Origin of the sequence: Phyllobacterium zundukense (genome assembly GCF_002764115.1) — a bacterium.
GTDB classification, from domain to species: Bacteria; Pseudomonadota; Alphaproteobacteria; order Rhizobiales; family Rhizobiaceae; genus Phyllobacterium; species Phyllobacterium zundukense.
This window is the reverse complement of record NZ_CP017940.1, coordinates 935,695-1,165,414: the sequence shown is the minus strand read 5'-3', so window position 1 is coordinate 1,165,414 and position 229,720 is coordinate 935,695. Positions and strand designations below refer to the sequence as shown.

At 57.1% G+C, this 229,720-nt stretch carries 211 protein-coding genes, 1 tRNA gene, 2 other RNA genes, 3 pseudogenes and 3 riboswitches (2 of these 220 running past the window's edge); of the genes and pseudogenes, 80 read left to right on the top strand and 137 right to left on the bottom strand.

Going from position 1 to position 229,720, the window contains the following annotated elements; all coding sequences use genetic code 11:
• The 8 genes from BLM14_RS05605 to BLM14_RS05570 all read right to left on the bottom strand — a co-directional run.
• Positions 1 to 260 carry the 5' portion of an EamA family transporter gene (locus BLM14_RS05605; RefSeq protein ID WP_099998481.1) on the bottom strand. The gene continues 169 nt to the left of window position 1, outside the view, so only the first 260 of its 429 coding nucleotides appear in the window; the start codon lies at positions 258 to 260; its stop codon lies off the left edge, out of view.
• Positions 260 to 898 carry a cob(I)yrinic acid a,c-diamide adenosyltransferase gene (cobO, locus tag BLM14_RS05600; RefSeq protein WP_099998480.1) on the bottom strand — a complete coding sequence of 213 codons (639 nt, stop codon included), beginning with the start codon at positions 896 to 898 and terminating at the stop codon, positions 260 to 262. Before cobO ends, BLM14_RS05605 begins: the two co-directional genes overlap by 1 nt.
• 26 nt (positions 899 to 924) lie before the next feature.
• Entirely contained in the window at positions 925 to 4,653 is a 3,729-nt protein-coding gene (gene cobN / locus BLM14_RS05595; RefSeq protein ID WP_099998479.1) for a cobaltochelatase subunit CobN, read from the bottom strand.
• 14 nt (positions 4,654 to 4,667) lie between these two features.
• The gene (cobW, locus tag BLM14_RS05590) at positions 4,668 to 5,720 is read right to left on the bottom strand and encodes a cobalamin biosynthesis protein CobW (RefSeq protein WP_100001048.1); all 1,053 of its coding nucleotides are present in this window, start codon (positions 5,718 to 5,720) and stop codon (positions 4,668 to 4,670) included.
• Positions 5,721 to 5,739: 19 nt separating this feature from the next.
• The gene (gene cobU / locus BLM14_RS05585; RefSeq protein WP_099998478.1) at positions 5,740 to 6,264 is read right to left on the bottom strand and encodes a bifunctional adenosylcobinamide kinase/adenosylcobinamide-phosphate guanylyltransferase; all 525 of its coding nucleotides are present in this window, start codon (positions 6,262 to 6,264) and stop codon (positions 5,740 to 5,742) included.
• Entirely contained in the window at positions 6,264 to 6,998 is a 735-nt protein-coding gene (locus BLM14_RS05580) for a CbtA family protein (protein WP_099998477.1), read from the bottom strand. The genes cobU and BLM14_RS05580 overlap by 1 nt, the downstream gene beginning before the upstream one ends.
• A gap of 124 nt (positions 6,999 to 7,122) precedes the next feature.
• Positions 7,123 to 7,302: a CbtB domain-containing protein gene (locus tag BLM14_RS05575; protein ID WP_099998476.1), complete on the bottom strand. Its 180-nt coding sequence runs from the start codon at positions 7,300 to 7,302 to the stop codon at positions 7,123 to 7,125.
• Positions 7,303 to 7,351: 49 nt separating this feature from the next.
• A riboswitch (cobalamin riboswitch) is annotated at positions 7,352 to 7,586 on the bottom strand.
• A gap of 56 nt (positions 7,587 to 7,642) precedes the next feature.
• Positions 7,643 to 9,103, bottom strand: coding sequence for a cobyric acid synthase (locus tag BLM14_RS05570; RefSeq protein WP_099998475.1), 1,461 nt, complete (start codon positions 9,101 to 9,103; stop codon positions 7,643 to 7,645).
• Positions 9,104 to 9,223: 120 nt separating this feature from the next.
• Here BLM14_RS05570 and BLM14_RS05565 point away from each other — a divergent pair, with 120 nt between their 5' ends.
• The gene (locus tag BLM14_RS05565; RefSeq protein ID WP_099998474.1) at positions 9,224 to 10,378 is read left to right on the top strand and encodes an isobutyryl-CoA dehydrogenase; all 1,155 of its coding nucleotides are present in this window, start codon (positions 9,224 to 9,226) and stop codon (positions 10,376 to 10,378) included.
• Between the two features lie 30 nt (positions 10,379 to 10,408).
• A complete protein-coding gene (gene mmsB / locus BLM14_RS05560; RefSeq protein ID WP_099998473.1) occupies positions 10,409 to 11,299 on the top strand; it encodes a 3-hydroxyisobutyrate dehydrogenase in 891 nt (296 codons plus the stop codon).
• A gap of 332 nt (positions 11,300 to 11,631) precedes the next feature.
• Here the strand turns inward: mmsB and BLM14_RS30885 are convergent, their stop codons facing one another.
• Positions 11,632 to 11,769, bottom strand: coding sequence for a hypothetical protein (locus tag BLM14_RS30885; RefSeq protein ID WP_157929477.1), 138 nt, complete (start codon positions 11,767 to 11,769; stop codon positions 11,632 to 11,634).
• Positions 11,770 to 12,340: 571 nt separating this feature from the next.
• Between BLM14_RS30885 and BLM14_RS05555 the strand changes: the two genes are divergently transcribed.
• The 5 genes from BLM14_RS05555 to BLM14_RS05535 all read left to right on the top strand — a co-directional run bounded on the left by BLM14_RS05555 (position 12,341) and on the right by BLM14_RS05535 (position 19,862).
• Positions 12,341 to 13,342, top strand: a complete 1,002-nt coding sequence (locus BLM14_RS05555) for an ABC transporter substrate-binding protein (protein WP_099998472.1) — start codon at positions 12,341 to 12,343, stop codon at positions 13,340 to 13,342.
• A gap of 129 nt (positions 13,343 to 13,471) precedes the next feature.
• Positions 13,472 to 14,359: an ABC transporter permease gene (locus BLM14_RS05550; RefSeq protein WP_099998471.1), complete on the top strand. Its 888-nt coding sequence runs from the start codon at positions 13,472 to 13,474 to the stop codon at positions 14,357 to 14,359.
• The gene (locus BLM14_RS05545) at positions 14,352 to 15,425 is read left to right on the top strand and encodes a quaternary amine ABC transporter ATP-binding protein (protein ID WP_099998470.1); all 1,074 of its coding nucleotides are present in this window, start codon (positions 14,352 to 14,354) and stop codon (positions 15,423 to 15,425) included. The genes BLM14_RS05550 and BLM14_RS05545 overlap by 8 nt, the downstream gene beginning before the upstream one ends.
• Before the next feature lie 220 nt (positions 15,426 to 15,645).
• Positions 15,646 to 17,226 carry a trimethylamine methyltransferase family protein gene (locus tag BLM14_RS05540; RefSeq protein WP_099998469.1) on the top strand — a complete coding sequence of 527 codons (1,581 nt, stop codon included), beginning with the start codon at positions 15,646 to 15,648 and terminating at the stop codon, positions 17,224 to 17,226.
• A gap of 59 nt (positions 17,227 to 17,285) precedes the next feature.
• Positions 17,286 to 19,862 carry a GcvT family protein gene (locus BLM14_RS05535; protein ID WP_099998468.1) on the top strand — a complete coding sequence of 859 codons (2,577 nt, stop codon included), beginning with the start codon at positions 17,286 to 17,288 and terminating at the stop codon, positions 19,860 to 19,862.
• On the opposite strand, the gene BLM14_RS05530 is transcribed toward BLM14_RS05535, so the two are convergent.
• Entirely contained in the window at positions 19,839 to 20,606 is a 768-nt protein-coding gene (locus BLM14_RS05530; RefSeq protein WP_099998467.1) for a phosphate/phosphite/phosphonate ABC transporter substrate-binding protein, read from the bottom strand. The two genes, BLM14_RS05535 and BLM14_RS05530, sit on opposite strands and share 24 nt — an antisense overlap.
• 142 nt (positions 20,607 to 20,748) lie before the next feature.
• Entirely contained in the window at positions 20,749 to 21,780 is a 1,032-nt protein-coding gene (locus BLM14_RS05525; protein WP_237143468.1) for a fatty acid desaturase, read from the bottom strand.
• A gap of 115 nt (positions 21,781 to 21,895) precedes the next feature.
• On the opposite strand from BLM14_RS05525, the gene BLM14_RS05520 reads away from it, so the two are divergent.
• On the top strand, positions 21,896 to 22,726 hold the full coding sequence (locus BLM14_RS05520; RefSeq protein WP_099998465.1) for a helix-turn-helix domain-containing protein: 831 nt from the start codon (positions 21,896 to 21,898) through the stop codon (positions 22,724 to 22,726).
• A gap of 91 nt (positions 22,727 to 22,817) precedes the next feature.
• Entirely contained in the window at positions 22,818 to 23,831 is a 1,014-nt protein-coding gene (gene bmt / locus BLM14_RS05515; protein WP_099998464.1) for a betaine--homocysteine S-methyltransferase, read from the top strand.
• Between the two features lie 62 nt (positions 23,832 to 23,893).
• Here the strand turns inward: bmt and BLM14_RS05510 are convergent, their stop codons facing one another.
• The 3 genes from BLM14_RS05510 to BLM14_RS05500 all read right to left on the bottom strand — a co-directional run bounded on the left by BLM14_RS05510 (position 23,894) and on the right by BLM14_RS05500 (position 27,004).
• Complete coding sequence (locus BLM14_RS05510) at positions 23,894 to 24,499, bottom strand: PadR family transcriptional regulator (RefSeq protein ID WP_237143467.1); 606 nt, start codon at positions 24,497 to 24,499, stop codon at positions 23,894 to 23,896.
• Positions 24,500 to 24,644: 145 nt separating this feature from the next.
• Positions 24,645 to 25,331 (bottom strand): hypothetical protein, encoded by a 687-nt coding sequence (locus BLM14_RS05505; protein ID WP_099998463.1) that lies wholly within the window; start codon positions 25,329 to 25,331, stop codon positions 24,645 to 24,647.
• 86 nt (positions 25,332 to 25,417) lie between these two features.
• Positions 25,418 to 27,004, bottom strand: coding sequence for a trimethylamine methyltransferase family protein (locus BLM14_RS05500; RefSeq protein ID WP_099998462.1), 1,587 nt, complete (start codon positions 27,002 to 27,004; stop codon positions 25,418 to 25,420).
• 244 nt (positions 27,005 to 27,248) lie between these two features.
• Between BLM14_RS05500 and BLM14_RS05495 the strand changes: the two genes are divergently transcribed.
• Positions 27,249 to 27,947: a corrinoid protein gene (locus BLM14_RS05495; RefSeq protein WP_099998461.1), complete on the top strand. Its 699-nt coding sequence runs from the start codon at positions 27,249 to 27,251 to the stop codon at positions 27,945 to 27,947.
• 77 nt (positions 27,948 to 28,024) lie between these two features.
• Here BLM14_RS05495 and BLM14_RS31690 read toward each other — a convergent pair whose 3' ends face one another.
• Positions 28,025 to 28,180 carry an entericidin domain-containing protein gene (locus BLM14_RS31690; protein ID WP_100001046.1) on the bottom strand — a complete coding sequence of 52 codons (156 nt, stop codon included), beginning with the start codon at positions 28,178 to 28,180 and terminating at the stop codon, positions 28,025 to 28,027.
• A gap of 70 nt (positions 28,181 to 28,250) precedes the next feature.
• On the opposite strand from BLM14_RS31690, the gene BLM14_RS05485 reads away from it, so the two are divergent.
• The 9 genes from BLM14_RS05485 (at position 28,251) to BLM14_RS05445 (ending at position 36,418) form a co-directional block, all read left to right on the top strand.
• Positions 28,251 to 28,874, top strand: coding sequence for a DUF1638 domain-containing protein (locus BLM14_RS05485; protein WP_099998460.1), 624 nt, complete (start codon positions 28,251 to 28,253; stop codon positions 28,872 to 28,874).
• A gap of 73 nt (positions 28,875 to 28,947) precedes the next feature.
• The gene (locus BLM14_RS05480; RefSeq protein ID WP_099998459.1) at positions 28,948 to 29,526 is read left to right on the top strand and encodes a DUF4893 domain-containing protein; all 579 of its coding nucleotides are present in this window, start codon (positions 28,948 to 28,950) and stop codon (positions 29,524 to 29,526) included.
• Positions 29,527 to 29,594: 68 nt separating this feature from the next.
• Positions 29,595 to 30,266 carry an exopolysaccharide biosynthesis protein gene (locus tag BLM14_RS05475; RefSeq protein WP_099998458.1) on the top strand — a complete coding sequence of 224 codons (672 nt, stop codon included), beginning with the start codon at positions 29,595 to 29,597 and terminating at the stop codon, positions 30,264 to 30,266.
• A gap of 118 nt (positions 30,267 to 30,384) precedes the next feature.
• The gene (locus tag BLM14_RS05470; protein WP_099998457.1) at positions 30,385 to 30,687 is read left to right on the top strand and encodes a virulence factor; all 303 of its coding nucleotides are present in this window, start codon (positions 30,385 to 30,387) and stop codon (positions 30,685 to 30,687) included.
• A 16-nt stretch (positions 30,688 to 30,703) separates the two neighbouring features.
• Entirely contained in the window at positions 30,704 to 31,576 is an 873-nt protein-coding gene (locus BLM14_RS05465) for a methylenetetrahydrofolate reductase (protein WP_099998456.1), read from the top strand.
• Positions 31,577 to 31,585: 9 nt separating this feature from the next.
• On the top strand, positions 31,586 to 32,548 hold the full coding sequence (locus BLM14_RS05460) for a methyltetrahydrofolate cobalamin methyltransferase (protein ID WP_099998455.1): 963 nt from the start codon (positions 31,586 to 31,588) through the stop codon (positions 32,546 to 32,548).
• A 142-nt stretch (positions 32,549 to 32,690) separates the two neighbouring features.
• Positions 32,691 to 34,718, top strand: coding sequence for an ASKHA domain-containing protein (locus tag BLM14_RS05455; RefSeq protein WP_237143519.1), 2,028 nt, complete (start codon positions 32,691 to 32,693; stop codon positions 34,716 to 34,718).
• Positions 34,719 to 34,784: 66 nt separating this feature from the next.
• Complete coding sequence (locus BLM14_RS05450) at positions 34,785 to 35,699, top strand: ROK family protein (protein WP_099998453.1); 915 nt, start codon at positions 34,785 to 34,787, stop codon at positions 35,697 to 35,699.
• Positions 35,696 to 36,418: a copper homeostasis protein CutC gene (locus BLM14_RS05445; protein ID WP_099998452.1), complete on the top strand. Its 723-nt coding sequence runs from the start codon at positions 35,696 to 35,698 to the stop codon at positions 36,416 to 36,418. The genes BLM14_RS05450 and BLM14_RS05445 overlap by 4 nt, the downstream gene beginning before the upstream one ends.
• Positions 36,419 to 36,434: 16 nt before the next feature.
• Here the strand turns inward: BLM14_RS05445 and BLM14_RS05440 are convergent, their stop codons facing one another.
• Complete coding sequence (locus BLM14_RS05440) at positions 36,435 to 37,337, bottom strand: LysR family transcriptional regulator (RefSeq protein ID WP_099998451.1); 903 nt, start codon at positions 37,335 to 37,337, stop codon at positions 36,435 to 36,437.
• Between the two features lie 138 nt (positions 37,338 to 37,475).
• Here BLM14_RS05440 and BLM14_RS05435 point away from each other — a divergent pair, with 138 nt between their 5' ends.
• The gene (locus BLM14_RS05435; protein WP_099998450.1) at positions 37,476 to 37,736 is read left to right on the top strand and encodes a hypothetical protein; all 261 of its coding nucleotides are present in this window, start codon (positions 37,476 to 37,478) and stop codon (positions 37,734 to 37,736) included.
• 219 nt (positions 37,737 to 37,955) lie between these two features.
• The gene (locus BLM14_RS05430; protein ID WP_099998449.1) at positions 37,956 to 38,954 is read left to right on the top strand and encodes a GlxA family transcriptional regulator; all 999 of its coding nucleotides are present in this window, start codon (positions 37,956 to 37,958) and stop codon (positions 38,952 to 38,954) included.
• A gap of 1 nt (position 38,955) precedes the next feature.
• On the opposite strand, the gene BLM14_RS05425 is transcribed toward BLM14_RS05430, so the two are convergent.
• Positions 38,956 to 39,756, bottom strand: a complete 801-nt coding sequence (locus BLM14_RS05425; protein ID WP_335672073.1) for a DUF1194 domain-containing protein — start codon at positions 39,754 to 39,756, stop codon at positions 38,956 to 38,958.
• 191 nt (positions 39,757 to 39,947) lie between these two features.
• Positions 39,948 to 42,464, bottom strand: coding sequence for a GcvT family protein (locus BLM14_RS05420; protein ID WP_099998447.1), 2,517 nt, complete (start codon positions 42,462 to 42,464; stop codon positions 39,948 to 39,950).
• A 247-nt stretch (positions 42,465 to 42,711) separates the two neighbouring features.
• Here BLM14_RS05420 and BLM14_RS05415 point away from each other — a divergent pair, with 247 nt between their 5' ends.
• Positions 42,712 to 44,439 carry a hypothetical protein gene (locus tag BLM14_RS05415; RefSeq protein ID WP_237143466.1) on the top strand — a complete coding sequence of 576 codons (1,728 nt, stop codon included), beginning with the start codon at positions 42,712 to 42,714 and terminating at the stop codon, positions 44,437 to 44,439.
• A gap of 51 nt (positions 44,440 to 44,490) precedes the next feature.
• Here BLM14_RS05415 and BLM14_RS05410 read toward each other — a convergent pair whose 3' ends face one another.
• From BLM14_RS05410 to BLM14_RS05380, 7 genes are all read right to left on the bottom strand, one after another.
• Positions 44,491 to 45,936: an aspartate aminotransferase family protein gene (locus BLM14_RS05410; protein ID WP_237143465.1), complete on the bottom strand. Its 1,446-nt coding sequence runs from the start codon at positions 45,934 to 45,936 to the stop codon at positions 44,491 to 44,493.
• Positions 45,937 to 45,949: 13 nt separating this feature from the next.
• Complete coding sequence (locus BLM14_RS05405) at positions 45,950 to 46,960, bottom strand: NAD-dependent epimerase/dehydratase family protein (RefSeq protein WP_099998446.1); 1,011 nt, start codon at positions 46,958 to 46,960, stop codon at positions 45,950 to 45,952.
• A 13-nt stretch (positions 46,961 to 46,973) separates the two neighbouring features.
• Positions 46,974 to 47,402, bottom strand: coding sequence for an EamA family transporter (locus tag BLM14_RS05400; protein ID WP_099998445.1), 429 nt, complete (start codon positions 47,400 to 47,402; stop codon positions 46,974 to 46,976).
• A 98-nt stretch (positions 47,403 to 47,500) separates the two neighbouring features.
• On the bottom strand, positions 47,501 to 48,823 hold the full coding sequence (locus tag BLM14_RS05395) for an FAD-binding oxidoreductase (RefSeq protein WP_099998444.1): 1,323 nt from the start codon (positions 48,821 to 48,823) through the stop codon (positions 47,501 to 47,503).
• Positions 48,820 to 50,259, bottom strand: coding sequence for a UbiA family prenyltransferase (locus BLM14_RS05390; RefSeq protein WP_165788385.1), 1,440 nt, complete (start codon positions 50,257 to 50,259; stop codon positions 48,820 to 48,822). Before BLM14_RS05390 ends, BLM14_RS05395 begins: the two co-directional genes overlap by 4 nt.
• Before the next feature lie 213 nt (positions 50,260 to 50,472).
• Complete coding sequence (locus BLM14_RS05385; RefSeq protein WP_099998442.1) at positions 50,473 to 50,736, bottom strand: hypothetical protein; 264 nt, start codon at positions 50,734 to 50,736, stop codon at positions 50,473 to 50,475.
• Positions 50,737 to 50,855: 119 nt separating this feature from the next.
• The gene (locus BLM14_RS05380; protein WP_099998441.1) at positions 50,856 to 53,309 is read right to left on the bottom strand and encodes a mechanosensitive ion channel family protein; all 2,454 of its coding nucleotides are present in this window, start codon (positions 53,307 to 53,309) and stop codon (positions 50,856 to 50,858) included.
• Between the two features lie 340 nt (positions 53,310 to 53,649).
• On the opposite strand from BLM14_RS05380, the gene BLM14_RS05375 reads away from it, so the two are divergent.
• The 3 genes from BLM14_RS05375 to BLM14_RS05365 are packed head-to-tail and all read left to right on the top strand — an operon-like array spanning position 53,650 to position 57,501.
• Entirely contained in the window at positions 53,650 to 53,937 is a 288-nt protein-coding gene (locus BLM14_RS05375; protein ID WP_099998440.1) for a sarcosine oxidase subunit delta, read from the top strand.
• On the top strand, positions 53,934 to 56,921 hold the full coding sequence (locus BLM14_RS05370; RefSeq protein WP_099998439.1) for a sarcosine oxidase subunit alpha family protein: 2,988 nt from the start codon (positions 53,934 to 53,936) through the stop codon (positions 56,919 to 56,921). Before BLM14_RS05375 ends, BLM14_RS05370 begins: the two co-directional genes overlap by 4 nt.
• The gene (locus BLM14_RS05365; RefSeq protein ID WP_099998438.1) at positions 56,914 to 57,501 is read left to right on the top strand and encodes a sarcosine oxidase subunit gamma; all 588 of its coding nucleotides are present in this window, start codon (positions 56,914 to 56,916) and stop codon (positions 57,499 to 57,501) included. The genes BLM14_RS05370 and BLM14_RS05365 overlap by 8 nt, the downstream gene beginning before the upstream one ends.
• Positions 57,502 to 57,503: 2 nt before the next feature.
• On the opposite strand, the gene BLM14_RS05360 is transcribed toward BLM14_RS05365, so the two are convergent.
• The 4 genes from BLM14_RS05360 to BLM14_RS05345 all read right to left on the bottom strand — a co-directional run bounded on the left by BLM14_RS05360 (position 57,504) and on the right by BLM14_RS05345 (position 62,245).
• Positions 57,504 to 58,715: an NAD(P)/FAD-dependent oxidoreductase gene (locus BLM14_RS05360; protein ID WP_099998437.1), complete on the bottom strand. Its 1,212-nt coding sequence runs from the start codon at positions 58,713 to 58,715 to the stop codon at positions 57,504 to 57,506.
• Between the two features lie 69 nt (positions 58,716 to 58,784).
• Positions 58,785 to 60,101 carry a guanine deaminase gene (guaD, locus tag BLM14_RS05355; protein ID WP_099998436.1) on the bottom strand — a complete coding sequence of 439 codons (1,317 nt, stop codon included), beginning with the start codon at positions 60,099 to 60,101 and terminating at the stop codon, positions 58,785 to 58,787.
• Complete coding sequence (locus tag BLM14_RS05350) at positions 60,098 to 61,327, bottom strand: urate hydroxylase PuuD (protein WP_099998435.1); 1,230 nt, start codon at positions 61,325 to 61,327, stop codon at positions 60,098 to 60,100. Before BLM14_RS05350 ends, guaD begins: the two co-directional genes overlap by 4 nt.
• A 204-nt stretch (positions 61,328 to 61,531) precedes the next feature.
• A complete protein-coding gene (locus BLM14_RS05345) occupies positions 61,532 to 62,245 on the bottom strand; it encodes a 2OG-Fe(II) oxygenase (protein WP_099998434.1) in 714 nt (237 codons plus the stop codon).
• A gap of 189 nt (positions 62,246 to 62,434) precedes the next feature.
• Here BLM14_RS05345 and BLM14_RS05340 point away from each other — a divergent pair, with 189 nt between their 5' ends.
• Both BLM14_RS05340 and secD read left to right on the top strand, forming a co-directional pair.
• Positions 62,435 to 62,863 carry a hypothetical protein gene (locus BLM14_RS05340; RefSeq protein WP_099998433.1) on the top strand — a complete coding sequence of 143 codons (429 nt, stop codon included), beginning with the start codon at positions 62,435 to 62,437 and terminating at the stop codon, positions 62,861 to 62,863.
• A gap of 109 nt (positions 62,864 to 62,972) precedes the next feature.
• The gene (gene secD, locus BLM14_RS05335) at positions 62,973 to 65,501 is read left to right on the top strand and encodes a protein translocase subunit SecD (RefSeq protein WP_099998432.1); all 2,529 of its coding nucleotides are present in this window, start codon (positions 62,973 to 62,975) and stop codon (positions 65,499 to 65,501) included.
• Between the two features lie 12 nt (positions 65,502 to 65,513).
• Here the strand turns inward: secD and BLM14_RS30880 are convergent, their stop codons facing one another.
• Positions 65,514 to 65,657, bottom strand: a complete 144-nt coding sequence (locus tag BLM14_RS30880) for a hypothetical protein (protein ID WP_157929476.1) — start codon at positions 65,655 to 65,657, stop codon at positions 65,514 to 65,516.
• A 28-nt stretch (positions 65,658 to 65,685) separates the two neighbouring features.
• Here BLM14_RS30880 and ybaL point away from each other — a divergent pair, with 28 nt between their 5' ends.
• The 3 genes from ybaL (at position 65,686) to BLM14_RS05320 (ending at position 69,183) form a co-directional block, all read left to right on the top strand.
• A complete protein-coding gene (ybaL, locus tag BLM14_RS05330; RefSeq protein ID WP_099998431.1) occupies positions 65,686 to 67,452 on the top strand; it encodes a YbaL family putative K(+) efflux transporter in 1,767 nt (588 codons plus the stop codon).
• Between the two features lie 39 nt (positions 67,453 to 67,491).
• The gene (locus BLM14_RS05325; protein WP_099998430.1) at positions 67,492 to 68,442 is read left to right on the top strand and encodes a lysylphosphatidylglycerol synthase domain-containing protein; all 951 of its coding nucleotides are present in this window, start codon (positions 67,492 to 67,494) and stop codon (positions 68,440 to 68,442) included.
• Between the two features lie 177 nt (positions 68,443 to 68,619).
• On the top strand, positions 68,620 to 69,183 hold the full coding sequence (locus BLM14_RS05320) for an RBBP9/YdeN family alpha/beta hydrolase (RefSeq protein ID WP_100001043.1): 564 nt from the start codon (positions 68,620 to 68,622) through the stop codon (positions 69,181 to 69,183).
• A 26-nt stretch (positions 69,184 to 69,209) separates the two neighbouring features.
• On the opposite strand, the gene cysW is transcribed toward BLM14_RS05320, so the two are convergent.
• The 4 genes from cysW to BLM14_RS05300 form a co-directional block, all read right to left on the bottom strand.
• Complete coding sequence (gene cysW, locus BLM14_RS05315) at positions 69,210 to 70,076, bottom strand: sulfate ABC transporter permease subunit CysW (RefSeq protein WP_099998429.1); 867 nt, start codon at positions 70,074 to 70,076, stop codon at positions 69,210 to 69,212.
• On the bottom strand, positions 70,060 to 70,902 hold the full coding sequence (gene cysT / locus BLM14_RS05310) for a sulfate ABC transporter permease subunit CysT (RefSeq protein WP_099998428.1): 843 nt from the start codon (positions 70,900 to 70,902) through the stop codon (positions 70,060 to 70,062). The genes cysW and cysT overlap by 17 nt, the downstream gene beginning before the upstream one ends.
• A gap of 103 nt (positions 70,903 to 71,005) precedes the next feature.
• The gene (locus BLM14_RS05305) at positions 71,006 to 72,013 is read right to left on the bottom strand and encodes a sulfate ABC transporter substrate-binding protein (protein WP_099998427.1); all 1,008 of its coding nucleotides are present in this window, start codon (positions 72,011 to 72,013) and stop codon (positions 71,006 to 71,008) included.
• Between the two features lie 280 nt (positions 72,014 to 72,293).
• Complete coding sequence (locus BLM14_RS05300; RefSeq protein ID WP_099998426.1) at positions 72,294 to 72,485, bottom strand: hypothetical protein; 192 nt, start codon at positions 72,483 to 72,485, stop codon at positions 72,294 to 72,296.
• A 293-nt stretch (positions 72,486 to 72,778) separates the two neighbouring features.
• On the opposite strand from BLM14_RS05300, the gene BLM14_RS05295 reads away from it, so the two are divergent.
• Positions 72,779 to 73,228, top strand: coding sequence for an RrF2 family transcriptional regulator (locus tag BLM14_RS05295; protein ID WP_099998425.1), 450 nt, complete (start codon positions 72,779 to 72,781; stop codon positions 73,226 to 73,228).
• A 17-nt stretch (positions 73,229 to 73,245) separates the two neighbouring features.
• Here BLM14_RS05295 and BLM14_RS05290 read toward each other — a convergent pair whose 3' ends face one another.
• From BLM14_RS05290 to BLM14_RS05240, 11 genes are all read right to left on the bottom strand, one after another.
• A complete protein-coding gene (locus BLM14_RS05290; protein WP_099998424.1) occupies positions 73,246 to 74,019 on the bottom strand; it encodes a thiazole synthase in 774 nt (257 codons plus the stop codon).
• A gap of 3 nt (positions 74,020 to 74,022) precedes the next feature.
• Positions 74,023 to 74,220, bottom strand: coding sequence for a sulfur carrier protein ThiS (gene thiS, locus BLM14_RS05285; RefSeq protein ID WP_099998423.1), 198 nt, complete (start codon positions 74,218 to 74,220; stop codon positions 74,023 to 74,025).
• Positions 74,217 to 75,176, bottom strand: coding sequence for a glycine oxidase ThiO (thiO, locus tag BLM14_RS05280; protein WP_099998422.1), 960 nt, complete (start codon positions 75,174 to 75,176; stop codon positions 74,217 to 74,219). Before thiO ends, thiS begins: the two co-directional genes overlap by 4 nt.
• A gap of 4 nt (positions 75,177 to 75,180) precedes the next feature.
• Positions 75,181 to 76,998, bottom strand: coding sequence for a phosphomethylpyrimidine synthase ThiC (gene thiC, locus BLM14_RS05275; RefSeq protein ID WP_100001042.1), 1,818 nt, complete (start codon positions 76,996 to 76,998; stop codon positions 75,181 to 75,183).
• Between the two features lie 108 nt (positions 76,999 to 77,106).
• A riboswitch (TPP riboswitch) is annotated at positions 77,107 to 77,222 on the bottom strand.
• A 45-nt stretch (positions 77,223 to 77,267) separates the two neighbouring features.
• Entirely contained in the window at positions 77,268 to 77,837 is a 570-nt protein-coding gene (locus BLM14_RS05270) for an NADPH-dependent FMN reductase (RefSeq protein WP_099998421.1), read from the bottom strand.
• 227 nt (positions 77,838 to 78,064) lie between these two features.
• Entirely contained in the window at positions 78,065 to 78,337 is a 273-nt protein-coding gene (gene rpsU, locus BLM14_RS05265) for a 30S ribosomal protein S21 (protein ID WP_099998420.1), read from the bottom strand.
• A 251-nt stretch (positions 78,338 to 78,588) separates the two neighbouring features.
• Entirely contained in the window at positions 78,589 to 78,933 is a 345-nt protein-coding gene (locus tag BLM14_RS05260; RefSeq protein ID WP_099998419.1) for a RidA family protein, read from the bottom strand.
• Between the two features lie 87 nt (positions 78,934 to 79,020).
• A tRNA-Lys gene (locus tag BLM14_RS05255) sits at positions 79,021 to 79,096 on the bottom strand.
• A gap of 115 nt (positions 79,097 to 79,211) precedes the next feature.
• Positions 79,212 to 80,129, bottom strand: a complete 918-nt coding sequence (locus BLM14_RS05250; RefSeq protein WP_099998418.1) for a PhzF family phenazine biosynthesis protein — start codon at positions 80,127 to 80,129, stop codon at positions 79,212 to 79,214.
• Between the two features lie 79 nt (positions 80,130 to 80,208).
• A complete protein-coding gene (locus tag BLM14_RS05245; RefSeq protein WP_099998417.1) occupies positions 80,209 to 80,922 on the bottom strand; it encodes an NUDIX hydrolase in 714 nt (237 codons plus the stop codon).
• Between the two features lie 3 nt (positions 80,923 to 80,925).
• Positions 80,926 to 82,041 (bottom strand): endonuclease/exonuclease/phosphatase family protein, encoded by a 1,116-nt coding sequence (locus tag BLM14_RS05240; protein ID WP_100001041.1) that lies wholly within the window; start codon positions 82,039 to 82,041, stop codon positions 80,926 to 80,928.
• A gap of 110 nt (positions 82,042 to 82,151) precedes the next feature.
• Here BLM14_RS05240 and BLM14_RS32630 point away from each other — a divergent pair, with 110 nt between their 5' ends.
• Entirely contained in the window at positions 82,152 to 82,523 is a 372-nt protein-coding gene (locus BLM14_RS32630) for a BA14K family protein (RefSeq protein ID WP_099998416.1), read from the top strand.
• Positions 82,524 to 82,693: 170 nt separating this feature from the next.
• Here BLM14_RS32630 and ilvC read toward each other — a convergent pair whose 3' ends face one another.
• From ilvC to BLM14_RS05170, 13 genes are all read right to left on the bottom strand, one after another.
• On the bottom strand, positions 82,694 to 83,713 hold the full coding sequence (gene ilvC / locus BLM14_RS05230) for a ketol-acid reductoisomerase (protein ID WP_099998415.1): 1,020 nt from the start codon (positions 83,711 to 83,713) through the stop codon (positions 82,694 to 82,696).
• Positions 83,714 to 83,739: 26 nt separating this feature from the next.
• A complete protein-coding gene (locus tag BLM14_RS05225; protein ID WP_099998414.1) occupies positions 83,740 to 84,393 on the bottom strand; it encodes a TetR/AcrR family transcriptional regulator in 654 nt (217 codons plus the stop codon).
• 227 nt (positions 84,394 to 84,620) lie between these two features.
• Positions 84,621 to 86,546 carry a potassium transporter Kup gene (locus tag BLM14_RS05220; protein ID WP_099998413.1) on the bottom strand — a complete coding sequence of 642 codons (1,926 nt, stop codon included), beginning with the start codon at positions 86,544 to 86,546 and terminating at the stop codon, positions 84,621 to 84,623.
• Between the two features lie 142 nt (positions 86,547 to 86,688).
• Positions 86,689 to 87,429 carry a pyridoxine 5'-phosphate synthase gene (locus BLM14_RS05215; RefSeq protein WP_099998412.1) on the bottom strand — a complete coding sequence of 247 codons (741 nt, stop codon included), beginning with the start codon at positions 87,427 to 87,429 and terminating at the stop codon, positions 86,689 to 86,691.
• A 148-nt stretch (positions 87,430 to 87,577) separates the two neighbouring features.
• Positions 87,578 to 88,414 carry an alpha/beta fold hydrolase gene (locus tag BLM14_RS05210; RefSeq protein WP_099998411.1) on the bottom strand — a complete coding sequence of 279 codons (837 nt, stop codon included), beginning with the start codon at positions 88,412 to 88,414 and terminating at the stop codon, positions 87,578 to 87,580.
• Between the two features lie 92 nt (positions 88,415 to 88,506).
• A complete protein-coding gene (locus BLM14_RS05205; RefSeq protein ID WP_099998410.1) occupies positions 88,507 to 89,634 on the bottom strand; it encodes an ATP-dependent DNA helicase in 1,128 nt (375 codons plus the stop codon).
• Between the two features lie 62 nt (positions 89,635 to 89,696).
• Positions 89,697 to 90,065 carry a hypothetical protein gene (locus tag BLM14_RS05200; RefSeq protein WP_099998409.1) on the bottom strand — a complete coding sequence of 123 codons (369 nt, stop codon included), beginning with the start codon at positions 90,063 to 90,065 and terminating at the stop codon, positions 89,697 to 89,699.
• Between the two features lie 80 nt (positions 90,066 to 90,145).
• Positions 90,146 to 90,412: a nitrile hydratase accessory protein gene (locus tag BLM14_RS05195; RefSeq protein WP_237143518.1), complete on the bottom strand. Its 267-nt coding sequence runs from the start codon at positions 90,410 to 90,412 to the stop codon at positions 90,146 to 90,148.
• An 82-nt stretch (positions 90,413 to 90,494) separates the two neighbouring features.
• The gene (gene nthB / locus BLM14_RS05190; RefSeq protein ID WP_099998407.1) at positions 90,495 to 91,154 is read right to left on the bottom strand and encodes a nitrile hydratase subunit beta; all 660 of its coding nucleotides are present in this window, start codon (positions 91,152 to 91,154) and stop codon (positions 90,495 to 90,497) included.
• On the bottom strand, positions 91,151 to 91,771 hold the full coding sequence (nthA, locus tag BLM14_RS05185) for a nitrile hydratase subunit alpha (RefSeq protein WP_099998406.1): 621 nt from the start codon (positions 91,769 to 91,771) through the stop codon (positions 91,151 to 91,153). The genes nthB and nthA overlap by 4 nt, the downstream gene beginning before the upstream one ends.
• Before the next feature lie 37 nt (positions 91,772 to 91,808).
• Positions 91,809 to 92,402 carry a LysE family translocator gene (locus BLM14_RS05180; RefSeq protein ID WP_099998405.1) on the bottom strand — a complete coding sequence of 198 codons (594 nt, stop codon included), beginning with the start codon at positions 92,400 to 92,402 and terminating at the stop codon, positions 91,809 to 91,811.
• A gap of 115 nt (positions 92,403 to 92,517) precedes the next feature.
• Complete coding sequence (gene ilvN, locus BLM14_RS05175; protein ID WP_099998404.1) at positions 92,518 to 93,090, bottom strand: acetolactate synthase small subunit; 573 nt, start codon at positions 93,088 to 93,090, stop codon at positions 92,518 to 92,520.
• A 22-nt stretch (positions 93,091 to 93,112) separates the two neighbouring features.
• Positions 93,113 to 94,918 carry an acetolactate synthase 3 large subunit gene (locus BLM14_RS05170; protein WP_099998403.1) on the bottom strand — a complete coding sequence of 602 codons (1,806 nt, stop codon included), beginning with the start codon at positions 94,916 to 94,918 and terminating at the stop codon, positions 93,113 to 93,115.
• Between the two features lie 387 nt (positions 94,919 to 95,305).
• Here BLM14_RS05170 and BLM14_RS05165 point away from each other — a divergent pair, with 387 nt between their 5' ends.
• Positions 95,306 to 97,189, top strand: a complete 1,884-nt coding sequence (locus tag BLM14_RS05165; protein ID WP_099998402.1) for an ATP-binding protein — start codon at positions 95,306 to 95,308, stop codon at positions 97,187 to 97,189.
• Positions 97,190 to 97,193: 4 nt separating this feature from the next.
• Here BLM14_RS05165 and miaA read toward each other — a convergent pair whose 3' ends face one another.
• Positions 97,194 to 98,084, bottom strand: coding sequence for a tRNA (adenosine(37)-N6)-dimethylallyltransferase MiaA (gene miaA / locus BLM14_RS05160; RefSeq protein WP_099998401.1), 891 nt, complete (start codon positions 98,082 to 98,084; stop codon positions 97,194 to 97,196).
• A gap of 27 nt (positions 98,085 to 98,111) precedes the next feature.
• Here miaA and serB point away from each other — a divergent pair, with 27 nt between their 5' ends.
• Positions 98,112 to 98,999: a phosphoserine phosphatase SerB gene (serB, locus tag BLM14_RS05155; RefSeq protein ID WP_099998400.1), complete on the top strand. Its 888-nt coding sequence runs from the start codon at positions 98,112 to 98,114 to the stop codon at positions 98,997 to 98,999.
• A gap of 166 nt (positions 99,000 to 99,165) precedes the next feature.
• On the opposite strand, the gene BLM14_RS05150 is transcribed toward serB, so the two are convergent.
• The 7 genes from BLM14_RS05150 to BLM14_RS05120 form a co-directional block, all read right to left on the bottom strand.
• Positions 99,166 to 100,713 carry a DegQ family serine endoprotease gene (locus BLM14_RS05150; RefSeq protein WP_099998399.1) on the bottom strand — a complete coding sequence of 516 codons (1,548 nt, stop codon included), beginning with the start codon at positions 100,711 to 100,713 and terminating at the stop codon, positions 99,166 to 99,168.
• Positions 100,714 to 100,822: 109 nt separating this feature from the next.
• Positions 100,823 to 101,008 (bottom strand): DUF2065 domain-containing protein, encoded by a 186-nt coding sequence (locus tag BLM14_RS05145; protein WP_099998398.1) that lies wholly within the window; start codon positions 101,006 to 101,008, stop codon positions 100,823 to 100,825.
• A 15-nt stretch (positions 101,009 to 101,023) separates the two neighbouring features.
• Positions 101,024 to 101,968, bottom strand: a complete 945-nt coding sequence (gene hflC / locus BLM14_RS05140; RefSeq protein WP_099998397.1) for a protease modulator HflC — start codon at positions 101,966 to 101,968, stop codon at positions 101,024 to 101,026.
• Positions 101,965 to 103,068 (bottom strand): FtsH protease activity modulator HflK, encoded by a 1,104-nt coding sequence (gene hflK, locus BLM14_RS05135; RefSeq protein ID WP_099998396.1) that lies wholly within the window; start codon positions 103,066 to 103,068, stop codon positions 101,965 to 101,967. The genes hflC and hflK overlap by 4 nt, the downstream gene beginning before the upstream one ends.
• 189 nt (positions 103,069 to 103,257) lie before the next feature.
• A complete protein-coding gene (locus BLM14_RS05130) occupies positions 103,258 to 103,758 on the bottom strand; it encodes a dihydrofolate reductase (RefSeq protein WP_099998395.1) in 501 nt (166 codons plus the stop codon).
• Between the two features lie 57 nt (positions 103,759 to 103,815).
• Positions 103,816 to 104,610: a thymidylate synthase gene (locus BLM14_RS05125; RefSeq protein WP_099998394.1), complete on the bottom strand. Its 795-nt coding sequence runs from the start codon at positions 104,608 to 104,610 to the stop codon at positions 103,816 to 103,818.
• 137 nt (positions 104,611 to 104,747) lie between these two features.
• Positions 104,748 to 105,059, bottom strand: a complete 312-nt coding sequence (locus BLM14_RS05120; RefSeq protein ID WP_099998393.1) for a DUF2853 family protein — start codon at positions 105,057 to 105,059, stop codon at positions 104,748 to 104,750.
• Positions 105,060 to 105,204: 145 nt separating this feature from the next.
• Between BLM14_RS05120 and ssrA the strand changes: the two genes are divergently transcribed.
• The 5 genes from ssrA to BLM14_RS05095 all read left to right on the top strand — a co-directional run bounded on the left by ssrA (position 105,205) and on the right by BLM14_RS05095 (position 107,631).
• Positions 105,205 to 105,562: a transfer-messenger RNA gene (gene ssrA, locus BLM14_RS05115) on the top strand.
• Between the two features lie 136 nt (positions 105,563 to 105,698).
• Positions 105,699 to 106,040 (top strand): ArsR/SmtB family transcription factor, encoded by a 342-nt coding sequence (locus tag BLM14_RS05110; RefSeq protein ID WP_099998392.1) that lies wholly within the window; start codon positions 105,699 to 105,701, stop codon positions 106,038 to 106,040.
• Positions 106,033 to 106,512 carry an SRPBCC family protein gene (locus tag BLM14_RS05105; protein WP_099998391.1) on the top strand — a complete coding sequence of 160 codons (480 nt, stop codon included), beginning with the start codon at positions 106,033 to 106,035 and terminating at the stop codon, positions 106,510 to 106,512. Before BLM14_RS05110 ends, BLM14_RS05105 begins: the two co-directional genes overlap by 8 nt.
• A 42-nt stretch (positions 106,513 to 106,554) precedes the next feature.
• Positions 106,555 to 107,325, top strand: a complete 771-nt coding sequence (locus BLM14_RS05100; RefSeq protein ID WP_099998390.1) for a DUF899 domain-containing protein — start codon at positions 106,555 to 106,557, stop codon at positions 107,323 to 107,325.
• Positions 107,326 to 107,334: 9 nt separating this feature from the next.
• A complete protein-coding gene (locus BLM14_RS05095) occupies positions 107,335 to 107,631 on the top strand; it encodes a hypothetical protein (protein ID WP_099998389.1) in 297 nt (98 codons plus the stop codon).
• Positions 107,632 to 107,647: 16 nt separating this feature from the next.
• Here the strand turns inward: BLM14_RS05095 and BLM14_RS05090 are convergent, their stop codons facing one another.
• Positions 107,648 to 108,856 carry a multidrug effflux MFS transporter gene (locus BLM14_RS05090; RefSeq protein WP_099998388.1) on the bottom strand — a complete coding sequence of 403 codons (1,209 nt, stop codon included), beginning with the start codon at positions 108,854 to 108,856 and terminating at the stop codon, positions 107,648 to 107,650.
• Positions 108,857 to 109,067: 211 nt separating this feature from the next.
• Between BLM14_RS05090 and BLM14_RS05085 the strand changes: the two genes are divergently transcribed.
• From BLM14_RS05085 to BLM14_RS05065, 5 genes are all read left to right on the top strand, one after another.
• A complete protein-coding gene (locus BLM14_RS05085; protein WP_099998387.1) occupies positions 109,068 to 109,769 on the top strand; it encodes a TetR/AcrR family transcriptional regulator in 702 nt (233 codons plus the stop codon).
• A 226-nt stretch (positions 109,770 to 109,995) separates the two neighbouring features.
• Positions 109,996 to 110,577, top strand: a complete 582-nt coding sequence (locus tag BLM14_RS05080; RefSeq protein ID WP_099998386.1) for an SspB family protein — start codon at positions 109,996 to 109,998, stop codon at positions 110,575 to 110,577.
• Positions 110,578 to 110,584: 7 nt separating this feature from the next.
• Entirely contained in the window at positions 110,585 to 110,803 is a 219-nt protein-coding gene (locus BLM14_RS05075) for a DUF4169 family protein (RefSeq protein ID WP_099998385.1), read from the top strand.
• A complete protein-coding gene (locus tag BLM14_RS05070; RefSeq protein ID WP_099998384.1) occupies positions 110,800 to 111,030 on the top strand; it encodes a ribbon-helix-helix domain-containing protein in 231 nt (76 codons plus the stop codon). The genes BLM14_RS05075 and BLM14_RS05070 overlap by 4 nt, the downstream gene beginning before the upstream one ends.
• A 101-nt stretch (positions 111,031 to 111,131) precedes the next feature.
• Positions 111,132 to 111,632: a VOC family protein gene (locus tag BLM14_RS05065; protein ID WP_237143462.1), complete on the top strand. Its 501-nt coding sequence runs from the start codon at positions 111,132 to 111,134 to the stop codon at positions 111,630 to 111,632.
• A gap of 57 nt (positions 111,633 to 111,689) precedes the next feature.
• Here BLM14_RS05065 and BLM14_RS05060 read toward each other — a convergent pair whose 3' ends face one another.
• From BLM14_RS05060 to BLM14_RS05035, 6 genes are all read right to left on the bottom strand, one after another.
• Positions 111,690 to 115,457 carry an AsmA family protein gene (locus BLM14_RS05060; protein ID WP_133123877.1) on the bottom strand — a complete coding sequence of 1,256 codons (3,768 nt, stop codon included), beginning with the start codon at positions 115,455 to 115,457 and terminating at the stop codon, positions 111,690 to 111,692.
• A 172-nt stretch (positions 115,458 to 115,629) separates the two neighbouring features.
• Positions 115,630 to 117,039, bottom strand: a complete 1,410-nt coding sequence (locus BLM14_RS05055; protein WP_099998381.1) for an FAD-binding oxidoreductase — start codon at positions 117,037 to 117,039, stop codon at positions 115,630 to 115,632.
• A gap of 123 nt (positions 117,040 to 117,162) precedes the next feature.
• Positions 117,163 to 117,531, bottom strand: a complete 369-nt coding sequence (locus BLM14_RS05050) for a DUF2185 domain-containing protein (protein WP_099998380.1) — start codon at positions 117,529 to 117,531, stop codon at positions 117,163 to 117,165.
• Positions 117,532 to 117,539: 8 nt separating this feature from the next.
• Positions 117,540 to 118,493 carry a hypothetical protein gene (locus BLM14_RS05045; protein WP_099998379.1) on the bottom strand — a complete coding sequence of 318 codons (954 nt, stop codon included), beginning with the start codon at positions 118,491 to 118,493 and terminating at the stop codon, positions 117,540 to 117,542.
• 96 nt (positions 118,494 to 118,589) lie between these two features.
• Positions 118,590 to 119,477, bottom strand: coding sequence for a dienelactone hydrolase family protein (locus tag BLM14_RS05040; protein ID WP_099998378.1), 888 nt, complete (start codon positions 119,475 to 119,477; stop codon positions 118,590 to 118,592).
• Between the two features lie 48 nt (positions 119,478 to 119,525).
• Positions 119,526 to 120,437: a DMT family transporter gene (locus BLM14_RS05035; protein ID WP_099998377.1), complete on the bottom strand. Its 912-nt coding sequence runs from the start codon at positions 120,435 to 120,437 to the stop codon at positions 119,526 to 119,528.
• Positions 120,438 to 120,583: 146 nt separating this feature from the next.
• Here BLM14_RS05035 and BLM14_RS05030 point away from each other — a divergent pair, with 146 nt between their 5' ends.
• The gene (locus BLM14_RS05030; protein WP_099998376.1) at positions 120,584 to 121,054 is read left to right on the top strand and encodes an Lrp/AsnC family transcriptional regulator; all 471 of its coding nucleotides are present in this window, start codon (positions 120,584 to 120,586) and stop codon (positions 121,052 to 121,054) included.
• A gap of 26 nt (positions 121,055 to 121,080) precedes the next feature.
• On the opposite strand, the gene BLM14_RS32625 is transcribed toward BLM14_RS05030, so the two are convergent.
• Complete coding sequence (locus BLM14_RS32625; RefSeq protein ID WP_418314221.1) at positions 121,081 to 121,167, bottom strand: glyoxalase superfamily protein; 87 nt, start codon at positions 121,165 to 121,167, stop codon at positions 121,081 to 121,083.
• 51 nt (positions 121,168 to 121,218) lie between these two features.
• Positions 121,219 to 123,558, bottom strand: a complete 2,340-nt coding sequence (locus BLM14_RS05025) for a glucose/quinate/shikimate family membrane-bound PQQ-dependent dehydrogenase (RefSeq protein ID WP_099998375.1) — start codon at positions 123,556 to 123,558, stop codon at positions 121,219 to 121,221.
• 268 nt (positions 123,559 to 123,826) lie between these two features.
• Here BLM14_RS05025 and BLM14_RS05020 point away from each other — a divergent pair, with 268 nt between their 5' ends.
• Positions 123,827 to 126,268 (top strand): ATP-dependent helicase, encoded by a 2,442-nt coding sequence (locus BLM14_RS05020; RefSeq protein ID WP_099998374.1) that lies wholly within the window; start codon positions 123,827 to 123,829, stop codon positions 126,266 to 126,268.
• A 32-nt stretch (positions 126,269 to 126,300) separates the two neighbouring features.
• Here the strand turns inward: BLM14_RS05020 and BLM14_RS05015 are convergent, their stop codons facing one another.
• The 6 genes and pseudogenes from BLM14_RS05015 to BLM14_RS04995 all read right to left on the bottom strand — a co-directional run bounded on the left by BLM14_RS05015 (position 126,301) and on the right by BLM14_RS04995 (position 129,721).
• A complete protein-coding gene (locus tag BLM14_RS05015; RefSeq protein WP_335672076.1) occupies positions 126,301 to 126,693 on the bottom strand; it encodes a type II toxin-antitoxin system VapC family toxin in 393 nt (130 codons plus the stop codon).
• A 9-nt stretch (positions 126,694 to 126,702) separates the two neighbouring features.
• Positions 126,703 to 126,948 (bottom strand): annotated as a pseudogene (locus BLM14_RS31500) (type II toxin-antitoxin system prevent-host-death family antitoxin); the annotation flags it as partial.
• Positions 126,949 to 127,025: 77 nt separating this feature from the next.
• Positions 127,026 to 127,811, bottom strand: coding sequence for an N-acetylmuramoyl-L-alanine amidase (locus BLM14_RS05010; protein WP_157929475.1), 786 nt, complete (start codon positions 127,809 to 127,811; stop codon positions 127,026 to 127,028).
• Positions 127,812 to 127,988: 177 nt separating this feature from the next.
• The gene (locus tag BLM14_RS05005; protein ID WP_099998372.1) at positions 127,989 to 128,471 is read right to left on the bottom strand and encodes a CreA family protein; all 483 of its coding nucleotides are present in this window, start codon (positions 128,469 to 128,471) and stop codon (positions 127,989 to 127,991) included.
• 82 nt (positions 128,472 to 128,553) lie between these two features.
• The gene (locus BLM14_RS05000; RefSeq protein ID WP_099998371.1) at positions 128,554 to 129,186 is read right to left on the bottom strand and encodes a DapH/DapD/GlmU-related protein; all 633 of its coding nucleotides are present in this window, start codon (positions 129,184 to 129,186) and stop codon (positions 128,554 to 128,556) included.
• A 175-nt stretch (positions 129,187 to 129,361) separates the two neighbouring features.
• Positions 129,362 to 129,721, bottom strand: a complete 360-nt coding sequence (locus BLM14_RS04995) for a hypothetical protein (RefSeq protein WP_099998370.1) — start codon at positions 129,719 to 129,721, stop codon at positions 129,362 to 129,364.
• Positions 129,722 to 129,931: 210 nt separating this feature from the next.
• On the opposite strand from BLM14_RS04995, the gene BLM14_RS32415 reads away from it, so the two are divergent.
• The 3 genes from BLM14_RS32415 to BLM14_RS04980 are packed head-to-tail and all read left to right on the top strand — an operon-like array spanning position 129,932 to position 131,602.
• Entirely contained in the window at positions 129,932 to 130,060 is a 129-nt protein-coding gene (locus BLM14_RS32415; protein ID WP_099998369.1) for a hypothetical protein, read from the top strand.
• 31 nt (positions 130,061 to 130,091) lie between these two features.
• Positions 130,092 to 130,682, top strand: coding sequence for an SCO family protein (locus BLM14_RS04985; RefSeq protein WP_099998368.1), 591 nt, complete (start codon positions 130,092 to 130,094; stop codon positions 130,680 to 130,682).
• A 26-nt stretch (positions 130,683 to 130,708) separates the two neighbouring features.
• Complete coding sequence (locus BLM14_RS04980; protein ID WP_099998367.1) at positions 130,709 to 131,602, top strand: 50S ribosomal protein L11 methyltransferase; 894 nt, start codon at positions 130,709 to 130,711, stop codon at positions 131,600 to 131,602.
• Here BLM14_RS04980 and BLM14_RS30875 read toward each other — a convergent pair.
• Entirely contained in the window at positions 131,599 to 131,739 is a 141-nt protein-coding gene (locus BLM14_RS30875) for a hypothetical protein (protein WP_157929474.1), read from the bottom strand. The two genes, BLM14_RS04980 and BLM14_RS30875, sit on opposite strands and share 4 nt — an antisense overlap.
• A 253-nt stretch (positions 131,740 to 131,992) precedes the next feature.
• Between BLM14_RS30875 and BLM14_RS04975 the strand changes: the two genes are divergently transcribed.
• Positions 131,993 to 133,843 (top strand): aminopeptidase P family protein, encoded by a 1,851-nt coding sequence (locus BLM14_RS04975; RefSeq protein ID WP_100001040.1) that lies wholly within the window; start codon positions 131,993 to 131,995, stop codon positions 133,841 to 133,843.
• A gap of 16 nt (positions 133,844 to 133,859) precedes the next feature.
• Here BLM14_RS04975 and BLM14_RS04970 read toward each other — a convergent pair whose 3' ends face one another.
• The gene (locus tag BLM14_RS04970; RefSeq protein WP_099998366.1) at positions 133,860 to 134,153 is read right to left on the bottom strand and encodes an AzlD family protein; all 294 of its coding nucleotides are present in this window, start codon (positions 134,151 to 134,153) and stop codon (positions 133,860 to 133,862) included.
• Position 134,154: 1 nt separating this feature from the next.
• Positions 134,155 to 134,901 (bottom strand): AzlC family ABC transporter permease, encoded by a 747-nt coding sequence (locus BLM14_RS04965; RefSeq protein WP_099998365.1) that lies wholly within the window; start codon positions 134,899 to 134,901, stop codon positions 134,155 to 134,157.
• Between the two features lie 154 nt (positions 134,902 to 135,055).
• On the opposite strand from BLM14_RS04965, the gene BLM14_RS04960 reads away from it, so the two are divergent.
• A complete protein-coding gene (locus BLM14_RS04960) occupies positions 135,056 to 135,400 on the top strand; it encodes a cupin domain-containing protein (protein WP_099998364.1) in 345 nt (114 codons plus the stop codon).
• Between the two features lie 6 nt (positions 135,401 to 135,406).
• Here BLM14_RS04960 and BLM14_RS04955 read toward each other — a convergent pair whose 3' ends face one another.
• From BLM14_RS04955 to BLM14_RS04930, 6 genes and pseudogenes are all read right to left on the bottom strand, one after another.
• On the bottom strand, positions 135,407 to 136,111 hold the full coding sequence (locus tag BLM14_RS04955; RefSeq protein WP_099998363.1) for a DUF2461 domain-containing protein: 705 nt from the start codon (positions 136,109 to 136,111) through the stop codon (positions 135,407 to 135,409).
• Entirely contained in the window at positions 136,108 to 138,252 is a 2,145-nt protein-coding gene (gene ligA, locus BLM14_RS04950; RefSeq protein ID WP_099998362.1) for an NAD-dependent DNA ligase LigA, read from the bottom strand. Before ligA ends, BLM14_RS04955 begins: the two co-directional genes overlap by 4 nt.
• A 267-nt stretch (positions 138,253 to 138,519) precedes the next feature.
• Positions 138,520 to 140,199: a DNA repair protein RecN gene (gene recN, locus BLM14_RS04945; RefSeq protein ID WP_099998361.1), complete on the bottom strand. Its 1,680-nt coding sequence runs from the start codon at positions 140,197 to 140,199 to the stop codon at positions 138,520 to 138,522.
• A 24-nt stretch (positions 140,200 to 140,223) separates the two neighbouring features.
• A complete protein-coding gene (locus BLM14_RS04940) occupies positions 140,224 to 141,096 on the bottom strand; it encodes an outer membrane protein assembly factor BamD (protein ID WP_099998360.1) in 873 nt (290 codons plus the stop codon).
• Between the two features lie 214 nt (positions 141,097 to 141,310).
• Positions 141,311 to 141,881 (bottom strand): annotated as a pseudogene (locus tag BLM14_RS04935) (DUF4865 family protein).
• 28 nt (positions 141,882 to 141,909) lie between these two features.
• A complete protein-coding gene (locus BLM14_RS04930) occupies positions 141,910 to 142,299 on the bottom strand; it encodes a tautomerase family protein (protein ID WP_099998359.1) in 390 nt (129 codons plus the stop codon).
• Positions 142,300 to 142,428: 129 nt separating this feature from the next.
• Between BLM14_RS04930 and BLM14_RS04925 the strand changes: the two genes are divergently transcribed.
• Entirely contained in the window at positions 142,429 to 143,319 is an 891-nt protein-coding gene (locus tag BLM14_RS04925; RefSeq protein WP_099998358.1) for a LysR substrate-binding domain-containing protein, read from the top strand.
• 16 nt (positions 143,320 to 143,335) lie between these two features.
• Here the strand turns inward: BLM14_RS04925 and lpxC are convergent, their stop codons facing one another.
• The 22 genes from lpxC to BLM14_RS04815 all read right to left on the bottom strand — a co-directional run bounded on the left by lpxC (position 143,336) and on the right by BLM14_RS04815 (position 168,160).
• Positions 143,336 to 144,277: a UDP-3-O-acyl-N-acetylglucosamine deacetylase gene (gene lpxC / locus BLM14_RS04920; protein ID WP_099998357.1), complete on the bottom strand. Its 942-nt coding sequence runs from the start codon at positions 144,275 to 144,277 to the stop codon at positions 143,336 to 143,338.
• 280 nt (positions 144,278 to 144,557) lie between these two features.
• On the bottom strand, positions 144,558 to 146,258 hold the full coding sequence (ftsZ, locus tag BLM14_RS04915) for a cell division protein FtsZ (RefSeq protein ID WP_099998356.1): 1,701 nt from the start codon (positions 146,256 to 146,258) through the stop codon (positions 144,558 to 144,560).
• A 66-nt stretch (positions 146,259 to 146,324) separates the two neighbouring features.
• A complete protein-coding gene (gene ftsA / locus BLM14_RS04910; protein WP_099998355.1) occupies positions 146,325 to 147,647 on the bottom strand; it encodes a cell division protein FtsA in 1,323 nt (440 codons plus the stop codon).
• Positions 147,644 to 148,585, bottom strand: a complete 942-nt coding sequence (locus tag BLM14_RS04905; RefSeq protein ID WP_418314204.1) for a cell division protein FtsQ/DivIB — start codon at positions 148,583 to 148,585, stop codon at positions 147,644 to 147,646. The genes ftsA and BLM14_RS04905 overlap by 4 nt, the downstream gene beginning before the upstream one ends.
• Entirely contained in the window at positions 148,573 to 149,499 is a 927-nt protein-coding gene (locus BLM14_RS04900; protein WP_099998354.1) for a D-alanine--D-alanine ligase, read from the bottom strand. Before BLM14_RS04900 ends, BLM14_RS04905 begins: the two co-directional genes overlap by 13 nt.
• A gap of 264 nt (positions 149,500 to 149,763) precedes the next feature.
• Positions 149,764 to 150,738 (bottom strand): UDP-N-acetylmuramate dehydrogenase, encoded by a 975-nt coding sequence (murB, locus tag BLM14_RS04895; protein WP_099998353.1) that lies wholly within the window; start codon positions 150,736 to 150,738, stop codon positions 149,764 to 149,766.
• A gap of 48 nt (positions 150,739 to 150,786) precedes the next feature.
• Positions 150,787 to 152,187 (bottom strand): UDP-N-acetylmuramate--L-alanine ligase, encoded by a 1,401-nt coding sequence (gene murC, locus BLM14_RS04890; protein ID WP_099998352.1) that lies wholly within the window; start codon positions 152,185 to 152,187, stop codon positions 150,787 to 150,789.
• Complete coding sequence (murG, locus tag BLM14_RS04885) at positions 152,184 to 153,311, bottom strand: undecaprenyldiphospho-muramoylpentapeptide beta-N-acetylglucosaminyltransferase (protein ID WP_099998351.1); 1,128 nt, start codon at positions 153,309 to 153,311, stop codon at positions 152,184 to 152,186. The genes murC and murG overlap by 4 nt, the downstream gene beginning before the upstream one ends.
• 6 nt (positions 153,312 to 153,317) lie before the next feature.
• Positions 153,318 to 154,475 carry a putative lipid II flippase FtsW gene (gene ftsW / locus BLM14_RS04880; RefSeq protein ID WP_099998350.1) on the bottom strand — a complete coding sequence of 386 codons (1,158 nt, stop codon included), beginning with the start codon at positions 154,473 to 154,475 and terminating at the stop codon, positions 153,318 to 153,320.
• Positions 154,468 to 155,874, bottom strand: a complete 1,407-nt coding sequence (gene murD / locus BLM14_RS04875) for a UDP-N-acetylmuramoyl-L-alanine--D-glutamate ligase (RefSeq protein WP_099998349.1) — start codon at positions 155,872 to 155,874, stop codon at positions 154,468 to 154,470. Before murD ends, ftsW begins: the two co-directional genes overlap by 8 nt.
• Positions 155,875 to 155,884: 10 nt before the next feature.
• Positions 155,885 to 156,967, bottom strand: coding sequence for a phospho-N-acetylmuramoyl-pentapeptide-transferase (gene mraY / locus BLM14_RS04870; RefSeq protein WP_099998348.1), 1,083 nt, complete (start codon positions 156,965 to 156,967; stop codon positions 155,885 to 155,887).
• A 24-nt stretch (positions 156,968 to 156,991) separates the two neighbouring features.
• The gene (locus BLM14_RS04865) at positions 156,992 to 158,425 is read right to left on the bottom strand and encodes a UDP-N-acetylmuramoylalanyl-D-glutamyl-2,6-diaminopimelate--D-alanyl-D-alanine ligase (protein WP_099998347.1); all 1,434 of its coding nucleotides are present in this window, start codon (positions 158,423 to 158,425) and stop codon (positions 156,992 to 156,994) included.
• Positions 158,422 to 159,891 carry a UDP-N-acetylmuramoyl-L-alanyl-D-glutamate--2,6-diaminopimelate ligase gene (locus BLM14_RS04860; RefSeq protein ID WP_100001038.1) on the bottom strand — a complete coding sequence of 490 codons (1,470 nt, stop codon included), beginning with the start codon at positions 159,889 to 159,891 and terminating at the stop codon, positions 158,422 to 158,424. The genes BLM14_RS04865 and BLM14_RS04860 overlap by 4 nt, the downstream gene beginning before the upstream one ends.
• 373 nt (positions 159,892 to 160,264) lie before the next feature.
• Positions 160,265 to 162,004: a peptidoglycan D,D-transpeptidase FtsI family protein gene (locus BLM14_RS04855; RefSeq protein ID WP_099998346.1), complete on the bottom strand. Its 1,740-nt coding sequence runs from the start codon at positions 162,002 to 162,004 to the stop codon at positions 160,265 to 160,267.
• Positions 162,004 to 162,462 carry a cell division protein FtsL gene (ftsL, locus tag BLM14_RS04850; protein WP_099998345.1) on the bottom strand — a complete coding sequence of 153 codons (459 nt, stop codon included), beginning with the start codon at positions 162,460 to 162,462 and terminating at the stop codon, positions 162,004 to 162,006. Before ftsL ends, BLM14_RS04855 begins: the two co-directional genes overlap by 1 nt.
• Before the next feature lie 3 nt (positions 162,463 to 162,465).
• Positions 162,466 to 163,491: a 16S rRNA (cytosine(1402)-N(4))-methyltransferase RsmH gene (gene rsmH, locus BLM14_RS04845; RefSeq protein WP_099998344.1), complete on the bottom strand. Its 1,026-nt coding sequence runs from the start codon at positions 163,489 to 163,491 to the stop codon at positions 162,466 to 162,468.
• Entirely contained in the window at positions 163,491 to 163,955 is a 465-nt protein-coding gene (gene mraZ, locus BLM14_RS04840) for a division/cell wall cluster transcriptional repressor MraZ (protein ID WP_099998343.1), read from the bottom strand. The genes rsmH and mraZ overlap by 1 nt, the downstream gene beginning before the upstream one ends.
• A 686-nt stretch (positions 163,956 to 164,641) precedes the next feature.
• Positions 164,642 to 165,075: RNase P RNA component class A (rnpB, locus tag BLM14_RS04835), an RNA gene on the bottom strand.
• A gap of 96 nt (positions 165,076 to 165,171) precedes the next feature.
• Positions 165,172 to 165,954, bottom strand: coding sequence for a lytic transglycosylase domain-containing protein (locus BLM14_RS04830; protein ID WP_099998342.1), 783 nt, complete (start codon positions 165,952 to 165,954; stop codon positions 165,172 to 165,174).
• Between the two features lie 213 nt (positions 165,955 to 166,167).
• Positions 166,168 to 166,932, bottom strand: coding sequence for a peptidoglycan recognition protein family protein (locus tag BLM14_RS04825; protein WP_099998341.1), 765 nt, complete (start codon positions 166,930 to 166,932; stop codon positions 166,168 to 166,170).
• The gene (locus tag BLM14_RS04820) at positions 166,919 to 167,638 is read right to left on the bottom strand and encodes a J domain-containing protein (RefSeq protein WP_099998340.1); all 720 of its coding nucleotides are present in this window, start codon (positions 167,636 to 167,638) and stop codon (positions 166,919 to 166,921) included. Before BLM14_RS04820 ends, BLM14_RS04825 begins: the two co-directional genes overlap by 14 nt.
• Positions 167,639 to 167,782: 144 nt before the next feature.
• Entirely contained in the window at positions 167,783 to 168,160 is a 378-nt protein-coding gene (locus BLM14_RS04815) for a hypothetical protein (protein WP_204251991.1), read from the bottom strand.
• A 242-nt stretch (positions 168,161 to 168,402) separates the two neighbouring features.
• On the opposite strand from BLM14_RS04815, the gene BLM14_RS04810 reads away from it, so the two are divergent.
• The 5 genes from BLM14_RS04810 (at position 168,403) to BLM14_RS04790 (ending at position 175,140) form a co-directional block, all read left to right on the top strand.
• Positions 168,403 to 172,050: a hydantoinase B/oxoprolinase family protein gene (locus BLM14_RS04810; RefSeq protein ID WP_099998339.1), complete on the top strand. Its 3,648-nt coding sequence runs from the start codon at positions 168,403 to 168,405 to the stop codon at positions 172,048 to 172,050.
• 4 nt (positions 172,051 to 172,054) lie between these two features.
• On the top strand, positions 172,055 to 172,561 hold the full coding sequence (locus tag BLM14_RS04805) for a GNAT family N-acetyltransferase (RefSeq protein WP_099998338.1): 507 nt from the start codon (positions 172,055 to 172,057) through the stop codon (positions 172,559 to 172,561).
• A 15-nt stretch (positions 172,562 to 172,576) separates the two neighbouring features.
• Complete coding sequence (locus tag BLM14_RS04800) at positions 172,577 to 173,014, top strand: MarR family winged helix-turn-helix transcriptional regulator (RefSeq protein WP_099998337.1); 438 nt, start codon at positions 172,577 to 172,579, stop codon at positions 173,012 to 173,014.
• A gap of 210 nt (positions 173,015 to 173,224) precedes the next feature.
• Positions 173,225 to 174,478 (top strand): BtaA family protein, encoded by a 1,254-nt coding sequence (locus BLM14_RS04795; RefSeq protein ID WP_099998336.1) that lies wholly within the window; start codon positions 173,225 to 173,227, stop codon positions 174,476 to 174,478.
• Between the two features lie 5 nt (positions 174,479 to 174,483).
• The gene (locus BLM14_RS04790; protein WP_099998335.1) at positions 174,484 to 175,140 is read left to right on the top strand and encodes a class I SAM-dependent methyltransferase; all 657 of its coding nucleotides are present in this window, start codon (positions 174,484 to 174,486) and stop codon (positions 175,138 to 175,140) included.
• 9 nt (positions 175,141 to 175,149) lie between these two features.
• On the opposite strand, the gene BLM14_RS04785 is transcribed toward BLM14_RS04790, so the two are convergent.
• Together BLM14_RS04785 and BLM14_RS04780 are read right to left on the bottom strand one after the other, a co-directional pair.
• Positions 175,150 to 176,172, bottom strand: coding sequence for a Tle-like phospholipase domain-containing protein (locus BLM14_RS04785; RefSeq protein WP_099998334.1), 1,023 nt, complete (start codon positions 176,170 to 176,172; stop codon positions 175,150 to 175,152).
• Positions 176,173 to 176,298: 126 nt separating this feature from the next.
• Positions 176,299 to 176,799, bottom strand: a complete 501-nt coding sequence (locus BLM14_RS04780) for a hypothetical protein (protein WP_099998333.1) — start codon at positions 176,797 to 176,799, stop codon at positions 176,299 to 176,301.
• Positions 176,800 to 176,990: 191 nt separating this feature from the next.
• Between BLM14_RS04780 and BLM14_RS04775 the strand changes: the two genes are divergently transcribed.
• Positions 176,991 to 177,809: a glycoside hydrolase family 25 protein gene (locus BLM14_RS04775; protein WP_099998332.1), complete on the top strand. Its 819-nt coding sequence runs from the start codon at positions 176,991 to 176,993 to the stop codon at positions 177,807 to 177,809.
• Between the two features lie 116 nt (positions 177,810 to 177,925).
• Positions 177,926 to 179,140: a lytic murein transglycosylase gene (locus tag BLM14_RS04770; RefSeq protein WP_099998331.1), complete on the top strand. Its 1,215-nt coding sequence runs from the start codon at positions 177,926 to 177,928 to the stop codon at positions 179,138 to 179,140.
• Between the two features lie 72 nt (positions 179,141 to 179,212).
• On the opposite strand, the gene BLM14_RS04765 is transcribed toward BLM14_RS04770, so the two are convergent.
• The 3 genes from BLM14_RS04765 to BLM14_RS04755 form a co-directional block, all read right to left on the bottom strand.
• A complete protein-coding gene (locus BLM14_RS04765) occupies positions 179,213 to 180,496 on the bottom strand; it encodes a glycerophosphodiester phosphodiesterase family protein (protein WP_237143516.1) in 1,284 nt (427 codons plus the stop codon).
• Positions 180,497 to 180,642: 146 nt separating this feature from the next.
• Positions 180,643 to 181,635 carry a glycerophosphodiester phosphodiesterase family protein gene (locus BLM14_RS04760; protein WP_099998329.1) on the bottom strand — a complete coding sequence of 331 codons (993 nt, stop codon included), beginning with the start codon at positions 181,633 to 181,635 and terminating at the stop codon, positions 180,643 to 180,645.
• Positions 181,636 to 181,997: 362 nt separating this feature from the next.
• Positions 181,998 to 183,227: an alanine racemase gene (locus tag BLM14_RS04755; RefSeq protein WP_099998328.1), complete on the bottom strand. Its 1,230-nt coding sequence runs from the start codon at positions 183,225 to 183,227 to the stop codon at positions 181,998 to 182,000.
• A 184-nt stretch (positions 183,228 to 183,411) separates the two neighbouring features.
• Here BLM14_RS04755 and BLM14_RS04750 point away from each other — a divergent pair.
• Positions 183,412 to 184,312 (top strand): annotated as a pseudogene (locus BLM14_RS04750) (DMT family transporter).
• A gap of 504 nt (positions 184,313 to 184,816) precedes the next feature.
• Here BLM14_RS04750 and metF read toward each other — a convergent pair.
• Complete coding sequence (metF, locus tag BLM14_RS04745; protein WP_099998327.1) at positions 184,817 to 185,743, bottom strand: methylenetetrahydrofolate reductase [NAD(P)H]; 927 nt, start codon at positions 185,741 to 185,743, stop codon at positions 184,817 to 184,819.
• Complete coding sequence (locus tag BLM14_RS04740) at positions 185,743 to 186,750, bottom strand: ArsR/SmtB family transcription factor (protein ID WP_099998326.1); 1,008 nt, start codon at positions 186,748 to 186,750, stop codon at positions 185,743 to 185,745. The genes metF and BLM14_RS04740 overlap by 1 nt, the downstream gene beginning before the upstream one ends.
• Before the next feature lie 130 nt (positions 186,751 to 186,880).
• On the opposite strand from BLM14_RS04740, the gene BLM14_RS04735 reads away from it, so the two are divergent.
• Positions 186,881 to 187,198 carry a DUF2293 domain-containing protein gene (locus BLM14_RS04735; RefSeq protein WP_099998325.1) on the top strand — a complete coding sequence of 106 codons (318 nt, stop codon included), beginning with the start codon at positions 186,881 to 186,883 and terminating at the stop codon, positions 187,196 to 187,198.
• Here the strand turns inward: BLM14_RS04735 and bluB are convergent.
• The 3 genes from bluB to ettA all read right to left on the bottom strand — a co-directional run bounded on the left by bluB (position 187,131) and on the right by ettA (position 190,518).
• On the bottom strand, positions 187,131 to 187,883 hold the full coding sequence (gene bluB, locus BLM14_RS04730) for a 5,6-dimethylbenzimidazole synthase (RefSeq protein ID WP_099998324.1): 753 nt from the start codon (positions 187,881 to 187,883) through the stop codon (positions 187,131 to 187,133). The genes BLM14_RS04735 and bluB overlap by 68 nt on opposite strands.
• A gap of 46 nt (positions 187,884 to 187,929) precedes the next feature.
• Positions 187,930 to 188,116, bottom strand: a riboswitch (cobalamin riboswitch).
• Positions 188,117 to 188,142: 26 nt separating this feature from the next.
• A complete protein-coding gene (locus tag BLM14_RS04725; RefSeq protein WP_100001037.1) occupies positions 188,143 to 188,751 on the bottom strand; it encodes an MOSC domain-containing protein in 609 nt (202 codons plus the stop codon).
• 117 nt (positions 188,752 to 188,868) lie between these two features.
• A complete protein-coding gene (gene ettA, locus BLM14_RS04720; RefSeq protein WP_099998323.1) occupies positions 188,869 to 190,518 on the bottom strand; it encodes an energy-dependent translational throttle protein EttA in 1,650 nt (549 codons plus the stop codon).
• A gap of 1,247 nt (positions 190,519 to 191,765) precedes the next feature.
• On the opposite strand from ettA, the gene BLM14_RS04710 reads away from it, so the two are divergent.
• The 6 genes from BLM14_RS04710 to BLM14_RS04685 all read left to right on the top strand — a co-directional run bounded on the left by BLM14_RS04710 (position 191,766) and on the right by BLM14_RS04685 (position 198,398).
• Complete coding sequence (locus BLM14_RS04710) at positions 191,766 to 192,722, top strand: alpha/beta hydrolase (protein WP_099998321.1); 957 nt, start codon at positions 191,766 to 191,768, stop codon at positions 192,720 to 192,722.
• 5 nt (positions 192,723 to 192,727) lie between these two features.
• A complete protein-coding gene (locus BLM14_RS04705; RefSeq protein ID WP_100001036.1) occupies positions 192,728 to 193,915 on the top strand; it encodes a CaiB/BaiF CoA transferase family protein in 1,188 nt (395 codons plus the stop codon).
• Positions 193,899 to 195,548: a thiamine pyrophosphate-binding protein gene (locus tag BLM14_RS04700; protein WP_100001035.1), complete on the top strand. Its 1,650-nt coding sequence runs from the start codon at positions 193,899 to 193,901 to the stop codon at positions 195,546 to 195,548. Before BLM14_RS04705 ends, BLM14_RS04700 begins: the two co-directional genes overlap by 17 nt.
• Positions 195,549 to 195,652: 104 nt before the next feature.
• Positions 195,653 to 196,384 carry a glycosyltransferase family 2 protein gene (locus tag BLM14_RS04695; RefSeq protein WP_099998320.1) on the top strand — a complete coding sequence of 244 codons (732 nt, stop codon included), beginning with the start codon at positions 195,653 to 195,655 and terminating at the stop codon, positions 196,382 to 196,384.
• Entirely contained in the window at positions 196,377 to 196,697 is a 321-nt protein-coding gene (locus BLM14_RS04690) for a lipid-A-disaccharide synthase N-terminal domain-containing protein (RefSeq protein ID WP_099998319.1), read from the top strand. Before BLM14_RS04695 ends, BLM14_RS04690 begins: the two co-directional genes overlap by 8 nt.
• A 15-nt stretch (positions 196,698 to 196,712) precedes the next feature.
• On the top strand, positions 196,713 to 198,398 hold the full coding sequence (locus tag BLM14_RS04685; RefSeq protein ID WP_099998318.1) for an ArnT family glycosyltransferase: 1,686 nt from the start codon (positions 196,713 to 196,715) through the stop codon (positions 198,396 to 198,398).
• Positions 198,399 to 198,532: 134 nt separating this feature from the next.
• Here BLM14_RS04685 and BLM14_RS04680 read toward each other — a convergent pair whose 3' ends face one another.
• The 8 genes from BLM14_RS04680 to BLM14_RS04645 form a co-directional block, all read right to left on the bottom strand.
• Positions 198,533 to 199,852, bottom strand: coding sequence for a UDP-glucose dehydrogenase family protein (locus tag BLM14_RS04680; RefSeq protein WP_099998317.1), 1,320 nt, complete (start codon positions 199,850 to 199,852; stop codon positions 198,533 to 198,535).
• An 81-nt stretch (positions 199,853 to 199,933) separates the two neighbouring features.
• Entirely contained in the window at positions 199,934 to 200,995 is a 1,062-nt protein-coding gene (gene mgrA / locus BLM14_RS04675) for an L-glyceraldehyde 3-phosphate reductase (protein WP_099998316.1), read from the bottom strand.
• A gap of 107 nt (positions 200,996 to 201,102) precedes the next feature.
• Complete coding sequence (locus tag BLM14_RS04670) at positions 201,103 to 202,104, bottom strand: ABC transporter ATP-binding protein (RefSeq protein ID WP_099998315.1); 1,002 nt, start codon at positions 202,102 to 202,104, stop codon at positions 201,103 to 201,105.
• A gap of 28 nt (positions 202,105 to 202,132) precedes the next feature.
• The gene (locus BLM14_RS04665; protein WP_099998314.1) at positions 202,133 to 203,194 is read right to left on the bottom strand and encodes a Gfo/Idh/MocA family protein; all 1,062 of its coding nucleotides are present in this window, start codon (positions 203,192 to 203,194) and stop codon (positions 202,133 to 202,135) included.
• On the bottom strand, positions 203,191 to 204,030 hold the full coding sequence (locus BLM14_RS04660) for a carbohydrate ABC transporter permease (RefSeq protein WP_099998313.1): 840 nt from the start codon (positions 204,028 to 204,030) through the stop codon (positions 203,191 to 203,193). Before BLM14_RS04660 ends, BLM14_RS04665 begins: the two co-directional genes overlap by 4 nt.
• Before the next feature lie 10 nt (positions 204,031 to 204,040).
• Complete coding sequence (locus BLM14_RS04655; RefSeq protein WP_099998312.1) at positions 204,041 to 204,991, bottom strand: carbohydrate ABC transporter permease; 951 nt, start codon at positions 204,989 to 204,991, stop codon at positions 204,041 to 204,043.
• Positions 204,992 to 205,141: 150 nt separating this feature from the next.
• Positions 205,142 to 206,401 carry an ABC transporter substrate-binding protein gene (locus BLM14_RS04650; protein WP_099998311.1) on the bottom strand — a complete coding sequence of 420 codons (1,260 nt, stop codon included), beginning with the start codon at positions 206,399 to 206,401 and terminating at the stop codon, positions 205,142 to 205,144.
• Between the two features lie 35 nt (positions 206,402 to 206,436).
• Positions 206,437 to 207,348: an N-acetylmuramic acid 6-phosphate etherase gene (locus BLM14_RS04645; protein WP_099998310.1), complete on the bottom strand. Its 912-nt coding sequence runs from the start codon at positions 207,346 to 207,348 to the stop codon at positions 206,437 to 206,439.
• 198 nt (positions 207,349 to 207,546) lie between these two features.
• Between BLM14_RS04645 and BLM14_RS04640 the strand changes: the two genes are divergently transcribed.
• From BLM14_RS04640 to ugpC, 9 genes are all read left to right on the top strand, one after another.
• Entirely contained in the window at positions 207,547 to 208,434 is an 888-nt protein-coding gene (locus tag BLM14_RS04640) for a glucosamine kinase nucleotide-binding domain-containing protein (RefSeq protein WP_100001034.1), read from the top strand.
• Positions 208,427 to 209,215 carry a GntR family transcriptional regulator gene (locus BLM14_RS04635; protein ID WP_099998309.1) on the top strand — a complete coding sequence of 263 codons (789 nt, stop codon included), beginning with the start codon at positions 208,427 to 208,429 and terminating at the stop codon, positions 209,213 to 209,215. Before BLM14_RS04640 ends, BLM14_RS04635 begins: the two co-directional genes overlap by 8 nt.
• 17 nt (positions 209,216 to 209,232) lie before the next feature.
• Entirely contained in the window at positions 209,233 to 210,243 is a 1,011-nt protein-coding gene (locus BLM14_RS04630; protein ID WP_100001033.1) for an SIS domain-containing protein, read from the top strand.
• The gene (gene nagA / locus BLM14_RS04625) at positions 210,240 to 211,400 is read left to right on the top strand and encodes an N-acetylglucosamine-6-phosphate deacetylase (RefSeq protein ID WP_099998308.1); all 1,161 of its coding nucleotides are present in this window, start codon (positions 210,240 to 210,242) and stop codon (positions 211,398 to 211,400) included. Before BLM14_RS04630 ends, nagA begins: the two co-directional genes overlap by 4 nt.
• 53 nt (positions 211,401 to 211,453) lie before the next feature.
• Positions 211,454 to 212,053 carry a bifunctional nicotinamidase/pyrazinamidase gene (pncA, locus tag BLM14_RS04620; RefSeq protein WP_099998307.1) on the top strand — a complete coding sequence of 200 codons (600 nt, stop codon included), beginning with the start codon at positions 211,454 to 211,456 and terminating at the stop codon, positions 212,051 to 212,053.
• Positions 212,054 to 212,215: 162 nt separating this feature from the next.
• The gene (gene ugpB / locus BLM14_RS04615) at positions 212,216 to 213,526 is read left to right on the top strand and encodes a sn-glycerol-3-phosphate ABC transporter substrate-binding protein UgpB (protein WP_099998306.1); all 1,311 of its coding nucleotides are present in this window, start codon (positions 212,216 to 212,218) and stop codon (positions 213,524 to 213,526) included.
• A 66-nt stretch (positions 213,527 to 213,592) separates the two neighbouring features.
• Entirely contained in the window at positions 213,593 to 214,483 is an 891-nt protein-coding gene (gene ugpA / locus BLM14_RS04610) for a sn-glycerol-3-phosphate ABC transporter permease UgpA (RefSeq protein ID WP_099998305.1), read from the top strand.
• Positions 214,484 to 214,492: 9 nt separating this feature from the next.
• Entirely contained in the window at positions 214,493 to 215,341 is an 849-nt protein-coding gene (ugpE, locus tag BLM14_RS04605; RefSeq protein WP_099998304.1) for a sn-glycerol-3-phosphate ABC transporter permease UgpE, read from the top strand.
• Between the two features lie 7 nt (positions 215,342 to 215,348).
• Positions 215,349 to 216,419 carry a sn-glycerol-3-phosphate ABC transporter ATP-binding protein UgpC gene (gene ugpC, locus BLM14_RS04600; protein ID WP_099998303.1) on the top strand — a complete coding sequence of 357 codons (1,071 nt, stop codon included), beginning with the start codon at positions 215,349 to 215,351 and terminating at the stop codon, positions 216,417 to 216,419.
• Between the two features lie 219 nt (positions 216,420 to 216,638).
• On the opposite strand, the gene BLM14_RS04595 is transcribed toward ugpC, so the two are convergent.
• The 4 genes from BLM14_RS04595 to BLM14_RS04575 form a co-directional block, all read right to left on the bottom strand.
• Positions 216,639 to 217,418, bottom strand: coding sequence for a MetQ/NlpA family ABC transporter substrate-binding protein (locus BLM14_RS04595; protein ID WP_100001032.1), 780 nt, complete (start codon positions 217,416 to 217,418; stop codon positions 216,639 to 216,641).
• 28 nt (positions 217,419 to 217,446) lie between these two features.
• Positions 217,447 to 218,112 carry a methionine ABC transporter permease gene (locus tag BLM14_RS04590; protein ID WP_099998302.1) on the bottom strand — a complete coding sequence of 222 codons (666 nt, stop codon included), beginning with the start codon at positions 218,110 to 218,112 and terminating at the stop codon, positions 217,447 to 217,449.
• Positions 218,102 to 219,142 carry a methionine ABC transporter ATP-binding protein gene (locus tag BLM14_RS04585; protein WP_162293188.1) on the bottom strand — a complete coding sequence of 347 codons (1,041 nt, stop codon included), beginning with the start codon at positions 219,140 to 219,142 and terminating at the stop codon, positions 218,102 to 218,104. The genes BLM14_RS04590 and BLM14_RS04585 overlap by 11 nt, the downstream gene beginning before the upstream one ends.
• Before the next feature lie 718 nt (positions 219,143 to 219,860).
• Entirely contained in the window at positions 219,861 to 220,958 is a 1,098-nt protein-coding gene (locus tag BLM14_RS04575) for an NADH:flavin oxidoreductase/NADH oxidase (RefSeq protein WP_099998299.1), read from the bottom strand.
• A gap of 172 nt (positions 220,959 to 221,130) precedes the next feature.
• Here BLM14_RS04575 and BLM14_RS04570 point away from each other — a divergent pair, with 172 nt between their 5' ends.
• Both BLM14_RS04570 and BLM14_RS04565 read left to right on the top strand, forming a co-directional pair.
• The gene (locus tag BLM14_RS04570) at positions 221,131 to 221,373 is read left to right on the top strand and encodes an ArsR/SmtB family transcription factor (RefSeq protein WP_237143461.1); all 243 of its coding nucleotides are present in this window, start codon (positions 221,131 to 221,133) and stop codon (positions 221,371 to 221,373) included.
• A gap of 480 nt (positions 221,374 to 221,853) precedes the next feature.
• On the top strand, positions 221,854 to 224,154 hold the full coding sequence (locus BLM14_RS04565) for a putative bifunctional diguanylate cyclase/phosphodiesterase (RefSeq protein ID WP_237143460.1): 2,301 nt from the start codon (positions 221,854 to 221,856) through the stop codon (positions 224,152 to 224,154).
• A 155-nt stretch (positions 224,155 to 224,309) separates the two neighbouring features.
• Here the strand turns inward: BLM14_RS04565 and BLM14_RS04560 are convergent, their stop codons facing one another.
• Positions 224,310 to 226,067, bottom strand: coding sequence for an acyl-CoA thioesterase (locus BLM14_RS04560; RefSeq protein WP_237143459.1), 1,758 nt, complete (start codon positions 226,065 to 226,067; stop codon positions 224,310 to 224,312).
• A 210-nt stretch (positions 226,068 to 226,277) separates the two neighbouring features.
• A complete protein-coding gene (locus BLM14_RS04555) occupies positions 226,278 to 227,672 on the bottom strand; it encodes a sensor domain-containing diguanylate cyclase (protein ID WP_099998295.1) in 1,395 nt (464 codons plus the stop codon).
• 190 nt (positions 227,673 to 227,862) lie between these two features.
• On the opposite strand from BLM14_RS04555, the gene BLM14_RS04550 reads away from it, so the two are divergent.
• Entirely contained in the window at positions 227,863 to 228,357 is a 495-nt protein-coding gene (locus BLM14_RS04550) for a cupin domain-containing protein (RefSeq protein ID WP_099998294.1), read from the top strand.
• A 10-nt stretch (positions 228,358 to 228,367) separates the two neighbouring features.
• Here BLM14_RS04550 and BLM14_RS04545 read toward each other — a convergent pair whose 3' ends face one another.
• Entirely contained in the window at positions 228,368 to 228,874 is a 507-nt protein-coding gene (locus BLM14_RS04545) for a peptide deformylase (protein WP_099998293.1), read from the bottom strand.
• A gap of 170 nt (positions 228,875 to 229,044) precedes the next feature.
• Here BLM14_RS04545 and BLM14_RS04540 point away from each other — a divergent pair, with 170 nt between their 5' ends.
• Positions 229,045 to 229,720: the 5' end (the start) of a sensor histidine kinase gene (locus BLM14_RS04540; protein ID WP_099998292.1), read on the top strand. The gene runs 1,514 nt beyond the window's last position; only the first 676 of its 2,190 coding nucleotides appear in the window; its start codon is at positions 229,045 to 229,047; its stop codon lies off the right edge, out of view.

The window sequence follows — 229,720 nt, the reverse complement described above, 5'->3', positions numbered from 1 at the left end:
CGAAAATAGGCAAGCCACGATGCACCGGTCGCCAGCCCTGACAGAATGAGAAACGTCCATGTCTTGCCGGATATCGTCGACAGCCCCTGCCATTGACCGCTGATAGACAGGAACAGGCACAGCGCTCCGATGATGACGAAGGTCCGAATCAGCGTTGCAAAGTCTGAATTGATATTCTCGATACCGATCTTGGCAAAAATGGCAGTTAAAGCTGCGAAAACCGCAGAAATAACGGCCCAGAATTGCCAGCTTTCAGTCATCAGAATTCGATACCCTTCTGGGCCTTGATGCCCGAACGGAACGGATGTTTGATCATTTCCATCTCGGTGACAAGGTCCGCAAACTCGATCAGTTCATCCTTGGCGTTTCGGCCCGTGATGATCACATGTTTCATGTGGGGTTTCTGTTTCAAAACATCGATGATTTCTTCAACGGGCAGATAGTCGTAACGCAGGGCGATATTCAACTCGTCGCACAGAACGACCTCGGTTTCATCGTCGAGGATCATTGCCTTCGCCTGTTCCCATGCATTGCGCGCCATGGCGATATCACGCGCCCGATCCTGTGTTTCCCAAGTAAACCCCTCGCCCATGGCAGATATGGTCACCTGCTCAGGGAATTTTTCCAGAACCCAGCGCTCGCCCGTATCCCATGAGCCCTTGACGAACTGCACCACGCCAATCTTCATACCGTGACCGAGAGCCCGGAACACCACGCCAAAACCGGCAGTGGATTTGCCCTTGCCCTTGCCGGTATTGACGATCACAAGACCCTTTTCATCGGTCTTGGTCGCCAGGATCTTGTCACGTACCGCCTTCTTCTTGCGCATCTTGTCGGCGTGGCGCTCGTTTATTTCCGCTTCGGTCAGATTCTGCAATTTTTGTGATTTTTCAGCCATTTGGCGTTTCCTTCCGAATCAAATTATCAGGCAGCGAGTTTGCTGAGTTCGTACCGCGCCGAGTTGGAGCGGGGTGTCCAGAAACCGCGCGTCACGGATTCCTCCAGCTTTTCCGCCATATCGCGCAAGGCGTGCGGATTCTTGTCTTTCAAGAATGCCCGCACATCCTCATCCACCAGAAATGCCTGATACACGGCTTCAAAGTGATGGTTGCCGACAGCTCCCGTCGTTGCCGCGAAGGCAAAGAGATAATCGACCGTCGCTGCCATCTCGAAGGCGCCCTTATAGCCATGGCGCATGACACCGGCGATCCACTTTGGATTGGTCACACGACCGCGTACCGTGCGAGCGATCTCCTCCTCAAGCGTACGTATTACCGGCTTTTCGGGACGCGAATGATCGTTGTGGTAGATCGTCGGCCGCTCGCCCGATATCAGTTCCACCGCTGCCGACATGCCACCTTCGAACTGATAGTAGTCATCGGAATCAAGAAGGTCGTGTTCGCGGTTGTCCTGGTTTTGCACGACTGCATTCACCGTGCGCAACCGCTCTTCCAAAAGGCCACGCTCCGCCTTGCCTTCCTCGCCGGCGCCATAGGCGTAACCGCCCCAAACGAGCCAGGCCTCAGCAAGATCGTCGCGTTTAGCCCAGTCATTCTCATCCATCAACGCCTGCAATCCAGCACCGTAGGCGCCCGGCTTGGACCCGAATACCCGGAAACCGGCGCGCTGCTTGGCCAGCTTTTCCTCGGTGCCTTCAGCAACAAGCCGCGCCTGCTCGCTGCGCATACGCACGGCGATGGGGTTGTCCCCTGCATCCTCGTCCAGTGCACCTACGGCGCGCACTGCAGTATCGAACAGCGCAATCTGATCTGGAAATGCATCGCGGAAGAAACCGGAGATGCGCAGGGTCACATCGACGCGCGGGCGACCGAGCAGTGCTGTCGGGATGATCTCGTACCCGGTAACGCGGCGTGATGCCATGTCCCAAACCGGCTTGACGCCGATCAGCGCCAGCGCCTGCGCAATATCATCGCCGCCGGTGCGCATATTGGACGTGCCCCAGGCAGTCAGGCCAAACGAGGTCGGCCATTCGCCATGGTCCTGCGTGTAGCGGCGGATCAAAAGCTCTGCGGATTTCTGCCCGAGTTCCCATGCCGCTGGCGTCGGCACCGCCCGCGTATCGACCGAAAAGAAATTGCGGCCGGTGGGCAGCACATCCGGGCGGCCACGCGTCGGCGCACCTGAGGGTCCCGGCGCAATGAACCGACCATCCAGTGCCGTCAGCAGGGCTTTCATCTCCGCATCGCCGCAAGCCGTCACGGCAGGATGCAGATTGGTGCGGATGCCCTCAATCACGGCGGCAGTGGCAGTCCAAATCGTTGGGCACTCAACTTCCGCTGATACGAGCTTTGCTGCCAGAAATTCGACGCGTTCCACCGTATCGCCAGCGATGCGCCATGGATCATCCGAAACAGCCTGCAGGATTTCCGGACGCACGCCATTCCACGGAGCAGCCATATCGCAATCAAGCGGATCGAAGCCATCAAGGCCGAGATCAAACGCAATCGCCCGCTGCAGGCTTTGATCGGCGCCATGGGCGGATCCGCGTGGAACGCGTGCCAGCGCTACTACGAGATCTGTCAGGAGGCGCCCTTCCGGCGAGCGTCCGAAGATATGCAGGCCGTCGCGGATCTGCATTTCTTTCAGGTCGCAGAGATAGGCGTCAAGCTTTTGCAGGGCGAGATCATCGGGATCATGGTCATGAATGCCCGCATCGCTGTCGAGCCCGATGTCACGAACCAGATCGAGGATTTGCACCTTCAATCGCACGAGACGGCGCGGATCGACGCCCGACGCCTCGTAATATTCATCCACCAGCGCTTCGAGGTCTTTCAGCGGCCCATAACTCTCGGCGCGCGTCAGCGGCGGCGTCAGGTGATCGATGATGACTGCGGATGAGCGGCGCTTTGCCTGCGTTCCCTCGCCCGGATCATTGACGATGAACGGATAGATATGCGGTACCGGACCGAGCACCACTTCCGGATAGCAGGTCTCCGACAAAGCAAGGGATTTGCCAGGCAGCCATTCGAGATTGCCGTGCTTGCCGACATGCACGATGGCGTGCGCTCCATAGATCTCTCGTAGATAGGCATAGAAGGCGAGATAACCATGCGGCGGCACGAGGTCCGGCGAATGGTATGTTTCCTTGGGATCGATATTGTAGCCGCGTGCCGGTTGAATGCCGACCAGCGTTTCGCCGAAGCGGGCAAGCGGCAGCGCGAACTTTTCGCCCTGCTCGATGAAGTAGGGATCGGCCTGGGGCTCGCCCCAACGGGCGGTAATCGCCTGCTGAATCGATTGTGGAAGCGACTTAAAGAAGCCCTTGTATTGATTCAGGGAAATGGTTTCGCGGATTTCCCGCCCATCGCTTGCCGTATTGGTCGGTCCCGCCATCATATGATTGATCAGGGCATCGCCATTGGCTGGGACAGCCGCAACCCGATAGCCATGATCGCGCATCGTGTTCAGCACATGCCACGTGCCTGCGGGCGTATCGAGGCCTACACCATTGCCAAGCCGCCCGGCGCGGTTGGGATAATTGGCCATGATCAAGGCAACACGCCGCGCATCGGGCTTTGTTGCCCGGAGGCTCGCCCAGTTCGCCGCCAGCGCGGCAACGAATTCAACGCGATCGGCCAGCGGTTCATGCGTGACGATATTGGCTTCGACCGCCTCGTCATAGTGCCGTGCCGATTTGAATGATACCGCGCGCGACAGCACGCGCCCGTCCACTTCCGGTAGCGCCACATTCATGGCGAGATCGCGTGCCGAGAGTCCCTGGCCGGAATTGCGCCATTGCTCGGCGCTCGATCCGGAAAAGATCACCTGCAGCACCATCGCACCATCGTGCTCAAGCACAGTCGGTTTGCGCGCAGCGCCCGGAGCAGACACAGCGAACCCCGTCGCATTGAGCACGACTGACGGCGGTGCCTCGCTGAAAACAGCCTCCAGCGTCGCCACAGACACCGGGTCTTTCAGGCTCGATACAAATACCGGTAGCGGATTCAACCCCTTTGCCTTCAGCGCATCGATTAATGCCTCTACCGGCTGCGTCTGTCCGCTCTGCACCAGCGCCCGGTAAAAGCAGATCGCCGCGACCGACGCATCTTCTCGCCAGTGTCCTCGCATTTCGTCAAGCGAGGGAGCAGTACTCCCCGGCCACCACAATCCAGCTTTTAGCAGTGGCGCTGCTTCCTGCGGCTTGTCCTTACCGTCGATCAGCGCCGCGCAATAGTCGAGGAATCGCTCTGCGTTCTGCGCTCCGCCCTCAAGCAGATAGTGCCAGAGCGCATCGCGATCCGGCCGCGCAATCGTGGAGAACCGGTCGAGCCCCGGATCCGGCTTGTCGTCTCCAGGGAGTACGGCAAGGTGAACCTTGTGATTGACGGCGCAGGCATGCAGAGCTTCCAGCCCATAGGGCCAATAGCTCTCGCCGCCGATAATCCGCACGATGATCAATTTCGCGTGGCGCGCCGTTCGCTGGACATAGGCATCGACGGACATGGGATGCGCCAGCGCCATCATGTTAGCGAGGCGCAGAGACACCCCGCCGCCCTGCCGTTGTGCCGAGGCGAGACTGGCGAGTTCCGTATCGGCGGCGGAAAGAAACAGCACATCTCCCGGCGTCTGGCCGAGATCAATCGCCTCGGTGCCTTCGGCTATCGTGCCTTTCTGGGCAAGCAGGAGATGCATTCAGTTTCCTTTAATCAGGCCGCTGCGGCATTCATTGCACTTGAGATGGCCGCCGTGTCGATATCGTGCAGACCGATGACGACGAGCCGCGTCTGGCGCTCTTCGCCCGGATTCCAGCTGCGGTCGAAATAGTGTTCGATCCGCGAACCCACCGCTTGCACCACAAGGCGCATCGGCTTGCCGGGTACATCGACGAAGCCCTTGAGCCGCAAAACGTCGTGGTCCGCAATCACACTCTTGAGTTTCTCGACGAATGATTTCGGCTCGGCCACCGGTCCAAGGCCGACAACGAAGCTTTCGAATTCGTCGTGGTCATGCTCTTCGCCCGCTTCATGTTCCATCTCATGGTGCGATCTCCGATTGGCGATGTCTTCCTCTGTGCCCACGCCAAGTCCGAGCAGCAACTGATTGCTGAGTTTGCCGAAGCTCGCCGGAACCATGTTGAGCGCGCGCACTGACCGGCTCTGTACATCGCTCTTGACGGCGTCGAGCTGGGCACCGCTGATCAGGTCGGTCTTGTTCAGAACAATGAGATCGGCAGCCCGGATCTGGTCTTCGAACAGTTCTTCGAGCGGGCTGTCGTGATCGAGCGATTCATCCTGAACCCGCTGCGCATCGAGCTTGTCGTGATCGTCGGCAAAGCGACCTTCCGAAACAGCGGCAGCGTCGATGACGGTGACCACACCATCGACGGTCACCTGCGTCTTGATCTCCGGCCAGTTGAAGGCTGCTACCAGCGGCTGCGGCAAGGCAAGGCCGGACGTCTCAATGACGATATGGTCGAAGCGATCCGGACGATCCAGGAGCTTGGTCATGGTCGGAATGAAATCATCGGCAACGGTGCAGCAGATACAGCCATTGTTCAATTCGATCATGTCCTCATCGCGGCAGGCCTCGATACCGCATCCTTTGAGCAGGTTGCCATCAACGCCCAGATCACCAAATTCGTTGATGATCAGCGCGATGCGCTTGCCATTGGCATTTTCGAGCAGGTTGCGGATCATCGTCGTCTTACCCGAACCCAGAAAGCCGGTGATGACCGTTGCCGGAATCTTTTGATCAAGCATCTTGCGATCCTGCATGTTGTTATCCCTTCATTTTGAGCGGCAGTCCTGCTGCCACGAAATAGACTGTTGCCGCGGCGTTCGCCACGGCTTGGTGTAGGCGGCCCGCATGATCGCGAAACTCGCGCGCCATGCGGTTTTCCGGAACGATTCCCAGACCAACCTCATTCGATACGAACACCACGGTGCCCTTGAGACGCGGCAGCACCGCAACAAGCTCCGCCGTCTCCGCTTCTATGTCGCGCTCCGTCATCATCAGATTGGTGAGCCACAGAGTGAGACAATCGACGAGGATCGCTTTGTTGTCGGCGCATTCGTTTTGCAAAACGCCGACAAGGTCGAGCGGCTCTTCAATTGTCGTCCAGGACGGACCGCGTCGCGCTTTGTGCACCCCGATCCGCGCAGACATCTCGTCGTCCCAGGCTCTGCCAGTGGCGAGATAGACTGCATCCAGATCGGATGCCTCGATCAAGCCTTCGGCAAGAGACGACTTACCGGAACGCGCGCCGCCAAGGATAAAGGTGACCCCGCGTTCCAGTGTTTGCATCAGCCCTCGAGCTCCGATGCCGCATAGTGCTGAATAGCCCAGCCCAGCGCCGTTCCGAGCACAACCCAGAAGAACAGGTTCGTCGCCAGCGTTGACACGGCAAATTCCGAGGCGAGTGTCGGGGGGACGGCCGATGTCAGGTCTTCAGCTTCCGGTGCACCGTAAATATGCGGCGCAACGATGAGCACTACACCCAGGGCTTTTGCCCAGATCTCCTCGCGAAGGACGATGAGATAAACACCGGCCGCTGTGAGAACGACCGTAATGAGCCACCATGCTTGTCTTGTGGCGAGGTCAGCTGCGGGCATTGCCGGCAATTCCGGTGCAAGGCTGAATGAGGGTGCAAAATTGAAGATGAAGAAACCTGCGAGGCCCCAGTAAATCCCGTTCTGCAGCGTGATCTTACGGCCAAAGAAAAGCGCAGCGGCACCTGTAATAAGTGCAAAGCCTGCACCGGCCACTAGGTTGATCAGCAGCGTGTTGCCGAGCCGTCCAAATGGTAGCTCAGGTCCTGCCTCTTCGTCGTGAACATGCGGAGCGACCGCAGGTGCGCTTTCGGCTGTTGTCGTTGCAGTTGCCGCGGCAGCGTCGTGGCTATGCTCGGCCGCACCAGCGTTTTCATATTCCTCAGCGTGAAGAATGAGCGGAACATTCCGCACATACATAGCCGGTGTCAAAAGGATACCAGCAAACAAACCAGCTACGATCGTAGCCAGGAGATACTTTACCAACATGAGATCTGCTCCCAATCCCTAAAGCAAGATGCCGGGTACGCAAAAACGTCCCGGGCAAACAAACCGTATTTTTTCAATGCGTAAGCGCTGGTGGCTGAATCAGTTTATCCAGCCGGTGTCAGACTTAATGGCAAGGGAATCCGTATGAATGGCGGGTGTCATGCGCTGTGTCATGCAGCGTTTCGGAATGCGAAAGGCCAACGCCGTAAATGATGAATACACCAAGCATAAGAGAAAACACCGCCGTCGTCAGACGCGTAGCAAGCGGGAGAGAAATCGTAGTCGAAGTACGTGCAGCAGCCATAACAACCTCCGTGCAGGGCCAGAAGGGACAATCCCCTTCGGTTTTGGGCACTATTGCCCTATGACTGGCAGGTCTCCTGGCTCGCGGGTCGTAAGATCAATGCCGCCTTCCCGGTTTCCCAGTGGCTGCCATCGGCTTTCGCGTCTGGCGCTGACATTGACCCTCGCCGCTCTACAGTCGCGGGGTCGGCTGCGGTTAGGCCGCCCTGATGGGTACGGCCGTCACATTCCCTTTTGATCCCTTGGCCTTTGGCCGATACGGGAACCAATCATGGTTGAACGTTATTCATCAAGCGCCAGAAATGTCAAACGAATCTGCGACATCAATAACGCCTGCCGCGTCATCGCTGCGATTTCGGCCGCAGCAGCGCGTCAATATCGAGAACTTCAGCCAGTTGGCCGGCTATCGAATCGAGAGCGGCACCCACTCCGGCATGATAGTCAAACGCCTCAGCGGCGATTCCCATAGATCGTAACAATGCCGCTCTAAATTCATCCGCCCCGAACAGCCCATGCAGATAGGTACCAAAGACTTTGCCGTCCTTGGACGCAGCACCGTCTGCAATGCCATTGATGCGCGCCGTTGGCCGCTCGCAGTCGGGACCCGTCGTTCTGCCAAGATGTATTTCGTAGCCGTTCAACGGCAGATCGAATTGCAATGAATGCGCCTCGACATTGCGAACAGTCTTTTCCGGCTCCATCACCGTGTCGATATCGAGATGGCCGAGGCCCTCAACGTCGGTGACACTTCCTTCAATTCCATTGGGATCACGCACCGTCCGGCCCAGCATCTGGTAGCCGCCGCAAATGCCGATGATGTGGCCGCCACGCCGCCTGTGCATATCGAGATCCCGGTCCCATCCATTTTCCCGAAAGCGCAGCAGATCGCCAATCGTCGACTTTGAACCGGGTATGATCACCAGTCCCGCATCCACCGGCACTCTCTCGCCGCTGCGAACCATCACGACATCCACCTGCGGTTCCGCCATCAGCGGATCGAGATCGTCAAAATTGGCAATGCGATCCAGAACAGGGACTGCGATCTTCAGCGCCCGCCCCTCCCCTTTGACCAGCCGCTCCAGGACGACAGAGTCCTCCGCAGGCAACCGGGAGGCGTCCCTCAACCACGGAACAACACCGAACGACGGCCAGCCAGTAAACTGCGTTATCGATTTCAGCCCATCGTCGAAGAGCGAAACATCGCCGCGAAACTTGTTGATGATGTAGCCGATGATCATGTCGCGGTCTTCCGGCTGCAGGATCGCGTGCGTGCCAACGATCGACGCTATCACACCGCCCCGGTCGATATCGCCAACCAGGACCACCGGGACTTTTGCCCGCGTGGCAAAGCCCATATTGGCAATATCACCGGCACGCAGGTTGATTTCCGCTGGTGAGCCCGCACCCTCCACGATCACCAGATCGGCGCCATCGCAAACGACCTCCCACGACGCCATCACCGCGTCGAGCAGTTGCGCCTTGAATCTCTGGTAATCCCTGCCCTTGGCCTGCCCCCAGACCTTGCCCTGAACGATGATCTGACTGCCGGTCTCCGATTGCGGTTTCAAGAGCACCGGATTCATGTGCACCGAGGACGGCACACCGCAGGCACGCGCCTGCAGCCATTGCGCCCGGCCGATCTCGCCGCCGTCGTCGCTCACAGCAGCATTATTCGACATATTCTGCGGTTTGAAGGGACGCACTTTCAGCCCGCGATTACGGGCAAGCCGGCAAAGCCCGGCCACCAGGACGGATTTACCAACGTCAGAGCCTGTTCCCTGCAACATGATTGCGCGTGTCATGGGCTTTGAGTAGCGGATATGTCTTTCTCTTCCTAGCCCCATCCAAAACTCATCTGAAGCGTTGCGCCACTTGGCGCATGGGATAGAGTGACGGGTAGTGGGAATACAGGGAGGTTAGCCATGGATACGTCGCTTGGCCAGTTTGAACTCAATGAGGATCAACTGGCAATCCAGGACATGGCCCGGGCCTTTGCAGCAGACCGGGTAGCGCCCAATGCGCTCGCCTGGGATCGTGACAAGCATTTTCCGGCAGATGTGATTCGCGAAACCGGTCCGCTCGGCATGGGCGGCATCTATGTACGCGAGGATGTGGGTGGGTCAGGATTGAAGCGGCTCGATGCTGTGCTGATCTTCGAGGCGCTGTCGGCGGCTTGCCCGGCATTTTCGGCCTTCATATCGATCCACAACATGGGAACATGGATGGTCGACCTCTTTGGCAATGAGGAGCAGCGTCAGCGCTTCGTGCCACGACTGACATCCATGGAATGGCTGGCGAGCTATTGCCTGACCGAGCCCAATTCCGGTTCCGATGCGGCAGCGTTGAAGACACGCGCGGTGCGTGACGGCGATCATTATGTGCTGAATGGCGCCAAGCAATTCATTTCAGGCGCAGGCGATTCGGATATTTACGTCACCATGGTGCGTACCGGTGAGGATGGACCGAAGGGAATCTCCGCATTGGTTGTTCCAAAGGACGCACCCGGCCTGTCATTCGGCGCCAACGAATACAAGATGGGCTGGAACGCCCAATCGACCAGGCAGGTTCTCTTCGACAATTGCCGGATTCCAGTGGCAAACCGGCTTGGCGAGGAAGGCGACGGCTTTCGCATCGCCATGGGCGGGCTTGATGGTGGACGCTTGAATATCGCTGCCTGCTCGCTCGGCGGGGCACAGTCCGCGCTCGACAAGGCTGTCAGCTATGCCGCTGAGCGCAAGGCTTTCGGCAAGGCCATCAACCAATTCCAGGCCTTGCAGTTCAAGCTCGCCGACATGGAGACTGAGCTTTCGGCTGCGCGCATGCTGCTCTACACCGCCGCATCGAAGCTCGACCGCAAGACACATGACGCCTCGAAATGGTCGGCAATGGCCAAGCGCTTTGTCACCGATACGGGGTTCAACGTCGCCAATGACGCGCTGCAAATCCATGGCGGCTATGGCTACCTGCACGACTATGGCATCGAGAAGATCGTCCGCGATCTGCGTGTTCACCAGATTCTGGAAGGCACAAACGAAATCATGCGGGTCATCATCGCCCGGCATATGACGGTGCGTTAAATCAAAATTGTATCAGGGAGAAACGCTGCGATGACAACAGTCGCTTTTATCGGTCTTGGACATATGGGCAATCCAATGGCCGCCAATCTGGTCAAGGCCGGACACAAGGTTCTTGGCTTTGACCTGTTGCCGGAAAATCTGAGTGTTGCGCAGGGCAATGGCGTGACAATCGCAGCCAACGCCGAGGCTGCCGTGGGTGAAGCCGATATCGTCATCACGATGCTACCGGCTGGCAAACATGTCTTGTCCGTCTATGAATCGGTAGCGAAAGGGGCCAGGAGCGGAGCGCTTTTCATCGATTCCTCGACAATTGACGTCGATTCCGCACGCGAGGCCCACGAGATTGCGCAAAAGAATGGCTTGCTGTCAGTCGATGCGCCCGTTTCCGGCGGTATTGGCGGTGCCGCCGCTGGTACGTTGACCTTCATGGTCGGCGGCAGCACAGAAGCGTTCCTCGAGGCTGAACCCGTGCTGAAGCACATGGGAGCCAGAATTGTCCATTGCGGCGAAGCGGGCAACGGCCAGGCAGCGAAAATCTGCAATAACATGATCCTCGGCATTTCGATGATCGGTGTCAGCGAGGCTTTCACACTGGCGGAAAAGCTTGGCCTGTCGCACCAGGCACTGTTCGATGTTGCCTCGACCTCTTCCGGTCAATGCTGGTCGCTGACCACCTATTGCCCTGTTCCGGGACCTGTACCGACTTCACCCGCCAATAATGACTACAAACCCGGCTTTGCCGCAGCATTGATGCTGAAAGACCTGAGATTGTCACAAGAAGCAGCGCAGAGTGTTGGCGCAGCGACACCCCTTGGTGCCCATGCCGAGGAGATTTACGCGCAGTTTGGCGCGGCAGGCAATGAAGCTACGGATTTTTCCGGCATCATCAATTATTTGCGTGATGCCAAGCGCCAAATCTGATTATGCCAAAGAAACGTACGGAAAGTTCCAGAATTTAGATTTGCTTAAGCTCTCGATAACCTCGCGGTAACGATGTCCGGTTAAAACTTTACAGGTGAGCAGACCAAGACCCTGCTCCCTGCTCCGGATCAGGTACTGCGTACCGGAGTTGTTATTTCTGCCAGTGTACCGTTCGGCAGACGCCATGCGTAATTTGGCAAAAAACCGCACTGCTCCATCATGGACAGGGCGGTTTTTGATATGGCTGACCGCGAATTTCCGGACGATAACCGCATAGAAAAGCCGCCACCTTCGGAAGGCAGCGGCTCTTGAGTCAGCGAATTTTACTGCGATCAACCGGCCGAGCGCGTCCAGATGAAGGACAGCGCAGAAGCGATGCCACTCTTTGCATTGCCGGAAGGTGCGTTGCGCTTTTCGGTGGCATTCCACGAAATGTGTACGCGGTTGTTGCGGTTAAAAATGTAGAGCATTTCTGCACCTCGAAGAGAGAAAACTGTTGTGCCACTCAAATGCGCTCTTTGCCTAAAGTTTGATCAAGAAAATTCGCCATGGCGTGTCGCATTTACAGCATTGGCTCTCGCAAATTTGCATGGCAGCTATGCCGGCGCCATCTCCCTCCTCCAATAGCTTGGGCATTTTGGCAAAACGCCATCTTCAAAACAGCTTGGCGCTAATGGAAAAGCCATATCTGGCGGCGTTTCGTCTGTTGCCTCATCAATGATTTCGCTGGCACGCAAAAACCCGAAAGCACTGCAGGATTAAACAAGACGATGAAGGAAAATTGCCTAAAGCGTTGATCTCTCGCTCATTCCTTTGTTACGATGCTCAGATGAGCTATATACCCATCTGGTATCGCAATCATTTTCCCGGCGTCGTTATATCGATAGGCCTTGTCGCGATATACCGCATTAATTCAATGAAACCATTGCATTCTGACGGGATAAAGATGCCAAATGGCACATAAGCGAACGACTGGGTAAGGCAGTACCAAGTTAGAATTCGTTTTCGGGTGAACTGTCAAATGAGTGGGAGACTAAGAACATGAAGAAGCTGCTCGCTTCAACTATATTGGCCGCTGGTCTTTTCGGCTATGCCGGATCGGCATCGGCAGCTGAATGCGGTACCGTTACAATCGCCAACATGAACTGGCAGTCGGCAGAAGCCCTCGCCAATCTCGACAAGATCATCCTTAGCGAAGGCTATGGTTGTGACGCTGAACTCGTTGCGGGCGACACCGTTCCGACTTTCACGTCCATGATCGAAAAGGGACAGCCGGATATTGCACCGGAGGGCTGGCTCAATTCTGTTCGCGAGCCGCTTGAAAAGGCGGTCAAGGAAGGCAAGCTCGTCTACGCTGCGCCAGCCATCACGGAAGGCGGCACGGAAAGCTGGTGGATCCCTAAATATTTCGCCGAAGCCCATCCGGAGATCAAAACCATCGCCGATGCCATGAAGCATCCGGAATTGTTCCCTTCACCGGAAGATCCGAAGAAGGGCGCGGTCTTCAACTGCCCGTCGGGCTGGGCTTGCCAGATTACCACTGCCAATTTCTACAAGGCCTATGGTGGCGACGAGCACGGTTTCACTCTTGTTGACACGGGCTCAGCTGCCGGTCTCGACGGCTCGATCTCCAAGGCCTACGAGCGTAAGGAACCCTGGCTCGGCTATTACTGGGGCCCAACGGCCATGCTTGGAAAATACCCCATGGTCAAGCTCGACAACGGCGTGCCATATGACGAAAAGGAATGGAACCGGTGCACCGCGATCGCCGATTGCCCGGATCCAAAGCCCAACGGCTGGGCGAAATCTGATATCTATACGATCGTTACCAAGAAATTCGCCGACAGTTCAGGTCCGGCATTCGACTACCTGAAGAAGCGCCAGATTGGGACGGAAGAATTCAACAAGCTCCTTGCCTGGATGGTCGATAACCAGGCAACCGGTGAAGATGGTGCCAAGCACTATCTTAAGGAAAATGAAGCGACCTGGTCGACGTGGGTTTCACCGGAAGCCGCAGAGAAGATCAAAGCAGCTGTGAAATAATTGCAAGGTGCGGCGGGGATGAACTCCGCCGCACCTTGCATCTGCAACGGGTTGAACGCACAACGTTCAGCTGCTTCGGTCATTTGAGGGCGCTTTGCTCCAAATGGCCCAAAGAAGGGGGCACCAACGATGGATTGGTTCTACTCATTCCCGAACATGAATGATGAGACACTGCGCAATCTGAAAAAGACCTTGGATGAAGGTTTCAAGGCCTTCACCCGTGAATACGGCGATATCATCGAGTCTTTTTTTGAGCCGCTGCAGTACTTTCTCATTCAGGCCGAACGTTTCATGACCGCCACACCGTGGCCGATCATGATCCTCCTCATTGGCGGCATCGCCTGGATTGCCAGCCGCAACTGGAAGATCGTCGCGGGTACCGTTATCACGCTGCTGCTCATCGGATATTTCGATATGTGGAGCGACGCGATGAAGACCATCGCGATGATTTTCGTCGGAACGGTCGTCTCTATCTTTGTCGGCATCCCGATCGGCATCGTCATGGCGCGTTCGGACAGCTTCCAGCGGGTCGTCAATCCCATCCTCGACGTGATGCAGACCATGCCGAGCTTCGTATATCTCATTCCGGTCGTCATGCTTTTGGGTATCGGCAAGGTGCCGGGCCTGATTGCGGTGGTGATCTACGCCATTCCGCCGATGATCCGCCTGACCAATCTCGGCATCAGGCTGGTCGACAAGGATGTGCTGGAAGCGGCTGACGCGTTCGGCTCGTCGAGCTGGCAACGTCTGAAGAACGTGCAGATCCCCCTCGCCCTTCCGACCATCATGGCCGGCATCAACCAGACCATCATGATGGCTCTCGCCATGGTCGTGATCGCCTCGATGATCGGTGTCCAGGGACTCGGACAGCCGGTATTGCGTTCCGTCAACGGGCAGTTCTTCTCTCTTGGACTTTTCAACGGTCTTGCCATTGTCGGCATCGCCATCATTTTCGACCGCGTTAGTCAGGCCTATGGCAAGCGTCTTCAGAAGCATCAGGAGGTCGTCCATGGCTGATCGCAACGTTCAAGGCGCCGGCATCAAGATCAAGAACCTCTATAAAATCTTTGGTCAAAGGCCGGCTGCCTATGTCGAAGCCGTCAAGAAAGGTATGTCGAAGACCGAACTGAATGAAAAGTACGGTCATGTCCTCGGCTTGCGCGACATCAACATCGACATGCCGGCCGGCTGCATTCAGGTGGTCATGGGCCTTTCAGGCTCGGGCAAGTCTACGCTGATCCGCCATATCAATCGGCTGATCGACCCGACTGCGGGTGAAGTCATCATCGACAATGCCGATGTTTGCAAGATGAATCAGAACGATCTGCGCCAGTTCCGTCGCCACAAGACGGCGATGGTCTTCCAGAAGTTTGCCCTGCTTCCCCATCGCACGGTGCTCGACAACACCGTCTATGGTCTGGAGATCCAGGGTTTGTCCCGGGATAAGCAGGAAGAACAGGCACGCCGCTGGATCGAAAGAGTCGGTCTGAAGGGCTTCGAGGGTCATTATCCCAACCAGCTTTCAGGGGGCATGCAACAACGGGTGGGTCTCGCCCGTGCGCTCACCAACGATGCTCCTATCCTTCTCATGGACGAAGCCTTTTCCGCGCTCGATCCCTTGATCCGCATGGATATGCAAACGGTGCTTCTCGATCTGCAGAAGGAAATCAAGAAGACTGTCGTTTTCATCACACACGACCTCGATGAAGCACTACGTCTCGGCGATCGCATTGCTATTTTGCGTGATGGTGAAGTGGTCCAGCAAGGAACAGGTCAGGATATCGTTCTGCAACCGGCGGACGAGTATATTTCGAGCTTCGTCAAGGAAGTGAACCGTGGCCGGGTCATCATGGTCGACACCATCGCGACCCATTCATCGGCTCCGGTCACAACGGGCGGCGTGACAGTCAGGAGCGGCACGATCCTTGAGGAAGCCGCCAAAACAATGACGGACGCCAACCAGCAATATGCGACGGTCGTCGACGATAATGGCAAACCCACCGGCACGATCAGCATGAACAGCCTGATCCAGGCCATGGTAACACCGATCAGCCACCTCACTTCGCAGGCCGCTGCGGAGTAAAGAGGCCAGCTTTCAACAGGCCCTCCCTGCTGCTTCGCAGCCTCCCTCCCGAAGCAGCAGGGAGGGATTCTTCTCACAATTTGGCCCTCTCCTTAACTCGCAGCAAACTGGCCATGTCGCTTCCCTAGCGCTCGGCGTCGCTCACGCCGCGCACGCTGAATGCGCCTCTGGCGATAGTGGCACGATCGCCCGTAATGGGTGTAAGCGAAGGGCATGAGCAATGAGTGAACCTGCAGTTGAGATCGACACCAACACATCATCGCGGGATCATGGCAGGCGTGGCGGACGATCCCGGCCCCGCAGCATTGAAAGCGGAGCCTTCGACCAACCACCATTCCGCCAGCTGAAGATTCCATTTGCGCCGACAAAGATTGTTTCCGACGACGAGCTGGAATCCATTCACAATGGCTCGCTCAAAGTGCTGCAGGAAATCGGCGTCGACGTCCTGCATGACGGTGCGCGCGAGATCATGAAAAAGGCCGGCGCCGATGTCAGCCCCGGCACGATGCGTGTTCATTTCGACAAGGACATGATCCTCGAATATATTGGCCTTGCCCCATCGGAATTCACGCTGCATGCCCGCAATCCGGCACACAATGTGCGCTTTGGCGGCAACAATCTTATTTTCGCGCAGATGGGATCGGCGCCGAATTGCTCCGACACCGACAATGGCCGACGCTCCGGCAACCAGGCGGACTTCCGCAATTTCGTCAAGTTGGCCCAAATGCACAATATCATCAACACGACCGGCGGTTATCCGGTCGAACCAATTGATATTCACCCCTCGGTGCGTCATCTTGAGTGCATCCGCGACCTTGCGACGATCAGCGACAAGGCTTTTCACATCTATTCGCTCGGCAAGGAGCGCAATCAGGACGGCATCGAGATCGCCCGCCTCGCCCGCGGCGTCAGCCACGAGCAACTGCAGAACGAGGCGTCCTGCTATACGATCATCAACACCAATTCCCCGCTGAAGCTCGACGTTCCGATGATGGAAGGCATTATCCAGATGTCGGGCAAGGGTCAGATCGTCATTGTGACGCCATTCACTCTTGCTGGCGCCATGGCCCCGGTGACGATTGCCGGCGCGCTGGTCCAGCAGAATGCCGAAGCGCTTGCCGGTATTTCCTTCACCCAGATGGTCAAGAAGGGTGCGCCGGTCGGCTATGGCGGCTTCACCTCCAATGTCGATATGAAGTCCGGAGCCCCGGCCTTCGGTACGCCCGAATACATGAAAGCCCAGATGGTCGGCGGCCAGCTTGCCCGCCGCTATGGCATTCCCTACCGCACCTCCAACGTGTGTGCAGCGAACACGGTCGATGCACAGGCCGCCTATGAATCGGTATTTTCGCTTTGGGGCGCTATTCAGGGCGGCGGCAATTTCATGCTGCATTCAGCCGGTTGGCTGGAAGGCGGACTCTGCTGCTCGTACGAAAAGATGATCCTCGATTTCGATCTGTTGCAGATGGTGGCCGAGTTCCTGACACCGCTTGATCTGTCTGAAGATGCGCTCGGCATCGATGCGATGCGCGATGTCGGTCCGGGCGGCCATTTCTTCGGCACTGCCCACACGCAGTCGCGCTACAAGACCGCCTTCTACGCGCCGATCATTTCGGACTGGCGCAATTACGAAACCTGGCAGGAGGCCGGTTCGCCCACGGCTATCGAGCGCGCCAACCGGGTCTGGAAAGAGCGGCTCGCCACCTATCAAAAACCGGAAATCGACCCGGCGATCGAAGAGGAAATCAATGCCTTCGTCGCAAAGCGCAAGGCTGAAGGCGGCGCGCCGACCGATTTCTGAGCACCTGAATCAAGCTCTCAACACGTTGAATCACATTTCCATACAAGAGGCATAAGACTATGAAATCCCACGTTAAAGCAGTTGTCATTGGCGGTGGCGTTGTCGGGTGTTCGGTCCTCTATCACCTTGCACGCGCCGGCTGGACCGACGTGATGCTGATCGAGCGGTCGGAACTGACATCCGGTTCCTCCTGGCATGCGGCCGGCGGCTTTCATACGCTCAACGGCGATCCGAACGTTGCCAAGCTGCAGGCCTATACGGTCAGCCTCTACAAGGAGATCGAGGAGCTTTCGGGCCAGTCCTGTGGTCTGCATCTGACCGGCGGCGTCATGATGGCGGATTCCCCCGAACGCATGGACTTCCTTCGCCTTGCTCATGCCCGCGGCCGCTATCTCGGCATGGACACCGAACTGATCACGCCATCCGAAGCCAAGGCCATGTTCCCTCTCATGGACGAGACCAATTTCGTCGGCGCGATGTGGGATCCGGTCGAGGGACACCTCGATCCATCTGGCACAACCCATGCCTATGCCAAGGCCGCACGCAAACTCGGTGCAGAGATTTCCTTGCGCAATCGAGTCGTCGAACTCACGCAAGAGGTTGACGGCACCTGGAACGTCGTCACCGAGCAAGGCACAGTTAAGGCCGAGCATGTGGTAAATTGCGGCGGCCTGTGGGCGCGCGAAGTCGGCCGCATGGTCGGGTTGGAACTGCCGGTTCTCGCCATGGAGCACATGTATCTGCTGACCGAAGACGTGCCGGAAGTCATCGAGTTCAACAAGTCCACCGGACGCGAACTCATCGGCGTCATGGACTTCAAAGGTGAGATCTACACCCGCCAGGAGCGCAACGGCATTCTGCTTGGCACCTATGAGAAAGCGGCCAAGCCATGGTCGCCCGTTAATACGCCGTGGGACTTCGGTCATGAACTATTGGCGCCGGACATCGATCGTATCGCTCCTTCCCTAGAAGTCGGCTTCAAGCATTTCCCTGGAATCGAGAAGGCTGGCATCAAGCAGATCATCAATGGCCCGTTCACTTTCGCACCCGACGGTAACCCCCTGGTAGGACCTGTTCCGGGCCTTACCAATTACTGGACCGCCTGCGCCGTCATGGCCGGGTTCAGCCAGGGCGGCGGCGTCGGCCTCGCGCTCTCCAACTGGATGGTGCATGGCGAACCGGGCTTCGACGTCTGGGGCATGGATGTCGCCCGCTTCGGCGAATGGGCGACCCTGCGCTACACTAACGCCAAGGTGCGTGAGAACTATTCGCGCCGTTTCTCCATCCGCTTCCCCAACGAGGAACTGCCGGCAGGGCGTCCACAGCAGACCACGCCCCTCTACGACACAATGCTCGCGCAGAATGCGGTCATGGGCGATTCCTGGGGCCTCGAAACGCCTCTTTGGTTCGCGCCCAACGGCACGGAAGCGCGCGACATCGTATCCTATCATCGCTCCAATGACTTCGAGCATGTCGGCAACGAGGTTCGCGCCACCCGCGAGAATGTCGGTGTGACTGAAATCGCCAACTTCGCCAAATATGAAGTGACGGGCAGTGGCGCTGAAATCTTTCTCTCGCGCCTGATGACCAACACGATGCCTAAGACGGGGCGACTTGTCCTCACCCCAATGTTGAATGAAGAGGGCAAGCTGATCGGTGATTTCACCATCGCCAAGGCCGCCGATGACCGTTTCCTGATCTGGGGATCGTCTGCTGCTCAGCGCTATCACATGCGCTGGTTCCAAAAGCAGCAGCCAAAGGATGGCTCGGTTCAAATCCACCGCTTCGATCAGACGCTTGTAGGCCTTGCGATTTCCGGACCGAATGCGCGTGATGTTCTCACAAAACTCGTTGACGAAGACGTTTCCAACGCCGCATTCCGCTTCATGGATTTCCGCGAGATGGCTGTTGGTGGCGCACCATGCAAGGTCAACCGCATCTCCTATACGGGCGATCTCGGCTATGAAATCTGGATGGAGCCGGCTTATCAGCGTCTTGTCTACAAGGCGATCAAGGAAGCTGGTGCCGAATACAACATCGTCGATTTCGGCATGCGCGCACTCCTTGCCATGCGGCTCGAGAAGAACTTCCCGACATGGTACCGCGAATTGCGCCCGATCTATGGACCTTACGAAGGTTCGATGGACCGCTTTATCAAACTCTCGAAGAACGATTTCATCGGCCGGGAAGCAGCGGCCAGGGAAAAGGCGGAATTCGACGCAGGAACCAGCACAAAGCTGCGCCGTGTTTCTTTCCTGATTGACGTGCCGCATGGCGAGGGTGCCGCTGACGTAATGGGTGATGAGCCGATCTGGGCAAAAACCTCAAAGGATTACGGCGTCGTGCAGGCCGGTCATGGTGTCGGCGCACCGCGCTTTGACGCGACCGGTGAGGTCGTTGCCAATGCAGGCGACAAGGGTGCCGTGCAAGGTGAGTGGCGGGTTGTCGGCTGGGTCACATCCGGCGGCTATGCCCACTATGTCGGCCATTCCATGGCTCAGGGCTATGTGCCGGCAGAGCTTGCAACCAATGAAAATCAGGGGTTCTTCGAGGTGGAGATTCTCGGTATTCGCCGTGCCGCCCGTATCAATATCGAGCCGCCGTTTGACCCGTCAGGCGAAAAGATGCGCGGGTAGCTTTCGAGAAGAGATAAAGGGCAGGCCCTTGCGCCTGCCCGTCCAGCCGACGACGATCAACGCACTGGCGGCCTCATCATACCGCTGCGCCAGCTCCCATGACTTGCAATCAATGGCGGCAATATCGGCGCGGCCCATGGCAACCGTCTCAATCGAGGCGCGGTGCGCGCCGGTCTGAACAAGGCTGACGAACAGACCCAGCGTTTCGCCCTCGATTTGGAGATCGCGCTGAAGCGCCAGATAACCAGACATCGAATCGTGACTGTTGAAGGCCAGCCGCTTCTGCCGCATGAGATCGATGGGGAGCCTGGCTTTGCCATCGGCTGGCGTTACGACCGGTGTCCCTTCGCCCCGGCGCATGACCAGCGCGCTGGAGTAAAATTCACCATCGCCGCCCTCTATGCCGGAATAGTCGTCCTGCCCGGCGAGATGGACATGCGTCTCAAGACCCAGTTCCATCGGCCCCCAGCAGGTCTGCGTAATCAGCAAATCCGGATGACGCCATAGCGTCGGCAGATCAAGCTCGTCAGGGGGAAGCGTTGCCGGGTCCGGTGCGATGACATTGCCTGCAGCATCCTTGATACCACCAGGAACTGCCGGAAGGTCGGCATTGCGCCGCATCAGATATTCAGGTGCGTCATATCCGTTCGAGCGAAGGATATCGCGCATTCTTATCCACTGCGTGTCCACTTCGGCGCGCCGTTCGGGCAAATCATACATCGGCAGGGCCGCAACAAAGGTCATGTTCTACACTTAAGGTCTAGTGGACTCAGATCAAGGCGAGCCGAAAATGGTGGTTTTCGAGAACCGGAGCGCAGCACACATTGAGTACGTGAGCACCGGAAGCGTAGAAAAACGCCATTTGCAGGCCGCCTTGACCTGAGTCCTACTCTTTAGGCGGCTCGGCGGGAATAGGGAGAGTAGAACCGCCCTGCAGGCTGATGCCGTGACGGCGCGGACGGAAAGCACGGCCAGGCGCCGGCTCGCGCCGCAGAACGGGATGCACCACGTCCTGCTTCTTGCGGAAGGCGTAGGCTCGCAGGATCTCGAAATAGTTGCGGAAGACATAGCCGCCATTCATGCGTTGCCATTCCTCGCGCTGCTCGCGGTAGAGTTGCGGCAGACGATACCACGGCACAGTCGGACGCTTGTGATGGACGAAATGCAGATTGTTGTTGAGAAAGATAAGTGCCAAAGGCGATTTTTCGACAATGACAGTCCGCCCATCTGGGCGTTCCGACCATTGATGCTCGCAATAGCTGCGGATCGAGATGATCGATAGGCCCCAATAAACAGCTGTCAGCGCATAAAGCCAGAGCGGAATGCCGAAGACAAACCACACGATCGCTAGCATCGGAACAAGTCCAAGTCCATGCAGCAGCCAGGCGGTGCGGGTCTTGTCATCGCCCCCAGCAATCAGTTTCGTCTCGTTGACCACGAAGCCGGCGACCATCAGTGCCGGCCCGATGACGATCCGGCCAACGAGCGAATTGTTCCAACCGAGCAATACCCTGACGAACGCTGGCAGTTTTTCCCAATCACCCAAAGCACGGTAATAGCTTTCCGGATCGTCATATGGATCCGTCAGCCGTTCATCCGCGTGGTGCTTGAGATGCAGGTGCTTGTAGCGTCGGTAGGGGAAAACCAGGCCAATCGGCAGCGAAACCAGGACTTCATTGATCGTGCCGCTGCGTGTCGGATGGCCGTGCAGGGCCTCATGTTGCAGCGAAGAATGGAACGCGACTGCAACCGCCATCAAGGCCAAAGCCAGGATCGGCATGAAGGGATATATGTAATAGCCGGAGGTAAACCAAAGCCCGTAGCAGACGATCATGAGGCCAATGGTTGGCCACTCAATGCCGAGGCGCTTTCGCGTAGGCTGGGATGCTGTTGTTTCGGTATGTCTTTCTGATTCCATGTTTTTCATGGTCTCATTGTCAGGAATTGTCAGCAATGAGAATCTTGTGAGAAAGTGTTGATTATGCGCACCAAATAGCGCAATTGTTGTGTTAAGTAAACAAAGCGGAGAAAAAATGGATAAACGCGATCTTTCCCGTCTGTTTCAGGAGCGTGTGAAAAGCCTCCTCGCTCGTAGCGGTGACAACCAGTCGTCTTTTGCCGCCTCTGTCGGCATCGACCGGTCAGCGCTTTCGCAACTCTTGTCCGGTCAATCCACACGTCTCCCGCGTGTCGAAACATTGCTCAACATCGCCGAGCGCTACGCAGTGTCTCTGGATTGGCTGCTCGGTCTCAGCCAGGATGAGGGGATCACCGGCGAACTGCGCCCAAGTCTCGAAATCGAACAAGGGTTTGACAATCAGACGTTGCTCGTAAAATGGCATGCGGAGGCGACCGGTACGAAGATACGCTATGTACCAGCCCGCATTCCCGATCTCCTGCGCACACAAGATGTAATTGCCTACGAAACCTCGATGGTCCACCGCGACCCGGCAACGCAAATGAGCGAAACGGCGTTCCGCCTGGACTATAATCGCCAGCCCGGCACGGACATGGAAGTGTGCATGCCGTTTCAGACCCTCGAGGACTTCGCGACCGGCTGCAGCATCTGGGGCAACCTTCCGCGCAAATCACGCGCTGAACAGCTGCAACACATGGCATCGCTGCTCGATGAGTTGTATCCATCCTTCCGGCTTTATCTGTTCGACGGACGGGAACGCTATTCGGTTCCCTATACGGTCTTCGGTCCCTATCGCGCCGCGATATTTGTCGGCGAGATGTACCTGGTCCTTTATACAACCGAAGCCGTACTGACCATGCAGCGGCACTTCGATGGACTGATCCGCATGGCCAAGGTCAATGCCCATGAAGTCGCGAGCTATGTCTCTTCACTCAAAGTTGTTTAAGCTTGCGGCAAACCTTGTCGCAATTGATTATTGACCACATATAAAGACTTCCTTATATCGTTATCTATTCGACCCTAAAGGAATATGCGTCATGACCATTGCAAATCCACTCGCTGATCTCATCGCCGAAAAAGGCGTTTTGCTGGCTGACGGCGCGACAGGCACGAACTTATTTGCAACTGGCCTGGAAGCAGGCGAAGCGCCGGAGCTCTGGAACGAAGCCCAGCCGGAAAAGATCATCGCGTTGCATCAGGGCTTTGTTGACGCCGGCGCAGATATCATCCTGACCAATTCCTTTGGTGGAACGCGGCATCGCCTCAAGCTGCATCACGCGCAAGATCGCGTGTTTGAGCTCAACAAGAAAGCGGCTGAACTTGCCCGTGGTGTAGCAGACAAGGCGGACCGCAAGGTCATCGTTGCTGGATCGGTTGGTCCAACTGGTGAATTGCTGGTGCCGCTTGGCGCGTTGACTGAAGAAGATGCGGTTGCGGCCTTCACCGAACAGTTGGAAGGCTTGAAAGCCGGCGGTGTCGATGTTGCCTGGATCGAAACCATGTCAGCGCCCGGCGAAATTCGTGCCGCTGCCGAAGCTGCGGTCAAGGTTGGCCTGCCCTATGTCTACACCGGCTCGTTCGATACGGCCGGAAAGACCATGATGGGCCTGCCACCGAAAGAAATTCATGGTGTTGTCGATGGCCTCGGCGAAAAGCCGGTCGCCGTTGGCGCCAATTGCGGCGTCGGCGCTTCGGATATTCTCGCATCGCTTCTTGACATGAGTGAAGCCGATCCGTCTGCGACCATTGTCATCAAGGGCAATTGCGGCATTCCCGAATTTCGTGGGGCCGAGATCTTTTATTCCGGCACGCCAGACTTGATGGCAAATTATGCGCGCCTTGCCATCAACGGCGGCGCCAGAATCATTGGCGGGTGCTGTGGCACCTCGTTTGAGCATTTGGCAGCGATGCGCAAGGCGCTCGACAGCCACGTCAACGGCCCGCGTCCGACGGTTGAGACGATCGTCGAAACCATAGGACCAATGCGTAACAAGCTCGCCGCCCACGCGGACGACACACCAAAACGCGAACGTCGCGGACGCCGCGGCTAAACATTTCTGATGAAGAACCAGCGGTTTGATCCGCTGGTTCTGTCAACCCTATCCCGGGGTTGTCACAGGTCTTCGATCTCGCGGCGAACCCTTTTCAGGATTTCGCGCAACTGATCCGCCTTTTCCGTCGTCAGCGAGCCACTGCGAAGTTTCGAGCGAAGCGCGAAGCTCAATGCATGCATCTCCTCGCCCAAAGCGGCACCCCGTATCTCGCCAGAGGCGTTGTCGAGTTGGGCGTTAATCTTGTCCAACTCCGCCCGGTTCTCCTCGATATAGGTTAGCCCCTGATCTGTTATCGTATAGAGGCGTTTGTTGCCAGTTGTGGTGGAGGTGACGAGATCCGCCTCCTCCATCATCTGCAGCATCGGGTAAATCGCACCGGCACTCGGGCTGTAGGCGCCCTGGAATCGTGCCTCCAGTGCCTTGATGACGTCGTAGCCGTGACGCGGCTCTTCCGCAATCAAGCCGAGGACGACAAGGCGCAATGCGCCTGGATCGAACATGCGCGGACCGCGCCCGCCAAATGGACCGCCTTGATGTCGCCCGAATGGACCGCCGCGTCCGCGTCCGCCAAAGCGCCCCCCACCCTCGTGCGAACCTGACATTGTATCGACGCGCGACCATTGATCGCCGCCATGGCTGTGGTTTTTTCTGCAATGACCATACATGGAATGATGTCTCCTAGTTATATCTTTCATAAGCAATATCTATACAAAGATATATCTTTAATCAAGTCAACGATATATCTTTTTATGTTAGGCGCTGCTAACCATTTGAAATAGCGGTAATTTTTTTGCGCAAGATCTGTCCAATTCAGCTTTTCGCGAACGCATCCATATGAAACCGCATCTGTGCCTCCCCGTAGGCGTGCTCCCTGCCTACGGGACAGCCGCGGCGCGCCAGGCAACCGCCATTCAAACACGCGTCCCCTTCTCCGGAAGCAAGATGACCACGACACCGGGCGACGTCATATCCGTTGACGGAAAAAGCATTCACTGGGCATGCCGAAAGACACGGCCTGTCTTGGCAGTCTACACAAGGAGAACGTTGCGCACCGCGAGCTGGCAAGTCGAGAGCGCGATCAAACAACAACGCGCCGCGAAACGCCTGCCAGAGGCCATATTCCGGATGGATCAGGAGGCCCAGGGGCGAAGCGCACAAGCCTTCTGCTCGCATTGCCCATTGCTGGAAAGGCAAATAGGGCTTGTCGGAGGGAAACACCGCCGTTGCACCGAGTTTTGCGGCAACAGCAGTCAGAACTTCCCTGGACCACGTATCGAGCGGATCTTGCGCGCTCGGATGATCTTCTCGCCACTGCACGAAATGCGGCCAAATTGATGAGCCGAAGTGCCCCGCCAGGATGACACTTTGTGGTCTGGCGCCTTCGGTTATCTGCGGAGCTTGATTTTTATCATCAAAAACAAACCCGCCGCGCGGAACCATCCCATAAGGCTCCAGCGCGGCGGCAATATCATCGAGAATCGAGGGGCGATAGTTCATCCCGCATCTGGACCCTTTACAGCTGAGGCCCAGACTTCCTTGTGGATCAGATTGGCCACTTTAGCCCGGCCGTCCTCGGGCTTCTTTCAAGTGAAGGCGTCGGGCATCGAAGCCTTCTTCTTGGCGATGAACTCCTTGAGCGATTCATCGATCGCCGGATCGAGATAGGGAGCTTCGTAAGTCTCCAGCCAGCGGCGAGCAAGCTCGTTGGCGCGCTGGTCAGCACGCTTCTCGCCTTCGGCCAGCCATTGCTCGTAGGAATTGTTGTCGGCGATGTTCGAGCGATAGAAGGCCGTCTGGAAGTTCGCCTGGGTATGGTCGCAACCGAGATAGTGGCTCCCCGGTCCAACCTGACGAATGGCGTCCATTGCCTGACCATTCTCGGACAGATCGACACCCTCGGCGATCTTCTGCGCCATGCCAAGCTGATCGATATCCATCATGAATTTCTCATAGGATGAAACCAGACCGCCTTCGAGCCATCCCGCCGAATGCAGAACGAAATTCGTTCCGGCCAGCAGCGTCGAGTTCAGCGTATTGGCGCTCTCATAGGCAGCCTGCGCATCGGATACTTTCGAAGCGCAGAGCGAGCCGCCGGTACGGAAAGGCAGTCCGAGACGGCGTGCCAATTGCGCCGCGCCATAGGAAACGAGTGACGGCTCCGGCGTACCAAAGGTCGGCGCGCCTGACTGCATGGAGATCGATGAAGCGAATGTGCCAAAAATCACCGGCGCGCCTGGGCGGATCAGCTGTGTAAACGCCGCACCCGCAAGAACTTCAGCCAGAACCTGGGTCAGCGTGCCTGCCACAGTCACCGGACTCATCGCACCCGCGAGAATGAACGGCGTCACGATGCATGCCTGGTTGTTGCGCGCATAGACCTTCAATGCACCCACCATGGTTTCATCGAATACCATCGGCGAATTGGCGTTGATAAGGCTGGTCAAAACTGTGTTCTGATCGAGATAATCCTCGCCAAACACCAGCTTGCACATGGAAATCGTATCTTCCGCACGCTCCGGCGCTGTGACCGAACCCATGAACGGTTTGTCGGAATATTTGATATGGGCATAGACCATATCAAGATGGCGCTTGTTGACCGGTACGTCCACCGGCTCGCACACCGTACCGCCCGAATGGTGGATCGATGGCGCCATATAGGCGAGTTTAACGAAATTGTTGAAGTCCTCGATCGTCGCGTAGCGACGATTTCCATCAAGGTCGCGCACAAATGGCGGACCGTAGACCGGGGCGAAAACGGTTGCATTGCCGCCAATCTGCACAGAACGTTCCGGGTTGCGCGCATGCTGCGTATAAATTGAAGGCGCAGTCTTCAACAGGGACCGGGGGAGCCCCTTTGGGAAATGCACGCGCTCGCCTTTGACGTCAGCACCAGCTTCCTTCCACAAAGCCAGGGCTTCGGCATCGTCGCGAAACTCGATGCCGATCTCTTCCAGAACCGTATCCGCATTGGCCTCGATCAGCGCCAGGCCTTCCTCATCCAGTACTTCGTAGGTGCGAATCTTGCGCGTGATATAGGTGAGCGACTTGCCAGGGCCACCACCCGAGCGTGCTGCGCGACGTGCTGCTGCGCCTGCACCAGCACCGCGTCCGCGGCGTCCACTGCCTGTTTCCGCATCTGCGGGAGCATCGACTGGCGTTTCCTCAATCATTTTCTTCTCTCCTTGCGCTACGCAAGCGCAGACTTTTCGTAATCAAACCAAATCCTAACCGCGACACCCGGAAGGGCGTTCCCGTGTGCGGCACGCAATGGCGCATCGGAGACAAACACCCAGTCGTTTTCGTCATTTACTAGGTCGCATTTAAGCGATGCGTTTTCAGCAACTTGCCCGATATGTTAAATGATTGCCAGTTATGTTAGTGACCTGTGCATAACGCTTGAAAGGAAGCAGACCTATGGCCGATGATGAAATCATTCTTTCGGAGCTTTCGGACGATGAGCTCGTCGAGCAAATGCATGACGATCTGTACGATGGATTGAAGGAAGAAATCGAGGAAGGCACCAATATTCTCCTTGAGCGCGGCTGGGTGCCCTACAGGGTTCTGACTGAAGCTCTCGTCGAGGGTATGCGAATCGTCGGCGAAGATTTCCGCGACGGCATCCTTTTTGTGCCTGAAGTGCTGCTTTCGGCCAATGCCATGAAGGCAGGCATGTTCATTCTGCGCCCTCTCCTGGCAGCAACCGGCGCGCCCAAACAAGGCAAGCTCGTCATTGGAACGGTCAAGGGCGACATTCACGATATCGGCAAGAATCTCGTTGGCATGATGATGGAAGGTGCCGGCTTCGACGTGATCGATCTTGGCATCAATAATCCGGTCGAAAACTATCTCGCGGCCATCGAAGAACATCAGCCTGATATCCTCGGCATGTCAGCGCTGCTCACCACAACAATGCCCTATATGAAGGTCGTCATCGATACGATGAAGGAAAAGGGCATTCGCGACGACTACGTCGTTCTCGTTGGCGGCGCGCCGCTGAATGAAGAGTTCGGCAAGGCCGTGGGTGCTGACGCTTACTGCCGTGACGCAGCGGTAGCCGTGGAGACCGCCAAGGCTTTCATGAAACGCAAGCATAATCAGCTCTCGGGAGCTTGATGAATGCAAACGGCCGCATCAAGATGCGGCCGTCATCTGGGATAGACGTTGATCTGATGAATCAGATCGAGAAAGAATTAGTTGGCAGACCTTGCCACTCGTTGGCCAGCACTCTGAGTCGCATTGACCGTATTCGCTGTATCGGCTCCCATGCCGCGGATGGTATTCGCGCAGCCAGCGAGAGCCACAACCGCAAGTACAGCAGCAATTGGAACGATATGTGATAGTTTCATGGACTGTTTCTCCCGTTCTGCTAAAATTAAATCCAACACTCGCATAACGCGATGGAGCAAAATCAGTTCCATGAATGTTAGCCAAAAGTCAATGAAATCAAGAGAGACCGTGCGGGTGATTGCGTGCGGTATGATTGCGCGCGAAATCCTGGCGATACGCGAACAGTTTGGCCTTGATCACATAGAGCTAAAGTGCCTGCCAGCAATCTATCATCATTATCCCGACAGGATTGCACCTTCGGTCGACCGTGCAATTGTCAAAGCAAAAGCCCAAGGCATCACCAGGATATTCGTCGGTTATGCTGATTGCGGCACGGGTGGAATGCTTGATCGCGTCTGTGAAAAGCACGGTGTCGAACGAATCTCTGGCCCGCATTGCTTCTCCTTTTACATTGGAAATGAAACATTCGCGTCGCAGTGGGACGATGATATGACTTCGTTCTTCATGACGGACTTTCTCGCCCGCCATTTCGAAGCATTCATGGTCAAGCCTCTCGGCCTGGATCGCCATCCGGAACTGCGCGATATGTATTTCAGCAATTACACCAAGATGATCTATATGGCGCAAACCGATGATCCTGAACTGACCGCCAAAGCCGAACAGGCGGCCGCTTTCCTCGGTCTCGCCTATGAGCGGCGCCTTACGGGTTATGGCGATCTCATCCCGGCCTTGACGTCTGCTGCTGCACACTAATTCATATCGCCGCCATCAATCGGCGGTTTCTTTCTGTTCCCGTCCGAACGCAACAAAGAGGAGCTGTTTCACGATGTTTCGCGCCGCAATAGCAACGATTCTGTGCCTTTTTTGTGCAAGCCACGCCCATGCGGATGGGGCAATTGCACGGCTGATTACGAAGTCTGATCAGATCCGGCTCGACAAGTATGAAGAAACCAAGAGGCAGGCCGTCGATGAGGCGCGAAAAGGCGGTACAGTGTCCGATGTGGAGCAGCTCGACGCGATCCTCGCCAAACCCAGCCTCGCCTTCAGCGAGGACTTCGATATGGTCGGCAACTGGCAGTGCCGAACGATCAAACTTGGCAAGAAACCGCCGCTGACAGTCTATGACTGGTTCAAGTGCCGCGTTTCCGACGATGGATCGGGCTGGATGCTGGAAAAGACAAGCGGGTCGCAGCGTACCAAGGGACGTTTCTACACCGACAGCGACAAGCGCCTCACCTATCTCGGTGTCGACTATGTTGCGGGCGAAAAGCCGATGAACTACAGCGCAGGACCCGACAACGATCAGGTGGGTTATGCATATCGTACCGGACGCAACGAGTTCCGAATCGAGTTCCCTGCTCCCGCCCGCGAATCCCTTCTGGACATCCTCGAATTGAAACGCTGAGGCGTTTTCGTCATTGCAATGTCACTATTACCGCTCCATATGCGTCAAAATGCGAACAAGACGAGACGATGGCCGCTATCGACGCAGATAATGAAATGAAGCCGAACGAGCTGGTTGTGCATGCGGCAGCGGACAATGACCCGCGTTCGCTTTCGCAGGTGTTCGAGGATCTATCGGCAACTGCAACGGCACCTGTGTCGTTTACCGAGCTCGAAGACGCCTTTACTGATCGCAGTTTTGCAGCGCTTCTTACATTTTTTGCCATTCTCAATCTCTTGCCGTTACCACCAGGTACAGGTGTCATCACCGGGATCCCTCTCGTTCTCGTTTCAGTGCAGATGGTGATGGGACGTGAGTCTGTCTGGCTGCCGGCCTTCATGCGCGACAAGACGATATCGCCGGAGCGTTTCCGTCAGGTATCCGACAAGGTGGTTCCCTGGTTGCAATGGCTGGAGAGATTCATCCGGCCGCGCAACTGGCCATTCGGACGCAAGCAGGGCGATCGCTGGTTGGGTGTATTCACCACTATCCTTGGCATATCCGTCGTGCTCCCCATGCCCCTTTCCAATTGGCTTCCCGCTTTGGCCACCGCAATCATCGGCATTGCGCTTTGCGAGCGGGATGGCAGACTGATGCTCGCGGGGCTGATCCTTGGCGTCGTCTCGATCAGCATTGTCTTCGGCTTTGCCTTCATTGCCGCCAGCGCTGTTACCTATGCGGCGAGCTTCTGGCCCTTCTGAATCGCCTGTCGCAAAAACACCAATGGCCCACGTCGCATTTGAGTGCGCGCGCGTCGTGAGATAGCAAGCTTAACCCCTGATATTCCGGCAAAAGGGTCCTCATCGGAGGATGAATTGCATGGCTGATCTCATTGTCGTTTATTGGCGGGACATTCCAGCTCAAGTGACCGTCAAGAAGGGACGCCAGGCAGCCAAGCGTGAGCTTCCCCTCCGTTTTACCGAGGCCATCGACATGTGTGCGATGCGTATTGGTGCCAAGGATTCCGATGCCTATCTGGCGGAATGGCGCCGTGGCACTCCGGTGCCTGTGAGTGACGATCTGGATACCGAGGCTGATGCAGCCCTCGCGCGAATTGACAACGAATATGATCGGGAACGCCTTGTGGCGCTTGTAAAGGCAGGTGGACATGACAATTCATGAATTGAGAGCGAAGCCAATGACAAAGATCGCAGCATCCATCGAAGTGGCGGCACGCCAGGCTATCGAATCGCAGGATTTGCCTGGTCTGTTTCCGGCTGGTACCCGCGTCTATATTACCGACATGGGCACCGACAGCGTGGATACGCTGACGTCTGCGGCGAAGCGCGTTCATGATCTTGGCTACAAGCCGGTACCACATTTCGCCTCGCGCCGCCTGTCGACCAAGGCGGCACTCGAAACCCGCATCCGTCGCGCCGCTCAGGAAGCAGGCGTCACCGACGTTCTGATTATCGGTGGCGGTCTCGAGCGCCAGGCTGGTGAGTTCTCCTCGACCATGGAAGTGCTGGAGACAAGTTTCTTCGATAAATACGGCATCACCGAAATGGGCGTTGCCGGTCACCCTGAAGGCAGCCCCGAGTTCTCCGAGGCTGTCGCAATCGAAGCATTGCGTCTGAAGAAGAACTTCGGCGAGCGCACCGGCGCCAAGCTCCGCGTTGTCACCCAGTTCGGCTTCGACGCCGACCGCTTCATCCGCTATGCGGAATCGTTGCGCGAACATGGTGTCGATCTGCCGGTGCATCTCGGCGTTGCCGGTCCTGCCAAGATCACCACTTTGATCAAGTATGCCGCCATGTGCGGTGTCGGCAATTCGATCAGCTTCCTGAAGAAGAATGCCCTCTCCCTGACGGCACTCGCCACAAGTCATTCGCCCGAAGGTGTTGTTGGCCCAATCGAACAGCATGCCATCGCCAACCCCGCTTCCGCGATCAAACAGATCCACATCTTCCCGTTTGGCGGTTTGAAAAAGTCGTCTGAATGGCTTGTCGACCGTGGCTCCTGGACGGTACACAACGCTTCCCACGCATCTGCAAACGCAGCAGCCAGCTGAGGTATATGAATGACCCGCACGATCGTTGCCTCGGCGACCAAAGAAATCATCATCGGATTTGATCAGCCATTTTGCGTTATCGGTGAAAGGATCAATCCGACCGGTCGCAAGAAGCTCGCCGCGGAGATGATCGCAGGCAATTTCGACACCGTCATCAAGGACGCGCTGGAGCAGGTTGCTGCCGGCGCGACGATGCTCGACGTTAATGCAGGCGTTACGGCGGTCGATCCCAATGCGACAGAGCCCGGCTTGCTGGTCAAGACACTCGAAATCGTCCAGAACCTGGTCGATGTTCCACTGTCCATCGACAGTTCGGTTACCGCTGCAATCGAAGCTGCACTGAAGGTTGCCAAGGGTCGTCCCCTCGTCAATTCCGTGACCGGCGAAGAGGAAAAGCTCGAAGCCATACTTCCGCTGATCAAGAAGTACAATGTGCCCGTCGTTGCGATCTCCAACGACGAGACCGGCATTTCAATGGACCCCGACGTGCGTTTTGCCGTTGCCAAGAAAATCGTGCAGCGTGCCGCTGACTTCGGCATTCCAGCACATGACATCGTCGTCGATCCGCTGGTTATGCCGATTGGCGCGCTTGGCGACGCCGGACGCCAGGTTTTCGCGCTGCTGCGCCGCCTGCGCGAAGAGCTGAAAGTCAACACCACCTGCGGCCTGTCGAATATTTCGTTCGGCCTGCCGCACCGTCACGGTATCAATGCCGGCTTCATTCCAATGGTGATTGGCGCTGGCATGACGTCGGCGATCATGAACCCCTGCCGCCCCCAGGAAATGGAAGCAGTTCATGCCGCCAACGTTCTGAACGGCACTGACGCCAATTGCACCTACTGGATCAAGAAATATCGCGATCACCAGCCGGCCGCAGCAGGAGCAGCACCCGCTGTATCCGTCCCTGCCGATTCCGCTGGCGGCGGTCGCCGTCGTGGTGGTCGCGAAGCGCGGCGCGGCGCCGCAGGCTGACGGTTTGCGTTACGCGAACTGGACAGCATAGAAAGGCGGTGGGCAGCTAAACTGCCCCTCGCCTTGAAAGTTTGGAGTATCGATCGTGAACGCACCCGTCAAAGCACCAGAGGCATCGGCAAAGGAAGCGCTCGTTCTCTTCATGCCGTCGGGTAAGCGCGGTCGTTTCGCTGTCGGAACGCCCATTCTGGACGCAGCCCGTACGCTCGGCGTCTATGTCGAAAGCGTGTGCGGAGGCCGCGGCATTTGCGGACGCTGCCAGGTCGAGGTGCAGGAAGGCCGTTTTGCCAAGCACGGCATCACCTCGTCCAACGATCACATTTCCGAATTTGGTCCAAAGGAACAGCGCTACGCGGAAAAACGCGACCTGAAGGAAGGCCGACGCCTGTCCTGTTCGGCGACAATTCTCGGCGATCTGGTCGTTGACGTTCCTCATGATGTGCAGGTCAACGCACAGGTTGTACGCAAGGATGCCGATACGCGCATCATCGAGCGCAACCCGGCGGTTCATATGTGCTACGTCGAGGTGGAAGAGCCAGACATGCACAAGCCGCTCGGTGATCTCGATCGACTGAAAGCTGCTCTCGAAAAGGAATGGGGCGTCCGCAATCTGGATGTCGATGCGCATATCCTGCCCAACGTGCAGAAAATTCTGCGCAAGGGTGAGTGGGGCGTTACGGCCGCTATTTACCAGGACGAGGAGACATCGCGGCCGACCATGATCGGCCTATGGCCTGGCCTGAAGAATGAAGCTTACGGTATCGCCTGCGATATCGGCTCGACCACTATCGCCATGCATCTGTCATCGCTGCTCTCGGTTCGCACTATCGCTTCCGCTGGCACGTCCAATCCGCAAATCCGTTTCGGCGAAGATCTGATGAGCCGCGTCTCCTATGTCATGATGAACCCGGATGGCCGGGAAGGCATGACGCTGGCTGTTCGCGAAGCCATCAATGGGCTGATCGACAAGGTTTGCACCGAGGGCGGCGTTGCTCGCGAGGACATTCTTGATGCGGTCTTCGTCGGCAATCCGATCATGCACCATCTGTTCCTCGGCATCGACCCGACTGAACTTGGCGGCGCGCCTTTTGCCTTGGCCGTGTCTGGCGCAGTTCATTTGAAGGCGTCGGATATCGGCCTCTCGATGAACGCCGGAACACGGGTCTACATGCTGCCGTGCATTGCCGGACATGTGGGTGCAGACGCTGCTGCGGCCACGCTGGCTGAAGGCCCGCACCACCAGGACGAGATGATGCTGCTTGTCGATGTCGGCACCAACGCGGAGATCGTCTTGGGCAATAGGCAGCGCACCGTCGCGGCCTCCTCGCCTACCGGTCCTGCCTTCGAAGGTGCGGAGATTTCCGGCGGACAGCGTGCTGCTCCTGGCGCAATCGAGCGTGTGCGCATCGACCCCATCACACTGGAGCCGCGCTTCCGCGTCATCGGCACGGAACAATGGTCGGATGAGCCGGGCTTTGACGAAGCGGTGCAAGCGAGCGGCATTACCGGCATCTGCGGATCGGCCATCATCGAGGTCATTGCCGAAATGTATCTGTCCGGAATCATCTCGGAGGATGGCGTCGTCGATGGTACTCTTGCCGCGAAATCGCCGCGCGTCAGGGCAACCGGCCGGACTTTTTCCTACCTTCTGCATGAAGGTTCGCCGACAATCATCATCACGCAGAACGATGTTCGCGCTATCCAGCTCGCCAAGGCCGCACTCTACGCCGGTGTCAAACTGTTGATGGACAAGCTCGGTATCGATCATGTCGACCAGATTCGGTTTGCAGGCGCGTTTGGTTCCTTTATCGACCCGAAATACGCGATGGTGCTGGGTCTGATCCCGGATTGTGATCTGGATAAAGTCCAGGCCGTGGGCAACGCAGCTGGTACCGGTGCGCGTATGGCCCTGCTCAATCGCAATTACCGCCGCGAGATTGAAGACACAGTCACCCGCATTGAGAAGATCGAGACGGCGCTGGAACCGAAATTCCAGGAACATTTCGTCTATGCCATGGCCATGCCGAACAAGATCGACCCATTCCCGAAACTGTCGCTGGCTGTCACTTTGCCCCCACGCAAGAATGTCAGCGAGGATGGTGTCGCCGGTGATGCAACACCGAGACGCCGCTCGCGAGAGGACCGCGCAGCACGGCGCAACCGCGAATAGCTTTGTCCAGCAGTCAATTTCCGCTATCAAGCATCCACGATCATTTGATTCCGGAATTAGCTTGCCATGATAGCCTGCTTCGACATTGGCGGATCTGCCATCAAGGGCGCAATCGCCTATTCGCCCGAAGATATACGACCGCTGCCCAAGGTCCCGACACCGCTGCATGACTTCGAAGCATTTGCTGCGGCGATTGAAAAGATCGCTGCGGATGGCAGCGTCGATCCGGCAAGCCTTATCTCCATCTCGATTGCCGGCGTCGTCGATTCCGATACGGGCAAGATCACCTGCGCCAATATTCCATGCATCCACGGACGCATGCTGGTGGCTGATCTGAGCGCGAAACTGCAAAGACCCGTTCTTGTCGCCAATGATGCCGATTGCTTTGCACTTTCCGAAGCAGTTGTCGGCGCTGGTCGCGGCCATCGCATTGTGTTCGGGGTCATTCTCGGTACCGGCGTCGGTGGCGGTATTGTTATCAATGGCAAGATTCATGAAGGCGCCGGCGGTTTTGCCGGTGAATGGGGTCATGGGCCGGTATCAGCGACACTCGCGGGAAATCCACCCGTCGCAATCCCGCGCTATGCATGCGGCTGCGGCCAGATAGGCTGTGTCGATGCTGTTGGGGCCGCGCGCGGTATGGAAAGGCTGCACGCGCACCTGCATGGCGTAAACTTGCCCAGCACGGAGATCATCGCCGCATGGAATGCTGGCGATCCTGCGGCCGAGCGAACAATCGAGTGCTATATCGACATTGTCAGCGGCCCCTTGGCGATGACAATCAACGTTGTCGGCGCATCCATCGTGCCTGTTGGCGGCGGGCTTGCCAATTCCGTGCCTCTCATCCAGCGGCTGGACGAGGCGGTTCGAGCGCGCATCTTGCGCAAGACCGACAAACCGTTGGTCATCCCTGCTGAACTCAAGATTGAACCAGGCCTGATCGGCGCTGGCGTCCTCGGATTGATGGAAGTCACGAAATGAGCGTCTTGCTGGAAGTCTGCGTCGACAGCTCCGAAGGGCTGGCGGCGGCCATCAATGGCGGTGCGGACCGCGTTGAGCTTTGTTCAGCGCTCGAATTGGGCGGGCTGACACCCACCCCTGGTTTGATCGGGCAGTCAACCACTTCGCCAATCCCGATCTACGCCATGATCCGGCCAAGACCAGGCAATTTCGTCTTCGCTGAGGCCGATATCGATGCAATGCTGCGCGAGATTGATGCCGTTCGCGCTGCTGCACTGGCTGGCGTGGTTTTTGGCGCGAATCTCGCCAATGGTGAGCTCGACTACACGACATTGGAGCGCCTGACGCGCCAGTGTCACGGACTTGGCGTCACACTGCATCGCGCCTTCGATCTCGTCCCCGATCTCGCCGAAGCGGTCGATATGGCAGTCGATCTTGGTTTTGAACGTATCCTGACATCGGGCCGCTCGCGCACGGTCCCTGAAGGTATCGACGATCTGGAAATGACGTTTGAGCTCGCCGCTGACAGGATCAAGATTATGCCCGGTTCAGGCGTCAACATTGGCAACGCCGGCGCTTTGCTGGACCGTATTCCGTTTAGTGAAATACACTCGTCGTGCGCTGTGATCATTCCCCCGGTCAGCGAAGCGGCAAGGCGGCTCGGTTTCGAAACCGCCTCGCAGAAGCAGACCAGCGTTGAACTCGTCAGGGTATTAAAGAACTACTGCCTGAGCCGCTAGGGTCACTGACGTTCGTCTAAAGTTTGCCCGTCCGCTCATAGCCTTCGAAATAAACCCGCAAATGCTGGGCGACCGCTTTGACATGGGCCCCTGCATTCTTGGCAACGAGCATGCCAAGCTTGGATTCGCCGAGTGGCGGCAGACCGTGATCTGCACCGAGCTGAACCATGTTGTCGTCCAGAAGGAACTTCGAGAATGGCGCAACGGCAAGGTCAGCGATAATCGCTGCGCGCTGTCCCATGGTATGTGCGCTCATATAGGCAACGCGATAATCCCTGCCGGCACTTTCCAGCGCGCTGATGGCGTTGGCGCGCCAGATACACCCTTCTTCCCACATGGAAAGTGGTAGAGGGTTGCGCTCATGGGCTGTGCCGCATTTCGCACCTGCCCAAATGATATCCTCTGTCATCAGGATTTCGATTTCATCGAGCTTGGCCAGCGTCTCGTTCACATTGACCAGCGTGACATCAAGCCGTTGCTCGTCCAGGCGTTTGCGCAGGCTATTGCTCTGGTCGATGACGACATCAACTGTCACGTCCGGATGTGATTCCGCAAAACGCTTGAGAACAAAGGGCAGTACGCGCTCGCCGATGTCATCCGGCGCGCCAAGGCGCACAACACCTGAAACCGTTGGCGCAATGAATTTGGCGACCGTCTCGCGATTGAGCGCCAGCATACGCCTGGCGTAACCCAGAAGGACTTCCCCGCTCGGTGTTAATTTTACCGACCGCGCATCGCGCTCGAGCAGCACGTGGCCCAATGTCTCTTCCAGTTTCTTGATCTGCATAGAAACAGCGGAGGGCGTGCGGAATACTGCATTGGCAGCACTCGAAAAACTTCCCGTCTCCGCGATCATTGCAAATGTGCGCAACACATCGAGATCCAGGATCGGGATGGGATGATGCATGGGTGCTGACATAGCGCCGTCTCCTTCATCAATTTTTCTGAACCATAGTGTTCCGTAATTTCGTTTGATTGAACATCAAATCGGGGCGATAGTCAAGATCATCAAACGGAAGCCACTCAGTTTGCCTCCGTATTACCAAGGAGAAGAAAAATGAGCACTTGTGACGAACTATATCAAAGACATTCGAGCAGCAGCATTACCGAACGGGTAGCAGCTGTTTTCGTGGACCAGACGAATCGCTTGGCCCGCGCCGTCAGCAAGGCACACGAGGTTTTCCTCCGTCAGCGCATGCTGCGCGAAACGGAAGCGGCGCTTGATGCATTGCCCGACGATATCCGTTGCGACATTGGCTGGCCCGATCTCTACGAGCGCCAGATCAGCGAAAACAACAAGTTGAAGTCCCGGCATTAAGCCATGAAACAAGCAACGCAAGGGAGCAGATAACGGCCTGTCTGCTCCCTTTATCATATGTGATGCCTGCGCTTTTGCGACACAGGGTCGATCCCTTCCATTTAGAATAATTCTATGGTTCTATCTGAAAAAAAGCTCTAGAGACCACGCCCGTGATTTGAAGCTGCTACTTCAGTTGCGACATGGCCTTGAAGCCAGATACGGGAACTTAGAATCATCATGGATCACGTCGGTCTCAACAAGCGGTCTTTCGTTTTTTTCCTCGTGCCGAATTTTTCAATGATCGCGTTTGCGACAGCCATTGAACCGCTGCGTATTGCCAATCGTATGCTGGGTTACGAGGCTTACCGGTGGCGTCTAGCTTCAGTGGATGCAAAGCCTGTCACCGCCTCCAATGGTGTTGAATGCGCTACCACCTCGTCGCTTGAAGATGAACGGCGATACCTTACCGGCGAAGAACGGCCTTCGATGGTTTTCGTTTGTTCCGGTGTGCACGTGGAGAAATTCCAGAACAAGTCGGTTTTTGCCTGGCTGCGGGAGGAATTCAACCGCGGCGTTGCCGTCGGTGGATTGTGCACGGGCGCGCATATTCTCGCAGCTGCGGGCCTGCTTTCAGGCAAGCGTTGTGCGATCCACTGGGAAAATCTGCCAGGATTTGCAGAGGCATTTCCGAAGGCCGATGTCTATGCCGACCTCTTCGAAGTAGACGGCAATATCTATACCTGCGCCGGCGGTACGGCTGCGCTGGATATGATGCTCAAGCTGATCGGCGATGATTTCGGCGACAACATCGTCAACCGGGTCTGCGAGCAGGCACTGACTGACCGGGTGCGCAGCCCGCACGACCGCCAGCGTCTGCCGCTGCGCGCGCGCCTTGGCGTTCAGAATTCAAAGGTCCTGACGATCATCGAGTTGATGGAAGCGCGGCTGTCCGAACCTCTGTCGCTGATCGAAATTGCCGATCATGTCGGATTGTCGCGTCGCCAGATCGAGCGGCTGTTTCGCCAGGAAATGGGCAGGTCCCCTGCCCGCTACTATCTGGAAATACGCCTTGACCGTGCGCGCCACCTGCTGATCCAGTCCTCCATGCCGATTGTGGAAGTGGCGGTCGCTTGCGGGTTCGTCTCTGCATCGCATTTTTCCAAATGCTATCGCGAACTCTACGGCCGTTCGCCTCAGCAGGAACGCGCGGACCGCAAGCAGTTGATGGCAGCTTGATCTAGCGCGATTCCCAGTCCTGCATGCGCCTCTGCCAGATGCGCTCGCCGGATAGGCAATCATAGACCAGCTTGTCCTGGACGAGGATGACCGGTGGACTTTCCGACGGCATCCAATCGGCCCTTTGCATGACGGGCCTATTGCCGGCAAGTTCAAGGACGAGTTTTCGGCGTACCGCTTCTGGGAACTGATCCCAGGAATTAACCGGAATCATGAACGCTCCCGGCCCGCCGATAACACAGCTGCTGTAGTAGATATCGAGGTCCTTTACCGCCCAGTCAGAATAGAAATCTCCGCGGGTCATCAATGGCAGGCCGTTGACCGTAATTCCCTTCGCCACCGCCTGATCGCGCGCCTCGGCAACCGGTCGGCCATTGTTATTGGCGCCGTCACCGGAAATATCGATGACTTTTCGCATTCCCTTGAAACCGTTATTGTCGAACAACCCGCTACTGAAATCGATAGCTCCGGAAATTGAAGTCCGGCTCTGTGTCGATGGAATCGGTTGATCAAGCGCGTCCGCAAGTCTTTCTGCCGCGTCAGCGCCATCGATCAGCGTCCAAGGAACAATAGTCCGTTGCACTGTCGATCCGGCCCACTCCACATAGGTGATTGCGACACGCCCATGGACGCCATCGCGGATGGCATCAATTACCTCCTTGCGACGGAAGGCGGCAATATACCCGTCACGCTGAATTTTCTGTTCGAACGGTTCCATGGACCGCGATGCATCGACCGCAAGTACCAGCTCGACGTCAACCTCGGTTTCAGCTGATTGGGCATGCGTCGAAAAACTGGCCAATAGCGCCGCCAGTGATAGAAAACTGCTGAGAGCCTTCCTTCGCCATGTCATAGACCGAAGTCTAACTCAAATTGCCAAAACGCAAAGCAACTTCGAACTCGTTCACATTCAGTTGAACGAAAATCCGATAAAAGAAAATGGCGCCCCCTGTCGGAGCGCCATCGCTAAAAAGATTGAATAATCGCCGCGGGTTAAGCCTTCAAGCGCTCGTTTTCGGTGTCGAACGGCGACTCGGGGATAACCGTTGCCTTGTGTGTCTTGCCGAGAATCTTGATCTCAAGTTCGGTGCCGAGTGCGGAATAATCCGGCTTCACCATTGCAAGGGCAAGGCTCTTGCCAAGACGCCAGCCATAGCCGCCATGGGTGGCACGGCCAACAAGTTCGCCCTTGAAGTAGATCGGCTCACTGCCACGCGCGTCCACATCGGAGACCCCGGGAACATGAACTTCCAGCGTCACGAAGTTCCACTTCAAACCTTCTTCACGCGCCTTGACCACAGCATCCCGGCCGATGAACTCGCCCTTGTTCGGATGAACGAAACGATCAAGACCGCTTTCGAAGGCGTTGTATTCGATCGACAATTCGCGCGGGATCAGACGATAGGATTTCTCCACGGCCATCGCGGTCATTGCCCGGATACCGAATGGTTTGATGCCGAATTCCGCACCCACCTCAAGCAGCAGATCATAGATGGTGTTCTGCTGTTCGATCGGGTGATGCAGCTCCCAGCCCAGTTCGCCAACAAAGTTGACGCGCAGCGCATGCGCCGTTGCCGTACCCACGCTGATCTCCTTGCCGGAGAGCCAAGGGAATGCCTCGTTGGAAAGGTCGGCGCGGGTGAGCTTCTCGAGAACCTGACGGCTCTTGGGTCCTGCGAGGACAAGAACGCCATACATCTGCGTGATCGGACGCAGTGTTACCGAACCATCCGCTGGCAAAAGCTTGTGCAGATAGTCGTGATCATGATTTTCGTAGGCACCGGCAGATACGAGGTAGAACTTGCCCGGAACCCATTCATACACGGTGAATTCCGAACGAACGCCACCCGCCGGAGTCAGAAGGTGGCAAAGGGCAATGCGCCCCTGCTTCTTCGGGATGCGATTCGCGAGGATCGAATCCAGCCAGGCGCGCGCACCGGGGCCAGAAACTTCCATCTTGGCAAAAGCCGACATGTCGAGGAGGCCGACATTGTTGGTCACGTTCTTTATCTCGTGCCCGACATGCTCGAAATAGTTCGAGCGGCGGAACGACCAGAGCTCCTTCACCTTGCCTTCGGCGTCGGGTTTCGGATGATTCTGGTTCATGATCACGTCAGGCTTGTCGAGCTTGGCGACATCCAGGCCATAGCCCTGCGGCGCAAACCAGTTGGCGCGCTCCCAGCCATAGACCGTGCCAAACACGGCGCCGAGTGCCTTCTGACGATCATAGGATGGCGAACGCTTCAATGGACGTGCGGCGCCGCGTTCTTCATCCGGATAATGCACCGAGAAGACCTCGGCATAGGCTTCCTCGTTCTTTTCCTTCAGATAGCCTTCGGTCGCGTAAGGACCAAACCGGCGCGGATCGACGCCCATCATGTCAATGGAAGGCTCGCCCTCGACGATCCATTCGGCCAACTGCCAGCCGGCACCGCCAGCGGCGGTGACACCAAAGGAGTGACCTTCATTCAGCCAGAAATTCTTCAAGCGCGGCGCGGGCCCGATGATCGGCGACCCGTCAGGCGTATAGGCGATCGCGCCATTATAGACCTTCTTGATACCGACTTCGCCAAACGCGGGAACGCGAGCTATGGCAGTTTCGATATGAGTTTCAAGGCGATCGAGGTCTTCCTGGAACAGTTCATATTCGCTGGCGTCCGATGGGCCATCGACATAGCAGACTGGTGCGCCTTTTTCGTAAGGTCCGAGCAGCAGGCCGCCATTTTCCTCACGCATGTACCACGAACTGTCGCTTTCGCGCAGGACGCCCATTTCCGGCAGGCCCTTGGCCTTGCGCTCAAGAATGGCCGGATGCGGTTCGGTGACGATATATTGGTGCTCGACCGGGATGACAGGCACATCCAGACCAACCATCCTGCCGGTCTTGCGGGCAAAGTTACCGGTCGCGGACACAACGTGTTCAGCAGTGATATCGCCCTTGTCAGTCTTCACAAGCCACTGGCCGGACGGCAATTGTTCGATGCCGAGGACGGTCGTGTAACGATAGATCGTTGCGCCGCGGTCGCGCGCGCCCTTTGCCAGGGCCTGCGTCAGATCGGCAGGCTGGATATAACCATCTTCAGGATGCTGGATCGCGCCGAGAATGCCGTCCATTTCAGCCAGCGGCCAGATTTCTTTGACCTGCGCCGGTGTCAGCAACTTCACTGGCACGCCGATGGTCTCGGCAACACCGGCATAGTACATATATTCGTCCCAGCGGTCCTTGGTACGGGCGAGACGGATATTGCTGCAATTGGTGAAGCCGACATTCATGCCGGTTTCCGTTTGCAGCTCCTGATAGAACTTGACCGAATATTTGTGAATCTGACCGACCGAATAACTCATGTTGAACAACGGCAGAAGGCCCGCAGCATGCCAGGTCGAACCGGAAGTCAATTCCTTGCGTTCGATCAGTACAACATCGCTCCAGCCTTTCTTGGCCAGATGATAGAGTGTCGAGACACCCACCACACCACCGCCGATAACGACAACACGCGCCTCAGTCTTCATTTCACTCTATCCTCTGGTATCGATCGATGGTCGGAACGGCTCTTGCCGATTTTTGTGCACTATGCCGTTCCTCATGTCTATCGCTAAGGCCTGTTTGCGACATGGCCAAAACACGCCGCGACGCGCGGCAAAACGACAGCGTTTTGCTGGAAAGCCGCAGTAAATTCCAGCAGCAGTTTAACGCAATGTGGAGAATTGTGGCCCTAAAGATAGTCTCCACACGTCTTAGAAATTGAAACGAAGAAGCATGTCAGATCTTTCCAGCGGCATCACCAGACCTTACGCCCTGATTTGTTCGCCGCTGGCCTTGCTCGCGCTCGTCCTGATCATTGTTTGCGCTCTGTCATCGTTGCCGCTGATCCTGCCAATCGGCCCGATGTATTGGGACACTTACATCTATCTCGATGCGGCCCAGCGCATAAAGCTTGGTCAAATCCCCGCAGTGGATTTCCTCGCTCCGGTTGGCGCACTGGATTACTACCAGTTCTATTGGCTGCAGACGCTGTTTCCCGGGGGCCAGCCCACCCTTTTGGCGCAGTGGTCCGTACTGATTTCCGCAGCCCCGTTGATGGCCGTGATCATCGCCGCCATCGACAAGCGGAGCCGCAAGATTGCATTTGCAATCCTCGTTCCTTTCCTCATCTTTGCCCTCTGCCCGATCAACACCCAGAGCTTTCATTCCTATCCCGGAGTGAATGGTTTTGGCGTCTACAACCGGCACACTTCGCTACTCCTCTATGTGCTGACAAGCGCCCTCGTCTTTCTCCCAAGCGGCCGCAAGCTCGCCATCATCGCGGCGCTGACGATGCTCGCGCTCTTTTTGACCAAGATCACGGGGTTTCTGGCGGGGGGCCTTATCGGCCTTTTCGCAATTCTCGCGGGCCGGTTCATGTTGCGCCATCTCTTGCTTGCGGCCGGCATCTTCGCCCTGGTGCTCTTGGGACTGGAACTGAACCACGGGATGATATCAGCCTATCTGAAGAGTATTGCGGCACTTGTCGGCATGAATGAAGGCCTCCTTCTTTCTCGCTTCTTGACGGTTTTTTCGATCAAGCTCGACGTTATCCTGGCTGCGGCAGCCCTCATCCTGTTCCTGTACTGGTTGGATCGAGGTGCCCTTCTGAAAAACCTGAACAGCTCGCGTCAGAGCCAAACAACAGAAGGCTTTGCGTCGCTTCTCGATCGGGATTGGCTTTGGATCGGCGTTGTCCTCGTCGCGGGCATTTTCCTCGAAACCCAGAATACGGGCAGTCAGGAGTTCATCTTCCTTTGGCCCGTGCTGCTGGCAATGTTGCTCAAGACTTCTGCGCTGACCGAAAAGCACCGGTTGATCGTCTATTGTCTCGTCGCTTTTACGGCGATCCCGACTGTCACCAAAGTCGTGCACGGCACGCTGCGCTTTGTCGCCGTCGCACCAACCTATGTGGCAGCGCCGGTTACCGACGTCAAAACCATGGGCCTCGTTTCAACCCGTAGAGACGTGATGGATCGTGCCGAGCTGCTGGAGTCCCACTATGCGCAGAACCCGGGCGCCTACCGCCAACTTGCCGAACAGGATCAATTGCCGAGCTGGCAGCTCTATTCCGAGCTCGACTATCAAATGTACTGGATCATCTCCGCAGACCGCGTTGTCAAAGCCATCAAGGAGTTCGAAAGCGATAACGGCGTTCGGCTGAACAACTTGATGACGCTGGACTTCGTCAACCCGTTTCCCTGGATACTGGATCGCGATGCAACCCGAAACATCCAGATCGGCGCAGATCCTTTCCGCACGGTCGGTAGTCTGACAGCAGCAGAGGAAGCGTCTCTTCGCGCAACCGATGGCGTTTTGCGCCCTGGCTGTCCTATAACCAGCGCTCGCATTTTACTGCAGAATGTGTATGAAAAAACCCTCGCTGATCGAACCGTCGTGAAGCTCAATGAGTGCTGGGATTTGCTGCTCAGACCCGATATCAAGCTTTCCGGACAATCCTGACAACAAAAAGCCGGGCAAGAGCCCGGCCTTTTTCTTATGCAGGAAAGGATGCTACTTGACCTGCGCTTTGACGAAGTCCTTGACGATGCGCACGATCCCACGCGAAAGCACTTCATCCAACGCCTTGATGAATTCGTCGACATGTTCCCGGCCGCAAATGAGGGGCGGTTCAAGGCGCACCACATTACGATTATATTCGGTAAAGGCGACGAGCACACCGTGATCGCGCAGAAGATGGCTGCCGATAAAGCCTGGAAGCGAGCCCTTCAGCTTGTCATCGAGCACGGCCAGAACCGGACGCAGCACCACCGGTACTGTCTTGGAGAAATCGTGGAACTCCAGGCCAACCATCAGACCCTTGCCGCGCACATCCTTGATCATCGCCGGATATCTGGCTTTGAGTTCTTCCAGCCTTTGCAACAGATAGTCCCCTGTCGCAGCGGCATTGTCGATCAAATGATCGTCATAAAGAACATTGATCGCTTCGATCGACGTGGCGCAAGCTTCACCGATACCCCCAAAAGTGGCCATGGCATGGATCATCGCCGTCTTCGGCGTGCCATAGGCTTTCATATATACCTCGCGCCGGGCGATCATCGCGCCGACAGCGGCCTTCCCGCCACCAAGCGATTTCGCCAAAGCGGTCACATCCGGGACAACACCCGCATGCTCGAAGGCATAGAATCTGCCAGACCGGCCAAAACCGCATTGGACCTCATCGGCCACCCACAACACGCCGTACTGATCACACAGCGCTCGCAACTTCTGCCAGTATTCATTCGGTGCCTGGATAATGCCACCGCCGCCCTGAATGGTTTCCAGCACGATCACACCGATTTCAGGATCGGAGCGGAAGGCATTTTCAATAGCGTCAATGTCGCCGAAAGGAACACGAACCGTATTGTCGACGAGCTTGAAATCACCGCGATAGAGCTGCCCGTCGGTGATCGACAACACACCCTTGGTCTTGCCGTGAAAGGAATTCTCCGCATAAACGATCTTCGGCTTCTTCGGTCCCGCGGCCCGTTCTGCAACCTTGATCGCAGCTTCCATCGCTTCCGAGCCGGATGAGCCCAGGAACACCATATCGAGGTCGCCCGGTGAACAGGCTGCGAGATTGTACGCAAGTGCACTCGCATATTGCGACATGAAGGCGATGGCAATTTCCTGACGCTTCTCGTCCTGGAATTTCTTGCGCGCCTCGACGATTCGCGGATGATTGTGGCCAAAGGCGAGCGATCCGAACCCGCCGAAGAAATCAAGAATGGCGCGGCCGTTCTGGTCGTAATAGTACATCCCCTCGGCGCGCTCGATCTTCACCTTGTGAAAGCCGAGCAGCTTCATGAAATGCAGCTGGCCGGGATTGAGGTGCTTGGTGAAAATCTCGGTCATGCGCGGCAGCGACATTACCTTGGCGTCTTCGACCGTAAGCAGGTCCGGCTTGCTGATCAGTCCCTGCACAGTCTGGTGCTGCATTGCCGTTGTCACTTTGTTCATCGCCATTCCCCGTTTATTCCGCCGCTATGGACGATGGTTGCTGTACGGTGTTGCCGTCTTTCTTGTTGCGATATTCCTTGTAGGCCGCGATGAGCATGTCCTCGTCGCGATGTTGCGGTACCCAGCCAAGCTGACGTTCCGCTTTCGACACATCCAGCACGCACATCTCGTCCGCAATCAGATACTGCTCCGGATCCATGATCGGCATGTTCGCCCAATCGAAGAAGTCTAGTGTCCGCTTCACCGCCCATGCCGGTGTCGGCAGCAGGATCGATTTTGATCCAGCAAACTTCACGAGATCGCCGAGTAGTTTACGAACAGGCGGCGGGTTAAGCGAACCCAGGTTGTATGCCTCATTCGGCACGCCTGCTTTCCAGGCAGCCCGTGCCGCCTCGGCACAATCGAAGACGGAAATGAACTGATAAGGATTTTTGCCCGAGCCGATCATTGGCACAGGCAGGTTGTAATCGACCAGTTTGAACAGCTTTTCCAGAATGCCAAGGCGACCGGGCCCGATGATCAATCGGGGACGAAACAGTGAAATGTCCATCCCGCGCTTACGCCACTCAGCGGCCAGTTCCTCGGTCTTCAACTTCGACATGCCATACTCACCGAGCGGTGCCGCAGGGTGCTCTTCGGTTTGCGGCCAGACATAGGTGTGGCCGTAAATCATGTCGGTCGTGTAATGGACCAGCTTCCTGGCACCGGCCCTGTCCATCGCACTGATGATGTTTTCAGTACCGAAGTAATTGACCGGAAAGAAGAAATCATGCCGCTTCGCCCGCACTTGCAGGGGTGAAAGCATCTTGGCTGACAGGTTGTACACCATGTCATCAGCCTTGATACCGACAGCAGCAACAGACTTGGGATCGGTGACATCGCATTTCATGAATGTCACGTGGTCGTAGTGCGCCAAATCGCTTTTGACGATATCGGCAACGATAACCTCTTGCCCATCGGCGATCAGCTTTGGCGCGAGATGCCGCCCCACAAAACCATCACCACCAAAAATAATCTGTCTCATTGGTTCAACTCACTCATGACGATGTCGTGGATGCCGGCGGCGTTTGTTCACCCGGCTCGGTCGTTTCATGGCGACCACTCTGGGCGATCAGGATCGTCCCGACCATGATGAAGGCAATTCCGGCGATCTTGTAGGCACCCAGCTCCTCCTTGAAGACCAGCCAGGCAAACAGCGCGACCGCAACATAGGCCAGGCTGAGGAAGGGGTAGGCAAAGGACAAATCGACCTTGGAAAGCACGAAGAGGTGCGACGCCATTGAGATCACAAACATGAATAATCCGGCAAAAACCCAGGGATTGAAAACAATCTGGAATATCCGCTGAATAATGGTGTCCGCACTGAAACTGACCGGCCCCAGTGTGATCATGCCGTATTTGAGCATGACTTGCGCTGCCGCATTGGTCATGACCGTAAACAGGATGAACGGAATATATTTTGTCATGTCAGAACGATCCCTTTAGTCCATTGACCGAATAACAACCTGGCGTTGAGAAGACACCAAGCACATTGTTAAAATTTGAAGCATCCTGCGCATTCGTCCTATTCCTTTTCCGACAGCGCCGTTCGCGCCCAAAAATTGGAAGTGAATGCCGGATCGCGATCCTGTTCCAGTTTCCTCCATGCCGGAAAACCTGCCTTGAAGACTGCAGCACCCATGCGCTGATCCTTGTAAGGATTGACCCTTCCTCCGGCATCGATCGTCATCTGATCAAGACGTTCCAGTAACGCCAGCGTCCGCGCGCCGCGATTGGGAAAATCGACCGTAAGGGTGTAACCGGGCTGTGGGAACGACAAGATTCCGGGTGAGACCACGTTGCCGAAACGCTTGAGCACCGTGAGAAATGAGTTTTGGCCAGCGTCGCGCGTTGCAGCAAGCATTTGCGGTATGACCATTCGGGCCTGTTCTTCAGGGATCACGCTCTGATGTTGGTAGAGACCACCGCGTCCATAAAGTCTGTTCCAATTGGAAACCTGATCAAGCGGGTAAAAGAAGGTCTGGTAGTCGCAAAGATGCGGCTCGTGTTTTCGGCCCTTCAAATGATAATATGCGCCATTGAAAAGCTTTAGGCTCGGATAATTCAATGCTGAGACAGGAAGGTCGAACGGCACGCCAAGCCTGGATTCTTTTGCCCCGACCTCGAAATTTGCGTTATCCGCGTGGTTTCCCGTAATCAGGACACCGCGTCCTGCACTGGTTCCTGCCTGAAGCTGGTCTACCCAGGCAACCGCATATTCGTTGTCATTGTCAGCCTGCGGCGCGAGATCGAAATACTCATCAAGAGTGCCGAAGGCTTGTATCCGTTCCATCACATCAAGCGAAGTGACCTTCATCAACCGGATACTGGCGGAAAGAATGATGCCGGTAAGACCAAGCCCGCCAATGGTCGCAGTGAATAGTCCGGAATTCATCGCTGCCGAGCATGTCACAACGGAACCATCGGATTTCAGCAAGTCAAACCGCTCGACATGACAGCCGAATGTACCGCGGCGATGATGGTTCTTGCCGTGCACGTCATTGGCGATGGCACCGCCGAGAGTGACAAAACGCGTGCCGGGCGTGACCGGCAGGAAGTAGCCAAGTGGCGCAGCGATCGCGATGATTTCTGAAAGCAGGATACCGGCTTCCGCCACCAGCAGACCCGTCCGCGCATCGAACGAGACCAATTGATCGCTGCCGCGCATGTCGACAAGCGTGCCATGATCATTGTGGCAGCTGTCGCCATAGGACTTGCCATTGCCGAACGGCAGAAAGCCACCCGGTTGTGGATGTCCATGCTCGAAGACCTGTCGCACAGCGTCGAGCGACATCGCGGCACGCGCACGCCGATCGATATGCCCGAAACTGTCGTAGGCGGTGATCATGAGCGCATGCCGCCATAAAGGAGCAACGCCGCGCCGATCGCAATCACGATTTGGCTGCGCCAGTCTGAAATAATGAACACGACGGGATCGTCGTGCATCTCGCCGCGATGTGCCAGGATCCAGATACGGATATTCAGGTAAAGCACGATCGGGCAAAGCGGCCAGATCAACCATGGGTAGGAGTAGAGGCTGACGACCGCATCGCTATTGACATAAAGAGCGAGAACCGTCGCGGCAGCAAATGCCGATGCAACACCACATTGTGCAACGACCTCCCGATCGGCTTGCCGGTAGCCCCTGCCCGCAATGCGGTTCTTTTCGACAAGCGTCGTGTTTTGCAGTTCGACGTAACGTTTGACGAGAGCCAGCGAGAGAAAGAAGAACGACGAGAAGGCCAGTAGCCAGAAAGAACCTTCAATCTGGTTGGCTGCGGACCCAGCCAGAATACGCAGCGTATAGAGGCCAGCGAGAGTCAAGACGTCGATCAGCAACATACGCTTCAGCGACAAGGAATAGGCCGTGGTGGCAATGAGATAAAGCACCAGCACCGCAGCGAAAGTCCAGTGCAATTGAGCAGCGAGCAGCCCGGCCAGAATGAGCAGCCCGATCGCCACTTTCAGGCCAAAGGGTATGGAAAATACCCCGCTGGCAAAAGCCCGGTTCCGTTTGCGCGCATGCTGACGATCCAGCGGAAGATCGAACAGATCGTTGATTATGTATATTGCCGATGCGGCCGCCGAGAATGCAAAGAACGCAATGATCGCATTCACAAGGACGGGCAAGACCGTGATCTCATGATTGAGAATTGCAGGCACAAAGATCAGCGTATTCTTCATCCACTGATGCACACGAAGCATCTTGAAGAACGCCTTCCAACTGGTCTTCGGCGCTTCGAACAACCGTGCTGAATGCACGCGTTGCCATTTGGCCGCTGCCCGGTCGGGCGCAACCACAATCGCCTCGCTTGCGGCATTGAACACGGGGACATCCGCCTTGCTGTTTCCCGCATAGGCAAATTTGGCGTCACCAAACGTCTCAAGCAGGAATTTGGTCTTGTGGGTAGACGTAAGATTACGAATCTCGTCGGTCGCATAGACCGCATCGAAAACGCCAAGATGCGCCGCGATACTTTCGGCAAATCTGCGCGCGGCACCCGTTGCGAGCACCAATCGGCGCCCTTTTCCATGCTCCTCGCGCAGATAGGCAATGAATTCGCCTCGATAGGGGAGTATCGCCGGATCGATCGCCACGCGAAGCGATATCTGATGTTTCAGATAGCCCTTTCCCCTCAGCGCCCAGACAGGCAGAAGGAAGATATAGAACATGTTCTGCTTGAGCAGTTGAAAGGTACTTTCCCACAAAAGGTCTGTGGCAATCAACGTGCCATCAAGATCTACTACAAGATCCATAGCCTTGTTATCAGACTGAGCATCCACCACAACACATCCCTAAAGTCATTTTCTCAACTCGTCCGGCAATATTATTGCCTATCAGTCGAGGACTTATCGGGAAAGTAAAAATGAAGAGTGAACCCCGGGAAGAACGGTGATCGATTGTGGAGAAAAGAGTATCGACAGTAAATGAAAAATTAAAAAACCGGCTGAAAATGAATTCAGCCGGTCACTAAAGTTTTTTTGTGCAGCGATAGTTTATTTGATCGAAACCTTGCCGCCCTTGATCTCGACGGTTTCACTGCCGGTCAAAGCTTCACGGTCGCCATTGGGGAAGGTCACAAAGCAGCCGCTGTTGCAGAACTCGACCGTCTCACCCGCGCCAACCTGCAATTCCGTCTTGCTTGAGCCCTCGGTGACAACGAGGGTCTGGGCGCTGGTCTCGTCGTTCTTGACGCTGGCTGCAAACGCCGATCCAGCAGAAATAGCACTCAGAAGAACGGCAACAACAAACTTGTTCATTTCTTACCCGGTGTCTCCACCGCCCCTGTTATCAAGAGCCGACCGCCCTTTTCATTAACAGTTATAGCGGCATCAAACTGAACGGCAACTGAACATACCGTTGTTTTCCGGTGTCTATATCAGGATCTCAACTTCTTCGTTTCCGCGGCCAATTCGGACTTCACCCTGTTGGTCAGCAGCTTGATAATTGCCTCTGCATCGTCAATCTGGAGATTCACATCCTGTTGCGGATGGGGAATTTCGATCCCCTCTTCTTCAAAGCGGTCAATCAGGGTAAAGCGGATGTCATTTTGAACGGTACCGGAATTGGAAAGATCCGCGAGATGCACTCGCATCTCGAACTCCATCGCTGAATTGACGATGGCCTTGAATGCCACAAAGGGTTCTGGATTCTTCAATACGAGCGGGTGACCCCGCGCTATATCCATCAGGATCGCATGGACGCGGCGCGGATCGACCTTGTGCGAAACCGCAATCGGAATATCGACACGTCCAAGCTTGTTGCGATGGGTCCAGTTCCCGACACTTCCGTTGATGAACGAAGAATTTGGAATGATGAGCGATTGCCGTTGGAACGTCTCGACTTCCGTCGCGCGGACGCTGATCTTCTTGACAATACCGCCCACACCGCCGGTTTCGATCCAGTCACCGACCTTGAACGGACGCTCTGCGAGAAGGATAAGGCCGGAAACAAAATTCGAGACGATCGCCTGCATACCGAAACCGATGCCGAGCGACAGACCGCCTGCAACCAGTGCCAGGCTGGAAAGATTGATACCCGCCGCAGAAACACCGATGACACCCGCGATACCGAGTCCCAGATAGCCAACGGCGGTCCGGATCGAATTGCGCACGCCTGAGTCGAGTTTGCCGCGAGCCATGACTCTGTTGTCGAGCCAGCCCTGGAACCAGCGGGTAAAGAAATAGAACAGCGCGAACAGCAAAATACCGATCGCGATGGCGACCAGCGAAATGTTGACCGAGCCAATCTGAAAGCCTGTGGCGATCGTCAGGAACCAGGCCGACATCTCGCTCCACTGGAATCCCCAGAGAAGCAGGATGATCGGAATACCGAACAGGACGACAAACACATTGATGACAATACTTGCCACCAGCCCCAGCTGGTCCAGCATTGTCTCATCCATGCCAAAGCGTGCCTGCACTGCCCGCCCGAGTTTTGTCCCAGCAAGCGCATTCTCATCCGACACCGCCCGAGCTGTCAGGAAACCGAGATACATGGTGACGATCACAGCGCCATTGATGACAATCTGCTGGGATACAAAACGGGCAAATCCGATGTAGCCGAGCAGTGCCGCAATGATGGGGACGAGACCGATCGTGTAGAGGAAAATACGCATGGCCCTGGGCCAGGGTTTGATTTTCCCCGTCTCCTCGTCTTCCAGCGGCTTGAGCAAGGCCATGGCGATAATGAGTAGGCCTACCAGAACGGTAGCGACAAGGCTCTTGGCCACGGTCAATGACAATGGCGACGCAGCAATCTGGTTGATCGTATCAGCAATGTAATCAAGCCCGGTAATGGTTGCCGTAGCCGTGATCAGGACCATCAGGATGCGCCCCGGCCTCGGCGCTACTCGCACCAGACGCCAGTTCGGCGCACCAGGACAAATCACCGCTTGCGCCAGTGCGTGAACGAAATAGACAATGCCTATCACGCAAAAAAGCATATAGAACAGCGAGGCAATATCCGGCCGCAACACATTGAAATAGCCAAGAAAAACATAAGTTGTGGCGAGGAAGACAACGACTGTCAGCGACCGCATGAGCGTCGACCAGAATGCCACAGCCAAACGGCTCAGATAGGATGGTGACTCAACAGCCGCGTCGCGCAGATAAAGGTGCCCCAAGGTCCGTTGACCGCCGATCAGGAGGACAAGCGCCGCAACTGCCGCAAAAAAAGCTGCTGCCAGCATGGATTGCCATTTGAACGAAACGACGAAACGCCACCACGATGAAACCAGTTGGTTCATCGTCTGCAATTCCTGGCCATACGCATCGACGATTTCGCTGCCAAGCGAATAGTTGATGTTCACCCGCTGTGAAAGCGTGTCGGCAAAAAGCTCGCGCCGCGCATCGACAATGGAATCGATCGTCTTGTTGACCTGGATCAACAGATCTTCGGTCTCGCCGAGGACGGCATTGATTTCGGCTTTTTCGGTTGTTAGCCGCATCCGCTCATCCGTGACGACCTGCGCTTCGGGCGGCTGTCCCTGCGCCGGTGGCGGCCCGAGCTGCTCGAGACGTGAATTGATTTCGGTGATACGCGGCCTGAACGAGACGCCGAGCTCCAGCAGCTTCTTTGCAGTTCCTTCCAAATTAAGGCGCAGATCCGCCAATGCTGCGTCGGTATCAGCCTTGTCTTTTTTCTGTTCAAAATCGGCGATTTGCTTCTTCAGCGCATCGATCGCAGGCCGCTGTTCAGCGACGATGCCCGATACCGGAGCTTGCACCTGTTCTGGTGCGGGCGCTTGCGCAGCCGCCATGCGCACTGGGCTAGCCAGAATCAGCACGGCGGCAATCGTCAGAAATATCTGCCGAAGGAAAGGAGAAATCACAGGTTCAAATCCATGTACGACTAGTTTTCATCTATCGACTTGCCTGTTCATGTCGGCACAATCAAGGCACTTTTTGCTTTCGACCGCCCGGAACGAGTCGGCCCAATGATACTGGTCGCCGCTTTCCTGGTGATAGCGCCAGCGATCTGACAATAGCATAGTAAAAGGGTTATCATGATTCATGGGGATAGATCGCTTTCGAAATAACGCCGCTGCCTGCCTTCTATTTGCACCTGTCTTGACCAATTCCAGCACAATCTGTTGACTGGCTCTCCAGGAAACAGACCATTGAACTTACCGTATTTGCCAGTGAAACGATTCGCCTTGAGACAATGAGATCATGATCATCAAATGCCCCTATTGCGGACCACGTGACGTCATTGAGTTCATCTATCAGGGCGATGCGACGCGAAAACGTCCCGAACCAGCATCGGTCGATCATGCTGCCTGGAACGCCTATGTCTACGATCGGGCCAATACGGGCGGCTCGCACCGTGAGTTCTGGTTGCACGGGGGCGGCTGCCGTCAGCATCTTGTCGTCACGCGCGACGTGAGCACCCACGCAATCTCATCGGTTGCATTCGCCCGGGACACATCCGCTATCGCCACAGATGGTGAACGGGCATGACCAGTTCGCGGCTTTCCAGGGGTGGGCGCGTCGATCGCTCCAAGTCGGTCAGATTCACATTTGACGGCAAGGCCTATAGCGGCCATCCCGGAGATACACTCGCCTCGGCGCTGCTTGCCAATGGCATCACACTTTTTGGGCGCTCGTTCAAATATCATCGTCCGCGCGGTGTCTTTGCTGCCGGGAGTGACGAGCCCAACGCCCTCGTCACTGTCTTTACCGGCGATGTGCGCGAGCCCAATGTCCGGGCAACCGAGCTCGAGCTATATGACGGTCTGGTCACGCAAAGCCAGAACCGGTTTCCTTCGCTTGAACACGACTTCATGGCGATCAACCAGCTTGCAGGGCCGTTCCTCTCGGCAGGGTTCTACTACAAGACATTCATGGGACCGGCTATCGGCCCCCTCAGAGGCACTAGCTTCTGGATGTTCTGCGAAAAATTCATTCGGCGTGCAGCCGGGCTCGGCAAGGCCGGCACTGCACCCGATCCCGACCGCTACGAGCGCATGAACGCTTTTTGCGATGTTCTTGTCGTTGGCAGCGGTCCCGCGGGCCTCATCGCAGCGGAAGCCGCTGCAACAACGGGCGCGCGCGTCATTATCGCCGAAGAAAGACCAATCGCAGGGGGGACACTGCTTGCGTCGGGAGAATTGATCGACGGACGCAACCCCGCCGTCTGGGCACGGGAAAAGGCGGCAGCCCTGGCGAACTTGCCGAATGTCCGGTTCCTGACACGCACTTCGGTCTGGGGCTATTATGATGGCAATATTCTGACTGCGGTCGAACATGTTTCCGACTACAAACCAAACCGGACCAAAAGCCAGCCGCGTCAGCGCCATTGGGTCATTCGTACTGGCAAGACCATTCTGGCGACCGGCGCATTCGAGCGCCCGATCGTCTTCCCCGGCAATGATTGCCCCGGCGTGATGCTCGCCGATGCGGTGCGCCGCTATGCAATCGAGTACGGCGTGGCGGCTGGCAACAATGTCACCCTCTTTACCAACAATGACAGCGCTTATGAAGTCGCGCGCACCCTGTCGCTTGCTGGCGTCAATGTTGCGGCGATCGTAGACGTACGCTCCGATGTATCCGGTACTTGCCGTGATATTGCCAGCGTTGCCGGAGCCGAACTGCTCCTTGGTCATGCCGTCACGGGGACGCATGCAGGAAAAACATTGAGTTCAATTACCGTTCAACATTTCAACGCGGAGACCGGCCGGGTGTCCGGCGCGCCGCGTGAAATCAAGACTGACTGTCTTGGCGTTTCGGGAGGCTGGTCTCCAGCCATTCATTTGGCGAGCCAGGCGGGCGGCAAGCCGGATTGGGATGACGATCTGCAAGCGTTCCTGCCACCGGAGCCCAGCCAGAACTGGGTAGCCACGGGTGCGGCAGCGGGTTACATGGACACCGTCAGCGTGCTCTCTGATGGTGCGACCAAGGGTGCGGCCAAGAAAAAGCTGGCCATTCCTCCAGTCGAAGCGCCGATGCTGGATGCCTCTCCCGCGCCTGTCTTCGAGATTGAGCCTCCTGTCAAAACGCAGAAGGCTTTCGTCGATTTCCAGCATGATGTCACTGCGGAAGATATTCGTCTTGCCTATCTCGAAGGCTTTCATTCGGTCGAGCACCTGAAACGCTACACCACCCTCGGCATGGCAACTGACCAGGGGAAAACATCAAATATACCCGGTCTCGCCATCATGGCCGATATACGCGGGATATCGATCCCCGAGGCTGGTACGACGCGGTTTCGCCCGCCCTTTACGCCGGTGTCGCTTGGCGTTCTCGCGGGCGAGCGTTACGGCGATCTGCGTCCGCACAGGCTTACGCCCATGCACGACTGGCACCTGCAAAATCGCGCCAAGACTTATGAGGCAGGCCTTTGGCACCGCCCGATGATCTATGGCAGCCATGGTGAGACCGTCGAACAGGCCTATATCCGCGAGGCGCGGGCTGTCCGTCAGAGCGTCGGCATCGTCGACGTCTCCACACTCGGCAAGATCGATATCCAGGGTCCCGATGCGGCGGAGCTTCTCGACCGCGTCTATACCAACATGTTCTCGACCCTGCCTGTCGGCAAAGCCCGCTATGGTCTGATGCTGCGTGAGGACGGTATCGCCTTTGACGATGGCACGACCTGGCGCCTTGGCGAAACACAGTTCCTCATGACAACCACCACGGCCAATGCCGGAACGGTCATGCAGCATCTGGAGTTTTATCTCGACTGCGTCTGGCCGGACCTGCGCGTGCACCTGACTTCGGTTACGGATGTCTGGGCGGGATCGGCCATATCGGGTCCGAAAGCCCGCGCCGTGCTTGAAGCCTGCGTGACAGGTACAAAGGTTGATAACGGGACGTTGCCTTTCATGGGTATCGTCCATGGCAGGATCGACGACATTCCGGTCATGATCTGCCGCCTCTCCTTCTCCGGAGAACTCGCCTATGAAGTCTATTGCGGTGCCGGGTTCGGCACGCAGGTCTGGGAATCGTTGCTCGCTGCTGGCAAGCCTTTCGACATCCTTCCATACGGGCTTGAGGCACTTGGCACGTTGCGTATCGAAAAGGGCCACGTCACGGGGGCAGAAATCGACGGCAGGACGACGGCCCATGATCTGCATCTTGACTGGATGCTGTCGAAGAAAAAGCCCTATATCGGCTCCGCGATGATCGGCCGCGAGGGCCTTAAGGACGACAACCGGCTTTCGCTTGTCGGCCTGATTTCAATGGATAATCAATCCATCACCGGCGGCAGTCATATCGTGACGGACCCTGTTCCGCGCGAACCAGCCGACAGTTTCGGCCATGTAACGGCAGCCTGCTACTCGCCCGCGCTCGGCAAATATATTGCATTGGCGCTGGTCAAGCACGGAACATCCATGATCGGCAATCGCGCATTCGCGACGGATTTGCTTCGCGACAGGCATTGTGCGGTGGAGATTGTCAGCCATCACATGTTCGATCCAGAAGGGAGCCGGATGCATGGCTGAACGTCAATCCTCAATCGGAAAGGCCTACGTTCCCGGCGATCACGGCAATGCCGCTGCCGGCATTGGCGTGACGCTGCGCGAGCGAAAAGGACTTTCGATCATTCAGGTTACAGCCTGGAGCGATATGGTATCCAGCATGTTGACCGCAATCGGCAGCGCAACAGGGCTTGCACTTCAGAACAAGCCCGGTCTCGGCCGGGTGGCAGGTGAAAAGTCGGTGTTCGGCTTCGCGCCGGGCCGATATTTTGTCGTCAGTGCCACACCTGAACTCGAAACAAGGTTGCGTTCCGCCATTTCGCCGGAACTGGGAACGATGATCGATCTCACCCACGGTCGCACGGTGATACGCGTCAGCGGACCGCGTTCGGAATGGATATTGTCGAAGCTCTTTGCGATCGACTTTTCCGAACATGCCTTTCCCGTTGGCTACGGCCGCGCAACGCTACATCACGACATTCACGCCAATATCCAGCGTATCGATGATGAGACATTCGACCTTTATGTGTTTCGCACCTTTGCGCGATCGTTCTGGTTGACTCTGGGCCATGCCGCCGAGGAAGTGGGCTACCGCGTCGAATAAACCTATTTGAAAGCAAACAAGTCCTCGTCAGGGTCGCCTGTTCCGCGGATCAGGCCGTGGATCAACTGCGCCGCGACCATCGAAAATGTGATCCCGTTGCCGCCATAGCCAAGGACGGCATAGCAACGATGCATTCCCGGCACAGCGCCTATCGATGGCAGACCCGTTGAGCTTGCACCGAAACTGCCCGTCCAGGCATAATCGGCCTCGGCCACAATGCCCGGAAAGAGTTTCTTGAGTTTGGCGAGAATGGCCTTCGTCTTTGCGGGAAGCCTTACATCCCGCTTTTCCTCATCCTCGAATTTCTCGTCTTCGCCGCCCACAATGATCCGCCCGTCGGTTGTCGTGCGCAAATAGAGATAAGGGTCCGAGGCCTCCCAGATCAGACAGCGTTGCGGCCATAAATTTCGCTTCTGCGGCAGGGTTGCAAGCGCCCATGTTGACGTGATGGAGTGGCCTTTTTGCGGAACCTGCTCGGGGATTTCGTAGCCCGTCGCGAAAATCAGGTGCTTGCAGCGAATTTTCTGCCCCGTGGTGGTCACCGCCACAACAGTTCGCTCATTGGATTCGACAGAAGCAATATCGGCGGGCGCAAAAACCTTCGCACCACGTTCCATGGCTTTGCACAAATATCCTATGGCCAACCGCCGCGGATTTGCTTCGATATTGTCGAAACTCATCAATGCGGCGTCGCGGTCGATGTTGAATTCGGCGTTTAGCTCCGCCTTGCTCAGCATTCTCGTTTCGAAACCAGCCCGGCGGCGGGCATTCAGTTCTTTTTGCAAACCCTCTTCGTCAAGAAGATCGCCCGCCAGGTATAACGAATCTCGATTTTCCATCTCGCACTTGATGCCAAGCCGCCTCGTCCGTTCGCGCAGCAGATCGACGGCAAGTTTGGAACGCCGCCATGCGCGTTCGGCATCTTTCTGCCCGATCTTGCGCGCCAGATGATGCAGCGGGACATCGATCTCGAATTGCAGAAGAGCCGTGCTTGCCGGCGTGGAACCCGTAACCGGCAGCCGCCGGTCGAATATCGCAACCTCATATCCGGCTTCGCTCAGGCTTTCCGCCATGAGCGCCCCGCTGATGCCGGCGCCTATGACGGCAACATCGGTCTCAACGTCTTGGATGAGCAGGTTGGTCTTGATGCGAGGCGCCCGTTTGCCAAGCCAGATCGGCTGCCCGGTGCGCAAATCCCGGTGTTGCGTTGTCATGAGCTGTTCCAAATTCGGAGGCATTGACAGTGCCGAACGGCCAATCTCGCCTTTTGGTTCCTTACACCGTCAGCTGGTCAAAGTGCTTTTCGCTGCCCTACCCGCCACGTAAACCTCGGCAATGGCCCTGTCGTCGCCCATTGTCTGCATCAGGAACAGCTCTTCCACCAACGTTTCGACTGTCTCCATGCGAATGCGCATTGCGGGCGTGGCGCGGGCATCCAACACGACGCAATCGGCCTCGGCGCCAGGGACAAACGAGCCAATAGTGCCCTCCAATGACAGTGCCCGCGCATTGCCAAGCGTCACCTGATAGAAGGAGCGCAGGGGATGGTAGCGCTGGCCCTGTATGTTGAGGATTTTGTAGCCCTCATCCAGCGTACGCAGCATGGAATAGGATGTGCCGCCACCTATATCCGTCGCAATCGCCGTCCGGACCGGTGGCTTCGACGCGCGCAGACGTGCAAGATCAAACAGCCCACTACCGATAAAAAGATTGGATGTGGGGCAGAACACCGCGACCGAACCACTATTGGCAATTGCGCCTACTTCCGCATCGGTCAAATGAATGCAGTGCCCAAGCAGTGTCTTTGGCCCGAGCAATCCGTAATGCTCATAGACCTGCGTATAGTCGCGGCTCCACGGAAACAGCTCTGCAACAAAGGCGATTTCGGCTGTGTTTTCGCACAGATGTGTCTGCACGTGCAGGTCGGGATGCTCGCGCACTAGAGTGCCGCTCATTTCAAGCTGTTCCGGCGTCGATGTCGGCGCAAAACGCGGCGTGATCGCATAGAGCTGGCGGCCCTTGCCATGCCACTCACCGATCAGGGCCTTGCTGTCGTCATACCCAGATTGCGCCGTATCAAGCAGGCCTGGCGGCGCGTTGCGGTCCATCATCACCTTGCCCGCCACCATGCGCATATTGCGCCGGTGCGCCTCCGTAAAAAACGCCTGGACCGATGCCTTATGCACGGAGCAGTAGGCCGCTGCCGTCGTGGTTCCATGCCGGATCAACTCGTCGAACAAGGCAGAGGCGATGCGTTCGGGGTGTCCCTGATTGGAAAACTTCTGCTCTTCGACAAAGGTATATTTGTTGAGCCATTCCATCAGCGCGCCGGCATAAGAACCAATAACCTGCATCTGCGGATAATGGATATGGGTATCGATGAAGCCCGGCATGATCAAATGCGGGCGATGATCGATGACCTCGACGTTGCGGCCCTCGCCAGCCCGCAATTGCGCATAGTCACCAGCCACAACGACCTTTCCGTCGCGGATGAGCAAACCGCCCTCCTCGATATAGGTAAATGTCTCCGGGCTCGCCTCGCCGGCGAGTGGTTCATCGTGGAAGGTCAGAATGCGGCCGCGCAATAAAAGCTCTGTCATTGCATGGACTTTCCTGCCATCGCGTCACGATACCATGAGACGATCTGAGCCCGCTCATCATCGGTAATGTGAGTGAGATTGCCCGGCGGCATGGCATGGCTGGCACCGGCCTGAATGTAGATCTCGCTCGCATGCGTCGCAATCAATTCGTCCGTATCGAGGCGGATACCTTTTGGCGGCATCATGATCCCCTCCCAGGACGGTTCCGTCGCGTGGCACATGGAGCAGCGCCCCATCACCGTATCGCGCACCTGCTCGAAATTGGCGGCGGCCAGGAAAGGTTCAGCAGCGCGTGAAACTTTTGCCTCGCCCGTCAAGGCTTTGGGAACTGTCGAAAGCCAGATGATGATGATGAACAGAATAGTGCTGGCCAGCCATGTCCAGTGCGGGTTGCCCGTTCCCGCATGTCTTGAATTGAAGTAATGGCGGATGAGCACGCCGATGATGAATATCAGCGCGGCGATGACCCAGTTGAATTCCGTCGAAGTAGCGAGCGGATAGTGGTTCGACAACATCAAGAAAATGACAGGAAGCGTCAGGTAATTATTGTGTGTCGAACGCTGCTTGGCCTGCTTCCCCAATTTGGGATCGGGTATTTTTCCCGCAATCAGATCGGCGACGACCTTCTTCTGGTTCGGGATGATCAGCAGGAAGACATTGCCCGACATGATCGTCGCGGTAAACGCGCCCAGATGCAGGAATGCAGCACGTCCGGTGAAAAGATGCGTGTAACCCCAAGCCATGAAAACGATCACGGCATACAGGATGATCATCAGCGCCGTATCGTTGGAGGCGAGCGGCGATTTGCACAATAGGTCATAGATCAACCAGCCAAGCGAAATCGATGCGAGCGAGATCAGGATTGCGGTTGGCGTCGAAACGTCCAGAACATTGCGATCGATCAGATAGAGATCGGCGCCCGCATAGTAGACGATGCATAGTAGCACGAAGCCGGACAACCAGGTGAAGTAGGACTCCCATTTGAACCAGATGAGGTGTTCCGGCATGTGCGCCGGCGCGACCATATATTTTTGGATGTGGTAGAAACCACCGCCATGTACCTGCCATTCCTCGCCATTCACGCCTTGCGGAAGGTTCGCATGGCGCCGCAACCCGAGATCGAGCGCGATGAAATAAAATGATGATCCGATCCAGGCGATTGCCGTGATCACATGCAGCCACCGCGCCGCAAAATTCAGCCATTCCCAGAAAATCAGATAATCCATCGAGGCCCCATGCGAGCGATTTACCGTGTCACAATGCGGTTCTTCGCGGGCCGATGCAACGAGGGTCTGTTGGGATTTGAGCCAGGATGAGCCGAAAATGGTATTTTTCGAGCACCAGAGCGCAATGTACATCCTCGTACATGAGCACCGGAAGCGCAGAAAAGTGCCATTTGCAGGCCACTAGGGCGTGAATATCAACGGACCCTACTTCGAATCGTGGAAGATAATGCCGAGCGTGTGGCGCTTACCGCTGCGCAGGCGGCTGACACCGTGGCGCATATTCACCCGGTAGTGGCCCCGCGTTCCCTTTACCGGACGCTGGCTGACGGGAAATATCACCGCATCGCCTTGCTGAAGCGGCACGATCTCGGCGCGCGACTGCATGCGCGGTCGCTGCTCTGTCAGGACAAACTCGCCGCCCGTGAAATCCTCCTGCGGTTTCGACAACAGAAATGCTACCTGGAGTGGAAAGACATGCACGCCGTAAATATCCTGGTGCAGGCAGTTATAATCGCCCTCGCCATATTCGAGCAGCAACGGCGTTGGCCGGTCCTGCCCTGCTGCATGGCACCGCTCGATGAATGCTGCATGCCGGTCCGGATAACGGACATCGATGCCCATCAATTCATTCCAGCGGTTGGCGATTCCAGCAAGCGGCGGATAGAGCGACTGGCGTAGATCGTTTACAAGGCCCGGCAGGGGATAGCTGAAATACTTGTACTCGCCTCGTCCAAATCCATGCCGCGCCATGACGATGCGTTTGCGAAACTGGCCGTCGTCGGGATATCCGGCAGCAAGCTTTTCGCAATCCGCCCTGGACAACACATTCTTCAAAATGGCGGAGCCGAAATTGTCCAACTCCGTCTCGATCGCGCTCCACGGGATTGCTGCTGCATTGGTAATTGTATCTGCCATCATGACATCTCCATTTTTCGAACAAGAGTGCCATTTTGGCTGTTTCGTTCCACCCGTTTCCTGCAAAACGACATATTTTCCCGTCATGAAACCCGCCGCACGACGATTTTAGGTGACTCAGCCTGCCAGACTTCATAAATAGAGTCGCAGCGAGGTGCTCAGCACCGCGATGATTGAATATTGGATAAACGAATGAGCATTCATGGAAATAGCAAAACAGGAAAGCGCAGCGCTGCTCCGCTCCTGATTTCTATTTTCTGGCTCGTCTCTACAATCGGCGCCGCCTTGGGTACTGTCTACATGACGGGCCCTGACGCCAGTATCGCAACCAGCGAACTCGGCACGCCGAACAAGAGCGAAACGCGCCTGGCTCACGAAGTCGACAATCAATCGACACCGGTTCAGCGGCCAATGCGTGTTGCAGCGCTGGAAGCGCTGCATCTGAAGATCAAGAGTGGCCTGCAATCCGATAGCGGTCCGCAGGATGCATTGCTGCCTTGCGAGCCCGCACTGGTCGTCGCAAACCAGAAAAATGCTCTCTTAATTCAGGTCAGTTCAAGTTTCACGCTTGACCACAATTCAGTTTTCAGCGCCCGCGCGCCGCCTTTAACCGCGGCCTGACATCACCGTTTCCGCTTAGGAGACGACGAAAACAAACTCCGGCTGCCGCCAAGCAGACTCGTAATCCAGTTCTCGGCAGCATGCCCGCACCTCACAACGGAACACAGATATGCGTACTTCGAGATGGGTTCTCTGGACCTATATTATTATCATTCTGGCAGGCATAGTCCTCGCGCTCCCCAACCTGTTTACCAAGGCACAGCTCGATGCTCTGCCGAGCTGGTTTCCCAAGAAGCAGGTAGCACTCGGCCTTGACCTTCGTGGCGGCTCCTATCTGGTTCTCGAAGTCGATGCGGCAGCGCTGAAGAAAGACCGTGTCCGCGGGATGTTGGAAGATGCGCGCGGCCACCTGCGCACCGCAAAAATTCAGCCTCAATCCGTGCGCGTTGCCGGCGATTCTGTTATTGTGACCCTTGCTGACCCGGCACAGCGCGACGCTGCAGTCACCGCCTTGCGCGAGCTGACAGCACAGGTTGCGCAGGTGGGCTTCGCCGCTCCTGTCAGCGACATCGATATCACCACGACCGATAACCAGATCCGCCTGACCCTGACAGAAGCGGGTATGAAGGACAAACTCGACAATGCTCTGCAGCAGAGTCTTGAAATCGTCCGCCGCCGCGTCGATCAGGTCGGCGTCGCCGAACCCTCGATCCAGCGCGTGGGGTCCGATCGTATCGTCGTCCAGTTGCCCGGTCTGCAGGATCCAAGCCAGCTCCGCGCCTTGCTCGGCAGCACCGCCAAGATGACTTTCCACATGGTTGCGGACCGCAATGCCGGTGCAACGCCGCAGCCAGGCGTCACAATCCTGCCTGATGTGAAGGATCCCTCCATTACCTATCCGGTTGAAGACCGGGTGGCCATCAGCGGCGAGCGCCTGACTGATGCTCGTGCAGCCTTCGACCAGCAGACCAATCAGCCGATCATTTCCTTCCGCTTCGACAATGTCGGTGCACGTCAGTTCGCCGACATCACCAGCCAGAATGTCGGGCGGCCCTTCGCCATCGTGCTCGACGGCAAGGTTCTGACCGCTCCCGTTATCCAGGTACCGATCACTGGCGGCTCCGGCCAGATCACCGGCAACTTCACCGTGCAGGATACGGTCACCACTGCAGCCCTGCTGCGCGCCGGTGCCCTGCCCGCCCCGCTCACCGTCATTGAGGAACGCACGGTTGGTCCGGACCTTGGCGGTGACGTCATCAAGATGGGTCTTCTGACAGGCTTCATTGGCTTCGCGCTGGTTGTGGCATTTATTTTCGTCCTCTATAGCGGCTGGGGCCTCATCGCCAACCTCGCCCTCGCCCTCAATGTCGCGCTGACGTTTGGCATACTGAGCCTGCTCGGAGCGACGCTAACCTTGCCTGGTATCGCCGCCATCATCCTGGGTATCGGTTTCGCGGTGGATGCGAATATTCTCATCAACGAGCGTATCCGTGAGGAAGCGCGCAAAGGCATCGGTGCGATGGCTGCCGTCGACCGCGGCTTCAGGCTTGCTTACTCGACGATCGTCGATGCAAACGCCACGCACTTGATCGCGACATTCCTGCTCTTCCTGTTCGGCACAGGACCTGTACGCGGCTTTGCGATCACCATGATCATCGGCGCGCTTGTCTCGATGTTCACCGCTGTCACGGTCGTTCGCATCATCATGATGGCCATCGTTCGTCGCCGTAAAATGAAGACAATCCACATCGAGCATCTGTTCAAGCTCGTTCCGGAAAACACCAATATCTCCTTCATGAATGCCCGCTTCTTCGGCATCGGCGTTTCGATCTTCCTTTCGATCGCCTCGATCGTCCTGTTCATCCATCCGGGTCTCAATTACGGCATCGACTTCAAGGGCGGCATCCAGGTCGACGTCACGACGTCCAAGCCTGCAGACCTCGCCACGATGCGTTCGACGCTGGAAGGTCTCGGGCTGGGTGAAGTGGCCCTGCAGCAGGGTGGCGGAGACAACCGGGTCCTTATTCGGGTTCAGCGCCAGGAGGGCGGCGAGACCGCTCAAACTGAAGCTGTAACAAAGGTAAAGGCGGCCGTGGAGCAGCTCGACCCAGGCGTCAGGATCGAGAGCTCCGAAGTTGTTGGACCGAAAGTCAGCAGTGAACTGGCAAGGTCAGGTATCCTTGCGGTTGTTCTCGCCAGCATTGCCATGCTGCTTTACATCTGGTGGCGGTTCGAATGGCACTTTGCACTCGGTGCGATTGCGACCTTGATCCTCGACACCACAAAGACCGTTGGTTTCTTTGCACTGATGGGGCTCGACTTCAACTTGACCGCCATCGCTGCGCTGCTGACGATCATCGGCTATTCGGTCAATGACAAGGTCGTGGTTTATGACCGCATGCGTGAGAACTTGCGCATTCACAAGAAGATGCCGCTGCGTCAGATCATCGATCTGTCGATCAACCAGACATTGGCACGCTGTATCTACACGTCGCTCACCGTCTTCCTTGCCATGCTTCCGATGGCAATCTGGGGTGGCAAGGCCGTTGAGAACTTCGCGCTGCCGATGCTCTTCGGCGTGGTCATCGCCACAAGCTCCTCGCTTTTCATCGCAGCGCCGATCCTCCTGCTGCTTGGAAACTGGTGGGAGAAAAACCACGCTCATCGTATCGGCGAAAAGCCGGTCGCTCAGAGCTGATCGGCCGCCGGCTTAACCTTCAAGCCTAAATATCTGCGGCGCATGGAAAAAATACCATTTCCCGCGCCGCAGATCGAGATAAGCGGTTTGCAAGCCATCCTCGGTACGCAATACTGCTCGCGCCAGGTCTGCGTGCAGGGCCGCCACTTTCTTCATTTTCCAATCAAGGGGGAGACGCCGACATATGCCTCATGAAACGCCGCTGATTGCGACAATCGTCATAGGTCTTGTACTGGCCTTCATTTTCGGTGCGATTGCCAACCGCCTGCGTATTCCTCCCCTTGTCGGTTATCTTGTCGCCGGTGTCTTGGCCGGCTCCCATACTCCCGGATTTGTCGCCGATCAGGACCTGGCGGCCGAACTCGCGGAAATCGGCGTCATCCTGCTCATGTTCGGCGTTGGCCTGCATTTCTCCCTGAAAGACCTTTTGTCGGTCCGTGCTATCGCGATCCCCGGCGCAATCGTTCAAATCGTGGTTGCAACGCTCCTTGGCGCAGGCCTTGCATGGATTCTTGGCTGGAGCATGCAGGCGGGTTTCGTCTTTGGCTTGGCACTTTCAGTAGCAAGTACCGTCGTCCTTCTGCGTGCCATGCAGGAGCGCCGCCTGATCGAGACAGAACGCGGCCGCATCGCCGTTGGCTGGCTAATTGTCGAAGACCTCGCAATGGTCCTGGCGCTCGTCTTGCTGCCGGCCTTAGCCGGTGCCCTCAATGGCGGCGGTGCGACCGACGGTGCGATTCACGCAGCCAGCGACCCCCTCGCCTCCTATTTCAATCTCGGCATTGGCGGCGTCATAGCGCTGACGTTTGGCAAGGTTGCTGCGTTCGTTGCGGTCATGCTGATCGTCGGGCGCCGGGTCATTCCATGGACCTTGCACGCGATCGCGCATACCGGCTCACGCGAACTCTTCCGTCTCGCAGTTCTCGCGATTGCACTTGGTGTTGCCTTTGGCGCATCAAAGCTCTTCGGCGTCTCGCTGGCACTCGGCGCATTCTTCGCCGGCATGATCATGAGCGAATCCGAACTCAGCCATCGGGCGGCGGAAGAATCCCTGCCGCTGCGTGACGCTTTTGCCGTGCTGTTCTTCGTGTCGGTCGGAATGCTGTTCGATCCGATGACCATCATCAACGACCCGCTGCCGCTTCTCGCGACACTTGCGATCATTGTCATTGGCAAGTCGCTGGCCGCCTTCTTCATTGTACTCGCCTTCGGTTATCCAACCGGCACGGCCCTCATCATTTCCGCCAGCCTGGCGCAAATTGGCGAGTTCTCCTTCATTCTCGCTGAGATTGGCGTGGGTCTGGGAATGCTGCCGGAAGAAGGCCGCGATCTTATCCTTGGCGGCGCCATTCTCTCCATTCTCCTCAATCCGCTGGTGTTCGCAGGGGTGACCTATTTGAAGCCGAGGCTGGAAAAGCGCATGCCCACGACGGCCGCAGAGCCTGTTGCAGACGCGGAGACACCCGCATCGGAGGAACCTGACGTTGAAGAAATTCGCCATACTACCCTCACGAATCATGCCGTTCTGATTGGCTATGGCCGCGTCGGCAGTCTCGTTGGCGATGCCTTGAAAGAAGTGGGCAAGCCTTTTCTGGTCATCGAGGACGCAGACAAGACGGTGGCCAAACTGCGTGACGATAATATCGAAACGATCGTCGGCAATGCGGCCAATGGCGATATCCTGGCAGCTGCCAATCTGGCAGGAGCGCGCCAACTGATCCTCGCCATTCCCAATGCATTCGAGGCTGGACAAATCGTGGTCAAGGCACGCGCTGCAAACCCGGTCATCAACATTCTGGCGCGCGCCCATTCGGATGCCGAAGTGCAGCATTTGCAGGATCTTGGTGCCGATGCCGTGATTATGGGCGAGCGTGAAATAGCCCGGGGTATCGTTGCTCACATACTCGATCTTGACGAGCCGAAGCCGGAGGGGCCATTGACGGAACAATGACAAGAAGATGGTGACAGCAGTGGCTGGGCAGGAACAAGCATGAAGTTGAAGGACTATGCATGGCCGGTAATCGGACTGGCCGCCGTCGGGGTTTCCGTATGGCTCCTCTACAAGGAGCTTCGGAGCATCTCGCCGGACGACGTGATCCACAGCCTTTATGCCATTCCAATGCACCGCTGGATTCTGGCTGGCCTGTCATCCCTTGTCGCCTATGCTGCGCTTGCCGGGTACGATCGCATTGCGCTTTTGCACCTTCGCCGCAAAATTTCCTGGCTGTTCATCGCGCTTTGCTCGTTCACCACTTATGCACTCTCTCACAATATTGGAGCGTCCGTGCTGTCGGGCGCAGTCGTTCGTTATCGCGCCTATTCCTCGCAAGGCATGAGCGGACCCGAAATTGCCCTGTTGATTGCTTTTTGTTCGTTCACATTCCTGCTCGGGATATTGACCCTCAGTGCCGTTGTCCTGCTGATCGAGCCGGAACTGCTGCAGCGGTTCAACGCCGAACTGCCGCTCACCCTGAGTTACGTCCTCGGCTTTGGCTCGCTGGCTATCGTGCTGCTCTACGTTTTCGGCAGCTGGCTGCATTTCAAGCCATTGCGTATCCGCCACTTTACGCTTGAATATCCACGTCTCACGGTCGTGGCGCAGCAACTGATCGTTGGACCGCTGGAGCTCATCGGCGCCGCTGCCATCATTTATTTCACACTTCCGGCAGCCGGAAACCCTGGCTTCATGATCATCCTCGGCATTTTCCTCGTGTCGTTCTCGGCGGCGCTGATCTCGCATGCACCGGGTGGCCTCGGTGTATTGGAACTGGTTTTCCTGACTGGTCTGCCTGACGTGGATCAGGCGGACGTACTGGCAGCGCTCATCATTTTCCGCCTGTTCTACCTGCTGATCCCCTTCGCACTGTCGCTCCTCGTCGTCCTGTTCTTCGAACGGTCGCAACTATTGTTGCGCTGGTACAAGAAAGATGGCGAGCACTGACTGCCATCTTCCAGGCCTCTCGTGATTTTACGATAATCCGAATTCACGCAGGAATATTTTCCAGATATCGCCGAGTTTAGTTCGCTGTTCCTTCAAGCACGGGCAGTGCCCACCTATTTTGAAGCCGTACTTCAAACTTTTCCTCCCAAGCAATTTTGCATGAAAGGAGTGGTGGCACTGATGACGACTTTGATCATTCCGGGATACCGCGGTTCCGAAAAGGGACATTGGCAGCGCCAGTGGCTGGCACAGGACGAGACCGCACGTCTCGTCGAGCAGGACGACTGGGAAAACCCGGTCCTGTCGCAATGGCTGCATGTACTGGAAGCTACGCTCGCTGAAACGCCCGGAGCCATTCTCGTGGCCCATAGTCTGGGATGCGTGCTCGTTTCTCATCTCGCCAGCCGACCGTCAGCGGCGCATGTGGCAGGGGCCGTTCTGGTTGCGCCAGCGGACGCAGAACGCATGGCCGTGCAGGATCCCAAATTCCGCAGCTTCGCACCCCTGCCCCGCCATAATCTCGGCTTTCCATCGATCGCCGTCGCCAGCCGCGATGACCCGTACATGTCGTTCAACAAGGCGCAGGCCCTCGCTGAAATCTGGGGCTCTGGATTTGTCGATATGAAAAATGCCGGGCATATCAATATCGAAAGTGGTTTCGGCTCATGGCCTGAGGCCTACATTCTGGCCGATTCCATGCGACGGCCTCAAGAGACGTTTCGCACGCAACGCGCCGCGTGAAATGCAGATGAGCTAGGCTCAAGAACCTAGCTCATCTGCTTCCGCTCAAGCATATACTTCAGTATCAGCGTCACGACCGCGATCAAAGCCAGTGTCGACGAGGCAGCAAAAGCGCCCGTGACGTTATAATCATTGAACAATAGTTCGATCTGCAGGGGCAGCGTATTGGTTTGGCCCCGAATAGCGCCGGAAACGACAGAAACAGCACCAAACTCACCCATCACACGGGCATTGCAAAGCACCGCCCCATAGAGCAACGCCCAGCGAATATTGGGCAGCGTTATGTAGAAGAATGTCTGCAGGCCCGTTGCCCCGAGGGTGATCGCCGCCTCTTCGTCTTCGCTGCCCTGTGCCTGCATCAAGGGAATAAGTTCGCGCGCGACAAACGGACTGGTCACAAACAGACTGACCAGAAAGATCGCCGGAACGGTGAACATGATCTTGATGTCATAACTGTCGAGCAGCGGTCCGAGCAGGCCCTGGCTGCCATAGAGGAACAGATAAGTCACGCCTGCAACGATGGGTGAGACAGAAAACGGAATCTCGACAAATGTAATAAGCAGCCGCCGCCCTGGAAAACGGAAGCGCGTGACAAGCCAGGCCACGCAGATGCCGAATACCATATTGATTGGCACAACGACGATCGCTGTAAGAACCGTCAGCCACACTGCATGCAGGGTTGCGGGCTGCGTGATCTGCGAGAAATAGACGGCGATGCCCTCACGGAAGGCATAGGTGAAAATCACCAGCATCGGAACGCCGATAAACAGGATCGACAGGAATATCGCCGAAATGATCAACAGCCAATGCGACCGCCGTGAGGGCCGAACGCCATGCCGCCGCGACGATTGAACCGCAATTGCCGGCGCAACGAGATCAGCTGCGTTCTGCATAGCGAAGCTGCCAGGCCTGAATGGAATTGGTAACAAAGAGCATGACGAAGGCAGTGACAAGCATCACGGTCGCCAGGGCGGCGGCCGCCGGATAGTCATATTCATCCAGCCGGATGAACACGAGCAGCGACATGACCTCGGTCTCGAACGGCAAATTGCCTGATATGAAGACAATGGCGCCGAACTCCCCCAGGCTGCGTGCGAAGGAAAGGCTGCAACCCGCTATGAACGCAGGGAAAATCGCGGGCCAGATGATCCTGGCAAATATCTGCCAATTGGTGGCACCCAACGACCGCGCCGCCTCTTCGATATCGGTCGCAACGTCTTCCAGCACCGGCTGCACCGTCCGGATGACGAAGGGAATACTGGTGAACATCATGGCAAGGGCAATGCCGAGCGGCGCATAGGCAATTTTGATGCCCAATGGCTCAAGATACTGGCCGAACCAGCCATTTGTAGAAAAGACAGTGACGAGCGCGAGACCGGCCACAGCTGTCGGCAGCGCGAACGGCAGGTCGACCACCGCATCGAGAAGGCGCCGACCGGGAAATTCGTAGCGCACCAGTACCCAGGCCAGAAGCACGCCGAACACGGCGTTGAAAACTGTCGCCAATGCTGCTGCGCCGACCGTTATGCGGTAGGTCGCCAGCGCTCGCTCCGAGGAAATGATGGTCCAGAAATCCGCCCATCCGAGATTGACCGATTTATACAGCATCGCCAAAAGCGGCAGCGCGACGATGATGACAAAGTAAAGCAAGGTCACACCCATAGTGAGACCAAAACCCGGCAATATTCCACGCTGACTGGATTTTGAAAGCAACGACATGTGCAGTTTTCTAGAGGAAGTTGTAGTGAACGCAAGCGAAGGTTGAAAATGAAACGGCGCAGCCCTCAGGCCGCGCCGTGAACATGAATTTCACCAAAGTAAGTCACCGCTTGGTGAAAACCTTGTCGAGAATGCCACCCTCGGAGAAATGGTCCTTTGTAACCTTGTTCCATCCGCCAAAGGCGTCATCGACGGTGATCAGGCGGGTCTCGGGAAACTGCGCGGCGTATTTTTCCTTCACCGTTTCATCGTTCACCCGGTTGAAATTCTGCGCGAGAATGTCCTGCCCTTCCAGCGAATATAGGAACTTCAAATAGCTTTCTGAGATGGCACGCGATCCACGCTTGTCGACAACCTTATCGACTACGGTTACCGGAAATTCGGCCAAAAGACTGACCGGCGGGACGACTGCTTCATACTTGTCTTCGCCAAGCTGCTTGCGCGTCCCCAGCACTTCCGCCTCGAAAGTGATAAGCACATCGCCGATACCGCGTTCTGCAAAGGTCGTCGTCGCAGCACGGCCGCCCGTATCGAATACCGGCACATTGGCGAACAGCTTCTTCACGAATTCCTGTGCCTTGGCCTCGTCCTTGTTGTAGGCCTCAAGCGCAAAGGCATAGGCCGCGAGATAGGTATAGCGGGCATTGCCAGACGTCTTTGGGTTCGGGAAGATCACCTTGACGTCATCGCGAACAAGGTCATCCCAGTTCTTGATGTTTTTCGGATTTCCGGCCCGTACGAGAAAGGCCGGCAAAGAGTAGTAGGGCGATGAATTGTTCGGGAGGCGCGACTGCCAATCGGCAGGAATGAAGTTCCCCTTGTCGTGCAGCACCTGGACATCGGTCACCTGGTTGAAGGTGACGACATCGGCCTCCAGGCCTTCGAGGATGGAACGCGCCTGCTTGGAGGAGCCGGCATGCGACTGGTTAACGGTAATATCCTTGCCTGCCTCTTGCTTGTAAGCGGCCGTGAACGCCTTATCGATCTGCTCATAGAGCTCGCGAGAAATATCGTAGGAAACATTGAGGATTTCACTCGGCTCGTCGGCAGCCTTGACCGGAGTGAGGCTCAAGCTCAATGCCACCGTGGCATACACAAAAAGTCTTTTCATTGAATTCTCCCAAGCTCGCCGGCACACTTGCAGCGTCGCATTTTCATTCACCGCCCCATCCGCACAGCCTTGATGGAAACGCGGACAATTTTTGCGAGGATGACTTCAAAAACAGTGCCGCGGAAGAATTTATGTTCCAATGTCCTAGAGTTAACTGAAATCAAATACTGCAAACTGAGCAAAACAGAGCAAGCAGCCCGCAATCCGCGGAGCTGCTTGTTCTAATTATTCCAAAGCGGCGGCGCCGGTCGTGGATTCCTGCCTGAAAATTGTGAGTGGCTCACCAAAAGCCGCGATGCTGCCAGCACCAGAGGAAATCTTCCTCAGTCCAGTTGCGGTGCTTCTTTGCCGAAGCTTCCTCGCTATCGCGTTGCTTCGGATCGCCTGCATTCCGATCGAGTGTTTCAGCAGCAAAAACGTCCCGCCACAAGCGTTCCGCCCGATTAAAAATGCCTGATACTTCACTGTACATTGCGACCTCCATAAAACAATTCGGTTGCAGAGTGCAGTTGCCTTGTGGGGTCAACCGATACCCGATGATGACCGCTTGAAATCATTTGTCAATAATCTCTACCGGGTTAATCGTGTATTGAATTCGCGGCCATCTTCGGCAAAGTCTTAATGAATTATTATTTTTCAGCGTCTTACACATCATTTTTGAGACATTTATCGGCTGCAAAAAACTCAAATTTTTAACATTTTTACACTAGAAAATGCGGTGCGAGGGACTATGACTGCACCACAACGGTAGTCAGGCAAAGAAAAATGATATCGCAAAAAGCCAAATATGCTCTGCGGGCGCTCGTCGTTCTCGCCAGGGCAGACGCCGAGAAGGCTCTCTTCATCTCGGACATCGCGGAAGAACAGAACATTCCGAAGAAGTTCCTCGAACAGATTCTGCTTGATCTGAAGCACCAAGGTATTGTCATGAGCCGCCGTGGCAAGATGGGTGGCTATCTGCTGCTCAAGCCAGCCGAAGACATCACCTTCGGCGAGGTGCTGCGCCTGATCGATGGCCCGATCGCACCTCTGCCCTGCCTGAGCAAGATCGCCTATCGCCGCTGCGAGGATTGCCAGAGCGAAGAAACATGCGAAATCCGTCATGTTTTCAACGAGGTCGCCAATGTCACGCGCGGCGTTCTCGATAAGACGACCATCGCCGATTGCCTCGTTTATGGCGAGGACGGTAAAGTAGCCGAGATGCTCGACAGCTGAGCTTGCGTATCCAATTGTTACGTAAATACGGCCTTGCCGATCACTGGCGTTGACGGCACAGCTACGTCGCGCGGTTCCAGCATGCCGGCGCGATAGGCAGTATGCCCCGCCTCCGTTGCCTTGGCGAAAGCGCCCGCCATCGCTACCGGATCACCGGCCTTCGCCACCGCAGTATTCAACAGGATCGCATCGAACCCAAGCTCCATGACCGTCGCAGCATGCGAAGGGCGTCCGAGACCGGCATCGACGATCATCGGAACATCGGGGAGATGCCCCCGCAATGAACGCAAGGCGTGCAAATTGAGCGGACCAAGGGCCGAGCCGATCGGCGCGCACCAAGGCATCAGCACTTCACATCCTGCCTCGAGCAGGCGCTCTGCGACAACCAGATCATCCGTCATATAGGGAAAGACCTTGAACCCGTCATCGGACAAGATGCGGGCAGCCTCAACCAGCGCGAACACATCAGGCTGCAGCGTATCGTGATTACCGATAACTTCGAGCTTGATCCAATCGGTCGCAAAGACATCCCGCGCCATTTGTGCGGTGAGAACAGCCTCCTTGACCGTATGGCACCCGGCCGTGTTCGGCAGGACGTGGACTGCGAGCGAGCGGATGAGCGACCAGAACTTGTCGCCGGATTTGCCGCCTCCCATCTCCCGTCGCAGCGAGACAGTGACGATTTCTGTTCCAGAAGCCTTGATTGCGTCCATCAGGATGGCGGGCGAAGGATATTGAGCGGTGCCGAGCAAAAGGCGGGACGATAGTTTGGTATCATAGAGGGTCAGCATGTCTCAGCCTCCTTGCCGCGGAGTGAGTATTTCCACCCGGTCGCCCTCGGTCAGGCGGCAGGCCCGTCGTTCCGGGGACCGCACCAGCTCGCCATTGAGCGCCGTCGCCAGCCATTCGCCTTCGAATGCCAACTCGCTGAGTAAGGCGTCGAGAGATTGTGCAGTGACGTCGTGCGGTTCACCATTAACGATGAGTTTCATGGGGTTTCGCTCCTGGTCTCGAAAATCATGTCAGCAGCCTGCATAGCCATCGCTGGTGCAAGCAGAAATCCATGCCGATAAAGTCCGTTGATGCTGATCGTTTTTCCTTCGCGCGCCACACGCGGCAGATTGTCCGGATAGGCCGGGCGTATCCCCGCCCCCGTCTCGATAATTTCTGCCTCGCCAAATGCCGGATGCAGACTATAGGCCGCGTTGAGCAATTCCATCATCGAGCGCGCCGTGATCGGCCCGTGCGAGTCGCTTTCGATCATCGTCGCCCCCACCATGAAGGTGTTGTCGTCGCGCGGCACGACATAGACCGGGAAGCGCGGGTGAATGACCCGGACCGGACGCGACAGCGAGATATCCGGCGTACGCAAGATGAGCATTTCGCCGCGCACACCGCGTATATCCTCATCTGCCGTGGAATAGCCGGTGCAATCCATGATCCAATCAAAGCTGGCCGAATCAGATTGTGACAAATCTGTTTCGAACAAAACGCCTGCAGCGGCGAGCCTTGCCGCCAGACTGATCAGCACGTGCCTGGGGTCGAGATGTGCCTCCCCATCGAAGAAAAGGCCTTTGCGAAAGCGCCCCGCCAAATCAGGCTCAAGCGCGGCAATGGCCTCTTCCTCCACCGCTTCGTAGCCCGACGTTCGCGACCCGAACCGGTCCAGTTCCTTGACGTCGCGCGCCGGAGCCAGAACCAGCGTCCCGTTGCGAATGACAGAGCCGGGCAGCACCGCCTCCCACCAATCCGCTGCCCGCAAACCGAGTTCCACGACCCGCTGCTCGGCGCTTTCCCGCTCGCAATAGGGGGCAAGCATGCCCCCTGCGTACCAGGATGCTCGCCCGCTCGTGAGAGGATCAAGTACCGTTACGCGCGCCCCGCGCGACATGAGTTCATGGGCAACGGCAAGGCCCGCAACGCCGGCCCCCCTTACCAGAACGTCCACGACGTCAGGCCCCGCTGTTGAGCGGCATGTAGAGATCGCCGCCCTCGCGGAATTTCTCCGCCATGGCCGCCATGCCTTCCTTCTGCGCCTCGGCGCGGATGTCATGGGAAATCCGCATGGAGCAGAATTTCGGTCCGCACATGGAGCAGAAATGCGCCACCTTGTGTGCTTCCTTGGGCAGGGTCTCATCGTGATAGAGCCGCGCCGTTTCGGGATCGAGCGACAGATTGAACTGGTCTTCCCAACGGAACTCGAAGCGTGCCCGCGACAGGGCGTCATCACGCAGTTTCGCCGCCGGATGCCCCTTGGCCAGATCCGCCGCATGAGCTGCAATCTTGTAGGTTATCACGCCGACTTTCACGTCGTCGCGGTTGGGCAGGCCAAGATGCTCCTTCGGCGTCACATAGCAGAGCATCGCCGTACCGAACCAGCCGATCATCGCGGCGCCGATACCCGACGTGATGTGATCGTAGCCTGGCGCAATATCCGTGGTGAGCGGTCCGAGCGTGTAGAATGGCGCCTCGCCGCAAACGGCAACCTGCTTGTCCATGTTTTCCTTGATCTTGTGCATCGGGACGTGACCTGGCCCCTCGATCATCACCTGGCAGTCCTTGGCCCAGGCGATCTGCGTAAGTTCACCGAGCGTTTCGAGTTCGGCAAATTGCGCCGCGTCATTGGCATCGGCGATCGAGCCCGGCCGAAGGCCGTCACCCAGGGAAAAGCTCACGTCGTAGACGCGGCAGATATCGCAGATTTCCGCGAAATGTTCGTAAAGGAAACTCTCGCGGTGGTGATGCAGGCACCACTTCGCCATGATCGACCCACCACGCGATACGATACCTGTCACGCGATTCACCGTCAGCGGGATATAGTGCAGCCGCACACCGGCATGAATGGTGAAATAGTCCACACCCTGCTCGGCCTGTTCGATCAGCGTATCGCGATAAACCTCCCATGTGAGGTCCTCGGCGATGCCGCCAACCTTCTCCAGCGCCTGATACAGCGGCACCGTCCCGATCGGCACAGGCGAATTGCGGATGATCCATTCGCGAATATTATGAATGTTGCGCCCAGTGGAGAGGTCCATCACCGTGTCCGCACCCCAGCGCGTCGCCCATACCATCTTCTCAACCTCCTCTGCCATCGAGGAAGTGACCGCGGAATTGCCGATATTGGCGTTGATCTTGACCAGGAAGTTGCGACCGATAATCATCGGCTCAAGTTCTGGATGGTTGATATTGGCTGGTATGATTGCCCTGCCCCGGGCGATCTCCTCGCGAACGAATTCCGGGGTCACATAATCCGGAATGGCGGCGCCAAATGATTCGCCATCGCGCACAGCTGCCGTTCTGGCTGCCACGCGGCCGAGATTTTCCCTTATTCCCACATATTCCATTTCCGGTGTGATGATTCCGGCTCGCGCATAGGCAAGCTGGGTGACGGCCTTGGTACCCACTGCCTTCAGCGGCTGATTGCGGATGGGAAATTCCGGCGTCAGCCGCTCGCCCGTGGCGAAACCATTGTCCGCGGGGATGATGTGACGCCCTTCATAGGAACGGGTGTCGCCCTGCGCGGCGAGCCAGCGCTCGCGGATACGTGGAAGACCCTTGGCGATATCGATCGCAGCGGAAGGGTCGGTATAAGGGCCGGAGGAATCGTAAACCGTGACATTGGGTTCGCCGGCAGTCGGATGAACAGCGATTTCGCGCATGGGCACGCGAATATCGGGATGAATGCGTCCGGTCTTGTATGTTTTGGTCGACGCCGGCAGGGAGCCGGTCGAGACGGTCGGGGCAGAAACAGTTGGGGTCATTGCGGTCATCATCAGGTTCCTTTGCAGTTTATTTGCGTGGAAACCCAGTTCTGTGCCGGAAGGATGAAAGGAGTTCGCGAGTCTGAATACAGACGATATTGTGCCGGAGCACGACTCGCGAAGACTTTTGCACCGTCCCTACGCCAGTATGAACTGGATCAGGTTCAACGGGTCACTGCGCTGCAAAGCCAGCAGTATCTCAGCCCCTTGTCGGGACTCCCCTGGTGAATAACCCTAACTGACCCGCTCGCGACTTCGTTGTCAAGCGGGTGTATGTTCTATGCTGCGCGAAGCTGTTTCAACGCGCCAGCCCATTTGGTTAGCTCGCCGAGCATGTTCGTTGCGCTTGTCACGATGCTTTCACTTGGCTGGAATACGCCTTCATCGTTGATGTATTGCTGGTAGGAATGTACCGGAACGCCTTCCGGAATGGGAACCATGCGCAATCCGGCCATCAGTCCCTTGACTGATTCGACCGAGCGCAAGCCGCCCGAGACGCCGCCATAGCTGACAAAACCGGCAGGCTTGTAGTTCCACTCCTGCCAGAGATAGATCATCGCATTGGTCAGCGGCGGCGGGGCGAAATAATCATATTCCGGCGTAACAAAAACATAGGCATCACCCGAATCGACAATCTCGCTCCATTTCCTTGTATGCGCGTGTTCGTACTTTTTCAGGCGAGGATGATTGGGTTCGTCAAAGATCGGCAGATTGATCTCGGCAAGATCGACCAGAACAGGGTCAAACCGGCCATCTTGCCTGGCAAATTCATTAAACCATTTTGCAACTGCGGGGCCTCCGCGGCCCGGCCGTGTGCTGGCGATGATGATGTTGAGCTTGAGTGCCATTGCCGCGTCTCCATAAGGCGTGAATCTTGTCGCCTATGAATAGGAAGGCTTTGCCGCACTGCACAAGAAGGCACTTTTTGGAAACCGGATATTCTGTTCTCGCTCAAAAGCAAACGACTGGAGGCTTTTAAGAATTCAGCCTGATTTGAGCAAAACGAAACCCGCTACAGCAGAGGCCGTGCGGGTTCTGTCGCGTTTACAAATGACCGGTCGGGCCGGTCATGGATTTATCGGTTGAAATCGCCGCCAGTGCTGCCGTTCGGACGGGCAACCCGTTCCTTTTTCTTCGGACCGGGCAACAGGCCTTCGCGCTGTGCCTGCTTGCGTGCAGCCTTGCGGGCACGGCTTACGGCTTCAGCCTTTTCACGGACGCGGCGCTCGGACGGCTTTTCGAATGCCTGGCGCGCCTTCATTTCGCGGAAAAGACCTTCCCGCTGCATCTTCTTCTTCAGGACCCGCAGGGCCTGTTCAACATTGTTGTCACGGACGAGAACTTGCAATCGTTTTCCTTACCCATGCTTGCCTCGTCTTGCAGAATCACAATTGACCACAATCAGACAAGCGTTTGAAGAATTGCCACTACGGCAATCCGGAGAAGCGCGGACTTTATTCATTTCCGCGCCAAAAATCCAGTGTGCTCAAGTAATTTACTCGGGCTTTTGTCCAGACATGCTGGCTTTTTCTATCGCCTGCCTGATGTAATTTCATACTTGGTGCGCAGTAACCGTTCCTGGTTCGTGCGCACAGAGAATCAAATTGCTGCAGTGATGATGATTTCCACCTTGTATTCCGGTGTCGCAAGCTTGGCTTCGCCAGTTGCACGTGCCGGCGTGTTGGCTTGATCGACCCAAGAATCCCAGACTGCGTTCATCTCGCCAAAGTCCTTCATGTCGTCGAGCCAGATAATGGCCTGCAACAGCTTGGATTTATCGGTGCCTGCTTCCTTCAGCAAGCGATCGACTGCCGCCAGAACATCCTTGGTCTGCTCGGTGACGCTCTTGCCTGGTCCACCAACCTGACCAGCGAGATAGACAGTATTGCCATGGATCACGGCCTGGCTCATGCGCGGACCAACTTCAATGCGACGAATGCTCATGGAAACTCTCCTCTAGCGATTGCGAGCAGGCAGGCGCCTGCCTTGCGTGCATGAAAAAAGGGCCATGCGGCCCTTTTTTCAAAAGAATGGTGGGCACAGTAGGGATCGAACCTACGACCCGCTGATTAAGAGTCAGCTGCTCTACCAACTGAGCTATGTGCCCGTCAGCCGCTTTGACGACCGAAGGTGAGCGCTCTATAACGGGGCAAATTCTGCCTGTCCAGCCCTTCTTGAAAACTTTATGACGGCTGCGCATAGTAACAATGCAAAGTCGAGCCTCACACAAAAAGCTGACCCTCTGCAATCTTGATCGCGGAGCCTCCAATACGTCCCCCGGTCAGCTTCTGATCGATAATATCGAGTTCGAGACGCAAGCTCGATGGCCGCCCCATCTCATGTCCTTGTTCGATCGATAGCCGCAACAAACCGTCCAGCGGCTCATCAAAGGCGTGGATGGCCCCCGCGAAGGCAGCAGTTGCAGACCCTGTCGCCGGATCTTCATATGTGCCCTCGTCGTTGACGAACATGCGCGAATGGAAATGACTGTCATGCAGGATTGTTTCGCGGCAATAGGCATAGACCGGCAGCTGGCGATGGCCAATCGTCGGCGCGACATCCTTCATCGCGGTCTGGTTGATTCTGATGCGACCCGCAGCTTCAAGACCATGGATCGGCACCAGTAGAAATGGCACGCCCGCGTCCCATATGCTCGGAACATGGTTCTCGAAGCCAATCTCCCGCGGTTCGAGCCGCAGCGCATTGGCAATGGCGATCTTGTCGTACTTATAGGGTATTTCCTGGGGCAAGCGCGGGAGGTCGAATTCTGCAAAGGCACCGCCTGTGCTCAGTTTCACGCCGCAGCGCACAGGACCAACCTGTTCCTCCAAGATGATCAGCGCGTCCTGATCTTCCTCGACCGCGCCGAAGCGGCGTTGGGCCAGTGCGACGGCGGTTCCGACTGTTGGGTGGCCCGCGAATGGCATTTCATAGTCGGGTGTAAAAATACGTGCCCAGGCTGTATGTGCCGGGTTTTTTGCAGGCAATACAAATACGGTTTCGGACAGGTTGAATTCCCGGGCAATTCGTTGCATCGCCAGATCGTCCAGCCCCTCCGCATCATGCACGATGGCCAACGGATTTCCGGTCAGCACCTTGTCGGTGAAGACGTCATAGACTTCATAATTGCGGCCGCCCATCTGCATTGCTCCCGGGTTGGTTTGGGAGAAAATAGAACAAGGCTTTATCTGTGCAAGTCAAACCTTGTGACCGTGACATTCAACCTTGCGCGAAATGCCAGTCGGCAAACGTGCGAAAAGTATCCGGCGTCCTCGCGCCCATTTCACCCGCCGCAGAAATCGCCGTGACATCGTCGAGTTCGGAATCCTCCTCGGCGGCGATATGGCTGCGGATGCGTTCTAACAGTTCATCCCCTGTGACATCAAAATAATGACGCCGAAAAAGGGCAATGCTGCGGTCGGCCGCGACAAGATGAATCTGATCGTCTCGATGACTGGCCTCGGAGAGCCTGACGCCGGTTTCCTCTTCGACCTCGCGTTGCATATTACCATCAATATCGACGTGTTCGTTCACCACATCGCTCTCGTCAAACGAACCGGCAGGAAAATAGACCCGTCCGGCGGCCGCGGTCGACATTGCCATCCGTCCAGCGATGAGTTTGTTGTCATTCGAAACAATGACGCCGACACTGAAAATGTGCCACGGCTTGTTACTCGTCGCATTGGCCTTCCAGTGCATCATCGTTGCAAAACGGGTTCGATGATATCGCGCCTCGAATGCTTCTTCGGTCACGCTCGCCTGCTCTGCCATGAAGAACGGGCCGTTGAACAGCGCCGGATTAGCGGTGGTGGCGCTTGCCCAGTTGGCAGCAATGCCTTCACGGTGCTCCAATTCATAGCCCAGCGGGGCGGTGTCAATCCGCACGATCGCGCTTTTGATCGGGATTACAGTCTTTTCGGCGATATGATGCATCTGTCAAACCATGTTCAGTGTAACGGCGACGGGGCAATGGTCGCTGGCCTTAGGGCGATCCCATCCCGTCCGCGGGAAGAGTTCCACTTTCTGCTTCGGTGGAAATATGGTCCGGTGCGGCTGGCCGCGGCGGATAATATCGGGAACCGCATCGGTATTGCTCCGCGCCAGCGCCGGGGACGCCAGGATATAATCGAGCTGGCAAAGATGCCGCTCCTGCGGACCGCGCGTGTGGTAGAGGGTCCAGCGATCCATGACCGGCCGCCGCTCCACCAGGTTTTCGCAAAAGCCGCCTTCCAGCAGGATATCGATACTGCTTACCGGTTCGCTCACAGGGTCGAATGTGTATCCGGCAAGGGAATCGCCACCAATGACAATCCTCTCCCGATAGTCGTTGAAATCGCCGCAGATGACCCAGCGCTTGTCAGCGGAACCGCCGTTGTGGGCAAATTTGTCTTCGATGATCCGGCGAACCGCCATCGCCTCCGCGACCCGGACCGGCATGGTGGATGCTCGTCCATCCAGACCATTGCGCGGCGAACCCATCGACTTGAAATGACTGACAAACAGCGTCAGCGGCTTGCCGCCAATACGCACATCGATCTCGAGACAATCCCGCTGGAAGATGCGCTCATGCGGCTCGATCCCAAGCAATGCAAGTTCGGGATTATGGATGCCAAAATCATTATAGGTGACGTGGGCATGACTGGTCATTTGGACGAACTCGATCGGCTCCCCATAGCGGGTCGTCTCCCGCATCAGCACGGCCACATCGATACCACGGCTGTCATTGCCCTCGACCATGTATTTGTATCGGTAGCCCTCCCCGACCATCTTGAACAGATAGCCGAATTCGAAGGCATTCAGCGCCCCGATATTGTCCACCTCCTGCAGGCAAAGGATATCCGAGTGGGTCTCGGCAATGGCCAGCGCCGTCAACTGGCGCGTATCGTCCGCATGCGCGATTGTCCGCGCCTGCTCCAGTTGCCGGTATTGCCCCTCATCCTGGATCTGGAAGAGCTGCAACGTCCGGTCCTTGTTGAGATTGTTCCTGAACCCCGAATAGTCGAAACGGTTCATGAGATTTTCGACATTGAAAGTAGCGATGCGGACGGACATGCAAAACTCGAGCGTTTGAAACAATATGTGGAGCAACAACGTTCCTCCACATAGAACCTAGCCTTATTGGCGGCTTGCCACCAGTAGCGATCGGCTCCACAAGTTCTTATATGGATTGGGTGACAAATTTTGGTGGGACGACAATGAAAATCTGGAAAGTCTTGCCTACAGCGTTTGGCGCCCTGGTGGCGATGCAACTTGTTAGCGCCTCCGCTCAGGGAATCGAGACCTATCGGCCGGCGCCGCGCGGTCTCGATGTGGTACCGATAAAACCGCTCCTGCTCCGCAACGGCTCCCCAGCCAACCCGGCGTCACGCGATTGCACTGGCTCCTCCCGCTGCGTTGACTTCCGCGTGCGTCGCCCGGTTGGCCCTTCGGGACCAACACAGACGGAGCGTTGCCAAGCCCGTTATCAAACCTATCGCGCTTTCGACAATACCTACCAGCCCTTCAACGGACCACGCCGCCGTTGCGATTTGTAACGGGCATTGGGACTGAAGAGGTAAATCCTGGAAACTTCCTGGATTTCCATGTCAGGTCCGCACAGCTAACGCTTACATGACTACGCCAAAAGAGCATGGCTCGATCGTCATTCAACAAAAAGGCCGGTGGAGCGATCCACCGGCCTTCTCCAATTTTATGAGCCTGAAGCTTAGTTCTTTGCCTTGTCGACCAGCTTGTTGCTGCCGATCCACGGCATCATGCCACGTAGCTTTTCGCCAACTTCTTCGATCTGGTGCTTGTCATTGTTGCGGCGGATGGCCTTGAAGCGCGATGCACCGGCCTTGTATTCCTGCATCCAGTCAGAGGTAAACTTGCCGGTCTGGATGTCGGTCAATACCCGCTTCATCTCGGCCTTGGTCTCGGCGGTGATGATGCGTGGGCCGGTGACATATTCGCCCCACTCGGCCGTGTTGGAGATCGAGTAGTTCATGTTGGCGATACCGCCTTCATAGATCAGATCGACGATCAGCTTCACTTCGTGCAGGCACTCGAAATAGGCCATTTCCGGCGCATAGCCAGCTTCGACCAGCGTTTCGAACCCGGCGCGGATCAACTCGACCAGACCACCGCACAGAACGACCTGCTCGCCGAAGAGATCGGTTTCGCACTCTTCGCGGAAATTGGTTTCAATGACGCCGGAACGGCCGCCACCAACACCGCAGGCATAGGACAGCGCAAGGTCATGGGCATTGCCGGAAGCATCCTGGTGGATGGCGATGAGGCAAGGAACGCCGCCGCCCTTCTGGTATTCGCCGCGGACTGTATGGCCCGGACCCTTTGGCGCGATCATGACAACGTCAACGGACTTCTTCGGCTCGATCAGGCCGAAATGCACGTTGAGGCCATGGGCGAAAGCGATTGCGGCGCCATCGCGTATATTATCGGCAATGTGATCCTTGTAGATGTCGGCCTGGAGTTCGTCCGGCGTTGCCATCATCATCAGATCGGCCCACTTGGCGGCCTCGGCAACGCTGACGACCTGGAAGCCGTCGGTTTCTGCCTTCTTGGCAGTCGCGGAGCCTTGACGAAGCGCGATGCGCACGTCCTTGGCACCGGAATCCTTGAGGTTGAGCGCATGGGCGCGGCCTTGCGAACCGTAGCCGATGATGGCGACCTTTTTCGACTTGATGAGGTTGATGTCCGCATCGCGGTCATAATATACGCGCATTGATCTATTCCTTCCCGTGTTAGGATCTAGTGGCCGTCCCCGGCCGCTTTCGTGTGGGCCCCGTAAAGAGCCAAAAACTGTTGTGTCGCTCGCCGGGCATCCCGGTCGATCGCCGCACCAGTCAATTCCAGCCGGTCGCCGAGCAGCAACCGGATTTGTACATCGCGGACAACCAGTCCGAAGAAAGTGCGAAATGCCTCATCCGTACCTTGAAAATGCAGCAGGCCCGTGTCCCGCCCAAGTTCAAGCAGCGGCTCCAGGCGCCGCGCCATGGCAAAGGGACCGTTTTCGAGAACGATGGCTCCAAGGTCGTGCTTGTCACTGCCGGCATGGCCAACAGCGACGCGATTGAGCGCGACCGAAATGGTACCGCACAACACGCGCAACCAGTCGGAGGCAAAACGTTCGAGACCGGCAGTCAGCGAGTTCAGGTCAAACGCTTCGCGGTTCACCGGCACGCCCCGCACCTTGGAAGCCTGCCACTGTACGGTCGCCGTGAGGAGCCCGTCGCGATCACCGAACCATTTATAGAGGCTTTCCTTGGAACAGCTCGCACGGCGTGCGACGCTTGTCATGGTCAACGTGTCGCCCGCTTCGACCAGCAGGGTAAGCGCAGCATCGAGAACGTCCTTCTGACGCTCCGTCAATGCGTTCTCGCTGACTTCCACTGTGGATTGCACGCTTCATCTCCTTGGCGTACCGTACCGTACGTTACGGCAGCGTTTTATTACGCTAAAAACGTTTTGACAAGCCGAATGAAAACATTTCGAGTGATAAATTTTCTGACCGATTTGGTGTAAAACCATACGTCTTTTCCCGAAAATGGGACAAAAAAGTGCGATTCCGGGACGAGATTCTCAATCGTCAATTGAATATTAGGCGTGGCGGGTTGAAACACCCGCCTATCCTAGATGTTGACCTGCGTTCCGATCTCGACGACACGACCCGTTGGAATCTGGAAATATTCCGTCGCATCGCTTGCTGTCCGCGCCAGCGCAATGAACAACCTGTCCTGCCAATGGGGCATCTCAGACCGTGCCGATGCCTTTAACGACCGGCGCGACAGGAAGAAGGAAGTCGTCATGATATCGAACTTCCAGCCCTGCTTGCGGCAGATCGCCAAGGTGCGGGGAATGTTGGGACGCTCCATATAGCCGAATGTCAGCGTGACACGCATAAACAGATCGTTGATCGGTTCGATCCGCACACGGTCGCTTTTTTTCACGAGCGGCGATGGTGCCGTCACCACGGTCAATATGACGTTGTTCTGGTGCAAGACCTTGTAATGTTTGAGACTATGCATCAACGCCGTTGGTGTGCTCTTTGGATCGCCCGTCAGGAATACGGCAGTACCCGGCACGAGGGTCGGCGGATTTTCAGCCATTTTCTTGGAGATCAGATCAAGCGGGACCTCGCCCTTGCGCGTCTTCTCGAAGAGCTGACGGCTGCCGCGCACCCAGGTAGCCATTACCAGGATGATCAGGAACGCGACGACTAGCGATGCCCAACCACCATCGACTACCTTGATAAGGTTGGCGCTGACGAAGGTCAGATCGATGATCATGAAGCAAACCGTCAAAGATACCGCAACCCAAAGACGCCACTTCCAGATGCGGCTCATCACGATGAAAAGCAGTGTTGTCGTTACGATCATATTTCCTGTAACTGCGATACCATACGCGGAGGCAAGGTTGCTTGACCGCTCGAAACCAAGCACCAGCAGGATAACAACCAGCCCCAGAAGCGCGTTGACTCGTGGCAAATAGACTTGTCCCGACTGCTTTTCCGACGTGTGTTCTATGTTTAGGCGTGGCAGGAGATTGAGCTGCACGGCCTGCCGCGACAGCGAATAAGCGCCGGAAATGACCGCCTGGCTGGCGATGACCGTTGCCATCGTGGCAAGCAGGACCATCGGCAAGAGCGCCCAGTGCGGGAACATTTCGAAGAAAGGATTCTTGGCTGCTTCGCCATGCGCCAAGATGAAGGCACCTTGACCGAAATAGTTCAGCAACAGGCACGGAAAAACAATCCACATCCAGGCTGTTGCAATGGGTTTGCGCCCGAAATGGCCAAGGTCGGCATAAAGCGCCTCTGCGCCGGTAACGGCGAGAAACACGGTACCGATCGTGGGGAAAGCCGTCACTGGATTTTCGATGATATATTCGAAGGCATAGATGGGATTGACAGCGGCAAAGACGCTCAAATCATCGGCGAGATGCCAAAGGCCAAAGAACCCGATCGCCAGGAACCACAGTAAAGTGATCGGTCCGAAGATGGTCGCAACCCGCGCGGTACCGAAGCGCTGAACCGAGAACAACGTCAATAGAATAACCAGCGTGATCGGAACGATAAATGGCTCGAGGGCTGGCGTCACTATTTCGAGGCCTTCAACAGCGGAAAGCACTGAGATCGCAGGAGTAATCACCGCATCACCGTAGAATAGCGATGCACCGACAATCCCAAGGGCCAAAATGAGTTGCGGGCGAGTCTTGAAGCTCGCCCGTGCCAAAGCCATCAAGGATAAAATACCGCCTTCGCCATCATTATCAGCGCGCAGAACGAAGAGAACATACTTGATCGTGACAATGACCGTCAGCGCCCAGAAGATCATTGACACGACCCCAAGCACATCTGTGCGGCTCAAACTACCGTCAAGGGAGGCCGCGTGAAGGGCTTCGCGAAAAGCATAGATCGGGCTCGTACCGATATCGCCGTAGACAACGCCGAGAGCACCAAGAACAAGCACCGGAAAAGCTTCTTTGTGATGCGGTTCCGGTTCATAGGTGACGGTACCGTTATCACAGTTCTCGTCGCCCAATTGCTGGTCAATCATATAGGTTTTCCCTCGCTCCGACAGCGTGGGCGGACGAGTTAGTCGTGTTGCAACGCAATATCAATCGCCATTTTTTCATAGCTCTCTACTCACGCTATGCAAAAACGCATGACAACGCAAATCCTCCGCGCGAATCAAAGGGCTAGGCCTTGAGGGCATCGATGAATCTTTCTACAGCTCCAGACATTCCATGCACCAAAGCATCTGCAGTCAGTCCATGGCCAATCGAAACCTCAAGGATATTTGGCGCTTTTTTGACCAAGGCAGGAAGATTGGCGACCGTTAAATCATGTCCAGCATTAACACCAATTCCTGCCTTCGCCGCCGCCGCCGCTGTCATTTCAAGCTTTGCCAGTTCCTCGGCCGCGCGGTGCGGATCGTTGTAAGCACCGCCATAAGGTCCAGTATAAAGCTCGATCCGGTCGGCGCCAAGCGCCTTGGCCGCAGCTGGGGCCTCGGGATCCGCATCAATGAACAATGACACCCGGACCGCTTGGCGTTTCAGATCTGCAATGATGGGTTGCAAGAATTCGGCATCCCGCGTCAAGTCCCAGCCATGATCGGACGTGGACTGTGCCGGGTCGTCAGGAACCAGCGTCACCTGTTCCGGTTCGTTCCTTGCAACAAGGTCCAGGAATTCTACCGCCGGGTAACCTTCAATGTTGAATTCCGCCTGCGGAAATTCATCGTCGATCAGGGCGCGGATCTCAGGCAGGTCCGAAAAGCGGATATGTCTCTCATCGGGGCGCGGGTGCACCGTCAATCCGGACGCTCCTGCCGCCAAAGCGATGCGTCCAAGGCTGATCACATTCGGCCAGGGCAGATCGCGCCGATTGCGCAGCATGGCGATTGCGTTGACGTTGACGGAGAGTGTTGCTGTCATGGCTGATGTCCGGCTGGGAGATGCTGCCATGTCTTTTACAGGAGAATTGCGACATTAAACATTGGTATCTCATTAAAAACCCAGGATCGAAAAAACCCGGGAGACCAAACCCTGTGACCCTGGGCGAGCATGGCGCAATTTGAGACGTTCAGATCAGAAAGCTCTTCAGTTCCGCCACGATCGCCTCGGGGGCATCATCCTGAACGAGATGTCCCGCCCTTGCAACGCTGTGAAACCGCGCGTTCGGTATGAGCGAAGCAAGCTTACGTCCGCGCTCGATTGGTATCCATTGATCTTCCTCACCCCAAAGGATTGAGACTGAGCAGCGAATGGTCGGAAGCCCGCCTGCAATTTCATCGGTAAAGCGCTGATCCATCTGCGCAATCTGCCTGTAGAACGCCGCTTGCCCGGCCTCACCGCGCCAAGGCGCACAATAAAGATCAAGACCCTCCGGAGATAGTGGTTGGAAGGCCGCGCCACCGATGTAAGCGACGACAATGGCGTCGTGGATGTAAGGGGGGAGTTGACCAAAGGCATTTTCGAATTTGCGCACGTGCTGCACGAAGGGCGATCCCCAGGGCGCAATCGCAACCGGATCGATCAGTGTTAGCGAGGCAAAGTCCACACCGTTGATGAGATGAGCCCGCAGCGCGGTTGCACCACCGAAATCATGGGCAACCACATCCGGTCTTTCGATTTGCCAATGCTGGAGCAGGGCGGAAAATAGATCATTTTGCACTCCTAGCGAAACGTCCTGCCGGTCTCGCATCTCCGAGCGGCCGTAACCGAGCAAGTCAAAGAAATAGACGCTTCGGTCCCGCGCAAAATGCGGCGCGATCTTACGCCACACCACGGAGGAAAACGGTGTTCCATGTACAAACACCAGCGGCCGCCCACTGCCAATCATGCCGAAACGCACGGATTGGTCCCTGAAGAGGAATGTGTGAGGCAGATCCCACAAGACTTTCGCACTTTTGTCTGCCATGGCCAACCTCGCTCTCTGCCCGTTCATTGAAACCCAATGAAGGATTGAAGGCGAGCCAAGTCTTTTGACTGGTCGTTGAATTTTGCTAACGCTTAACGGACGACCGTCAAACGTTCTGCAGCCCGGGTAATTGCCGTATAGAGCCAGCGTTCGCGTGTATCACGAAAGGCATAGCTTTCGTCAAAGAGCACGACCTCGTCCCATTGCGAACCCTGCGCCTTATGCGTTGTCAACGCATAGCCATAGTCGAAATCATCAAACCGTTTCTTGGTTTGCCATGGAATTTCCGCGTCCGGATCCTCAAACTGCGCCTTCAGGAGTTTTATCTTGGCAACGCCCCTGCCCGGCTCTTCATCTTCCGGTGCGACGAGAAGATTGATACCGGGTTTGACCGTTTCTCGCGAAGAGGTCATGACTTTCCAGAGCGAGCCATTCAGCAGACCCTTGGCTGGATCGTTTCGCAGGCAGACCAGCTTGTCACCAGCCTGCGGAAACGACGCCGAAAAACCTTTCAGCTCACGCAGCCGCTGATTGTAACGCCGGCGGGTGCGGTTGGTACCCACCAGCACCTGGTCGGCGCCAAGCACAAGCTCCTGCGTCACGTCGGTCTTGGAAATGACCTTTGCCGCACCGAAATCACCGTAAGTGAATTCCCGCCCCTCACGAACGTCGAGCGCAAGACGAATAATGGGGTTGTCGCGCGCCTGCCGATGAATTTCGCTCAGGAGGAAATCAGGTTCGTGCTCGGTGAAAAACCCACCGCCGGAAATCGGCGGCAGCTGACCAGGGTCACCCAGCACGAGAATGGGCGTGCCGAAACTCATGAGATCGCGCCCCAATTGTTCGTCCACCATGGAGCATTCGTCAACGACGATGAGCCTGGCCTTGGAGACAGGGCTTTGGCGGTTCAGCGAAAATGTCGGGGCGATGCTGGTCTTGCCCGTGGCTTCATTCTCCACAGCCTCTTCACCGCGCGGCCGGTAAATGAGCGAGTGCAGAGTACGGGCATTCGCGGCGCCCTTGGAACGCAGAACCTGTGCAGCCTTACCGGTAAAGGCCGCAAACTGAACATCGCCTTCAATATGCTCGGCGAAATAGCGGGCAAGCGTCGTCTTGCCGGTGCCGGCATAGCCGAAAAGCCGGAAAATCGGGCTGCGCCCGTCTTTCAGCCATTTTGAAACGGCTCGAAGCGCTTCATCCTGTTGCGGTGATAATTGCATGGCCCTGAGTGACAGGATTCGCCGTCAAAGGGCAAGGAAAATGGACGCTACCGGCGTTAGACTCATAGGTTATCGGGGTTTCCTGGCCGAATCTGTCCCTCGCCCACCCGGCCGAATTGATGGTCGACCATGCGGAAGCGATCGCCCTTGACCTGCAGTCGCCAGCAAATCTTCTGCTCTTCGCCCTCATAAGTAAGGCAGAGACTGTCCTTCTCCAGCGTCCATTCGCCCGCGTAGGACATGCCTTTTGTCACAACCTGTTCCGGCTTGCAGCACTCAATCATCTTGCCGCGAGACTTGCCATCCGATGCCAGAAATTCGCTGAAGTTGAACGGGGGTTCGGCTTTGACTTCACCTGTCAAGGTCGTTCCAGTGATGGCCTTGCGCAGATCCTCTTCCGTGACCGTTGGCCAGGAGGCATCTTGGGCCATGACGGTGGCTCGCAATGAGCACAGGCCAGGCAAACAGAATGAACAGCGCCATCCGGCGAATTCTCAACGATATTTGCATCTCAAGACCGATCCGGATCATTTTCAAGTTTGATTGGTTGCCCGTGCGGAGTTGCATGGGCGGCGCGCTGCCAGGCGGCAGTCAGTTGGTCAATATCATCTTTGCCCGCGATATTTTTCGCGGCAATGAGCGATTCCAACGCCGCAAGCCAGCATTGATAATAGTCGCTGCCATCATCCAGGGCTCCGGGACGCTTCAACTGTGCCGAGAGGGCACTCGCCCATTCATCCCAAGTGAACAAGCCCCGGTCATGCAGCGCAAGCACCATCGCGAAGGCTTCCGCCTGCCATGGCTCGGCAAAGACCGGTGCATCCCCACTTGTAGCAAGCCCTCGTGAATGGGTAATCAGCTCACGCAGGCTCAAGATAACTCTCCCAGGCATCGATGCTGACGGTCAGCGTCGGATCTGCCCCCTCACCCCAAATCTCGGCGGAAGAAAACACAACCGTATAGACATATTGCGGGTTTTCGCCTTTGCCGTGGGCATTGGTGTCCGGGAAAACAAAGCCATCGCGGACGGCTTCAATTCGTCCCGTCTTGCCCCTTGCATAACGGGGCAAGCGCGTGTGCGTCTCCGGGTTGAAATTATGCGTCTTCACACGATCGCCGGCTTTGAAACGTGGGGCCCCGGCCACAGGCCGGTCACAGGGACCACCCTTCGCCAGTGCTGCGGCCACGTTCTCCGCTTTCAAAGTACGCTTGGGCTCCGTGCCCGCCCCGAGGGAGTGACCTGTCTCTAGCTCTTGCGGCGAGACAAATCCGTGGCGCTTGAGAAGCACCTCCAGCGCCTTGATCCAGATTTCGTAATAGGTGGAGGAGTAATAATCCGCCGGATGCAGGCTTTCACGCGCGTGACGACTTTCGTCGATATTCCAGTGTCCCATGGCGCCGGCCGCAAGTGTCAGGCCAAGAGCGCGCTTTTCCCAGCCCGCATGAAAAAGCGGTTCATCCTTTTCCGGGGCGACCGGGCCGAAGCCCATCTGCCCGCCAAGATCCTGCGGGCCGTTCATGCAGCCTCCGGCGCAAGTGCCAGCCCGGTTCCGATCATGGAATCGCGAGTGACAAGATCGGCCAACTGGTCTTCGCTAAGCCCTTCTGTGCCCGCTGGCCGCAGCGGCACGACGAGATATCGCAGTTCTGCGGTCGAATCCCACACACGGATGTTGGTGGTTTCGGGAATGACAACATCGAACTCAGCCAGCACGCCACGCGGATCAATGACTGCCTTCGAACGATATGGCGGCGATTTATACCAAACCGGCGGCAGACCAAGTACAGACCACGGATAACACGAGCATAGGGTGCACACGACGAGGTTATGTGTATCCGCAGTGTTGAACACCGCCTGCATGTGCTCGCCCTGCCGCCCGGTAATGCTAAGCGAGGCGATCGCTGCTGTCGCATCGCGCTTCAGCCATTCGGCGTACTCAAGATCAATCCAGGCTTTCGCCACGACCCTGGCTCCATTGCGCGGCCCGACCTTCGTTTCATAGGTCTCGACGATCGCATCGATGGCCAATGGATCGATAAGACCCTTTTGGGTCAGGATCGTCTCCAGCGCCCGCACCCGCGCGGCCATGGGATCGAGTTCATTATCGTGGTGGTGGTCATCGTGGTCGTGTGGCATGGGAAAATCTTATGCGCGTCTTCTTCCGGGTGCAAGCTCACTTCAGCATCGGCCACAGGCTGGCGACAAGCAGGATCGCCATGGTGATGTTGAACCATTTGAGGCGCACCGGGTCGGCGAGCCAGCCTCGCATCATCTGGCCAAAAGCGGCCCAGCTTGACACCGACGGTATATTGACGAGGGCAAAGGCAATGCCGACGATCAAGACGGTCGCGAAATAGGCGTCAGGCGAGGTGTAGGTGGCCATCGCGGTGATGGCCATGACCCACGCCTTGGGATTGATCCATTGGAACGCAGCTGCCTCCATGAACGTCATTGGCCGGGCCTTGCCGTCGACGGCATTGAGCGAACGGGACATCGCGATTTTGTAGGCGAGGTAAATGAGGTACGCGCCGCCCGCAAACTTGAGAATGGTGTAGAAGAGCGGAAACGTCTGGATCAGAGCACCCAGCCCCAGCCCAACACCCAGCAGCAGGGAGAAGAACCCGCTGCCAATCCCGAACATATGCGGGATCGTGCGCTTGAAGCCGAAATTGACCCCCGAAGCCAGGAGCATGAAGTTGTTCGGCCCCGGCGTGATCGAGGTCACGAAAGCGAAGACAAGCAGTGTCAGAAAAATCTCGAGCGTCATTGTCAAATCAAACCTGATGGATGGCGGAACGCTAGGATCGGATGCGATTTGGCTCAATGACAATCTTGTCAGGGATACAATTGCATCCCTGATGAGATTTCAGACGGGAGCCCCACTACATGCCCAATGGGCCGCGGTTCATTGCGGCAACGCCGGTCCGGCAGATCTCAACAAGACCGAGCGGTTTCATGATGGCGATGAACTGGTCAATCTTCGAGCCCTTGCCGGTGATCTCGAAAATGAAATGCTCGGTCGTTGCATCCGTAACTTTGGCGTGAAACGCATCGGCGAGACGTAACGCCTCGTTGCGATGTTCGCCAAGACCGGCGACCTTGACCAATGCCAGTTCGCGCTGGATGGGTCCGCTCTGACCGAGTTCGTCGGCACGCACCGACAAATCCACCACGCGATGGACCGGAACGATGCGTTCCAACTGGTGGCGGATCTGGTCGAGGACGTGCGGCGTGCCGCGCGTCACAATGGTGATGCGCGACAGATGCTGTTCGTGCTCGGTTTCCGAAACCGTAAGGCTTTCAATATTATAGCCGCGGCCGGAGAACAGTCCGATAACACGGGCAAGGACGCCCGGTTCGTTGTCGACAAGGACCGATAGAACCGTGGTGACCGGTAGTTCGGTCTCCTTGGCGATGAAATATGCCGAGCCGGAGGCCAGGTTTTGAGCGTTCATGTTGTTTATCCTCTCCGGTACCTTAAACGAGCTGCCTGCCCTTGGCATCGATGGCATTGGCGACCGCTTCATCCGTTGCCTCATCGGGCAAAAGCATTTCATTGTGTGCCTTGCCGGAAGGGATCATCGGGAAGCAGTTTGCCAGATTGGCAACGCGGCAATCGAACAAAACCGGCTTCTTGACGTCGATCATCTCCTGGATCGCATCATCGAGATCACCCGGCTTCTCACAGCGGATCCCATGCCCACCATAAGCCTCCGCCAGCTTGACGAAGTCCGGCAAGGCTTCCGTATAGGAATGCGAGAGACGGTTGCCATGCAGCAATTGCTGCCACTGGCGCACCATTCCCATATACTGGTTGTTCAGGATGAAAATCTTGATCGGCGCCTCATATTGAACCGCCGCACTCATCTCCTGCATGGTCATCTGTACAGAAGCGTCACCCGCAATGTCGATGACCAGCGAATTCGGATGGGCAATCTGCACACCCAGCGCTGCCGGCAGACCGTAGCCCATCGTGCCAAGGCCGCCCGATGTCATCCAGCGATTGGGCTTCTCGAAACCGTAAAACTGCGCCGCCCACATCTGATGCTGGCCGACTTCGGTCGTGATGTAGGTGTCACGATCCTTCGTCAGGGCATAGAGACGTTCCAGCGCATATTGCGGCATGATCACGTCCTTGTTGCGTGTATAGGACAAGGACTTGCGCGACCGCCATCTATCGATCTGCGACCACCATTCGCCTATCGCCTTCTTGTCGGGCTGGACTGAAGAAGCCCGCAGCAGCCGCACCATGTCTTCGAGTACATTCGCAACATCGCCAATGACAGGAACATCGACACGAACCGCCTTGTTAATCGAGGATGGATCGATATCGACATGAATTTTCTTCGAATTCGGCGAAAAACCACTGATACGGCCGGTAATACGATCATCGAAGCGCGCACCGATGTTCAACATGACGTCGCAATCATGCATTGTCATATTGGCTTCATAGGTTCCGTGCATGCCAAGCATGCCGAGCCAATTCTTGCCCGATGCCGGATAGGCGCCGAGGCCCATCAGCGTAGAGGTGATCGGGAAATTGGTGAGCTCCACCAATTCACGCAACAGCTTGCTGGCTTCGTTGCCGGAATTGATAACACCACCGCCGGAATAGATAACGGGACGCTTTGCCGATACGAGCAGCGCAACCGCCTGCTTGATCGCCTCGATATCTCCCTGAATCTTGGGGTTATAGCTCGTGCGCGGCGAGGTTTCAGGCGGTGTGTACATGCCGGTTGCAAATTGAACGTCCTTGGGGACGTCAACGAGCACGGGTCCGGGACGACCGGTTTTTGCTACATGGAACGCTTCGTGCAGAACGCGCGCCAGATCATTGACGTCTTTCACCAGCCAATTGTGCTTGGTGCAAGGGCGGGTAATGCCGACGGTATCGCATTCCTGGAAAGCGTCCGAACCGATCAGGCTGGTTGGAACCTGCCCACTGATGCAGACCAGTGGGATGGAATCCATCAGCGCATCCTGAAGTGGCGTTACAGCATTCGTCGCACCAGGACCCGACGTCACCAGCATGACACCAACCTTGCCGGTCGAACGGGCATAGCCTTCGGCAGCATGGCCGGCGCCCTGTTCGTGCCGAACCAGGACGTGATTGATCTTGTCCTGCTGGAAGAGCTCATCGTAAATCGGAAGGACAGCACCGCCCGGGTAGCCGAAAATATCCGTAACGCCCTGATCAATGAGGGCCTGCACGACCATTTCGGCGCCGGTCATTTCACGGCGTTGCGATGTATGGCTGTCACTATCCTGTTTTTCTGCGGTCATCGATCTCTTCCCGTATATTCTGTGGCGCTCGGCCCTTCAGAAGGTGTTTTCGTTTAACTGAGATGTTGAAAATAAAAAGGCCCCCGAAGGAGCCTGTTTTTCGCGCATGGGAGCTTTCGCCGGGTGCTTACAACACCCTGCCCATGCGCGATCCCACGACGATAAGAACTGTTTTCATGGTCGCGGACGATAATTAGGCAAATTCTATCCGTCAACGGCAAAATGCAGGTGAAATGAATTTGCTTTGCGAATAAGCCTGCAACAGCACGCAAACAACGCTCAAATGCGAACGACCGCGCTAAGATATTCTCAATGCCTTGCGCATAGGATGGCTGATCAAGTCCTAGTAATAGAATTTTCGTCAGGTTCCCGGATTGAATATCGCCAATGAGCTCTGAAGCCTTGCACTCCGATCAGCCAAGGCCGTTGGTTCGAAACCGGACTGATGGGTATGTCATCGAATGCAACGGCGAAAAGGCCGTTATTCACGCCGAAACCGGCCCTTCCGCGACAGCATCCGACGACTATTGGACCGTCGGCCAGTTGATCTCCATTCAGGTTGCTACCAGCCGTGTTGTTGGTCTTGTCTACAAGGTCGAGGTCCCCAATGCTCAGTGGGTGCAGGAAACGGACCAAAGCATCCACATCCATGTCGAGCTCGTCGGGCAGGTTAATACGCAGAGGGACGGCACGTTGCGGTTTTCTTCGGGTATCGCCACCTACCCGCATATGGGCGCGATAGCGCATCGCATTCGCACCACGGATCTGGCGACGATTTATTCAACAACACTCAAAAACACCGTTTCGGTCGGCCATCTGTCGCAGAATGCCGAGATTCCTGCCCTGATCTCGATCGACAGTCTTGTATCGCGGCACTTTGCCGTGCTTGGCAGCACGGGTGTCGGTAAATCGAGTGCGGTATCGCTGCTCTTGCGCAAGATCATCAGCGAACGACCGGATTTGCGAGTCCTGATCCTCGATCCGCACAATGAATTTGCCAGCGCCTTTCCTGAGCACGCCATTTCGATCGACTACAATACGTTCGAATTACCCTATTGGCTGTTCAGGCTGGAAGAATTTGCTGAGGCCGTCTTCCGTGGAAGGCCAACGGTTGCAGCAGAGGTTGATGCTTTGCGTGACCTGATCCCGCTCGCCAGGGAGCGTTTTGCAAGTTCCGAGGCCACGACCAGCGCCTCTCTGTTGAAGAAAGACCGCGACTATTCGTCGATGACCGCCGACACGCCGACACCGTATCGGATGGCAGATCTCATTAAGCTGATTGAAGAGCGCATCGGGCAGTTGGACGGCAAACCGGATCGCCCGACAATGAAAGCGCTCAAACAGAGATTGCAGGCGCTGGTTGCCGATCCCCGCTATCGCTTCATGTTTTCAGCGCCCACGACACTCGATACCATGCGCCAGACCATTGGGCACATTTTCCGCATACCGAAAAATGATCGACCGATTTGCGTCTTCCAGCTGGCCGGACTGCCTTCCGAAGTGGTCAATTCTGTTGCTTCGGTCCTTTGCCGTATGGCCTTTGATCTCGCAGTGTCGAGCGATGGGCGGGTGCCGACGCTCGTTGTTTGCGAAGAGGCCCATCGTTACATCCCTGCTGACGCCAATGCAGGGTTTTGGCCGACGCGGCAGGCTATTGCGCGTATCGCCAAGGAAGGGCGCAAATACGGGGTATATCTCGCGGTTATCACACAGCGGCCAGGTGAGCTCGATTCAACCATCCTCTCCCAGTGCAGTACGGTATTTGCCATGCGCTTGGGCAACGAACGCGACCAGGAAATTATTCGCAGCGCCATTACCGGCGCGTCGCAAAGCACGATAGGTTTCCTGTCATCTATAGCCAACCGCGAAGCCATCGCCTTCGGTGAAGCAGTTCCGACCCCGATGCGCATGATGTTCGAGACCATCGCTCCCGACCAACTCCCTGCCGCCCATATGGCAAGAACTCAGCAGTCAGTACGGCTCGGCGATTCCCACATATCTCTCGACACCATTCTGATGCGGATGCGCCAGCTCAACGCAGCGGAAAGCACCAGCAACGACGACGCGGCCGACAATTTCGAAACCATCATTAGCAGTCCGATCGCAAATCAGCGTCCATCCGCGCCGCTGCCTCAGGAGCCAGTAAGATCGCAATGGCGTAATATCGATGCGGCAATCCGAAAGGAAGAAGCGCCCAAACCGCAACCGGAAAGCACTGAACGGTTCCGGGCCAGCGATCTCATTCGGACTTTCCGCAACGACAAGAGCTGATATCTCACGGATAAGACAGCCTCTCCCAACCGTCGCCGTCGCTGAGCTGGTTGCGGAACCAGGTCATTTGCCGCTTGGCGTATTGCCTGGTGGCAATTGTCGCAAGCTCAGCTGCCTCTTCGGTACGGAGCCGGCCAGCAAGCACTTCTGCGATCTCGCGCACGCCAATGGCACGCATGGCAGGAAGATCGCCAGAAAGACCAAGCGATAACAATGCCTTGACTTCATCTATCGCTCCGCCCTTCATCATCATTTCGAACCGCGTTGCGATGCGCGTGCCGAGCCATTGCCGATCAGGGTCGATAACGATCTTGCGCGCGACCGATGCATCAATCAGCGGTCTGCCCGTTTCCTTTTGCCATTCAATGATGGAACGGCCCGAAGCATCGATGACCTCCAGAGCCCGGACGATTCTTTGGCTGTCAGTCGGACGTAGCGTTGACGCAGCCAAGGAGTCCTTCCCAGCAAGTATAGCATGGAGTTTTTCTGCCCCTTGCTCTGCGTCCTGCTGGCGCCAGTAGGCACGCACATTTGCCGGGATGTCCGGCATGGCGGAAAGTCCCCCCAGAAGCGCGCGAAAATAAAGCCCGGTGCCACCAACAAAAATCACAGTTTTTTCAGTTAGTTCCGGCCTGTCCAACACACTTTCAACATCAGCGAGCCACCGGCCTGTTGAATAGGCTATGGCCGGCGAAACATGGCCATAGAGATAGTGCGGCGTAATCTTCAGATCGTCCGGCCCTGGGCGCGCCGTCAAAAGGTTCAACACATCATAGACTTGCATGGAATCTGTGTTGATAATCACCCCACCGGTTTCTTCGGCCAAACGAAGCGCCAGCGCCGACTTGCCGCTGGCCGTTGGTCCGGCTATCAGGATTGTCTGTCTTGTTGTCACATCAACCGTCCAATCGGAAATAGCCCCATGCCCTTGATGGCCACGCTTATCGCCAATCCCGCCACCTCAAGCCTTGTACCCTCGCTGGGGATTAAAGCCTCGGCGGCGGTCAATGCAACAGGTCTTTACTGGCTGGCAGATGGAATCGCCTGTGACGTTGCCCTCAGGGATGGCGTCGACGCCGCCGAAACCCATGCTGAGCTGACGCGAGCAATCGACGATGCACCGATTGATATTATCGTGCAAAATCAAGATACTAGGCGCAAGAAAATCCTGATCGCCGACATGGATTCGACCATGATTCAGCAAGAATGTATCGATGAGCTGGCTGAAGAGGCGGGTCTGCGCGACAAGGTCGCGGCAATCACCGCACGAGCGATGAATGGCGAAATCGCCTTCGAACCCGCCTTGCGCGAACGGGTCGCTCTCCTGAAAGGCCTTCCCTATACGGTGATCGACAAAGTCATCGCGAGCCGCATCACCTTGATGCCCGGCGGGCCTGAACTTGTGCGCACGATGAAGAAACACGGCGCCTATACCGCGCTCGTCTCCGGTGGATTTACAGTCTTCACCCAACGTATCGCAGACATGATCGGCTTTCACGAGAACAGCGCCAATATATTGATAGATAACGGAAAAACACTCACCGGCGAAGTGAAGGAACCCATACTCGGCCGCGAGGCCAAGGTCGCCGCGCTACGCTCGATCTGCGATCGTTTCAGTCTGTCGCCACAGGAAGCCATCGCTGTCGGCGATGGGGCCAACGACCTCGGCATGCTGCAACTGGCGGGCACTGGCGTGGCGCTGCATGCCAAACCGTCGGTCGCAGCGCAGGCCAAGGTGCGGATCGACCACGGCGATTTGACCGCGCTTCTCTATATCCAGGGATACCGGAAAACCGATTTCGTGGTTTGAGTAAATCCTTGGCTGATCCGGCGCAATTTCGCGTCACTACACCAATTTTTCACGCGAACGTTGCAAAAATCGTCCCAGAATCGCGATTTCTTGTATGGGATTCGCCGAAGTTTGTGCAAAATTCGTAGATTCTCGTCAAAACCGTTTCGGTCTGCATATATCGCGATCAATCCATCTGGAGCGTGACGAAGCGTAGTTCGCCGGTCTTTGACGCCAGCATGAGCAGGGCGTTCTTGCGGCCCTCGTCACGAAGCTTCTCGATCCGTGCCGCGACATCTTCCGGCGTTGAAACCGTTTCCTGCGCAATGTCGACGATCACATCGCCCGCCTGAATACGCTTGTTAGCAGCAACCGAGTCATTCTGGACCTCGGTGACCAGAACGCCCTGAACTTCCTTTGAGATGCCGAATAATTTGCGGCTGTCATCATCGAGCTTATCAAGCGTCATGCCCAGCACATCGACATCCTGAACCGCACCGTCCTCGCCCTGCCCGGTCTGGTCGTCCTTCTTCGCCTGTTGCTCGCTGTCCTCCAGGCGGCCGAGCGTGACCTTCACGGTCTCCTCCTTGCCTTTGCGGATAACGACAACATCGACCTCTTTGCCCACGGGGCTCTCGGCGACGACACGCGGCAGATCCTTGACGTTGTTGACCGCCTTGCCATCGAAGCGAATGATCACATCGCCTGCAATGATCGAGCCATTGGCCACCGGTCCACCGTCGATGATGCCAGCAACCAGGGCGCCCTTGCTCGACGGCATGCCCAGGCTTTCGGCAATCTCGTCCGTGACGGGCTGAATGCGCACGCCAAGCCAGCCGCGCCGTGTCTCGCCAAACTCACGCAGCTGCGCGATGACGCCCGAAGCCAGTTCCGCCGGAATGGCAAAACCGATACCGATCGAACCGCCGGTCGGCGAAATGATCGCCGTATTGATACCGATGACCTGCCCGTACATATCGAAGAGCGGCCCGCCGGAATTGCCGCGATTGATCGCAGCATCGGTCTGAATAAAATTGTCGTAAGGACCCGAATTGATATCTCGATTGCGCGCCGAGACAATACCAACGGTTACCGTGCCGCCAAAGCCAAACGGATTGCCGATCGCCATGACCCAGTCACCGATCCGCGTCTTGGACGAATCGCCGAATTTGACGGCAACCAGCTTGTGCTTCTTCGGGTCGACCTTGAGAACGGCGAGGTCAGTCTTGGTATCCTTGCCAATCAATTCAGCTTTCAGTTTCGAGCCATCATTGAAATTGACTTCGATCTCGTCCGCATCGGCAATCACGTGATTATTGGTAACGATAATGCCCTGTTCGGCATCGACCACAAAGCCGGAGCCAAGCGACTGAACCTTGTGGGACGGATTATTCTGGCCGGGATTCTGCTTGCCGAAATATTCATCGAAGAACTCCTGGAAGGGCGAGCCTTCCGGAACTTTCGGCATCGGCACGGGACCCGAATCCCCATCCTGTCCCTTGACCGTTTGCGACGTAGAAATATTGACGACGGCGTCGATCAGCCCTTCGGCAAGATCGGCCACAGATGCGGGTCCTTGCGCCCTTGGCTGTTCACTGTTGGGAACCGGAGCACCCTGGGTCTGAGCCCTGGCCAGGGTTACAAACGCCGGAGAGGCGCTTGTCGCGGTCAGTGCAATCAGCGCGATTGCCGCAGTGGCGGAACGGAGAACAGGGCGACCAGTGTTGAAAACCATGCGTTCGGGCCTTTATCGGTGAGCTCAGATCATACAACAGAACGACTAGAGTAGACAAAAATATGGCCGCCGACACGAAGGTTTGATGAAGGCGGGCAAGATTTCGCCGTTATCCGCGCGCCAGCCACACGACGGCCACGCCAACTGCAACAGATGCGACGCCTGCAATACGCAGGAATCCATCCGGTTGTTCGCTGACATCCCGCGCCAGGCGTTTTGCGATCAGTGGAAAACAGCCGTAGAGCAGCCCCTCGAAAACGAGGAACAGTCCCACGGCATCCATAAAATCGACCATAAGCTACACCCGCCCCTATTGAGGGGCAGGCGCTGGTGCCGGAGCCACTGGCGGCGTTGCACCGCTGACCGGCGGCAAAGCCCCGTTGGAATCCTGGAAATAGCGGAAGAACTCGGAATTCGGCGAAAGCACCATTGTCGTTCCCGTATTATCCAAGGCCGTGCCATAAGCCGTCATGGATCTGTAGAAGGCAAAGAAATCCGGATCCTTCGAGAAGACTTCAGCGAAGATGCGGCCGCGCTCACCCTCACCCTGGCCTCGGGCAATCTCCGATTCCTTGCGTGCTTCCGCAATAATCTCAACAACCTGGCGGTCGGTGATCGCCTTGATGCGCTGGGCAGCTTCACGGCCACGCGCACGCAGACGTTCTGCTTCCGCCAGACGTTCGGCCTTCATGCGGTCGAAGGTCTGCTGCGAGACTTCCTGGGTCAAGTCAGTACGGCGAATACGGACATCGGTGATCTGCAACCCCAGCGACTCCGCATCGGGACGGAGCTGTTCACGCACCTCCTGCATCATACCGGCACGCTCGTCGGAGAGCGCCGCTTCAAAGCCGCGCAAACCGTAAACCCCGCGCAACGCCGCATCGAGACGAGTACGCAAGCGTGCTTCTGCCAGCGTCACGTCGCCGGACACAGTTTGCCGGAACTTGCGTGGATCGGTGATACGGTAGACAAGGAAGGCATCGACCTCGTAGAACTTGCCGCCCGAAACCTGGACGCGGATGTTGTCGAGTTCGAAGCTCAGGAGGCGATCTTCGATCATCTGCACATTGTCGGCCTCAAGAAAGCCGAAAGGCAGCTTGAAATAGATGCCGGGGTCGGCCTTCACATCGACGATCTGACCAAAGCGCAGGACAATGGCCTGCTGGCCTGCCCTGACGACAAAGATGGACGAATAGGCCAGCAAGGCGATGAACGCGATCAGGCCCGCGAGAAGAGGAAAACGGTTCTGGTTCATTGTTTTGTCCCCTCGACGGCGGCCGGGCGCTGCTTGGTCAGTTCCTGAAGAGGAAGATAAGGAACGACACTCTGGCCGCTCTGATCAACAATCACCTTGTTTGAGTCCTTCAGCACACGCTCCATGGTTTCGAGGAAAAGCCGCTTGCGGGTAACTTCCGGTGCCTTGACGTACTGGTCGTAGACCGAGGTGAAGCGCTGCGCCTCACCTTCCGCTTCCTGCACGATACGGTTCTTGTAGGCTGCAGCGTCTTCCCGGATCTGCGCGCCTTCACCGCGCGCCTGTCCGAGTTTCTGGTTGGAATACTGATTTGATTCCTCCACGAAGCGGTCCTCGTCCTGTTCGGCACGCTGGACCTCATCGAAAGCATCGGCCACTTCACGCGGCGGCGCTGCGTCTTCGATCGACACGGCATTGATCGCAACGCCCGCGCCGTACTCGTCGAGCGTCTTCTGAATGATACCACGTACATCATTGGCGATGCCCGCGCGGTTATCACGGAAGATATCCTGCGCCGGGCTGCGGCCGACGATCTCGCGCATCGCGCTTTCCGACACTTGCTGCACAAGGTTTTCAGGATTTTCGACATGGAAGAGATAGGCGACGGGATCCGAGACGCGATAAAGCACAGAGAACTGCACATCGACGATGTTCTGGTCGCCTGAAAGCATCAGGCCTTCCTTGGCACCGCGCGCGCCCTGCCCGCCGATATTCTTCTGCTTCTCGACGATCTCGATCTTTTCATAGGATTCAATCGGCCAGAAATGGAAATGCAAGCCCGGTTCAGAGATGTCCGGCTTGGGTTTGCCGAAACGCAGCTCGACGGCGCGTTCGTCCGGCTGGACTGTATAAATTGCCTGGAAGAGCCAGAAAGCCACCAGCGCCAGACCGACAAGACCCCAGATTGCCGGGCTGCCGCCGGAACCGCCCGGAAGTGCCTGACGCAAGCGATCCTGACCTCGGCGGAGGATGTCTTCGAGGTCGGGTGGATTGCCACCGCCGCCTCCTTGCGGCTTTTGACCCCAAGGGCCACCGCCGCCACTATTGTTACCGCCGCCACCCCATGGGCCGCCGCCGCCGTTCTGATTACTCCAGGGCATTCCTACCTCTTAATTTGAACGAAAGCGCCACTCCGTGGCATCCTCCCGCTAGTCCGATGTCCCGTTTATAGGGATGGCGGGGCGCGCTTTCAACGCACGCGGTCGCTTTTCACGCGGATTTGGTAAAAAGTCGAACGATTAAGCCCGCTTATCACGATATTTTCATATCGCTTGCACTTGGCCAGCGTGTCAGCGCCGCTCATAGATGACAAAGCGCGTCGCGTAATTATCTTTTTCACCCGGTGGAAAATCTTCGCTGGAGATTTCAGCCCAGATTTTCGGATCGATGGGAGGGAAGTGAACGTCACCCTCAACCTTCGCGAGAACCCAAGTCACATAGAGCCGGTCCACTCGATTGAGAGTCTGGCGAAAAATATCGCCGCCGCCAATAATGCATATCTCATTGACCTTGTCGGCGCCGGCATGACTTCCAGCGATCATCAACGCTTCATCGACGGAGCGGACGGCTATGACACCTTCGACGGAAAAGGCCGGATCACGGGTAATGACGATATTGGTGCGTCCGGGAAGAGGTCGGCCGAGCGAATCCCAGGTCTTCCGCCCCATGATGATGGGCTTGCCCATCGTTGTTGCCTTGAACCGCTTGAGGTCCGAAGACAATCGCCACGGCAGGCCATTTTCATGCCCGATCACGCCATTTTCAGCAATGGCAACAACAAAACTGATCATTCAGGCAACATCCGTTTCAAATGAGTATTCGTCTTCGCAAGGCCCTGTGCAGTGCGTCTATACCGCAATCGGCGCCTTGATGCTGGATTCGGCGACGTAATCTACAAGACGGAAATCGTCATACTTGAAGGCAAAGAGATCAGTAACTTCCGGATTTATCTGCATTTTCGGCAGCGGGCCGGGAACGCGGGTCAATTGCAGCCTCGCCTGTTCGAAATGATTGGCATAGAGATGCGTATCACCAAGCGTGTGAACGAATTCACCGGGCTGCAATCCGGTTACCTGCGCTACCATCATTGTCAGCAGCGCATAGGACGCGATGTTGAACGGCACACCTAGGAAGATATCTGCCGAGCGCTGGTAAAGCTGGCAGGACAGTTTGCCATCGGCCACATAGAACTGGAACAGGCAGTGGCAGGGCGGCAGCGCCATCTCGTCCACCAGAGCCGGGTTCCATGCTGAAACGATCAAGCGTCTTGAATGAGGATTGTTGCGTATCGCACTTACGAGCCCGGCAATCTGGTCGATGTGCCTGCCCTCGGGAGCCGGCCATGACCGCCATTGATAGCCATAGACCGGTCCCAGATCACCGTTTTCGTCAGCCCATTCGTCCCAGATCGTGACACCGTTTTCCTTAAGATAGGCGATATTGGTCTCGCCCTTCAGGAACCACAGAAGCTCATGGATGATGGATTTCAGGTGCAGTTTCTTCGTTGTCAACAGCGGAAAGCCCGCTGCCAGATCGAATCGCATCTGGTAGCCGAAGACAGAACGTGTGCCGGTACCTGTCCGATCGCCACGATCGACGCCCGTATCGAGCACATGCTGAAGAAGATCGAGATAAGTGCGCATAATTTCTATTAGCAGATTCGGCTAACGAAGCACTAAAACTTGTGTGTGATCCACAGGGCTGCGGCGACGAAATTCATGCCTCAATGAAAAATCCCCGGTGATTCGCCGGGGATGATTCGATTGTCGGCCGAAAATGATCAGAGCTTGCCGAGTGCGCCGAGCGCCTTCGCGGTCAGGTAGTAGAACGTGACACGGCTTTTGCTGTTGTCCGCCTTCATGGCAGCGCACACGGATTCGATCGCCGCATCGGCCTTGGCCGCGTCGGTGAGGCCGAGCTTCTTTTCGACCCAATTGGTGCGGACACGCTTCAATTCCTCCGGATCCGTGCAGGAAACCAGCGACGAATCCCTGTTGCGCAGGGCAATTCCGAGATGTTTGACGATTTTCGCGACAGTCGCCTCATCAGCAGCCGCATCATAATGGCGAACATCCTTTAGATAGTCACTCATGGAAAAATCCCCCGATTGCTAGGTTGAATGCCCGGCATTGCAACCCTCCCTGACAATGAAGACATCGCACAAACTGGCAGATGCATGAGGCGATGACTCTTTAGACACCTCGAAACATTCCCTAGCATCCGTTCCAAGTCAATCCACTCTTTCAATTCAATAAAACAGGTCCTATATAAGTCCTGCCGGCTTCGGTCGGCTATGGTGATAAACGGACGATGCAATAAGCCCATTGGACCCGGGGGCGGTACCCGGCGCCTCCACCAAAACGCAGCAGATCTCGCTGCTTTTTGGCGGGGGCGAAATAGGATCGACAAGGGTGTAAAGATCGAACTTTTGCCCGGCATTGTACCACCGTTATCGGGCTAACTCTGTAGTTGCAAACGACAACTATGCGGAAGCACGTCTCGCCGCTTAATGCGGTGCGATAGCTTCAAATCAAGTCCTAGGGGTTCGCACTTCTAGGCGGGGTTCGGAGGCACCTGGCAACAGAAGCCTCCACTACTCTCCTTTTCTCCATTGCTGCAGATCTTCAGCCGTTTTGAACCGGGTTTCGTCCGATTCAAATCATGGCTTGACGGTAACGTTCGGATGGCGTATCAAACCAAATAGTTAAATAACCGACTGGTTTAATGCGAAATGACACCCGATCGACTCGACCATATCTTCTCGGCCCTCGCGGATCCGACGCGCCGGGCCATCCTGGCGCGGCTCGCGCTCGGCACCACCTCGGTGACGGAACTGGCCGAACCCTTCCAGATGTCGGGGCCCGCAGTCACCAAACACCTGAAGGTGCTGGAGCGGGCCGGCCTGGTGATCCGCGGCCGTGAAGCCCAGTGGCGGCCCTGCAGTCTCAACGCGGCGCCGCTCAAGGAAGCTACGGACTGGCTGGAACGCTACCGCCGATTTTGGGAAGGCAGTTTCGACCGGCTGGAGGAATATTTGCAGGATGTACAGACAAATGGAGAGCAGGATGTCTGAGACAAACACAGCTCACGCGATGAACGAGACGGCCGGCCGCATTCTTACGATCACGCGCCTGTTCAATGCCCCGCCCGCGCTGGTCTTCGATGCTTTCGCCGATCCCAGGCGCATGTTGCAGTGGATGGGTCCGCGTGACTATCCCGCAACTTATGTGGAGGCCGATCTGCGGGTCGGCGGCAAATGGCGCGCCTGTCTCGACTCGGCTGCCAGTGGCGAAAAACTCTGGCATGGCGGCGTCTACCAGGAAATCGTGCCCGGCAAACGCCTGGCATTCACCTTCGCCTGGGATCAGGCAGATGGCCGTGCCGGAATGGAAACGCTCGTCAACATCACGTTCGAAAGTCAGGACGACAGGACACTGATGACATTCCGCCAAAGCATCTTCGACACACCCGAAAATTGCACCGGTCACGAGAAGGGCTGGAACGGCGCCTTCGATCGTCTCGAGGAACTGCTTTCGCAAGAGTAGAGCAGCAATTCCCATTGAAGCATTCGGCAACAGGAGGAAGCAATGCAACATGAGATCGCATCACGGGATGAATGGCTGAAGGCGCGGATCGACCTTCTGGCCAAGGAGAAGGCCTTTACGAAGGCGCGGGAGGAAATGAGCGCACGGCGGCGGGCCCTACCCTGGGTCAAGATCGAGAAGGAGTACGTCTTCGATAGCCGGTCGGGAAAGGTAACGCTGGCCGACCTGTTCGATGGACGCAGCCAGCTCTTCCTCAAGCATTTCATGAAAGGACCGGGCCAGGAGCAACAATGCGTTGGATGCTCACTGGAAGTCGATCACGTCGAGGGGCTTCTCGCGCATCTCGAGAACCATGACGTTTCCTACGTGGCCGTGGCGCGCGCACCTATCGCAGAGATCGAGACTTTGCGCAAAGCGATGGGCTGGCACTTCCCCTGGGTTTCGTCTTTCCACAGCGATTTCAACTATGACTTCAACGTATCCTTCACCCCCAAGGAAGTCGCAGAAAAGAACGCTTACTACAATTACCGGCACACCGATCCCGGCCTTGAAGACCTCTCGGGCGAGAGCGCCTTCTACAAGGACGATGACGGCCAGATCTTCCATACCTATTCGGCCTTTAGCCGCGGCGGCGAACAGTTTCTTGGTATTTACGGCTATCTTGACGTCATGCCCAAGGGCCGCAACGAAACCGGGCCGCACTATAACCTGGTTGATTGGGCGCGGCCGAAAAACATGTATGGCAAGGGTGGTATGGTCGGTAACAATGGCCGTTACCACGAGCCCGATTGCGCTTGTTCCGTTCACAAGTGAGCCAGTACGATGTGCTGCGCCCTTGGAGCCTTGCTCATTGCCCTGATCACGGCCTGGCGGACAAGGTTCAGAGCCCTGCTTGGCTGGTGGCCGCGCGCTCGGTTGGCTGTGACCTTTGTGGCCACAGCCATTACCCTGATCGCAGGTTCGGCCCTGGCAGCGCAGCATTTCTCCCACTACGTCGCTCGCGCCCAGGTAAACGAACGAGGTATCCTTGCCGAGATTCTGGCGCAGCCGATCTGTAGCGGCGGCGGGCGAAAACAAAAAGCCCGGGACGATGTCCCGGGCCCTTCTCTTCATATCTGACGGAGGATCAGAATTCCTATTCGGCAGCGGCTTCCGCCTCGACCATACGGCGCCGGCCGATCGTTGCCTGTGTGAGCACGAACGCACCCACAGCGCAGAGCGCGATGCCAGCCGCCATCGGCAAGGCGGTTCCGTCGAAAAACAGGCCGGCAATCACCATGGCAACGGCGGAGGTCACGAAGTGCAGCGTGCCCATCAGCGCCGAAGCAGTACCGGCGATCTCGCCGTGATCTTCAAGCGCGAGCACGGCCGATGTCGGGATGACCAATCCAAGGAAGCCATATCCGACAAACAGGAACACCGCCATTACCGGCAACTGGTTGAAGCCCAATCCCATGACGACGACCATAGCTGCCATCGTCAAAGCAAACGCGGTGACGGCCAAACGCATCACCCGGATAAGGCCAAAGCGCTCGCCGAGCCAGCCGGTCAACTGCGAGACGGTGAAGAACGAAACCGCGTTGATCGAGAAAGCCATGCTGTACTGCGTCGGCGTCAGGCCATAATGGTCAATGAGGACGAAGGGCGAGTTCGCCAGATAGACCAGGAAGCTGGAGATACCGAGGCCGCCGATAAAGGTGAGCGTCAGGAAGTTGCGGTCACCCAGCAGCAGGCGATAGGCTGCCATGGCGCTTCCGAGACCACTTTCGGCGCGTGCCGCTTTCGGGCGGGTTTCCTTCAACTGGGTCGACAGCAGGATCAACCCGATGAACGCGGCAATCATCACCGCCCAGAACACACCGCGCCAGCCATAGAATTCAATGACGGCACTACCTGTCAACGGAGCGAGAATGGGCGAGATGCTGAAGACCAGCATCAGCAGTGACATGAGCCGTGCTGCCTGCACGCCAGTATGCATGTCACGGACAATGGCACGCGGAATAACCATTCCCGCAGCACCACCGATACCCTGAAGGAAGCGGAAAGCGATCAAGGTCTCAATATCGCTAGCCAGGGCACAGCCGATGCTTGCCACCGCGAACAGGCCGATACCGATATAGAGCGGCGCCTTGCGGCCCCACATATCGGACAAGGGACCGTAGAACAGCTGGAAGATGGCGAAGGAAATGAAGAAAGCCAGAAGGCTCATCTGCACGACGCTGTTCTCCGCGCCAAGTTCCTTACCGATGGAAGGCATGGCCGGGAGATACATGTCGATTGCAAAGGGCCCGATGGCAGTAAGGAGACCAAGGATGAGGGCCGTACGAAAGAAGGAGCTCGTCATGATGATGATCTTTCAGAAAACTGCGAAGCAAAAACCGGGTCGTTTCTGTGCAGCGTTGCTCTCAGGAGAGGTTGGTATCGGGACTTAGTAGGAGTGCACAGGGGCTTGGGAGGACGGTGCTCTCGGGTCACAGGCGACGTCTAATAATTTGGACACTGGTGTCAACTTAGACACTATTGTCTAAAACGTCAACACGCATTATCTTCGCTTCATGAAAAATCGCGACGAACCTGCACTGAAGGCAACAGGCCATACCCAACGTGGTCAATGTTCAAAACGCATTTCGATACTCGACGCTGCGGCGCACGTATTTTGTCGTGAAGGTTTTTCTGGAGCGAGTATTGATGAAATTGCCGTAGAGGCCTGCGTCTCGCGCCAGACTATATACAATCATTACCGGGAAAAGGAAACGCTCTTTACTGCTGTGGTCGAAGACGTCATGGATCGCGCCAATGCCATGCTGTATTCGATACTGGCGACATTTCCGGATAATTCCGACAATCTTGAAGACGATCTGACCGCATTTGCCGTTCGCTTGAGCAAGAATTGCCTGTGCAACCAGGACGGAAGGTTCCTGCGCAGGCTCGTGCAATCGGAAGGCGAACGCTATCCGCATCTTTTTGAAGGCTGGCGGCAGCATGGTCCTGGCAAGATCAGCTCTGCTCTCGGCGCCCTGTTTTCGCGACTGTGCCATAAAGGGGTTTTGCAGATCGACGATTTCGATCTCGCCGCACGCCAGTTTCTCGCGCTGGTCAACGCCGACCTGCAGATGATCAGTCTGTTTGGCGGGACACCGACAGATGAGGAGTTGGAAAGTGCAGCGCGTAACGCAGTCAATACATTCCTGCGCGCCTATTCGAAACCCGCAGTCGGGAATATAACCCACACACCGTCGCTTGCTGTGGTCAGTTAGATCATCGTTCTCTAACCTGTCGAAACTGCTCGGGCACGACCTGCTGAAATCTGCTTTAAAAGAAGGCTGAATTGTCTGTCCGTGCTTTCGCGCGGCATGGACAGAACTTAATTTAATCACGCGGCTGACAATCGGTCGCAATTCCGTTAGCCATGCGCCATAATGATCGAAATACGGTTGCCATCTCCGCTTGACAGGGAGGGGTGAATCCATGGGATAAGAATGCATGCCACAAGATATGATCCGCTACGATATACTCGCCCAGGAAGCGCTACGCGGCGTTATCCGTAAAGTGCTTGGCGAAGTCGCCAAGGCAGGTCTTCCCGGCAACCATCATTTCTTCGTAACCTTTCTCACGGGTGCTCCGGGCGTTCGCATTTCGACACGTTTGCACGAAAAATATCCGGAACAGATGACTATCGTTCTCCAGCATCAGTTCTGGGACCTTCAGGTCACCGACACGTTGTTCGAAGTCGGGCTGTCCTTTGGTGATGTGCCGGAACGTCTGGTCGTTCCTTTCTCCGCGATCCGCGGCTTCTACGATCCCTCGGTGAATTTCGAACTCGAATTCGATGTAGAGGTCGAAGAGGCTGTTGGTGACAATGACCAGGGCATCACCAGCATTGCGCCGGCCCAGCCGACCGACAAGCAGAAAGTTGTGACACCCAGCGCCAAGCCGAAGCCACCTGTAAAGGCTGCGAAGAAGCCGGTGAAACCCGGTGAGAAGACAGAAGTCGCTTCCGATGAAACTGGTGAAAAATCATCGGCTTCTGTCGTGTCGCTGGATTCCTTCCGCAAGAAAAAATAACCTCGCCATGGCCGAGATCGTCAACCTTCGACTGGTCAAGAAGCGCAAGGCGAAAGACGCCCGGGAAAAGTCGGCGGCTGAAAACAGGATTCTGTTCGGGCGGACCAAGGTCGAAAAGCAGTTCGAGCGCGAAGCAGCCCGTAAGGACAAGCGTTTTCTTGACGATAACCGGATCGAAAAGCGCGATATGACACGGCCCACAGAATCGGATGCGGACGGCAAGTGAGCCTCGTTCGCAAAAGATCGATCACCATCCACGGACACCGTACCAGCTTTTCGCTCGAGGACGCATTTTACGACATTATCCTATCGATTGCCGAGAGCCGTGACATGACGCTGGCAAGTCTCATTGCCGAGATCGATGAAAACCGGGACCGCGATGCCAACCTCTCGTCGACGCTGCGGATACATGCACTCGACTGGGTGAGAAACAACAGCAGCAATCGCTCCTAATCCCCGATTTTGATTCATCAATCGGCTCGAAGTGAAAAAATATTCGTCCGCTATGTCGGATCGGCAAGATCTCATTCGTCTTACAGACAGTGCAAATCGTGATGAAAGGGAAATCAATGCCTGCCAAACAAAAGATCACACCCTGCCTTTGGTTCGATGGAAACGCCGAAGAGGCAATGGATTTTTACATGTCCATTTTCAAGGACAGCAAAATTGTCAATACGCTCAACTGGGGCAAAGAGGGGGGAAGCAAGGAAGGCTCGCTGCTGGTCGCCACTTTCCAGCTCGCAGGCCAGGAATACATCGCCTTGAATGGTGGGCCGGAGTTCAAATTTACCGAGGGTATCTCTCTCTCCATTGACTGCAGTACCCAGGAAGAAGTGGATAGCCTGACCGAAAAACTGACGGCCGGTGGTGGGGAAGTTCGCCCCTGCAGTTGGGTCAAGGACAAATTTGGCCTGTCATGGCAAATCGTTCCTTCCATTCTTCCAGAAATGCTGCGCGACAAGGATCAGGCCAAAGCTGACCGCGTCATGGCAGCAATGATGCAGATGTATAAAATCGATATCCAGAAACTCAAAGAAGCCTACAACGGGCAATAGAGCGATTGCTGTGCGTGTTAGCCTCCCGCACCGTGGGGAGGCTAACGCGCACCAACTCTACTGAATCTTCGGTTCCAGGGACTTGGGCTCGAGTGTTTTCAGGAATTCGTCGACAGATTGCTTGTTGATCGTCCCTGTGCCTTGCGGTTGGGCGGTCGCTCCGCCCTGTTCGGGCTGTTGCGGCTGTACTGGCGGCGGCGCGGGCTGGGATTGTTCCAGCGCCTTGCTAGCAGCAGCTTCTTCGGCTGCTTTCCTTTCGGCCTCGGCGCGCTCCTGTGCCGCCCGTTCTTCTGCAGCCGCGCGTTCCGCTGCCTCACGTGCTTCCTGCTCGGCCTTCAGGCGCGCTTCTTCGGCAAGACGCACGCGTTCGTCTGCACGGGCCTGATAGAGCTGCGCCTCCCGGCGCAAGCGCTGCTTTTCGACGAGGGCCGCCTGCAGCGTCTCGACACGTTGTTGCTCACGCTCAAGCGCACGCTGGGTCAAGAATTGCTCCAACGGCTGGCGGTTCAGAGCCAGTTTCGGAGCATCCCACGGGCCGCTGAGGTTGAACTCGATGACCGGATCTGCACCAGCTACCACTGCGATGCCCGGGTCGAAGGTAAACCGCCCTTGCGAAGCCAGGGTGGTCTGCGGAAAATTGAATCGCAGATCGGCAGTCAGCGCCGCACCTGCACTTTCAAGCTGGAATGTCGAAGTCCGCGCCATGCCACCAGCGATCGTAAAAGCAAAATCCGCGGCACCCGCATTGAACGTGCCCGCATGCAGATATTTCCCGATTGTTGCAGTCACCGAAGCCGCCGTAACCGGCCCTTCCATGGCATCCGCGTCCACCAAAATCGGCTTCAGCGCAGCCGGATTGATTGCATTGATCGCAAGATCACTGACGGAAACAACGCCAGAACCTGCGACGGATTCCATCATCTCGGTAACGGATGTGCCGGTTGCATTGATGGAAGCGGAAATCTTTGCTTTGCCCTTGAGCGGTGGCTCGCCTTCAATGGGTTTGTAGAGCGCATCCAGAGCGGTCTGATCCAGCGTGAACTGGCCCGTTGCAAGACCCGTGCCGCTTGTATTGCGCAACTCGAACATGCCGTCGAAACGGCCGCCAAGAAGTTCGCCCTTCGCCTCGTCGAAGCGCAGCGATCCGTCTTTCAAACCAGCATTCGCCTGAAATTTGCCGATGGAGCCAAGCAATCCCGCATCCGCTTCACCAGCAGCCAGTTTCACGTTGAAGGCCACCGGAAAAAGCGGCGCCGCTGCAAAAGCCTGTTTGGGCCATTTCTGCCGGCCCTCGCCATCCAGGGCATCGGCACCCAGCATGAATTGAGCAACCGATGGAAGATCGAGCCTGGCAAGTGTCACATCGCCCTGAACGGCGGGTACGTTGTTCTCGATCGCCAGCCCCAGCCGTCCGCTCAGTTTGGTACCATTCACTTGGCCGCTCAAGTCAGGCAGCGACAGCCTACCCTTGGCAAGCTGAAAACTGCTCGCCAAATCGACAGGCATGCCGTTGCCAAATCCCGGCAGGGAATAACCGGCTGTCGCCAAATAAGCTTCAAAATCGGCGGCCTTGATCGAAGCGCGTCCCTCACCGCTCAGGCCACCATCGGCACTGCGGAAATTTCCATCCACAAGCGCCTGCCCATCCAATGCCTTCAAGGCGAGCTGCGTCTGGATACCGTCCTTCTCATCGCCTTTCAGCGCAAGATTGGCCTCGAGTTCACCAGCAAGCCCCAGTGGCAAAGATGGCAGGCCTATCAAGGCCATCAATGTTTCGGCATGGCCGCTGCGCGCATTCATTGTCAGTTCGAGTGTTCGCAACTTGTCCGGGTTTTTCGTGGTTGTACCGGACAGCGTTACGTCCATTCGTCCGGTTTTGCCCGCCGCACTCAGCGAAAATTCATCATTTCCGGCTTTCGCAAGCAGCGTATTGGCAAGAATGCTGAGCTGCGTTTCCTGGAAGAGCCCCGGAAATTTGGCAGCGTGTTCATTCAAGGCCCGGAGAAATGGAAAATCGGGAGCCCGTGCCGCCAGGGCGGAAATCAAAGGTGCGAGATCATCGGACAAGACCGTGGAATCGATGGAGCCGGTGGGATCCGGCTTGAAGGGTTCGAGCCTTCCGGTTGCCGTAATGGTCGCGCCCGCCACATTGCCGATCATCAGCTTGTCAATATCAAAGACCCCGTCGCGCAGGCGGAAAGCCGTATCCAGTGATTCTGCGACCAGCCCATCATGCGTGACGGGTCCCGCCTTCAAATGCACGTCTAGGTCCTGTCCTCGCAGTTGCGGCGAACCATCTTCAACAGGGTTTCCATTGTTGCCGAAGATCGCTGCAAAAGCCTCCAGCGCATCGGCATTCAACGCCCCACCTTCGAGAGTAAGTTGCGTTAGTGGCAAGGACTCACCTTTGGCGCTTCTGACAAGCGAGCCTTTGAGCGATGCACCACCCAACGCCAGTTCGAGATTATCAACCTTTTGCAATTCATCATGCAGGCTGACGTCGCCGGAGAAGCCGGCACCCGGCAGGCGCCGGATCGCCTCGTCAACCGAATCCGTGAGCCATGCGGCAAGCCCGGATGGCTGGCGTGACGCCACAAGCAATCTTCCGTCAAAACCGAAATCCTCGCCAACCTGCAATGTACCATTGGCTTCGAACTGTGTCCGGCCGGGCAATTCTGCCTTGAGCTGCTTGATGATCCAGTCACCTCCGGAAGGAGCGGCATCGATTGTCACGGAGCGGATTGTCGTATCGCCGGCAACGATCGCCGGAAGTTTCAGATCAATCGTGCCGGGAATAGTCGGTATCGGCAGCTGATCCATCAGGCGCCGGAAAACGCCGAGCCGTCCCGCGGCTGTTTCATGCTTGGCCCTGGCGCCCTTGATCGCTTCGTTCTCACTGTTGAAAGTAACTTGCTGGCCGTCAGCCTTGATTTCAAAACGCGGATCGCTGCCGTAGTCGAAAAGCGCATTACCATTGACGATGTAGGGGTCGTCGACAGTGCCCTGCTCCATGCGAAATTCAGGAATGCTGACGTTCGCGTGATCGGCCTCAAAGCGTCCAGTCATGCGAATGCTTGAAAGCAGCGGCTGCTCCGCTTGCTCGGCGACTTTGGTACCGGCTGCGGCAGCAAGTTCATCCGCCGAACGAACGGCAATGCTCCCGGCATATTTCAATGCGCCCTGATTCAGGGTTACATCGCCGTCGGTTTCGAGCGCTGCTGGAATACCGTCCGGAGTAATGCGCGTACGCAATTTCAGCGTACCATCCGGTTTCACCTCACCGGTGGAGGCGGATACGCCAGTCTTTTCGCCGTTGAACAGCAACGTTCCGTCAAATTTCCATGGTCCGGAAAGGTCAGCGGCGGACAACGTCGCATCAAGGTCCGTAATGGTGCGGGTCGTTGCGGTGGATGCATCGCGAATGACCACAGAACCATCGGTAATGCGCACGTTTTCAAGCTTGACCTGCGTGGCGCGGAACGGTGATTGCGGACGGATCGCCCAATCAACGACCCCGTCCTTGTCGATCGTAACCGAAGCAGTCGGCCTCTCGAGCCGCATGTCGAAAATCAGGATCTGGCCGCGAATAAAGGGGGCAAGCTCCGCATCCATCGAAAACTTGTCGATGGTCATGACCGGCTCGGAATCAGGATCGCCGACTTTTACGTCGGAAAATGTCACCGATGGAAACGGTAAAAGCCGCGCACTGGCACTTCCGGCGACCGTAACGGGACGGCCAAGCAATGCCGAAGCTTCACGCTCGAAGGAGGACCGATAACCTGCCCAGTCGACGAAATATGGCACGACCAGTGCTGCTGTCAGCACCAGTACCAACAATCCACCGATGAAAACAAACAGCCGTGCCAGTGTCTCACTCCAATCAATACGCGCCGGGCACCACAACGACCGGTTTTGGGCGACGAAAAGACATGACAGTCTTTCTCATTGATTTGCAACGCTCAGACAACGGTTTAGCGCCTGGAATCAATATGCGAACCTATAGCCGTAAGATCTTGCCAGGATTCATTATATTTTCCGGATCGATTGCCCGCTTGATGGACTCCATCACATCCACGGCACCGCCGAGCTCGGCCCTAAGAAACTTGATCTTGCCCTGGCCGATGCCATGTTCGCCTGTGCAGGTCCCATCCATCGCAATTGCCCTGAGATTGAGGCGCTCGACAAAAGCCTCGACCTTCTGGATTTCCTTCGCGTCTTTCTCGTCGAACAGCACAAGCACGTGGAAATTGCCATCGCCGGCATGACCGACGATCGGAGCAATCAGACCGCTCTTCTCAATGTCTTTCTCCGTTTCGACAATGCATTCAGCAAGCCGCGAAATCGGCACGCAGACATCTGTCGAAAGCGATTGTTTTCCAGGCGCGAGGGTCATGCAGGCAAAGTAGGAATTGTGCCGTGCTGACCAGAGCTTTTCCCGTTCTTCGGCATTGGCGGTCCACTTGAATTCGCCGCCGCCATTGGCAGCTGCGATTTCGCCGAAGAGTTCCGCCTGTTCCGTGACACCCGTTTCGCTGCCATGGAACTCGAGGAAGAGATAAGGTGCGGGATCGTAGTCGAGCTTGGAGTAGGCGATCATGGCCTGCATTTCGAGCTGGTTGACCAGTTCGATGCGCGCAACCGGAATACCCATCTGGATCGTTTCAATCACCGCATTGCAGGCGCTTTCAAGATCCGGAAAGGCGCAGATGCCGCCGGAAATCGCCTGCGGAATACCGTAGAGCTTCAGCGTCAGTTCCGTGATGATGCCGAGCGTCCCTTCCGAACCGACGAGCAAACGCGTCAAATCATACCCGGCCGAGGTCTTCTTGACCCGCTTCGACGTGGTAATCAGGCGTCCGTCCGGCATGACAGCCTTCAGTGCCAATACGTTCTCGCGCATTGTGCCGTAGCGCACGGCATTCGTTCCGGAAGCGCGCGTTGCCGCCATTCCGCCGAGACTCGCATTGGCGCCGGGATCAATGGGGAAAAACAGGCCGGTATCGCGCAGATATTCGTTGAGTTCCTTGCGCGTGACCCCTGGCTCCACAACGACATTGAGATCTTCGCTGTAAACCTTGAGAATGCGGTTCATACGCGAAAGGTCGACCGAGACGCCACCTGCCGGTGCATTTACGTGCCCTTCCAAAGAAGTGCCCGTGCCGAATGGAATCACTGGGACCTGCCATTCCCCGCAAAGCCGCACGACCTCCTGAACATCTTCTACGGATTCAGCAAAAACGACCAGATCTGGTGCCTGGTTTGGAACATAGCTCGTTGTATGGGCGTGCTGCTCGCGGATAGACTTGCCGGTCTGCGCGTTGTCGCCAAAGCGTTTCTTGAGGATGGATACGACAGTTGCGATCCCATTCTCGTTGCGCAGCAATGCCCCTGCGTCTGCCAATGCCATTCCAGTATCCACCCTTTAACTCAAGACCATCCTTTTACGCGTGCATTTTCCGGGAATGCACGCGACTTGTCCAGTTGTAACTCTGTGTGATGGTCAACGGCCATACCCGGAAGAACCCGAGGCTCAATCCTCGTCGTCGTCATCGTCCTCGCCGGGTTGCCAATCGGTAACGGCAACGAAGCGTTCCTGCTCGCCTGTCTTTTCAAAAACGCTGCCAATGGGGGAATCGAGAAGCGGAATAATGCTGGGATCATAATTGGCGATGGTGTTGACGTCGAAGATTCCGCTGTTTTCCGGATCTTCCATATAGTCATCGCTTTCGAAGCCGGATAGAAAGCGCCAGCCGCTATCAAGCTCATTGTCCGGATCTTCGCGGTACATGAAACGCACCGGATAACCGTCGATGGTAATCGTATCCGTTGCGATACAGCCGCCATAGTTACGGATAAGTGGCCGTATCTCGTCCTTGGTGAGTCGGTAGCTTTTCTCCATGCCTAATTTTAGTTGATCGTCATGGACTTGGCTAGCTTGCGAAAACGCTCGGAATATTTGTCCTTTTCACTGTCGCGTACAATCAGGATTGCGCGGACATAGCGGCTCGTTTCAAATCGCGCGATCTGCGCGACATAAAGCCCATCGCCGCTCGCCGCATCCTTGGCGCTGCCGTCGATCTCGACCCATTCGGCGCCATCGGCTTCCGAACTGGTTTCATTGTCGGATCGTACGTCCTTGATCCCTGTCAGCGAGGCGAATGCCTGTTTGGCGAAGTCCATGCGCGCGGAGGGTTCAGGCGCCGTGTTGAGGTTTGAGGCAATAACGACCACCGGCTGCAAGGAATTTGTCGCCACATCATTCGGGCCCTCGGTGAGGAGATAGGTTGCGCCGGCGATGACACGTACCGGCCGAAATCCGGCTTGATCGGTTACCTTGAACGGTAGCGCCGCAATCTGCTCTTCGAGACCGGGCGGCGTGCGCACGGCGATGGTGTGCAAAGCCTTCTCGACATCTGCGTCCGATAGGCCGCCCTGGACGCCCTCTGGAATCTGCACCGTAACCATCGCCGTCGTGGATTTGGCCCCGACCAGCACGATCCATTTGCGGTATTTGATGCCCGCCGCGACCTGGCTGCCACGAATGAGCTTCGACACGACTGCACCCTCGACAGGCCAATCTTCGGGAGGCGCCGCGGCCTCTATCCCGGTTTCGCGCAAACCTTCCGGATTGAACTTCGCGGCGATGGGCGCATAGGCTTCGACCGGCAACTCCGTCACAACGATGGAAGTACCCTTCGCCGCATCTTCAAACCCGCTGAAACTGGAAGACACCGCCATGCCAGCGGGAGGCACGAGGCCAACACCGGAACCACCAGGAAAAACCGTCTCTTGTGCAAAGCTTGACGATATACTGGCCAGCAGAAAAAGCACGAAGCTCAAAGGGAGGGTAACGAATCGCATCAGCGCTTTCCTTGTCGCATTCTACAGCACAGAGGTAGTGGCCGTCAGACGATCCGGCAAGCAATTGGTTTCTGTTTGTTTTCGCGACGTCGATATCTAGCTCAGGTTTTTCTTGAAGAACTCCACAGTCCGGCTCCAGGCGAGATCTGCTGCTTTCTTGTCGTAACGGGCTGCCGACGTATCGTTGTTGAAAGCGTGGTTGGCACCCTCGTAGACAAAAATCTCGAACGTCTTTTCGTTTTCCTCGAGTGCCTTCCTGTACGCATCGATGCCGGCGTTGATCCGTGTATCCAGTCCGGCATATTGCAACAACAATGGCGCTTTGATCTTCGCGACATCCTCAGCCTTCGGCTGACGGCCATAATAGGCCACCCCTGCCCCGAGATCGGGGGCGTTTACGGCAAGGTCATTGACCATACCGCCACCCCAACAGAAACCTACGGCGCCAACCTTGCCATTGGTTGCCTTGTCATTCCTGAGAAATTCTATGATTGCCACGCCCTCGGCGATCGCCGTCTTTGAATCAAGCGCGCCGATCATTTCACGCGCCTTTTCCTCGTCGGAGGGGGTCCCGCCTGCCGATGACAGCAGATCGGGCGCGAGGGCAATAAACCCTTCTAGCGCCATGCGCCGGGCAACATCGCGAATATGATCGTTCAAACCGCGATTTTCATGAATGACAATAACCGCTGGAAGTTTCCCGGACGATTCGGCCGGGCTTGCCCTGTAGCCTTTGATGTCGCCCGTCGGTCCCGGGTAAACGACGTCCTTGGTGCGAAGCCTCTTGTCGTCCGCTGCGATGATGGCAGCTTGTGCCGAATTTGCCGCCAGCATCGGTGCAATCATGGCGGCGGCAGCGCCGGAGCCGGCCAGTTTGGTCAGTTTGTCCATGAATGAGCGACGATCAAGTGTCAGATGGGTATACTCATCATAGGCTTCGACCATCGCCTGAGTGATTTTCGGAGTAATTTTCTGCTCGTTCATCATTGCCTCCTTTGATCCCGTGGGGTGACGAGGCGCTGACCATTCGCATCATCCCTTGAGGCGATGCGAAAGGATACCGGTGGAAAGGGCAACGCCAAGTCCGGTGATCCCTGCTGCGGCAATTTCCCAGACACCGACCGGCTCGTCAAGGAAGAATGCGCCGCCAAAGGCTGCAAGGACCGGTGTCAGCGCACTGAATGCCGCAGCCTGGCTGCCACCAAGGGAGCGGACGGCTATGCCATAGGCCAGCATAGCAGCCAATCCGGACAGAACGCCCTGGCTAAGGAACTGCAAGCCGATCTCGGGCAGCGGAACATCGAAGATCGTCGTACCGAAGACGAGTGCAAGGCCAACATGGATGAGGAATGACCAGACGGCAATCAGTGCGCCGCCTTGCATGGCCGTCAGGCCGGAACGCTTGAACGCATGGGTATAGGCAGCCCAGAGCAGCGCACCGAGTGGGAGGAAGACGAAGCTGATCCAGGAGATCGCGTGATTGCCAAGCGCCAGCACCAGCAGGATGGCAAGACCGACAATGATCGCCGCAAGGCCGAGGCAACGGGTAAGATCCGGTCGTTCACCAAAAAGGAGGACACCGATCAGCGTGGCAGCAAGCGGCATGAAGCCGCCTAGCAATACGCCGACGGCCGAGGCTGGCGTCGAATGGATCGCGAAGGTCGTGAACTGGAAGAATACCGCGCCGGCACCACAGACCATGATCGCCAGCAAGACGAGCGGAACATCACGCGGGATAAGGCCGGTCCTGAGCCAGATCGGAGCCAGTACCAGCGCCGGCACGCCATAGCGGATAAGGCCGAGATCGATTGTACCGAGATGCGTCCCGCTACTGTGACGGGTTGCAATGATCCATGTGGCCCAGATGAAAACGGTGACCAGCGCTCCGGCATACCCTGCGCCGAGCGAATTTGACTTCTTATAGTCCTGAGCAAGAGCAACCATCGGAGTATCCTCTCAAATCTGCCCGAATGATTTTCGGTCGAGACAAACATATCTCCGATGGCATGAGCATGTCCTTGCAAGTTGATGCCACTCTAAGTATGATTTCAGCAATTTTCGGGAAGTTATAGTCTAAATATAGGTGGGTTATGCCAAATTTGGATAAATTCGATATTGGCATCCTCGAAGCCCTTCAGGAGGATGCAAGGGCAACGAATGTGGAGATTGCCGAGCGGGTCAACCTCTCTCCCTCACCCTGTCTGCGCCGTATCCGCAATCTGGAAAAATCCGGTGTCATCCGTGGCTACCGGGTGGACATCGACCGCAAGGAGGTCGGCCTCGGTCTGACTGTGTTCGTGGAAATCAAAGTTGGCCAGCACAGCCGCGAGAATGCTGAGGCGCAGCATACGGCGCTGCTTGCCCTTCCGGAAATAACGGCTTGCTTCATGATCTCAGGGACAGCGGATTTTCTTGCAGAGGTGGTCGTCGAGGATCTCAGCGCCTATGAACGGTTTCTGACGGAAAAACTACTCATGCTGCCCGGTGTCGCGGATATACGCTCCAATTTCGCCATCCGCGCCGTGAAAACTGGGGCTCCACTGAAACTGCCGCAACGTTAGAGTGAACCGGCGCTGCCAGCGCTCCATCATTGCTCGCAGAACGAAATGCGATTGCTGAACGGATCAATGACCTGCACTTCGCGGCCCCAAGGCTGCTCCTCGATAGCAGTCAAGAAAAACCTCCCGGACTCGACGCCCGGGAGGTTCCTGATTTTCTGCAATGCCTATTTCGGTAAGGTATAGGCGATCACGTAGTCGCCGGGTTTCGTCCCGACCGAGCCGTGACCACCGGCGACGATGACCACATATTGCTTGCCATCCGCCAAGGCGAAAGACATCGGCGTTGACTGACCGCCTGCAGGGAGGCGCGCTTCCCACAGCTGTTTACCGCTCGTTACATCATAGGCGCGAAGAAAATCGTCCACGGCAGCGCCAAGGAACGCGACACCGCCGGCGGTGATCATCGGACCGCCAATGCCGGGAACGCCGACTTTGAATGGCAAGGGCAAGGGCGAGGAATCGCGGACGGTTCCGTTACGATGCATCCACGTGATCTTGCCGGTACGCAGATCCGCTCCCGCCACATAGCCCCACGGCGGAGCCTGGCAAGGTAGTCCGAGCGGCGACACAAACGGTCCCAAGATGACCGCATAGGGTGCCCCCTCATTGCGATTGAGGCCCTGTTCGCTGCCCTTTGTGCTAGCGCCAGGTGGGGGAACATCGGCTCGAGGAACAAGCCTTGACGTGAACGCCAGATAGGTCGGCATGCCGAACATGACCTGACGTGCCGGGTCCACTGCAACGCTGCCCCAATTGAACACGCCAAAATTACCCGGATAGATCAACGATCCCTGGAGCGACGGCGGCGTATAGCGGCCCTCGTAACGCAGCTTGAGGAACTCGATGCGGCAAGCCAGCTGATCGAACATCGAAACGCCCCACATGTCCTTGCCGGTCAACGGCTTTGGCATGAAGGTCAAACCCGAAACCGGCTGGGTCGGCGAAGTGAAATCACCTTCGATAGCGCCCGTCGGTGCCGGCACCTCCTCGATTGGAAGGATCGGCTCGCCGGTGCGCCGGTTAAGGACATAGATATCGCCTTGCTTGGTCGGTCCGACCAGTGCGGGAACCGCGCCGGTGGCCGTGTTGATATCGACAAGGGTTGGCTGTGCAGGCACATCCATATCCCAGAGGTCGTGGTGAACCGTCTGGCGGACCCAGCGCACCTGGCCGGAGTTCAGATCAAGCGCGACGATCGACGACGAGAATTTTTCGACATTGGCGCTGCGCCCTGCCCCGAGCTGGTCCGGTGTCTGGTTGCCAAGCGGCACGTAGAGCAGACCGAGCTTTTCGTCAGCACTGGAGACAGACCAGCTGTTGGGTGAATTATGCGTGTAAGTCTGCCCTTCCGGCAGCGGCGTCGTCACATCGGGATTGCCTGAATCCCAGTTCCACACCAGAGCACCGGTATTGATATCGAAGGCGCGGATGACACCCGACTGTTCATGGATTGAATAATTGTCATTGACTGCGCCGCCGACGATGATCTTACCTGCGGCAATAACGGGCGGCGAAGTTGAATAGTAATAGCCCGCCGGGTTATAGGGCATGCCCTTCTCCAGGTGCAGCGTGCCCTTGTCGGCAAAGGACGGGCAGACCTGACCATTGGCAGCGTCGAGCGCAATCAGCCGTGCATCGGAGGTCGGCAGATAGACCCGCTCCGCGCAAGGCTGGCCGGGAGTCATTGTCGGGTCGGCGTAGTAGGAAACGCCGCGGCATGTCTGGTGCTGGCGATCGGGGTTGAGACCGACATTCGGATCATATTTCCACTTTTCCTTGCCGGTTGCCGCATCGAGCGCGATCGCCCAGTTGTGCGGCGTGCAAAGATAGAGCGTGTCGCGCACCTTCAGGGGCGTCACCTGGTAAGTGGTTTCTCCGATATCGTCGGGGAGCTTCACGTCGCCGGTCTGGTACTGCCAGGCAACTTGCAACGAGCTGACATTTTCCGGCGTGATCTGTTTCAGCGGCGAATAGCGCTGGCCGTAGGGGGTGCGACCATATTGATGCCAGTCGCTTTCCGGAACGTTGCCGCCGAGATCGGGCGTCGCAACAATGACTTCCTTGCTGAGATCCCCGACAATCTGCTGCGGATCCTGCGTCATCGAATAGCCGGCAATGCCGAGCGCCGCGAGAACCGTGATAGCTAGCGGAATTGCCGGACCCCACGCTGAAAACGAACGCCCTTCTTCCTCATTAAGCCCACCACGGATCCATGGCGTCAGCAGCCACAGCCCGAGCAGCATGATGACACCGCCCCGCGGCGCAAGCTGCCACCAGTCGAAGCCGATTTCCCAGATTGCCCAGCCTAGCGTACCGATCACCAGGATCGCATAGACCAGCAAAGCCGAGCTGCGCTTGCGGAAGAGAAGAGCGGACGTAGTCAGGAAGGCCAGCGCCGCAAGGATGTAATACCAGCTGCCACCAAGTATTGCGAGCCAGACACCACCCACACCAAGCGCCGCACCAATGAGGAAAAATATGAGAGCCGTCAGAGTGATTGCCATGGGGTAGGAGTCCTTTTCCAAGCTCAATCAGGATCGAATGGTTCTGACATGCGGGCTGCGAACGCGCCGGCGGTTGCCAGGGTCTGCTCCAGTCAAAGAGTCTTCTCCAATCAAAATGGGTAAGCCCTAAAACAGGACGACGCAATATCGGCGATTGAATATTTCAACTGCAAGTTTCGGGGGAAAGACGCCCGCCCAAGATTGGCCGTTCTCTTTTTGTATCGCATTTATCTGGTTTTTCGGTGCCGAATCACTACATTGGGGTCAAATGTCCGGATTGCCTGACGATATTCCATTCTTCGACGAACCTGATGTGCCTCGGCAGCCTTCGGGAATCGCCGCGCGTGCCATGCAAGCGCGTGGTGCCCCGCCCTATCTGGCTGGCCTCAATCCAGAGCAACGACTTGCGGTTGAAACAACCGAGGGGCCAGTTCTGGTTCTGGCAGGTGCGGGTACGGGCAAGACCCGCGTTCTCACCTCCCGCATCGCGCATATCCTGTCGCTCGGCAAGGCCTATCCAAGCCAGATCCTCGCCGTGACCTTCACCAACAAGGCGGCGCGCGAGATGAAGGAACGCATCGGCGTTCTGGTCGGCGGTGCCGTGGAAGGCATGCCCTGGCTCGGTACGTTCCACTCCATCGGCGTCAAGCTGTTGCGCCGTCATGCGGAACTGGTCGGTCTCAAGTCCGATTTCACCATTCTCGATACGGATGACGTCATCCGCCTGATCAAGCAGATCATTCAGGCCGAAGGGCTGGACGACAAGCGCTGGCCTGCCAAGCAATTCGCGCTGATGATCGACGGCTGGAAGAACAAGGGGCTCGGCCCGTCGGAAATCGCTGAGGGCGACGCGCGTTCCTTCGCAAATGGCAAGGGCCGCGAGCTCTACACTGCCTACCAGAACCGGCTGAAGACACTCAATGCCTGCGATTTCGGCGATCTTCTCTGCCATCCAATCCGCATGTTCCGCGCCTATCCGGACGTGTTGAAGGAATATCACGCCAAGTTCCGCTATATCCTTGTCGACGAGTACCAGGACACCAACACCGCGCAATATATGTGGCTGCGCCTGATCGCGCAGGGTTCGAAAAATGTCTGCTGCGTCGGTGATGACGATCAGTCGATCTATGGCTGGCGCGGCGCGGAAGTCGACAATATCCTGCGCTTCGAGAAGGATTTTCCCGGCGCGGTCGTGATCCGCCTGGAGCGCAATTATCGCTCGACGGCGCATATTCTCGGCACCGCCTCCTTCCTCATCTCGCACAATGAAGGCCGCCTCGGCAAAACTCTGTTCACCGATGCCGCCAACCCCGAAGATGCCAAGGTCAATGTGCACGCTGCCTGGGATTCCGAAGAGGAAGCCCGTGCTGTCGGCGAGGAAATCGAGCAGGCACAGCGCAAGGGCCACAATCTCAATGACATGTCGATCCTGGTGCGCGCCTCGTTCCAGATGCGCGAATTCGAAGATCGCTTCGTCACGCTTGGCCTGAACTATCGCGTCGTCGGCGGCCCGCGGTTCTATGAGCGGCTCGAAATCCGCGACGCGCTCGCCTATTTCCGCGTCGTTGCGCAAGGGTCGGACGATCTGGCGCTGGAGCGCATCATCAACACACCGAAGCGCGGCCTTGGCGAGGCAGCGATCCGCCAGGTACATGATTATGCAAGGGCACGCGATATCAGCATGCTCGATGCAGCCACGGATCTCGTCGAAACGGAAGAACTGAAGCCCAAGCCGCGTTCGGCCTTGCGCGAAGTCGTGGAAAACTTCAAGCGCTGGCAATCCTTGATCGATTCCACGCCGCATACGGAGCTCGCCGAAAAGATCCTCGACGAATCCGGCTATACGGCGATGTGGCAGGCGGATCGCTCGGCCGAAGCGCCGGGCCGGCTGGAAAACCTGAAAGAGTTGATCCGCTCGATGGAGGAATACGAGTCCCTGCGCTCTTTCCTCGAACATGTCGCGCTGGTCATGGACGCCGAGCAGAACGAAAATCTCGACGCCGTCAACATCATGACGCTGCACTCGGCAAAGGGCCTTGAATTCGAGACGGTATTCCTGCCGGGCTGGGAAGAAGGTCTCTTCCCACACCAACGTGCGCTCGATGAAGGCGGACGATCCGGCCTCGAAGAAGAACGCCGCCTCGCTTATGTTGGCCTGACGCGCGCCAAGAAGAACCTGCACATCTGGTTCGTCTCAAACCGGCGCATCCATGGTCTCTGGCAATCGACCATCCCCTCACGCTTCCTCGAAGAATTGCCGGAAGCGCATGTGGAAGTCGTAGCAACGGGCAATTCCTATGGCGGTTATGGCGGCGGTGGTGGCTATGGTCAGTCGCGTTTCGATCGTGCGGATCCGTTCGAGAACACCTATTCAACGCCGGGCTGGCAAAGGGCCCAAGCGAACCGCTCCGACGCGACACGCAACAATTGGGGCTCGCGCTCCGGCGCTCGCGTCGAGCGCATCGGTTACGGCGAGACGGATTCCGGCCATGGCGCCGGTCGTGGCTCGGTCAAGGGCCGCACCATCGATGGCGAACTGGTGGCAAAATCCGTCAGCGAAACGCCCTCGAACTTCGACGTCGGTGACCGCGTGTTCCACATCAAGTTCGGCAATGGCAATGTCTCGTCGATTGAAGGCAACAAGCTGACGATCGATTTCGACAAGGCCGGGCAAAAGCGGGTGCTGGATAGTTTCGTCAAGGGCATCTAAGCCTCAGTTATTAACCCATGGATTGAGCGATGTTACGCCTGCCTGCTCAAAGGCAGATACATTGCGCGTTCAACAATCATGCCGTGCGCCACTGCTGTTGCAGCGATAAGGCCATCACGAACGGGGCGTGGGTCAGGCACATGAAGACGCGCGCTGCGTTGGGCAACAGCGGTATCGATAACCAGGATGCGTCCGGTAAAAGCCGGCAAGACAAAATCGTTTAGCCAGGTCCGCAATATAGAACCCTGTGATGAATCACGCCGTTCAACGAGCAAAACCCCGATTTCCAATTCCTGGATCGTTATCACAGATAAGTATAAGTGGACGGCATCGACGCTTTCAGCCCAAGCCGCAACGTTAGAGTTTGCCTTGCCACTGCGAATTTTGCGCAATTCAGATACGACATTGGTGTCGAGGATATACATCAGGAAAAAATCGGCCGACTGCGCAAGATCGCGGTTTTGAGGAATCTCAAGTTCGATATCTTCGACCCCTGGCATCGCCAGTAAGTCGGCAATTTTTGTGCACATACCACTGATTTTCTTATAGTCGTCGAACGTCAACAACACATGCGCTGGCCGCCCGCGATCCGTAATGAATACGGGCCCTGCTTTTGCTGCTTTTTTTGCCCCACTGGTATCCTGATTGAACTGACGGCTCGAAAGGGTTGTGATTGTCATGTTGGTACCTCGCGCGTAGTCATAATGTAGATATGTTGCTACAAATTTTTCAGAGCCAAAATACAATGATCGAAATGCTACCCTTCAAACAACCAATCGCCATGCACCCAGCCAGAAAAATCCGGTTGTCCTGCTGCCGTCAGCACGGAGACATAACGCCATTTGCTGCTGGCTTCATGCACCAGCACTTTTGTCCCATCGGACAATGGCGTCGGCCTGACCACGGGGAAAGAGGCGCCGGCACCGGAGCGGATGTTCAAACCACTGCTTGAGCGAACCACCATGACAGCGCCGCCACTTTCAGCTTCGCCTTTCACCTTTGCCTTGAACGCTTCCATGTCCCAGCCGGGGCCCGGATCGGATTTTCGGCCGGGCGCAATATCGTCATGACCCATGATGTCTTCGATGGGGTATTCGCTGCAGATAGCCTGTGCAACGGCAATCACTGTCTCGATCTGGGCCGCCGTGAACACTTCCCAGCCGCAATTGGGCACGCCGAATTTATGGCGGGCTTCAATGACCTTCAAGGCGTCAACCATGGCCCCTGTCCAGGATATCCAGCTTCCTGCGCTCTTGTTGAGCGGCCCCCAATTTTCGATTTCTATGCCAATCGCATGATTGTTCAAGCCGGAGTACTGCGCGCCATCCTGGCCGATCCACTGGCTCTTGCCCGCATGCCAGGCGACAACATTGAACGGGACGCACTGGGCGACAGACCCGTCGCGACGGACAACGAGATGCGCTGAGACATTGGCTGCCTTTTGCGCAAAGTATTTGGCGATATCAGCATCCGGCCCGCTCGCCGTGTAGTGAATAATCAGGAATTTGGGGCGCAGTTCACCGCCAATATTGGGTGATCCCACAAAATTCACATTGGACGAACCAACGCAGAGCTTATGATTCTTTATGCGAAAATTCATAACCAAACCTTTGAAAAGTTTGATTTATTCTGCATTGTGAAAAACAAAAATACTATTGGCCATTAGTATGAAATGCCGCCAATAAAACAGGCGGCATCCAGGAAACGGATTTCGGCAAGACTATTCCGGCTTGCCCTTTGCCCAGGTCACGTTCCCAGAGAAAAGCGGGATGGTCGAGATCGATGTCTTGGCCGAACCATCCTGGACCTGGCTGGCGTGGGCCAGATAGATGAGCGTATTATTCGCCTTGTCATAAATTCTCGTGATGATGAGTTTCTTCCAGATCAGGCTGGTGCGTTCGGAAAAAACCCGCTCTCCGTCCTCGCCGAGCTTGATGTCGTCAATCGTGATCGGGCCGGTCTGCTGGCAGGAAATGGAGGCGTTGGAGGGATCCTCGAACCAGTTACCCTTCTGCAGCCTGTCGATCATGCCTCGTGAAAACGAGGCGAGATGGCAGGTGACGCCCTGCACTTTCGGATCGCTGACCGCATCGATGACAATGTCATTGCCGAACCAGTCGACGCCGACCTTGCCGACCTCTTCCGCCTGAGCGGGCAGGATTGCGGCACCCAGAAGGGCCAGTGCAGCAAGTGTGCGTTTCATCGAAAATCTCCTGAAGTTGCGAACTGTGCCAGACACAGTTGGATACTATGCCGGAAGATTGCAAGCCGAACCCATGTGGCTGCTATCGTTCCCATTTGGCCAGAAAATCCTCGATGCAGAGTGACTGGATATCGGGAATGACCTCGAAAATGGTTGTCGTTGGCCAATCCCACCACGCGAGCCGCAGCAAGCGGATAACGATTTCCTCCGGGAAGCGAGGACGGATCAGCCGGGCCGGGTTTCCGGCGACGATCATGTAGGGCGCCACATCCTTCGTGACCACCGCATTGGCGCCAATAACGGCACCATGACCGACCTTGATGGCGGGCATGATAACCGCACCATGACCGATCCACACATCATGGCCGATGCTGACACGCTTGGCCTGCCTGCGAGCGCGAAAGGCATTATCGATACCCTGATAGCGAAAGAACTCATTTGGCCGGTAGCTGATCTTGTGCGTTGTCAGCCGTTCCATCGGATGTTCAAGGGCGTTGATGCGAACATTCGCGGCGATCGAGCAGAAGCGTCCGATATCGGCATAGATGCCCTCGCTGTGACGCTCGAAATAGGTAAAATCGCCAGCTGTCACATCGCGCAGAATTACGCGCTCACCCACCTCAGCATATTTGCCGAGCCTGACACCCTTCAATTGCGCGCTCGGATGAATGCGTGGCTGGTCGTTCTGAAAGCGCGGATCGTCATTGTCGGTCATGATTTTTCTCAAATGCTGCTTGGGCAATTGTTTTGCATAAAAAGTAATGGAATGACAATTCACCCAATGAAAACAACGTTCGAAGGGTCCTCAAGTGGCCCTTGGGCAAAATTTGACAAATGATCGCACCCGGCGCCGTCTTCGCGCGACAACGACATCGCGACTGGTTCGCGTGTCAATTGTGCAGATTTACGTCGACCAAAGCGCCACGCGCACTATACCGGCACTGGAACTTCTTGATCCCCTGGCTGCCTCTATTAACGGTTCCGTCGATCGTCACCGAACCATCGGCCCCAACGACCAGCGGCATGGTTTTGACGTACTGTGGACGCGTCCCATACATTCCCGCGACTTCACCACGACAATATGCGGCCTGACTGTCCTTCCTCAAGACCACGCCTTTTTCGGTTATCGTAACGGCTGGCGCCTCGTAGATCGAATCCGGTGCAACCATCGGCGTTCCCGATACTTTTGGTGGGACACAGCCGCCAAGCGCAATCGCGGATGCAACAACCGCCAAAGCAATTTTTCTCATTTCCGCCTCCCCCGACATCAATGCCGTCCAGCATAACATGTAAGATTTGAAATGTTTAGCGGCGCTTATTCGATCAGAAATGCGCGGGAGCCGGATTGGCAAATGCATCGATAGACTCTGCTAAATAGACCCTATCTTTGCTTTGCATAAATAGAGCCGAAATCCTATATTCAGGCCATGAAAACGTCTTCGCCCGTCAGCGCACCCAGAATGATGCTCTATGCAGTGTTTGCGCTCGGCGCCGCTATTGCATCCGGGCTGACCTTCGCTGCCTGGTTCAACCAGGGCGATTCCATCTTCCTGTCCCTCATCAATGCAGGCCTGGCGTGGTGCATGTAGTAGCCACCCCGCGGCTCCAGAGTTTCTATCCATGAACAAACGTCTGATACCTTTTTTGGTCGTGGCGATCGCGCTTCTTGCGTCCGCAGCCGGATGGATCGCGTTCCAGTCTTCGCGCCAGTCGGCAAGCGGAAATCAGGGTCCATTCGGCACCGCGTTCCAGCTCACGACCATGAACGGTGAGTCAATCACCGAGGCAGCGTTCCGCCAGAAGCCTTCAGCCATCTTCTTCGGCTTCACCCATTGCCCGGATGTTTGCCCGACGACCCTGTTCGAGCTCGATGGCTGGCTCAAGAAGCTGGGCCCGGAAGGCAAGGACATCAACGCCTATTTCGTCACTGTGGATCCCGAGCGCGATGACACTGCGACAATAAAAACCTATGTCAGCAATGTATCCGACCGGATCATGGGCGTCACTGGCGATCCAGACAAGATGGCCGCCATGCTCAAGGGCTACAGCGTCTATGCGCGCAAGGTCCCCGGGGAAGGCAATGACTACAGCATGGACCATACCGCCTCGATTTTCCTGCTCGATAGCAAGGGCGGTTTCTTCGGTACCATTGCCTATGGCGAAAATCCTGATACGGCTGTCGAGAAATTGAAACGTCTCGCCAAGAGCTGACCGTATACCCGAAAGCCTGTTTCCTGATGACCACCCAGACCCGCCTTTTCCTCACTGCCGGCAAGATCGAAGCCGAGCGCGTGTTCACCATGCTCGAACGCGCCTTCGAGGAAGATGGCCTGCCGATCTCGACCTCCGAAATCGATGAGGATCGCGAGATATTCGAGGTTTCCGTTTATACATTCGAGCCGGACGAAATCGAGCCGCGCATCATGGATGTGCTCGGCAGCGACGCCTTTGGCCTGGAACTCAAGCGCGAACAGGTACCGGACATCGATTGGGTGGCACATTCGCTGGAAGGGCTGAAGCCGGTCCGTGCCGGACGGTTCTTTGTGCATGGCTCCCATGACCGCGACAAGCGCCGCATCAACGATCTCGGCATCGAGATCGATGCGGGACTAGCCTTCGGCACTGGCCATCACGGAACCACGTCAGGCTGCCTCGACATGATTGGCCAAGTGATCCGGCGCGAACATCCGCGTAATGCGCTCGATCTCGGTACAGGCAGTGCGGTGCTCGCCATCGGCATTGCCAAGCTCGCCCCCATACCCGTCCTGGCGACGGACATCGATCCGATCGCCGTTGCTGTGGCGCAGGAAAACGTGGTGAAGAACGGCGTTGCCGCACGGGTACAGACGGAAACCGCGACAGGGTTTCACCATCCGGCAATGCGCTTTGCCGCGCCGTTCGATCTGATCGTCGCCAATATTCTGGCTCGGCCCTTGATGCAGCTGGCACCCGAGATGCGCAAACATCTTGCCTGGGGCGGTTCGCTCATCCTTTCAGGCATTCTGGAAACACAGCGCGAAAAGGTTCTCGCCGCTTACCGCGTCCAGGGGCTGTTCCATCAGAAAACGCTACGCCGCGAAGGCTGGGTTACGCTGCACCTGAAAGCCAATGCGGCGCATAAGGCAGCCTAGACGTAGTAGTTGATGTGCCTGGTTCTCTCGCGCGTCCCGTCAATGGAACGAACGACGTACCTTTGCATCTGGGCTGTGCGGTAGGCGATAAGATTTTCGAGCGCTGTCTTGAAAAAACCACGGATCTTGTATGCCATCTCTCATCTCCATGATCATATGGTGGCAACCGATCCTCCCATTGCAAAAGGTAGTTGATTTGGGTGTTCGCAAACCAGCGACGTTCCTGCATGGCAGCCATGTATATTGTGCATATGCGAAGAAATAATTGTGCAATGCAATCGTGCTTTGCTCGGTGTTTAACGGCAGAATCCCGTTGCTAAGTCCACTCCTCCATTGCACGCGCGAGGGCGGGGAGATAGGTTTCGACCTCTAACAGCAGAGGTTCCAGTCATTATGTTCCAGTCGTTTGAGGTCACAAGCAATCCAGCCACCGCCGCGCCCCGCGTTGCCAGGCTGCGTGCTGAACTCGAGAACCTTGGCCTTGACGGTTTTCTCGTGCCGCGTGCCGATGAGCACCAGGGCGAATATGTGCCCGAACGGGCCCGCCGCCTTGCCTGGCTGACCGGGTTCACCGGTTCGGCCGGCGTTGCGCTGATCATGAAAAGCAAGGCGTACCTGTTTGTTGACGGGCGCTACACATTGCAGGCCGCCGAGCAGACGGACGCAGAGATCTTCACCATCGAAAGCCTCGTCGATACCCCGCCACCCGTGTGGCTGCGCAATGCCGAAAAGAAATTCACCATCGGCTTCGACCCGTGGCTGCACACCATCAGCGAGACCAAGGCCCTGCGCGAGGCTCTTGAAAAAAATGGCGGCAGTCTCGTTGCGGTCAAGGATAATCTGGTGGACATGATATGGGACGATCAGCCTGCCCCACCGCTCGAAGCCGTCACCATTCAGCCGGAGAAATATGCGGGCAAGCTTGCCAGCGAGAAGCTGCACGAACTGGCCGAGACCGTCGCCAAGGCCAAGGCCGATGCGACCGTTCTGACGGATCCCTCGTCGATTGCCTGGGCGTTCAATATTCGCGGCAATGACGTCAGCAACACACCTCTGCCATTGGCTTTCGCGCTGCTTCCCGCATCAGGTGAACCGCTGCTCTTCATCGACAAGCGCAAGCTGCCGATCGAAACGGAGGCTTATCTCACGCAACTGTCGACATTGCGCCCGCCCTCAGCGTTGGAGGGTGACATTTCGGCTTTCGCCGCTGAAGGCAAGACCGTGATGCTCGATCCAGCGCTGGCGGCGGACAAGTTGCGCCTGATCATTGAACAGGCTGGTGGCAAGATCGTCGATGGCCTCGATCCTGCGCGTCTGCCGCGTGCGGTGAAGAACGCCGTCGAACTTCAAGGCGCGCGCAAATCGCATGAGCGCGATGGCGTGGCGATGGTGTCTTTCCTTTCGTGGATCGACGAACAGGCACCCGGTACCATTGATGAGATCATCGCAGCGACCAAACTCGAAGAAACCCGCCGCACGGTGGCTGAGGGCTTCCAGATGCCGCTGGCAAACCTCTCCTTCGACAGCATTTCCGGTGCAGGACCGAATGGCGCCTTCGCCCATTACCGCGTCAGCACAGCGTCGAACCGCACATTGGAGGATGGCGAGCTTTACCTGATCGACAGCGGCGGCCAGTACCGCGATGGCACCACCGATATCACCCGCACATTGCCGGTTGGCAAACCGACCGATGACATGAAGCGCAAGTTCACGCTCGTGCTGAAAGGCATGATCGCCATCACGACCGCGCGCTTCCCCAAGGGGACGCGCGGCATGGATATCGATGTTCTCGCCCGCATCGCGCTATGGAAGCAGGGTTATGATTACGGCCATGGGACCGGCCACGGCGTCGGCTCGTTCCTATCGGTGCATGAAGGACCGCAAAGCATCTCCAAGCGCGGCGTGCAGGAACTGCTGCCGGGCATGATCCTCTCCAACGAACCCGGCTACTACAAGCCCGGTCCCGGCGGGTATGGCATCCGTACGGAGAACCTGCTGATCGTCACCGAACCGGAAGTGCCGGAAGGCGGAGACATTCCAATGATGGGCTTTGAGACCATCACACTCTGCCCCATCGACAAGCGTTTGATCGACACCAGCCTGCTGGTACGCGAAGAACTGATCTGGCTCGATGCCTATCACGCGCGCGTTCGCGAGGCCCTGCTGCCGCACACGGATGGCCCGGCACGCGAATGGCTTGTAGCCGCGACCGAGCCGTTCGGTCACGAACACAAGGGCTAGAGCAAGTTTTGTCTAATCAGGCGAGTTGGCGCAGCAGGATGATCATTGCTGCGCCGGCAAGAAACATGGTCAGCGCATTGTAACGCAGGGAAATCACCCCGGCGAAGGCCAGCGCCACCAGACCGCGCCAATCGGCAGTAGCAGCCGCGGGCGCGACCAGCGTCGTCAAGACTGCGGCCGGCACCGCATTCAACGCCACTTCGACACGCGGATGGATGCGCTCGAAGCGCGACAGCACCAGATGACCGCCAATACGGGTCATGAACGTCAGAACGGCGCCGGCAATGGTGATCCAGAAAATCGACGACATATTAGCGTTCCCCTCGTACTTTTTCCGGCTTGGCGACGATCACCGCCACCAGAATACCGGCCAGAGCCCCGATGCTGACGTGCCAGGGCGAGCCGATCGTCTTGTAGGCAATGATCGAGGCAATCGCGCTGGCAATAACGATCGGCGCCCAATTGTCACGCTTGCGAAAGCCCATGACCAGTCCGAGGAAATAGATCGGCAACAGCATGTCGATACCAAGAGCGTGCGGATCGGAGATGAGATTGCCGAAAAGACCGCCGATCCACGCTTCGAGCACCCACATCACATAAATCGGCGTGGCGACGCCCAAGTACCAGATGAAGGTCACCGGTTTCCCGGATTCCGCTCGCTTTTCGGTTTCCGCATATTGCGGGTCGGTCAAAAGGAAATAGCTGAGAGCACTCTGCAGTGGTTTGAAATGGCCGATGCGCCGCCCTACTGCGGCCGAGTAGAGCACATGGCGGAAATTGACCGCAAAAATGGAAAAAACGATCAGCCAGGCCGGGATCTTTTGGCCGAAGAGTTCGATACCAACCATCTGACTTGCACCGCCGAAGATAGTCGCGCTCATCAGCACGGCTTCGAACACGCTGAACCCGTTGTCGACGGCAAGCGCGCCGAACAACAGGCCGAATGGCGCCGACGCAACCATGATGGGCAAGCCTTTGGCAAAACCTTCCCAGAATTGCGACCCAGAGCCGGTTGAGTCGGCTGGGCCCGATTCTCGTTGATATATTCGTTCGTCCATTGGTCTGCTCTAGGCCAGGTTCGCAGGGCTGTCACGTGAGATTTGTTGATCGATACTATCAATCTTGCTGCAATGAGGCGCGGCCCTCGCCCTTCTTGTCACGTCGATGACCCGTAGATAGGTTGCGTTCGGGAGCATCAAAGGGAGAAAAGCCATGGCGCATGTCATCGATCGCGACGTCTGGGCGCATCATCCGGAGCTTTGGCAGGGAGAAGTCACCGGCAGGCCCTATGGCACCAATGTATCGATCATCTTCAATTGCCAGGAACGTATCGGCGCTGGTCCGCGCCTACACAAACATCCCTACACCGAGACATTCATCATCCGCAAAGGCCACGCCCGCTTCACGGTCGGCGGCGAAATCATCGACGCCCAGGAGGGCCAGATCGTCGTCTCGCCGGCCAATACACCGCATAAATTCGAGAACCTCGGACCCGGCGCACTCGAGACGATCGATATCCACGCCAACGATGTTTTCGTCACCGAATGGCTCGAGTAGCTGCGATCAGACTACCAGCGTCCCTTCAATCGCCCTGCCCCAGTCAATCAATGGCTTTGCCCTCACGGCAAAGTCGAGGAGATCATCGGCAAGCTTTGGCGATGTGATGCTGGCGGGATCGATAGGGAAGCGGACGACGAAGTTCCGGTTGCGCAGTGCCTCGATCAGGTCCGGGTCTGTCACCGCTTCAAAACCTCGCGGCGTGCGCTTCAAGCAGTCGTTGTCTTTGATCTCCAGCCCGTTCTTTGCCAAGGCTTTGACCATGGCACGGTATTTTTCCGGCTTCTCGACAATGGCCTTGCGCATGGCAAGGAGTAGTTCCGGTTTCTGCTGCCACCAGGCGACGGCAGCATAGCAGCCACGATATTCCTCAAGGCCAATGCAGACGTAGAAGCAGCCACTCTCCGCCCATTTGTTGCCATCGGGCGACAACAGCGCAGACAGGTGCCGGTTATAGGGGCTCTTGTCCTTGGCAAAACGCGTATCACGCTTGATGCGGAATTGCGATTTCTTCCGGTCCCCCCGGAACGGCAGGCCGGCCCTCTCGAAGCGCACCAGCAGATCCTCAACCAGATCGCCGAGTGGTTCATAAAGATGCGCCTCGAACAGGTCCTTGTTTTCCAGGAACCATTCGCGGTTCTGGTGGAAATCCAGCGCCTTGAGAAAAGGCAGCGCCTTGTCGCCAAAGCCTTTGAAAACTACTTCGCTCATGCGCCCACCAGTGTGAACCAGGCGTCCTCATCAATGACCTCTATGCCAAGACTTTGCGCCTGCGTAAGTTTCGAGCCCGCACCAGGACCGGCAACCACGAGATCGGTTTTCTTCGAAACGGAACCAGCCGTCTTGGCGCCGTAGCGCTCAGCCATGGCCTTGGCCTCGTCGCGCGACATGCGTTCAAGCGAACCGGTGAAGACAATGGTCTTGCCTACCACCGGCGAGTCGCTGACCGTTTTTACTTCCTCGTCGAGTGGTGTCACCTCGGCCAGAAGCGCCGCAAGTGCCTCACGATTGTGCTCCTCGGCATAGAAGTCGACCAGCGCCTCCGCGACGATGCTGCCGATACCTTCAACCTCGTTCAACTCACGCCATGCGTCATTGCCCTTGTCGGCCCTGTCCTTGGGCGGCACCGCCGCCATTGCAGCATTGGCAAGCGCTTCATAGGAGCGATAGGCCTTTGCCAGCCGCTTGGCGTTGACCTCGCCGACGTGACGAATGCCAAGCGCGAAAATAAAACGGCTCAAAGAAACTTCGCGCCGGTCGTCGATCGCTTCATAAAGCTTCTTCACCGAGGTCGCACCGAAACCATCAATGTTTTCGAGCTTGGTCAAGGAGTTGGCCTGGCGTTTCTTCAACGTGAATATATCGGCGGGCGTGCCTATATGCAGCGCCGGATCTTCGGACTTGAAGAAGAATTCCACCTGCTTCTCGCCAAGGCCCTCGATGTCGAAGGCATTGCGCGAAACGAAATGGCGGATGCGCTCCACCGCCTGCGCCGGGCAGATCAACCCGCCGGTGCAGCGCCGCACCGCCTCGCCTTCCTCGCGCACCGCGTGGGAACCGCAGGCCGGGCATGTGTCCGGGAAGACATAGGCCGATGGCCCGCGCGGTTTGTCCGCAACGATGTCGACGATCTGCGGAATGACATCGCCGGCGCGCTGCACCACGACCGTGTCGCCAACACGCAGGTCGCGGCCCTCGCGGATGGGTTGGTCATTCTGTCCGATGCCCTTGATGTAGTCCTCATTATGCAGCGTCACGTTGGTAACGACGACGCCACCGACCGTGACCGGCTCAAGACGCGCCACCGGCGTCAGCGCGCCGGTGCGGCCAACCTGAATATCGATGCCCCTGAGGATCGTCATTGCCTGTTCGGCCGGGAATTTGTGCGCAATCGCCCAGCGCGGACTGCGCGAGACGAAACCGAGCCGCTGTTGCAGCGCGAGGTCATCGACCTTGTAGACTACCCCGTCGATGTCATAGCCGAGCAAGGCACGTTGTTCCTCGATCTGGTGATAATGCTTCACCAGCGCTTCGACCGTTTCGAAACGCTGCATCAGCGGATTGACGCGGAAGCCATAGGATCTGAACGCGTCGACCATGCCCATTTGCGTCGAGGCCGGCATCTCGCTGACCTCACCCCAGGCGTAGGCGAAGAATTGCAGCGGTCGCGAGGCGGTGATCGTTGCGTCGAGCTGGCGCAACGAGCCCGCCGCCGCGTTGCGCGGATTGGCGAATATTTGTTTGCCCTCTTTGGCCTGCCGCTCATTGAGCGCGGCAAAATCCGCATGGCTCATATAGACCTCGCCGCGTACCTCGAGCACATCAGGCGGGCTGTCACTCAGCACATTCGGGATGCTCGCGACCGTGCGAGCATTGAGCGTGACGTTCTCGCCGGTAGTGCCATCGCCGCGCGTCGCCGCCGTTACCAGCCGTCCGAGTTCATAGCGCAATGAAAGCGACAGGCCGTCGATCTTGGGTTCTGCCGTGATTCCGATCTTCGCATCCGAAGCAAGTTTGAGAAATCGCCGGATACGGCCGACGAAATCCTCGACGTCACTGTCGTGGAATGCATTGTCCAGTGAGAGCATCGGCACGACGTGCGTGACCTTGCCGAACTTTTCCGAGACACTGGCACCCACCTTGTTCGAGGGCGAATCCTCGCGCCTCAAATGTGGAAAGCGCTGCTCGATGGCGAGGTTGCGCCGCCGCAGCGCATCGTACGCCGCATCCGAGATGATCGGTGCATCTTCGGTATTGTAGCGGTAGTCGTGCTGGGCAATCTCGGCTGCGAGACGGCCAAGCTCCTCGGCGGCTTCCGCCTCGCTCAGGTGTTCTACGGGATTGTCTGCCATGTCTAATGTCTAATTGTTGCTCATTGTCATCTGTTCAACGTTATCCATCCTTTGGCGGAAGAGAAAGCGATTCCAGCATCTTGGTGAATTATTGGTTCTGGCTTTTTATCATCCTGCCTCCCGTTCTTGTTCTTAGCGTGAAGCCGGAGGCGAGTGCCTGGCTGCACGTCGGGCCATTGGTTGCGGCCATTTTAGTTGGCTACTACGCCTTTTTCAAAAGGGCATCGGGAATGCCGTCAAGACCGCGCGTTCACGGGCCTCGGTCGCTCAGGAAGCGGCAGCAGCGTTTTCGCGTAACAGGCGCACAGCCGCGGCGCGTGCTTCGTCGGTAACGCTCGCACCGGCAAGCATGCGAGCGATTTCCTCCTGCCGGTCGCCCGTTTCCATGGCGCGGATCGATGTCGCCACACGGTCATTGCCGGCGGCCGCCTTGGCAATGAGAAAATGCGTCTGCGCCCGTGCCGCAACCTGCGGCGCATGGGTTACCGACAGCACCTGCACCTGCCCGGCGAGACGCCGCAGCCGCTGGCCGATAGCATCGGCAACGGCACCACCCACGCCCGTATCGATTTCATCGAACACCAGCGTCGGGGCTGAGCCGCGATCGGCAAGCGCCACTTTCAGCGCCAGCAGGAAACGCGAAAGCTCGCCGCCGGACGCGACTTTCATCATGGGGCCGGCACGGGTGCCGGGATTGGTCCGCACCCAGTACTCGACCGTATCGATACCATCGGATGTGCGGTTCTGCGGATCTGTTGCCATCTCAACAATGAATTCCGCCCGTTCGAGTTTCAGCGCGGGAAGTTCGGCCATGACAGCCTGTTTCAGATGGTCGGCGGTTTCGCGGCGGTCCACTGAGAGCGCCAGAGCTGCCTGATCATAGGTCTCGCGCGCCGCGACGGCTTCCTTTTCCAATGCAGCAAGGCGTTCTGCACCGGCGTCGATATCGGCAAGGTCGGCGTCCATGCGGTCCCGCAGAGCGGGGAGATCATCGACCGCAACCGAGTATTTCCGCGCGGCGGCACGAAGCGCGAACAGCCGTTCTTCCGTCTGTTCGAGCACACGCGGGTCGAAGTCGATGGCGCGAATCGCCTGTTCGATACCATTCTGCGCTTCGGCCAGCGCATTCAGTGCCTCATCAATCGCCTTGACCACAGGCTCCAGCAATTGCGGTGCCTCCGGCACCTTGCGCTCGAGCCTCCGAACCAGACTGGCGAGCGAGGGCACGGGCGACGCATTGCCGGAAAGGACCTCGTTAGCATCGTTGACATCGCCTGCGATCTTTTCCGAGCGCATCATGTCCGTGCGCTTGATTGCCAGCGTCTCTTCTTCCTGCGGTTCGGGATCGAGCTTGGCAAGCTCCTCGACCGAGGCGCGCAGGTAATCAGCCTCGCGTGTCGCCGCTTCCACCTTGGCGCGGTGACGAACCAGGGCGTGCTCTGTATCGCGCCACGTCTTGTGCAGCGCCCGGACAAGCGCAGCTTTGGTTTCCAATGCGCCGAACGCGTCCAGCAATGTGCGGTGGATATCGATGTCGATCAGGGCGCGGTCGTCATGCTGACCGTGGATTTCAACGAGCCTGCGGCCAAGCTCCTTGAGCAGCGTGACGCTTGCCGCCTGGTCGTTGATGAAGACGCGGCTGCGGCCATCGGCGGTCTGGACGCGGCGCAGGATGATGTCGCCGTCGTCGTCGATATCGTTTTCGCGCAACAGGGTGCGCGCCGGGTGGCTACCCATCACGTCAAAGACAGCCGTAACCTGTCCCTGCTCTGCACCGTGGCGCACGAGGGAGGCGTCGCCGCGTGCTCCAAGCGCAAGCGACAAGGCATCGAGCAGGATGGATTTACCGGCACCGGTCTCGCCGGTCAGTACCGACAAGCCTTCGCGAAACTCGATGTCGAGCCGTTCAATCAGAACAATATCGCGGATCGACAGATGCGAAAGCATGATCGCTCAGGTTAGGTGTTTAAATTAGACGCCGTCTTTGCCACCAGTGATGGCCGTTGCGGCCTTGGACAGCCATGAACCGGCGCTTTCGCGCGGCTCAAGCCCGCCACTCTGCAGAAGCTTGTAGCTATCCTTGTACCATTGGCTATCAGGATAGTTCTGGCCGAGCACCGCCGCCGCCGCCTGTGCCTCATTGGTCAGGCCCAATGCGTAGTTGGCTTCGACCAGGCGGGCCAAAGCTTCTTCAACGTGACGCGTGTTGGAATATTGTTCGACGACACCGCGAAAGCGCTTGATGGCTGCCAGATATTCCTTGCGCTCAAGATAATAGCGGCCGACCTGCATTTCCTTGCCGGCAAGCTGATCGCGGCCGAAACGGATCTTGGCCTTGGAATCCTCGACATATTCGGAATCCGGGTAACGCTCGACCACTTCGTTGAAGGCGGCAATCGAACGGCGCGTCATGCTCTGTTCGCGCGTAACGTCCGGGATCTGGCGGTAGTAGCAAAGACCGGTGATGTAATAGGCGTAGGCTGCTTCAGCCTGCGTCGGGTAAAGCGCGATATAGCGCTTGGTCATGGCAAGCGCATCGTCATATTTGCCGGCGCGGTAGTTGGCGAATGCGCCCATCACCAGCGACTTGCGGGCAAATTCAGAATAGGGATGCTGGCGATCGACGGCATCGAATTTCTTGGCGGCTTCATCGAGACGCCCGGAATTCAGATTGGCAAGCGCCTGGTTGTAGAGAACGTCCGCAGGTTCGATCGTGTCGACATAGGCATTCAGATCGAGATCGTCGTCTTTCGAGGCGCAACCGGAAATCGCTATAGCGCTGGCAATTGGAACGAGCAGAAGGGCCATCCGGGCCTTGTTGCCAAACCCTGTATTTATCGACATTCTGCAATTCGCCATGCTGTCTCCGGCCCCACATAATAATTTAAGAGCATTGATCGCAAACCCGATATCACGTTTGCGGCTCATGCTCTAGGCATAGTCAATCTTACCGTCGGTTGGGCGTTCATAAACCACAAGCGACGAGAATCAGCAATCTTATTGCCATCTAATCGTCCAATTTTGTGGCGGACCTGAAAATGAGTTGCAAAGACCTCCATTAATCCGATTTTGGCAGCGAAAGGTGCCCTATCCTGTAGGCTTGAATATCTGCAGCGGGCTCTAGTCCCCGTGTCTCGCCCCATAGTTGAAAGCGAATCCGCGTCCAGCTTGTGGGTTCGAAGGCTGAAATTGAGGCGAGTGCACCACGTTTCTGGACATCGTCGAAGGTTTCCTCGCTCTCGCGCTTGCGCAGTTCAGCAAGCGACGAGTGAGCTGGTGTCGCCCGCATTTCGCGCGTTGCAAACACGGCTTCGCGGACTGCAGGGGACAGATGCGCCTGCCAGACGAACCAGGTCTTGACCTGCGGCCAGCCGAATGACCGCGTGAGCCCGACAAAGCCTTCCCCGCACAGAAAATCATTCAGGCCGCCCTCATGGTTCCAGAGATAGAACGGCGCGTAGAGATTCTCCTGGCTTCCGGCTTCATCATTTCTTCGCGCCGTCAGATAGGCCCTTGAATTTCAGATTGGGGAAATTGTCGAGCAGATGGCCTTTTTCCGCGATACGCCGGTCGATAATCGACATATCGTAATCCGCCGGCAATGAAAAACTGTACTGCATGGCGATCATGGCCACCACTCCTTTCAATGCAATCCGGTCATACGGCTTCCAGCATTTGAGCCTCGCCATTGCTGAAGGACCACTCGTCCCGGCTCGATGTGCTGATGATGATCATGACATCCTCGGGCCTAACTCCCGGAGCGGCCCCCAGCAGCGCGACCAGTCGCTTGTAGAATGCCTTCTTCGTCGCTGTGTCGCGCGGCTTGCCCGTGGTGATGGAAAACACGATGAAATCGTCCGAGCGCGGTCCGCCGAGATAATTGCGATCGAAGATCAGTTCGCCAGGACGGTGCTGGTGGATCGCCTGGAACCGGTCAGTTGCAGGGACATTGAAGGTTTCCACCATAGCCTGATGCAGGCTATCGGTGAGCGCCTTCAGATATTCGGGCGACTTGCCCTCAAGAAGCGAGATTCGGGTAAAAGGCATGGAACTGGTCCTTTCTATGCATCGAGCGTCAGTAGCGCGATGAACTTGACGCTGGATCTATAGACGCGCATATTAATCTGAAAATCCGAAAATATCGGACTTATCGTCCTGAAAATCGGGATAATTAAAATGCGACGGATCACCTTCGATCTCGATGTGTTGCGCACCTTTTCCACCGGCGTGGAGCTTGGCAGCTTTGCCAAGGCGGCTGACCGGCTGGGCCGCTCCACCTCGGCCGTGAGCGCGCAGCTGAAGAAGCTGGAACAGCAGGCGGAGACGCCGATCTTCGTCAAGGCCGGACGCGGTCTGGCGCTGACCGACGCTGGTGAGACAATGCTTGCCTATGCACGCCGCTTGCTCGATCTCAACGATGAAGCAGCCACTGCTATCCACGGGACCGATCTGGAAGGGTGGGTTCGCCTCGGTCTGCAGGAGGATTTCGGCGAAACGATCCTTCCGGAAGTGCTCGGCCAGTTCGCCCGGGCGCACCCCAAGGTGAGGATTGAAGCGCGTGTGGCACGCAATACCGAGCTCATCGATCGTGTGACGTCGGGCCGGCTTGATCTGGCGCTTGCCTGGAGCGATGGAGCAGTCACACCCCATTGCGAGCACGTTACGAATGTTCCCATGTGCTGGGTTGGTCCGGCCGGAGAACCAAGAACATGGCAAGCCTCGGGCGAGGAACCTCTGCCGCTGGCTTCGCTGGAAGCACCATGCCTTTTGCGCACGGCTGCGACCACCGCACTCGACCGGGCCGGCATTCCATGGCGGCTGGCCTTCATCAGTCCAAGTCTTGCGGGATTGTGGGCTGCGACAGCCGCAGGGCTTGGAGTGACAATCCGCACCCCGATCGGACTGCCTGCAAGCGTGCAGCCTCTGGTACCAGCCGAGAGTGGGTTACCAGCGCTACCTTCGCTCGGACTGGTCCTTCATCGCTCGGAAGCGCAATCCGAGCCCGCAACCGCACGGCTCGCAGCGATCATGCTGCAAGCAGTGCACAATTCGATACCAGGATTCTGACGGGTTAGAACTTGCTCTAAATCGCCCAGGGCGCAAAAACCGGAGCGTTCACCGCGACAAGGGAGGCGCCGCGCGATTGACCGCGCTTGCCCGCCATTTCAACAATCTCGAATGCCGTGTGATCGGAAAGGAGCGCTCGCAGCGCAGCCGCATTAAGACGGTGACCACCGCGATAGGAGCGGAAGCAGCCGATGAAGGGCGCACCAGCCAGGGCCAGATCACCGATCGCATCAAGCGCCTTGTGGCGCACAAACTCGTCCTTGTAGCGCAAACCACCAGGATTGATGACGGAATTGTCGTCACCAATGACAAGGGAGTTGTCGAGCGATGAGCCAAGCGCAAGACCGGCGGCCCAGAGCTTTTCCACGTCGCGCATGAAACCGAAGGTACGTGCTCGTGAGATTTCCTTGCGGAAGGTTGCCTCGTCCATATCGCTGGCGAATTTCTGACGGCCGATGACCGGCGTCTCGAAATCAATCTCGACCTCGTAGCGTGTGCCGTCATAGGGGCGAAACTCCGCCCATGAGGCACCCGCCTCTATGCGCGATGTCTTGAGCACGCGAATGAAGCGGCGCTTTGCTGCCTGACGCACGAAACCGGCTTGTTCGAATGCATCCAAGAAGGCGGACGATGTTCCGTCCAGGATCGGCACTTCCGGGCCGTCGATCTCGATGATCGTATTGTCGATGCCGGAACCGGCGATTGCCGCCATCACATGCTCGACGGTGCTGATGGTGACCCCTGCCCGGTTGGCAAGCGTTGTCGACAGGTCAGTCGTACCGACTTCGGACACAAGTGCCCTGATCTCGTGGCTGCCGCCGCTCCCATCAAGCCTGTGGAATACAATGCCGGTATCGGGATCAGCAGGTGAAAACGAAATCGTCACCGGCGCGCCACTGTGCACACCTGCACCGGAAAGCGAGATACGCTCTGCAATCGTTGTCTGGAAATCGCGCAATTGAACCTCGTGCCCGTGAACCGCAAGCCAGATAGCTATATCCGGTATCTGAAATTTAACGTCGCAGCGCTGTAGATGTCAGAATCAGATCGCGCCGTTATATTGCAGCGCAAGATACATTCGGCACCGCATGAAGCAAAATCACGGTTTCGGGATGTTTGTAACGGAACCGTCATGCCCCCCAGCTAGGTTGTTTCCATGCCATTTCAATAGTTTGAATGAAAAATTCCGCCATTGAGACAATGGCGGAATTCATGTTCTTTAATATTCCGTGACCGGATCAGTTCGCCTGCCGGCGGAGAAATGCCGGGATTTCGAGCTGATCGTCCTCGGAAGACTGACGTGCCTGGGGCTGAACCCGGCCCTGCTCATCCAGTTGTCCACGGCGCGGCGCATAGATCGACGCGTCTTGCGAAAGCGGACGGCGTGGTTCGGCCGGACGCATAGCGGGTTCCCGCGGCTGCGCTGGTTCCAACCGGGCCGTCTCGTCTTCGCGGCGGGTCAGACCTGCGGTCAGACGCTTCAAGAGACCCATCGGGCCACGATCTTCCTGGCTTTCATAGGCAGCTGCCTGGTCACGGCCATGATCACGGGAGCCCATGTCGCGGGCATTGAGTTCCGCCTGAACGACCGGCGGAAAATCAGCGACATTCGGCATGCGTGGCGCTGCGGGCTGCGGTGCAGGTGCCGTCTGCATCTGCGGCTGTGGTGCCGGCTGATGAACCGGTGCCTGTGGAGCAGCCGCAACAGGTGCGTCGAAGACTTCCGGTGCAGGCGCCTGGAAGATACGGCTCTGCGGACGGAATTCCTGCTCGGCAGGCTGTGGTGCGCGCTGCGGGATGTCCTGTTCGGCAGCGCGGATTGCTTCGGCTACCGGATCGGCCAAGCGAGCGGCCGGCTGCTGAACAACCGGACGGGCAACTGTCTCAACTCTTGCGGCTGCCTGCTGTGCGGGCTTGGCAATAGGCTTCAGAGGCTGGCGAAATTCGATCGGCGCAGGCGCCGACTCTCCAATCTGCTTATCGATGCCAGTTGCCACGACAGAAACGCGGATGATGCCTTCGAGGCTTTCGTCGAAGGTTGCGCCGAGGATGATATTTGCATCCTGGTCAACTTCTTCACGGATACGTGTTGCAGCCTCATCAACTTCAAACAGCGTCATGTCGCGGCCACCGGTGATCGAGATCAGCAGACCCTTGGCGCCACGCATAGAGGTTTCATCAAGCAGGGGATTGGCAATCGCAGCTTCAGCAGCAGCCATTGCGCGGCCGTCGCCAGAGGCTTCACCGGTGCCCATCATTGCCTTGCCCATCTCGCGCATCACCGAGCGAACATCGGCAAAGTCGAGATTGATGAGACCTTCCTTGACCATCAGGTCGGTGATGCAGGCAACGCCGGAGTAAAGAACCTGATCCGCCATTGCGAATGCATCGGCGAAGGTCGTCTTGTCATTGGCAATGCGGAAGAGGTTCTGGTTCGGAATGACGATGAGCGTATCGACATTCTTCTGCAGGTCTTCGATACCCATATCGGCGGTGCGCATGCGGCGCTGACCTTCGAAATGGAAAGGCTTGGTCACGACACCAACGGTCAGGATGCCCTTTTCGCGTGCTGCGCGGGCAACCACCGGAGCAGCACCGGTGCCGGTGCCGCCACCCATGCCTGCCGTGACGAAGCACATATGCGTGCCCTGCAGATGATCGTTGATTTCATCGATGCACTCTTCCGCAGCTGCGCGGCCAACCTCTGGCTGCGAACCTGCGCCAAGGCCTTCGGTCACCGCCGCACCCAGCTGAATCAGACGTTCAGCCTTGGACTGCGACAGCGCCTGCGCGTCGGTATTGGCCACAACGAATTCAACACCGCGCAAACCGGCATTGATCATGTTATTGACCGCATTGCCACCGCCACCGCCAACACCGAAGACGGTGATCCGGGGCTTAAGCTCGGTAATATCCGGCTTTTGCAGATTGATACTCATTTGTCTCGTTCCTTTTCGTCTTTACCGCCTCGCCGCTGCGGTATTTTTTTGGGTTTCCCCGATTGATCAAAAACTCTCTTTCAGCCACTGGCCGATACGCTGAAAACGCCCACCCGTACCTGTCATCAGCGATGATGAACCGGCCTTTACAGAACGCTCTTCGATTCCTGCCACTTGCGGATAGATCAAAAGACCAACCGCTGCGGAGAAAGCCGGTCCCTTGGCCGCTTCGGGAAGACCCGTAACACCAAGAGGACGGCCAATTCGCACATTGCGGGCCAGAATGCGGCGGGCTACTTCGGGCAGCCCTGCCAGCTGACTGGCTCCGCCTGTCAGGACGACACGTTTGCCGACAATCTGGCCGTAGCCAGACTGATTGAGGCGATCGCGCGCCAGTTCCAGCGTCTCCTCGACGCGGGCACGTATAATGCGTGTCAGGACAGCACGCGGATATTGGTTGGGGACATCGCGCCCGTCATTGCCGAGCGGCGAGACGCTGATGAGATCGCGGTCATCGGCAGCGCTTGGCAGCGCCGAACCATGCATGACCTTCAGCCGTTCGGCATCGTCCATATGTGCCGAAAGGCCGCGCGCCACATCCATGGTCACGTGGTTGCCGCCAATCGCGATGGCGTCAGCGTGGATGAACTTGCCCTCGGAGAAGACCGAAATCGTCGTCGTGCCACCACCCATATCGATGCAGGCAGCACCCATCTCGGCTTCGTCATCGACGAGCGCCGAGAGACCGCTCGCATAGGGAGTTGCAATCATGGCCTCGACCGACAAATGGCAACGGTTGACGCAAAGTTCGAGATTGCGCAGAGGCGCAGCATCGGCCGTCAGCACGTGCATTTCGACGCCGAGTGTATCGCCGATCATGCCAAGCGGGTCGCGAATGCCGCGCTCACCGTCGAGCCCATAGGCGATGGGCAGCGAATGAACGAGATGACGCTCGGTTGCCAATGCCTGCTTGGCACCAGCTGCAAGGACCCGGCGAATATCAGCCTGGTCGACCTCATGGCCGCCAAGGTTGATGCTGGCCGAAAAACTCTCGCTCTTGAGGCGTCCCGCAGAAATGTTGACGATCATCGAGTCGACGGTGAGACCGGCCATACGCTCGGCGGCATCAACTGCCAGACGGATCGCCTGTTCAGCGGCATCCAGATTGACGATGACGCCGGACTTGATGCCACGCGACTTCTGGTGGCCGATACCGAGAACTTCGATGCGATGGGTGCGGCCCGGCAGGTGCGCGCTTTCCTCACGCGGGCGAAGCCGCGCAATGATGCAGCATACCTTGCTTGAACCAATGTCAAGAACGGTCAAGGAGCGCGTCCGCTTGGCGGATGCTGCTCCAGTCGACGTGCCTTTTCCGTTCAGAATACTCATACACGCTTCTCCGAACGCTTCGACGCCTTGTCCCGCGCCTTCAAATATTCAACGCGCTGTACCATCGCGTCTGGTGTCAGCCTGACAACCACCCGGTCCGTCAGGCGCATGTCGACCGACGCGATATCGCGGGACAGAAGTCCCGCCTTGCGATCCATATCGACAATATCGGCAAGCGCTTCATCGATGCGGTATTCCGGCAGCATCAGCGTTACGCCATTTTTCAGAAGCAGATCCCAGCGCCGGTCACCGACCCGCGCATAGGCTTTCACCTCGCCCGTGATCTGCGGAAATGCCGCCATCTGCGCCATGAGCAGCTTCGCCTGCTTGTCGGCGCCTGCGCCAATGACCAGCGGCAACGATGCGCTGCGCCCGCCCGTGAACGGAACGATCACACGGCCATCAGCATCGATGACCGAAAGCTCACTGCCATTCTGCCAGACAGCCATGGCCGACCGCTCGTGGATCGAGATCTGGATTGTGTTGGGGTAGACCTTGAATACATCGACGGATTCGACCCAGGGCAGCCCTGCAACAGCCTTCTGTGCATCCGACGCACTCAAGCCGACCAGGGACGTCTCACCATCAAGCCCGAGCGCACCCAGGACATCGATCTCCGAGGTCTCATTGTTACCGACGACCTTCACGTCTTCGATGGCAAAACCGAATGTTGACGTCGTGACCTTCACCACTTCCGGCGCATGACCGCCAAGGATCGCACCATAGGCACCCGTCAGCGCCAGAAACGCCACCGCACCGAATGTTCCGACATGGTTCGGGATAGAGACTTCACCCTCGATCATGCGAGCAAAAACACGCACCGGCTTGCGCATGAATTTTGGCAGGACGATACGGAAACGGCCAAGAGCCGCCGATCTGCCCGAAGACACCGGCGCAGCACCTCGTGGGTGCGCATTTTTGCCCTTCAACGCAAACACGATGCGTCCTCCACCATCCAACTCAACAATTCACCGAAGGTATGCCCCGCAGCTTTGGCGATATCAGGCACGAGAGAAGTGGGAGTCATGCCCGGCTGGGTGTTAACTTCCAGCCAGATAAGCTCGCCATCCTCGGAAAAACGGTCGTCGTAACGGAAGTCCGACCGGCTAATCCCTTTACATCCAATTGCCTGATGCGCCTTGAGTGCCAGTGTTTGTATTTTTTGGTAAATTTTTAGTGAAATTTTAGCGGGAACCACATGATTTGATCCGCCTGCAACATATTTTGAATCATAATCGTAGAACTGGTGCCCTACGGGGATGATTTCACACACCCCGATGGCGACATCACCCATCACGGCGCATGTCAATTCCCGCCCGTGGATGTAGCGCTCGACCATGACGGTATCGCCATATTTCCAATCGTTCGAGGTAATGACCTGCGGGGGATGCGACTGGTCTTCCTTGACGATGACGACACCGAAGCTCGACCCCTCGCTTACCGGCTTGACCACATAAGGCGGCTTCATCGGATGGGATGAGGTGAAGGCATGCCGGTTCATGGTCTTCGCTTCTGCCACAGGAACACCAGCCGCCTTGGCGACGATCTTCGCCTGCTCCTTGTTCATGGCAAGAGCCGATGCCAGCACACCGGAATGGGTATAGGGAATTTCGAGATATTCGAGGATGCCCTGAATCGTGCCATCCTCGCCGAAAGGGCCGTGCAATGCGTTGAATGCCACATCGGGTTTCAGCTCAAGCAGAACACTGGCAATGTTACGGGCAACATCAACGCGCGTCACAGAGAAGCCCTCCGCCTCCAAGGCATCGGCGCAAGCATTGCCGGAGGAAAGGCTCACCGGACGTTCCGATGAAAACCCACCCATCAGCATCGCAACATGCTTTTTCGCCATGAAGGCAACCCCTCAAACACTTCCCCATCGAAGGCGAAAAAAGACATGAGTCGACGTATATCCGGCGGCCGGGACCGCAGACACCCGAGACTGATAAAAACCAGCCGACTCAAATCAGTTAACGCTTGTCCCTAAAGAATCAGAGAGTTGATTCGCTGACAAGTCCTCAATGATTCAACAATGGAATTTCGTGTAAAAAAATGTGTTCCATAGTCGAAATGCGACATCGACACTCAATTGCATCCGAGTTTGAACTTCGGACGATTAAAGCAACTGCCCCATGAACTCATGCACCTCATGACCGGGCCGGAAAAGCCCGAGGCGCTTGATTTCCCAATGGAGCTTGATGCCGGAGTTCTGCAGCACGCGCGAACGGATTGTTTCGCCCAGGGTTTCAAGATCATGGGCTGACGCAGTACCGGTGTTGATCATGAAGTTGCAATGCATGGGCGACATCTGCGCGCCGCCAATCATCAGGCCGCGCCCGCCCGCCTTGTCGATTTCCTTCCAGGCGGATGAGCCTTCCGGATTCTTGAAGGTTGAACCGCCTGTTTTCTCGCGGATAGGCTGCACAGTCTCGCGGTGCTGCTGAACGGCATCCATCGCGCTCTGGATATCACCCCTGTCACCGGGAGCGCCTTCGAACAGCGCCGAGGTGAAGATCAGGTCATTCGCAGCGCCGGAATGGCGATAGCCATAGCCCATATCGGCGTTAGAGAGGATATGCACGTCGCCCTTGCGATCGAGAGCCCGCACTTCAACCACGCGCTCGCGCGTCTCGACACCATTGGCGCCCGCATTCATGCGCAGCGCACCGCCAATGCCACCGGGAATGCCGTGATAGAAATGAAACCCGGCGATTCCGGCCTCCAGCGCCGCTGCCGCCACACGTTTGTCCGGCGTTGCCGCGCCGGCTCGCAACTGCATATCGCCGACACGCTCCACTTCGCCAAACCCCTTGGCGGACAGGCGCACGACGAAGCCGCGAATACCGGCATCGCGGACCAGGAGATTGGAGCCGATGCCGACTGTGAGGATTGGATATTCGTCAGGAACAGCTTTGAGGAAAGCTGACAGATCTTCTTCATCCGCTGGCTGGAACATGACTTCAGCCGGGCCGCCGGCGCGAAACCATGTCACTTTTTCCATGCCCATATTGGGGGTCAATCGCCCGCGCAGGCCCGAGAATCGATCCCCCAGCTTCTTCAGCAGGGCTTCGCCATCAACCAGTGAATACATATTATCCTTCCAGCAGCATTCGCCCCTCGCTTGGGGTAACCGCCAAATCTAGAGCGCCGCCAGTTCCTTTGGCAAGGCATAGGCCCACCCGGTAATGCTGCCTGCACCAAGAAAAATCACAAAATCATCCGGCTTGGCGATTTCCGCGATCAACGGAGCGACTTCCTGCGGCCCGCTAATGTAACGAGCATCGCGATGTGCAGCAGTCCTGATGCGGGAAACCAGCGCCTCCGAAGTAATGCCGTCGATCGGGTCCTCACCGGCTGTATAGACCGGAGCGACGATGACCGTGTCGGCATCGTTGAAGCAGGCGGCAAACTCATCGAACAGGCTGGCGAGGCGTGTAAAGCGGTGCGGCTGGACCACCGCGATCACGCGGCCCTTGGCCGAATCGCGCGCTGCCTTCAGCACAGCCTTGATCTCGACTGGATGGTGGCCGTAATCGTCGAAAATCTCGACACCCTTCCAAGTCCCCGTATGGGTAAACCGGCGCTTGACGCCGCCAAAGGACGACAGCCCCTTCTTGATGTCCTCTGCGGAAATGCCAAGTTCATGGGCAACGGCAATCGCCGCCGTGGCATTGGAAACGTTGTGGCGGCCTGGCATCGGCAGGCGAAGGCCGGCGATCTCGATCGTCTCACCGGTCTTGCGCTTGGCAATCTGTACATCGAAACGCGAGCTCGCGCCGTCAACCACGAGATTGACGAAACGCACATCGGCCTGCGGATTCTCGCCATAGGTGATGACCCGGCGATCCTCGATACGCGACACGAGGGACTGTACCTCAGGATGATCGAGGCACATCACGCCAAAGCCGTAAAACGGAACATTCTCAACGAATTGCCGGAATGCTTCGCGAACACGGTCGAAGGTGCCGTAATGATCGAGATGTTCCGGATCGATATTGGTGACAACGGCCACATCGGCAGGAAGCTTGAGGAACGTACCGTCGCTCTCGTCGGCTTCGACCACCATCCAGTCGCCCTCACCCATGCGCGCATTGGTGCCATAGGCATTGATGATACCGCCGTTGATTACCGTCGGATCAAGGTTGCCAGCATCGAGCAGCGTGGCGACCATCGAGGTCGTCGTCGTCTTGCCGTGTGTTCCGCCGATTGCAACTGCCTTGCGGAAGCGCATGAGTTCAGCGAGCATTTCCGCGCGGCGGACAACCGGCAGCAACCTCTCACGCGCGGCAATCAGTTCGGGATTGGATTTCTTGATGGCCGTCGAAACAACGACCACTTCGGCATCGCCAAGGTTCTGCGCATTGTGACCGACGAAGATCTCAATGCCCTTTTCGCGCAGACGCTGCACATTGGCGCTGTCTGATTGATCGGAGCCCTGGACCCTATAGCCGAGATTGTGCAGGACTTCGGCAATGCCGCTCATGCCGATACCGCCGATACCGATGAAATGAACAAGGCCGATGTTGAGCGGCATCTTCATGGACGCACTCCTTTTTTGAATTCCGTCATGGTTTGACCGGACGCAATAGCCTCTGCGAGGTCCGCAAGCAACCTTGCAGCGTCAGGCTTGCCGGTACTGCGGGCTTTTTCCGCAACAAATGCCAGCCGTGACGGCTCGTTCATGGCGCTCGTCAGGATTGCCGCAATGCGCTCCGGTGAGAGCTCGGACTGCTTGATGACGTCTGCGCCCCCTGCTGCCGCAAGCGCCGCGGCATTCGCTGCCTGGTCGTGGTCGAGAGCATGCGGGAACGGCACGAGGATAGCAGGACGCCCAATCGCCGCGATCTCTGAAACTGTGGACGCGCCCGAGCGGGAAAGGACAAAGTGCGCCTCGGCGATCCGCCGCGGCATGTCCTTGAAGAATGGAGCGACCTCTGCCTTGATGCCGAGGGCCTGGTAGGTCGAGCGCACCTGCGCCTCATCTTCGGGTCGAGCTTGTTGGGTCAGCACAAGGCGTGCGCGATCTTCCGGCGCAAGCAGCTGGATCGCGGCCGGAATGGCGGTCGAAAAATACTGCGCGCCCTGACTGCCGCCAAACACCAGGAAATGGAACGGCTGCTGCCCCTGTGATGCCGCGTATGGTTTGCCGACTTCCGCCAGTACCGCAGGACGGACGGGATTTCCCGTCGCAATGGTCTTGTTCGCAAAGGGTCCGCTGCTATCGGGCAGGAAGCCGCCGGCTATGGCATTGACACGTGCCGCCAATGCCTTGTTCGCACGGCCCATCACCGCATTCTGCTCATGGATGAGCGTTGGAATTTTCATCGCACTTGCTGCATAGAGCGGCGGCAGGGTCGGGTAACCGCCAAACCCGGCAACGAGTTTTGGCTTTACCGAGCGAAAGAGCTTGCGGGAATCAAGATTGCCCTGCCACAGCGTCCAGAAGGTCTTTGCCAGCGCGAACGGATTGCGCCCGGCGATCGTAGCCGATCGCACGACATGAATCTTCTTGGCAGGAAAAGCACTGGTGAATCGCTGAGCTCGATCGTCGGTTGCCAGATGAATTTCCCAGCCGCGCGCGATCAGCTCATGCGCCAATGCCTCGGCGGGGAATAAATGACCGCCAGTGCCCCCGGCGCACAGAAATATCGTACCTTTAGCCATGGCCACTCAGACTGCACCGGCCATCGAATGCATCTTCGAGTTGGCCAGTGTCGCCGAACGGCGTGCTTCGGGCCGGCGCCGCGTCAGCGCGAGCAAGAGCCCCGTCGAGATTGCAACCGCAATAAGCGACGAGCCGCCGTAGGAAATGAATGGAAGCGTCATACCCTTCGCAGGCATCAAATGCAGATTGACCGACATGTTGATGATCGATTGAAAGCCGAACAGAATCACCAGACCCGAGACCGAAAGCCGGGTGAAATCATCGCGTTCCTTCAGCGCAATGGACAAGCCGCGAATAACGATGAAAGCGAAGATGAGGACAATCAGCAGACAAAGCGCAATGCCGTATTCTTCCGCCGTCACCGAGAAGATAAAATCCGTGTGACTGTCGGGAATGATGCGCTTGATCGTGCCCTCACCCGGCCCCTGGCCAAACCACCCACCGCGAATAATGGCTTCGCGGCCGGTATCTACCTGGAACGTATCACCCTCGCCGGTCAGAAACCGGTCGATACGGCCAGCCACGTGCGGAAAAACCGTATAGGCGCCGAAGAAACCGCCCACCGCGAGAACACCAAGGCCGATGATCCAGAGCCACGGTACGCCGGCCATGAAAAACATCGCGCCCCAGGTGACTGCCGTCAGAATGGTCTGCCCGAGATCGGGCTGCGCGACGAGGAGTGCCGCAACCACACAGAACAGCACCATCGAGAAGAAGTTCCCCGGAATATCCTTGCGGCGCTCATTCTCTGCAAACAGCCACGCGCAAACAATGACGAAGGCAGGCTTCATGAACTCCGACGGCTGAATCGAAACGCCCGCCAGCGAAACCCAGCGCCGCGCACCCTTGACCTCGATACCGAAGAACAACGCACCAACCATTGCCACGAGCGAGATACCGAGCATGATCATGGCGAACCGGCGAATTGTCCGAGGCGCCATGAAGGATACGGCGAACATGACGATGACCGCGGGCACCATGAACAACGCCTGCCGTTTGACGAAATGAAAACTGTCGAGCCCGATGCGCTCGGCAACGGCGGGGCTGGCTGCAAAAGAAAGCAGGATGCCCAGTCCCATCAGCGCAAGGCAGGCTGCCAGGAGAAAGCGATCGATCGTCCACCACCAGTCGGCTACGGGACCACGGTCAACACGACTAACCATTCAAGAGCCCTCCAATAGGTGATGCGCCCGCGAGCGCCAGAACGGCGGAGCGGAATGCCTCGCCGCGTTTTTCGAAATTCTGGAACTGATCGAAACTGGCACAGGCCGGTGACAGCAGGACCACGGGTTCCGTAGAACCATCCCTGGCCGCGTCGCGTGCAGCGTGTTCCACTGCAGCCCCTATTGTGCCGGATATCTCGTAAGGCGCCGCCTCGCCGAGTGTTGCCGCAAATTGCGGCGCGGCTTCCCCAATCAGATAGGCCTTGGCGATGCGCGGGAAAAAGCCGGATAGCGAAGCGATGCCGCCTTCCTTGGGCAGCCCTCCGGCAATCCAGTAAATACGCGGGAACGAGGACAGCGCAGGTGCCGCCGCCTCCGCATTTGTTGCCTTGGAATCGTTGACGAACAGCGTCTTTCCGAGCCGTGCAACCTGTTCCATGCGATGGGCGAGACCGGGAAAGTTCTTCAATCCGGCGTTGATCTCTTCCACCGAAAGACCAACAGCGCGGCAGGCTGCGAATGCTGCCAACGCATTCTGCGCATTGTGTTCGCCACGCAAAGAGCCGATGCCGGCAAGTGACACGACGACATTTCGATCACCTTTTCTGGTGTGAACGAGGTTGGAGCCATCGGCAAAATAACCGTCAGAGATGGCCAGGCGCTTGGAAATGCGGATGACAGACTTGCCCGTCCGCTCCAGCCGATCAGCGATTGCGGCGCAAAAACTGTCGTCGACCCCGACGATCGCCGTGTCGCTGCCGGCAACAAGACGCTCCTTGATTTCCGCGTAGTGTTGCATCGTGCCATGCCGGTCCAGGTGATCCGGCGTCAGGTTCAGGAGAATGCCCGCCGTGGGGTTGAGCGACGGCGCCAGGTCGATCTGATAGGATGAGCATTCGACCACATAAACGCGATCGTCTGCCGGAGGCTCCAGCGTCATGACAGCAGTGCCGATATTGCCGCCAAGCTGCATGTCGCGACCTGACGATTTGATAATGTGAGCGATCAGGGCCGTGGTCGTCGATTTGCCGTTTGTACCGGTGATCGCGATGAATGGGGTGTTCTTGCGCGCAAGATTGCGCTCGCGCACGAAGAGTTCGACATCGCCGATGATTTCGACGCCGGCAGCTTTTGCCAGGTCCACGGTCCAGTGCGGACGCGGATGCGTCAGGGGCACACCGGGCGACAGGATGAAAGAGGAAAACTGTTTCCAGTCTACCTGTCGCAGATCATTGGTCTCGATCCCGCCACTTTGCGCCCGCGCCACGCTGTCGGGATTGTCGTCCCAGGCGATGACCTTCGCTCCGCCCGCAAGAATAGCCTGCGCTGTAGCAATGCCCGAACCGCCGAGCCCGAAGAGCGCGACGGTCTTGTCCTTCATGGAGTGGGCAGCAATCATGCAAGAAACCTTATCTGAGCTTGAGCGTGGAAAGGCCGATCAGTGCGAGGATCACGGCGATGATCCAGAAGCGGATCACCACCTGGCTCTCGGTCCAGCCTTTCTTTTCGAAGTGATGATGAATGGGTGCCATCAGGAAGACCCGCTTGCCGGTCATCTTGAACGATGCCACCTGGATGATGACCGACATGGCTTCCATGACGAAGACGCCGCCGATGATGGCGAGGACGATCTCGTGTTTGGTGGCAACTGCGACGGCGCCGATGAGGCCGCCGAGCGCGAGGGATCCCGTATCACCCATGAAAATTGCGGCAGGCGGTGCATTGAACCACAGGAAGCCGAGACCAGCACCGATAACCGAACCTAGCACGACAGCAAGTTCACCCGTGCCCGGGGTGAAATGGATCTGCAGATAGTCAGCAAAGATCGCATTACCCGACAGATAGGCGATCACACCAAAGGATGCCGCGGCAATCATCACCGGCACCGTGGCAAGACCATCGAGACCATCGGTGAAATTCACCGCATTGCCGGCGCCGACCATGACGAAGGCAGCGAACGGGATGAAGAAAATACCCAGATTGAGAATGAGCTGCTTGGCGAACGGGAAAGTCAGCGACGAGGAGAAGGGCTCCTGCCCTGCCCACATGATGGCAAGGCCAGCTATGGCAGCAACCAGGAATTCAATGCCGAGGCGTGCCCGGGCCGAAAAGCCCTTGAACGTCTGTTTGCTGACCTTCAGATAATCATCGTAAAAGCCGATGGCGCCAAAGGACAAAGCAACCAGCAGAACGATCCACACATAGACATTCGACCAGTTGGCCCACAACAGGGACGATACGATGATACCCGTCATGATCATCAGACCGCCCATCGTGGGTGTACCGGCCTTCTTGAAGTGAGTCTGCGGGCCGTCGGCACGGATTGGCTGGCCGCGTCCCTGCCTAATCCGCAACGAATCGATGATGCGCGGTCCAAACAGAAACACAATCAGCGCCGATGTGATCAGCGCACCGCCGGTCCTGAACGTGATGTAACGGAACACGTTGAGAAACTGGATATGTTCCGCCAGACCGGCGAGATAATAAAGCATAGGTCAATCCCCATCCCCGTAGGCCTATTCGGCAGGACCAGCAGGCTCCACGGTGTTGTATTTCTGCAAGAGTGTTTTCACGATCTGGGAGAATCCGGTCCCCTTCGATGACTTGATCATGATCACGTCACCAGCCCTTATCGTGTTCAGCAATTGCGGTTGCAGTTCCTCTACGCTCTGCCTGTATTCGGCATGAAATTCAACCGGCATGGCCGCTTTGAGCGCCGCCATCTCGGGTCCGCCGAGAAAAACCATGTTGATATGGTTGGCGACGATTACCGATGACAACTCCGCATGCAGCTTCGGCGCCTGCTTGCCCAACTCCAGCATGTCGCCAAGCACTGCAATACGCCGGCCTTTGCCGGCAGGTGTAGCGGCTGCCAAAAGCTCGATCGCAGCACGCATCGATGCCGGGTTGGCATTGTAGCTCTCATCGATCATCGTGAACGTGCCCTTGGCGACTTCAAGCGTATGACGCGCACCTCGCCCGCTCTCCGGCCGTAGCGATGCCAATGCCAAGGTGACCTTGGCCATGTCAGCGCCTGTCAGATGTGCTGCCCCCAGGACCGCCAGAACGTTCTGCACGATGTGCCGACCGGGCGCACCGATTTTGGCGACCACTTCTTCGCCGGCAAGACGTGCTGTCATGCACGAGCACTCGCCGTGCAGTTTCAGTTTGGTCAGGCGATAATCGGCACGCGCATTTTCGCCGAAACTCTTGATGTGCTCGACGCCTGCTTCGCGTGCCAACGTCTCCAGCAGCTTGAAGTGCTTGTCGTCGCGATTGAGCAGCGCGTAACCGCCCGGCACAAGCCCTTCGAAAATCTCCCCCTTGGCGGTGGCGATTTCCTGAAGGTTCTTGAAATGGCCGAGATGCGCCGGTGCGATCAGGGTAATCAGTGCAACGTGAGGGCGAACCATCTTGACCAGCGGGCGGATTTCATCGGCGTGGTTCATGCCGATCTCGAACACTCCGTAATCCGCATCTGCCGGCATACGGGCCAGCGTCAGCGGGACACCCCAATGATTGTTGAAAGATGCAACCGATGCATGCACCTTGCCGACTTCGGAAAGCACATGCCGAAGCGCTTCCTTGGTCGTTGTCTTGCCGACAGAACCAGTCACGGCAATGATCTGCGCATGAGAACGCTCTCTGGAGGCAATGCCAAGCCGTGTCATCGCGGCCAGGACGTCGTCGACGACAATCATCGGCGCCTTCAGCTTGCCAAGAGCGGGCAATTTGGCCTCGGCGACCACAAGAAGGGCCGCACCTGCAGCAACAGCCGCGGTTGCATAGTCATGGCCGTCGAGCGCATCCCCCTTGATGGCAAAGAATGCCTCGCCCTGGCGCAACGTGCGGGTGTCGATTGAAATGCCGGTAATTCCTTCAGGCAGCTTGCCGACGGGTCTACCATTCATGGCTTCGATCATCGCTTCGGAAGTCCAGAGCAGACTCATGCGCCGCTCTCCCGTGCGAGCCGGTCCTTCAGCGCCTGTCCAACCTCGGCATGGTCGGAGAATGGCAGGACGACATCTCCGACGGTCTGCCCCTCCTCGTGGCCCTTTCCGGCAACGATCAGCGTATCACCCGATTTCATCATGGCGACGGCTTCGCGGATTGCTTCGCGGCGGTCCGGGATTTCGCGGGCACCGGGTGCCGCGGCCAGAATCTCGGAGCGGATTGTGGCAGGCACTTCCGAACGCGGATTGTCATCAGTCACGATGACGACATCGGCAAGGCGAGTGGCGATTTCGCCCATCATCGGACGCTTGCCCTTGTCGCGGTCGCCACCACAGCCGAACACCACGATGACCCGGCCCGTGGTGAACGGCCGGACGGAGGCCAGGACATTTTCCAGCGCATCGGGTTTGTGGGCGTAGTCGACATAGGCGGGCGCGCCGTCCTCGGTGGCACCGACGAGATCGAGCCGCCCAGGCGCACCCTTGAGCCGCTCCAGACCGCGCATCGCGGCCGCAGCGGGCACACCGGTCGCAATGGCAAGACCTGCCGCGACCAGTCCATTGGCCACCTGGAAGTCGCCCGCAAGCGGCAGCGTGATCTCATAAATTTCGCCTGCAATGTGCACTTCCACATGCTGGCGGAACCGCTCGTGCTCGACGCGCTTCAGCGTGATGAAGTCACCCTTGCGGCCAACCGTCAAAACCGTGCAACCGGCTTCGGTGGCAGCGGCAATGGTCGGCTTGGAGAATGGATCATCGGCGAAAATGACCGCCGGCGCTCCCTTCGGCAGCAATTCTGTGAAGAGGCGCAACTTGGCGGCGTGATACTCCTCGACGGTTGCATGGTAGTCCATGTGATCGCGGCCGAGATTGGTGAAGGCACCGGCAGAAAGCCTGACCCCGTCGAGACGGCGCTGATCAAGACCATGGGATGACGCTTCCATCGCAGCGTGAGTCACGCCTTCTTCGACCAGTTCGCGCAGCAATTTATGCAGTTCGACCGGATCTGGCGTTGTCAAGGAGCCGTAGTCGTCACGCTTGGGGGATACAACGCCGGTGGTGCCGATGCTTGCCGAAGCGAAGCCCGCCTGCGCCCAGATCTGGCGCGTAAAAGAGGCAACCGAGGTTTTGCCACTGGTCCCGGTAATGGCGACCATTACATCCGGCTGGAGTTTGTAGAAGCTGGCCGCGGCCAATGCCAGAGTGCGGCGAGGATCGTCGACATAGATAATTGGAAGCGCAATCTTGCCGAGCTTCGCCCCCTTGGACGTAACGATAACAGCGGCGCCGCGGGCCGCCGCATCTGCGGCATAGGTGCCACCATCGGCCTTGGAGCCCTTGAGAGCCGCAAACAGAAATCCGCGCTGAACCAGCCGGGAGTCCGACGTCAAGCCATTGATCGTCTTCTCTCCGAGTTCGGAGATAGCCAAGGCAGGAATGCCATTCAGATCTTTCAGTTTCATGGCCGGACTGGAACCCATTTTCAAACGTTCTTCTTCATATAGGTCGTAAATTCATCGAGTCTGCTCGCAATGCGCATCGTTTTGAGTCGAATCTGCGGCATTAGATCGAATTACGACCAAATCGACCCGTTCTGCCGCAGGGAATTCGTGGACAAGGTCAAGGGGTTTGGCGAGACCGATGTTTATCCATCGGGCGACGCCGAAGACCGCAGGATTTGGCCCGAATTCACCCGGCCCTTCGGGTTTCCGGCTGGCGGACACCCACTTTATCAGGCGGCGTCGTCCGATGGGAACGCATCGGCCTCGCCACCTTCCGCGTGGATTGTCTCGCCATCCGGGAAACAGAACTGCGTCCATTTGGTCGGAATTCGCTCTAGTCATCAAACGTCACCATCATTGGAGCAGATTCTTGTTCTTCACCGAAATCAGGCTTCACGCCGAGAAATGATGCGGACCGCCGGATGATATCGGCAACCATCGGGGCAGCGTTAAAGCCAGCCGTAGCACCAACTTTACCTTCCTCGGCCTTCGGTTCGTCGATGATCGTCAAGACAACATATTCAGGCTTGTCGATCGGAAATGCTGCAACGAAAGCGTTGAACCGCACATCGCTTGAATAACGGCCATTGATGACCTTTTCCGCGGTACCCGTCTTGCCACCGACACGATACCCGGGAACTGTCGCCCGGTTACCGGAACCACCAGAGCCTTTCTCAGCGTTCAGACGATAAAGATAGCGCATGTCCTCACTGGTTTTTTCACTCACCACCTGCTTTGCCACCTTGTTGGCATCTTCGATCGTGCGTGGCAGGAAGGTGGGCTCTATGAGCTTGCCGCCATTCATGAGCGCGGCAGCGCCAACAGCTGTCTGCAGCGGCGTCGTCGCCATTCCGTGACCGAAGGCGATGGTGATGGAGTGCACCTTCTTCCACACTTTTGGCTCCATCGGGCGCGCGACTTCAGGCAGTTCCGTGGTCATGCGATCCAGAAGACCCATGCGATGCAGGAATTCGCGATGGCCCTCAATGCCAACAACGTCCGCTTCCTTCGCCGAACCAATATTGGAGGAGTAAATAAACACCTCCGGCAAGCTCAGCGTACGGTGCTTGCCATGAAAATCACGGATCGTCTGGTGCCCGATGGTGATCGGGCGGCTGGCGTCGAAGGTGCTGTTCAGATTGACCTTGCCAGAATCAAGTGCCATCGCCGTCGTAAAACTCTTGATGGTCGACCCCATTTCATAAGTGCCCGCCGACATACGGTTGAGGCGGTCTTTATCGAGCGCATTGAACGGGTTGTTTGGATCGAAATCCGGCGCTGATGCCATGGCCAGCACTTCGCCGGTGCGAACATTGATCACCACAGCGCCCGCCGCGATAGCTCGGTAGCGCTGCATCGCACTTACGACGACATCGCGCACGACATGCTGGACGCGCAGATCGATCGACAAGCGCACCGGCTCAAGCGAGCGACTGTCGGCAAGACCGACATCGCGCAGGTCCGACAGACCCTGCTCGTCAATGTATTTCTCCATGCCGGCAATACCCTGGTTGTCGATATTGACGAGACCAAGGATGTGGGAGGCAGTGGGGCCCCCAGGATAGAAACGTGACTTTTCGGTCCTGAAACCGATACCTGGAATGCCGAGCGCCATGATCTGGCTTTTCTGCTGCGGTGTTAGCCCGCGCTTGAGCCAGGCAAAACCCGAACCGCTCTTGAGACGGCTGTAAGTTTGTTCGAAATTGAGATCCGGCAGAACCGTCGAGAGCAGTTCCACAGCTTCATCCGGATCGATGATCTTGCGTGGTTCTGCATAAAGCGAGGCGGTTTTGATATCGGTCGCGAGGACCTCGCCATTGCGATCGAGAATGTCGGGACGCGAAGCGAGCACAGCGCCGGTCGGGCCATTATAGCCTGTCGTATCTTCCTGCATGCCATAATAGACGAGGCGGCCGCTGATGACTCCATAAATGCCCATGAAGCAGGCCATCGCCATCAGCACGCGGTTGCGTGCGCGATTGCCCGATTTCTTCTTCCTGGCGTCGAGCGCAAAGGCAGGGGCAGTGCCCGCTTCCAGTCCAGCTTTCTTCCGTTTGATCCAGATCCCAGCCATCAATAGAGCCCCGCTCCCTTTGGCACTGCATTCGGGACAATTCGCTTGGCCGGCTTTGCCGCCGCCTTCGGTTTGTCGATGCTGCCGGTCATAGTCGTGTCCGGTTTGACTGTCTTGCCCGCATTTGCTTCTGTGATGATATTGGCAACATCATCGAAGCCCTCCGACACAGGCTTCGGCTGGGGCAAATCATTGATATCGACGATCTGTTGGGCTTCGACCCCCTGCAGGTCCAACTGCCCCTGGAAAGATTCAACCAGTTTCTGCAGGCGATTTGGCTGGGTCAGCAGGCTCCAGTCCGCTTTGAGCAGATCGATCGTATCCTTTTCATCCGTGATCATGCGCTCGAGTTTGCTGACCTGCGCCATCTGCTTTTCAGCGTCGTGCTTGATCTTGTAGGTCACCGCGGCGGCCGTAATCATCAGTCCGATCAAAATGATGTCGAAGGTACGCAGCACGGATCAGCTCCTCGCCGTTTCATGGAAAACCGGAAGATTGGGCAAGCCGTAGATCGAGTGATCTTCGGCGAGCGGCGGATGGTCCGTGCGGACACCGGCACGCAACTTCGCCGAGCGTGCGCGGGGATTTCGCGCGGCTTCTGCTTCTGTTGGAGTGACAATGCCCTTCCCGACCGGTGTGAAGCTAGCCAGGCGCTGTTCGAGCTGCGGCAGATGACGTGACCCGCCGCCGACACCTGAACGATCGGAGAAGAATCGCTTGACGATGCGGTCTTCCAGCGAATGGAACGTGACGACGACAAGACGCCCGCCAGGTTTCAGAACCCGCTCGGCGGCGTGAAGCGCGCGCACGAGTTCGCCCAACTCGTCATTGACGAAAATGCGCAGCGCCTGGAACACGCGCGTCGCCGGATGGATCGGCACTTTCGGATTTCTGCCAACGAGTGCCTCGATCGCGTTGGCAAGATCGCGGGTGCGCGTGAACGGCTCGGTGGCGCGACGCTTTTCGATCATGCGGGCGATGCGCCCGGCATGGCGCTCCTCGCCGAGAAAATTGAAGATGCGCGCAAGATCGCCAATCTTCAGACGATTGACCACGTCGGCTGCACTGGGGCCCGAGCTCGACATGCGCATGTCGAGCGGTCCGTCCTTCTGGAAGGAGAAGCCACGCTCTGCCTCGTCGATCTGCATGGATGAAACGCCGATATCGAGAACAACACCGTCCGGTGCGCCGAGAAGGGCTACCTGATCGAGGGTGGAGAATGTGCCCTGCACCAAAGTCAGACGGCCGGAATATTCCTTTTCCATGGCACGGCCAGCTTCGATAGCCGAAGGATCGCGATCGACCGCCGTAACAGAAGCGCCGGTTTCAAGAATTCGTTTCGTGTAGCCGCCTGCACCGAATGTGCCATCAATGATCAGTTGACCTTGAGTCGGCTGGAGCGCAGCAATCACTTCTTCAAGCAGAACCGGGATGTGACGACCATCGCCGCTTGTGTCAGGCGTGGCATTGCTGCCGGAACCGGCCATCAGCTGCTCCCCACGGGAATGCTTGGGTTTTCCTGACGGCGCTTTTCCGCCAGCCGTTCCCGAACCCTTGTCCGATGCGCTTCGAACCGGTCCGGATGCCACATCTGAAAATGCGTGTTGGCGCCCGCAAAGGTCACATCTGCCGAAATGCCCGTATGTTCGCGAATGAAGTCCGTAACCGTAATCCGCCCATCCGCGTCCAGCTTCAGGAAACCGCCGTCGGCGTGGAGATAGAACGACATGTCGTCCGCCGTTTCCGCAAAGGGATCCTCGCTCTCCAACTGCTTGTCGAAACGTGTCAGGAGTTCCGGCCCGCCCACATCGAGCGCAGGGAGATGCAAAGAACGCAGTGCGTAGAGTTCCGCGTGACCAGCCGTCTGGATGATCGAACGAAAGTGCGCTGGAACGGAAACCCGCCCCTTCGCATCGATCCTGTTCGTCACATGTCCGAGGAACCGGTTCAAAACGCAACTCCGCCGTTTCCGCCCCAAGCATCTCGTTTGCCGGGGCTTCGATCATTTCCACCTCTGCCCCGCACTTCGAAGGTTTCGAAACGAGAGCCCCATCACTAGACGTCACTGCATCGGCTAGATGAGCCGATTGCCAGCCTTGGCATGCCAAATCGTATTTCGGGAAACACCGTGTCGACTGAACGCTACTGATGAAATCAATCGGTATCATGGGGCACTATGGGCGTCAATGGGACTAGAGCACACAAGGTGGGAATGAGCCGTTATTCCGGCGCACTTCCGGCGATTCTGAATTTATCGCTCATTAAGCTTAATGAAGGGTTAGAGCGGTTCTCGACCATATTGAATCGTTCTGCCGGAGGGAATTCGCGGACAAGGTCAAGGGATTTGGCGAGGCCGATGTTTGTGCATCGGACGATGCCGAAGCCCGATGGATTTGGCCCGAATTCACCCGGCCCTTCGGGTTTCCGGCTGGCGAACACCCACTTTGTCAGGCGGCTTCATCCGATGGGTAAACATCGGCCTCGCCACCTTCCTCGTGGATTGTCTCGCCATCCGAGAAACAGAACTGGTTCAATATGGTCGAAAACCGCTCTAGACTCTCGCGGAAGTAGCAGGCAAGCGCGGGCCGCGCTCGGCCTAACGGCCCGCTACGGCGACTATCCCGCGACATGAATTGAAGTGCCAGCTGGCCTGTAAGCCGGGTTCTGTATGGCCGGACTTTCGTCCGGCGCGGCAGCCATTCATCTTGGACGGATGTTACCACCCGCCTCCTGCAACCCACCCGGACGACTGACCCGGAAACTGATCGCCGGACTTTCGCCCGGCACGCCGTCCCTATTCGGTTTTGCTCCCGGTGGGGTTTGCCATGCCGCCCCTGTTACCAGTTGCGCGGTGGGCTCTTACCCCACCCTTTCACCCTTACCCCGTCATTCCTTGCGTCCAATCCAATCCGGATCCGGCGCAACGAAAGACGGGGCGGTTTCCTTTCTGTGGCACTTTCCCTGGGGTCGCCCCCGCCGGATGTTATCCGGCACCGTGTTTCCCTGGAGCCCGGACTTTCCTCACATGCCGCCTTTCGGCTTATGACATGCGCGGCTGCCCGGCCAGCTGGCGATCCGTATAAATGCGTTCTGAAGGAAAAACGCAAATGAAAAAGCCGGTGGAGCGATCCACCGGCTTTTTGATCCAAAGAGAGATTGTGCAAACCTTACATGGAGGCCATCTGCACTTTCACTTTGGCACAGTAGTTGGCCGAGATAGGATTCATACGGGTTGCGCCATGACCTGCATTGTAGCGAAGGATCGTACCGCAGGTGGTGCCGTTGCCAAGCTTGTGAGCTCCGGCAAGATATTTCATGCCCCAGCGAATATTCGTATCCGGATTGTAGAGTGCCTCACGCGTACCGGTATAGCCGAGACCGCGCGCGGTCGAGAGTTTGATCTGCATCAACCCGATTTCTCCGGCACTTCCCGTCGTATTCGGCTGATAATTGCTTTCGACACTGATAACCGCGTTCGCCAGCGCGACTGGAACTCCATACGATGCCGCATAGGAATTGATGATCGTCGAATATTTCGGCGATCCCGTCGCCGAGGCGATGCTGCCGGTCGTCATTGTATCGACGCTGCTGATCGTCTTGGTGGTAACGACGGTCTTTACACGGGCCTTAGCCTGAACGATGGGGCGCTTGTGCGAAGAAGCCTTCTTGGTCACCCGCTGCGCCTTGACGGCGCTTTTCTTGACTGCCGGTGCTTTTGCAGCACTTTTCTTGACCACAGGCGTCTTGGCAGCGCTGCTTTTGCCCTTGTCTTTTGACTGGACAGCCTTCGCGGATTTACCACTGGCCTTTTCTTTTGACGCTGCGACTCGGTTCGCCTTGATGTAATCAGCGAGGCTCGTCGGCTCTGAGGGGCTGCTGAACGCTGAATTCGAGCCATAGAAAGCCATCGCCCCTAGAAGGGCGAAAATCATACCAAATTTTTTTGTCATCGTTTTCCGTCTAGATGCTTGGGCCGCACGAACGTGCGCGCCGGGATCATTCCGTCGCCCAAAAAACTAAGGGGCAGAGCCGGAACACTGGCCAAGGATGTGACGGCCCAATGCAGCCGAATATTGATCGGCCAAATAACTTTGTGTAACCCATTGAAATATATATGCTGCGTTGCACAAAATGAGTCAAAAAAGGCTCTTTGGTTCAATAACTTATGCGGTCAGCACCGGTAGTGCAGAAAGCAGTCGATGCAGGGTTTCAATGGTTGACATGTCCGCGACTCCATCGATTTTTTGGGGGCGAAAGTGGCGCTGGAACGCCAAAATGCCCAATTCTGTCGTTGTTCCGAACACGCCATCAATGGGAACGCCATAGCCATAGAGTGCCAGCATGGACTGCAGCGCCTCAACCGGCTGTCCCTGATCGCCAAGTGAAAAGAAACGGCCACCTCCCACTGGCGAGGGGCTGACCCAATGGCCCACGCCCGCATCGTAGAGCACTGGCCACGGAAATTTCTCGCCCGGATCAATCTTGCGCGCAGGGGCGATATCCGAATGGGCCAGAACCCCTTCCGGCCTGATGGCATGACGCGAAACGATACCCTTGCACAGATCGATCACGGCATCGATTTGCGAGCCCCCAAATTCGGGAAAGTCAAGCAATGGCCCGCCATTGACGATCTCGATTCCAATCGAGCTGGAATTGATGTCCGTCTCACCCTTCCAGAAGCTTTGACCTGCGTGCCAGGCCCGCTCACTCTCTGGTACCATTTGCACGATGCGTCCGTCTTCGTGAACGATGTAGTGCGCCGATACCTCGCTTGCCGGATTGGCGAGCCAGCTTTCCGCCGCCTCGCCGGTTTCCATGCCCGTATAGTGAAGGATCAAAATAGTCGGGCGCTTGCCGTCTCTGCGAGGGCCGAAATTCGGCGAGGCATGAACATCGGCGCGCAAATGATCAGGTTCAAACGCGCTCATATGCCTTCAGATCTTTTTCGACTTTTTCCCAGGCGGCATTGATGGCCGCGATGCGCTGATTGGCGATGGCGATGAATTCTTCCGGTACACCGCGCGCCATCAGCATGTCCGGATGGTTCTCGCGAACCAATGCCCGATACTGCTTGCGTGCAGCTTCAAAGCTGGCATCACGCGGAAGGCCGAGGACGACATAGGGATCTGCCTGGCCACGCCCGGCATGCCGCGCCAATATGCGGTCGAATTGCTCTTCATCAAGCTGAAAGATTTCCGCAACCGTGCCGAGGAAGGTCAATTCCTTGTCGTGCAGTGCACCGTCCGCCTTGGCGATGTGAAACAGCCCGTCGAGGACATCTTCGAGCATCTTGCAATTGGGTTTGCCCGTGCCGCACAGCGAAGCCAGTTGTGTCGCATAGGCCTCGTAGCCAGCCACATCCTGCTTGGCGAGATTGTAAAGGCGCGATACCTGATCCTGATATTGCTGCGGCACATGGAAAATTTCGTGAAAGGCGTTGACCTCGACCTGCGAAACGACACCATCGGCCTTGGCCATCTTTGCCGACAGCGCAATCATGGCAATCGAGAACGCAACGCGTCGCCGGGTTTCCGGGTCGCCCTCAAAAGTGGTACGTACGGCTTCGATGATGCTGGAGAAAGCATCGATCGCAGTGCTGGTAATGAAATCGCTGATGCGGCGCCAAATCGACATGACTTCGTTTTATTCAAATTTTTTCGCAATTGCGAGAGCGATATTTGTGTCGAGGTCGCCGTTTGGACGGACTGGTTGAAGCACCATTGTCTCAAATAAACGGCCAGCCCGAAGGCCGGCCGCTTTATCGAAGAATTGCAGCCCTTACTGGACGCCAAGAGCGTCCTTGATCGCCTTTTCCGCAGAGTCGGCAGCAGCCTTGATCTCGGCTTCGGTCTGGCCGGCGGCCTTGGCAGCATCTTCAGCCGCCTTGCGCGCTGTCGCGACTGCAGCCTGCTTCTGCTCTGCCGTCATGGTTGCAGCCTGTTCCTTCAGCTTGTTCAACGTGTCTTGTGCATTCATCGGTGCAGCCGGGGCTGCAGGAGCCTCGGTAGCCGCAGGTGCAGCAGGAGCTGGTGCTGGAGCCGGCGCTGGCTGTTCGGTTGTCGCCGGAGCCTGTTCTGACTTCTGCTCACTCTCGCCGCAACCGGCAAGTGCCAGAAGCGAAATTGCCGCCAGCGAAACAACAAGTTTAATTTTCATGATTTTTCCTCTCCATAGTGCGCCACATGCCCCTCAGCCACCACCTTATCGAAAATAAGGCAGAGTTGGGTTTTGTTTTCATTTTCGGTCAATTTTCATGTGGATATCAACGGTTTCGCACAAAATTTGAAGTGAATAGCTCCACCGATTGCGGTCGTCACCCTATCCTGCTTATTGTTGCTGTGGCGAAATAGGTTCGCCCAATTTACGAATCACCAAATTATTGAGATCGGACGAATATTATGAACAACACATGGGATTTCTGGATCGACCGCGGTGGAACGTTCACGGATGTGATTGCACGCGACCCGGAAGGCCGTCTTCTTGCGCACAAGCTGCTCTCCGAAAATCCCGAGGCGTATAGCGATGCTGCCATCCAGGGTATTCGAGACCTCCTCAATGTCAGACAAGGCGATCCCATCCCTTCCCACCGCATTGGCGAGGTCAAGATGGGAACGACGGTCGCAACCAATGCATTGCTTGAGCGCAAGGGTGACCGGACAGTGCTCGTCATCACCAAGGGTTTTCGTGACGCCCTGAAGATCGCCTATCAAGCGCGCCCCGATATTTTCGCCAAGGAGATCATTCTTCCCGAGCAGCTGTATGAACGTGTCATCGAGGTGGCAGAACGGGTCAGAACAGATGGATCGGTGGAAATCGCGCCTGACCCCGATCAAATACGCGCGGCATTGGCTGACGCGAAGCAGGACGGGATCGACGCGGTTGCCATCGTTTTCATGCACGCCTGGAACTATCCGGCGCACGAGCAAATAGCGGCCAAGGTTGCACGCGATCTGGGATTCGGCCAGGTTTCCGTCAGCCACGAGGTCTCGCCACTGGCGAAGCTTGTCGGACGCGGTGATACGACGGTCGTCGATGCCTATCTCTCACCCATCCTGCGCCGCTATGTCGACCATGTGGCGCGCGAACTTGGAATTACCGGTGCTGACAAGGCTGGTGAAACATCTGCCCCGCGCCTTTCATTCATGATGTCCTCCGGCGGATTGACCGCGGCAGACCTGTTCCAGGGCAAGGATGCGATCCTGTCCGGGCCTGCTGGCGGCGTCGTCGGCATGGTCGAGACAGCCAAACTCGCCGGTTTTGACAAGGTGATCGGCTTCGACATGGGCGGCACCTCGACCGATGTGGCGCATTATGACGGCGACTATGAGCGCGCCTTCGATACGGAAGTCGCCGGCGTGCGCATCCGCGCACCGATGATGCGCATTCATACGGTGGCGGCGGGTGGCGGCTCGATCCTGCACTACAGCGCGGGACGTTTCCAGGCAGGGCCTGATTCCGCTGGGGCCAATCCCGGACCTGCCTGTTATCGACGCGGTGGCCCCCTCGCCGTAACCGACGCCAATGTCATGCTCGGCAAATTGCGGCCGGAATACTTCCCGGCGATCTTTGGCGCGGAGCAGAACGAGCGCCTTGACCGCGAGATCGTTGCCACAAAATTTGCGGCCCTTGCGGCGGAGATGGGGGAAGGCAAGACGCCGGAAGAAGTCGCCGAGGGCTTCATCACCATCGCAGTCGAAAACATGGCCAATGCCGTCAAGAAGATCTCCGTCCAGCGCGGCTATGACGTCACCCGCTATCTGCTCAATTGTTTTGGTGGGGCTGGAGGACAGCACGCCTGCCTCGTCGCTGATGCGCTTGGCATGGAAGCCGTACTGATCCACCCTTTCTCCGGACTCCTCTCCGCCTATGGTATCGGTCTGTCGTCGATCTTTGCATCGAGACAGCAGGCATTGGTCAAAGTCTTTGCATCGGAAACCCTGAGTGAAATCCGCCAGCTCTCCGACCGGCTTTCCGACACCGTCATCGCCGAGATTTCGGCGCAAGGCGTGCCACCAGAAAGCATCACCTCGCGTCCTATCCTGCACCTGCGCTATGACGGTACCGACACGACGATTCCGATCGACTTCAGCACTTTCGCGATTGACGAAGCGCGCATCGGATTTGAAGCAGCGCACAAGGCGCAGTTCGGTTTCATCTACGAGAACAAGGGCATCGTTGTCGAAGCTGTGGGCGTCGAGGGCGCCGATAGTCGAGAACGCGCCCAGGTCGAAGTTACAAAGAGCCAAGATAATTCGGAGCCTCAACCTGGTGAGACGTGCAAACTCTATTCAGGCGGGACATTCCACGAAGCGCTAACTTTCCCCCGGGCCAATCTCAAGACCGGGCACAAGGTCAACGGCCCTGCCCTGATCATCGAAACGCACCAAACGATTGTCGTGGAACCGGGCTGGCAGGCGGAAATCACCGCGCTCAATCACGTTCTGATGCGGCGGACAGCGAAAAAGGCACGCGCCGCAGCGCTGGGCACCGAAGCCGATCCGATCATGCTGGAAGTGTTCAACAATCTGTTTATGTCGATCGCCGAACAGATGGGCGTGACACTGCAGAACACTGCCTATTCGGTCAATATCAAGGAGCGGCTCGATTTTTCCTGCGCGGTGTTCGACCGCAATGGTGCGCTGGTGGCCAACGCGCCGCATATGCCGGTTCATCTGGGCTCCATGGATCGGTCCGTTGAGACGATCATCAAGCTCAACGAGGGCGATATCCACCCCGGCGATGTCTTTGCGCTCAACGCGCCCTATAATGGCGGTACACATCTGCCGGATATCACCGTTGTCACGCCGGTCTTCGATGACTCGGGCAACAACATCCTCTTTTACTCAGCGTCGCGCGGACACCATGCGGATATTGGCGGAACGGCGCCAGGATCGATGACACCATTGGCAACGACGGTGGATGAGGAAGGCGTTCTGATCGACAATTTCCGTCTCGTCGAGCGCGGCCGCTTTCGTGAAAAGGAACTGACGGAACTTTTGACCAATCATCCCTGGCCCGTCCGCAATGTCCATCAGAACATCGCCGATCTAAAAGCCCAGATTGCCGCCAACGAAAAGGGCGTGGCTGAACTGAAGAAGATGATTGCGCTGTTCGGCCTTGATGTCGTCGAAGCCTATATGGGCCATGTACAAGACAACGCGGCCGAAAGCGTGCGCGAGGTCCTCGACCGGTTGCCGGAAAACTCTGCATGTTCCTATTCAACCGATACCGGCCAGATAATTCGCGTGAAGATTACCGTCAACCGCAAGGAACGCCGCGCGACCGTGGATTTCACCGGCACTTCGCCGGTAGAGAAGAACAACTTCAACGCACCGGAACCGGTGGCGCGTGCAGCCGTGCTCTATGCCTTCCGCGTTATGGTTGAGGGCGCAATCCCGATGAACGCCGGCTGCTTGCGGCCGATCGATATCATCATTCCCGACGGCTCTATGCTCAAGCCCGCGTATCCTGCGGCAGTGGTCGCCGGAAATGTCGAGACATCGCAACATGTCACCAACGCCCTCTTTGCGGCTCTTGGTGCGATGGCCAATTCTCAAGGGACGATGAACAATCTGACGTTCGGCAATGACCAGTACCAGTATTACGAGACCATATGTTCCGGTTCGCCGGCAGGCCGCTTCAACAACGGTACGGGGTTTGCCGGAACATCCGGGGTTCACACCCATATGACGAATTCGCGCCTGACCGACCCGGAAATCCTCGAAATGCGGTTTCCTGTCTTGCTCGAGGATTTCCATATTCGGGCAAATTCGGGCGGCACAGGCAAGTTCCCCGGCGGCGGCGGTACCAAACGCACCCTGCGCTTCCTCGAACGGATGGATTGCGCCATTCTGTCGTCGCACCGCAATCGACCGCCGGAAGGCCTCGACGGCGGCGGCAATGGCGAGGTCGGCAAGACCGAGGTGCGCCGCAAGGATGGTACGATCGAAACATTGAAGGCCTGTGACCAGACTGTACTGGAGGCGGGTGAGGCCGTCATCCTCACGACCCCGACCCCCGGTGGATACGGCAAGAGCGGAGCATGAGCAGATGAACGCTGCCATTCCTGTCAGAATGCTCATTGGGAGTGACGCCGAAAGCTTCCAGGCACTGCGGCTGCGTGGCTTGCGCACCGTGCCGGAGGCGTTCGGTTCAAGCTACGAGGAGGAAGTGGATCGCAGCGTAGAGGAGGTCCGCCGGCGTCTCGACGCTAGGCCGAATGCGGTTTTTGGTGCCTTCGCCGATGAAAAACTTGTCGGCGTGGCGGGTTTCGCGATTAACGCTACGCTGAAGGAGAGACACAAAGGGTCGCTCTGGGGCGTCTTTGTTGATCCGGAATGGCGTGGCCATAACCTCGGAAAACGATTGACACAGGCTGTTATCGATCACGCCTGCCTTCATGTCGACACGCTGAACGCCATAGTCACCGCGGCGAACGTGTCGGCGCGAACGCTTTATCTCAGCCTCGGCTTTACTGTCTACGGCTTCGAAAAGGACTCGTTGCGCATTGACGGCCAATCCTACGACGATGAGTTGTTGCGGCTCGAGCTGCGCTGACGCTATAGCTACGATATGCCCCATCAAACACCGCATAACCTGTTCGTCGATGAGCTCGGCAAAGCCAGCCGCAAGCTGCGCACCCTCTTTGACGCCCGCGTCAAGAAGCTCGGCTTGACCCTGGCACGGGCAAAAACGCTCGTGCTTTTGAGCCGCCTTGGAGTACTCAACCAGAAAGAACTGGCGGAAGAACTCGAAATTGAAACACCAACCATGGTGCGCTTGCTCGACGGTCTCGAGAAGCAGGGCTTGATCGAGCGCCGCGCGGTCGAGGGAGACCGGCGCGCCAAACAGATTGTCATAACCGCGCTCGGCCTCGATCTCGCCGAGGAAGTCAATCGGCTGGCTCAAGCCCTTCGCGCTGAAATCCTCCAGGATGTGGATGAAAAGGAACTTTTGAACGCGATTGAAGTCCTGCGCACCGTCAATCGCAAGATCAACGATCTCAGTTAACTGCCAGCCGGAAAAGCGGAAAAAACAAGGAATTACGGGAATTCGATTACTTTTCATCGCAAGACTGTCACATAGCGCGAACGAGGTTGATCAAGCATTTGCCCGTAGGAGTTGAATCAACTCGCGAAGTTCTTCAACCTTCAACGTCACCCATTTGTTACATCGGGATGGTAGGCGGGTAGGAATTTCCAACAAAGGGGATTCGATTAGATGCCGCTTGCTAGACAATCCAGAAGTACCCCTCTTCCGCGCAACGAGAAGCTCAACAAGGCTGTTCGTCAAAACAGGCTTCTGTCGCGGGCTGGATTATCCGAGCGCCTTTTCGCTCACGTCTTCAAGGGATTGGTCTATCCGCAAATCTGGGAAGATCCCGAAGTGGATATGGAAGCGCTGCAGATCCGCGCCGGCCATCGCATTGTCACCATCGCATCCGGCGGTTGCAACGCGATGTCATATCTGACTGCGGATCCGGCGAGCGTCGAGGCCGTCGATCTCAATACGGCCCATGTTGCCTTCAACCGGCTTAAACTGGCTGCGGTTGCCAACCTGCCCAATTACGATGCCTTCTACCGCTTTTATGGCACAGCCGACGACAAGACCAACCTTGCTGCCTATGAGCGCTTCATCCAGCCGCATCTGGATGCGACCAGCCGCGCCTATTGGGAAAAGCGCATGTTGTCCGGCCGGCGCCGCATCACCATCTTCTCGCGCGACCTCTATCGTCACGGCCTGCTCGGCGTGTTTATCGGTATGGGACATCGCGTGGCAAAGCTCTATGGCATTGATCCGCGCGACCTCCTCAAGGCATCTACCATGGAAGAGCAGCGCGCCTATTTCGACCGCTCCCTCGCCCCACTTTTCGACAAGCGGATGATCCGCTGGGCAACGAAGCGCAAATCCTCGCTGTTCGGCCTCGGCATTCCGCCGCAGCAGTACGACGCGCTGGCGACCGCCGGAAATGGTAATATGGCGCAAGTCCTGCGTGGCCGCCTGGAGAAACTTGCCTGCGGCTTCCCGCTTTCGGAAAACTATTTTGCCTGGCAGGCATTCGGGCGTGGCTACAGCGACAACGCCGAAACCGGCCCCTTGCCGCCCTATCTGTCCCGCAGCAATTTTGCCACCGTGCGCGACCGCGCCGGGCGAATGAGCGTGGTCAATGCATCCCTGACCGAATTTCTCGCCGCCAAGCCCAGTGCATCTGTCGACCGGTTCATCCTTCTGGATGCGCAGGACTGGATGAACGATACGCAGCTGGGTGAGCTCTGGAGTGAGATCAGCCGGACCGCAGCGCCCGGCGCGCGCGTCATTTTCCGCACAGCAGCTGAACCGACCATCCTGCCAGGCCGCATCGACGATGCCCTGCTGGAGCGCTGGGATTACCAGGAAGAGGCATCCCTCGCGCTTCACGATCGCGACCGCTCATCGATTTATGGCGGGTTTCACCTTTATCTGCTCAAGGACTGATCTCGATGTTTGCCAAGATTGAACATGGGCGGCTGATGGATCGGGTCTATCGGCATCAGCGCCATTTCTATGATGCCACGCGCAAATATTACCTCCTCGGCCGTGATCCGATGATCGCGGGCCTCAATCCGCCGGAAAGAGGCAGCATTCTTGAAATCGGCTGCGGTACCGGCCGCAATCTGGTGCTGGCCGGAGAGGCCTATCCCAAGACTTCGCTCTACGGCATTGATATCTCGAATGAAATGCTCGCCACGGCTCGTAAGAAGATCGCTGCGGCAGGGCTTGGCAAACGCGCGCACCTCGCCTATGCCGATGCCGCGGATTTCGACCCGGAAGCACTTTTCGGGCGGCGCCAGTTCGACCGGATTTTCATCTCATACGCCGTGTCCATGATCCCGCAATGGCAGGCGGTGATGCGCGAAGCCGTGAGCCATCTCACACCCGGCGGCGCACTGCACGTCGTCGATTTCGGCGATTTGAGAGATTTGCCCGGCTTCAGCAAAACCGCACTCTATACATGGCTCGAATGGTACCACGTCACCCCTCGCAACGATCTGTTCGACGTGGCTGATGTGATTGCGGTCGAGTCTAAAACAGAAACCGAAGCCCAGCGGCTTTATCGCGGCTTCGCCTGGATTTCAGTCATTCGCCGCAAAGCCTGACCGGAACTGCTATTTGCACAGATCGCTCTTTGAGCCCTCTGAATTGGGACCCGCCAGGCAATACAGCACGGACATATCGGCTGCCGAACGTGCGTTCTGCGGATTGGGCTCAGCCGCATCGCCGCTTGTGCGCTGTTTCAATTCGCAATCCGTGCGAAGCAGGCACATCGCCGGTATGCGTGCCATCGCGACGGCCGCCTTCTGCATGCCCTGCGGACCGGCAAAATTCCCGGCATTGCGCACGCGATACCACTGGTGCGTGCGCGAAACGCGGAAGAACGCACGTGGATTGGACAGGATCGCCAGCCTTGAAGGAAGATCATTGTCGGCGAAGAGATCCACCACCTGCCCGTCATAAGGTTCCGCGAGACGCCGGTTGTTGGAAACAAAGGTCGAGTTGAAGGTGATTGCGGCCGTGCATGGGAAAGCTGCCGCCATATGACGGGCAAGTCCGCCGCCTAGTCCATGGCCAACCATGAAATACTCGACCGGAAGCTCGCCCGCATTTGTCTGGGCTTCCTTTCGGATCTTCGCGAACTCCTTGCGCGCGGTACGGTATTGATCCCAGGGATTGATCATCTGGGTGAAATAGGTGTTTTCGCTAATGAGGTCAGTGATGCTTGTAGCACTGTCTTTCCCTCGGAATACCATCATCACCGAAAGGCGATCCGCGCTGCGTCGATAGTAAAGTTCGGCATAGAAACCACCCGGCCTGACAATTGGTTCGCCTTGCGGAGCCCAGCCGAAATAGTCGGGTTGCAAATCGAAACGTTCGCGTGGAATGGGCCGGTAGACGTTTGAGGCATAAGCCGCATAGACGCCAAAATAATCGGAAATCAGCTCATTGTCATAATCGGGAAAGCCCCGGTAATTCCGCCAGAAGCTGGGGATTGTCGGCCGGATGCAACGTCCGGACTGGCCGACGGAAATTCCAAGATCGTCCCGGTTGATCGTCACCCACGACGCGAAAAATACATTGGCAAAGGCGACAAGCCCAACGAGAAGAACCAGCAAGCCAAGTCTTCTGATCATTCCGTGTCCCCTGACCGATCAAATGGCCGTGCCGCAGCCCGTGCATCTCAAACTCCGTTGCAACGCGTAGCATGGCTCAGAAAATCCTGCAGCTAGCAAATAACTGACAGGGACGCGCCAACGTTCTCATTTCTGTCTTGCCTTCATATCGTCGAACATTTTCTTGATGTCGGCCATCTGATCGTCGGCAAATTTGTCGGCGCCGCCACGCAGGAACTTGGAGATATATTCATCCACCTTCTTCTCGAAGCGAGCATCAGGGAGCATTTGTCCCATCTGCTTGACTGCATCGGTGCTACAGCTGGCGTTGAGCAGCACAACCGCACCATATGCTGGGCCAATCGATTCGATATACGGAGAAAGGGCAGCGTCGACATCGTCTTGCCTGCTTGCCAAGTCGATCTTCATCTTCCCGACACGACTGGCATAGCGCGCCGATCCGAGAAGCTGTATGGCCCGGTCCAGGGCGAACTTCGCCGCCGTGTAGTTGTTTACAGCGCGGTCAAAGCCGTCCAATGCGTGCTGGCAGCGTGCGGGATCAACCGGTGCATTCACGTCGAGCGCGTTTGTGGGAACCGGCAGCGACAAGCCCGTCAGGATCGGTGCCAGCAGCGCGATCATCTTCATTGCCGTTCCTCCCAGTTTGTAATGCTGGTGAAAGAATAGCGCATCTGGGTGGTACAAGCATCCGGACACAAATCTGGCAACGCAGCGAAAAATTCGCAGCTATGAGATGGCAAACGCAATTTGTTAAGCATAATGACGCATCAGTATGATGCACCAGATGCCCCGCCACGATTCAAATACGGACCGCCCTCATGAAACGTCTTGCAGCAAGCTTGCTGACCCTACTTTTGACCGGCTGCACGACAGTTGACTACGATTTCTCGGATGCAAAACGTCCCTCTGCCGTCCAGCAGATCGCCGCGCCATCCGGTAATGTGAGTGCGCCACGTTTTGGCGACAGAGATCCGCACGACTGGACCGGCAAGGCGCCATGGCGCTACCCGATCCATGGAACGGACGTGTCCAAATATCAATCCACGGTCGATTGGCAGACCGTTCGCGCAAGCCGCATTTCCTTTGTCTTCATCAAGGCAACCGAAGGTGGCGACCGCTTCGATGACCGCTTCGCCCAGAACTGGTCGGCGGCCCGCGCCGCCGGTATCCCGCGCGGCGCCTATCATTTCTACTATTTCTGCCGCACTGCCAAGGAACAGGCACGCTGGTTCATCGAGCATGTCCCGAATGATCCGGGTGCGCTGCCACCCGTTCTCGACATGGAGTGGAATGCCGCCTCTCCGACATGCAAGCTCAGGCCCAATGCCGCGGTCGTCCGCAGCGAAATGCGCACCTTCATGGATATTCTGGAGCGCCACTACGGCAAGCGTCCGATCATCTATACGACCGTCGATTTCTTCGATGACAATGATCTGAGGCAGTTTGTCGGCTATCCGTTCTGGCTGCGCTCCGTTGCCGGCCATCCCGATGAAAGATACGGGCCGCATCCCTGGACGTTCTGGCAATATACCGGAACCGGAGCAATCCCCGGAATTCGCGGCGATGCGGACATCAATGTCTTTGCGGGCAACGAAGGCGCCTGGAAACAGTGGCTGGTGCGCAACAAGGTGCGATAAAGCTCAAACCCGGCCTTTTCTCGCAAATCTTTGACTTCACCTCCCCGTCATATTCGTGCATTAGCAAGGAAAGCTCGCGTACCTCTTGGTACGCCCGTATCAACGAGATTTCCCTAATGAACAAATTATCGATTGCCCTTGCCGCCAGCCTTCTTGCAATGTCCAGCACCGCTCATGCACTGGACCAGGTGGCATCACCGCAACCGGTAATCGCAAAGCCCGCCTGTGGCGGCGAACTGGAGCCATGGTTCAACGGCCTGATCAACGAGGCAAAGGCCGCCGGGGTTACCGACAAGGGCATCAGCGAGCTGTTCAAGGCATCAATGGACGACAAGGTGCTCGAGCGCGATCGTGCCCAGGGCGTGTTTAACCAGACCTTCCTGACGTTCTCGTCACGCATGGTGTCAGACTACCGTTTGAAACAGGGCGCCGCGAACCTCAAGAAATATGCCGACACTTTTGCCAGGGCCGAAGCCGAGTATGGCGTACCCGGCCCTGTTATCGCCGCCTTCTGGGGCCTGGAAACCGATTTCGGTGCTGTCCAGGGCGATTTTGATACGCTGAATGCCCTCCTGACCCTGTCGTTTGATTGCCGCAGGCCGGAACTCTTCCGCCCGCAGCTCATCGCGCTCTTGAAGCTTTTCGACAGCGGCGTTGTCGATGCCAAGACGACCGGCGCCTGGGCCGGTGAAATCGGCCAGATGCAGATGCTCCCCTCAGACTATCTTGAGCGCGGTGTCGATGGCGATGGCGATGAAAAGGTCGACCTGAAACACAGCGCACCCGATGCGATCATGACCGCTGCACGCGTAATGCACGATCTTGGCTGGCGCAAAGGCCAGCCATGGCTGGAGGAAGTAAAGCTCAGCCGAGAACTGCCTTGGGAAAACGCCATCCGTACCAACCGCCTGCCCCACTCCAAATGGGCCGAATGGGGCGTGACCGGCATGAAGGGACCACTCGGTCCCGATGACGGCGATGCATCGCTGCTGCTGCCGATGGGCCGCAAGGGGCCAGCTTTCCTGTCCTATGCGAATTTCGACATCTTCGTCGAATGGAACAAGTCCATCATTTACGCGACGACGGCCGCCTATTTCGCTACACGCCTTGCCGGCGCAGGCCCCCTAGAGCCGACAAATCCTGAAGTCGGTCTCAATCCGGAGCAGATGAAGGAATTGCAGAACAAGCTTGCAGCGCGCGGCCACGACATGGGCCCAAAGATCGATGGCGTGTTCGGTATTCTCACCCGCGATGCAGTCCGTGAGGAGCAAATCCGTCTTGGACTGCCTGCCGATTCATGGCCAACGCCGGAACTCCTTGGCAAGCTTTGATCCGGCGCTGTCTTGCTGTGTCATGATGGAGGAGCGATCTATCCTCCATCATCGACAACGCAAGGCGGGGCCCTATTTCAGGCCCATGCAGCTCGCATAATAGCTTGTCGTTCCCACCCAGTCGAAGAATACGCCCTTCACGCCAACATCCTTGGCGAGCACATCCAACATTTCGTAGACATCGTCACCATTTTTCGTGAGCCAGTAGTCATTCTCCATTGTCCAGCCAACCAGCTCGAATCTGGCCTTTCTTGCAGCAAGTGCAGCCTTTGAAGGAATGGGTTTTTTGGTTGTTTTGTCGATATCCGTAAGATTTTCCCAGGCTGACGATATTGTCCTGACACCCTGCTTGTAAAGGTCTGCCAGCCTGTCGTCGGTGACTGAAGAAGGTAGGGGCCAGAGATAAGACGCCCCCTTGGCGAAGTCCCGTTCATTTGCAGCCAGATAAAGTACATCATCAAGTTTCTTGGCTTGAATATACACCCTGGAGGGGTCGATCTTGGCGTCTCTGTATTCCTTGATCAGCTGCTTGATGAAATTCTCCCTGGTGGAACCTGGGGCCAGGCGGACATCTTTGAGCTCCGGGGTCATCTTGACGCCCGCCGCGTCGAACAGGGCAATCGATTGGGCGTGGCTCATCACTGTGCCCCGCGAATAGAGGCCCGTGCGTTTATCAGATACGTTCCTCAGATATTCAGTTGGTTTCGTTGCATCGGGGTTAGACCCTGCCAGTTTTCCCTTCAGTGTCAGGAATTCATCCAGGGTGAAATCATATGTGCAACAGGATACAGAGGCTTTTTTCGTACTTTGCGCGGGCGTAAAAGGAATAGAACACTTTGCTGCAAGTTCCAGATTGGACAGAACATCTGTCGTTAGAGCGAGATCACATTCCTGATGACGGCAGACAAGTTGATTGTCCTTGGTAAGGGTCACATCGCACTCAAGAATACCCGCACCCATGCGGATGGCCGCCTCATAGCCCTCCTTTGTGTGTTCGGGAAATTCCAACGGCGCACCGCGATGCGCGATGGCAAAATCCGTCCGCTTGAACGGCCCATCGGCGCAGGATTTGAGCTTGGTCTTCAATGGCCCATCGCTCATGCTATCGACCAGAAAGTATGGCCTGGTGCCAGCTTGGACGGCCTGTGGCGCAACAGCACGCGGATCCACTTCAGGCACAGGCGACACGATCGGTCCGAGGTCCTGCAGTTTGGTATTGGTCGGCTTCGGCTGGTCACTCTTATCGGCAAAGGTACTGTCGGATACATCGCTCTTTGGTGCTGAATCACTGCCATTACAGGCGGATATCATGACAGCAAAGGCAAATAAAACTAAAGTATTAGTACCAATTCTCATCAATATATCTCTCTTTGAAAATATTGATACTCATACAATACCTTTATGACAGGTATATTTCGCGATACACTGATGACCAGGCTGCATTTTAATGGGATGATGGAGGAGCGATCTATCCTCCATCATCGACAACGCAAGGCGGGGCCCTATTTCAGTCCCATGCAGCTCGCATAATAGCTTGTCGTCCCCACCCAGTCAGAGAATACGCCCTTCACGCCAACTTCCTTGGCGAGCACATCCATCCTGCCGAAAGTCATATCACCCGTATTGTTGGGCATTCCGTCGCGCTCCATTGTCCAGCCGACAAGTTCAAATCCGGCCTTTTTTGCGGCAAGAGCAGCTGCCGTCGGGACGTATTTGTCGTTCGTCAGTGGCGCAAGACCATCCAAGCTGAAGGATATCGTCCTGACGCCTTGTGCAAAAAGGCTTCCAAAACCGGTAGAAGCTGGAAGAGTCTTGACAAGATAGGATGCGCCCTTGCCGAAGTCCGGCTCATTCTTGATCCAATAGCGCACATCAGCAAGATCGAAGGATTGTATACTCACCCTGGACGGATCGATCTTGGCCGCTTTGTACTCGTCGACAACCTGCTGTCTGTAATCACCGAGACTATAGCCTGGTATTGACCTTTCCAAATTCTTCAGCTCCGGCGTCATTTTGACACCCGCCGCATCGAACAGGGCAATCGACTCCGCATGGGACATCAACGTGCCGCTCCGGGTGGCGTAAAGATCTGTGCGCCAAGCCTTTTTAGGTGCCTCCATCATTCCCCGTAAGCTCTTGAATTCCGCAAGCGTGATGTCGGATGTGCAGCATGTACCGCCTGTGCAATTACCCTTGAGATTTGTGGACTGAATGTTCGTTGTATCGTTGAGATCACATTGCGAGTGGCGGCAGACGAGCTGCTTGTCCTTGGTGACAGTCACATCACAATCAAGAATACCCGCGCCCATCCTTATCGCGGCAAGATAGCCCTCCTTTGTATGTTCGGGAAACTGCAACGGCGCGCCGCGATGGGCGATAGCGAAATCCGTCCGTTTGAAGGGCCCATCCGCGCAGGATTTGAGCTTGGTCTTCAAGTCCCCGTCGTTCATGTCATCGACCAGAAAGTAGGGTCTGACACCGACCTGTATGGCCATTGTGTCAGCTTTTGGCAATGGTAAAGGCCACACGATCGGTCCGAGGTCTTGCAGTTTGGTATTGGTCTGCGGAGGTAAGACAACTGCCTTGTTTGAGGGCGTAACCGCTGGCGGGAGGGCTGTCACCTTCGGCAATTCGCTCTCGCCGGTAAAGGTATTGTCAGATGTATCGCTCCCCGGCGCGGCTGAATCACTACCGCTACAGGCGCAAATAAATAACGACAAATAAGACTAAAGTATTAGTAACAATTTTCATCAATATATCTCTCATTTAGAATATTGATGTCGATACAATCCTTTCATGACAGATATATTTCGCCATATATCGATGACGCGGTTGCATTTCCATGAGGGGCGAAGAACTAAAGCTCAGTGTAGGCCATCGTCTCAAGCGAGGCAAAACCCTCGGGCCGATCGCCCGCATCGAATGGTGTCTCTACCTCGACAAAAGTATCGGGATAGAAACCGTTGAAGCGGGTGCGCAACGACAGCGAATAGGCGCCGATATGGCCGATCTCGATCCAGTCCCCGGTATCGACCGTTTCCGGCAGCCAGAACGGGCGCGACAGTATATCGACGGAGTCGCAGGTTGCCCCGCAGACCTTGAACGGCACGATCGCCTTTGGATCGCCATTGCGATGTTTCTTGGCGGGATCGGGGATGAAACGGGCAGGCAACGTTATCTTGCCAGTCCATGAATCCGAGAGTGATGCCCAAATACCGTCATTGATGTAAAGCCGCCTGCCCTTGCGCAAGAGCACACGCACGATCAGCGAGAAAGCGCGCGCGACGATGACACGGCCCGGCTCCGCCACCAGCGGCAAGTCCCCAAAGCCATACTCCTTGATGTCACCGCGCAGCCGCGACATCAGCTGACCGAGCGAAGGCATTTCCACATGCTTGCGCTTGGGGTCATGCCCATACTCTGCGGGAAAGCCACCACCGACATCAAGGCCAGCCAGCGGTACACCCGCGCGGTTACGCACCCAGTCCGCCGAACTCAAGGCGCGCTCATAGGTGTCGGGATCCTCGATCTGGCTGCCTACGTGGAAACACAGGCCGACATTATAGCCTATCTTATGGGTCCGCTGCAGCAGCTCGACTGCATGGGCAGGTGCTGCACCAAATTTCTTGGACAATTCGTAGGCTGCATGCCCTTTGGTCTGCAGGCGCACATAGAGCGTAATACTTCCCGGATCGATATCGAGCGCCCGGACGATGCGCGTCACCTTCGCGATCTCATCCTCATGGTCGACGGCCATAACGCGAATACCATAGGTTTCGAGTGCGAGGCGTATATCCGACTGCGCCTTGATCGGATGCATATAGAGCATCTGCGCCTTCGGAGCGACCTTGCGCACCGCCTCAAATTCACCGGGTGACGCCACATCGAATATGTTGATGCCATTGCGCGCCAGCGTATCGAGTACGAGATGTTCGCCGTTGGTCTTGACCGCATAGGCAGTCTCGCCCGGAAACATTTGTCTGAACTGATGCGCGTCCTCAACCAGAACTTGCGGCCGAAAGCAATAAACGGGTTGATCCGGCCGCAGGGTGAGCGCTGCTTCACGGGCCGAGGCGAATCGTTGCATCGTTTTGTTCTGCGTCATGGAAAACTCTTACCAAGGACGGATGACAGGCGAAAGTCGATTTCTTGTGGCAGGAATCGGGTGGCTTTATACCTCAGCGACGGTAAGTAGGTTATTCCGCTGCGTTTTTCTTAAAGGATTGTGATCTGTGTCTACTGCTGAGACGACGACAGCGAATCCCCTCGCAATGACCGGTTTTGCCTGGTTGCAGTTGCTTTTGCTCGGTGCAATCTGGGGTGGATCCTTCTTCTTTGCACGTATTGCGGTTCAGGTTGTACCGCCGCTGACACTGGTTCTGTTTCGTGTAGCGGTAGCTGCGCTGGCCTTGCAGCTTTACCTGCTCAGCCGCGGCATCCGGTTCTGGGATTACCGGCAGTATGCACTCGAGTTCGCGGGGCTGGGGCTGCTGATGAACGTCATCCCCTTCTCGCTGCTCTTCATTGGCCAGACAGTCCTCGGCGCCGGCGTCGAGTCGATCCTCAATGCAACCACACCGATCTGGACGGTTGTGGTCGCAGCCATATTTACGGTGGACGAAAAGGTCACCGTCAACAAACTGAGCGGCATTCTTCTCGGCATATTCGGACTTGTCGTCATGATCGGACCCGGTGTCTTGACTGGCCTGGGTGGTCCGCTTTGGGCGGAGTTGGCTGTGATTGCCGCAACCCTCTCCTATGCCTTTGCCGGAATCCTCGCCAAGCGGTTCAAAGGGTGTGCCGCCGACCGTAACATCCACCGGTCAAATGACCGCATCCACGTTGATCATGATCCCTGCCGTACTCTTATACGATGGCATTCCCGATGTGGCGAGCATCGATGCTGGCGTCTGTTCAGCCATTCTCGGCCTTGGCCTTCTATCGACCGCTTTCGCCTATATCCTGTATTTTTCTATCGTCCGGGCAGCTGGAGCAACCAATGCATCGCTCGTGACTTTGATCGTTCCGGTCAGCGCCATACTTCTTGGAACAATTTTTCTCGGCGAGCGGCTGGCAGCCCACGATTTCCTTGGCATGGCGCTGATCGCTTTTGGCTTGCTGATTATCGATGGGCGTTTTCTCAATGCTCTGCAAAAACGGCAAAAAGCCTAAAGTTTTCAATAATCGCTCGCTCCATAGCTCAAAATGCGCGGCTTAATCCTGGCGGGATTATGGCAGAACATGGTAAAAGCAAGTTGTGGATGAGGTTTTTGTGCGGTGCAAAAATATACCCGCGTCTTGAACATTTTATCGTGAATTTAGAATTTTTTTGCTACTATAAATCTGTTTCATTTCAAAAACTTATGGTTCTCAGGCAAAATTTTTCTACCCGCAATGTCACACATCGGTAATAATTAGGCTTTTTCTGTGGCAAATTTGCGCTATGCTAAATCGGTTAACTGCAGGAGACAAGCGATGGGACTAACTCGATCGATGAATGTCCTTATGATCTGTGCAGCGTTCGCATTTATTGGAGCAATGGTCGTAGGACTAATACCCTGAACTAATGTCAACGCTACGGAGATGGTCTCAGACCGTTATCAGAATGAAATAAAATGGAGCGGCCCGGTTATAGCAATCGGGCCGTTTCCCATTTCAGGGCGCCGTACGATGTTATCAGGCGGCAGCCCCGGCAAGATCCGCCTCTAGCGCGGCGCTGCCCGGGCGGATGCCAATCAGGTGGCAGATGGCAAAGGCGAGATCGGCCCGGTTCATCGTGTAGAAATGGAAATCCTGTACGCCCCGCTCAACGAGGTCGAGCACCTGTTCGGCAGCGACGGCTGACGCAACCAGTTGATGCGTCTGCGGATCGTTTTCGAGACCGTCAAATCGTTCTGTAAGCCAGCCGGGAATATGTGTTCCCGCCCTCGAGCAGAAATTGGTCACTTGCGTGAAATTGTGGATCGGCAGTATCCCCGGCAGAATGGGAATATAGATGCCAGCGCGGCGCACTTTTTCGACATAACGCTCATAGAGGTCATTTTCAAAGAAGAACTGCGTGATCGCCCGCGTCGCACCATTGTCGACCTTGCGCTTCAGCATATCGATGTCGGTGGCAAAATCCGGGCTCTCCGGATGCTTTTCCGGATAGGCGGAGACGGAAATGTCGAAATCGGCGAAAGCCTTCAGACCAGCGACCAGATCGGCGCCGTTCTCATAGCCACCGGCAGTTGGCTTGTAGTGAGCACCGACACCCCCCGCCGGGTCGCCGCGCAGCGCGACAAAACGCTTGACGCCCATGGCGGCAAACTCGCGCACGACGGTATCCACCTCTTCCTTCGTCGCATCGACGCAGGTCAGGTGTGCCGCCGCATTGACATCGGTTTCCGTGAGGATGCGCTTGATGGTACGGGCAGTGCGTTCACGAGTCGATCCGCCCGCACCATAAGTCACCGACACGAATTCAGGATGGAGCGGCGCGAGGCGCGTCACGGTCTCCCAAAGCCGCTCTTCCATGACCTCGGTCTTGGGCGGGAAGAATTCGAACGAAACCCGGATATTGGTACCAAGATCGGGACGGCGTGATTGGCGGAAAAAACTCATCATACACTCTCCGTGACGCGGGAGGTTAAAGCGGGATCGGCAATCAGCAGGCGTGGGTCGCGTGCCAGCCACAATTTGACAGTCAGTTTGTCCTTGTCTTTCGGCTCAAGTTCCAGACTTTCCTCGAGCATCAGACCGGCTTCGGTAAGCCAGTCACGCATATGCGTATCGCTGAAGCCCAAACGCACATGCGCATGGCTGTCGCGCAGAAACTCAAGTTCGTGCGGAGCGAAATCCACGATCAGCATTCGACCGCCTGCGCGCAGCGCACGCGCCGCCTCGCGAATTGCTTCCGCCGGATTATCAAGGAAATGCAGGACCTGGTGAATGGTCACAAGATCGAAGGATTCCCGATCAACCGGGAGTGAATAAACATCGCCATGGCGCACTTGCGCATTGGTAATGCCGTCCTTGTCCAGATTGGAGCGGGCAATGGTCAGCATGTCGCGATTAATGTCGATACCAACGCCGCGCACATAAAGCGGCGAGAAGAGTTCCAGCAGGCGTCCCGTACCCGTACCGACATCGAGCATGGCCTGGAATGGCTTGCGCCCGACAATCTTCAGGAGCGCGTCTTCCACGGCCCCATCCGGCACGTGCAACGAGCGGATCACGTCCCAGCTTGTGGCGTTGGCGCTGAAGTAAGCGGCCGCGCGTTCGCGGCGCTGCAATTTCACCGAGGAAAGACGTTCAAGGTCGCGCTCCAGCAAGGGATCGGAGCAATCGAGACGATCCAGCAGCGAACGCGCGATGTCCCCGACGATGAGGGAATCCGCCAGACGGAAATAGGCCCAGGAGCCTTCCTGATAGCGGTTGATAAGGCTTGCTTCGAACAGCAGCTTGAGATGGCGCGATACGCGCGGCTGCGACTGGCCGAGAATGGACGTAAGGTCGGAAACTGTCAGATCGCCGCGCGACAGCAACGCCAGGATGCGCAAGCGGCTTGGCTCGGCCGCTGCCTTCAGCGTATCGACCATCAGGTCTAGGTTGAGATCGCGCTTGTCCATCGTTTTATCCTCAAAAGACATAAAGATATGTTTATGTGAGAAACAAGGTTTTGGCAAGTTTCTTTTTGCTGTTGACGACAAATTTTGCCGTGTCTGAAATAGGTTGAAGAATCGGTCTGAAGGAATCCGCATGAGCACAGGTACGAACCGCCAGCGCGCTATCAACAAAGCGCTGACGCTGCTTCTCCCGGCGGTTCCCTATTCGGATTCGGAGCCGATCCGCGCAGCGGCAGGCGCACCCCACATGAGAAGCCTGCCACCCCCCATCGCCGTCTGGCTCGCTGCCGTCGCCCATGTCCGCCACCAGCACACGGATTATGACGCCTTGCGCGACGAGGGCTATGACAAGGATTCGGCCCGTTTTTTTGTGCTCGATGCGATCAATCGGAAGCTGACAGAGTGGCGCGCAACCCGCTTGCTGGATCCGGACGAGGAAGACCCGAGCTGATATCGGTATCGCCCTGCCAGCCTTCTTCGAAGATGAGGTCGCGCAGCGGCAATCTGTTGCGCCAGCCACGCTTTTCAAGCTCCGGCGTATCATAAAGCTGATCGACGTAGCCTATGCACAGATAGGCGACGATCTCCACATGATCCGGAATACCGAGGATCTGCCGCATATCCTGATCATGATAGATGCTGACCCAGCCGACACCGATGCCTTCGGCACGAGCCGCCAACCAAAGGTTCTGCACAGCACAAACCGTACTGTAGACGTCCATCTGCCGGTTATGCGTGCGGCCAAGCACAACCTTGCCGCCGCGCGTCCGGTCGCAGGTGATGCAAAGATTGATCGGCGCCTTGAGGATGCCTTCGAGCTTCAGCGAAGCATAGAGCGCCTGCCGTTCATCGGCGAACAGCGCTTTCGCTTCCTCATTGGCGCGAGTGAAAGCGCGGTGCACTTCGGTCTTGCGAACCTCATCACGAATGACGATGAAGTTCCACGGCTGCATGAAGCCGACCGATGGCGCGTGGTGCGCGGCATTGAGCAGCCGCATCAATACGTCGCCAGGGATCGCGCGCGGCAGGAATTGGTCGCGCACATCGCGCCGGGTGTAGATGGCTTTGTAGACCGCGGCGCGCTCATTATCCGAAAAGCCAGCGGCAGTGACCGGACCATAGGAAACATCGTGCATTGTTTGCTCCCAACAACGCTTGAAACCCTCCCCGCCGTCCGCGCGGTTTGAGCTATAAGGTCCGGCCGGTCTTCTGACTGAGGTTCATCTGAACCGCGCGCCTTCCGGACACATCCGTGGCATCTGCGCGGCCCATCCCCTTTACAGCGTTGGGCACGTGCCGGATTTTCACCGGCTTCCCGATTCTCCCGCGATCTCATCAATCGGCAGGCACCGGACCTTCAATCTATTCGCCACAGAAAATTCTCTGGTGCAAGCCTCAAGGCTGATAAATCCATTGCTCGGGCACACGCACATCAACCTTTTCGCCGGTGCGAATAATACCTGGTTTCTCAACCCAGGCGACGATCCCGCGCAGGCGTCTCGACACCCGTACAAAATCCAGCGCCGTGGTGGTGTGGTCCGCTGTCTCGGCGTGTTCGCCGATGGAGCGCCCGGCTATTTTGCAAGGTGCGTTCTGGCCGTCGACCCTCAGCGTCACGCCGCCCTCGAAGAACAGCAGCGTGCGCGGCGGCAGCATCGACAGCGACGGGACACCGCCAACGACCATATTGCCGCCGATCCATTCCGGCTTGAGTTCAGGCAATCCCATGCCCGTAGCAACTTCTTCAAGCTCGTCCGATGCGAGAATGGAAAGCTGTCGTTCATTGCGCATTTCGGTGCCGCGCGGATACCAGGGCTCGCGTCCGCCGGACTTGCGGGTCGGCCCAGCGTGATAATCTCCAACAATCCCGTCGAAAGTCAGTTCGAGCGAACTTGCCGGCGTCGTGACAAAATCCCCTGCGAGGGCCGCGAACAGCCCGCTTACCCGTCCGCTGATCTTGCAGGCAGGAAGTATCTCGGTTTTGGTTGCAAACAGATCAGTCATTGCGCGCTCCATGAAATCCGCCGTACTTTAAAAAAATCGACCGTGAAAACCAGCAAATAAGCCTGATGGGTCCGTCAAAAATGATGATGGGAGGGCGTTGCCGCCCTCCCAATAAAATCAGCGCGTCAACGGCTTGTAGCTCGGGCGCTTCGGATTGACGCTGTCCGGGCCGAGGCGGCGGATCTTGTCGTTCTCATAGTCCTCGAAATTGCCTTCGAACCATTCCACATGGCTGTCACCCTCGAATGCAAGGATGTGCGTCGCCAGACGATCGAGGAACATGCGATCATGGCTGATGATCACGGCGCAGCCTGCATATTTTTCCAAGGCATCCTCAAGCGCCGCCAGCGTTTCGGTGTCGAGATCGTTGGTCGGTTCGTCGAGCAGCAGAACATTGCCGCCGGCCTGCAACATCTTGGCGAGATGCACGCGGTTACGCTGACCGCCGGAGAGATTGCCGACCTTCTGCTGCTGGTCGCCGCCCTTGAAGTTGAAGGCCGAGACATAGGCACGCGAATTCATCTCGTGCTTGCCGAGCTTGATGATTTCATTGCCGCCCGAGATTTCTTCCCAGACGTTCTTGTCCGCCTTCAGATGATCGCGACTCTGGTCGACATAGCCGAGATGCACGGTATCACCGATGCGGATCGAGCCGGAATCCGGCTTTTCCTGACCGGTGATCATCTTGAACAGGGTGGTCTTGCCGGCGCCGTTGGGGCCGATAATGCCGACAATGCCACCGGGCGGCAATTTGAAGGTGAGGTTCTCGATGAGAACACGATCACCAAAGGATTTGGTGAGGTTTTCCGCCTCGATCACGACCTGGCCGAGACGCTCGCCCGCCGGAATAAGGATCTGGGCATCGCCCGGACGCTGATTGTTGGCAGCATCGACAAGCGCGTCATAGGCCTTGATACGCGCCTTCGACTTTGCCTGACGTGCCTTGGGGCTGGCGGAAATCCACTCGCGCTCACGCTCAAGTGCCTTCTGGCGCGAGTCATCCTCGCGGCCTTCCTGCAGCATGCGCTTGGATTTGGCACCAAGGTAGGCCGAATAATTGCCTTCATACGGAATGCCGCGGCCGCGATCGAGTTCGAGAATCCAGCCGGTCACATTGTCGAGGAAGTAGCGATCATGCGTAATCAGCAGGACGGAGCCCGCATATTCGCGCAAGTGCTTTTCCAGCCAGGCCGTGGTTTCGGCATCAAGGTGGTTGGTCGGCTCGTCGAGGAGCAGCAGATCGGGCTGCGACAGCAGCAGGCGGCACAATGCCACGCGGCGGCGCTCACCGCCCGAAAGCTTGGTCACTTCGCTGTCGCCGGGTGGGCAGCGAAGGGCTTCCATCGCCATTTCGACCTGGGATTCCAGATCCCACAGGTTCTTGGCATCGATGATATCCTGCAACTTCGCGCCTTCGTCGGCGGTCTCGTCGGAATAGTTCATCATCACTTCATTGTAGCGATCGAGGATGGCTTTCTTGTCGGCAACGCCGTCCATAACGTTGCCCATCACGTCCTTGGTAGGGTCAAGTGCGGGCTCCTGCGCCAGATAGCCAACGGTCGCACCCTCGGCAAGCCAGGCTTCACCGGTAAATTCCTTGTCCATACCAGCCATGATCTTCAGGATCGTCGACTTACCGGCACCGTTGGGGCCGAGAATGCCGATCTTGGCGTCCGGGTAAAAGGAAAGGTGAATGTTTTCAAGAACCTTCTTGGTTCCAAATGCCTTGTTCAGGCCGGCCATATGATAAATGAATTGGCGTGCCATAACGCGCGTCACTCCGATGTTCGGGATTTTAGGGACTGAATTTGCGCCGTATGTAGGCGAAAGGGGCGCGGGTGGCAATGCATAGGCGCTTATTTCGGACATTACGCGGGTTTAGCACTCTCCCTTGCCACGCCCGCCTTTGCGTCTGGCCATTGAATGGTTGGGAAGACGGGCGGTCGTCGAAGCGCGTCTTTGTAGAAGTATAATGCGATCCGAAGACCGCCCGTCCGGCGTTTTTCTATCGCATCCGTTCCGCGTCGCGACGGCAGCGGCCGGGCTCGTAGCCCTTACCTGACCCACCGCCCCTCACAGTGCTCGTCCAGCACGCACCGGTCCTAGTACCGGCAGGGAACCCTTGGACGCAACTTCCCCGGACAGCGGGTCCGTTACCCGCCATCGGAGGCGCCGATCCTCTCCCCGCTTCGAACGGCTCCGGAAGCAGTTCCCCGTGGAAAGGACGGGAGAATAATAAACGAGGTTTGCGGGTGTTGGATAAGTTGGCGGGAATATTTGAAAGCGGTGGGATCGTGCAAGGGTCGACAGGCACCTTCTTCTCCAATAATCGCAGGGTGCCTGCCTCTCCGTCATCCTCGGGCTTGACCCGAGGACCCATGGCAAAGGGGCGAGAATTTATCCACCATCCCGACGCGATCCAGGGAACGAAACCGTCAACGCAAACGGCCATTGGGAATTTCACTTTGCTGGAATGCGTTGCGTGCCGTGATATTCCAATCCTTCTCAACCGTGGGTCCTCGGGTCGAGCCCGAGGATGACGGAGAGGGAGGTGCTGTTCGACCATGGCGAGATCATCGCGAAACGATCCCTCTCTTGCGATTTCTGGCACTTGGCCCCAAAACGAGCGAAACCGGGCGCGGATATTTCCGTCACCCGGTTTCCCCTCTGGTGCCGCATTCGGGGAGCGTCCTCTTCTCCCGTGAACGGCCATGTAACTGGCAAGGTCTGGATGCTCGCAGTCAGTTCAATCGTCACATTCCCTGCAATCAAACGCTCGCGTAGCGCGTATGCAGTTGTGGCAATCGGGAAAAGACCAGCATCCAATCTCTTTCGGAGTGAAGTTCTGCGGCATGTTTTTGTCGTTTGCAAGAGGTTTTGCAAAATAAAATTGCATTGATTTGAAGATGATTATTTATTGTGCAAGATCGAAAAAAATTGAGCGGATTTTCGTAACATCTATTCCGCATTGACTAATCGCGCGCCACCCTTTCAATTACAACGGGAGGCGCCGAATGGCTTTTGAAGACATCGAAAACGTTGAGAGTCCGACGGGCGCAATACTCGCCATGCGCTTTTCACCTGCCGTCGGGCCAGCCCGTGCGGTTCTCCAGATCAACCACGGGGTCAGCGAACATTCCCGGCGCTATGGGCGTTTTGCGCAGTTCCTGAACGGACAGCGTTTCCATGTCTATGCCCACGATCACCGCGGTCATGGCTTGACCAAGGCGCCAGGCGCGCCTGCCGGGCGCTTTGCGCCGACTGACGGGCCCAGTCATGTACTGGATGACGTGGATGCCATTAACGATCTGGCCCGCAGCCGTCACCCCGGCCTGCCGCTGATCCTTTTCGGCCACTCCATGGGCGGTCTGGTTGCACTGAACTATGTGTTGAAACATCCGGAAAAGGTCGATGCAGCAGCAATCTGGAATGCCAATTTCTCCGCTGGCTTTCTCGGCCGTGTCGCGCAAGGTATCTTGCGCGCGGAACGTATGTTGCTGGGCTCCGACGTTCCCAGCATGCTCTTGCCGAAACTCACCTTTCAGGATTGGGGACGCGGCATAAAAAACGCGCGCACTCCATCCGACTGGCTATCGCGCGATCCCGCAGAAGTGGACGCCTATCTCGCCGATCCCCTTTCGGGCTGGAACCCGACGGTCAGCATGTGGCGCGATATTTTCGACTTCATATTCACAGGTGCCGACGATTCGTTACTGGCGAAGGCTCCCCGCGACCTGCCTTGCAATCTTGTCGGCGGCGCGGAAGATCCAGCCACCGCAAAGGGCAAATCTGTCAGGGACCTTGAAAACCGCATGCGCAAGCTTGGCTTCACCCAGATCACGACCACGATCTACCAGGATACGCGGCATGAAGGCCTCAATGAGATCAACCGGGACGTGATCATGCAGGATTTCGCCGACTGGGCTGTGCGAGTTGTCGAGAGGCAAACAAAGAATTTGGAGAGCGCTTGACGATCATGTCCGATGCCCCCCTTAAAGGTATACGCGTCATCGAACTCGCCCGTGTCCTCGCCGGTCCATGGGCCGGGCAGATTCTCGCCGATCTTGGCGCCGACGTCATCAAAGTGGAAAATCCTTCCGGAGGCGACGAGACCCGTGGCTGGGGACCGCCTTTCATCAACAGCAGCGAGGGTGAAAACCTCTCGGCGGCCTATTTCCACTCGTGCAATCGCGGCAAGCGCTCCATTACCGTGGATTTCACCTCGCCGGAAGGACAGGAAACCGTCAAGGCGCTGTGCCGGACAGCGGATGTGGTGCTGGAAAATTTCAAGGTTGGAGGCCTGAAGAAATACGGGCTCGACTATGAGTCTTTGAGCGCCGAAAACCCGCGACTCGTCTACTGCTCGATCACCGGCTTTGGCCAGACCGGTCCCTATGCCACGCAGGCAGGCTACGACTTCATCATCCAGGGCATGTCCGGGCTCATGTCGGTGACGGGAGAACCCGATCGCGAGCCGCAGAAGGTTGGCCTTGCTGTAGCCGATGTTTTCACCGGGCTCTATTCCGTAATCGCCATTCAAGCCGCACTGGCGCATGTGGCCAGGGCTGGTGAAGGCCAGATGATCGACATGGCGTTGTTCGACGTGCAGTCGGCGGTGATGGCCAACCAAGCCATGAACTATCTGGCGACGGGCAAGAGCCCGCATCGCATGGGCAATGCGCATCCGAACATCTCACCCTATGAAGTGGTGCCGACATCCGACGGCCATATGATCCTCGCCGTCGGCAATGATGGCCAGTTCGCGCGGTTCTGCGCCATTGCCGGGCTTGACAGTCTTGCCAGCGATCCGCGCTTTCTGACCAATCGGGCGCGGCTGGAAAACCGTGCCGAACTGACTGCCTTGATCAGAGCCGAAACAAGGAAGCACACGCGCGCTGAACTGTTGGAGGCGTGCGCTAAGAATGCCGTTCCCGCGGGTCCAATCAACCAGATCGGCGAAATGTTCGACGATCCGCAAATCGTTTCCCGTCAATTGCGGCTTGATCTCGACGATGCGCATGGCAGCACCATACCCTCGGTGCGCACGCCCATCGTCATGTCGAAAACACCACTGACCTACACGCGGCCTTCGCCGCGCCTCGGCGAACATAGCGCCGAAATATTGAAAGAGCTGAAGGATGCACCTGATGAAGACCGGCGGTGAACTGATCGTTGAAGCTCTGGTTGCCAATGGGGCCGAACGCCTGTTCTGTGTTCCAGGCGAGAGCTATCTCGCCGTATTGGACGCGCTCTACGATGCCAATATCAGCGTAACGGTCTGCCGCGCAGAGGGTGGCGCCACGATGATGGCCGAGGCCTGGGGCAAGCTGACCGGCAAGCCGGGCATTTGCTTCGTCACGCGCGGTCCGGGCGCCACCAATGCCTCTCCGGGCATCCATATCGCCAAGCAGGATTCGACACCTCTCATCCTTTTCATCGGCCAGGTGCAGCGCGAGGCGCGCGAACGCGAAGCCTTCCAGGAAGTGGAATATCGCCGTTTCTTTGCCGACACGGCGAAATGGGTGGCGGAGATAGACGATGCGCGGCGCATTCCGGAATTCGTGACAAGGGCGTTTTCAGTTGCGACCTCCGGCCGTCCGGGGCCTGTGGTCCTGGCCCTGCCGGAAGACATGCTGACGGACAAGGTCGATGCCGTCGCCGCGCAAGGCTGGCAGCCGGTTGAGACCGGCCCCTCGCCCGCCAGCATCGAAAAGCTTGCCGACTTGCTGCAGGGCGCGAAAAAGCCTTTCATGATTCTCGGCGGCTCGCGCTGGGACGAGCGTGCGGTCCATTCGATCACGCGCTTTGCGGAGAAATGGCATCTGCCCGTCGGGTGCTCGTTCCGCCGCCAGATGCTGTTCGACCATTTGCATCCGAACTATGCCGGCGATGTCGGCATCGGCATCAATCCCGCTCTGGCCACCCGCGTGAAAGAGGCGGACGTGCTGTTGCTGGTTGGCGGACGTTTCGGCGAAATGCCCTCCTCCGGCTATACGCTGATGGACAGCCCCTACCCCAGGCAGACGCTGATCCATGTTCACCCCGACGCGGATGAGCTTGGACGTGTCTATCGCCCCAGTCTGGCAATCAACGCCGCACCCGATGCCTTTGCCGAGGCCGTCGAGCATCTTGCGCCACCGTCACACATCAACTGGCCTGGTGAAGCGGAAACCGCACACAAGTCTTACCTTTCCTGGTCGACGCCGCCGCAGACGGGTCCCGGCAAGGTAGCGATGGGGCCGATCATGTCCTTTCTCGAGAGTGTGCTGCCCGAAGACGCAATCATGACCAATGGCGCAGGCAACTACGCCACATGGTTGCATCGCTTCCACCGTTTCCGCCGCTTCGCCACGCAGGCTGCGCCCACGTCCGGCTCGATGGGCTACGGACTTCCCGCTGCCGTCGCGGCAAAACAGCTCTATCCGGAGCGTACGGTTGTCTGCTTTGCTGGCGATGGCTGCTTCCTGATGAATGGCCAGGACTTTGCCACCGCAGTCAAATACAGCCTGCCGATCATCGTGCTCGTGATCAACAACAACATTTACGGCACGATCCGCATGCATCAGGAGCGGGAATATCCGGGCCGGGTTTCCGCGACGGATCTCACCAATCCGGATTTCGCCATGCTTGCCCGCGCCTATGGCGGACACGGCGAGACGGTGGAGAAGACGGGAGAGTTCGAGGGCGCCTGGCAGCGCGCGGTGCAGAGCGGCAAACCTGCAATCATTGAAATACGCCTCGATCCCGAGGCGATCACTCCAGCCAAGACGCTCACCGACATTCGCAACAAGCGCTGATCAACAGCGGGACCATTACAGCTTCGTAACGTAAATGAGGATAGCAAGGCGGCGCTTTCAATGTTATGCAGCGCGCCTGAAGAGACAATACGAAAGCGTCTGACTTGATCAATCCGGCAATCACAATCGTCATTCCGTGCCGAAACGAGGCCGCCAATCTAGCCTTTCTCCTCGATGAAGTGGATGCAGCCATGGATGGCCGCAGCTACGAAGTCATTGTGGTTGACGACGGCTCCACCGACACGACCGGCGAAGCTCTCGGGACAAGAATAAAGGCCGGAAAGCCGCTGCGGCATGTCCGCCATGACAAGTCAGCCGGCCAGAGCGCGGCCGTGCGTTCGGGCGTGTTTGCCGCCAGGGGCAAGGTCGTGGTCACGATGGATGGTGACGGCCAGAACGATCCCGCCTACCTGCCGCGATTGGCCGATGCACTGCTGCAGGCCGGCCCCGCGATCGGCATTGCCGCCGGGCAGCGCCTGAAACGGACCGATACCAAGCTGAAGCAGATTTCTTCAAAATTTGCCAACAACCTGCGCGGCGCGATCCTCAAGGACAATACGCGCGACAGCGGCTGCGGCCTCAAGGCCGTTCATACCCACCTGTTCCGCGAGCTGCCGTTCTTCGATGGCTGGCACCGCTACCTGCCGGCTCTGGTCATTCGCGAGGGCTATGGCGTGGTGCATGTCGATGTTGTCGACCGCGAGCGCCGCCACGGCAAATCAAATTACGGGATTCTCGACCGCGGCCTGCGCGGTATTCTCGATCTATATGGTGTCTGGTGGTTGAGAAAACGCCGCAAGACCGTTCCAACGATTACGGAGATCAGCCATGGCTGACGCTATCACCAATTGGCTGCACTCGGTGTTCATCGCGCAATTCGACGCCTGGGTTGTGCTCGGCTTCTTTGCGCAGGCCTGTTTCACCATGCGATTCGTGCTGCAGTGGCTCGCCTCGGAGCGGGCAAAGCGCAGCGTCGTGCCGGTGACATTCTGGTTCTTTTCGCTGTTCGGCGGTACATTGCTGTTTGTCTATGCGATCGTGCGCAAGGATCCGGTGTTTATCGCCGGCCAGGGCCTCGGCCTCATTGTCTACATCCGCAATCTCTGGCTGATCGCCAATGAGAAGAAGGCGATGACGCAGGATACCTGAGCCAGGGGGCCGTCAATGATCCACTCCGATCCTGTGCCCGCTCGCACCGCGCGGCTTCGTCCCAGCCACTACCTGCTGCTGATCTTCATCTGCCTTGTATCGTTCGTTCCGGGCATCGCGTCGATACCCCCGCTCGACCGGGATGAATCCCGCTATGTCCAGGCCACGCACCAGATGGCCGAGAGCGGCGATTATGTGGATATCCGCTTTCAGGATGCATCGCGCTACAAGAAGCCGATCGGCATCTACTGGCTGCAGAGCGCAGCGCTCAAGCTCACCGGCTACGACGATAATGCGCCGGTTTGGGCCTACCGGCTGGTCTCGGTGCTGGGGGCGACGCTGGCGGTGCTGGGAACCGCGGCGCTCGGCGCATTCTTCTTTGGCCAGAGTGCCGGCCTTCTTGCCGGAATTGCGCTCGCCGCCATCGTCATGCTCGGGTTTGAGGCACGCGTGGCAAAGACCGATGCGATGGTGCTGGCAACTGTCGTCGTCGCTCAAGGCGCGCTTGCCTGGATCTGGATGGCCAGCCGCGTACACGCGGCGGCGCGATGGACTCCTGCCCTCATCTTCTGGGTAGCAACCGCCGCCGGCGTCCTGATCAAGGGCCCGATCACACCCTTTGTCAGCCTCCTCACCATGGGCACGCTCAGCCTTTTCTACCGCGAGTGGCGCTGGCTGAAACGGCTGAAGCCATTGAGTGGTATTCTCATCCTGCTGGCGATCGTGCTGCCGTGGCTCGTCCTGATCACGCTGAAAAGCGGCGGCGCCTTCTTCAACGAATCCGTCAACAAGGATTTCCTGTCGAAAGTCGGCGATGCGCAGGAAAGCCATGGCGCACCGCCCGGCTATTTCGCGCTGATCTTCGTGGTCTTCATCTGGCCGTTCGGCGTGCTTGCCATTCGGGGCGGGCTGCAGGCACTGAGCCGGTTGCGCGACGACCCCCGCCTCGCCTTTCTGACTGCCTGGTATGTGCCATTCTGGCTGGTAACGGAACTTATCCCGACCAAGCTGCCGCATTACGTCCTGCCGGCCTATCCGGCCCTGCTGCTGATGATGGCATGGGCGGTCGACACCGGCATCGCCGCGCAGCCCTATCGCGGGCGCTGGCAAATCTGGCTGGAGCGTCTGACGCTTTTCGGGCTCGTGGTCGCAACGCTGGGCATTATGGGTGCCGGCCTCGTCCTCCCTTACGTCATGACCGGTTCCTTCTCGTTTCCGGGGATCGTTGTCTTCTTCACAGCCCTGGCGGCGGGCGTCTTCGCCAGCGGCCTCATCCTGAATCATAATCTCAAGGGCGCGCTGCAAGCTGCTGCAATTTTTGCGATTATTACCTTGGGGCTGCTCACCTGGGGCGTCATTCCGGCCATCACGCCAATGTGGCTGAGCCCTGCCGTTGCCGATGCGTTCAAAGCCGCGAAGCAATGCGACAACAGCGTGCTTGCATCTGCGAGCTACTCCGAACCAAGCCTTGTCTTTCTGGCAGGCACGAAAACCCTCCTCACCGATGGTCCGGGCGCTGCGCAACACCTCACCAGCGACCCCGCATGCGCGATTTCCGCCGTCGACGAGCGCGAACACGACGCCTTCATCAAGAGCCTGCCGCAAGGCGAAAAATCGGTTGCGGCCGTCGCAACCGTTTCGGGCATCAATTACAGCAAGGGCCGCAAGACGACGATCACGCTTTACAAGGCAGTGCCTTAGAGGCGCGTAAACGGCATTTAAAACATCGATTTGTGACTAATGTCGAATTGACGGCCTCAGTCATGAATAGGATTATAGTCCTTTGGAGCGAACGCCATTTCCATTGGAGCTGCAGTGCGGCTAGTCAAGCGCGACTAGCTGACTTTCCCCACCAGCGGCCTTCCTACCGAATGGTATTCGAGGCCGGTTCCGTCGAGGTCCTGCGCACTATAGACATTGCGCAGGTCGAACAGGAGATTGCCGCTCATCAGGTTTGCCACCCGCTTCAGGTCAAGCGCGCGATAGGCATTCCATTCGGTCAGGAGGACGGTGATCCCTGCCCCTTCAACGGCTTCGTAAGCGGACTTGCACCAAGTGACGCCGGGCAAGACCGGTTCCGCCGCAACCCGTGCTTCCGGGTCGTGCGCGCGCACAGCCAAGCCTGCCTTCTGCAGCACGGGAATGATGTCCAGTGCCGGAGATTCGCGTATATCGTCGGTATTGGGCTTGAAGGCGATCCCGAGAACCGCAACGGACTTCTCGCCGTTCTTCTGTGCGGCTTCGATAACCCTTGTCGCCATGGAACGCTTGCGCTGTTCGTTGATCGTGACGACCTGTTCGATCAGCGTCTGCGGCGCATTCATCTTGCGGCCCGTCGCAGCATAGGCGCGCGTATCCTTGGGGAAGCAGGAACCGCCAAATCCCGGCCCTGCATGCAGAAATTTTGAGCCGATACGGTTGTCCATGCCGATCGCCCGCGCCACGTCCTGTACATTGCCGCCCGTCTTCTCGCAAAGGTCGGCGACCTCGTTGATGAAGGTCACCTTCATCGCCAGGAAGGCATTGGCCGCATATTTGATGATCTCGGCATTTTCGAGCGTCGTCACGATCATCGGCGTCTCACGCAGATAAAGCGGGCGATAAACGCGTTTCATCGCCGCTGCACCGGCGTCGTCGTGAACACCAACCACGACACGGTCGGGACGAAGGAAGTCCTCGACTGCCGAGCCTTCGCGCAGGAACTCCGGATTGGAGACCATGGAGAACGCAACGCCCGGACGTGCCTTGCCAATGCGCGCACGCACATCGGCATTGGTGCCGACGACCACGGTAGACTTGATGACAATGACCGCGCCCGGCTTCATCGCAGCGGCGATTTCATCAGCGGCCGCATAGATGTACTGCAGGTCTGCCTCGCCATCACCACGGCGGGACGGCGTGCCGACCGCAATGAAAATGACATCGGCATCGGCAACAGTGGTTTCGAGATCCGTCGTGAAGACCAATCGCCCGTCGCGCGCATTGCGCAACAGGAGTTCATCGAGACCGGGCTCGTAGATCGTGACTTCACCCGCCTGCAAGCGTTCGATGATAGCGGGATTCTTGTCTACACAGGTGACCTGAAATCCGAACTCCGCAAAGCAAACACCCGACACCAGACCGACATATCCGGTCCCGATCATCGCAATCTTCATCGAACGATTCCAATCCGTATCAATTTCCAGGCGCAGACGTTTCGCATATTAGTGGTGCGCTGCCAATCTCTGGTTGCGACTTCAAGCGAGTTTCGGCGGCACACGCTGCGGACCTTCGCGTTCGGCGGACGCTGCCCAGAGATTGACATTGGCATCGTTGGCATATGTGTCGATCTCGGCAAGCTCGGCGTCTGTGAATTCAAGATTGTTGAGTGCCTTGACGCAATCGACGACCTGTTGGGCTTTGCTTGCGCCAATCAGTGCCGTCGTGATCCGCCCCCTCCTGAGAACCCAGGCAATCGCCATCTGGGCAAGCGTCTGACCGCGCCTGCCGGCAATTTCATTGAGTGCACGAATATTGGCAACGTTGCTCTCGCTCAGGAAATTCGGATTGAGCGATTTGCCCTGAGCAGCGCGGCTCGCTTCGGGTACGCCCTTGAGATACTTGTCAGTCAGCATGCCTTGCGACAGTGGTGAAAACACGATCGACCCAATCCCCAAATCTTCCAGCGTGTCGATCAGGCCATCTTCTTCGATCCAGCGATTGATCATCGAATAGCTGGGCTGATGGATGAGGCAGGGCGTACCAAGCTCTTCCAGGATGGCTTGAGCCTCACGCGTGCGATGAGAATTGTAGGAGCTGATGCCGATATATTGGGCACGGCCCGAGCTTACGATCTGATCCAGGGCCATCATCGTCTCTTCAAGCGGCGTATCGGGGTCGAAGCGGTGGGAATAGAAGATGTCTACATAGTCGAGACCGAGCCGCTTCAAGCTCTGATCGCAACTGGCAATCATATATTTGCGGCTGCCCCACTCGCCATAGGGCCCGGGCCACATGCCATAGCCAGCCTTCGAGGAGATGATCAGCTCATCGCGGTAACCCTTGAAATCATTTCGCAGTATTTCGCCGAATGCCTCTTCAGCCGAACCGGGCGGAGGGCCGTAATTATTGGCAAGATCAAAATGGGTTATACCGAGATCGAAGGCCTGACGGCAGATCGCCTGCTTGACCGTATGCGGCGTGTCATGACCGAAATTGTGCCACAGCCCGAGGGAAATGGCCGGGAGCTTGAGACCGCTCCTGCCGCAGCGATTATATTTCATCGTGTCGTAGCGTTTGGAATCCGGTGTCCAGCCCATGGTCGTCGTCCTGTTCTTGTCTGTATCAGCAGCGCACGGCAATGATTCCGCAGCGCGCCGGACTATGACCCAAACGTTTGATCATGTCATGACATGAATTGACGAAATCAGCCCTTGATAACCTGCCCTTCATTGTCAAAACGATATGTCCGGCCAGCGTCCGGCGAAGCGTAAAGCACACCGTCCACCTCGAAATTGTGCTCGCCGAAGAGACGAACGGTGAGCGGACCGAAATCGGTCTGGAGATAGATGATCGTGTCGGCGCCCAGATGCTCGACATGTATGACCGAGCCCTTCCAGTCGCCTGATGTCTTGCTCACCTGAATATGTTCCGGGCGGATGCCGATCGTCTTGGCGCCGCTCTGACCAAGCTTTGCCGCATCGATCAGGTTCATCTGCGGCGAGCCGATAAACCCGGCAACGAAGATCGTCTGCGGCGAATTATAGAGCTCCATCGGCGAACCGACCTGCTCGATCCGCCCCTGGTTCAACACGACGATCTTGTCGGCGAGGGTCATCGCCTCGACCTGATCGTGCGTCACATAGATCATGGTTGCCTTCAGCTGCCGGTGCAGGCGTGCGATCTCCAGGCGCGTGTTGACGCGCAGTGCGGCATCGAGGTTCGACAGCGGTTCGTCAAAGAGGAACAGTTGCGGCTCACGCACAATGGCGCGGCCGATGGCGACGCGCTGGCGCTGACCGCCGGAAAGTTCTGCCGGGCGACGTTCAAGATAATCATCGAGCGACAGCATGGCCGAGGCGATCCTGGTTCGTTCCTTGATTTCTTCCGCCGGCTTGCCTGCCTGTTTCAGGCCGAGCCCCATATTGTCGCGAACCGAGAGATGCGGGTAAAGCGCGTAGGTCTGGAACACCATGGCAATGCCGCGCTTGGCAGGCGGCGTGTTGTTCACCTTCTTGCCATCGATCAGGATGTCGCCCGACGTCGCATCTTCGAGTCCCGCGATAACCCGCAGCAAGGTGGATTTGCCGCAACCGGACGGCCCGACAAAAATCACGAACTCGCCGTCCTTGACCTCGAGGTTGATGCCTTTCAGCACGTCCACATGGCCGAAGGACTTGCGGATATTTTCAATCTTCAAAGAACCCAATGTCTTGTTCCCGTTTCTTGATTCAAATTTATAAGTCTACTGGCTTGCCGGTGCGCACACTCTCATCCGCCGCAAGGCAGACGCTGAGCGACCGGACGGCGTCCTGCATGTGGCGGCCAAGGTCGAGATCTTCGCGAATTGCCTTGAGGACAAAGGCCTGCTCAAGATCGCAAAGATCCTGGTGTCCCGGCTCACCCGCCATGTTCAGAAGTTCGTCCGGTTTGGCGAAGCGTCCGTCCGGTCCCGTCTTTGCCGAGTGCAGCCGTATGGTCGACGTCTTGGTATGCGAGTCGATGTCATCCGACTTGGCGTTTTGGTCCATGACAATGGACACGCAACCATTGGGCGAGATCACGTCCTTCACGAAAAAGGCTGTCTCCGACATCATCGGACCCCAGCCGGCTTCGTACCAGCCGACCGTATTGTCATCGAACAACACCTGCAGATGGCCGTAATTGTACATGCTCGGGTCGATCTCATCGGTGAGACGCACGCCCATGCCGCGCACCTGCACCGGCCTGGCATCGGTGATCTGCAGCATCACGTCGAGATAATGCACACCGCAATCGACGATCGGCGATGTCGTCTTCATCAGCGACTTATGGGTTTCCCACGTCGCGCCGCTCGACTGCTGGTTGAGATTCATGCGGAACACGTAAGGACCGCCAAGCTTGCGCGCCTCTTCGATCAGCCGCACCCAGGACGGGTGATGACGGAGAATATAGCCGATCACCAGCTTGCGGCCGTGTTTCCTGGCGGCAGCAACAACGCGTTCCGCATCGGCAACCGTGGTCGCGAGCGGCTTTTCGACGAAGACATCCGCGCCCGCTTCCATCGCCGCCACGGCATAGTCGGCGTGACTGTCGGAATAGGTATTGATCGAGACGAGCTCGGGCTTCAGCTCGGCAAGTGCCTGATCGAACGACGGGTGGATCGTATAGGAGCGCAATTCCTCCGGCAGAGCCACGACCGAGCGGTTGACCAGTCCGACTATCTCGAAACCCGGATTGTTATGATAGGCGAGCGCATGGCTCCGCCCCATATTTCCGAGCCCCGCCACAAGAACCCGGATCGGCTTCTGTGCCGTCATTTGACCGCTCCCGATGTGATGCCGCGGATCAGCTGCCGCGAGAAGATGAGATAGAGAACCAGGACCGGCACGATCGCCAGTGTCAGGGCCGCGAGAACAGCATTCCAGTTGGTCACGAACTGGCCGATGAACACCTGGCTGCCGAGTGTCACCGTCTTGGTGGCGTCACTTGGCGCGAGGATCAGCGGGAACCACAAATCGTTCCAGATCGGAATCATGGTGAAGACCGCGACTGTTGCCATCGCCGGCCTTACCAACGGCAGGACCAGCCGGAAGAAGATCGAGTACTCGGAAAGACCATCGATACGCCCGGCATTCTTCAGATCATCCGACACGGTGCGCATGAATTCCGTGAGAATGAAGACGGCAAGCGGCAGGCCTTGCGCCGTGTAGACGAGGATGAGCGCCGTAAGCGTGTTGACGAGCCCCGCCGCCACCATGCCCTGCAGGATAGCCACCGTGCCGAGACGGATCGGGATCATGATGCCAAGTGCGAGATAAAGCCCCATCATCGTGTTGCCGCGGAAACGATACTCCGAAAGTGCGAAGGCAGCCATGGCACCGAACAGCAGGACGAAGAAGATCGACACGGCAGTGACGATGAAACTGTTCTGGAAATACAGGATGAAATCGCCCTGTTTCAGAACCGTTTCATAGCCGACCAGGCTGAAGCTTGCCGGCGTCGGCAGACCGAGCGGATCACGGAAGATCGATGCCCGGTCCTTGAACGAATTGATGACAGTCAGGAACACCGGGAACAGCGCGATCAGCGTGTAGGCGCCAAGCGCCAGATGAACGAAGCCGGTACGGATGGGTGAAGCGGTTGGTTTTGCCATGAGCTTGATCCTAGAACTGGTACCGGCGCATGCGCCGCTGGATGGCAAAGAGGTAGAGGCAGACACCGGACAGGATGATGAGGAACATCACCGTCGCGATCGTCGCGCCCATCGATTTATCGCCGATCTGCAGCTGGAAGCCGAAGAAGGTGCGGTAGAGCAAGGTGCCCAGAATATCCGTCGATCCATCCGGCCCCGCCAGCGCACCCTGCACCGTATAGATCAGGTCGAACGCGTTGAAATTGCCGACAAAAGTCAGGATGGAGATGATACCGATGGAAGGCAGGATCAGCGGCAGCTTGATCTTCCAGAACTGGCTCCAGCCGGTAACGCCATCGCACTCGGCAGCTTCCAGCACCTCATCGGGAATGTTGAGCATGGCTGCATAGATCAGCATCATCGGGATACCGACATATTGCCAGACCGAGATGAGTGATACGGCGATCAGCGCGGTGCCCGGCTTGCCCAGCCATGGCGAGAACATCGACTTCAGGCCGACGAGATCAAGCAGATAGGGGGAGACGCCCCAGATCGGCGACAGGATCAGCTTCCAGATGAAACCGACGATCACGAAGGACAGCAGCGTCGGCAGGAACATTGCGGTGCGGTAGAAAGCGCCAAAGCGCAGCTTCGGCACGGACAATAGGGCGGCAAGCGCTACGCCGATCGGGTTTTGCACGAGCATGTGGATCAGGAAGAAAATGAAATTGTTGCCCAGCGCATTCCAGAAGCTGGCTGCCCAGCGCGGATCGCCAAAAAGCACCTGGAAGTTGCCGAAGCCGACAAAAACGCTCTGGCCATCCTTGACGTTGAACAGGGAGAGCCGCAGCGTTTCGACGAGCGGCAGGATCATTACAGCCGTGTAGACGAGCAGGGCTGGCAGCAGGAACACCAGAATGTGCCAGCGCCGGCGGTGTTTGTCCTCGCCTCGATCGACCGATGAATGTTCGACTGTGCTCATTAAATCCGCGACCCCTGCTTGTGATTTTTGGTCGTGTCTAAACCGGCTCACGACTGCCTTTGGAAGATGATAGCTTAACGACGAGCGTCTTGCTTCAGATAAGAAAATAGCCGGAACGTCCCGTAATGGACGCTCCGGCTATCGATTGCTTTACTTGGCAGGCTTGTACCAGCTGTCGAGACCATCCTGCAGCTTCTTGGCAGCAGCCTCCGGCGTATCGGTGCCGTTGATCACGTTGGCCGATTCAACCCAGGTTTCATTCTCGAGGTTCGGCGTGCCGCGTGCCAGGATCTGATAGGTCGAACGGATCGTCGGCTTGCACTTTTCACGCCATGAGACGAATTCCTGTGCCAGCGGATCGGCCATCTTCACCGGTGTCGAGTTCAGGCTGAAGAAGCCTGGAAGTGCGTTGGCATAGATGTCGGCGAATTCTGGCGAAGCAACCCACTCCAGGAACTTCTTGGCTTCTTCCGGATGGGCGCTCTTGGCATTGAGGCCAGCACCGATATCGTTGTGATCGGAGATGTAGCAAGCGTCACCGGCATTTTTGACCGGCGGCGGGAATGCGCCCATCTTGAACTGGGCCTGCGTATTGAACAGACCGATTTCCCAGGAACCGGCAGGGTAGATTGCAGCACGGCCAAGCGTGAACAGGTTCTGGCTGTCCGGATAGGTCTGGGCTTCGAAACCGTCACCGAGGTAATCCTTCCACTTGAGAAGAACCTTGTAAGGCTCGACCCATTCCGGATCGGTCAGTTTGGCTTCGCCCTTGATGAGCTTGGCACGGCCCTCTTCACCCTTCCAGTACGTCGGTCCGATGTTCTGGTAGCCCATCGTTGCGGCTTCCCAAAGATCCTTCGTACCCATGGCCATCGGAATGTAGGTGCCGTCTGCCTTGATCTTGTCGAGAGCAGCAAAGAATTCGGCTTCCGTGGTCGGAATGGCGATGCCGAGCTTGTCGAAGGCATCCTTGTTGTAGATGAAGCCGTGGATAACGGAGGCCATCGGCACGCAGAACGTGTCCTTGCCATCGTCAGTTGTCCAGGCAGCCTTGGCTACGTCCGAGAAGTTCTTCATGCCCGGAACATCATTCAGGCTCGTCAGATTGCCGCGCTTGAACTGCTCCAGCGACTTGTCGAAGGGACGGCAAGTAATGATATCACCGGCGCTGCCCGCATCGAAGCGCGCGCCCAGAGCCGCGTCATATTCGGTTGGCGGTGTCGGCGCGAACTTGACCTTGATGCCAGGATTCTTGGCTTCGAAAGCCGGAATCAGCTTTTCCTGCCAGATCGCGAGATCGTCAGTACGCCAGCTTTCAATCGTCAGCGTGGTGTCTGCGGCGTGAGCAAAGCCGGCCGTAGCCAGGATGCTGGTCGCCATAAGCAGTGTTTTTAGTGTCGTGCTTCCCATTTTAGTCTCCTGTTGCACCCTTATGAGCAGTGCCGTTAACGAGAGCCGAGGCTCCCCTTCAGTTCCGAAAGCGCCGGGCGAAGCCTCTGTTGATTGCTTTCGAGAATTTCTGATGCTTTTTCTACATTGGCCGCGCCAGCCGCGAGCAGAATTGCCGACTTGACCGACCCGCCGCTCGCTTCGAGCAGCTTTGCTGCGTCGGTAATATCGCAGGCGCTAATCGCCGATACGATCCTCGCCGCCCGCTCGCGCAACTTGATGTTGTCGGCAGTGAGATTGACCATATAACCGTCATGCACGTGCCCGAGATGCACGGCCATCAATGTCGACAGGAGGTTGAGCGCGATCTTCTGGGCGGTGCCCGCCCCCATGCGGGTCGATCCCGCAACCATTTCCGGCGGCGTTTCCAGCGTGATAGCGACGTCCGCCCTCTGAAACAGCGGAACATCGGGATTGTTGGCGATCGAGATGATTTTGAGCCCACGCTTCTTCGCTTCGTCGATTGCGGCAAGCGCATAGGGTGTCGTACCACTGGCGGAGATCGCAATCAGGCAATCGCCCTGCCCAAGACCGGCTGCAGTAATGTCACTTGCCGCCTGGGTTGTGTCATCTTCGTATGTGCCCGCGAGACGGCTGAGACTGGAGACCCCGCCTGCCAGCAGGATGACAATGCGATCCGGGTCGATACCATAGGTCCCTGGCAATTCGAGCGCATCGGCCAGCGCCATCAGACCAGAGCTACCCGCGGCGGCATAGGCGAGACGCCCGCCGGCGCGAAGCGTATCGGCGGCCAGAAGAGCAGCCTTGGCAATGGAACTCGTGGCGCGCGCCACCGAAGCCGCCGCCTCGATCTGCGCATCGTGCAGCAAACGAAGAACATCTTCTGGCGATCGCTCGTCCAGTCCGGATGCCTTGTCGTTGCGCTGCTCGGTACGGGTTGTTCCCACTGCTCTCTCCTCGTTGCGATAATTAATGCCAAAAAAATACCACTTGTCCAGCAAATCTTAAAAAATTTCCGCAATGATTTTGAATTAGGTATTTTTATTCAATAAAATCAATGATACTGAGGAAAATCTGAAAAAGCATAAATTAACGCTTGGCTATTGGTATTTTATTGGTATTCTGTTTTTGGAGGATGATTGAACGTGACTTATCTCCTGGGCATTGATGGTGGTGGAACGGGCTGCAGGGCAGCACTGGCCGATATGAACGGCCAGGTTCTGGGCACCGGCAAGAGCGGTTCGGCCAATATCATGACCGACATGAATACAGCACGTCTCAACATTCTTGATGCCGCAGAGGCAGCCCTCGCTGACGCAAAGATTGATCCTTCGGCGATCGCCTCCATATCGGCAGTCCTTGGCCTTGCGGGTGCAAATGTCGGCGGCAATGGCGCACAACTGCAAGCCATGCTGCCGTTCAAAAATTCCCTTGTTTATTCCGACGGCGTGATCGCGCTTCAGGGCGCGCTCGGCGACCATGATGGAACCGTGGTCATCCTTGGCACCGGTTCAGCCTTTGTTACCCGGTCCGGAAACGAGATACGCTTCGCGGGGGGATGGGGCTTCAAGGTCAGCGATCTTGGCGGCGGTGCGCGGCTGGGCCGGGATCTGCTCGAAGAGGCACTGCTGGCCTATGACAGGTTCCACCCTGCCTCTCCCCTGACCGATGCGGTCATGGAAAGGTTCGGCGGTAATCCCCATCGCATAGTCCAGTTCGCTCATTCGGCACGTCCAAGCGATTTCGGTTCGTTTGCTCCGATGGTCTTTGAATATGCGGCACAAGAAGACGCTGTGGCGGATGCCATCCTGCGGAAAACGGTCGGCCAGATTGAAGAAGGACTCGATGCGATCATGGCGGGAACTCCAATGCGTCTTTCCTTATTGGGAGGCCTTGGTGCGCTCTATGGCCCGCTTCTGTCACAACGCTATCGGGCCAAATTGCAGACGCCTCTCAATGATGCGCTAACCGGAGCTGTCCAGTTGGCGGTTCGTCATTTTGCGTCAACATCCGTGGAGGCCATCCATGGCTGATGGTCTGATCGATATCCTGCCCTCGCTCAACGATGGCTCAGCCGTCGGCGGTCCGCTCTATGTGAAGCTGCAGCGGCTTATAGAGAATGCAGTACGTGACGGGCTGCTTCACCCCGGTGACGCCCTGCCGCCCGAACGCGAGCTTGCAGCCATGGCGGACATCTCCCGTGTTACCGTGCGCAAGGCGGTCCAGGGCTTGGTCAATAGCGGCCTGCTGGTACAGCGGCACGGGTCCGGCACATTCGTTGCACCACGTTCCGAGCGTGTCGAGCAATCGCTTTCGCATCTCACATCATTCACCGAAGACATGGCACGGCGGGGCATGATCGTCCGCTCGACCTGGCTCGACCGCGGCATCTATGCGCCTTCGCCGGAAGAAATGGTGACACTTGGCCTGTCGTCAGGCGAGAAGGTGGCGCGGATCAGCCGCCTGCGCGTCGCCAATGATACGCCGATGGCAATCGAACGGGCGGCTCTGTCAATTCACGTTTTGCCCAATCCGGAATTGGTCACGCTTTCGCTCTATGCCGTTCTGGCAGAAAGCGGCAATCGCCCCGTCAGGGCCATCCAGCGCATTTCAGCAGCCATCCTCAAAGAGAATGATGCTAAACTGCTCCAGGTTCCGGCCGGCTCTGCCAGCCTGAACATCGAGCGCATATCCTATCTGGAATCAGGAAAGGTGATCGAATTCACACGATCGATCTACCGGGCCGATGCCTATGAATTTGTCGCCGAACTGAAGCTTGGCGATTCTTCGGAAATATCAGGAGCAGTGCTTTGACGACCAAGACCACATTGATGCGGGAAGAAATCCTGTCCATTCCCGCTGTCACCGCGCGGTTTCTGGATGCCTCGCGTGACACGCTTGCCGCAGCCGGCGAGAAGTTGCGCGAGAAGAACCCACCCTTCCTGGCGTCGATCGCCCGAGGATCATCCGATCATGTCTGCGCGTTCCTGAAATATTCAAGCGAACTCACCGCCGGCATACCCGTCGCCTCGCTCGGCCCATCCGTGGCGTCGATCTATGGCGTGACGCTCAAACTTGGCAGTGCCGCAACGCTCTCCATCTCGCAATCGGGCAAGAGCCCCGACATTGTCAGCATGACGAAGGCAGCCAGCGAGAGCGGCGCGCTGACCATAGCCATCACCAATGTGATCAATTCCGATCTTGCCAATGCCAGTGACTTTCCGATCGATATCCTGGCCGGGCCCGAGCGCAGTGTCGCCGCGACCAAGTCCTTTGTCAGTTCGGCCGTTGCCGGTCTCGCGCTCATCGGCCATTGGACCGAAGACAAGAAACTGCTTGCCGCAATCGACGCGCTTCCTGCAGCCCTGGCCAAGGCCATCGATTGCGACTGGTCGCCCTTTGTCAGCGCGTTGAAGGACGAAAACTCGCTCTTTATCCTTGGACGCGGACCGTCGCTCGCCATTTCCAACGAGGTTGCCCTGAAATTCAAAGAAACCAGTGGCGTTCATGCGGAGTCCTACAGCGCCGCGGAAGTCATGCACGGACCGAAGGCCATTGTCGGCAAAGGCTTCCCTGTCCTGATTCTGGCCTCGCGCGATGCCGCGGAAGATTCGCTCGTCGATGCCGCAGATCGTCTTGCCGAGCAAGGCGCAGCGGTATTCCTCACATCGGCAAAGCCGTCGAAAGCAACGGCGCTGCCCTTCGTCGCAACGTCGCATCCCTTGACGGATCCGCTTGCATTGCTCGTTTCATTCTATGCGTTTGTGGAAGGCTTTGCCCGCAGCCGCGGATTGAACCCGGATGAACCGCCGCATTTGAGAAAAGTGACTGAGACGATATGAGTACCGCTTACGCACTCACCGGTGCCGAAATATTCGACGGCGAAAACTGGCATGCAGATTCAGCCCTGATTATCGATGGCGGCGTCGTTAAGAATATCGCGGCGGCATCGGCCCTGCCCGGTAATATTCGCAAGGTTGAGTTGAAGGGCGGCATGCTCGTGCCCGGATTCATCGATGTCCAGGTCAATGGCGGCGGCGGCGTGCTTCTGAACGATGGCCCGAGTGTCGAGGCTATCCGCACCATATGCGACGCACATTTTGCCTTTGGCACGACCGCCCTGCTGCCAACCCTGATTACCGATACGCCGGAGATAACGGCGGCGGCGCTGACTGCCGGCAAGGCTGCGGCCCAGGAAAAGGTTGCAGGCTTCATCGGCCTCCACATCGAGGGTCCGCATCTGTCGGTAACGCACAAGGGCACGCATGATCCAAAACTGATCCGCCCGATGGACGATGCGGATCTCGTTGCCCTTATCGAGGCGGTGCAGGAACTGCCGGTTCTTCTCACGACAATAGCGCCGGAGACAGTCCCCATAGACAAGATCAGGGCGTTGGCCGACGCCGGAGTGATCGTCAGCCTCGGCCACAGCGGTGCCTCCTACGAAGTTGCGATGGCAGCCAAAGATGCGGGTGCCACCATGGCGACACATCTGTTCAACGCGATGAGCCAGCTTGGGCATCGCACTCCCGGCATGGTCGGAGCGGTTTTGCAATCGGGCGAACTGTCCGCGGGCCTGATTGCCGACGGCTTTCATGTCGACAAGGCCTCGATGGCTATTGCGCTGCGTGCCAAGCGGGGGCCGGCAAAGATTTTCCTCGTGACGGACGCCATGTCGACCATAGGCACGGACATTACCTCTTTCACGCTGAATGGCCGCAAGATCACACGTGCCGGTGGCCGTTTGACGCTGGAAGATGGCACGCTTGCCGGCGCCGATCTCGACATGATCTCCGCCGTGCGCTTCGTCCACCGCGAACTGGGGCTCCCGCTCGACGAAGCATTGCGCATGGCCTCGCTCTATCCGGCACAGAGCATCCGCATCGATCATCACTATGGCCGGCTGACGGCGGATTACGTCGCCAACATCGTCCATCTCGATGACAAGCTCGATGTCAATCACGTCTGGATCGACGGAGACTCGCACTACGCGCGTTGACGCCGCGAACCGATTGGCCATACTCATCAACGTCAACCAGCCGGAGAATGAGAATGGCCAAGGACGCCCTGATCGTCATTGACGTGCAGAATGATTTCTGCCCGGGTGGAGCGCTTGGCGTGGATGGCGGCGACGAGATCGTTCCGATCATCAACAAGCTCATCATGCGCTTCGACCATGTCATCCTTACCCAGGATTGGCATTCCGCCGGGCATTCCAGCTTTGCGTCGTCGCATCCCGGCAATGCCCCCTTTGAAACGATCATGATGCCCTATGGCGAGCAGACGCTATGGCCGGACCACTGTATCCGGGGAACCGCAGGCGCTGACTTCCATCACGATCTGCAATGGACCAAGGCTGAACTGGTGATCCGCAAGGGCTTCAGGCCGCACGTCGACAGCTATTCGGCCTTCTTCGAAAACGACCACACGACCCCTACCGGCCTCGCCGGTTATCTCCGTGAGCGTGAAATCACCAACGTGACCTTCGCCGGTCTCGCGACGGACTATTGCGTAGCCTATTCCGCGCTGGACGCGATAGAAAACGGATTTGCCGCCGATGTGCTTCTCGACGCATGCCGGGGTATCAACCTCGGTGGTTCGCTGGCCGCGATGATAACAAAAATGCGCAAGGCTGGCGTCACATTGGTCTAACAATCCGAATTACATGGCGCAAAATTGAACAGCTGAGCATTTTTTCCACAGGCTTGAACCGAGGTATTGGTCCAAAGTCATAAAGCTGTTGTTTCTCTGTCACATAATGGAGATACTGCCCTCAAGCGCACTTCAGATGACGCCTTATCATGGGAGATTGAAATGACTTATCGCGGTACACGCTTAAGCCTTGCTCTTGGCATTATTCTCGCTTCATCCACCTCATCCTTTGCCGTCACCGAAATCAGTTGGTGGCATGCAATGACCGGCGCCAACAACGAAGTCGTTGAGACGCTGGCAAAGGAATTCAATGCGAGTCAGAGCGAATACAAGGTGGTTCCGGTATTCAAGGGTACCTATCCGGAAGCACTGAATGCCGGCATTGCCGCATTCCGTGCCAAGCAGGCCCCTGATATCCTCCAGGTTTTCGATGCCGGTACGGGCGTCATGATGGGCGCTGAGGGCGCGGTCAAGCCGGTTGCCGACATCCTGTCGATGGGTGGCGCAAAGTTCGACAAGAGCCTCTATTTGCCCGGCATCGTTTCGTATTATTCGAAGCCAGACGGCACGATGCTGTCCTTCCCGTATAACAGCTCGTCGCCGATCCTTTACTACAACAAGGACATCTTCAAGAAGGCCGGCCTTGACGAAAACAACCCGCCAAAGACATGGCCGGAAGTCTGGGACGCTGCAAAGAAGATCAAGACCAGCGGCGCCGCCAAATGCGGCTACACTTCCGCTTGGCTGACCTGGATTCACACGGAAAATTTTGCCGCCTGGAACGACGTTCCCTTCGGTTCAAATGAAAATGGTATTGCCGGTGTCGACGTTGAGCTGAAGATCAACGCACCGCTCTTCGTCAAGCACTTCCAGGAACTGGCGGATCTCGCCAAGGATGGCACGTTCCGATATGGCGGACGCACTTCGGAAGCCAAGCCGTTGTTCCTTTCGGGTGAATGCGGCATCTACAATGATTCATCGGGCGGGCTTGGTGATGTGGTCAAATCGGGGATGAATTACGGAACTGGTCCGTTGCCCTATGATCCGGAAGCCAAGGGTGCGCCACAGAACACGATACCGGGCGGCGCCAGCCTCTGGGTCTTTGCCGGCAAGAGCGATGAGCAATACAAAGGCGTCGCTGCCTTCTTCGGCTTCCTGTCCAAGACCGACATCCAGGCACGCCTGCACCAGGTTTCGGGTTATCTGCCGGTAACGCTGGCTGCCTATGAGGAAACCAAGAAATCCGGCTTCTATGACAAGAACCCTGCCCGGGAAATTCCGATCAAGCAGATGATGGGCAAGGCTCCAACCGAAAACTCCAAGGGCGTTCGCCTCGTAAACCTCCCGCAGGTTCGCGACATCGAGAACGAGGAGTTCGAGAACATGCTGGCAGGTAAGCAGACGGCCCAGCAGGCTCTCGACAATGCCGTCAAGCGCGGCAACGCTGCGATAAAGCAGGCCATCGGCCAGTAATTATCCCCTCATGATCGCCCTGTCCGTACACGCTACGGACAGGGTAATTTTTCACACGAGGCATGCATGGCATCGTCAACACGCGTCACTTTTCCAAACAAGTTTTTGCCCTATCTGCTGCTGGCACCGCAGCTCGCCATTACTGCGATTTTCTTTTACTGGCCCGCATCGCAGGCTATCTATCAATCGGTGCTGCGCGAGGACCCCTTCGGGCTGTCGACGCAATTTGTCGGCCTCAACAATTTCAGGCGCGTCCTGGGCGATCCGAACTACCTGAACTCGCTGCAGGTCACGGTGATTTTCTCCATAGCGACAGCACTTATAGCAATGGTGCTCGCTTTGCTCCTCGCAGTCATGGCCGACAAGGTTGTCCGCGGCAAAGGCATCTACCGCACGCTGCTGATCTGGCCCTATGCGGTTGCACCGGCTATCGCCGGCATGCTCTGGCTCTTCCTGTTCAATCCGTCGATGGGTACGCTGGCCTATCTCGTCCGAACGGCAGGATATAATTGGGACCCCCTGCTCAACGGCGATCAGGCCATGGTGCTCGTCGTTTCAGCCGCAGCCTGGAAACAGATCAGCTACAATTTCCTCTTCTTCGTCGCGGGTCTGCAGTCGATTCCCAAATCGCTGATCGAAGCCGCCGCCATCGATGGCGCAGGTGAGACAAAACGTTTCTGGACCATCGTCTTTCCGCTGCTGGCGCCGACAACGTTCTTCCTGCTGGTCGTGAACACGGTCTATGCCTTCTTCGACACGTTCGGCATCATTCACGCGGTCACTGGCGGCGGCCCCGGCAAGGCGACGGAAACGCTGGTCTACAAGGTTTACAATGATGGTTTCGTCAATCTGATCCTTGGCGACTCGGCAGCGCAATCGGTGATCCTGATGGTCATCGTCATCGGCTTGACGGCGATCCAGTTCCGCTATGTCGAGCGCAAAGTCCATTACGGCTGAGGGCGGAACATGATCCAGAACAATCCCATCGGCCGCCTCGTTGCCCATATCATACTGATCATCGGCATTCTGGTCGTGGCTTTCCCGATCTATTACACCTTCGTCGCCTCGACGCAGTCGCTGCAGGAAATAATGCATCCCCCGCTGTCGCTGCTGCCCGGCAGCCATTTCTGGGAGAACTATTCAGCAGCACTCTTCGGCGGTGTCGGCCGTATTGGCGGTGTCGGCGTCGACCGCCTTCTCTTTAACACGGTGGTCATGGCGCTCGCCATTGCCGTCGGCAAGATCGTCATCTCGATCCTGTCGGCCTATGCGATCGTCTTCTTCCGCTTTCCTGGCCGTATGGTTTTCTTCTGGCTGATCTTCATCACGCTGATGCTGCCGGTCGAAGTACGCATCCTGCCAACCTACAAAGTGATGGTCGATCTCGGCCTGATCGATACCTATACGGGGCTAACGCTGCCGCTGATGGCATCGGCCACGGCAACGCTGCTGTTCCGGCAGTTCTTCATGACAATCCCCGGCGAGCTCGTCGAAGCCGCACGCGTCGATGGCGCAGGACCGTGGCGCTTCTTCAAGGACATCCTCCTTCCGCTATCCAAGACCAATATTGCAGCGCTGTTCGTGATCCTCTTCATCTATGGCTGGACCCAGTATCTCTGGCCGCTGCTGATGACCAACCGCAACGACATGACGACGATCGTCATTGGTCTGCGCAAAATGATTTCCTTCGCCGATGCCGATACGGAATGGCATCTGGTGATGGTCACCTGCATTCTCGCCATTCTTCCCCCGATCCTCGTTGTCGTTCTGATGCAACGCTGGTTCGTGCGCGGACTGGTCGAAACGGAGAAATGATACCGAAATGGCAAGCGTAGAACTCACCAATGTCCGCAAGGTCTATGGAAGCTCAGTCGAAGCGGTCAAAGGCGTCAACATTGCCATTGAGGATGGCGCGCTTTGCGTGCTCGTTGGTCCTTCCGGCTGCGGGAAATCGACTTTGCTCAGAATGATCGCGGGTCTCGAATCCATTACCGATGGAACGGTCAAGATCGACAATGCGGTGGTCAATAATCTTGGACCGGCCGAGCGCGACATCGCCATGGTGTTCCAGAATTATGCGCTCTACCCGCATATGAAAGTCTACGACAACATGGCCTACGGCCTGCGCAATCGCGGCATGCCAAAAGACCAGATCGACAAGCGCGTGAAAGACGCCGCGCAAATACTTGAATTGACTCACCTTCTGGAGCGCCGCCCTAAGGAACTTTCTGGCGGGCAGCGCCAGCGCGTCGCGATGGGCCGTGCCATTGTCCGAAGCCCGAAAGTGTTTCTCTTCGATGAACCGTTGTCCAATCTCGATGCCAAGCTGCGCGGGCAAATGCGCGTCGAGATCAAGAACCTGCAGCGCCAGCTGGGCGTGACCAGCGTCTACGTGACCCATGATCAGCTCGAGGCGATGACACTGGCAGATACACTTGTCGTGATGAATGCCGGCTCGGTCGAACAGATCGGCGCGCCGCTCGATATCTACGAGAGGCCGGCGAGCACCTTCGTTGCCAGCTTCATCGGTGCCCCGCCAATGAACCTCGTCCATGTCACGGCAGACAGCACCGGGCTCATCCTGAAGGACGGGACACGCATTGGTGCGGAAGGCCTGGCCGTGCCGGCTGCCGGTGCGGTGATCGGCTTTCGTCCAGAAGATCTGGAAATCGCCGCCGGAAGCGAAACGCATATTGGCGGTTTGCTCCTGGACATCCAGGTGCTGGGCGTCGAGCCGGTCGGCGCGGAAAGCTATGTCTACGGCATTGTCGGCGGTGAGCGGGTCGTCGTTCGGGTGGCCGGACGTTCGATTTCACAGACCGGCGACCATTTGCGGGTGATCATCCCGAAGGAAAAGCTGCATCTGTTTGGTGCAGACGGAAAACGGGTTTAGGGGCGCGCAGCTTATTAGCGCAAATTTGATGAAGGCTTATCTCTCCCCTTTGTGGGAGAGAAAGGATTTTCTTGGATTTAGGTCTTGCTAAATCCTTAGAAAATCCAAGAGAGGGGATCAGTCGGGGATTTGAAATCCCCTCCTTGCGATTTCTAGCACTTAGCAAGAGCTAAGATGCTGAAATCGCGTTCTCCCCCACAAGGGGGGAGATATTCGGCCTTACCAGCTAGGAACAGCGGCACCCTTGTACTTGTCGAGGATGAACTGCTTCACCGGATCCGAATGGTAGGATTCGATCAGCGTCTTGACCCACGGCTTGTCCTTGTCGGCCGTGCGAACAGCAATCAGGTTGATGTACGGAGCCTTCTCGCCTTCCTTGAGGATTGTACCATTCATCGGATCAAGGCCGGCCTCGAGGGCATAATTGGTGTTGATCGCCGCAGCATCCACGTCGTCGATCGAACGTGGCAGCTGCGCGGCATCGAGTTCGACGAACTTGAAGTTCTTCTTGTTTTCGGTGATGTCGGCAGTCGTGACCTTGAGGCCAACGCCATCCTTCAATTTGATTGCACCTTTGTCTGCGAGGATGAGCAACGCGCGGCCGCCATTGGTCGGATCGTTCGGAATCGCGATGGTAGCTCCATCCGCCAACTCATCGAAACTCTTCACTTTTTTCGAATAGACGCCCATCGGAAAATTGACGGTGTAGGCGACATCGACCAGGTCGAACTTGCGGTCGGCAATCTGGTTGTCCAGGTAGGGCTTGTGCTGAAAGGAATTGGCATCGAGCTCGCCATCATTCAGCGCCTGGTTCGGCACGACATAGTCCGAGAATTCGAAGATCTCGATATCGAGTCCCTTGGGCTTGGCAACTTCCTTGACCTTTTCCAGGATCTGCGCGTGCTCACCTGGCGTGACACCGATCTTGATTGTTTCGGCCAGGGCGCCGGTCGCGCTCAGGATTGCCGCCAATGTGGCGGTGACAAGGATTTTCTTCAGCATTTCAAACTCCTGTTTTATGAAGAACTCAACGGGGACGGCTGCGCTTGTCGAACTGCCGGGCCAGCCTGTCGCCGGCGCTCTGCACGAGTTGCACAAGCACGATCAGCACCACGACGACTATGGCCATGACATCGGGCATGAAGCGCTGGTAGCCATAGCGAATGCCAAGGTCACCAAGACCGCCGCCGCCGATCGCGCCAACCATGGCCGCATAGCCAATCAGGCTGACGACCGTCAGGGTCAGGGCCGAAGCGATGCCAGGCCGCGCCTCGGCAAGCAGAACCTTGAACACGATCTGGATCGGGCTTGCACCCATGGCCCGCGCCGCTTCGGTAAGACCGGGATCCACCTCGCGGATTGCCGTCTCCACCAGTCGCGCTACGAAGGGAATGGTCGCGATCGTCAATGGCACGATCGCAGCTGTCGTGCCTATCGATGTTCCGGCGACAAGGCGCGTGAACGGAATGATAGCCACGACCAGGATGATGAACGGGGTCGAGCGCGTCGCATTGACGATGGCGCCGAGCACCTTGTTCACCCAAGGCGCAGGAAAGAGTTCGCCCCGGCCGCTTGTTGCCAGGAACACACCGAGCGGTATGCCGAAAAGCGAACCGATAAGTCCAGCCACGGCAACCATGTAGAGCGTCTGTCCGGTAGCTTTCAGAAGAAGCGCGAGAATATCAGCTGACATAACCGACCACCTCCGATGACAAGCCGTGACTAGAGAGAAACTGCTGCGCTTGCGCGATCTTTGCCTCATCGGCACGCAGCGAAACCACGAGCATTCCGAAGGGACGCCCGGCGATCTCGTCAACGGCGCCAGCCAGAATATTGACCTCGATGCCAAGATCGCTGCCAAGCCGGGCAAGCATCGGCTCCGTCGCTTTCTCGCCCTTGAAGATGACGCGGAGAATGGTCCGGAAACCTGGCCCCGGCTGTTCCGACATGCGGCTGGTCAAAAACTCCGGCAGATGCATACCCGCAAGCCCGCCGAGCAACGCCCGCGTCGTCTCATGCGCATGGCCGGTAAAGACGTCGAACGTAGGTCCCTGCTCGACAATGCGACCGCCGTCGATCACCGCCACATGATCGGCAATGGTCTTCACCACCTCCATCTCATGGGTGATCAGAAGCACAGTCAGACCCAGCTCCTTGTTGATCGTCCTGAGCAGGGCAAGGATCGAGCGCGTCGTTTCCGGATCGAGCGCCGATGTCGCCTCATCTGAAAGCAAGAGCTTTGGCTCGGTGGCCAGTGCACGGGCAATGCCAATGCGCTGTTTTTGCCCGCCGGAAAGTTCGGAAGGATAGCGATCGCGCTTGTCAGATAGGCCAACGAGTTCGAGCAGCGGCGTAACGCGCTTTTCGATCGACTGTTTGCCAACGCCTGCAATTTCCAGCGGCAGCGCGATATTGTCGAAAGCTGTGCGCGAAGAGAGCAGATTGAAATGCTGGAAGATCATTCCGATCGAGCGGCGTACAGCACGCAGGCTTTTCTCATCCAGGCCGGCAACATCCACACCGTCGACCAGAACACGTCCTGAGCTTGGCTTCTCCAGCCCGTTGACCAGCCGGATCAGCGTGGATTTGCCAGCGCCCGACCGGCCGATGATACCTGTCACCGAACCACGAGGAACGATAAGGTTGATATCGTCCAGCGCCACCACTTCCGCGCTGGTGCGGCCCGCCGCAAAGCGTTTGGAAACGCCTTCGAATGCAACCATGGGATTGGCCGTCTTCTGGACGGCCGGTTCGTCATTCGCAGCTACATCAAGCGGGCTCTTTGCCCTGTTTTTCACAATCGCCATATTCATTTGCGGTGCTCGCACATCCGCCCTGTTGTCTTTTTGCGACCGTCTATACAGACCATCCACGATTTTCGATAGACCTTGACGACAGGCATGAACATTTCAACGCAGTTTGGGGTGACAATTTTGAGTGAGGACAAGCGTTCCCACCGGCAAGCCAACTTAGGCAATGCCTTCGCAAACGGACACGCAGGGCATTCCATATTTCCGTGGATTCTGAAAACGCTATTCCAAAACAACCGCTTACATCGCCGGATTCAACCCTGCGTTCGTTGTGCAACACCTCAAACCACGCGATGAATTTGGCGAGCACGCAAGTGCAATCAAGTATTGACGGCAGAAGCAGAAAGCACCGTGCCAGCCGGTGCATCGGGAAGATTGGCCTCCCGACCCAGGCAAAGGCCTTGCCGTCAAAGCTGGAGGTGAACAATGCGGCGTCTGCCGTTTTGCATCACACTAGAAATGAAAAGAACCCGGACTGGCTGGACGCTGGTAATCCGGGTTCGATTCAACTTCTAGAAAACAAGGGTGGGTGAAAGCCCACTCCTCACTCCAGAAGTATATTGTACGTTGCGCGGAAATCCAAGCAACCTCAGATTTCAGATTGGCTACCGGCCAGATTTAACAGTTAGGCTTAAGCGGCGCGATACCGGTCGAGCCAATGGGCATAGGGCGCCGGAAGAACCCAGGCCGGGTTTTCAACGCCAAGCTCCTTGGCAGCCTTGTACGGCCAATGCGGATCATTGAGAAGCGGCCGCGCCAGCATGACGAGATCGACCGAGCCGTCGCGCACCAGCCCATCTGCTTGCTGCGGCGTGCTGATATACCAAGATGTGGAGGCTGGAAGACCGGCTTCGCGGCGCACACGGGCTGCAATCGGACCAAGGAAAGCCGGCCCCCAGGGAATGTTCGCCTTGCCGAGCGAAAAGCCCATGCTCACATCGATGAAATCGAGCCCGTTTGCCTTCATCTGTCTGACGAGTTCGATCGCCTCGCTGAGCGTCGCTTCATCATTGCCGTCGAATTCGATGACACCGAGCCGAGCCGCCAGGGGAAAGTTTTCCGGCCACACGGCACGGACTGCCCGCAAGGTCTCGAGAATGAACCGGCTGCGGTTTTCGAAGCTGCCGCCATATTCATCGGTACGATGGTTGGAATGTTTCGACAGGAAGCTCTGTGCCAGATAGCCGTGAGCGAAATGCAGCTCCAGCCATTGAAAGCCGCTTGCAAGCGCGCGTTTCGCGCTATCAACGAATGCCTGCTTGACGCGATCGATGTCAGCCTTGGTCATTTCGTGTGGAACCTTCGACAGACCTCCGCCATAGGCAATGGCCGATGGCGCGATGGTCTCCCAGCCGCGCGGATCATCGGCTGCAATGTGATCGTCACCTTCCCACGGCCGATTGGCGCTGGCTTTGCGTCCGGCATGGCCGATCTGGATCCCCGGCACTGCGCCGGCGTTCTTGATGACCTGTACTGACGGCGCCAAAGCGTGAGCCTGTTCGTCGTTCCACAGGCCCAGGCAACCGGGAGTGATGCGGCCTTCCGGCGAAACGCCGGTTGCCTCGACAACCAACAGGCCTGCCCCGCCACGCGCCAACGCACCAAGATGCACGCGATGCCAGTCATTGATAACACCATCATGTGCCGAGTACTGGCACATGGGGGACACCGCGATCCGGTTGCGTAATGTCACGTCCTTCAGGGTGAAGGGTTCGAAGAGAGAGGCCATATGCTATTGCTCCAATTTTTTATCACGAAGACGATTGTCTTTTGTCATTTTTCTATATTTCGATAATATTCGAACAATAGCAATACACAAAATTTTGTGCTAGCGTCTGCATATGAGAGAGTATCGCCATCCCCCCGTCTCCGAGATACAACTTGAGTCGGTCTTATACGCCTTGAGTGATCCGGTCCGCCTGTCGATCGTCCGCCAGTTGGCGCGTGAGGGCGAGGCAACATGCGCCGCGCTCGACGGCGGACGACCGAAATCCAGCATGTCACATCATTTCCGCGTTTTGCGCGAGTCAGGTATCGTGAAAACCCGAAATGACGGCACGTCTCGCATGAATGAGCTGCGCAGGAGCGATCTCGAATCAGCTTTTCCGGGCCTGCTGACAGCAATTCTTGCTACTCCGGGCTGAATGCTGGGCGGTGCAGCTCTCAAATCGGCACCATTTACATGCAGTTGTCGGGTGAACCGCTGCCTTTTGCAAAATCCGCCGGCTCGATCCTCAATTTAGCCTGAATTGCTTCAAAGCGCGTGCGGACCCGTCCCTATTGAACAAATTTCAAAATTTCAGCCCACTATCAAAAATATATCTTGATAGAAAATCGCATAATTTTAAACATTACTATCAGATGTACCGAAATCTACTTTTTTTACATTTATAACTAGATAAAATTGTATTGATTATCGCCATTTATTAGCGCCAGCTGAAAAAAACATCTTTACCGGAGCGAACCGGGCGGGCATAAAGACATTGGTAACTATTACAAAAAATGTTAAGTATATTAACCAATGCCGAACGTAAAAAAACTAACATGGGGAAACGATGAACTCACCTGCCTGAGGTCTTTGCGTGCGATTGTCCAACTTTCATACCTTTGACGCGATCCGATCCATGTTCGGAATGCGTGGGGCCATAAACCCGGCGGTCAAGCGCCGTGTTTATGCCGAACAGATGGACGTAGCACTCAGATTGGCGCCTTTTACCGTCCTCGTGGCAATGTGCGTGGTGTTTGTCGTTGCTTTTGTCTTTTGGGATCTCGGGCCGCGCCTCTATCTAGCAGGTGTTGCAACACTGGTTGCCCTCATGACTGCTGGCTCGCTCCTTGCATGCTGGCAATGGTACAAGGTGCCAAAGGTCAAGGAACTCAGTTTCGATGCGATCAAATATCTGATCATCGTTTCGTCGCTCTACGGCATTTGTCTTGCCAGTATTCCCTTGATGCTGTTTCTCGACGCAGACGCTTATCATCGGCTTCTGATCGCCTGTACGGCTGCCGGATTGATGGCGACCGGCATCGGCGTTGCGGTTGTTCCGCTCGCTGCCATCGCCTATTCGGGTACGATCATCACTGGATCGTTCTTTGCCCTTGCCTCGACAGGAGAGGATTTCTTCCTCTTCATAGCCATCCTGCTGGCGTTCTATGCTCTCTTCATTTTGTTCACCATTGTCCACATGAGCAATCTCATTGTCATGCGCACACTGGATCAGATCAAGGTCGAGCAGCAGAAAGAGGTCATCAGCCTTCTGCTGTATGATTTCGAAGAAAATGCCAGCGACTGGATCTGGGAAACCGATGCTGATCTCAAACTTCAGCATACTTCCCCGCGTTTGGCGCAGATTGCCGCGAAGACGACCAAAGAGCTGCAGGGCATGCCCTTCGCGCAACTGTTCAAGATCGATCAGTCACATGCGGAGGAAGCCGTCAGGGTAGGCTCCATCTGGCAAGCCATCGAGAACCGCACCACGTTCCGCAACCACATCCTGCCAGTTAACATCAAGGGTGAAACCCGCTGGTGGTCGCTGACCGGCAAGGCCATCTTTGACAATGCCGGCCAGTTCGTCGGTTACCGTGGTGTTGGCTCGGATGTGACGGCAGCGAAGCAGTCGGACGACCAGCTGTCCTATCTTGCCCGCTATGACGTGCTGACCGACCTGCCAAACCGCACGCTGTTCACTGACCAGCTCGGCCAAGCGACCAAGGATCTTGAGAAGGGCCTTCGCAGCTTTGCTGTCTTCTGTATCGATCTTGATGAGTTCAAGACGGTCAACGACAGCTTTGGTCACGGGATCGGCGACCAATTGCTCAAACAAGTGGCGGAGCGCCTTCGGAATTCTTCCCCCGCAACTTACGTCGTTGCCCGCCTGTCTGGCGACGAATTTGCAATTCTGGCGCGCGGTGCCGACCAGGCTGCTGCGACAGAACTCGCTGAGCAATTGGTCCAGAGCATTTCGCAGCCATTCTGGATTGACGGCATCCAGATCAACATCCACATCAGTGTCGGCATCGCGATTGCCCCGACCGATAGCGTCAACGACATCATGCGCTGCGCCGATCTCGCCCTCTATCGCACCAAGAACGAAGGCCGCAACAGCTTCCGTTTCTACGAAGTCGAAATGGATGCGCGTATCGAGGCCAAACGCGCGCTTGCCATGGATCTGCGCGGCGCATTGGCCCGGGGAGAATTCATCCTGCACTTCCAGCCCATCGTCTCGGCGCAGAGCCTGAAGACAGTCGGCTTCGAGACCCTGCTCCGCTGGAAACATCCAGTGCACGGCTTTATCTCGCCCACGATCTTCATTCCGATCGCCGAGGAAACCGGCAATATCATCCCGCTTGGCGAATGGATCATCCAGGAAGCGTGCCGCATTGCTGTCTCATGGCCGCAAGACATTCATGTTGCGATCAACATATCGGCAATCCAGTTCCGGCACTCCGACCTTGCGTCGATTGTTCGGGAGGCTCTGACCAAGAACAAGCTCAAGCCAAACCGCCTGGAACTCGAAATCACCGAGTCCGTCTTCCTCGAAGCCAACGTCGCGGCGATTTCACTGCTGCGCCAGTTCCGCGCCATGGGCGTCAGCATTGCGCTCGATGATTTCGGTACTGGCTATTCCAGCTTGAGCTACCTGCGCAAAATGCCTTTCGACAAGATCAAGATCGACCAGTCCTTCGTCCGCGATCTTCCCCACAACAGGGGAAGCCTTGCGATTATCCGCGCGGTGATGGGTCTGGGAGCCAGCATGGGCATGAAGATCACCGCCGAGGGTGTCGAGACGCGCGAACAGCTTGCCTGTCTCCAGAAGGAAGGTTGCGATCAGGTCCAGGGCTTCCTTTTCAGTCCTGCCGAGCCTGTCGAGAAAACCTTCGAACTCCTGGCCTTCGACCGCGATCGCTACCAGGTCGCAAGCTAAAGCAAATTTTGTTTACACGGGTCAGATCTGTTTCTCGGATGGCGAGACGATGCCGCCTGACAACATCGATGGCCGCCAGCCGCAAACCCCCAAGGGCCGGGTGAATTCGCCAGAGCAACTCCAAATAGACAAAACTCGCTCTAGGATCTGGGAAATCAAGCCTGGCGCTTGGCCACATCCTCGATCTTCGGGCGAAATTCCGGTGACAGGCGAGAGTCTTTAGGCCAATAGGCAAGGAAACCTTTGATCACCTCGCCCGGAATATCGAGCGGATTATAGTGTTCCCGGTCAACGAACATCAGTGACTGCTCGCCGTGCCCCAGCAATCCTTGCGTAGCGCTGTGGATTTCATGCTGCAGGGTCACGAATTTGCGGTTGTGACGTGCAATCTTGATGCGCACGGTGATCTGTTCGAACTCCTTCGACTCGCGACGGTAATCATGGGTAAAGGAGCGCGTAAGGATATAGAACCGCGTGGTGGCCAAATCGAAGTCCGGCATACAGACGTTGAAGAACAATTCCCGCGCCTTGCCTACCCAACGGACGTAATTGGCAAAATAGACGTTTCCGACCGAGTTGGTGTCGTCATAGGTCGGCACGAGCTGCATTACAAACCACTCGCCGTCGAAGCCATGCGATGGCGTAATCTCGTCGCTTCCCTGTACACCTGTGAGAGGCGACGGCGACATCATGCGAATGGGCTGATCGACGATCTCCACAGGAATGGCTTTTGTACGCGGTCCGATCAGTTCGATGATGACCGGCAAGGCGCCGATCAAGCCAATGAACGGCGCGATAAAGAGGAAGCCTGGTATGGGCTGAATGTAGCCGATCACGAATATCAGCGCTGAACCACATCCGATCAGGAAACTCAGAACCGGATCAAATTTCGGCTTCGCCCCCAAGGCCTCACCGACCAGATTCGCCGACGCACTGATAAACAATGTCGCAAACGGCATCATGAAGTACATCAGCGAAAAATTTGCCGGTACCGCTGTAAAAGCAACCCACGCAGCGCCGATCAAGAGCCACAGCGGCGATGAGGCAACGCTGTCAGGGATCAGGGCCAAAAGCGGGCTGTTGCTGCGCAAATTCTTGCCCTTGAGAAACCAGGAGGTTGCGCAGTAGAAGCTGTCGACCGTCGAGGCCAGAGCAATGACAGTCCAGATAACAAAGGCAACAGCCAAGTACGACTGACCATTTTCCGCAGCAAGCACAGTCGCCGCAGACACGGCCCCCTGAGCGCTGGGCAAGCCATCGATGGAAAGAATGCTGCCGATCGGGCCAACGGCCGAAGCCGTCAAGGCATTGAGATAGAGAAAGCCGAAAAAGAGAAGCGCGCCGGCGCCATAGGCCAGACCGACATTGCCGCCTTCCCGCTTGATGGTAACTGCCCGTTGCCAGTGTTGAATGTCGAGCCAGGGTCCCAGGAGAAAGCCGATCAGGGTTGGCATGATGAGGCCGTAGAAGCGACTGTCGAACTGCTGGAGCGGAACGCCCGGATAATTCGATGTCTGTCGCAATCCAACGAGCAGGACGATTCCGGCGGCAACGCCAATCACCGTATAGACAATGTGCAGCAATTTGATCTGCTGCAACGACAGCGCGTGACCGATGGCGCAGGCGAACAAAAGCAGCAGGGCGACACCAAGCGCCGAACCCTCGCCAACGATCGGCTGCCAGAGATAGGCCACAAATCCGAAGATCGTCACGACCAGGGCAGCCATCTGGAACAGCAGGAATACACCCGCGTAACGTCCCTCAATATCCTTTATGATCTGGTCTGGCGGACGCTTGCTCCGCCCCAAAATATAACCGAATAGCCACAAACCGCCGACATTGGCGATCGCAAACCCGAAGAAACCAAGCCACCCATAGGTCAGTGTGACATGGATCGAATAAAAGAATCCCAATCCCCACAACCAGGATAAGCCTATTGTTGGCGCCCACAAAAGATTTCGCACGACCGTCATGACTATCCAGCTTTTCAAGATACGCTGACCTGCAGCATCATACTTTAGTCGATGTTATTCGCTGAAATAAGTCAATGATTTGCGTTTCATGCGGGCTGAAGAATTCGATATTTTTGCTTAACGTCAGCCTCCCGCAACGGCCACGACAGCCTATTTCGCAAAATCACCCCAGACGCTCAGCCTGCCGCGGCCGTTGCGCTTAGACTCATAGAGAGCGCTGTCTGCAAAGTTCAAAATATTGTCCGGTCCGTCGATTATCGTGCGATTCGCGTCTTCGAGGACGGCCATGCCAATGCTGACCGAAATTATCCCGGTCGGACTGCCACTGTGCTCGAGCTGCATCGCAGAAACTGTATCGAGCATCTGAGCGGCGGTTGCAGAGGCTTGCTCTGTCGTAACGCCGGACAAGAGCGCCGCAAATTCCTCACCGCCGAAGCGGGCAATTGACCCACCGCTTTGCTTGATAACTTTGTTCAAGGCTCGCCCCACCTGCACCAGGCACTTGTCTCCGGCCAGATGCCCGTAGAAATCATTGTAGGCTTTGAAATGATCGATATCGATCATCAGGACGGCGAGCGTCTGTGCGTGTTCGGCGGCATCGACAAACTCGCGTTTCAACAAATGGTTGAATTTCCGCCGGTTCGGCAGATTGGTCAGATGATCGCGTTCCGACAGCTTCCGCAGCTTGCGGTTCGCCTCAAGCAGTTTCTGTTCCAACTCCAGTCGCAGCTGAACAGTGGTCGAGAGTTGTTCCTCGACATGTTTCTGCATGCTGATATCGACGCTCGTCGCAAGAAGCCGCAATGGCGCGCCGTCAGGGCCGTATTCGACGATCTTGCCACGGCTCAATATCCAGGCATCACCGCCTCCCCCACGGGGAACGCGGTAAACCGCTTCAAAGTGTGGCTTGCGACCACTGACGGCGTCCTCAAATGCCTGAACGGCATTGGCCTTGTCGTCAGGGTGAACAATATCCCAGGCAACACTTTCGGTTTCGGCGCCGTTCGGATCAAGGCCAAGCAGCACTCTGTACTGCGGCGAGCGCCAGACGCGCATCGTCGCAATGTCCAAATCCCATATCCACTGGCCAGCGCTTTCGAGCGCATAGGATGTCCGCTGTTCCGTGTCGTGCAGCTTCTGCGCAATTCGTTTTACGTTCGAAATGTTGGTATAGGCGACGGAGATGCCGGCGATCTCGCCCAGATCATTTGTGACGGGCGCAGCTGAGACCATAAAGGTCTCCTCTGAACGCTGGATCTCCTGATCGGGAATTGGTGCGCCAGCCAAAGCGGCTCGGAGGCTGTTGCGCAAGAGAGCTGCGTGTTCGGGTAGAATGTCTTCGACGGAATGGCCGACTGCCTTCTCGCTGGTGATACCGAACATGCGCGAAAGCTGATCATTGATTGTAACAAAAGTGCCATTGCGATTGAGGTAGCACAGCCCGACCGGAACCTTGTCGTAAACCGCCTCGATTTGCAGCAGACGATCGGCACCGCGCTCATTCTGGGTATCGAACGGTGATTGTCGCGATTTACTGATTGGCATCACCCGGCTTCCGCTGAACTGCGGAAGGATTGCACCGCAGTCTAGCTACATTGGCGAGCGAAGAGCTAAATCGTCAAGATAAATACTCCGAGCTGAGGTTAATTATTCGTCACGAGGCAGGCGGGTCTGGCGCCGCGCCGCGACGGCCACTACATTGATCGGGTTGTTCGCGATAACCCGGGAGGCATTCTTGTCGGACGATCACCAGCATAGCGGCGCGCGTGAGCACGACCACCCGATCGACTGGCGTGAGCATGGCGTCAAGGTCATTCCCGGCGACTCGCTTGATCCGAATACGGCCCAGACACCGGGCATGAACCGGGCGGCTGCGATCAATCGCGCCCGGGCAGGCGCGGAGAAAATCTGGGCGGGGACGGTGGTCATTCACCCCAACGCCAAGACGGGCGCGCATCACCACGGCGATCTCGAAAGCATCATTTATGTTGTGAAAGGCCGGGCACGCATGCGCTGGGGCGAGAAGCTCGAATATGTTGCGGAAGCCGGACCCGGCGATTTTATTTTCGTTCCTCCCTATGTGCCGCATCAGGAGATCAATGCCAGTCCCGACGAAGCACTGGAATGCGTGCTGGTTCGCTCTGGCCAGGAACCGGTTGTTGTCAATCTCGATATCGAACCGGCGGAAAAGCCGGAAGGGGTCCTATGGAAGGATCCCATCCATCGTTGAGCCGCAACCCCTACCCTTTTGACGCACGTTGCAGCTTTTCAAAACGCTTGATCAGGCGATCACGTTTCAGTTTAGACAAGCGGTATATCCAGAAGAGACCATCCAGTTGATCGATTTCATGCTGCAGGCAGATGGACAGTAGACCGGTCGCTTCCTCGGTCTGCAACGCACCTGAAAGATCCTGGTAGCGGACACGGACCGAGGAAGACCGCTCTATCTCATCCGAAACCCCCGGCATTGAAACACTGCCTTCTTCGTGCCGGACAATCTCGGCTGAAGCCCACTCGATTTCGGGATTGATATAGAACCGAGCCTCCTTGTCCTGGTCGAGCTCGATGACAACAAGCCGTTTCAGGACGCCAATATGCGGTGCGGTGATACCAATTCCAGGAGCACCCCGCATCGTCGCCAGCAGATCTTGGGCCAAAATCCGCACGTCGTCCCCGAACTCGGTGACAGGCTCGGCATGCAATCGCAGAGCGGGATGCGGAAACCTCAGGATTGTGCGGATCGTCATGAACCTGCTCCGATGCTGTGCGTGGCACATCGGCAACGCCAGTCCGAGCTCTTGCCTCAAACCGTGCCCCCAACGCAAGCTTCCTTTACAAGCAGCGCCACGACCGATAATCGACAAGGGAATTATGTGGTCCATTCCGGACAATCGGATTGACCCAACGAGGCAAATGGATGTCCTCCAGCGAGACCAAAATCAAACAGCAGGTTCTGCCAAGAGGCGCGTTGGTCATGACGCTCCTGGCATTGGCGACGATGATTGTCTCCTTCGTCATCATGATGGGCATCACCAATATTTCGCCCACGCAGCAGACGACACAGTTCATTATTGCCGCCAATGCCGTTTCGATCCTGGTGCTGATCTATCTGTCCTATGCCACGCTCAGGAAGCTCTTCCTGTTCAAGAGCAAGGATAAGAACCGGGACCTGCACACCAACATCACGATCATCTTTGCGTTGATCGCGTCGATCCCTTCGATCATCGTTGCCCTCTTTTCACTCATCGTCCTCGATAACAGATTGAATTCATGGATCAATCCGGAGAACAACCAGATTATCGACATGTCGATCAAGGCGGCGCAATCCTACACGGAGGACAATGCGCAGAGCCTTCTGACGACAACGCTTTCCATGGTTATCGATCTCGATCAGCGACGGATGCTCTATAGTCTCGACCGCGGCGCCTTTGCGGATTGGCTGACCTATGATGCCGGGCGCAATAATCTGCTCGGTGCGTCGCTGGTCAAGTCCACCGGTGAAGTTGTCGTCGGCGCCGAACTCTTCAACGATCACACGCTTCCCGCCGTGCCTCTGGAGGCATTGAAGGGCGCCGCGGGCGACAAGCCCGTGC

What these genes read in the sequence shown, in the direction of transcription:
- cobO (WP_099998480.1), bottom strand. Translation starts at nt 898, where the DNA reads ATGGCTGAAAAATCACAAAAATTGCAGAATCTGACCGAAGCGGAAATA.
- cobN (WP_099998479.1), bottom strand. Translation starts at nt 4,653, where the DNA reads ATGCATCTCCTGCTTGCCCAGAAAGGCACGATAGCCGAAGGCACCGAG.
- cobW (WP_100001048.1), bottom strand. Translation starts at nt 5,720, where the DNA reads ATGCTTGATCAAAAGATTCCGGCAACGGTCATCACCGGCTTTCTGGGT.
- cobU (WP_099998478.1), bottom strand. Translation starts at nt 6,264, where the DNA reads ATGCAAACACTGGAACGCGGGGTCACCTTTATCCTTGGCGGCGCGCGT.
- BLM14_RS05580 (WP_099998477.1), bottom strand. Translation starts at nt 6,998, where the DNA reads ATGTTGGTAAAGTATCTCCTGGCTACGATCGTAGCTGGTTTGTTTGCT.
- BLM14_RS05575 (WP_099998476.1), bottom strand. Translation starts at nt 7,302, where the DNA reads ATGGCTGCTGCACGTACTTCGACTACGATTTCTCTCCCGCTTGCTACG.
- BLM14_RS05570 (WP_099998475.1), bottom strand. Translation starts at nt 9,103, where the DNA reads ATGACACGCGCAATCATGTTGCAGGGAACAGGCTCTGACGTTGGTAAA.
- BLM14_RS05565 (WP_099998474.1), top strand. Translation starts at nt 9,224, where the DNA reads ATGGATACGTCGCTTGGCCAGTTTGAACTCAATGAGGATCAACTGGCA.
- mmsB (WP_099998473.1), top strand. Translation starts at nt 10,409, where the DNA reads ATGACAACAGTCGCTTTTATCGGTCTTGGACATATGGGCAATCCAATG.
- BLM14_RS30885 (WP_157929477.1), bottom strand. Translation starts at nt 11,769, where the DNA reads ATGCTCTACATTTTTAACCGCAACAACCGCGTACACATTTCGTGGAAT.
- BLM14_RS05555 (WP_099998472.1), top strand. Translation starts at nt 12,341, where the DNA reads ATGAAGAAGCTGCTCGCTTCAACTATATTGGCCGCTGGTCTTTTCGGC.
- BLM14_RS05550 (WP_099998471.1), top strand. Translation starts at nt 13,472, where the DNA reads ATGGATTGGTTCTACTCATTCCCGAACATGAATGATGAGACACTGCGC.
- BLM14_RS05545 (WP_099998470.1), top strand. Translation starts at nt 14,352, where the DNA reads ATGGCTGATCGCAACGTTCAAGGCGCCGGCATCAAGATCAAGAACCTC.
- BLM14_RS05540 (WP_099998469.1), top strand. Translation starts at nt 15,646, where the DNA reads ATGAGTGAACCTGCAGTTGAGATCGACACCAACACATCATCGCGGGAT.
- BLM14_RS05535 (WP_099998468.1), top strand. Translation starts at nt 17,286, where the DNA reads ATGAAATCCCACGTTAAAGCAGTTGTCATTGGCGGTGGCGTTGTCGGG.
- BLM14_RS05530 (WP_099998467.1), bottom strand. Translation starts at nt 20,606, where the DNA reads ATGACCTTTGTTGCGGCCCTGCCGATGTATGATTTGCCCGAACGGCGC.
- BLM14_RS05525 (WP_237143468.1), bottom strand. Translation starts at nt 21,780, where the DNA reads ATGGAATCAGAAAGACATACCGAAACAACAGCATCCCAGCCTACGCGA.
- BLM14_RS05520 (WP_099998465.1), top strand. Translation starts at nt 21,896, where the DNA reads ATGGATAAACGCGATCTTTCCCGTCTGTTTCAGGAGCGTGTGAAAAGC.
- bmt (WP_099998464.1), top strand. Translation starts at nt 22,818, where the DNA reads ATGACCATTGCAAATCCACTCGCTGATCTCATCGCCGAAAAAGGCGTT.
- BLM14_RS05510 (WP_237143467.1), bottom strand. Translation starts at nt 24,499, where the DNA reads ATGTATGGTCATTGCAGAAAAAACCACAGCCATGGCGGCGATCAATGG.
- BLM14_RS05505 (WP_099998463.1), bottom strand. Translation starts at nt 25,331, where the DNA reads ATGAACTATCGCCCCTCGATTCTCGATGATATTGCCGCCGCGCTGGAG.
- BLM14_RS05500 (WP_099998462.1), bottom strand. Translation starts at nt 27,004, where the DNA reads ATGATTGAGGAAACGCCAGTCGATGCTCCCGCAGATGCGGAAACAGGC.
- BLM14_RS05495 (WP_099998461.1), top strand. Translation starts at nt 27,249, where the DNA reads ATGGCCGATGATGAAATCATTCTTTCGGAGCTTTCGGACGATGAGCTC.
- BLM14_RS31690 (WP_100001046.1), bottom strand. Translation starts at nt 28,180, where the DNA reads ATGAAACTATCACATATCGTTCCAATTGCTGCTGTACTTGCGGTTGTG.
- BLM14_RS05485 (WP_099998460.1), top strand. Translation starts at nt 28,251, where the DNA reads ATGAATGTTAGCCAAAAGTCAATGAAATCAAGAGAGACCGTGCGGGTG.
- BLM14_RS05480 (WP_099998459.1), top strand. Translation starts at nt 28,948, where the DNA reads ATGTTTCGCGCCGCAATAGCAACGATTCTGTGCCTTTTTTGTGCAAGC.
- BLM14_RS05475 (WP_099998458.1), top strand. Translation starts at nt 29,595, where the DNA reads ATGGCCGCTATCGACGCAGATAATGAAATGAAGCCGAACGAGCTGGTT.
- BLM14_RS05470 (WP_099998457.1), top strand. Translation starts at nt 30,385, where the DNA reads ATGGCTGATCTCATTGTCGTTTATTGGCGGGACATTCCAGCTCAAGTG.
- BLM14_RS05465 (WP_099998456.1), top strand. Translation starts at nt 30,704, where the DNA reads ATGACAAAGATCGCAGCATCCATCGAAGTGGCGGCACGCCAGGCTATC.
- BLM14_RS05460 (WP_099998455.1), top strand. Translation starts at nt 31,586, where the DNA reads ATGACCCGCACGATCGTTGCCTCGGCGACCAAAGAAATCATCATCGGA.
- BLM14_RS05455 (WP_237143519.1), top strand. Translation starts at nt 32,691, where the DNA reads ATGCCGTCGGGTAAGCGCGGTCGTTTCGCTGTCGGAACGCCCATTCTG.
- BLM14_RS05450 (WP_099998453.1), top strand. Translation starts at nt 34,785, where the DNA reads ATGATAGCCTGCTTCGACATTGGCGGATCTGCCATCAAGGGCGCAATC.
- BLM14_RS05445 (WP_099998452.1), top strand. Translation starts at nt 35,696, where the DNA reads ATGAGCGTCTTGCTGGAAGTCTGCGTCGACAGCTCCGAAGGGCTGGCG.
- BLM14_RS05440 (WP_099998451.1), bottom strand. Translation starts at nt 37,337, where the DNA reads ATGTCAGCACCCATGCATCATCCCATCCCGATCCTGGATCTCGATGTG.
- BLM14_RS05435 (WP_099998450.1), top strand. Translation starts at nt 37,476, where the DNA reads ATGAGCACTTGTGACGAACTATATCAAAGACATTCGAGCAGCAGCATT.
- BLM14_RS05430 (WP_099998449.1), top strand. Translation starts at nt 37,956, where the DNA reads ATGGATCACGTCGGTCTCAACAAGCGGTCTTTCGTTTTTTTCCTCGTG.
- BLM14_RS05420 (WP_099998447.1), bottom strand. Translation starts at nt 42,464, where the DNA reads ATGAAGACTGAGGCGCGTGTTGTCGTTATCGGCGGTGGTGTGGTGGGT.
- BLM14_RS05415 (WP_237143466.1), top strand. Translation starts at nt 42,712, where the DNA reads ATGTCAGATCTTTCCAGCGGCATCACCAGACCTTACGCCCTGATTTGT.
- BLM14_RS05410 (WP_237143465.1), bottom strand. Translation starts at nt 45,936, where the DNA reads ATGAACAAAGTGACAACGGCAATGCAGCACCAGACTGTGCAGGGACTG.
- BLM14_RS05405 (WP_099998446.1), bottom strand. Translation starts at nt 46,960, where the DNA reads ATGAGACAGATTATTTTTGGTGGTGATGGTTTTGTGGGGCGGCATCTC.
- BLM14_RS05400 (WP_099998445.1), bottom strand. Translation starts at nt 47,402, where the DNA reads ATGACAAAATATATTCCGTTCATCCTGTTTACGGTCATGACCAATGCG.
- BLM14_RS05395 (WP_099998444.1), bottom strand. Translation starts at nt 48,823, where the DNA reads ATGATCACCGCCTACGACAGTTTCGGGCATATCGATCGGCGTGCGCGT.
- BLM14_RS05385 (WP_099998442.1), bottom strand. Translation starts at nt 50,736, where the DNA reads ATGAACAAGTTTGTTGTTGCCGTTCTTCTGAGTGCTATTTCTGCTGGA.
- BLM14_RS05375 (WP_099998440.1), top strand. Translation starts at nt 53,650, where the DNA reads ATGATCATCAAATGCCCCTATTGCGGACCACGTGACGTCATTGAGTTC.
- BLM14_RS05370 (WP_099998439.1), top strand. Translation starts at nt 53,934, where the DNA reads ATGACCAGTTCGCGGCTTTCCAGGGGTGGGCGCGTCGATCGCTCCAAG.
- BLM14_RS05365 (WP_099998438.1), top strand. Translation starts at nt 56,914, where the DNA reads ATGGCTGAACGTCAATCCTCAATCGGAAAGGCCTACGTTCCCGGCGAT.
- BLM14_RS05360 (WP_099998437.1), bottom strand. Translation starts at nt 58,715, where the DNA reads ATGACAACGCAACACCGGGATTTGCGCACCGGGCAGCCGATCTGGCTT.
- guaD (WP_099998436.1), bottom strand. Translation starts at nt 60,101, where the DNA reads ATGACAGAGCTTTTATTGCGCGGCCGCATTCTGACCTTCCACGATGAA.
- BLM14_RS05350 (WP_099998435.1), bottom strand. Translation starts at nt 61,327, where the DNA reads ATGGATTATCTGATTTTCTGGGAATGGCTGAATTTTGCGGCGCGGTGG.
- BLM14_RS05345 (WP_099998434.1), bottom strand. Translation starts at nt 62,245, where the DNA reads ATGATGGCAGATACAATTACCAATGCAGCAGCAATCCCGTGGAGCGCG.
- BLM14_RS05340 (WP_099998433.1), top strand. Translation starts at nt 62,435, where the DNA reads ATGAGCATTCATGGAAATAGCAAAACAGGAAAGCGCAGCGCTGCTCCG.
- secD (WP_099998432.1), top strand. Translation starts at nt 62,973, where the DNA reads ATGCGTACTTCGAGATGGGTTCTCTGGACCTATATTATTATCATTCTG.
- BLM14_RS30880 (WP_157929476.1), bottom strand. Translation starts at nt 65,657, where the DNA reads ATGAAGAAAGTGGCGGCCCTGCACGCAGACCTGGCGCGAGCAGTATTG.
- ybaL (WP_099998431.1), top strand. Translation starts at nt 65,686, where the DNA reads ATGCCTCATGAAACGCCGCTGATTGCGACAATCGTCATAGGTCTTGTA.
- BLM14_RS05325 (WP_099998430.1), top strand. Translation starts at nt 67,492, where the DNA reads ATGAAGTTGAAGGACTATGCATGGCCGGTAATCGGACTGGCCGCCGTC.
- cysW (WP_099998429.1), bottom strand. Translation starts at nt 70,076, where the DNA reads ATGCAGAACGCAGCTGATCTCGTTGCGCCGGCAATTGCGGTTCAATCG.
- cysT (WP_099998428.1), bottom strand. Translation starts at nt 70,902, where the DNA reads ATGTCGTTGCTTTCAAAATCCAGTCAGCGTGGAATATTGCCGGGTTTT.
- BLM14_RS05305 (WP_099998427.1), bottom strand. Translation starts at nt 72,013, where the DNA reads ATGAAAAGACTTTTTGTGTATGCCACGGTGGCATTGAGCTTGAGCCTC.
- BLM14_RS05300 (WP_099998426.1), bottom strand. Translation starts at nt 72,485, where the DNA reads ATGTACAGTGAAGTATCAGGCATTTTTAATCGGGCGGAACGCTTGTGG.
- BLM14_RS05295 (WP_099998425.1), top strand. Translation starts at nt 72,779, where the DNA reads ATGATATCGCAAAAAGCCAAATATGCTCTGCGGGCGCTCGTCGTTCTC.
- BLM14_RS05290 (WP_099998424.1), bottom strand. Translation starts at nt 74,019, where the DNA reads ATGCTGACCCTCTATGATACCAAACTATCGTCCCGCCTTTTGCTCGGC.
- thiS (WP_099998423.1), bottom strand. Translation starts at nt 74,220, where the DNA reads ATGAAACTCATCGTTAATGGTGAACCGCACGACGTCACTGCACAATCT.
- thiC (WP_100001042.1), bottom strand. Translation starts at nt 76,998, where the DNA reads ATGACCGCAATGACCCCAACTGTTTCTGCCCCGACCGTCTCGACCGGC.
- BLM14_RS05270 (WP_099998421.1), bottom strand. Translation starts at nt 77,837, where the DNA reads ATGGCACTCAAGCTCAACATCATCATCGCCAGCACACGGCCGGGCCGC.
- BLM14_RS05260 (WP_099998419.1), bottom strand. Translation starts at nt 78,933, where the DNA reads ATGAGCATTCGTCGCATTGAAGTTGGTCCGCGCATGAGCCAGGCCGTG.
- BLM14_RS05250 (WP_099998418.1), bottom strand. Translation starts at nt 80,129, where the DNA reads ATGGGCGGCCGCAATTATGAAGTCTATGACGTCTTCACCGACAAGGTG.
- BLM14_RS05245 (WP_099998417.1), bottom strand. Translation starts at nt 80,922, where the DNA reads ATGCATCATATCGCCGAAAAGACTGTAATCCCGATCAAAAGCGCGATC.
- BLM14_RS05240 (WP_100001041.1), bottom strand. Translation starts at nt 82,041, where the DNA reads ATGTCCGTCCGCATCGCTACTTTCAATGTCGAAAATCTCATGAACCGT.
- BLM14_RS32630 (WP_099998416.1), top strand. Translation starts at nt 82,152, where the DNA reads ATGGATTGGGTGACAAATTTTGGTGGGACGACAATGAAAATCTGGAAA.
- ilvC (WP_099998415.1), bottom strand. Translation starts at nt 83,713, where the DNA reads ATGCGCGTATATTATGACCGCGATGCGGACATCAACCTCATCAAGTCG.
- BLM14_RS05220 (WP_099998413.1), bottom strand. Translation starts at nt 86,546, where the DNA reads ATGATTGACCAGCAATTGGGCGACGAGAACTGTGATAACGGTACCGTC.
- BLM14_RS05215 (WP_099998412.1), bottom strand. Translation starts at nt 87,429, where the DNA reads ATGACAGCAACACTCTCCGTCAACGTCAACGCAATCGCCATGCTGCGC.
- BLM14_RS05210 (WP_099998411.1), bottom strand. Translation starts at nt 88,414, where the DNA reads ATGGCAGACAAAAGTGCGAAAGTCTTGTGGGATCTGCCTCACACATTC.
- BLM14_RS05205 (WP_099998410.1), bottom strand. Translation starts at nt 89,634, where the DNA reads ATGCAATTATCACCGCAACAGGATGAAGCGCTTCGAGCCGTTTCAAAA.
- BLM14_RS05200 (WP_099998409.1), bottom strand. Translation starts at nt 90,065, where the DNA reads ATGGCCCAAGATGCCTCCTGGCCAACGGTCACGGAAGAGGATCTGCGC.
- BLM14_RS05195 (WP_237143518.1), bottom strand. Translation starts at nt 90,412, where the DNA reads ATGGTGCTTGCGCTGCATGACCGGGGCTTGTTCACTTGGGATGAATGG.
- nthB (WP_099998407.1), bottom strand. Translation starts at nt 91,154, where the DNA reads ATGAACGGCCCGCAGGATCTTGGCGGGCAGATGGGCTTCGGCCCGGTC.
- nthA (WP_099998406.1), bottom strand. Translation starts at nt 91,771, where the DNA reads ATGCCACACGACCACGATGACCACCACCACGATAATGAACTCGATCCC.
- BLM14_RS05180 (WP_099998405.1), bottom strand. Translation starts at nt 92,402, where the DNA reads ATGACGCTCGAGATTTTTCTGACACTGCTTGTCTTCGCTTTCGTGACC.
- ilvN (WP_099998404.1), bottom strand. Translation starts at nt 93,090, where the DNA reads ATGAACGCTCAAAACCTGGCCTCCGGCTCGGCATATTTCATCGCCAAG.
- BLM14_RS05170 (WP_099998403.1), bottom strand. Translation starts at nt 94,918, where the DNA reads ATGACCGCAGAAAAACAGGATAGTGACAGCCATACATCGCAACGCCGT.
- BLM14_RS05165 (WP_099998402.1), top strand. Translation starts at nt 95,306, where the DNA reads ATGAGCTCTGAAGCCTTGCACTCCGATCAGCCAAGGCCGTTGGTTCGA.
- serB (WP_099998400.1), top strand. Translation starts at nt 98,112, where the DNA reads ATGCCCTTGATGGCCACGCTTATCGCCAATCCCGCCACCTCAAGCCTT.
- BLM14_RS05150 (WP_099998399.1), bottom strand. Translation starts at nt 100,713, where the DNA reads ATGGTTTTCAACACTGGTCGCCCTGTTCTCCGTTCCGCCACTGCGGCA.
- BLM14_RS05145 (WP_099998398.1), bottom strand. Translation starts at nt 101,008, where the DNA reads ATGGTCGATTTTATGGATGCCGTGGGACTGTTCCTCGTTTTCGAGGGG.
- hflC (WP_099998397.1), bottom strand. Translation starts at nt 101,968, where the DNA reads ATGAACCAGAACCGTTTTCCTCTTCTCGCGGGCCTGATCGCGTTCATC.
- hflK (WP_099998396.1), bottom strand. Translation starts at nt 103,068, where the DNA reads ATGCCCTGGAGTAATCAGAACGGCGGCGGCGGCCCATGGGGTGGCGGC.
- BLM14_RS05130 (WP_099998395.1), bottom strand. Translation starts at nt 103,758, where the DNA reads ATGATCAGTTTTGTTGTTGCCATTGCTGAAAATGGCGTGATCGGGCAT.
- BLM14_RS05125 (WP_099998394.1), bottom strand. Translation starts at nt 104,610, where the DNA reads ATGCGCACTTATCTCGATCTTCTTCAGCATGTGCTCGATACGGGCGTC.
- BLM14_RS05120 (WP_099998393.1), bottom strand. Translation starts at nt 105,059, where the DNA reads ATGAGTGACTATCTAAAGGATGTTCGCCATTATGATGCGGCTGCTGAT.
- BLM14_RS05110 (WP_099998392.1), top strand. Translation starts at nt 105,699, where the DNA reads ATGACACCCGATCGACTCGACCATATCTTCTCGGCCCTCGCGGATCCG.
- BLM14_RS05105 (WP_099998391.1), top strand. Translation starts at nt 106,033, where the DNA reads ATGTCTGAGACAAACACAGCTCACGCGATGAACGAGACGGCCGGCCGC.
- BLM14_RS05100 (WP_099998390.1), top strand. Translation starts at nt 106,555, where the DNA reads ATGCAACATGAGATCGCATCACGGGATGAATGGCTGAAGGCGCGGATC.
- BLM14_RS05095 (WP_099998389.1), top strand. Translation starts at nt 107,335, where the DNA reads ATGTGCTGCGCCCTTGGAGCCTTGCTCATTGCCCTGATCACGGCCTGG.
- BLM14_RS05090 (WP_099998388.1), bottom strand. Translation starts at nt 108,856, where the DNA reads ATGACGAGCTCCTTCTTTCGTACGGCCCTCATCCTTGGTCTCCTTACT.
- BLM14_RS05085 (WP_099998387.1), top strand. Translation starts at nt 109,068, where the DNA reads ATGAAAAATCGCGACGAACCTGCACTGAAGGCAACAGGCCATACCCAA.
- BLM14_RS05080 (WP_099998386.1), top strand. Translation starts at nt 109,996, where the DNA reads ATGCCACAAGATATGATCCGCTACGATATACTCGCCCAGGAAGCGCTA.
- BLM14_RS05075 (WP_099998385.1), top strand. Translation starts at nt 110,585, where the DNA reads ATGGCCGAGATCGTCAACCTTCGACTGGTCAAGAAGCGCAAGGCGAAA.
- BLM14_RS05065 (WP_237143462.1), top strand. Translation starts at nt 111,132, where the DNA reads ATGAAAGGGAAATCAATGCCTGCCAAACAAAAGATCACACCCTGCCTT.
- BLM14_RS05055 (WP_099998381.1), bottom strand. Translation starts at nt 117,039, where the DNA reads ATGGCATTGGCAGACGCAGGGGCATTGCTGCGCAACGAGAATGGGATC.
- BLM14_RS05050 (WP_099998380.1), bottom strand. Translation starts at nt 117,531, where the DNA reads ATGGAGAAAAGCTACCGACTCACCAAGGACGAGATACGGCCACTTATC.
- BLM14_RS05045 (WP_099998379.1), bottom strand. Translation starts at nt 118,493, where the DNA reads ATGCGATTCGTTACCCTCCCTTTGAGCTTCGTGCTTTTTCTGCTGGCC.
- BLM14_RS05040 (WP_099998378.1), bottom strand. Translation starts at nt 119,477, where the DNA reads ATGAACGAGCAGAAAATTACTCCGAAAATCACTCAGGCGATGGTCGAA.
- BLM14_RS05035 (WP_099998377.1), bottom strand. Translation starts at nt 120,437, where the DNA reads ATGGTTGCTCTTGCTCAGGACTATAAGAAGTCAAATTCGCTCGGCGCA.
- BLM14_RS05030 (WP_099998376.1), top strand. Translation starts at nt 120,584, where the DNA reads ATGCCAAATTTGGATAAATTCGATATTGGCATCCTCGAAGCCCTTCAG.
- BLM14_RS05025 (WP_099998375.1), bottom strand. Translation starts at nt 123,558, where the DNA reads ATGGCAATCACTCTGACGGCTCTCATATTTTTCCTCATTGGTGCGGCG.
- BLM14_RS05020 (WP_099998374.1), top strand. Translation starts at nt 123,827, where the DNA reads ATGTCCGGATTGCCTGACGATATTCCATTCTTCGACGAACCTGATGTG.
- BLM14_RS05015 (WP_335672076.1), bottom strand. Translation starts at nt 126,693, where the DNA reads ATGTATATCCTCGACACCAATGTCGTATCTGAATTGCGCAAAATTCGC.
- BLM14_RS05005 (WP_099998372.1), bottom strand. Translation starts at nt 128,471, where the DNA reads ATGAAACGCACACTTGCTGCACTGGCCCTTCTGGGTGCCGCAATCCTG.
- BLM14_RS05000 (WP_099998371.1), bottom strand. Translation starts at nt 129,186, where the DNA reads ATGACCGACAATGACGATCCGCGCTTTCAGAACGACCAGCCACGCATT.
- BLM14_RS04995 (WP_099998370.1), bottom strand. Translation starts at nt 129,721, where the DNA reads ATGAGAAAAATTGCTTTGGCGGTTGTTGCATCCGCGATTGCGCTTGGC.
- BLM14_RS32415 (WP_099998369.1), top strand. Translation starts at nt 129,932, where the DNA reads ATGATGCTCTATGCAGTGTTTGCGCTCGGCGCCGCTATTGCATCCGGG.
- BLM14_RS04985 (WP_099998368.1), top strand. Translation starts at nt 130,092, where the DNA reads ATGAACAAACGTCTGATACCTTTTTTGGTCGTGGCGATCGCGCTTCTT.
- BLM14_RS04980 (WP_099998367.1), top strand. Translation starts at nt 130,709, where the DNA reads ATGACCACCCAGACCCGCCTTTTCCTCACTGCCGGCAAGATCGAAGCC.
- BLM14_RS30875 (WP_157929474.1), bottom strand. Translation starts at nt 131,739, where the DNA reads ATGGCATACAAGATCCGTGGTTTTTTCAAGACAGCGCTCGAAAATCTT.
- BLM14_RS04970 (WP_099998366.1), bottom strand. Translation starts at nt 134,153, where the DNA reads ATGTCGTCGATTTTCTGGATCACCATTGCCGGCGCCGTTCTGACGTTC.
- BLM14_RS04965 (WP_099998365.1), bottom strand. Translation starts at nt 134,901, where the DNA reads ATGGACGAACGAATATATCAACGAGAATCGGGCCCAGCCGACTCAACC.
- BLM14_RS04960 (WP_099998364.1), top strand. Translation starts at nt 135,056, where the DNA reads ATGGCGCATGTCATCGATCGCGACGTCTGGGCGCATCATCCGGAGCTT.
- BLM14_RS04955 (WP_099998363.1), bottom strand. Translation starts at nt 136,111, where the DNA reads ATGAGCGAAGTAGTTTTCAAAGGCTTTGGCGACAAGGCGCTGCCTTTT.
- ligA (WP_099998362.1), bottom strand. Translation starts at nt 138,252, where the DNA reads ATGGCAGACAATCCCGTAGAACACCTGAGCGAGGCGGAAGCCGCCGAG.
- recN (WP_099998361.1), bottom strand. Translation starts at nt 140,199, where the DNA reads ATGCTTTCGCATCTGTCGATCCGCGATATTGTTCTGATTGAACGGCTC.
- BLM14_RS04940 (WP_099998360.1), bottom strand. Translation starts at nt 141,096, where the DNA reads ATGTCGATAAATACAGGGTTTGGCAACAAGGCCCGGATGGCCCTTCTG.
- BLM14_RS04930 (WP_099998359.1), bottom strand. Translation starts at nt 142,299, where the DNA reads ATGCCTTTTACCCGAATCTCGCTTCTTGAGGGCAAGTCGCCCGAATAT.
- BLM14_RS04925 (WP_099998358.1), top strand. Translation starts at nt 142,429, where the DNA reads ATGCGACGGATCACCTTCGATCTCGATGTGTTGCGCACCTTTTCCACC.
- ftsZ (WP_099998356.1), bottom strand. Translation starts at nt 146,258, where the DNA reads ATGAGTATCAATCTGCAAAAGCCGGATATTACCGAGCTTAAGCCCCGG.
- ftsA (WP_099998355.1), bottom strand. Translation starts at nt 147,647, where the DNA reads ATGAGTATTCTGAACGGAAAAGGCACGTCGACTGGAGCAGCATCCGCC.
- BLM14_RS04900 (WP_099998354.1), bottom strand. Translation starts at nt 149,499, where the DNA reads ATGGCGAAAAAGCATGTTGCGATGCTGATGGGTGGGTTTTCATCGGAA.
- murB (WP_099998353.1), bottom strand. Translation starts at nt 150,738, where the DNA reads ATGTATTCACTGGTTGATGGCGAAGCCCTGCTGAAGAAGCTGGGGGAT.
- murC (WP_099998352.1), bottom strand. Translation starts at nt 152,187, where the DNA reads ATGAAGATGCCGCTCAACATCGGCCTTGTTCATTTCATCGGTATCGGC.
- murG (WP_099998351.1), bottom strand. Translation starts at nt 153,311, where the DNA reads ATGGCTAAAGGTACGATATTTCTGTGCGCCGGGGGCACTGGCGGTCAT.
- ftsW (WP_099998350.1), bottom strand. Translation starts at nt 154,475, where the DNA reads ATGGTTAGTCGTGTTGACCGTGGTCCCGTAGCCGACTGGTGGTGGACG.
- murD (WP_099998349.1), bottom strand. Translation starts at nt 155,874, where the DNA reads ATGATTGCTGCCCACTCCATGAAGGACAAGACCGTCGCGCTCTTCGGG.
- mraY (WP_099998348.1), bottom strand. Translation starts at nt 156,967, where the DNA reads ATGCTTTATTATCTCGCCGGTCTGGCGGAACATATCCAGTTTCTCAAC.
- BLM14_RS04865 (WP_099998347.1), bottom strand. Translation starts at nt 158,425, where the DNA reads ATGAGTCTGCTCTGGACTTCCGAAGCGATGATCGAAGCCATGAATGGT.
- BLM14_RS04860 (WP_100001038.1), bottom strand. Translation starts at nt 159,891, where the DNA reads ATGAAACTGAAAGATCTGAATGGCATTCCTGCCTTGGCTATCTCCGAA.
- BLM14_RS04855 (WP_099998346.1), bottom strand. Translation starts at nt 162,004, where the DNA reads ATGGCTGGGATCTGGATCAAACGGAAGAAAGCTGGACTGGAAGCGGGC.
- rsmH (WP_099998344.1), bottom strand. Translation starts at nt 163,491, where the DNA reads ATGGCCGGTTCCGGCAGCAATGCCACGCCTGACACAAGCGGCGATGGT.
- BLM14_RS04830 (WP_099998342.1), bottom strand. Translation starts at nt 165,954, where the DNA reads ATGACAAAAAAATTTGGTATGATTTTCGCCCTTCTAGGGGCGATGGCT.
- BLM14_RS04825 (WP_099998341.1), bottom strand. Translation starts at nt 166,932, where the DNA reads ATGAGCGCGTTTGAACCTGATCATTTGCGCGCCGATGTTCATGCCTCG.
- BLM14_RS04820 (WP_099998340.1), bottom strand. Translation starts at nt 167,638, where the DNA reads ATGTCGATTTGGCGCCGCATCAGCGATTTCATTACCAGCACTGCGATC.
- BLM14_RS04815 (WP_204251991.1), bottom strand. Translation starts at nt 168,160, where the DNA reads ATGAAAATTAAACTTGTTGTTTCGCTGGCGGCAATTTCGCTTCTGGCA.
- BLM14_RS04810 (WP_099998339.1), top strand. Translation starts at nt 168,403, where the DNA reads ATGAACAACACATGGGATTTCTGGATCGACCGCGGTGGAACGTTCACG.
- BLM14_RS04805 (WP_099998338.1), top strand. Translation starts at nt 172,055, where the DNA reads ATGAACGCTGCCATTCCTGTCAGAATGCTCATTGGGAGTGACGCCGAA.
- BLM14_RS04800 (WP_099998337.1), top strand. Translation starts at nt 172,577, where the DNA reads ATGCCCCATCAAACACCGCATAACCTGTTCGTCGATGAGCTCGGCAAA.
- BLM14_RS04795 (WP_099998336.1), top strand. Translation starts at nt 173,225, where the DNA reads ATGCCGCTTGCTAGACAATCCAGAAGTACCCCTCTTCCGCGCAACGAG.
- BLM14_RS04790 (WP_099998335.1), top strand. Translation starts at nt 174,484, where the DNA reads ATGTTTGCCAAGATTGAACATGGGCGGCTGATGGATCGGGTCTATCGG.
- BLM14_RS04785 (WP_099998334.1), bottom strand. Translation starts at nt 176,172, where the DNA reads ATGATCAGAAGACTTGGCTTGCTGGTTCTTCTCGTTGGGCTTGTCGCC.
- BLM14_RS04780 (WP_099998333.1), bottom strand. Translation starts at nt 176,799, where the DNA reads ATGAAGATGATCGCGCTGCTGGCACCGATCCTGACGGGCTTGTCGCTG.
- BLM14_RS04775 (WP_099998332.1), top strand. Translation starts at nt 176,991, where the DNA reads ATGAAACGTCTTGCAGCAAGCTTGCTGACCCTACTTTTGACCGGCTGC.
- BLM14_RS04770 (WP_099998331.1), top strand. Translation starts at nt 177,926, where the DNA reads ATGAACAAATTATCGATTGCCCTTGCCGCCAGCCTTCTTGCAATGTCC.
- BLM14_RS04765 (WP_237143516.1), bottom strand. Translation starts at nt 180,496, where the DNA reads ATGAGAATTGGTACTAATACTTTAGTTTTATTTGCCTTTGCTGTCATG.
- BLM14_RS04760 (WP_099998329.1), bottom strand. Translation starts at nt 181,635, where the DNA reads ATGGCCATACAGGTCGGTGTCAGACCCTACTTTCTGGTCGATGACATG.
- BLM14_RS04755 (WP_099998328.1), bottom strand. Translation starts at nt 183,227, where the DNA reads ATGCAACGATTCGCCTCGGCCCGTGAAGCAGCGCTCACCCTGCGGCCG.
- metF (WP_099998327.1), bottom strand. Translation starts at nt 185,743, where the DNA reads ATGAGTTTTTTCCGCCAATCACGCCGTCCCGATCTTGGTACCAATATC.
- BLM14_RS04740 (WP_099998326.1), bottom strand. Translation starts at nt 186,750, where the DNA reads ATGGACAAGCGCGATCTCAACCTAGACCTGATGGTCGATACGCTGAAG.
- BLM14_RS04735 (WP_099998325.1), top strand. Translation starts at nt 186,881, where the DNA reads ATGAGCACAGGTACGAACCGCCAGCGCGCTATCAACAAAGCGCTGACG.
- bluB (WP_099998324.1), bottom strand. Translation starts at nt 187,883, where the DNA reads ATGCACGATGTTTCCTATGGTCCGGTCACTGCCGCTGGCTTTTCGGAT.
- BLM14_RS04725 (WP_100001037.1), bottom strand. Translation starts at nt 188,751, where the DNA reads ATGACTGATCTGTTTGCAACCAAAACCGAGATACTTCCTGCCTGCAAG.
- ettA (WP_099998323.1), bottom strand. Translation starts at nt 190,518, where the DNA reads ATGGCACGCCAATTCATTTATCATATGGCCGGCCTGAACAAGGCATTT.
- BLM14_RS04710 (WP_099998321.1), top strand. Translation starts at nt 191,766, where the DNA reads ATGGCTTTTGAAGACATCGAAAACGTTGAGAGTCCGACGGGCGCAATA.
- BLM14_RS04705 (WP_100001036.1), top strand. Translation starts at nt 192,728, where the DNA reads ATGTCCGATGCCCCCCTTAAAGGTATACGCGTCATCGAACTCGCCCGT.
- BLM14_RS04700 (WP_100001035.1), top strand. Translation starts at nt 193,899, where the DNA reads ATGAAGACCGGCGGTGAACTGATCGTTGAAGCTCTGGTTGCCAATGGG.
- BLM14_RS04690 (WP_099998319.1), top strand. Translation starts at nt 196,377, where the DNA reads ATGGCTGACGCTATCACCAATTGGCTGCACTCGGTGTTCATCGCGCAA.
- BLM14_RS04685 (WP_099998318.1), top strand. Translation starts at nt 196,713, where the DNA reads ATGATCCACTCCGATCCTGTGCCCGCTCGCACCGCGCGGCTTCGTCCC.
- BLM14_RS04680 (WP_099998317.1), bottom strand. Translation starts at nt 199,852, where the DNA reads ATGAAGATTGCGATGATCGGGACCGGATATGTCGGTCTGGTGTCGGGT.
- mgrA (WP_099998316.1), bottom strand. Translation starts at nt 200,995, where the DNA reads ATGGGCTGGACACCGGATTCCAAACGCTACGACACGATGAAATATAAT.
- BLM14_RS04665 (WP_099998314.1), bottom strand. Translation starts at nt 203,194, where the DNA reads ATGACGGCACAGAAGCCGATCCGGGTTCTTGTGGCGGGGCTCGGAAAT.
- BLM14_RS04660 (WP_099998313.1), bottom strand. Translation starts at nt 204,030, where the DNA reads ATGGCAAAACCAACCGCTTCACCCATCCGTACCGGCTTCGTTCATCTG.
- BLM14_RS04655 (WP_099998312.1), bottom strand. Translation starts at nt 204,991, where the DNA reads ATGAGCACAGTCGAACATTCATCGGTCGATCGAGGCGAGGACAAACAC.
- BLM14_RS04650 (WP_099998311.1), bottom strand. Translation starts at nt 206,401, where the DNA reads ATGGGAAGCACGACACTAAAAACACTGCTTATGGCGACCAGCATCCTG.
- BLM14_RS04635 (WP_099998309.1), top strand. Translation starts at nt 208,427, where the DNA reads ATGGCTGATGGTCTGATCGATATCCTGCCCTCGCTCAACGATGGCTCA.
- BLM14_RS04630 (WP_100001033.1), top strand. Translation starts at nt 209,233, where the DNA reads ATGCGGGAAGAAATCCTGTCCATTCCCGCTGTCACCGCGCGGTTTCTG.
- nagA (WP_099998308.1), top strand. Translation starts at nt 210,240, where the DNA reads ATGAGTACCGCTTACGCACTCACCGGTGCCGAAATATTCGACGGCGAA.
- pncA (WP_099998307.1), top strand. Translation starts at nt 211,454, where the DNA reads ATGGCCAAGGACGCCCTGATCGTCATTGACGTGCAGAATGATTTCTGC.
- ugpB (WP_099998306.1), top strand. Translation starts at nt 212,216, where the DNA reads ATGACTTATCGCGGTACACGCTTAAGCCTTGCTCTTGGCATTATTCTC.
- ugpA (WP_099998305.1), top strand. Translation starts at nt 213,593, where the DNA reads ATGGCATCGTCAACACGCGTCACTTTTCCAAACAAGTTTTTGCCCTAT.
- ugpE (WP_099998304.1), top strand. Translation starts at nt 214,493, where the DNA reads ATGATCCAGAACAATCCCATCGGCCGCCTCGTTGCCCATATCATACTG.
- ugpC (WP_099998303.1), top strand. Translation starts at nt 215,349, where the DNA reads ATGGCAAGCGTAGAACTCACCAATGTCCGCAAGGTCTATGGAAGCTCA.
- BLM14_RS04590 (WP_099998302.1), bottom strand. Translation starts at nt 218,112, where the DNA reads ATGTCAGCTGATATTCTCGCGCTTCTTCTGAAAGCTACCGGACAGACG.
- BLM14_RS04585 (WP_162293188.1), bottom strand. Translation starts at nt 219,142, where the DNA reads ATGGTTGCATTCGAAGGCGTTTCCAAACGCTTTGCGGCGGGCCGCACC.
- BLM14_RS04575 (WP_099998299.1), bottom strand. Translation starts at nt 220,958, where the DNA reads ATGGCCTCTCTCTTCGAACCCTTCACCCTGAAGGACGTGACATTACGC.
- BLM14_RS04565 (WP_237143460.1), top strand. Translation starts at nt 221,854, where the DNA reads ATGTTCGGAATGCGTGGGGCCATAAACCCGGCGGTCAAGCGCCGTGTT.
- BLM14_RS04555 (WP_099998295.1), bottom strand. Translation starts at nt 227,672, where the DNA reads ATGCCAATCAGTAAATCGCGACAATCACCGTTCGATACCCAGAATGAG.
- BLM14_RS04545 (WP_099998293.1), bottom strand. Translation starts at nt 228,874, where the DNA reads ATGACGATCCGCACAATCCTGAGGTTTCCGCATCCCGCTCTGCGATTG.